The 209,767-nt window shown below is 69.5% G+C and carries 198 protein-coding genes, 1 tRNA gene, 1 rRNA gene and 2 pseudogenes; 128 read left to right on the top strand and 74 right to left on the bottom strand.

The window, feature by feature from the left end; genetic code table 11:
- From IU450_RS32720 to IU450_RS32685, 8 genes are all read right to left on the bottom strand, one after another.
- The coding region (locus IU450_RS32720; protein WP_324197909.1) for an acetyl-coenzyme A synthetase N-terminal domain-containing protein at positions 1-298 on the bottom strand (298 nt) is incomplete at its 3' end.
- A 51-nt stretch (positions 299-349) separates the two neighbouring features.
- A complete protein-coding gene (locus tag IU450_RS32715; protein WP_195153559.1) occupies positions 350-1,987 on the bottom strand; it encodes a cation acetate symporter in 1,638 nt (545 codons plus the stop codon).
- Positions 1,984-2,340, bottom strand: a complete 357-nt coding sequence (locus IU450_RS32710; protein ID WP_195033981.1) for a DUF485 domain-containing protein — start codon at positions 2,338-2,340, stop codon at positions 1,984-1,986. Before IU450_RS32710 ends, IU450_RS32715 begins: the two co-directional genes overlap by 4 nt.
- Positions 2,341-2,522: 182 nt before the next feature.
- Positions 2,523-4,277: a cation acetate symporter gene (locus tag IU450_RS32705; protein ID WP_195153558.1), complete on the bottom strand. Its 1,755-nt coding sequence runs from the start codon at positions 4,275-4,277 to the stop codon at positions 2,523-2,525.
- A gap of 121 nt (positions 4,278-4,398) precedes the next feature.
- Entirely contained in the window at positions 4,399-4,764 is a 366-nt protein-coding gene (locus IU450_RS32700) for a hypothetical protein (RefSeq protein ID WP_195153557.1), read from the bottom strand.
- Positions 4,761-5,558, bottom strand: a complete 798-nt coding sequence (locus IU450_RS32695) for a LytR/AlgR family response regulator transcription factor (RefSeq protein WP_195153556.1) — start codon at positions 5,556-5,558, stop codon at positions 4,761-4,763. Before IU450_RS32695 ends, IU450_RS32700 begins: the two co-directional genes overlap by 4 nt.
- 265 nt (positions 5,559-5,823) lie before the next feature.
- Positions 5,824-7,020 carry a sensor histidine kinase gene (locus tag IU450_RS32690; RefSeq protein WP_228835423.1) on the bottom strand — a complete coding sequence of 399 codons (1,197 nt, stop codon included), beginning with the start codon at positions 7,018-7,020 and terminating at the stop codon, positions 5,824-5,826.
- Positions 7,021-7,222: 202 nt separating this feature from the next.
- Positions 7,223-7,660: a hypothetical protein gene (locus IU450_RS32685; RefSeq protein ID WP_195153554.1), complete on the bottom strand. Its 438-nt coding sequence runs from the start codon at positions 7,658-7,660 to the stop codon at positions 7,223-7,225.
- Between the two features lie 320 nt (positions 7,661-7,980).
- Here IU450_RS32685 and dnaE point away from each other — a divergent pair, with 320 nt between their 5' ends.
- A complete protein-coding gene (gene dnaE, locus IU450_RS32680) occupies positions 7,981-11,529 on the top strand; it encodes a DNA polymerase III subunit alpha (RefSeq protein ID WP_195153553.1) in 3,549 nt (1,182 codons plus the stop codon).
- A 44-nt stretch (positions 11,530-11,573) separates the two neighbouring features.
- Here dnaE and IU450_RS32675 read toward each other — a convergent pair whose 3' ends face one another.
- Both IU450_RS32675 and IU450_RS32670 read right to left on the bottom strand, forming a co-directional pair.
- Complete coding sequence (locus IU450_RS32675; RefSeq protein WP_195153552.1) at positions 11,574-12,770, bottom strand: Cmx/CmrA family chloramphenicol efflux MFS transporter; 1,197 nt, start codon at positions 12,768-12,770, stop codon at positions 11,574-11,576.
- 74 nt (positions 12,771-12,844) lie between these two features.
- Positions 12,845-13,417 (bottom strand): TetR/AcrR family transcriptional regulator, encoded by a 573-nt coding sequence (locus IU450_RS32670; RefSeq protein WP_195153551.1) that lies wholly within the window; start codon positions 13,415-13,417, stop codon positions 12,845-12,847.
- A gap of 152 nt (positions 13,418-13,569) precedes the next feature.
- Here IU450_RS32670 and IU450_RS32665 point away from each other — a divergent pair, with 152 nt between their 5' ends.
- Positions 13,570-13,971, top strand: coding sequence for a hypothetical protein (locus IU450_RS32665; RefSeq protein ID WP_195153550.1), 402 nt, complete (start codon positions 13,570-13,572; stop codon positions 13,969-13,971).
- Between the two features lie 4 nt (positions 13,972-13,975).
- Here the strand turns inward: IU450_RS32665 and IU450_RS32660 are convergent, their stop codons facing one another.
- Positions 13,976-14,593, bottom strand: a complete 618-nt coding sequence (locus tag IU450_RS32660; RefSeq protein ID WP_195153549.1) for a class I SAM-dependent methyltransferase — start codon at positions 14,591-14,593, stop codon at positions 13,976-13,978.
- Positions 14,594-14,711: 118 nt separating this feature from the next.
- Between IU450_RS32660 and treZ the strand changes: the two genes are divergently transcribed.
- Complete coding sequence (treZ, locus tag IU450_RS32655) at positions 14,712-16,451, top strand: malto-oligosyltrehalose trehalohydrolase (protein WP_195153548.1); 1,740 nt, start codon at positions 14,712-14,714, stop codon at positions 16,449-16,451.
- A gap of 124 nt (positions 16,452-16,575) precedes the next feature.
- Positions 16,576-17,823, top strand: coding sequence for a serine hydrolase domain-containing protein (locus IU450_RS32650; RefSeq protein WP_195153547.1), 1,248 nt, complete (start codon positions 16,576-16,578; stop codon positions 17,821-17,823).
- An 18-nt stretch (positions 17,824-17,841) separates the two neighbouring features.
- Here IU450_RS32650 and ilvA (IU450_RS32645) read toward each other — a convergent pair whose 3' ends face one another.
- Together ilvA (IU450_RS32645) and IU450_RS32640 are read right to left on the bottom strand one after the other, a co-directional pair.
- Entirely contained in the window at positions 17,842-19,206 is a 1,365-nt protein-coding gene (gene ilvA, locus IU450_RS32645) for a threonine ammonia-lyase IlvA (protein ID WP_228835422.1), read from the bottom strand.
- 66 nt (positions 19,207-19,272) lie between these two features.
- A complete protein-coding gene (locus tag IU450_RS32640; RefSeq protein WP_195153545.1) occupies positions 19,273-19,707 on the bottom strand; it encodes a nitroreductase family deazaflavin-dependent oxidoreductase in 435 nt (144 codons plus the stop codon).
- An 87-nt stretch (positions 19,708-19,794) separates the two neighbouring features.
- On the opposite strand from IU450_RS32640, the gene IU450_RS32635 reads away from it, so the two are divergent.
- Positions 19,795-20,028 (top strand): hypothetical protein, encoded by a 234-nt coding sequence (locus tag IU450_RS32635; RefSeq protein ID WP_195153544.1) that lies wholly within the window; start codon positions 19,795-19,797, stop codon positions 20,026-20,028.
- A gap of 214 nt (positions 20,029-20,242) precedes the next feature.
- Positions 20,243-21,454: a DUF2235 domain-containing protein gene (locus IU450_RS32630; RefSeq protein ID WP_195153543.1), complete on the top strand. Its 1,212-nt coding sequence runs from the start codon at positions 20,243-20,245 to the stop codon at positions 21,452-21,454.
- On the opposite strand, the gene treY is transcribed toward IU450_RS32630, so the two are convergent.
- Genes treY through IU450_RS32615 form a run of 3 tightly spaced genes read right to left on the bottom strand, consistent with a single transcriptional unit; the run spans position 21,440 to position 26,612 of the window.
- A complete protein-coding gene (gene treY, locus IU450_RS32625) occupies positions 21,440-23,872 on the bottom strand; it encodes a malto-oligosyltrehalose synthase (RefSeq protein ID WP_195153542.1) in 2,433 nt (810 codons plus the stop codon). The two genes, IU450_RS32630 and treY, sit on opposite strands and share 15 nt — an antisense overlap.
- An 11-nt stretch (positions 23,873-23,883) precedes the next feature.
- Complete coding sequence (gene glgX / locus IU450_RS32620) at positions 23,884-26,004, bottom strand: glycogen debranching protein GlgX (RefSeq protein WP_195153541.1); 2,121 nt, start codon at positions 26,002-26,004, stop codon at positions 23,884-23,886.
- A gap of 59 nt (positions 26,005-26,063) precedes the next feature.
- Positions 26,064-26,612 (bottom strand): cupin domain-containing protein, encoded by a 549-nt coding sequence (locus tag IU450_RS32615; protein ID WP_195153540.1) that lies wholly within the window; start codon positions 26,610-26,612, stop codon positions 26,064-26,066.
- Positions 26,613-26,641: 29 nt separating this feature from the next.
- On the opposite strand from IU450_RS32615, the gene IU450_RS32610 reads away from it, so the two are divergent.
- Complete coding sequence (locus tag IU450_RS32610) at positions 26,642-27,079, top strand: MarR family winged helix-turn-helix transcriptional regulator (protein WP_195153539.1); 438 nt, start codon at positions 26,642-26,644, stop codon at positions 27,077-27,079.
- Between the two features lie 10 nt (positions 27,080-27,089).
- Here the strand turns inward: IU450_RS32610 and IU450_RS32605 are convergent, their stop codons facing one another.
- Positions 27,090-28,022 (bottom strand): bifunctional helix-turn-helix transcriptional regulator/GNAT family N-acetyltransferase, encoded by a 933-nt coding sequence (locus IU450_RS32605; RefSeq protein WP_195153538.1) that lies wholly within the window; start codon positions 28,020-28,022, stop codon positions 27,090-27,092.
- A gap of 156 nt (positions 28,023-28,178) precedes the next feature.
- Between IU450_RS32605 and IU450_RS32600 the strand changes: the two genes are divergently transcribed.
- On the top strand, positions 28,179-29,459 hold the full coding sequence (locus IU450_RS32600) for an adenosylmethionine--8-amino-7-oxononanoate transaminase (RefSeq protein WP_195153537.1): 1,281 nt from the start codon (positions 28,179-28,181) through the stop codon (positions 29,457-29,459).
- A 4-nt stretch (positions 29,460-29,463) separates the two neighbouring features.
- Here IU450_RS32600 and IU450_RS32595 read toward each other — a convergent pair whose 3' ends face one another.
- Positions 29,464-29,835, bottom strand: a complete 372-nt coding sequence (locus IU450_RS32595) for a cupin domain-containing protein (RefSeq protein WP_195153536.1) — start codon at positions 29,833-29,835, stop codon at positions 29,464-29,466.
- 61 nt (positions 29,836-29,896) lie between these two features.
- On the opposite strand from IU450_RS32595, the gene IU450_RS32590 reads away from it, so the two are divergent.
- Positions 29,897-30,379, top strand: coding sequence for a MarR family winged helix-turn-helix transcriptional regulator (locus tag IU450_RS32590; protein WP_195153535.1), 483 nt, complete (start codon positions 29,897-29,899; stop codon positions 30,377-30,379).
- On the opposite strand, the gene IU450_RS32585 is transcribed toward IU450_RS32590, so the two are convergent.
- On the bottom strand, positions 30,366-30,611 hold the full coding sequence (locus IU450_RS32585; protein ID WP_195153534.1) for a hypothetical protein: 246 nt from the start codon (positions 30,609-30,611) through the stop codon (positions 30,366-30,368). The two genes, IU450_RS32590 and IU450_RS32585, sit on opposite strands and share 14 nt — an antisense overlap.
- A 208-nt stretch (positions 30,612-30,819) precedes the next feature.
- Between IU450_RS32585 and IU450_RS32580 the strand changes: the two genes are divergently transcribed.
- The 9 genes from IU450_RS32580 to IU450_RS32540 all read left to right on the top strand — a co-directional run bounded on the left by IU450_RS32580 (position 30,820) and on the right by IU450_RS32540 (position 39,915).
- A complete protein-coding gene (locus IU450_RS32580; RefSeq protein ID WP_324197908.1) occupies positions 30,820-31,998 on the top strand; it encodes an 8-amino-7-oxononanoate synthase in 1,179 nt (392 codons plus the stop codon).
- Positions 31,995-32,669, top strand: coding sequence for a dethiobiotin synthase (bioD, locus tag IU450_RS32575; RefSeq protein WP_195153532.1), 675 nt, complete (start codon positions 31,995-31,997; stop codon positions 32,667-32,669). Before IU450_RS32580 ends, bioD begins: the two co-directional genes overlap by 4 nt.
- Positions 32,670-32,671: 2 nt before the next feature.
- On the top strand, positions 32,672-32,926 hold the full coding sequence (locus IU450_RS32570) for an SRPBCC domain-containing protein (protein ID WP_195153531.1): 255 nt from the start codon (positions 32,672-32,674) through the stop codon (positions 32,924-32,926).
- Between the two features lie 51 nt (positions 32,927-32,977).
- Positions 32,978-34,141, top strand: a complete 1,164-nt coding sequence (locus IU450_RS32565) for an alpha/beta fold hydrolase (RefSeq protein WP_195153530.1) — start codon at positions 32,978-32,980, stop codon at positions 34,139-34,141.
- Positions 34,142-34,205: 64 nt separating this feature from the next.
- Complete coding sequence (locus IU450_RS32560) at positions 34,206-35,297, top strand: ABC transporter substrate-binding protein (protein WP_195153529.1); 1,092 nt, start codon at positions 34,206-34,208, stop codon at positions 35,295-35,297.
- Positions 35,297-36,160: an ABC transporter permease gene (locus IU450_RS32555; protein WP_195153528.1), complete on the top strand. Its 864-nt coding sequence runs from the start codon at positions 35,297-35,299 to the stop codon at positions 36,158-36,160. The genes IU450_RS32560 and IU450_RS32555 overlap by 1 nt, the downstream gene beginning before the upstream one ends.
- A complete protein-coding gene (locus tag IU450_RS32550; RefSeq protein WP_195153527.1) occupies positions 36,136-36,888 on the top strand; it encodes an ABC transporter ATP-binding protein in 753 nt (250 codons plus the stop codon). Before IU450_RS32555 ends, IU450_RS32550 begins: the two co-directional genes overlap by 25 nt.
- Positions 36,885-38,234 carry an LLM class flavin-dependent oxidoreductase gene (locus tag IU450_RS32545; protein ID WP_195153526.1) on the top strand — a complete coding sequence of 450 codons (1,350 nt, stop codon included), beginning with the start codon at positions 36,885-36,887 and terminating at the stop codon, positions 38,232-38,234. The genes IU450_RS32550 and IU450_RS32545 overlap by 4 nt, the downstream gene beginning before the upstream one ends.
- 475 nt (positions 38,235-38,709) lie before the next feature.
- Positions 38,710-39,915 carry an MFS transporter gene (locus IU450_RS32540; RefSeq protein ID WP_324197907.1) on the top strand — a complete coding sequence of 402 codons (1,206 nt, stop codon included), beginning with the start codon at positions 38,710-38,712 and terminating at the stop codon, positions 39,913-39,915.
- A gap of 333 nt (positions 39,916-40,248) precedes the next feature.
- Here IU450_RS32540 and IU450_RS32535 read toward each other — a convergent pair whose 3' ends face one another.
- On the bottom strand, positions 40,249-40,833 hold the full coding sequence (locus tag IU450_RS32535; protein ID WP_195153525.1) for a TetR/AcrR family transcriptional regulator C-terminal domain-containing protein: 585 nt from the start codon (positions 40,831-40,833) through the stop codon (positions 40,249-40,251).
- A 103-nt stretch (positions 40,834-40,936) separates the two neighbouring features.
- Here IU450_RS32535 and bioB point away from each other — a divergent pair, with 103 nt between their 5' ends.
- The 6 genes from bioB (at position 40,937) to IU450_RS32505 (ending at position 45,810) form a co-directional block, all read left to right on the top strand.
- The gene (bioB, locus tag IU450_RS32530; RefSeq protein ID WP_043689484.1) at positions 40,937-41,950 is read left to right on the top strand and encodes a biotin synthase BioB; all 1,014 of its coding nucleotides are present in this window, start codon (positions 40,937-40,939) and stop codon (positions 41,948-41,950) included.
- 33 nt (positions 41,951-41,983) lie between these two features.
- Entirely contained in the window at positions 41,984-42,211 is a 228-nt protein-coding gene (locus IU450_RS32525) for a hypothetical protein (RefSeq protein WP_195034144.1), read from the top strand.
- Positions 42,211-42,864: a DUF2567 domain-containing protein gene (locus IU450_RS32520; RefSeq protein ID WP_195153524.1), complete on the top strand. Its 654-nt coding sequence runs from the start codon at positions 42,211-42,213 to the stop codon at positions 42,862-42,864. The genes IU450_RS32525 and IU450_RS32520 overlap by 1 nt, the downstream gene beginning before the upstream one ends.
- A gap of 74 nt (positions 42,865-42,938) precedes the next feature.
- On the top strand, positions 42,939-43,472 hold the full coding sequence (locus IU450_RS32515) for a DUF1353 domain-containing protein (protein ID WP_195153523.1): 534 nt from the start codon (positions 42,939-42,941) through the stop codon (positions 43,470-43,472).
- A gap of 92 nt (positions 43,473-43,564) precedes the next feature.
- The gene (locus IU450_RS32510; RefSeq protein WP_195153522.1) at positions 43,565-44,116 is read left to right on the top strand and encodes an AAA family ATPase; all 552 of its coding nucleotides are present in this window, start codon (positions 43,565-43,567) and stop codon (positions 44,114-44,116) included.
- Between the two features lie 95 nt (positions 44,117-44,211).
- Entirely contained in the window at positions 44,212-45,810 is a 1,599-nt protein-coding gene (locus tag IU450_RS32505) for an alkaline phosphatase D family protein (RefSeq protein WP_195153521.1), read from the top strand.
- Positions 45,811-45,932: 122 nt separating this feature from the next.
- Here IU450_RS32505 and IU450_RS32500 read toward each other — a convergent pair whose 3' ends face one another.
- Positions 45,933-46,136 carry a cold-shock protein gene (locus IU450_RS32500; RefSeq protein ID WP_040741190.1) on the bottom strand — a complete coding sequence of 68 codons (204 nt, stop codon included), beginning with the start codon at positions 46,134-46,136 and terminating at the stop codon, positions 45,933-45,935.
- A 418-nt stretch (positions 46,137-46,554) separates the two neighbouring features.
- On the opposite strand from IU450_RS32500, the gene IU450_RS32495 reads away from it, so the two are divergent.
- On the top strand, positions 46,555-46,728 hold the full coding sequence (locus tag IU450_RS32495; RefSeq protein WP_195153520.1) for a hypothetical protein: 174 nt from the start codon (positions 46,555-46,557) through the stop codon (positions 46,726-46,728).
- Positions 46,729-46,830: 102 nt separating this feature from the next.
- Here IU450_RS32495 and IU450_RS32490 read toward each other — a convergent pair whose 3' ends face one another.
- The gene (locus tag IU450_RS32490) at positions 46,831-47,595 is read right to left on the bottom strand and encodes an NUDIX hydrolase (protein ID WP_324197906.1); all 765 of its coding nucleotides are present in this window, start codon (positions 47,593-47,595) and stop codon (positions 46,831-46,833) included.
- Positions 47,596-47,672: 77 nt separating this feature from the next.
- On the opposite strand from IU450_RS32490, the gene nadA reads away from it, so the two are divergent.
- From nadA to nadC, 3 genes are all read left to right on the top strand, one after another.
- The gene (nadA, locus tag IU450_RS32485; protein WP_195153519.1) at positions 47,673-48,716 is read left to right on the top strand and encodes a quinolinate synthase NadA; all 1,044 of its coding nucleotides are present in this window, start codon (positions 47,673-47,675) and stop codon (positions 48,714-48,716) included.
- A 124-nt stretch (positions 48,717-48,840) separates the two neighbouring features.
- Positions 48,841-50,409 (top strand): L-aspartate oxidase, encoded by a 1,569-nt coding sequence (locus tag IU450_RS32480; protein ID WP_195153518.1) that lies wholly within the window; start codon positions 48,841-48,843, stop codon positions 50,407-50,409.
- Positions 50,410-50,473: 64 nt separating this feature from the next.
- Entirely contained in the window at positions 50,474-51,334 is an 861-nt protein-coding gene (gene nadC / locus IU450_RS32475; RefSeq protein WP_195153517.1) for a carboxylating nicotinate-nucleotide diphosphorylase, read from the top strand.
- A 6-nt stretch (positions 51,335-51,340) separates the two neighbouring features.
- Here the strand turns inward: nadC and IU450_RS32470 are convergent, their stop codons facing one another.
- The 3 genes from IU450_RS32470 to IU450_RS32460 are packed head-to-tail and all read right to left on the bottom strand — an operon-like array spanning position 51,341 to position 53,724.
- Positions 51,341-51,979, bottom strand: a complete 639-nt coding sequence (locus IU450_RS32470) for a GNAT family N-acetyltransferase (protein WP_195153516.1) — start codon at positions 51,977-51,979, stop codon at positions 51,341-51,343.
- A 51-nt stretch (positions 51,980-52,030) separates the two neighbouring features.
- The gene (locus IU450_RS32465) at positions 52,031-53,209 is read right to left on the bottom strand and encodes a winged helix DNA-binding domain-containing protein (protein WP_195153515.1); all 1,179 of its coding nucleotides are present in this window, start codon (positions 53,207-53,209) and stop codon (positions 52,031-52,033) included.
- Between the two features lie 29 nt (positions 53,210-53,238).
- Positions 53,239-53,724 (bottom strand): TerB family tellurite resistance protein, encoded by a 486-nt coding sequence (locus IU450_RS32460; protein WP_195153514.1) that lies wholly within the window; start codon positions 53,722-53,724, stop codon positions 53,239-53,241.
- 319 nt (positions 53,725-54,043) lie between these two features.
- Here IU450_RS32460 and IU450_RS32455 point away from each other — a divergent pair, with 319 nt between their 5' ends.
- From IU450_RS32455 to hisH, 8 genes are all read left to right on the top strand, one after another.
- Complete coding sequence (locus tag IU450_RS32455) at positions 54,044-55,045, top strand: alpha/beta hydrolase family protein (protein WP_195153513.1); 1,002 nt, start codon at positions 54,044-54,046, stop codon at positions 55,043-55,045.
- Between the two features lie 71 nt (positions 55,046-55,116).
- Positions 55,117-55,983, top strand: a complete 867-nt coding sequence (locus IU450_RS32450; protein WP_195153512.1) for an arylamine N-acetyltransferase family protein — start codon at positions 55,117-55,119, stop codon at positions 55,981-55,983.
- A 47-nt stretch (positions 55,984-56,030) separates the two neighbouring features.
- Positions 56,031-57,782 (top strand): penicillin-binding transpeptidase domain-containing protein, encoded by a 1,752-nt coding sequence (locus IU450_RS32445; RefSeq protein ID WP_195153511.1) that lies wholly within the window; start codon positions 56,031-56,033, stop codon positions 57,780-57,782.
- 156 nt (positions 57,783-57,938) lie between these two features.
- Positions 57,939-59,513, top strand: a complete 1,575-nt coding sequence (locus IU450_RS32440; RefSeq protein ID WP_324197905.1) for a serine/threonine-protein kinase — start codon at positions 57,939-57,941, stop codon at positions 59,511-59,513.
- A 263-nt stretch (positions 59,514-59,776) separates the two neighbouring features.
- Positions 59,777-61,114, top strand: a complete 1,338-nt coding sequence (gene hisD / locus IU450_RS32435; protein WP_195153509.1) for a histidinol dehydrogenase — start codon at positions 59,777-59,779, stop codon at positions 61,112-61,114.
- Positions 61,111-62,244: a histidinol-phosphate transaminase gene (locus IU450_RS32430; RefSeq protein WP_195153508.1), complete on the top strand. Its 1,134-nt coding sequence runs from the start codon at positions 61,111-61,113 to the stop codon at positions 62,242-62,244. Before hisD ends, IU450_RS32430 begins: the two co-directional genes overlap by 4 nt.
- Positions 62,245-62,290: 46 nt before the next feature.
- Entirely contained in the window at positions 62,291-62,905 is a 615-nt protein-coding gene (gene hisB, locus IU450_RS32425) for an imidazoleglycerol-phosphate dehydratase HisB (RefSeq protein WP_043689549.1), read from the top strand.
- A complete protein-coding gene (gene hisH, locus IU450_RS32420; protein WP_195153507.1) occupies positions 62,902-63,537 on the top strand; it encodes an imidazole glycerol phosphate synthase subunit HisH in 636 nt (211 codons plus the stop codon). The genes hisB and hisH overlap by 4 nt, the downstream gene beginning before the upstream one ends.
- A 41-nt stretch (positions 63,538-63,578) precedes the next feature.
- On the opposite strand, the gene IU450_RS32415 is transcribed toward hisH, so the two are convergent.
- Positions 63,579-64,040, bottom strand: a complete 462-nt coding sequence (locus tag IU450_RS32415; protein ID WP_195153506.1) for a hypothetical protein — start codon at positions 64,038-64,040, stop codon at positions 63,579-63,581.
- Between the two features lie 227 nt (positions 64,041-64,267).
- On the opposite strand from IU450_RS32415, the gene IU450_RS32410 reads away from it, so the two are divergent.
- On the top strand, positions 64,268-64,771 hold the full coding sequence (locus tag IU450_RS32410; RefSeq protein WP_195153505.1) for a hypothetical protein: 504 nt from the start codon (positions 64,268-64,270) through the stop codon (positions 64,769-64,771).
- Here IU450_RS32410 and IU450_RS32405 read toward each other — a convergent pair whose 3' ends face one another.
- Entirely contained in the window at positions 64,772-65,290 is a 519-nt protein-coding gene (locus IU450_RS32405; protein WP_195153504.1) for a nuclear transport factor 2 family protein, read from the bottom strand.
- A 99-nt stretch (positions 65,291-65,389) separates the two neighbouring features.
- Between IU450_RS32405 and IU450_RS32400 the strand changes: the two genes are divergently transcribed.
- The 6 genes from IU450_RS32400 to hisI all read left to right on the top strand — a co-directional run bounded on the left by IU450_RS32400 (position 65,390) and on the right by hisI (position 69,640).
- On the top strand, positions 65,390-65,839 hold the full coding sequence (locus tag IU450_RS32400; RefSeq protein WP_195153503.1) for a MarR family winged helix-turn-helix transcriptional regulator: 450 nt from the start codon (positions 65,390-65,392) through the stop codon (positions 65,837-65,839).
- Positions 65,840-65,915: 76 nt separating this feature from the next.
- Positions 65,916-66,647: a bifunctional 1-(5-phosphoribosyl)-5-((5-phosphoribosylamino)methylideneamino)imidazole-4-carboxamide isomerase/phosphoribosylanthranilate isomerase PriA gene (gene priA, locus IU450_RS32395; RefSeq protein WP_043689526.1), complete on the top strand. Its 732-nt coding sequence runs from the start codon at positions 65,916-65,918 to the stop codon at positions 66,645-66,647.
- Positions 66,644-67,459, top strand: a complete 816-nt coding sequence (locus IU450_RS32390; protein ID WP_195153502.1) for an inositol monophosphatase family protein — start codon at positions 66,644-66,646, stop codon at positions 67,457-67,459. The genes priA and IU450_RS32390 overlap by 4 nt, the downstream gene beginning before the upstream one ends.
- Before the next feature lie 4 nt (positions 67,460-67,463).
- Entirely contained in the window at positions 67,464-68,237 is a 774-nt protein-coding gene (hisF, locus tag IU450_RS32385; RefSeq protein ID WP_195153501.1) for an imidazole glycerol phosphate synthase subunit HisF, read from the top strand.
- 59 nt (positions 68,238-68,296) lie between these two features.
- A complete protein-coding gene (locus tag IU450_RS32380; protein WP_195153500.1) occupies positions 68,297-69,241 on the top strand; it encodes a TIGR03564 family F420-dependent LLM class oxidoreductase in 945 nt (314 codons plus the stop codon).
- 51 nt (positions 69,242-69,292) lie between these two features.
- Complete coding sequence (hisI, locus tag IU450_RS32375) at positions 69,293-69,640, top strand: phosphoribosyl-AMP cyclohydrolase (protein WP_195153499.1); 348 nt, start codon at positions 69,293-69,295, stop codon at positions 69,638-69,640.
- 11 nt (positions 69,641-69,651) lie between these two features.
- Here hisI and IU450_RS32370 read toward each other — a convergent pair whose 3' ends face one another.
- The 4 genes from IU450_RS32370 to IU450_RS32355 form a co-directional block, all read right to left on the bottom strand.
- Entirely contained in the window at positions 69,652-70,104 is a 453-nt protein-coding gene (locus IU450_RS32370; RefSeq protein ID WP_195153579.1) for a MarR family winged helix-turn-helix transcriptional regulator, read from the bottom strand.
- 201 nt (positions 70,105-70,305) lie between these two features.
- Positions 70,306-70,869, bottom strand: coding sequence for a permease (locus IU450_RS32365; protein WP_195153498.1), 564 nt, complete (start codon positions 70,867-70,869; stop codon positions 70,306-70,308).
- A gap of 63 nt (positions 70,870-70,932) precedes the next feature.
- On the bottom strand, positions 70,933-71,388 hold the full coding sequence (locus tag IU450_RS32360; RefSeq protein ID WP_195153497.1) for a peroxiredoxin: 456 nt from the start codon (positions 71,386-71,388) through the stop codon (positions 70,933-70,935).
- A gap of 145 nt (positions 71,389-71,533) precedes the next feature.
- Positions 71,534-71,845, bottom strand: a complete 312-nt coding sequence (locus IU450_RS32355; protein WP_195153496.1) for a hypothetical protein — start codon at positions 71,843-71,845, stop codon at positions 71,534-71,536.
- A 189-nt stretch (positions 71,846-72,034) separates the two neighbouring features.
- Here IU450_RS32355 and IU450_RS32350 point away from each other — a divergent pair, with 189 nt between their 5' ends.
- From IU450_RS32350 to IU450_RS32305, 11 genes are all read left to right on the top strand, one after another.
- Complete coding sequence (locus IU450_RS32350) at positions 72,035-73,594, top strand: anthranilate synthase component I (protein ID WP_195153495.1); 1,560 nt, start codon at positions 72,035-72,037, stop codon at positions 73,592-73,594.
- Positions 73,595-73,641: 47 nt separating this feature from the next.
- Positions 73,642-74,424 (top strand): TIGR02234 family membrane protein, encoded by a 783-nt coding sequence (locus IU450_RS32345; RefSeq protein WP_324197904.1) that lies wholly within the window; start codon positions 73,642-73,644, stop codon positions 74,422-74,424.
- Positions 74,425-74,607: 183 nt separating this feature from the next.
- A complete protein-coding gene (gene trpC, locus IU450_RS32340; RefSeq protein WP_040777193.1) occupies positions 74,608-75,426 on the top strand; it encodes an indole-3-glycerol phosphate synthase TrpC in 819 nt (272 codons plus the stop codon).
- Entirely contained in the window at positions 75,423-76,691 is a 1,269-nt protein-coding gene (trpB, locus tag IU450_RS32335; RefSeq protein ID WP_195153493.1) for a tryptophan synthase subunit beta, read from the top strand. The genes trpC and trpB overlap by 4 nt, the downstream gene beginning before the upstream one ends.
- A complete protein-coding gene (gene trpA, locus IU450_RS32330) occupies positions 76,688-77,488 on the top strand; it encodes a tryptophan synthase subunit alpha (protein WP_195153492.1) in 801 nt (266 codons plus the stop codon). Before trpB ends, trpA begins: the two co-directional genes overlap by 4 nt.
- 375 nt (positions 77,489-77,863) lie before the next feature.
- On the top strand, positions 77,864-79,027 hold the full coding sequence (lgt, locus tag IU450_RS32325) for a prolipoprotein diacylglyceryl transferase (protein WP_324197903.1): 1,164 nt from the start codon (positions 77,864-77,866) through the stop codon (positions 79,025-79,027).
- 218 nt (positions 79,028-79,245) lie between these two features.
- Entirely contained in the window at positions 79,246-79,740 is a 495-nt protein-coding gene (locus tag IU450_RS32320; RefSeq protein WP_195153491.1) for a TM2 domain-containing protein, read from the top strand.
- Between the two features lie 217 nt (positions 79,741-79,957).
- A complete protein-coding gene (locus tag IU450_RS40240) occupies positions 79,958-80,683 on the top strand; it encodes an amino acid ABC transporter substrate-binding protein (protein WP_228835443.1) in 726 nt (241 codons plus the stop codon).
- Between the two features lie 12 nt (positions 80,684-80,695).
- Positions 80,696-81,364, top strand: coding sequence for an amino acid ABC transporter permease (locus tag IU450_RS40235; protein ID WP_195101296.1), 669 nt, complete (start codon positions 80,696-80,698; stop codon positions 81,362-81,364).
- Positions 81,365-81,466: 102 nt separating this feature from the next.
- A complete protein-coding gene (gene pyk, locus IU450_RS32310; RefSeq protein ID WP_195068570.1) occupies positions 81,467-82,885 on the top strand; it encodes a pyruvate kinase in 1,419 nt (472 codons plus the stop codon).
- A 92-nt stretch (positions 82,886-82,977) separates the two neighbouring features.
- Positions 82,978-83,790 (top strand): acyl-CoA thioesterase, encoded by an 813-nt coding sequence (locus IU450_RS32305; protein WP_228782459.1) that lies wholly within the window; start codon positions 82,978-82,980, stop codon positions 83,788-83,790.
- Between the two features lie 2 nt (positions 83,791-83,792).
- Here the strand turns inward: IU450_RS32305 and IU450_RS32300 are convergent, their stop codons facing one another.
- From IU450_RS32300 to IU450_RS32290, 3 genes are all read right to left on the bottom strand, one after another.
- Positions 83,793-84,218: a hypothetical protein gene (locus IU450_RS32300; protein ID WP_195153490.1), complete on the bottom strand. Its 426-nt coding sequence runs from the start codon at positions 84,216-84,218 to the stop codon at positions 83,793-83,795.
- Between the two features lie 163 nt (positions 84,219-84,381).
- Complete coding sequence (locus tag IU450_RS32295; RefSeq protein ID WP_195153489.1) at positions 84,382-85,002, bottom strand: low molecular weight phosphatase family protein; 621 nt, start codon at positions 85,000-85,002, stop codon at positions 84,382-84,384.
- Between the two features lie 882 nt (positions 85,003-85,884).
- A tRNA-Leu gene (locus tag IU450_RS32290) sits at positions 85,885-85,968 on the bottom strand.
- Between the two features lie 225 nt (positions 85,969-86,193).
- On the opposite strand from IU450_RS32290, the gene IU450_RS32285 reads away from it, so the two are divergent.
- The 9 genes and pseudogenes from IU450_RS32285 to IU450_RS32250 all read left to right on the top strand — a co-directional run bounded on the left by IU450_RS32285 (position 86,194) and on the right by IU450_RS32250 (position 97,877).
- Positions 86,194-86,811 (top strand): ANTAR domain-containing response regulator, encoded by a 618-nt coding sequence (locus IU450_RS32285; RefSeq protein ID WP_040777220.1) that lies wholly within the window; start codon positions 86,194-86,196, stop codon positions 86,809-86,811.
- A gap of 182 nt (positions 86,812-86,993) precedes the next feature.
- Positions 86,994-88,235, top strand: a complete 1,242-nt coding sequence (locus tag IU450_RS32280; RefSeq protein ID WP_416382927.1) for a branched-chain amino acid ABC transporter substrate-binding protein — start codon at positions 86,994-86,996, stop codon at positions 88,233-88,235.
- A 93-nt stretch (positions 88,236-88,328) separates the two neighbouring features.
- Positions 88,329-89,366, top strand: a complete 1,038-nt coding sequence (locus IU450_RS32275; protein WP_195153488.1) for a branched-chain amino acid ABC transporter permease — start codon at positions 88,329-88,331, stop codon at positions 89,364-89,366.
- Positions 89,363-90,781, top strand: a complete 1,419-nt coding sequence (locus tag IU450_RS32270; RefSeq protein WP_195153487.1) for a branched-chain amino acid ABC transporter permease — start codon at positions 89,363-89,365, stop codon at positions 90,779-90,781. The genes IU450_RS32275 and IU450_RS32270 overlap by 4 nt, the downstream gene beginning before the upstream one ends.
- Positions 90,778-91,686 (top strand): annotated as a pseudogene (locus tag IU450_RS40230) (ABC transporter ATP-binding protein); the annotation flags it as partial. The gene IU450_RS32270 and the pseudogene IU450_RS40230, both read left to right, overlap by 4 nt.
- Before the next feature lie 207 nt (positions 91,687-91,893).
- A complete protein-coding gene (locus IU450_RS40225) occupies positions 91,894-92,589 on the top strand; it encodes an ABC transporter ATP-binding protein (RefSeq protein ID WP_228835442.1) in 696 nt (231 codons plus the stop codon).
- Between the two features lie 40 nt (positions 92,590-92,629).
- On the top strand, positions 92,630-94,306 hold the full coding sequence (locus IU450_RS32260; RefSeq protein ID WP_228835420.1) for a DUF885 domain-containing protein: 1,677 nt from the start codon (positions 92,630-92,632) through the stop codon (positions 94,304-94,306).
- Between the two features lie 118 nt (positions 94,307-94,424).
- Positions 94,425-97,169, top strand: a complete 2,745-nt coding sequence (gene polA, locus IU450_RS32255) for a DNA polymerase I (protein WP_195153484.1) — start codon at positions 94,425-94,427, stop codon at positions 97,167-97,169.
- A 213-nt stretch (positions 97,170-97,382) separates the two neighbouring features.
- Positions 97,383-97,877, top strand: coding sequence for a beta-class carbonic anhydrase (locus IU450_RS32250; RefSeq protein ID WP_195153483.1), 495 nt, complete (start codon positions 97,383-97,385; stop codon positions 97,875-97,877).
- 75 nt (positions 97,878-97,952) lie between these two features.
- Here IU450_RS32250 and IU450_RS32245 read toward each other — a convergent pair whose 3' ends face one another.
- Positions 97,953-98,267: a DUF6191 domain-containing protein gene (locus IU450_RS32245; RefSeq protein ID WP_195153482.1), complete on the bottom strand. Its 315-nt coding sequence runs from the start codon at positions 98,265-98,267 to the stop codon at positions 97,953-97,955.
- A 123-nt stretch (positions 98,268-98,390) separates the two neighbouring features.
- On the opposite strand from IU450_RS32245, the gene IU450_RS32240 reads away from it, so the two are divergent.
- Positions 98,391-98,597 carry a hypothetical protein gene (locus IU450_RS32240; RefSeq protein ID WP_195153481.1) on the top strand — a complete coding sequence of 69 codons (207 nt, stop codon included), beginning with the start codon at positions 98,391-98,393 and terminating at the stop codon, positions 98,595-98,597.
- A 97-nt stretch (positions 98,598-98,694) separates the two neighbouring features.
- On the top strand, positions 98,695-99,132 hold the full coding sequence (locus IU450_RS32235) for an alpha-isopropylmalate synthase regulatory domain-containing protein (RefSeq protein WP_195153480.1): 438 nt from the start codon (positions 98,695-98,697) through the stop codon (positions 99,130-99,132).
- Positions 99,133-99,291: 159 nt separating this feature from the next.
- Here the strand turns inward: IU450_RS32235 and trxA are convergent, their stop codons facing one another.
- Together trxA and IU450_RS32225 are read right to left on the bottom strand one after the other, a co-directional pair.
- Positions 99,292-99,672, bottom strand: a complete 381-nt coding sequence (trxA, locus tag IU450_RS32230) for a thioredoxin (protein ID WP_195153479.1) — start codon at positions 99,670-99,672, stop codon at positions 99,292-99,294.
- Between the two features lie 47 nt (positions 99,673-99,719).
- Positions 99,720-100,250, bottom strand: a complete 531-nt coding sequence (locus IU450_RS32225) for a 2'-5' RNA ligase family protein (protein WP_195153478.1) — start codon at positions 100,248-100,250, stop codon at positions 99,720-99,722.
- Positions 100,251-100,328: 78 nt separating this feature from the next.
- Between IU450_RS32225 and IU450_RS32220 the strand changes: the two genes are divergently transcribed.
- From IU450_RS32220 to IU450_RS32205, 4 genes are all read left to right on the top strand, one after another.
- Positions 100,329-101,423 (top strand): isocitrate/isopropylmalate dehydrogenase family protein, encoded by a 1,095-nt coding sequence (locus tag IU450_RS32220; protein WP_195153477.1) that lies wholly within the window; start codon positions 100,329-100,331, stop codon positions 101,421-101,423.
- Between the two features lie 100 nt (positions 101,424-101,523).
- Positions 101,524-102,447: an ABC transporter substrate-binding protein gene (locus tag IU450_RS32215; protein WP_228835418.1), complete on the top strand. Its 924-nt coding sequence runs from the start codon at positions 101,524-101,526 to the stop codon at positions 102,445-102,447.
- 3 nt (positions 102,448-102,450) lie between these two features.
- A complete protein-coding gene (locus IU450_RS32210; protein ID WP_228835417.1) occupies positions 102,451-103,407 on the top strand; it encodes an amino acid ABC transporter permease in 957 nt (318 codons plus the stop codon).
- Between the two features lie 32 nt (positions 103,408-103,439).
- Complete coding sequence (locus tag IU450_RS32205; protein WP_195153574.1) at positions 103,440-104,192, top strand: amino acid ABC transporter ATP-binding protein; 753 nt, start codon at positions 103,440-103,442, stop codon at positions 104,190-104,192.
- Between the two features lie 193 nt (positions 104,193-104,385).
- Here IU450_RS32205 and IU450_RS32200 read toward each other — a convergent pair whose 3' ends face one another.
- A complete protein-coding gene (locus IU450_RS32200; protein ID WP_195153475.1) occupies positions 104,386-105,285 on the bottom strand; it encodes a LysR family transcriptional regulator in 900 nt (299 codons plus the stop codon).
- A 71-nt stretch (positions 105,286-105,356) separates the two neighbouring features.
- Here IU450_RS32200 and IU450_RS32195 point away from each other — a divergent pair, with 71 nt between their 5' ends.
- From IU450_RS32195 to IU450_RS32180, 4 genes are all read left to right on the top strand, one after another.
- Positions 105,357-106,718, top strand: coding sequence for an FAD-binding oxidoreductase (locus tag IU450_RS32195; protein WP_195153474.1), 1,362 nt, complete (start codon positions 105,357-105,359; stop codon positions 106,716-106,718).
- An 80-nt stretch (positions 106,719-106,798) separates the two neighbouring features.
- Complete coding sequence (locus IU450_RS32190) at positions 106,799-107,683, top strand: SPFH domain-containing protein (protein ID WP_195153473.1); 885 nt, start codon at positions 106,799-106,801, stop codon at positions 107,681-107,683.
- Positions 107,684-107,694: 11 nt separating this feature from the next.
- Positions 107,695-107,853, top strand: a complete 159-nt coding sequence (locus IU450_RS32185) for a toxin-antitoxin system HicB family antitoxin (RefSeq protein ID WP_168434213.1) — start codon at positions 107,695-107,697, stop codon at positions 107,851-107,853.
- A 102-nt stretch (positions 107,854-107,955) separates the two neighbouring features.
- Complete coding sequence (locus tag IU450_RS32180) at positions 107,956-108,264, top strand: hypothetical protein (RefSeq protein ID WP_195068585.1); 309 nt, start codon at positions 107,956-107,958, stop codon at positions 108,262-108,264.
- Here IU450_RS32180 and IU450_RS32175 read toward each other — a convergent pair.
- Positions 108,248-109,093, bottom strand: a complete 846-nt coding sequence (locus tag IU450_RS32175) for a class I SAM-dependent methyltransferase (RefSeq protein ID WP_195153472.1) — start codon at positions 109,091-109,093, stop codon at positions 108,248-108,250. The genes IU450_RS32180 and IU450_RS32175 overlap by 17 nt on opposite strands.
- A 241-nt stretch (positions 109,094-109,334) precedes the next feature.
- Here IU450_RS32175 and rpsA point away from each other — a divergent pair, with 241 nt between their 5' ends.
- Positions 109,335-110,801, top strand: coding sequence for a 30S ribosomal protein S1 (gene rpsA / locus IU450_RS32170; protein WP_195153471.1), 1,467 nt, complete (start codon positions 109,335-109,337; stop codon positions 110,799-110,801).
- A 71-nt stretch (positions 110,802-110,872) separates the two neighbouring features.
- Here the strand turns inward: rpsA and IU450_RS32165 are convergent, their stop codons facing one another.
- Both IU450_RS32165 and IU450_RS32160 read right to left on the bottom strand, forming a co-directional pair.
- Positions 110,873-111,412 (bottom strand): hypothetical protein, encoded by a 540-nt coding sequence (locus IU450_RS32165; RefSeq protein ID WP_195153470.1) that lies wholly within the window; start codon positions 111,410-111,412, stop codon positions 110,873-110,875.
- 154 nt (positions 111,413-111,566) lie between these two features.
- Positions 111,567-112,244 (bottom strand): NAD(P)-dependent oxidoreductase, encoded by a 678-nt coding sequence (locus IU450_RS32160; RefSeq protein WP_195153469.1) that lies wholly within the window; start codon positions 112,242-112,244, stop codon positions 111,567-111,569.
- An 85-nt stretch (positions 112,245-112,329) separates the two neighbouring features.
- On the opposite strand from IU450_RS32160, the gene IU450_RS32155 reads away from it, so the two are divergent.
- Positions 112,330-113,094, top strand: coding sequence for a TetR/AcrR family transcriptional regulator (locus IU450_RS32155; protein WP_324197902.1), 765 nt, complete (start codon positions 112,330-112,332; stop codon positions 113,092-113,094).
- A gap of 1,415 nt (positions 113,095-114,509) precedes the next feature.
- The gene (coaE, locus tag IU450_RS32150; protein ID WP_195153467.1) at positions 114,510-115,721 is read left to right on the top strand and encodes a dephospho-CoA kinase; all 1,212 of its coding nucleotides are present in this window, start codon (positions 114,510-114,512) and stop codon (positions 115,719-115,721) included.
- A 359-nt stretch (positions 115,722-116,080) separates the two neighbouring features.
- On the opposite strand, the gene IU450_RS32145 is transcribed toward coaE, so the two are convergent.
- Positions 116,081-116,605, bottom strand: a complete 525-nt coding sequence (locus tag IU450_RS32145; protein ID WP_043689619.1) for a DUF402 domain-containing protein — start codon at positions 116,603-116,605, stop codon at positions 116,081-116,083.
- Positions 116,606-116,662: 57 nt separating this feature from the next.
- Complete coding sequence (locus IU450_RS32140) at positions 116,663-117,304, bottom strand: DUF402 domain-containing protein (protein ID WP_195153466.1); 642 nt, start codon at positions 117,302-117,304, stop codon at positions 116,663-116,665.
- A 590-nt stretch (positions 117,305-117,894) separates the two neighbouring features.
- Here IU450_RS32140 and uvrB point away from each other — a divergent pair.
- Positions 117,895-120,084, top strand: a complete 2,190-nt coding sequence (gene uvrB / locus IU450_RS32135) for an excinuclease ABC subunit UvrB (RefSeq protein WP_195153465.1) — start codon at positions 117,895-117,897, stop codon at positions 120,082-120,084.
- 62 nt (positions 120,085-120,146) lie between these two features.
- Here the strand turns inward: uvrB and IU450_RS32130 are convergent, their stop codons facing one another.
- The gene (locus tag IU450_RS32130) at positions 120,147-120,617 is read right to left on the bottom strand and encodes a VOC family protein (RefSeq protein ID WP_181720071.1); all 471 of its coding nucleotides are present in this window, start codon (positions 120,615-120,617) and stop codon (positions 120,147-120,149) included.
- Between the two features lie 52 nt (positions 120,618-120,669).
- Here IU450_RS32130 and IU450_RS32125 point away from each other — a divergent pair, with 52 nt between their 5' ends.
- From IU450_RS32125 to IU450_RS32115, 3 genes are all read left to right on the top strand, one after another.
- On the top strand, positions 120,670-121,572 hold the full coding sequence (locus tag IU450_RS32125; protein WP_195153464.1) for a DUF6597 domain-containing transcriptional factor: 903 nt from the start codon (positions 120,670-120,672) through the stop codon (positions 121,570-121,572).
- 28 nt (positions 121,573-121,600) lie between these two features.
- A complete protein-coding gene (locus IU450_RS32120) occupies positions 121,601-122,014 on the top strand; it encodes a DoxX family protein (protein ID WP_195153463.1) in 414 nt (137 codons plus the stop codon).
- Between the two features lie 497 nt (positions 122,015-122,511).
- On the top strand, positions 122,512-122,964 hold the full coding sequence (locus tag IU450_RS32115) for a universal stress protein (protein ID WP_195068594.1): 453 nt from the start codon (positions 122,512-122,514) through the stop codon (positions 122,962-122,964).
- Between the two features lie 84 nt (positions 122,965-123,048).
- Here the strand turns inward: IU450_RS32115 and IU450_RS32110 are convergent, their stop codons facing one another.
- From IU450_RS32110 to IU450_RS32100, 3 genes are all read right to left on the bottom strand, one after another.
- Positions 123,049-125,346 (bottom strand): HelD family protein, encoded by a 2,298-nt coding sequence (locus tag IU450_RS32110; RefSeq protein WP_416382926.1) that lies wholly within the window; start codon positions 125,344-125,346, stop codon positions 123,049-123,051.
- Between the two features lie 84 nt (positions 125,347-125,430).
- Positions 125,431-125,790, bottom strand: a complete 360-nt coding sequence (locus IU450_RS32105) for an antibiotic biosynthesis monooxygenase family protein (protein ID WP_195153462.1) — start codon at positions 125,788-125,790, stop codon at positions 125,431-125,433.
- A 13-nt stretch (positions 125,791-125,803) separates the two neighbouring features.
- Positions 125,804-127,153: a diguanylate cyclase domain-containing protein gene (locus IU450_RS32100; protein ID WP_195153461.1), complete on the bottom strand. Its 1,350-nt coding sequence runs from the start codon at positions 127,151-127,153 to the stop codon at positions 125,804-125,806.
- Positions 127,154-127,431: 278 nt separating this feature from the next.
- Between IU450_RS32100 and IU450_RS32095 the strand changes: the two genes are divergently transcribed.
- Positions 127,432-128,574 carry a beta-ketoacyl synthase N-terminal-like domain-containing protein gene (locus tag IU450_RS32095; protein ID WP_195153572.1) on the top strand — a complete coding sequence of 381 codons (1,143 nt, stop codon included), beginning with the start codon at positions 127,432-127,434 and terminating at the stop codon, positions 128,572-128,574.
- A gap of 121 nt (positions 128,575-128,695) precedes the next feature.
- A complete protein-coding gene (locus tag IU450_RS32090) occupies positions 128,696-129,523 on the top strand; it encodes a sigma 54 modulation/S30EA ribosomal C-terminal domain-containing protein (protein ID WP_324197901.1) in 828 nt (275 codons plus the stop codon).
- A gap of 3 nt (positions 129,524-129,526) precedes the next feature.
- Here IU450_RS32090 and IU450_RS32085 read toward each other — a convergent pair whose 3' ends face one another.
- Positions 129,527-131,083 carry a GAF domain-containing protein gene (locus IU450_RS32085; protein WP_195153460.1) on the bottom strand — a complete coding sequence of 519 codons (1,557 nt, stop codon included), beginning with the start codon at positions 131,081-131,083 and terminating at the stop codon, positions 129,527-129,529.
- Positions 131,084-131,614: 531 nt separating this feature from the next.
- Here IU450_RS32085 and uvrA point away from each other — a divergent pair.
- The gene (uvrA, locus tag IU450_RS32080; RefSeq protein WP_195153459.1) at positions 131,615-134,581 is read left to right on the top strand and encodes an excinuclease ABC subunit UvrA; all 2,967 of its coding nucleotides are present in this window, start codon (positions 131,615-131,617) and stop codon (positions 134,579-134,581) included.
- Between the two features lie 45 nt (positions 134,582-134,626).
- On the opposite strand, the gene IU450_RS32075 is transcribed toward uvrA, so the two are convergent.
- The 3 genes from IU450_RS32075 to IU450_RS32065 all read right to left on the bottom strand — a co-directional run bounded on the left by IU450_RS32075 (position 134,627) and on the right by IU450_RS32065 (position 136,378).
- On the bottom strand, positions 134,627-135,337 hold the full coding sequence (locus tag IU450_RS32075) for an alpha/beta fold hydrolase (protein ID WP_195153458.1): 711 nt from the start codon (positions 135,335-135,337) through the stop codon (positions 134,627-134,629).
- 167 nt (positions 135,338-135,504) lie between these two features.
- Complete coding sequence (locus tag IU450_RS32070) at positions 135,505-135,846, bottom strand: DUF1844 domain-containing protein (protein WP_195153457.1); 342 nt, start codon at positions 135,844-135,846, stop codon at positions 135,505-135,507.
- Between the two features lie 4 nt (positions 135,847-135,850).
- Positions 135,851-136,378: a DinB family protein gene (locus tag IU450_RS32065; RefSeq protein WP_195153456.1), complete on the bottom strand. Its 528-nt coding sequence runs from the start codon at positions 136,376-136,378 to the stop codon at positions 135,851-135,853.
- A gap of 334 nt (positions 136,379-136,712) precedes the next feature.
- Here IU450_RS32065 and infC point away from each other — a divergent pair, with 334 nt between their 5' ends.
- The 4 genes from infC (at position 136,713) to IU450_RS32045 (ending at position 138,960) form a co-directional block, all read left to right on the top strand.
- A complete protein-coding gene (gene infC / locus IU450_RS32060) occupies positions 136,713-137,378 on the top strand; it encodes a translation initiation factor IF-3 (RefSeq protein WP_416382929.1) in 666 nt (221 codons plus the stop codon).
- A 58-nt stretch (positions 137,379-137,436) separates the two neighbouring features.
- A complete protein-coding gene (rpmI, locus tag IU450_RS32055) occupies positions 137,437-137,631 on the top strand; it encodes a 50S ribosomal protein L35 (protein WP_043689645.1) in 195 nt (64 codons plus the stop codon).
- A gap of 110 nt (positions 137,632-137,741) precedes the next feature.
- The gene (gene rplT / locus IU450_RS32050) at positions 137,742-138,122 is read left to right on the top strand and encodes a 50S ribosomal protein L20 (RefSeq protein WP_039797323.1); all 381 of its coding nucleotides are present in this window, start codon (positions 137,742-137,744) and stop codon (positions 138,120-138,122) included.
- Between the two features lie 40 nt (positions 138,123-138,162).
- On the top strand, positions 138,163-138,960 hold the full coding sequence (locus IU450_RS32045; protein ID WP_195153455.1) for a TrmH family RNA methyltransferase: 798 nt from the start codon (positions 138,163-138,165) through the stop codon (positions 138,958-138,960).
- Positions 138,961-139,228: 268 nt separating this feature from the next.
- On the opposite strand, the gene IU450_RS32040 is transcribed toward IU450_RS32045, so the two are convergent.
- Positions 139,229-139,783 (bottom strand): TetR/AcrR family transcriptional regulator, encoded by a 555-nt coding sequence (locus tag IU450_RS32040; RefSeq protein ID WP_195153454.1) that lies wholly within the window; start codon positions 139,781-139,783, stop codon positions 139,229-139,231.
- A 120-nt stretch (positions 139,784-139,903) separates the two neighbouring features.
- Between IU450_RS32040 and IU450_RS32035 the strand changes: the two genes are divergently transcribed.
- From IU450_RS32035 to IU450_RS32010, 6 genes are all read left to right on the top strand, one after another.
- Positions 139,904-141,331, top strand: a complete 1,428-nt coding sequence (locus IU450_RS32035) for a DHA2 family efflux MFS transporter permease subunit (RefSeq protein ID WP_195153453.1) — start codon at positions 139,904-139,906, stop codon at positions 141,329-141,331.
- A 313-nt stretch (positions 141,332-141,644) separates the two neighbouring features.
- Entirely contained in the window at positions 141,645-142,706 is a 1,062-nt protein-coding gene (gene pheS, locus IU450_RS32030; protein WP_051168722.1) for a phenylalanine--tRNA ligase subunit alpha, read from the top strand.
- A gap of 33 nt (positions 142,707-142,739) precedes the next feature.
- The gene (gene pheT, locus IU450_RS32025) at positions 142,740-145,265 is read left to right on the top strand and encodes a phenylalanine--tRNA ligase subunit beta (protein ID WP_195153452.1); all 2,526 of its coding nucleotides are present in this window, start codon (positions 142,740-142,742) and stop codon (positions 145,263-145,265) included.
- A gap of 113 nt (positions 145,266-145,378) precedes the next feature.
- Positions 145,379-146,146, top strand: a complete 768-nt coding sequence (locus IU450_RS32020; protein ID WP_195153569.1) for an alpha/beta hydrolase — start codon at positions 145,379-145,381, stop codon at positions 146,144-146,146.
- 39 nt (positions 146,147-146,185) lie between these two features.
- A complete protein-coding gene (locus IU450_RS32015; RefSeq protein ID WP_195153451.1) occupies positions 146,186-146,704 on the top strand; it encodes a PspA/IM30 family protein in 519 nt (172 codons plus the stop codon).
- Positions 146,705-146,747: 43 nt separating this feature from the next.
- Complete coding sequence (locus tag IU450_RS32010) at positions 146,748-147,773, top strand: hypothetical protein (RefSeq protein ID WP_195153450.1); 1,026 nt, start codon at positions 146,748-146,750, stop codon at positions 147,771-147,773.
- A 160-nt stretch (positions 147,774-147,933) separates the two neighbouring features.
- Here IU450_RS32010 and IU450_RS32005 read toward each other — a convergent pair whose 3' ends face one another.
- Positions 147,934-148,437: a DUF3558 domain-containing protein gene (locus tag IU450_RS32005; protein WP_195153449.1), complete on the bottom strand. Its 504-nt coding sequence runs from the start codon at positions 148,435-148,437 to the stop codon at positions 147,934-147,936.
- A 321-nt stretch (positions 148,438-148,758) separates the two neighbouring features.
- Between IU450_RS32005 and IU450_RS32000 the strand changes: the two genes are divergently transcribed.
- The 7 genes from IU450_RS32000 (at position 148,759) to IU450_RS31970 (ending at position 157,362) form a co-directional block, all read left to right on the top strand.
- The gene (locus tag IU450_RS32000; protein ID WP_324197900.1) at positions 148,759-151,236 is read left to right on the top strand and encodes a nitrate- and nitrite sensing domain-containing protein; all 2,478 of its coding nucleotides are present in this window, start codon (positions 148,759-148,761) and stop codon (positions 151,234-151,236) included.
- 41 nt (positions 151,237-151,277) lie between these two features.
- Positions 151,278-151,661 carry a roadblock/LC7 domain-containing protein gene (locus IU450_RS31995; protein WP_195153567.1) on the top strand — a complete coding sequence of 128 codons (384 nt, stop codon included), beginning with the start codon at positions 151,278-151,280 and terminating at the stop codon, positions 151,659-151,661.
- Complete coding sequence (locus IU450_RS31990) at positions 151,658-151,999, top strand: DUF742 domain-containing protein (RefSeq protein WP_043689710.1); 342 nt, start codon at positions 151,658-151,660, stop codon at positions 151,997-151,999. Before IU450_RS31995 ends, IU450_RS31990 begins: the two co-directional genes overlap by 4 nt.
- A 37-nt stretch (positions 152,000-152,036) precedes the next feature.
- A complete protein-coding gene (locus IU450_RS31985) occupies positions 152,037-152,573 on the top strand; it encodes a GTP-binding protein (RefSeq protein WP_416382928.1) in 537 nt (178 codons plus the stop codon).
- 192 nt (positions 152,574-152,765) lie between these two features.
- Positions 152,766-153,185, top strand: a complete 420-nt coding sequence (locus tag IU450_RS31980) for a VOC family protein (protein ID WP_195153448.1) — start codon at positions 152,766-152,768, stop codon at positions 153,183-153,185.
- Between the two features lie 79 nt (positions 153,186-153,264).
- Entirely contained in the window at positions 153,265-156,024 is a 2,760-nt protein-coding gene (gene ppc, locus IU450_RS31975; protein WP_195153565.1) for a phosphoenolpyruvate carboxylase, read from the top strand.
- Positions 156,025-156,057: 33 nt separating this feature from the next.
- The gene (locus IU450_RS31970) at positions 156,058-157,362 is read left to right on the top strand and encodes an amino acid deaminase (RefSeq protein WP_416382925.1); all 1,305 of its coding nucleotides are present in this window, start codon (positions 156,058-156,060) and stop codon (positions 157,360-157,362) included.
- 82 nt (positions 157,363-157,444) lie between these two features.
- Here the strand turns inward: IU450_RS31970 and IU450_RS31965 are convergent, their stop codons facing one another.
- Positions 157,445-158,002 carry a TetR/AcrR family transcriptional regulator gene (locus tag IU450_RS31965; protein WP_195153447.1) on the bottom strand — a complete coding sequence of 186 codons (558 nt, stop codon included), beginning with the start codon at positions 158,000-158,002 and terminating at the stop codon, positions 157,445-157,447.
- A 111-nt stretch (positions 158,003-158,113) separates the two neighbouring features.
- Between IU450_RS31965 and IU450_RS31960 the strand changes: the two genes are divergently transcribed.
- Positions 158,114-159,214, top strand: coding sequence for an FAD-dependent monooxygenase (locus IU450_RS31960; RefSeq protein ID WP_195153446.1), 1,101 nt, complete (start codon positions 158,114-158,116; stop codon positions 159,212-159,214).
- A 13-nt stretch (positions 159,215-159,227) separates the two neighbouring features.
- Here the strand turns inward: IU450_RS31960 and IU450_RS31955 are convergent, their stop codons facing one another.
- Positions 159,228-160,196 (bottom strand): helix-turn-helix transcriptional regulator, encoded by a 969-nt coding sequence (locus IU450_RS31955; protein WP_195153445.1) that lies wholly within the window; start codon positions 160,194-160,196, stop codon positions 159,228-159,230.
- A gap of 62 nt (positions 160,197-160,258) precedes the next feature.
- Between IU450_RS31955 and IU450_RS31950 the strand changes: the two genes are divergently transcribed.
- A complete protein-coding gene (locus tag IU450_RS31950) occupies positions 160,259-161,476 on the top strand; it encodes an epoxide hydrolase family protein (protein ID WP_195153444.1) in 1,218 nt (405 codons plus the stop codon).
- Between the two features lie 24 nt (positions 161,477-161,500).
- Here the strand turns inward: IU450_RS31950 and IU450_RS31945 are convergent, their stop codons facing one another.
- The gene (locus IU450_RS31945) at positions 161,501-162,472 is read right to left on the bottom strand and encodes a helix-turn-helix transcriptional regulator (RefSeq protein ID WP_195153443.1); all 972 of its coding nucleotides are present in this window, start codon (positions 162,470-162,472) and stop codon (positions 161,501-161,503) included.
- A gap of 63 nt (positions 162,473-162,535) precedes the next feature.
- Between IU450_RS31945 and IU450_RS31940 the strand changes: the two genes are divergently transcribed.
- Positions 162,536-163,027: a pyridoxamine 5'-phosphate oxidase family protein gene (locus tag IU450_RS31940; RefSeq protein ID WP_195153442.1), complete on the top strand. Its 492-nt coding sequence runs from the start codon at positions 162,536-162,538 to the stop codon at positions 163,025-163,027.
- Between the two features lie 121 nt (positions 163,028-163,148).
- On the opposite strand, the gene IU450_RS31935 is transcribed toward IU450_RS31940, so the two are convergent.
- From IU450_RS31935 to IU450_RS31920, 4 genes are all read right to left on the bottom strand, one after another.
- Positions 163,149-164,378, bottom strand: a complete 1,230-nt coding sequence (locus IU450_RS31935) for an RNA polymerase sigma factor (protein ID WP_416382924.1) — start codon at positions 164,376-164,378, stop codon at positions 163,149-163,151.
- Entirely contained in the window at positions 164,379-164,720 is a 342-nt protein-coding gene (locus IU450_RS31930; protein ID WP_174187549.1) for a YciI family protein, read from the bottom strand.
- Between the two features lie 13 nt (positions 164,721-164,733).
- Positions 164,734-164,934, bottom strand: coding sequence for a hypothetical protein (locus IU450_RS31925; protein ID WP_195153441.1), 201 nt, complete (start codon positions 164,932-164,934; stop codon positions 164,734-164,736).
- Positions 164,935-165,045: 111 nt separating this feature from the next.
- Complete coding sequence (locus IU450_RS31920; RefSeq protein ID WP_195153440.1) at positions 165,046-165,873, bottom strand: isocitrate lyase/PEP mutase family protein; 828 nt, start codon at positions 165,871-165,873, stop codon at positions 165,046-165,048.
- A 64-nt stretch (positions 165,874-165,937) separates the two neighbouring features.
- Between IU450_RS31920 and IU450_RS31915 the strand changes: the two genes are divergently transcribed.
- The 9 genes from IU450_RS31915 (at position 165,938) to argH (ending at position 176,124) form a co-directional block, all read left to right on the top strand.
- Entirely contained in the window at positions 165,938-166,645 is a 708-nt protein-coding gene (locus tag IU450_RS31915; protein ID WP_195153439.1) for an ArsR/SmtB family transcription factor, read from the top strand.
- Between the two features lie 225 nt (positions 166,646-166,870).
- A complete protein-coding gene (gene argC / locus IU450_RS31910) occupies positions 166,871-167,935 on the top strand; it encodes an N-acetyl-gamma-glutamyl-phosphate reductase (RefSeq protein WP_195153438.1) in 1,065 nt (354 codons plus the stop codon).
- Positions 167,932-169,149 (top strand): bifunctional glutamate N-acetyltransferase/amino-acid acetyltransferase ArgJ, encoded by a 1,218-nt coding sequence (gene argJ / locus IU450_RS31905; RefSeq protein WP_195153437.1) that lies wholly within the window; start codon positions 167,932-167,934, stop codon positions 169,147-169,149. Before argC ends, argJ begins: the two co-directional genes overlap by 4 nt.
- The gene (gene argB, locus IU450_RS31900) at positions 169,146-170,081 is read left to right on the top strand and encodes an acetylglutamate kinase (protein WP_195153436.1); all 936 of its coding nucleotides are present in this window, start codon (positions 169,146-169,148) and stop codon (positions 170,079-170,081) included. Before argJ ends, argB begins: the two co-directional genes overlap by 4 nt.
- On the top strand, positions 170,078-171,280 hold the full coding sequence (locus IU450_RS31895) for an acetylornithine transaminase (RefSeq protein ID WP_195153435.1): 1,203 nt from the start codon (positions 170,078-170,080) through the stop codon (positions 171,278-171,280). The genes argB and IU450_RS31895 overlap by 4 nt, the downstream gene beginning before the upstream one ends.
- Complete coding sequence (gene argF / locus IU450_RS31890; RefSeq protein WP_195153434.1) at positions 171,277-172,227, top strand: ornithine carbamoyltransferase; 951 nt, start codon at positions 171,277-171,279, stop codon at positions 172,225-172,227. The genes IU450_RS31895 and argF overlap by 4 nt, the downstream gene beginning before the upstream one ends.
- Positions 172,228-172,345: 118 nt before the next feature.
- Positions 172,346-172,861: an arginine repressor gene (locus tag IU450_RS31885; protein ID WP_195072334.1), complete on the top strand. Its 516-nt coding sequence runs from the start codon at positions 172,346-172,348 to the stop codon at positions 172,859-172,861.
- 227 nt (positions 172,862-173,088) lie between these two features.
- Positions 173,089-174,291 (top strand): argininosuccinate synthase, encoded by a 1,203-nt coding sequence (locus tag IU450_RS31880; protein WP_043689752.1) that lies wholly within the window; start codon positions 173,089-173,091, stop codon positions 174,289-174,291.
- Positions 174,292-174,708: 417 nt separating this feature from the next.
- On the top strand, positions 174,709-176,124 hold the full coding sequence (gene argH, locus IU450_RS31875; RefSeq protein WP_195153433.1) for an argininosuccinate lyase: 1,416 nt from the start codon (positions 174,709-174,711) through the stop codon (positions 176,122-176,124).
- 54 nt (positions 176,125-176,178) lie between these two features.
- On the opposite strand, the gene IU450_RS31870 is transcribed toward argH, so the two are convergent.
- Positions 176,179-177,444, bottom strand: coding sequence for a cytochrome P450 (locus tag IU450_RS31870; protein ID WP_195153432.1), 1,266 nt, complete (start codon positions 177,442-177,444; stop codon positions 176,179-176,181).
- Between the two features lie 123 nt (positions 177,445-177,567).
- On the opposite strand from IU450_RS31870, the gene IU450_RS31865 reads away from it, so the two are divergent.
- Positions 177,568-177,891: a DMT family transporter gene (locus tag IU450_RS31865; protein WP_195068625.1), complete on the top strand. Its 324-nt coding sequence runs from the start codon at positions 177,568-177,570 to the stop codon at positions 177,889-177,891.
- 45 nt (positions 177,892-177,936) lie between these two features.
- Here IU450_RS31865 and ilvA (IU450_RS31860) read toward each other — a convergent pair whose 3' ends face one another.
- Together ilvA (IU450_RS31860) and IU450_RS31855 are read right to left on the bottom strand one after the other, a co-directional pair.
- Positions 177,937-179,157: a threonine ammonia-lyase gene (ilvA, locus tag IU450_RS31860; RefSeq protein WP_195153431.1), complete on the bottom strand. Its 1,221-nt coding sequence runs from the start codon at positions 179,155-179,157 to the stop codon at positions 177,937-177,939.
- Positions 179,158-179,187: 30 nt separating this feature from the next.
- Entirely contained in the window at positions 179,188-180,357 is a 1,170-nt protein-coding gene (locus IU450_RS31855) for a serine hydrolase domain-containing protein (RefSeq protein WP_195153430.1), read from the bottom strand.
- A 503-nt stretch (positions 180,358-180,860) separates the two neighbouring features.
- On the opposite strand from IU450_RS31855, the gene IU450_RS31850 reads away from it, so the two are divergent.
- The 3 genes from IU450_RS31850 (at position 180,861) to IU450_RS31840 (ending at position 183,894) form a co-directional block, all read left to right on the top strand.
- Positions 180,861-181,583 (top strand): GntR family transcriptional regulator, encoded by a 723-nt coding sequence (locus IU450_RS31850; protein WP_195153429.1) that lies wholly within the window; start codon positions 180,861-180,863, stop codon positions 181,581-181,583.
- Between the two features lie 86 nt (positions 181,584-181,669).
- Positions 181,670-183,166, top strand: a complete 1,497-nt coding sequence (locus IU450_RS31845) for an NCS1 family nucleobase:cation symporter-1 (protein ID WP_195153428.1) — start codon at positions 181,670-181,672, stop codon at positions 183,164-183,166.
- The gene (locus IU450_RS31840; RefSeq protein ID WP_195153427.1) at positions 183,166-183,894 is read left to right on the top strand and encodes an aspartate/glutamate racemase family protein; all 729 of its coding nucleotides are present in this window, start codon (positions 183,166-183,168) and stop codon (positions 183,892-183,894) included. Before IU450_RS31845 ends, IU450_RS31840 begins: the two co-directional genes overlap by 1 nt.
- Before the next feature lie 4 nt (positions 183,895-183,898).
- Here IU450_RS31840 and IU450_RS31835 read toward each other — a convergent pair whose 3' ends face one another.
- The 5 genes from IU450_RS31835 to IU450_RS31815 all read right to left on the bottom strand — a co-directional run bounded on the left by IU450_RS31835 (position 183,899) and on the right by IU450_RS31815 (position 188,991).
- Positions 183,899-184,249: a hypothetical protein gene (locus IU450_RS31835; RefSeq protein WP_195153426.1), complete on the bottom strand. Its 351-nt coding sequence runs from the start codon at positions 184,247-184,249 to the stop codon at positions 183,899-183,901.
- A 302-nt stretch (positions 184,250-184,551) separates the two neighbouring features.
- Positions 184,552-185,127 carry an isopentenyl-diphosphate Delta-isomerase gene (gene idi, locus IU450_RS31830; protein WP_195153425.1) on the bottom strand — a complete coding sequence of 192 codons (576 nt, stop codon included), beginning with the start codon at positions 185,125-185,127 and terminating at the stop codon, positions 184,552-184,554.
- Positions 185,124-185,996, bottom strand: a complete 873-nt coding sequence (locus IU450_RS31825; protein ID WP_195153424.1) for a geranyl diphosphate 2-C-methyltransferase — start codon at positions 185,994-185,996, stop codon at positions 185,124-185,126. The genes idi and IU450_RS31825 overlap by 4 nt, the downstream gene beginning before the upstream one ends.
- A gap of 41 nt (positions 185,997-186,037) precedes the next feature.
- Positions 186,038-187,570, bottom strand: a complete 1,533-nt coding sequence (locus IU450_RS31820) for a family 2 encapsulin nanocompartment cargo protein terpene cyclase (protein ID WP_195153423.1) — start codon at positions 187,568-187,570, stop codon at positions 186,038-186,040.
- 14 nt (positions 187,571-187,584) lie between these two features.
- Positions 187,585-188,991, bottom strand: a complete 1,407-nt coding sequence (locus IU450_RS31815) for a family 2B encapsulin nanocompartment shell protein (RefSeq protein WP_195153422.1) — start codon at positions 188,989-188,991, stop codon at positions 187,585-187,587.
- An 806-nt stretch (positions 188,992-189,797) separates the two neighbouring features.
- Here IU450_RS31815 and IU450_RS31810 point away from each other — a divergent pair.
- Together IU450_RS31810 and IU450_RS31805 are read left to right on the top strand one after the other, a co-directional pair.
- On the top strand, positions 189,798-192,749 hold the full coding sequence (locus tag IU450_RS31810) for an acyl-CoA synthetase (RefSeq protein ID WP_195153421.1): 2,952 nt from the start codon (positions 189,798-189,800) through the stop codon (positions 192,747-192,749).
- 56 nt (positions 192,750-192,805) lie between these two features.
- Positions 192,806-193,405 (top strand): class I SAM-dependent methyltransferase, encoded by a 600-nt coding sequence (locus tag IU450_RS31805; RefSeq protein ID WP_195153420.1) that lies wholly within the window; start codon positions 192,806-192,808, stop codon positions 193,403-193,405.
- A gap of 36 nt (positions 193,406-193,441) precedes the next feature.
- Here IU450_RS31805 and rffA read toward each other — a convergent pair whose 3' ends face one another.
- Both rffA and IU450_RS31795 read right to left on the bottom strand, forming a co-directional pair.
- A complete protein-coding gene (gene rffA, locus IU450_RS31800; RefSeq protein WP_195153419.1) occupies positions 193,442-194,581 on the bottom strand; it encodes a dTDP-4-amino-4,6-dideoxygalactose transaminase in 1,140 nt (379 codons plus the stop codon).
- The gene (locus IU450_RS31795; RefSeq protein ID WP_195153418.1) at positions 194,571-195,671 is read right to left on the bottom strand and encodes a glycosyltransferase; all 1,101 of its coding nucleotides are present in this window, start codon (positions 195,669-195,671) and stop codon (positions 194,571-194,573) included. The genes rffA and IU450_RS31795 overlap by 11 nt, the downstream gene beginning before the upstream one ends.
- A gap of 269 nt (positions 195,672-195,940) precedes the next feature.
- Here IU450_RS31795 and IU450_RS31790 point away from each other — a divergent pair, with 269 nt between their 5' ends.
- The 6 genes from IU450_RS31790 to IU450_RS31765 all read left to right on the top strand — a co-directional run bounded on the left by IU450_RS31790 (position 195,941) and on the right by IU450_RS31765 (position 202,473).
- Entirely contained in the window at positions 195,941-198,112 is a 2,172-nt protein-coding gene (locus tag IU450_RS31790) for a hypothetical protein (protein ID WP_324197910.1), read from the top strand.
- Positions 198,109-198,600, top strand: a complete 492-nt coding sequence (locus IU450_RS31785) for a GtrA family protein (RefSeq protein ID WP_324197899.1) — start codon at positions 198,109-198,111, stop codon at positions 198,598-198,600. Before IU450_RS31790 ends, IU450_RS31785 begins: the two co-directional genes overlap by 4 nt.
- A gap of 71 nt (positions 198,601-198,671) precedes the next feature.
- Positions 198,672-200,915, top strand: a complete 2,244-nt coding sequence (locus tag IU450_RS31780; RefSeq protein WP_195153417.1) for a hypothetical protein — start codon at positions 198,672-198,674, stop codon at positions 200,913-200,915.
- Positions 200,912-201,502 carry a GtrA family protein gene (locus tag IU450_RS31775; RefSeq protein ID WP_195153416.1) on the top strand — a complete coding sequence of 197 codons (591 nt, stop codon included), beginning with the start codon at positions 200,912-200,914 and terminating at the stop codon, positions 201,500-201,502. The genes IU450_RS31780 and IU450_RS31775 overlap by 4 nt, the downstream gene beginning before the upstream one ends.
- Positions 201,503-201,512: 10 nt before the next feature.
- A complete protein-coding gene (locus tag IU450_RS31770; protein WP_195153415.1) occupies positions 201,513-201,743 on the top strand; it encodes a Trm112 family protein in 231 nt (76 codons plus the stop codon).
- Positions 201,744-202,038: 295 nt separating this feature from the next.
- Positions 202,039-202,473, top strand: coding sequence for a L,D-transpeptidase (locus IU450_RS31765; RefSeq protein ID WP_228835415.1), 435 nt, complete (start codon positions 202,039-202,041; stop codon positions 202,471-202,473).
- Between the two features lie 34 nt (positions 202,474-202,507).
- Here the strand turns inward: IU450_RS31765 and IU450_RS31760 are convergent, their stop codons facing one another.
- The 4 genes from IU450_RS31760 to IU450_RS31745 form a co-directional block, all read right to left on the bottom strand.
- Complete coding sequence (locus tag IU450_RS31760) at positions 202,508-203,152, bottom strand: TetR family transcriptional regulator (protein WP_195153413.1); 645 nt, start codon at positions 203,150-203,152, stop codon at positions 202,508-202,510.
- The gene (locus IU450_RS31755; protein ID WP_195153412.1) at positions 203,149-203,943 is read right to left on the bottom strand and encodes an ABC transporter permease; all 795 of its coding nucleotides are present in this window, start codon (positions 203,941-203,943) and stop codon (positions 203,149-203,151) included. Before IU450_RS31755 ends, IU450_RS31760 begins: the two co-directional genes overlap by 4 nt.
- On the bottom strand, positions 203,940-204,671 hold the full coding sequence (locus IU450_RS31750) for an ABC transporter ATP-binding protein (protein WP_195153411.1): 732 nt from the start codon (positions 204,669-204,671) through the stop codon (positions 203,940-203,942). The genes IU450_RS31755 and IU450_RS31750 overlap by 4 nt, the downstream gene beginning before the upstream one ends.
- A 90-nt stretch (positions 204,672-204,761) precedes the next feature.
- Entirely contained in the window at positions 204,762-206,285 is a 1,524-nt protein-coding gene (locus IU450_RS31745) for a multicopper oxidase family protein (protein WP_195153410.1), read from the bottom strand.
- 150 nt (positions 206,286-206,435) lie between these two features.
- Here IU450_RS31745 and IU450_RS40690 point away from each other — a divergent pair.
- The 4 genes and pseudogenes from IU450_RS40690 to IU450_RS31725 all read left to right on the top strand — a co-directional run.
- Positions 206,436-206,696 (top strand): annotated as a pseudogene (locus IU450_RS40690) (low temperature requirement protein A); the annotation flags it as partial.
- Between the two features lie 185 nt (positions 206,697-206,881).
- Positions 206,882-207,523 (top strand): DNA-3-methyladenine glycosylase, encoded by a 642-nt coding sequence (locus IU450_RS31735; RefSeq protein WP_195153560.1) that lies wholly within the window; start codon positions 206,882-206,884, stop codon positions 207,521-207,523.
- A gap of 317 nt (positions 207,524-207,840) precedes the next feature.
- A complete protein-coding gene (tyrS, locus tag IU450_RS31730) occupies positions 207,841-209,130 on the top strand; it encodes a tyrosine--tRNA ligase (RefSeq protein ID WP_195153409.1) in 1,290 nt (429 codons plus the stop codon).
- 529 nt (positions 209,131-209,659) lie between these two features.
- Positions 209,660-209,767: ribosomal RNA gene (locus IU450_RS31725) — 16S ribosomal RNA — on the top strand; the annotation flags it as partial.

The raw sequence follows: 209,767 nt of genomic DNA, 5'->3' as shown, positions 1-209,767 counted from the left end.
CCCAGTGGATGGCGATCTGGTCGCCGTGTCCGTCCAGGACGTGGCGGTCCACGCAGTTGTAGGCGACGTTGAGTTTGCCGCCGACGAACCACTTCGCTACCGGCGCGTCACTCCAGTCCAGCACCTGTGTCCACGGCTGTTCCCAGTGCAGCCTGCGGGCCTGCTCGGCCCAGAACTCCAGCCGATCGGACCGCGCCCGGTCGTACAACGCCGCGTCCGCGTTCGCCTGGGCGGCGAACTCCGCGTCGGGCGGGTAGGCGGTGGTGGTGTCGCGGTCATCGGTGGTTGCGCTGGTCACGCGATATCTCCTAACGAAAGAGCAACGGGGACGAGGAATGCCGGGCAGCGATCAGTGCGCCACCGCTTTTTCGGCGCCGACGCCGGTGAGCGAACGGACCTCCATCTCCGCCGCCTTGGCCGGGTCCTCGGACCTGCCGCCGACGAAGGTTCCGACGATGCCGAGCACGAACGCCAGCGGGATGGAGACGATGCCCGGGTTGGACAGCGGGAACCAGTCGAAGTCCGAGCCGGGGAGCATGGCGGACTTGGAGCCGGAGACCGCGGGGGAGAACACGATCAGCACGATCGTCGAGATCAGGCCGCCGTACATGCTCCACAGCGCGCCGGTCGTGTTGAAGCGCCGCCAGAACAGCGAGAACAGGATGGTCGGCAGGTTCGCCGACGCCGCGACCGCGAACGCCAGCGCCACCAGGAAGGCGACGTTCTGTCCGTTGGCCAGGATGCCCAGCGCGATGGCCAGTACGCCGATCACCACCGCGGTGATGCGGGAGACCCGGACCTGTTCGCGCTCACCGGCTTTGCCCCGCTTGATGACGTTGGCGTAGATGTCGTGCGCGAACGACGCCGACGCCGTGATGGTCAGGCCGGCGACCACCGCGAGGATGGTGGCGAAGGCGACCGCGGAGATCACACCGAGCAGCACCACACCGCCGAGTTCGAAGGCCAGCAGCGGCGCGGCCGAATTCTGCCCGCCCGCGGCCGCCAGGATGCGGTCCGGTCCGACGATCGCCGCCGCGCCGTAGCCGAGCACCAGGGTGAAGAGGTAGAACGCGCCGATCAGGCCGATCGCCCAGACCACCGATCGCCGCGCCTCTTTGGCGGTGGGCACGGTGTAGAAGCGCATCAGCACGTGCGGCAGGCCCGCCGTGCCGAGCACCAGGGCCAGGCCGAGGGAAAGGAAGTTGAGCTTCGAGGTCTCGCTGCCGCCGTATTGCGCGCCGGGAGCGAGCACGTCGCGCGCGGCGACGGCCTTGTTCGCCGATCCGGACACCGCTTCCTGCGCGGAGCCGAGAATGTCGGAGAAGTTGAAACCGAACTTGGCGAACACCATCACGGTCATCAGCGCCGCGCCGGCGATCAGCAGCACCGCCTTGATGATCTGCACCCACGTGGTGCCTTTCATACCGCCGACCAGCACGTACACGATCATCAGCAGGCCAACCACGGCGATCACCACGGACTGCCCGGTCTTGTCGGAGATGTCCAGCAGCAGCGCGACGAGCCCGCCCGCGCCCGCCATCTGCGCGAGCAGGTAGAACAGCGACACCGTCAGCGTGGACAGCGCGGCGGCGGTGCGTACCGGGCCTTCTTTCAGCCGGAAGCTCAGCACGTCGGCCATGGTGAATTTGCCCGTGTTGCGCAGCATTTCGGCGACCAGCAGCAGCGCGACCAGCCAGGCGACCAGGAATCCGATGGAGTACAGGAACCCGTCGTAGCCGTAGACCGCGATGGCGCCCGCGATGCCGAGGAAGCTCGCGGCCGAGAGGTAGTCGCCCGCGATGGCGACGCCGTTCTGCGGGCCGGAGAAGCCGCGCCCTCCGGTGAAATAGTCGGCGGCGGTGGCGTTGTTCCGGCTGGCCCGGATCACCACAATCATCGTGATCGCGACGAAGACGCCGAAGATGGCGATATTGGCGACCGGGTTGCCGACCGTGGCCGCCGCGGCGTAGGTGTGCACGGTGTTCACGCTCGGTCTCCCTCGAGGTACTCGCGGATGGTCGCCGCCCGCGGATCCAGTTCACGGTTGGCGAACCGGACGTACAGCGCGGTGATGGCGAAGGTGGATACGAACTGTCCGAGGCCGAGCAGCAATCCGACGTTGATTTCGCCGAACACCTGGCGGCTCATGAAGTCGTGCGCGTAGGCGCCGAGCAGCACGTAACCGAGGTACCAGAGCAGGAACAGTGCGGTCATCGGAAACACGAAGCGGCGCAGGCGCGTTCGCAGTTCCTGGAATTGGGGACTCGCCTGGACTTCGGCGAATTCTGCTGCGCTCGGCGCGCGCCGCGGTGCGGTGCCGTCGAGGTCGATACTGGTCATGATGGTCCTACCGAGTGACGTGGCTTACTTCTCGAGGACGGTAAGCCAGACACGCGGACCACCAGTAGGCTGTGGTGTGGGTCACTCCGTGAAGGTGGCCGAATCTGCGGTGAGCGGTCGATGCGGCGCGATGAACGGTCGAGCCCGGTGGCAGGCGTGCGAGATTCGCGCGGCGTCGCCGGTCAGTCCGAGCGCAGACTCCGCTCGCGGTCCGCGCCCATGCCCAGTCGTTCCGGCGCGTGCATCCGGACGAAGATCCGGCTCACCGTCCTGGCGTCGAGCCGCCGGGTGAACGCGCTGACCAGCACCATGGTGGCGAACGCCAACGGCACGCTGATCGCTGCCGGATAGCCGAGGAGCGCCGCGGGCCAGCCGCCCGCCACGTCGTCGGAGAACCCGCCGGTGACCGAGACCGCGGTCGCGGTGCCCGCCGCGAGCCCGCCCGTGACCAGACCGGCCGCCGCGCCCGCCGCGGTCAGCCCGCGCCACCAGATGCCGAGGACCAGCAGCGGGCACAGCGTGGAGGCGGCCACGGCGAAGGCCAGACCGACGGTGCGGGACAGATCCAGCGATACCACGGTCAGCGACAGCGCCAGCGGAACAGCGCCCGCGGCCAGCGCCGCCGTGCGGAAGTCGCGGATCCGCCCGCGCAGCATGTCGGTGCTGAGCACGCCCGCGATGCTCACCAGCAGTCCGGACGAGGTGGACAGGAACGCGGCGATCGCGCCCGCCGCGGCCAGCGCCGCGAGCAGCTGACCCGGCAGACCGGCGACCACCGACCCGGGCAGCAGCACCACCGCGGCGTCGGAGGTTCCGGTGATCAGCAGTTGCGGCACGTAGAGCCGCGCGAAAACGCCCAGCAGGACCGGGAACAGGTAGAACAACCCGACCAGGCCGATCACCGCGAGCGCCGTCGCGCGCGCGGCCCGCCCATCGGGATTGGTGTAGAAGCGCACCAGCACGTGCGGCAGGCCCATGGTGCCGAGGAAGGTCGCGAGGATCAGCGAATAGACCTGATAGGTCGGATGCGGTCCGCCCAGCCCGCCGCCCGCCGCCAGCCAGCCCGCCCCGTCCGCGGGTGCGCCCGCGACCACCGGCACCGCGGCCCCGGTCTCGAGCACCAACCGCGTGCCCGCGGCCAGCTCGTGCGTGCCCGGTGTCAGCGGCACCGGGCCGTCGACCGCGCGATCGTCGAGGGTCCCCGTGATCGACACCTGCTGCGGCGCACCGACCCGCACCACCACGTCGGTGGTCACCTCGACCGTGGTGCGCTCGGACACCACCGGCGGCGCGGGCGCGCCCAGTTCCCGCTCGTCGGCGAGGAAGTGCCCGAGCAGCACCAGCGCAGGAAGGGCCACCGCGGTCAGTTTCAACCAGTACTGGAACGCCTGGACCAGGGTGATCGAGCGCATCCCCCCGCCGACCACGTTGGCTAGCACGATCGCGCCTACCGCCACCGCGCCCACCCAGTCCGGGACCCCGAGCAGGATGTGCAGCGTCAGGCCCGCCCCTTGGAATTGCGGGATGAGATACACCGCGCAGATGAGCACCACCACGGTCGCCGCGAGCCTGCGCAAACGCAATGAGCCCAAACGGAATTCGGCGAAGTCGGGCACCGTGTACGCGCCGGAGCGCCGCAGCGGCGCGGCGACGAAAAGCAGCAACGCCAGGTATCCGGCGGTGAAGCCCACCGGGTACCACAGCGCGTCCGCGCCGTATTTCGCGATCAATCCGGCCACACCGAGGAACGATGCGGCGGAGAGGTATTCGCCGGAGATCGCCGCCGCGTTCCAGCGCGGCCCGACGCTGCGCGAAGCGACCAGGAAGTCGGAGGTCGTGCGCGCCAGTCGCACGCCATACGCGCCGATCGCGACGGTCGCCAGCGCCGCGAGGACGAGCGCCGCCACCGTCAGCGCGGGCGCTGGACCCGACGTCATGACGCACCTACGGGCAGGTCGGCCGGATCCACGCGATCCCTCGTCCCTGCGACCGAGGAAGCTCGCATCGAACGCCAGCCGGTCGTCCGCACCGCGGAAGGTACTCCGGCCGGGCGCATCGTCAGTCCTCGGCCAGTTCGAGGAAGTCCTGCTCGTTGCGTTCGGCCAGGCGCACATACATCCGGCCGGTCAGGAAGAGCAACGGGTACACGGCGCCGCCGAGCAGCAGCCACGGCAATCGGATGCCCAGCGCCGTCATCGAGCCGATCGAGCCGGTTCGGAACAGCACGGGCAGCGCGCACAGCAGCGCGATGCTCACCAGGCCCACGCGCAGCGCGAGCCCGAGTTGCGCGCGGATCAGACCACCGATGAGCGCTTCGCCGAACTCCGTCTGCTCGGCGACCTCGACCCTCGTGCGCACCCGCCGCGCGCCCCGTCGCTCGGAGAGCACGACGCGTCTGCGCACCGGGCGCTGTGGCCCGGTCACTGATTGCCCCAGTGTTGCCGGGGCCGGTGCACCAGCCGCTGCTTCAGCTCGCGCACCTGCCTGCGGCTGACCGGCAGTTCGACCGCTTGCGCATGGCCCTCGGCGCGCAGGCACACCACCGTTCCGGAACCCACCGTGCGCAGCCCGGTGACCAGCCGCAGCGCCACCAGATATGACCGGTGCACCCGTAGGAATCCCGCGTCGTGCCAGCGGGCCTCCAGCGCCGACAACGGAATCCGCACCAGGTGCGATCCGCCGCTGGTGTGCAGTCGCGCGTAGTCTCCGTCGGCTTCCACCCAGCTCACGCTCGATCGCGGCACCAGCGTCGTCACTCCGCCCAGCTCCACGGGAATGACCTCGCTCGGATCGGTGCGCGCGTCGGCGACGGGCTGGTGCGGGGCGCTACGCGCGGCGGCGATCCGCCGCACCGCCTCCGTGAGCCGCGCCTCGCGCAGCGGCTTGAGCAGATAGTCCACCGCGCCCAGGTCGAACGCAGCGATCGCCCGGTCGTCGTGGGCGGTCACGAAGACCACCGCGGGCGCGGCGGCGAACTCCGAGAGGATGCCCGCCAGCTCCATGCCGTCCAGTCCCGGCATGTTGATGTCCAGGAACACCGCGTCGATCGGATGGGCGCGCAGCACCCGCAGCGCGCTGGTGGCGTCGCCGGCCGCGTGGATCTCGCCGATCTCGGTCCGCGCGCGCAGCAGATACACCAGCTCGTCCAGAGCGGGTTTCTCGTCGTCCACGGCGAGCACGCGCAGCGCGCCCGCCGGTCTGCCGGTAACGCGGGTCACAATCGCTCCATCGTAGAGCTCCCGTGCCGGGCCGCGGCGTGGACGTCGTAGGTGCGACGAGCCCTGCCCCAGGACGCCGTGCGCGGCACCGGTTTCCTGGTTGGAGGGTATGTGGCGAGCCCTGCCTCTGCCGCTGTGTGCGGGCCCGGTTTCCTGGTTGGAGGGCATATGGCCAGCCCTGCCTCCGCCGCTGTGTGCGGCACAGGTTCCCTGCTTGGACACCAGGCGGCAGGTCCCGCCTCCGCCGCCCGGCGCGGGGCCGGTATCACGCCCGGATGCCCGCGCGGAACTTGGGGACTCGCAGACTGACCTTCGTGCCCGCCCCGGGCGCGGTTTCCACGACCAAGCCGTAGTCGTCGCCGAAGGCGGCGCGCAAGCGGTCGTCGACGTTGGCCAGCCCTACGTGCGCGGCCTCCCCGGCACCCGCCGGGCCCGTTCCGGTGTCGACGGCGTCCAGCGCGCCGGAGCGCAGGAGATCCGGGTCCATGCCGACGCCGTCGTCCTCGACGCTGATCACGCAGTCGGTGCCCGCGTCGGTGGCGACGATGCTGACGGTGCCGCCGTGGGCGGTGCCCGCCAGCCCGTGCCGCACCGCGTTCTCCACCAGCGGCTGGAGCGCGAGGAAGGGCAGGACCACGCCGAGCACTTCGGGAGCGATCCGCAGCCGGACCTGCAGCGCGTCGCCGAAACGGGCGCGTTCCAGTGCGAGGTACCGCTCGATGTTGCGCAGCTCGTCGGACAGCACCGTGAATTCGCCCGCGGCGCGGAAGGAGTACCGGGTGAAGTCGGCGAACTCGAGGATCAGTTCGCGGGCCCGCGCCGGATCGGTGCGGACGAACGAGGCGATGGTGTTCAGCGCGTTGTAGATGAAGTGCGGGCTGATCTGGGCCCGCAGCGCGCGCACCTCGGCACGGTCCAGCCGGGCCCGCGACGCGTCCAACTCGGCCAATTCGAGCTGGCCGCAGGCATATCGCGCCACCTCGGCGACCGCGCCGAGCCGGCCAGGCCCCGGCTGTCCGGCGCTCACGACGCCCAGCACACCGGCCACGCCGTCGGATTCGATCAGCAGCGGTTGCGCGATCAGCGTGCGTCCGGCGTGTTCGCCGCGGCCCGGTCCGGCGACGAGCACCGGACGCTGACCCGCGACGGCGCGCTCGGCGGCTTCGCCGAAGTATTCGGCCAGTTCGGCGTGGGGGCCGTCCCAGGCGAGCACCGTGCCGTCAGGATCGGCCAGCGCGAGCGCTTCGGCGCCGGTGAGTGCGCGCAGGTGGGGCGCCGCCTCCCGCGCGGACTGCTCGGTCAGTCCACGCCGCAGCGGGACCGCCGCCAGCGACGCGGTGTGCAGCGCCGAATGCACCGCCCGCTCCGCGGGGGTCGTCACCACCCTGCGGGTGCGCGACCAGATCAGCAGCGCACCGGCGATCAGCGCCGCCGCCGCCGCGACAGCGAGTGCGGTGGTCATGGCGGGCATCGGCGCACGGATTGCATGGGCCGATTATCGCGTCGGCTGGAGCGCGCCCGGAACGGTGGTGGTCCTGTGGTCGCGAGGGGGCCGGGGAATGTCGGCCGGGTTGCGGTGCGGTGGTGTCATATGGCGGCGGTCGGCTCCCGGATACCGGACCGCGCCGTCACCTGGGCGACGGCGCGGTCCGGTCGGCAGTGGGTCAGCCCTGGTACTGCGGCACCGTGAACTCGACGGTCCCGGGTGCGGGGAAGTGCGCCGCGCCGATGCTGACCGTCGCGGTGAACTGGCCGATGCCGGGCACGAACAGCGCGGAGTGGCCGCTGTTGCCCCAGTAGCCGGGGCCGTGCGCGACCACCTGGAACGCGCCCTCTTGGCCGGTGCCGACGTTGCGCCAGTTCAGCGTGATCGGAAGCGTGCACGGCCCGCCCCCCACCAGCGTCGTGCCCACGGTGAACGCCGCCTGGTTGGGGTAGGCGTTGCCGTTGACCGACATCTCCACCTGACCAACGCACGGTCCCTGGGCCAGGGTGTACACGGTGGCGAATGCGGCGGGGGCGGCCGCCGCGGGCGCGGCCGTCGCGACCAGTGCGGCCATCGCCGTGGCGGGAACGATCAACAGCGCTGTCGTCGAATTCATCGACACCTCCACGATTTCGGGAAAATCAGGTCTGTCGTGCTCGCCCTTCCCCGAGGAGCGCCCGACATCGTCGTGGGGAAGGGAAGCAGAGCCTACCGCCGTGCTCTGGCCGCCGTTCGGTTCTTCCCGTATTCGGCAAGACCCCGACACTCGCGGAAATCGGCCACCCGGACGGCGAGTCGCCAGGACGCGCCGGTGATCTTCCCCACCGACACGCCGGGCGCGCGAGTGGCGCCAGCGCGCCGGTCCGAAGCAGTCGGTGCGCCCGCCTAGAATCGGTCCAGCCAACCCCCGTCGAGACCTTGGGAGGAAGGACCGTCTTGGCCGCCTCGTCCGGATCGTTCGTCCATCTGCACAACCACACCGAGTACTCCATGCTCGATGGTGCGGCCAAGATCTCGCCACTGTTCGCCGAGGCGAAACGGCTGGGGATGAACGCGGTCGGGATGACCGACCACGGCAACATGTACGGGGCCTCGGAGTTCTACAACTCCGCCAAGAAGGCCGACATCAAGCCGATCATCGGCATCGAGGCCTACATCGCGCCCGCCTCCCGGTTCGAAACCAAGCGCGTGCAGTGGGGCGATCCGAGCCAGAAGGGCGACGACGTCTCCGGCTCCGGCGCCTACACCCACATGACCATGGTCGCGGAGAACGCGACCGGCCTGCGCAACCTGTTCAAGCTCTCCTCGCTGGCCTCCATCGAAGGCCAGCTCGGCAAGTGGGCGCGCATGGACGCGGAGATCATCGCCCAGTACGCCGAAGGCATCATCGCTACGACCGGCTGCCCCTCCGGCGAGGTGCAGACCCGCCTGCGCCTTGGCCACGACCGTGAGGCGCTGGAGGCCGCCGCCAAGTGGCAGGAGATCTTCGGCAAGGACAATTTCTTCCTCGAGATCATGGATCACGGCCTGTCCATCGAGCGCCGGGTCCGCGAGGGATTGCTGAACGTCGGCAAGCAGTTGGGCATTCCGGCGCTGGCCACCAACGACTGCCACTACGTCACCAAGGATCAGTCCAGCAACCACGAGGCACTGCTGTGTGTGCAGACCGGCAAGACGCTGTCGGACCCCACGCGGTTCAAGTTCGACGGTGACGGCTACTACCTGAAGTCCGCCGAGGAGATGCGCGCGCTGTGGGACGCCGAGGTGCCCGGCGCGTGCGACAACACGGTGCTGATCGGCGAGCGGGTGCAGTCCTACGACGACGTGTGGGCCTTCAAGGACCGCATGCCGATCTTCCCGGTCCCCGAGGGCGAGGACCAGGATTCCTGGCTGCGCAAAGAGGTCGACCGGGGCTTGGCGCGCCGGTTCCCCAGCGGGGTGCCCGAGGAGTACTACACCCGCGCCTACTTCGAACTCGACGTCATCAAGCAGAAGGGTTTCCCCGCCTACTTCCTCGTCGTCGGCGACCTCGTCAAGCACGCACGGGAAGTCGGCATCCGGGTCGGCCCCGGCCGTGGTTCGGCGGCCGGTTCGCTGGTGGCCTACGCGCTCGGCATCACCAACATCGACCCGCTGCCGCACGGCCTGCTGTTCGAGCGGTTCCTCAACCCGGAGCGCCCGTCCGCGCCCGATATCGATATCGACTTCGACGATCGCCGCCGCGGTGAGATGGTCCGCTACGCCACCGAGAAGTGGGGCACCGACCGGGTCGCCCAGGTGATCACCTTCGGCACGATCAAAACCAAGGCCGCGATCAAGGACTCCGCGCGCGTCCAGTTCGGTCAGCCCGGCTTCGCCATCGCCGACCAGATCTCCAAGGCGCTGCCACCGCCGATCATGGCCAAGGACATCCCGCTGTCGGGCATCATGGACCCCGATCACGAGCGGTACAAGGAAGCCGCCGAGGTGCGCGAGCTCATCGGCAGCAACCCGGACGTGGCCAAGATCTACGAGACCGCCCGCGGCCTTGAAGGCCTGATCCGCAACGCCGGTGTGCACGCCTGCGCGGTGATCATGTCCTCCGAGCCGCTGATGGACGCCATCCCGGTGTGGAAGCGCCCCCAGGACGGGGCGATCATCACCGGCTGGGACTACCCGTCCTGCGAGGCCATCGGCCTGCTGAAGATGGACTTCCTCGGTCTGCGCAACCTCACCGTGATCGGTGACGCGCTGGACAACATCAAGGCCAACCGCGGCATCGACCTGGACATGGACAACCTGCCGCTGGACGACCCCGCGACCTACGAACTGCTCTCGCGCGGTGACACGCTCGGCGTCTTCCAGCTCGACGGCGGCCCCATGCGCGACCTGCTGCGCCGCATGCAGCCCACCGGCTTCAACGACATCGTCGCCGTGCTCGCGCTGTACCGGCCCGGCCCGATGGGCATGAACGCGCACAACGACTACGCCGACCGCAAGAACGGGCGCCAGCCGATCAAGCCGATCCACCCGGAGCTGGAGGAACCGCTCAAGGACATCCTCGCCGAGACCTACGGCCTGATCGTCTACCAAGAGCAGATCATGTTCATCGCGCAGAAGGTCGCCTCCTACTCGATGGGCAAGGCCGACGCGCTGCGCAAGGCCATGGGTAAGAAGAAGCTCGAGGTGCTCGAGGCCGAGTACAAGGGCTTCCACGAGGGCATGACCGCGAACGGCTTCTCCGAGGCCGCGGTGAAGGCGCTGTGGGACACCATCCTTCCGTTCGCCGGCTACGCGTTCAACAAGTCGCACGCCGCCGGCTACGGCCTCGTCTCGTTCTGGACCGCCTACTTGAAGGCCAACTACCCGGCCGAGTACATGGCGGGTCTGCTCACCTCCGTCGGCGACGACAAGGACAAGGCCGCCGTCTACCTCTCCGACTGCCGCCGCCTCGGCATCACAGTGCTGCCGCCGGACGTCAACGAGTCCGAGCAGAACTTCGCCTCCGTCGGCAAGGACATCCGTTTCGGTCTCGGCGCGGTGCGCAACGTCGGCGCGAACGTGGTCGCTTCGATCATCCAGGCGCGCAAGGAGAAGTCGAAGTTCACCGATTTCTCCGACTACCTGAACAAGATCGACGCTATCGCCGCGAGCAAGAAGGTCACCGAATCGCTCATCAAGGCAGGCGGTTTCGACTCCCTCGGGCATCCGCGCAAGGGCCTGTTGCTGATCCACTCCGACGCCATCGACGCCGTGATGGCCACCAAGAAGGCCGAGGCGATCGGTCAATTCGACCTGTTCGGCGGTTTGGACGCGGACGAGTCGGTGACCTCGGTGTTCAACGTGAAGGTGCCCGACGAGGAGTGGGAGTCCAAGCACCGGCTCGCGCTGGAGCGAGAAATGCTCGGCCTGTACGTGTCCGGGCATCCGCTCAACGGCGTCGAGCACGTGCTCGCGGCGCAGGCGGACACGCAGATCCCCGCCATCCTGGAAGGCGACATCAAGGACGGCACCCAGGTGACCGTCGGCGGCATCCTGGCCTCGGTGAACCGGCGCATCAACAAGAACGGCCTGGCCTGGGCCTCCGCGCAGCTGGAAGACCTCACCGGTGGCATCGAGGTGCTGTTCTTCCCGCAGTCGTACTCGGTGTACGGGATGGATGTCGTCGAGGACGCCGTCGTGCTGGTCAAGGCCCGCGTCTCGGTGCGCGACGACCGGATCTCGTTGATCGCCAACGATCTCGCCGTGCCCGATCTGTCCGCAGTCGGTGTGGCCAAGCCGCTCGCGGTCACCGTCACCACCCGCATGTGCACACCGGACAAGATCGGCGAACTCAAGCGGGTCCTGTCCAGGCACCCCGGCACGTCGGATGTCCATATCCGCCATGTCGGCGCCCGAGACAAGACCACGCTGCTGAAACTCGATGAACGCCTGCGAGTCTCACCGTCCTCGGCACTGATGGGCGACCTCAAGGCCCTCCTCGGCCCCGGCTGCCTGGCCGTGTGATTCGGACTGGCCGATGGCTTCGTGAGGTCCCTTTGTCGGGGGTCCTAGGCGACATCGGCCAGTACCGGGGCAGACTGATCGGCCGAAGGATGCCTGGCCTGCTTGCGGTGCAGGGCGTCGCTGCATGCCACGGCGGCGAGTGCGGCGATGCCCAGGGCGACGCCGATCCAGGCCACCGAGGCGTAGCCGAGGCCCGCGCCGATGGCGAGGCCACCGACCCAGGGGCCTGCGGTGATGCCGACGTTGAAGGAGGAGATGTTCGTGGCTCCCGCCAGGGTGGGCGCGTCGCCCGCGAGGGTGAAGACCCGGCTGTTCAAGGTCGGGTTGATGCCGAAACCGAAGGCGCCCAACAGGAATGACAGCGCGACGACGGGGACGGCGTGTTCGGCGGTGAGGGCGAGCAGTGCCGAAGTGAGCACGACGCCGGTGATGCCGACGTACAGGCTGGTCAGCGGACGGCTGTCGGCGGTGCGACCGCCGAGCACGATGCCGAGGAAGGCGCCGAGCCCGTAGATCGCGAGTACCACCGGAATCCAGCCGTCCGCCAGGCCGGTCGTGTCCGATAGCAAGGCGCCGAGGTAGGCGAAGGTGACCATCAGGGCGGCGATGGCGAGCGCGGTGGTGGCGTAGGACAGCCAGAGCTCGGGGCGCAGCATCGTGCGCAATTCGGTACGCAGTCGCGGCGGGTCGGCCGGGCGTCCACCGGGGATCTTCGCCAGTACGCCGAGCGTCGCGGCCGCCGAGAGCAGCGCGACCGCCCAGAAGGCCGCACGCCAGCCCAGTTGCTGGCCGATCACGGTGCCCGCGGGCAGCCCGAAGAGGATGGCCAGGGTCAGCCCGCCCGCGACGATGCTCATCGCTTTGCCGCGTGCGGTGGGCGGCACCAGGCTGATCGCCGTCGTCGCGGCGACGGCCCAGAACCCGGCGTAGACGAACGCGCCGACCACCCTGGTCGCGAACAGGACCCAGTAGTCCGAGGTGAGCGCGCCGACCACGTGGGTGCCGACGAAGACCGCCAGGAAGGCCAGCAGCGCGGTGCGCCGCGACCAGCGCAGCGTCACCACCGCCAGCACCGGCGCGCCGACCAGCATCCCCAGGGCGAACGCCGAGATGAGCAGGCCCGCGCGTGGCACGGAGACGCTCAGGTCCGCGGCCATTTCGGTGAGCAGGCCCGCGAGCATCAGCTCCGAGGTGCCCTGGGCGAAGATCGACAGACCCAGGACATAGATCGCCACGGGCATTCGGTACCTCCTTGTTTTGTACTGAACTATCCAAAATGAGGGCGCGGCAGAACCGTCGCCGAAAGGGCATTACCTCAGAGGGCGTCGAGCGCGGTGGTCGCTATGGCGGCCAGCGTCTGGCGGTCCGCGCCGCCGCGTGCGGCGACCCGCATGCCGCCGATCGTGGCGATCACGAAGTGGGCCAGCGCGGCCGGGTTCTTGTCCGCCGCGATCTCGCCCGCGCGCCTGGCCGCCTCGAACACGTCTGTCAGCACGGCCAGCCGTCGCTGGTGGTCGGCGGCGAGCACGGCGGCCAGCTCGGGGTCGCGCGGGGCCAGTTCGATCGTCGAGTTGACCACGAGACAGCCGAGCGGGTCCTCCTCCGGCGCCTCGACGATCTGCCACAGCAGTGCGCGGATCTTGGCCCGCACCTCGGCCCGGCTGTCGAGCAGGTCGAACGTCGCGGCGTTCTTGGTCGCCATGTAGTGGCGCAGGGCGCGCCCGAACAGGTCGCGTTTGCTGGTGAAGGTGTTGTAGATGCTGCTGCGCCCCAGTCCGGTCGCGGCGCAGAGGTCCTCGGTGGAGGTCGCCTCGTATCCCGCGCGCCAGAACGCGTGCATCGCCGCGTCCACCGCGCGGTCCTCGTCGAACAACCTGGGTCGTGCCACGGAGTCAGGCTAGCACAGTTTTGAACAGATCGTTCCAATACTCACGGGTGCGGCCGCTGTCTCGGTTTCCAAGCGGCTGTTAAGCATTCGATTGGCGTGATCGCGGACAGTTCTGGCACAAGGTTGTCCACCAAGGAAAACGAGGGATCATCATGCAAGCCATATTCCGCAGCCTGCGTCTGCTCGTACTCGGCGTGACGGTGCTCGCTGCCGCGTTCGCCGTCGCGACGGTCGGCGCGGGCGCGGCGAACGCGGGCTCGGTCTACGAAATCAAGTTCGCGCCGGGCAGCGATCACGCCTCGGTCGACGGAGCGGTGGTCCGCGGCGATGCCGACACCTACGCGTTCGAGGCGCGGGCCGGGCAGGCCCTGATCACCGAACTCACCTCGGTCGAGGGCAATGCGCGGTTCACCACCACGGGTCCGGACGGACGCGTCCTGTGCGCCGAGGAGACCTGGAGCCGGATCACCCTGCCGCGCAGTGGCTACTACACCATCTCGGTGGAGCCGAGCCGCGGCAACGCGACCTACACCCTGTCGGTGCGCATCGTCTGATCGCTCAGGGCGAGACCGCGACACCGAGCGTCTGGGCGACCAGGAAGCGGGGTGCATGCTCCCCGTAGAACGACTCGGCGTCGCGGATCTCGAAGCCGGCGCCTGTCACCAGGCCGCGAATGTCGCGGTTCAGGTGGCAGCCGCCGAACAGTCGTTTCTGGACCGGATTCAGCCGGTTCTGCCACACCCGCACCTGCTCGTCCGGCGCCAGCCCGTGTTCCACGAAATGCAGGGTTCCGCCGGGAACCAGCACCCGGCGCACCTCGGCGAGCGCGGCGGAGATGTCGGGGATGGTGCACATCGTCCAGGTGGACAGCGCGCAGTCGAAGGTGTTGTCCGCGAAGGGCAGCGCCTGCCCGTCCAGTCCGGCCCGCTCGATCGCCACGGTGGCGGCGGCGACACGGCCGCCCGCGAGTCGCCAGCCGAGATCGGCGGGCTCGACCGCGCGCACCGACGCCACCGTCGCCGGATAGAACGGCACGTTCAGTCCCGAACCGAAACCGAGTTCCACGACCCGTCCGTGCAGTCCGGCGCACGCCCGCTCACGCAGCGGTTCCAGATCCTGCATTCCGCAAGCCAGGTTGACGATCCGCGGAAGCACGTGCTCGGCATAGACGCCCACGATCTCCACTCTCTCAGGAATCGTCCCCGGGAACCAGAGGAATCCGGACGATGGTGGCTGCTCCCGGGGCCGGTGTCCGTATCGGGCGGATGGGGCGTGCCCGTGGGATGCTGGCCCGGTGACTGTGTTCGAGGTGTGGGCGCCGCGACCGGAGTCGGTGCGGCTGGATCTGGAGGGTGTCGTCCACTCGATGAGGCGGTCGCCGGACGGGTGGTGGCGCGCCGACGTGCCTGCCGCGAGCGGAGCGAGATACGGCTTCCTGCTCGACGACGATCCGACCGTGTTGCCCGACCCCCGCTCGCCCCGCCAGCCCGACGGGGTGCACGCCCGCTCGGCGCTGCACACCCTCGATCCGGCGGCCTGGACCGACGCGGGCTGGACCGGGCGGCCGCAGGCCGGGGCGGTCTACTACGAGCTGCACATCGGGACCTTCACCGCCGAAGGCACCTTCGACGCCGCGATCGAGCGGCTCGATCATCTCGTCGCGCTGGGCGTCACCGTGGTGGAAGTGATGCCGGTGAACGCCTTCGACGGCACGCACAACTGGGGCTACGACGGCGTGCTCTGGTACGCGGTGCAGGAGAGCTACGGCGGGCCCGACGGCCTGCAGCGGTTCGTGAACGCCTGTCACGCCCGTGGGCTGGCGGTCTGCCTGGACGTCGTCTACAACCATCTCGGGCCCTCGGGCAACTACCTGCCGCGCTTCGCGCCGTACCTGACCGACGGGCGCAACACCTGGGGGCAGAGTCTCAATCTCGACGGGCCGCAGTCCGATCACGTGCGCGCCTACATCCTCGACAACGCACTGCGCTGGCTGCGCGAGTTCCACATCGACGCGCTGCGCCTGGACGCGGTGCACGCCCTGGTCGACCGAACGGCCACCCATCTGCTGGCCGACCTGTCGGTCGCCGTCGAGCGCCTCGCCACCCACGTGCGCAGGCCGCTGACGCTGATCGCGGAGAGCGATCTCAACGATCCGACGCTGATCACCCCCCGCGCGGCCGGTGGCTACGGCTTGACCGCCCAGTGGAACGACGACCTGCACCATGCCGTGCACACCGCCGTCTCGGGTGAGCGGCAGGGCTATTACGCCGATTTCGGCTCGCTGCGCTGCCTGGCGCGGACGCTGAAGCACGGGTTCTTCCACGCCGCAACGTATTCCAGCTTCCGCGGCCGGACGCACGGTCGTCCGATCGACCGCGGCCTGATCCCGGGAAGCGCGCTGCTGGCCTATACCTGCGACCACGACCAGATCGGCAACCGTGCGCTCGGCGACCGGCCGAGCGCCTACCTGACCGACGGCCAGCTGGCCGTCAAAGCCGCCCTCGTACTGTGCGGGCCGTTCACGCCGATGCTGTTCATGGGGGAGGAGTGGGGCGCGCGCACGCCGTTCCAGTTCTTCACCTCGCACACCGATCCGGAGATCGCCGACGCCACCGCATCCGGGCGCAAGAAGGAGTTCGCCGCGCACGGCTGGCCCGCCGGTGAAGTGCCCGACCCACAGGATCTGAAGACCTTCCTGCGCTCCAAGCTCGACTGGACCGAACTGGACGAGCCCGCGCACGCACGCCTGCTGTCCTGCTATCGCGCCCTGCTCGCCCTGCGCCGCGACCGGGCGGAACTCAGCGATCCCTGGTTGACGCACGTGTCGGTGGACTACGACGAGGCCGCGCGGTGGATCGTCGTGCACCGCGGCACGCTGGCGCTGGTGTGCAACCTCGGCGAGGACCAGGTCGCGGTGCCCATCGCGGGCATCCCGCTGCTGTCCTGGGAATCCCCGACGATCGGGCCTTCGGCGACAACCGTTCCCGGCCACTCGTTCGCGCTGCTGGAGACGGCGCCGCCGAGCCCGCGGTGAGGGCGTGGAATACCCACTCCACGCGGCCTTTTCCGGCGATTTTCCGGCGGCTCCGGATAACGGCCGTACAACTGTCCGAGACAGGCGCTTTGCCGGAATCGGTCCGCGCCATTACCGTGGAGAGATGAGCAACGTCGCTTCCGGGGACCTCGCGGTTCTTCCCCCGGGGATGGGTGGCAGCGCCGCCGCCGAATTCGCACCGTTCGTGCGGGCTTTCGCACGGGCGTTCGGCAATCGCCGGGGTGCGGGCGCGGCGTTCACGCTGCACCGGCAGGGAGAGCCGCTGGTGGACATCTGGGTCGGCTCCGGTGGTGACGCTCCGTGGACCAGGGATACCGGCACGATCATCTTCTCCGCCACCAAAGGCATCGCCGCCACCGTCGTGCACCGCCTCGCCGACCGCGGCTTGCTCGACTATTCCGCCCCGGTCGCCGAGTACTGGCCGGAGTTCGGCGTCAAGGGCAAGCACAAGATCACCGTCCGGCAGCTGCTGACCCACCGTGCGGGGCTGTCCGCGCTGTCCCCGATCGCTACCGGACTGGCCGACGTGCTCGACCACGAGCTCATGGAGCAGCGATTGGCCGGCGCGAAGCCCGACCGCCTGCTCGGCGTTCCCACCTACCACGCGCTCACCTTCGGCTGGCTGGTCGGCGGCCTGACGCGCGCGATCACCGGCACCGGCCTGAGCGAACTGTTCCGTACCGAGGTGGCCGAGCCGCTCGGCATCGACGGCCTGCACCTGGGCAGGCCGCCCGCCGACGCGCCGATCACCTACGCGCCGCTGGCGGGCACCCAGCTGAGCCTGCTCGGCAAGCCGCTCGGCGCCGCGGTTCTCGGCCGCAGCCACCGGATCCCCGGCGCGCTCGGCGCCGCGACGCGCTGCCTGTTCCTGCCCGGTCTGGAAGGCATCCTCGAGGGCGTCAGCCCGCCGATCCTGGACACCGAGCTCGGCGCGGGCAACGGGGTGTGCACCGCGCCCGCGCTGGCCAAGATGTACGGCGCGCTCGCCAACGACGGCATGCTGGCCGACCGGAGGTACCTCGGCGGCCACACCATGAAGGCACTGCGCCGCATCGAGACCTATCAGCCCGATCGCGCGCTGTTCTACCTGCCGATGATGTGGCGTCTGGGCTACCACTCCCTGCCGATGCCGGGCGCGCACGCCGGGTTCGGGCACATCGGCCTCGGCGGCTCCTTCGGCTGGGCCGAGCCCCGGCTCGGTCTGTCGGTCGGCTTCGTGCACAACCGGCTGTCCGTCGCTCAGCTCAGCTACGACCAGTCGGCGGCATTCTGGCTGCTGCCGCTGCTGCTGAACTGCCTGCGCGCGAACCGGCGCCGGATTCCGGCCACGGCAGCGCCCAAGGCCGCCTGACGCGCCGGAGATCCGGGCTCAGGTCAGGTAGCGGTACGCCGGAGAATCCGGCTCGAGGCGCTCGCACTGGATCGGGGAATGCCGCATCCGTTCCAGCAGCGGCCCGAGCCCGTCCGGCGCGCCGAGTTCGATGCCGACCAGCGCCGCGCCCGTCTCGCGGTTGTTGCGCTTGACGTACTCGAACAGGGTGATGTCGTCGTCGGGGCCGAGCACCTCGTTGAGGAAGCGGCGCAGAGCGCCGGGTTCCTGCGGGAAATCCACCAGGAAATAGTGCTTGAGGCCGCGATGGACCAGGGACCGCTCGATGATCTCGCCGTAGCGGGACACGTCGTTGTTGCCGCCGGATACCAGGCACACCACCGTCGAGCCCGGCTCCACGGTGATCTCGGCGAGCGCGGTGGTGGTGAGCGCGCCCGCGGGCTCGGCGATGATGCCCTCGTTCTGATACAGGTCGAGCATGGTCGTGCAGATCGCGCCCTCGTCGACCTGCATCATCTGGAAAGCGCCCGCGCCCCTGGGCGATTCGGTGATGGTCAGCAACGGCAGCGAGGCGTGCGAGACCACCCGCCCGCCGAATCCGGACACCGCGGCGTACGGCACGGTGCCGACCCGGCGCACCGCGGCCCCGTCCACGAACGGGTCGATCTCCGGCAGGGTGACCGGACCGCCTGCCACCAGGGCCGCAGTCATCGAGGCCGCGCCCGCGGGCTCCACGCCGAGGATGGCGGTGCGAGGCGAGCGCGCCCGCAAGTAGGTGCCGATACCGGCGAGGCAGCCGCCGCCGCCCACGGGCACGATCACCAGGTCGGGCGTGGCGGCGAGCTGCTCCAGGATCTCCGCGGCGATGGTGCCCTGACCGGCCGCGGTGCGCGCGTCATCGAACGGGGGGACCATGGTCGCGCCGGTGCGCTCCACATCGGCCGCGGCGGCCGTGGCGGCGGCGTCGTAGGTCTCGCCGACCGCGATCAGCTCGACGAACTCGCCGCCGTGCACCCGGATGCGGTCGCGCTTCTGCTTCGGAGTCGTGGTCGGCACGTAGATGCGGCCTTTGATCCCCATCGCCTGGCACGCGAACGCGACGCCTTGCGCGTGGTTGCCCGCGCTGGCCGCGACCACGCCCGCGGCGCGTTCGTCCTCGGTCAGCTGCACCACCAGGTTGTAGGCGCCGCGCAGCTTGTAGGAGCGGACCGCGCTGAGATCCTCGCGCTTGAGGTAGACGTTCGCCCCGGTCAGTCTGGACAGTCGCTCGCTGCGCTGTAGCGGGGTCGGATCGATGACGTCGGCAATTCGCTTGGCGGCAGCATCGATCTCGTCCGCGGTGAGCGCGGGACGAGAAGCGGACAGTGCTTCGAGGAGATCAAGCGGATCGGACACCCCGAACATGCTGCCACCCGCCGCGGCGGCCGGGTGCGGCGGGTGGCAGTGAAACCCGTGCTACCTGCGCCGGAGCTACCTGGGAGTGAGGACGAAGACGGGGATCTGACGGTCGGTCTTGGTCTGGTAGTTCGCGTAGTCCGGCCACACCTGGACCGCCCGGTCCCACCACTGGGCCTTCTCCTCGCCGAAGACCTCGCGCGCGGTGTAGTCCTTGTTGACCGTGCCGTCGCGCAGCTCGACATGCGGTTCGGCCTTGATGTTGTAGTACCAGACCGGGTGCTTCGGCGCGCCGCCCAGCGAGGCGACCACGGCGTACTCCCCGTCGTGCTCCACCCGCATCAGCGGCGTCTTGCGCAGCTTGCCGGTCTTCGCGCCCTTGGTGGTGAGCAGGATGATGGGTTTGCCCTGCAAGGTCGCGCCCTTGGTGCCGCCGGAGTTCTCGTACCTCTCGGCTTGTTCCCGGGCCCAGCCGGAGGTACTCGGTTCGTATTCACCTGTCAGTGGCATGTCTGCGGCAACACCGCGCCGATCCGCTGTGTTCCCGGCGACAAAAGTTCGCTGGCCCGAACTTCGAATTCCGACTACCCTGAGTAGATGGCAGTCGTCCATTCCCCGGCCCGCAGCGCCACGATCGATATCGCAGGCAGCGCGTGGCCGGTCTACAAGCTCGACGCACTGCTCGTCGGGATGGCGACCTTCCTCGTCCTCGCGCTGATCACCGGTTCCCTGCAAATCGCGGTGCTCGTCGCGGCCGCGCTCGGTGCGGCGCGCTGGCTGGTGGGGCTGGCCTCCGTGCGGCGCGATGAGCCGGGTCCGCGATACCCGTAGCGAGCGCGATCAGGGTCCCCGCCGGCTACCCGGACTCGGGTTCGCCGGTGTGCGAGTACCCGTAACTCGTTCGGCGTCACCGGGTCGGAGCGTTCCGCGTTCCGCCGACTCGCGTATTCCGGCCATGCCATTAACACTGTCCGGTCCGTTTCGCGATGAATTCGAGTAGTCGAGTACGCGGGTTTCGGTGGGACACCGGCGAGAGGATCAGCGCATGAAACGCCTGGTTGTATGTTGCGACGGCACCTGGAAGGCCGAGTCGAGCAGCACGGTTTCGAACATTGTCAAAATCGCGCAGACGATCCGGTTCGACGCGCCGGGACCGGCGGGGGACACGATCCAGCAGTGGGTCACCTACGTCTCCGGTCCCGGCGCCCGCGGCTTTCTCACCGATCGGCTGATAGGCGGCGCGTTCGGCCTCGGACTCGAGGCGAACCTGTCGTCCGCGTACTGGCACCTGGCCCTGAACTGGGAAAAGGGCGACGAGATCTACATCTTCGGCTTCAGCCGCGGCGCGTTCACCGCGCGCAGCCTGGCCGGTCTGATCAGCCGTATCGGCATCATGACCCCGGAAGCGATGATCGAGGGCAAGTACCCGGAGGCCCTGCGGATCTACCGGCAGCGCCCGCCCGCGCCGACGCCGGAGAACCCGGACCCGCCCGAACCCGAGGAGTGGCGGGAGTTCCGCAGGAAGAATTGCAGGCGAGCGAAAATCGATTTCCTCGGCGTTTTCGACACCGTCGGCGCGCTCGGCGTGCCGGGCGTCACCTCGCTGCGGCACCGGTTCCACGACGTCAAGCTCTCCCGCCACGTGCACTGCGCCCGCCAAGCGCTGGCCATCGACGAGCGGCGGCGCAACTTCGAACCGTCCCTGTGGGAGGTCCCGGTCGAACCGACCGTGAAGTACCGGCGCGGGTTCGAGCGGGTGAAGCAGGTGTGGTTCCCCGGCGTGCACAGCGATATCGGCGGCGGCTACGCCGAGTGCGGTCTGTCCGACGCCACGTTGCAGTGGATGGTCCGTGAGGCGGAGTCGGTCGGGCTGGCCTTCGATCGCGATCGGTTGGCCAAGTTGTCCGAACGCTGCGACGCCACCAACGGGGATCACATGCGACTGCACGATTCCCTCGGCATCGGCTACCGCATCCTGAATGTGTTCCGGACGCTGCGCAATCCGCGCAGCCGCCGCTTCCACTGGGATTCCTGGCGCCGGATATCCACGCCCACCGACCAAGGGGTCCGGCTGGCCACCAGCACGCAGGACGCGCTGGACTACCATCCCGCGAACCTGCGGCGCTGGCGCGACGAACTGGGCGGGGCGATCCCGGAGAAGACCTTCGAGCAGATTCGCGGTGTGTTCGCCAAGGAACTCGTGCACGCTTCCGCGGTGGCCGACGCACCCCCCCTCGAACTGTCAGCGCACCAGTAGCGCGACGGGCAGCCGGCCGAACATCTTCTCCAGCCTCGCCCGGCCCTGGAAGGTGTGGCCGGTCAGCCGGTCGGTCCAGCTGCCCGCGGGCAGGTCGAGGAACGTGTCGCCCCACCCGCTCTCGGCCAGCCCCACGCTGTGGCGGGTCGCGGCGACGATGACCTCGGGCGCCTCGCCCGTGCGGCCCCGGGCATAGGAGACCACCTTGGCCGCGTGGTCGCCGGTGGCGAACAGCGGCCGGTAGGCGCCGCCCACGAAGCAGTCGGGACGTTCGCGGCGCAACCACAGGGCATAGGCGACGATCCACATCTTCGCCGCGCCGGTGGTGTCCAGCGCCGGTGTGCCGGTGAGCGATTGCAGCATGCCCGCGCGGGCGGCGAAGTCCACCGGCCTGCGGTTGTCCGGGTCGACGAGGGAGTCCTCCCACAGCTCACAGCCCTGGTAGACGTCCGGGATGCCCGGGCCGCACAGCTGCAGCAGTTTCTGTGACAACGCGTCGGACCAGGCGTGCGGCGCCAGCTCGTGCACCAGGTCGCCGAGTTCGGAGCCCACCGGCCCGTCGATCACCGCGTCCATCCACGCGTGCACGGCGGACTCGAACTCGGCGTCGGGCTCCTCCCAGGAGGTCTTGGTGTTCGCCTCTCGCATCGCTTTCTCGGCGAACGCGTGCAGCCGCTCGCGCAGGCCCGGCACCGACGCGGCCGGTCGCCCGTCCGCGGGCCACACGCCGAACATGTTCTGCAACAGGAAAAGCGCCGTCGCCCCGTCCGGCGCCGGAGTGGTCTCCAGCCAGGAGTCGACATTGCGAGCCCAGGTCTCCGCGGCCTGCGACAGCACGCCGATGCGGGCGCGCACGTCCTCGCCGCGCTTGGTGTCGTGCGTGGACAGCGTCGTCATGGTCGCGGGCCAGCGCTGAGCGCGCTGGCTGTTGGACAGGTGGAATTCGTTGAGCGAGTGGCCGAAGCGCGCCGGGTTGCCGCCCACCTCCTGCAACGAGACCAGCCGCGCGGCCTGATAGAACATGGTGTCCTCGACGGCCTTCGCGGTCACCGCGCCGCAGACCTGGCTGAAGCGCACCGCCGCGGCCCCGTCGGCGGCCAGCGCCGCGACCAGGACCGCCAGCGGCGCGGTGAGCTCGCTGTTGCGCTTTTCCACCTCGGCGATCACCGCACCGGCCATCCCGGCCAGCGGCGCGTAGTCGGCCCGGTACACCGGCATGAACGCCAGCACCTCGATGGTGGCGTTGGTCAGCGCCATGGTGTCGAAACTCTCGGCGTTCGCGTCCTGTTTGATCACGGCCACCAGCCGCCGGACCTCCGGCGCCAGAACGGTTTCCGCGACAGCGCGCTTGATCCGGTGCTCGGTCTCGCCGATCCAGGCTCGGTCGCTGCCGTGCCCGGCGACCCGCCGCGACAGTTCGGTGAGCGCGTGTTCGCCGCGCGGATCGATCAGCACGCCGCCGAAATCGGCCAGCGCCTCGTAGCCGGTGGTGCCGTCGATCGGCAGCGTCGCGTCCAGCGGCTCGCGGTTGGCCAGGATCTTCTCAACCAGCAGCAACCGGTGCGGGCCGATCAGCCTGCGCAGCCGGGTGAGGTATCCGGCGGGGTCGGACAGACCGTCCGGATGGTCGACCCGCACGCCGTCGATCAGGTCGTGCTCGCACCACGCGGCGAGTTCGCGGTGGGTGACCTCGAAGACCTCGGGGCTCTCCTGACGGATCCCGGCCAGGCTGCTGACCGCGAAGAAACGCCGGTAGGTGCACAGCCCGGCCTTCCAGCTCACCAGGCGGTAGTGCTGCTTGTCGTGGATGCGCAGCGCATTGTCGCCGTCGGTGCCCGGCGCGATCGGGAAACGCAGGTCGTGCAGCGCGAGCATGGGTTCGGCGCCGGAGCGGTCGACGGTCAAGGCGGCCGGGTCGTTCTCGCTCTGCAGCACCGGCAGCGCCAGCCGGCCGCCTGCGCCGTTGCCCGGGCTCCAGTCGATGTCGAAATACGGCGCGAACCTCGACTCCTGGCCGTTCCGCAGGACGTCCCACCACCAGGCGTTCTGCCGCGGATCGGCGACCCCGACATGGTTGGGCACCAGGTCGACGATCAGTCCCATACCGCGGCTGCGCACCTCGTCGGCAAGGGCCTTGAGCCCGGTCGGTCCACCGAGGGCGGCGGAGACCGTGGTCGGGTCGGTGACGTCGTACCCGTGCGTCGAGCCGTGCGCCGCGGTCAGGATCGGCGAGAGGTACAGGTGGGAAATGCCCAGCTGCTGAAGGTATTCCGCGATGGCGCGCGCTTCGGCGAAGGTCAGTGCGTCCGGTCGCAGCTGTAGCCGGTAGGTGCTGCGGATGGTCGTCTGGCGGGCGGGCTTGCGTCGGAGGGACAGCGGGTCGGTCACGTGTATCTCGGAGGAGTCGGGTGCGTTCATCGGCATTCGGGTCAGGTGGCCTGGCGGAGGACGAGGAGACAGCGAGCGGGGACGGTGACGGTCGCGCCCCCGGCATAACCGGCGTCGGCCAGGCCGGTCGGCGTCGAGCAATCCAGTGCCACCGACCATTCCGCGTCCGCGCCGGTGCGGGGTAGCACGAAGTCGATAGCCGCGTCGTGGGCGTTGAAACACAGCAGGAACGAATCGTCGGTGATCCGCTCGCCGCGCGGCCCTGGCTCGGGGATCGCCTCACCGTTGAGATAGACCGCCATCGACTTGCCGAATCCGCTGTCCCAGTCCGCTTCGGTCATCTCCTCGCCGGACGGGGTGCGCCACGCGATGTCGCGGGCGTCGTCCGCCGAGCGGATCGGGCCGCCCGCCAGGAAGCGGCGGCGCCGGAAGACCGGATGCTCGGTGCGCAACGCGATCACCGCACGAGTGAATTCGAGCAGATCGGCGTTCGCTTCCCGCAGCGACCAGTCCATCCAGGCCAGCGGCGAGTCCTGGCAGTAGACGTTGTTGTTGCCGTGCTGAGTGCGGCCCATCTCGTCGCCGTGCGCGAGCATCGGCACACCCTGGCTGAGCATCAGCGTCGCCAGCAGGTTGCGGCTCTGCCGCGCGCGCAGCGCGAGGATCTCCGGGTCGTCGGTCGGCCCTTCGACACCGCAGTTCCACGAGCGGTTCCAGCTTTCGCCGTCCCGGTTGTCCTCGCCGTTGGCCTCGTTGTGTTTCTCGTTGTAGGACACCAGGTCCCGCAGGGTGAATCCGTCGTGCGCGGTGACGAAGTTGATGCTCGCGCTCGGCCTGCGCCCGGTGGCCTCGTACAGGTCAGAGGAGCCGGTGAGCCGAGAAGCGAACTCGCCGAGGGCCGCCGGTTCACCGCGCCAGTAGTCGCGCACGGTGTCGCGGTATTTGCCGTTCCACTCCGTCCACAGGCCGGGGAAATTGCCCACCTGGTAGCCGCCCTCGCCGACGTCCCACGGTTCGGCGATCAGCTTGACCTGGCTCACCACCGGGTCCTGCTGCACCAGGTCGAAGAAGGTCGACAGCCGGTCCACGTCGTGCAGCTCGCGCGCCAGCGTCGCGGCCAGGTCGAAGCGGAATCCGTCGACGTGCATCTCCAGGATCCAGTACCGCAGCGAGTCCATGATCAGCTGCAAGGTGTGCGGGTGGCGTACGTTGAGGCTGTTGCCGGTACCCGTGTAATCCATGTAGTGCGAGGGGTCGTCGTCGACCAAGCGGTAGTAAGCGGCGTTGTCGATGCCGCGGAAGCCGATCGTCGGGCCGCGGTGGTTGCCCTCGGCGGTGTGGTTGTAGACCACGTCGAGGATCACCTCGATGCCTTCGGCGTGTAGCGCCCGCACCATCGCCTTGAACTCGGTGACCGCCGATCCGGCGCGGTCCATCGCCGCGTACCCGTTGTGCGGCGCGAGGTAGCCGAAGCTGTTGTACCCCCAATAGTTCCGCAGCCCCTGGTCGAGCAGCACACGGTCGTGCAGGAATTGGTGCACCGGCATCAGCTCGATCGCGGTGACGCCCAACCCTTTCAAATGCTCGACGATCGCCGGGTGCGCGATGCCGGAGTAGGTGCCGCGCAATTCCTCCGGCACCTCGGGGTGGGTCATCGTCATGCCCTTGACGTGCGCCTCGTAGATGACGGTCTCGTGGTAGGGCCGGTTCGGCGCGCGGTCGGAACCCCAGTCGAAGTAGGGGTTGATCACCACGCCGGTCATGGTGTGGCCGAGCGAGTCCAGCCCGAAGGTGTGCAGCGAGGGGTGATCGTCGAAGTCGCCGTCGAAGGCCTTGCCGTACGGATCGAGCAGTAACTTGCTCGGGTCGCAGCGCAATCCGCGGTCGGGGTCGTAGGGGCCGTGCACCCGGAATCCGTAGCGCTGACCGGGATCGACCCCGGGAAGATACGCATGCCAGACGTAGCCGTCCACCTCGTCGAGCGCGATCCTGGTCTCGGCGCCGTCCCCGTCGACCAGGCAGAGCTCGACCGCGTCGGCAACCTCCGAGAACACCGAGAAATTCGTGCCAGCGCCGTCGTAGGTGGCCCCGAGGGGATAGGCGGTGCCGGGCCAGACACCCAGTGGTGTCGCGTCGCCGGGCGCTGCGTCGGGCTGAGCCATGGCAACGACAGTAGCGGCAGCCGCGCCTCCGGATGCGCGGGTGGTTCTGGCTGGGTGGGTCAGGGGAGGTCGGAGGCGTTTTCCAGCCAGCGGCGCCGATAGCCGAGGCGTACCGCGACGCGTGCCAGACCGCCGAGCACGGCCCGTTGCAGCAACACGGGCATGCCCGCCAGATAGCCGTCCTGGAACTCCCACAGCAGGGCGAGGGCGAACGGGTCGCGCGGCACCCGCGCCGAGGTGGTTCGCCCAGCGCGATCCAAGTTGTGCCAGAGCCGGAACATGTCCCAGTGCCGCAGCGGCGGCCGGATCTCGTGATCGATCACCGTGCCGGGGATCTCGCTGCGGAATTCGTGCACCGAGCCCGGCGGCGCCGTGACCGTGTCGCCGGGATGCGCGACGACCTCCGTGCCATCGATACGGAATCGGAGCCGTCCGTGCCGGACCGTCCACCGCTCGGTGAGCACCGGATGCCAATGCGGGCCCGCTTGGCGTTCGGCTCGCGGCAGCACGTGCTCGAGCCGCAGGTAGGAGCCCTGTTCATCAGTGCTCTGCGCGACAAGCGTGACGCGGTGCCCGTTGCGGAAGGTGAGGGTGCGTGCGGCTGGCATCTCTCAGATATAAAGGTAACCTTCATAATATGTCAACGGGTGAACCGACATTGCTGAAATTGCTCAGCCAGGCCACCGCCGCTTACGAGCGCGCGTTGAACGAGGAGTTGCGCGCGCGGCTCGACGCGCAACTGCGTCCCGCGCACTACGCGGTGTTTCGCTACCTCGATCCGAACGGGTCGCGGATCACCGCGCTGGCCGAGGCGGCCGGGATGGCGCAGCAGTCGATGGGGGAGCTGGTGACGCATCTGGAGCGCCGCGGCCTGGTGGCGCGTCAGGTCGATCCGGCCGACCGGCGGGCGCGGGTGGTGACGGTCACCCCGGCGGGCCGCGCGGCGCTGGCCGTGGCGGAGGGGCGGATTCGCGAGATCGAACGGACGGTGGCGCGGGAATTGGGGGAGCGTCGCCTCGCGGAACTGCGCGCGGCGCTGGCGGGAGTGGGTGCGGCGCTCGCGGCAGACGGATGACTCGTCGCGGTCACTGCGCGGGCGCGAGTGACCGCCGCCAGGTCTGGCCGACCAGGTCGTGTCCCCAGCTGTGATGCGGGCTCTGCTCGACCAGTTCGAATCCCGCGCGCTGGTAGACGCGCCGCGCCGCGGCGAGCACGTCATTGGTCCACAGCACTATCTCCCGGTACCCCGCCGCGGTGGCGAAGCGCAGGCATTCGTCGACGAGCGCCGCGCCGACGCCGAGGCCACGCGCGGTGGGTTCGACCAGTAGCAGCCGCAGCCGCGCGGTGGCGTCGTCCTCGCGGACGCAGAAGACACTGCCCACGGGGCGGCCTTCGGCCTCCGCGATCCAGGCGCGCTCGCGCTGCTCGTCGCGGGAAGTCAGATAGTCGGCCACGATCCGCACGATCAGCTCCTCGTACGTGCTGTCCCAGCCGTACTCGTCGGCGTAGAGCTCCGCATGCCGTTGGATCACCCAGCCGTAGTCGCCGGGTTGGGGAGCGCGCAGGGTGAACGAGGGTGCGTCGGCGGGCTGCTCCAGAATCTGCTGGATGGTCCGCATCGCGGTGAGCAGCCGCGCCCGGGTCGCGGGCGGCCGTGCGTCGAGCAGCGCGCCGACCTCGTCGCTGGAGCGCTGGTCGAGCGTCGCGAAGACATCCCGGCCCCGCTCGGTCAGCCGGACCTCTTGCCGACGGCCGTCGCTGTCGGAGCGATTGCGTCGCACCAGGCCGGACTGTTCGAACCGGGCCAGGATGCGGCTGAGGTAGCCCGCGTCCAGGTCGAGGGTGTGCCGCAGCGTGACCACCTCGGTCGCGTCGGACGCCGCCAGCTCGAACAGGACACGCGCTTCGGTGAGCGAGTACCGGCTGTCGTGCAGTCCCTCCCGTAGCACGCCGATCGCCCGGGTGTAGTGGCGGTTGAATTCGCGCACGGCGGCGATCTCGGCGGCGGCAGCGGTCACGGCGGCTCCAATCTTTGACTTTGTCAAAGAATATCGGCCGTCGGCGGCGGCGGGTGCGAAACGGCCGAACTCGTGCCGAGCGCCCGCAGCTCGGGTGCTAACTTGAACGGTGTTCAAGCCGCCCCGGCGGGCCGGGGCCGTGACGCGAGGATTCCTGTGGCACTGACCCCCGACGAGATCACCGCCCTCGACGCCGAGCACGTCTGGCATCCGTACGGCGGCTTTCCCGCGACGACCGAGCCGCTGGTGGTGGCTGCCGCCGCCGGGACAAGGCTCACCTTGGCCGACGGACGCGAGCTGGTCGACGGCATGAGTTCCTGGTGGGCGGCCATCCACGGCTACCGGCATCCGGTGCTCGACGCCGCGCTCGTCGCCCAGTCGCGGCGCATGAGTCACGTGATGTTCGGCGGGCTCACCCACGAGCCCGCGGCCCGGCTGGCCGAACTGCTCGTCGAATCGACACCCGCCGGACTGGACAAGGTGTTCCTGTGCGACTCCGGCTCGGTGTCGGTCGAGGTCGCCGTGAAGATGTGCTTGCAGTACTGGCGTTCGCTGGGCAAGCCGCACAAGCGGCGGCTGCTTACCTGGCGCGGCGGCTATCACGGCGACACGTTCACGCCGATGAGCGTGTGCGACCCGGAGGGCGGCATGCACTCGCTGTGGACCGACATCCTGGCGCATCAGGTGTTCGCGCCGGTGCCGCCGCGTGAGTACCTGCCGGAGTACGTCACGGAACTGGAGGGCCTGTTCGCCGCGCACGCGGGCGAACTCGCTGCGGTCGTCGTGGAGCCGGTCGTGCAGGGCGCGGGCGGGATGCGCTGGCACCACCCCGGTTATCTGACCGACCTGCGCAGGCTGTGCGACGAACACGGCGTGCTGCTGGTCTTCGACGAGATCGCGACCGGATTCGGCCGCACCGGAACGCTTTTCGCGGCCGAGCACGCCGGGGTGAGCCCGGATGTGATGTGCGTCGGCAAAGCGCTGACCGGCGGTTATCTCACGCTCGCCGCCGCGCTGTGCACCGCGCGGATCGCCGAGACGATCAGCGCGGCGCACGGCGGGCTCATGCACGGGCCCACGTTCATGGGCAATCCGCTGGCCTGCGCGGTCGCCGTCGCGTCCATCGAGCTGCTGCGCTCGCGGGACTGGCACGGCGAAGTGGCCCGCATCGAGGCGGAATTGACGGGGGGTCTCGATGCGGTGCGCGGCCTGCCGGGCGTGGTCGAGGCGCGGGTGCTCGGCGCGATCGGTGTGATCGAGCTGGACCGTCCGGTCGACATGCGCGCCGCGACCGAGGCGGCGGTCGCGGCCGGGGTGTGGCTGCGTCCGTTCCGCAACCTGGTGTACACCATGCCGCCGTTCATCAGCACGTCCGGCGATATCGCGACGATCACCGCGGGTATGCGCGCCGCGGTGGCCGCGCAGACCGGTGGCTGACCGCTCAGGCGATCCACGGCGGGACGATGGTGCCGTCGCTGTCCGGCCTTCCCGCCCGGGCGCCCGCCGGTGCGGTCACGATGGCGGTGAAGCCGCCCGCGGTGCGCACCTGCCGCAGGACGTTCGGCGGGAGGATCACCGTATCCCCTTCGGTGGCAGTGAGTTCCGCGCCGTCGATGGCGACGTCGATGCGCCCGGCCAGGACGGTCCAGATCTGTTCGGTGTCGATGAAGTGCAGCGGACCGGTGGTGTCCGCGGGCACGTCGACCCGCCACAGTGCCAGCTGCGAGCCGCCCTGGGTGGGCGAGGCGAGCGTGGTCATGACACCGCCGGGGGTTTCGGTGCGGCGGGTGTCGGAGTGTCGGATGACGGTCATCGGGTTACCACCTTTAAGATAGACAACATAGTTGTCCATATAGTCAATGAGGTTGTCCATAATGTCAAGTGACGCGGGTGGCTACGAGTTGCCGCTGCGCATGCTGCTCGGCTTCCGTGCCGTGGTCGACGAGGTGCACGCCGAACTGGCCGAGCACGGTCACGCCGAGTTGCGCCCCCTGCACGGCTTCGTCTTCCAGGCGGTCGGCCGCCGCGGTGGTCCCTACGGCTGCACGGCCGCCGACCTCGGGCGCGCGCTCGGCGTCTCGAAACAGGCCGCGGGCAAGCACATCGAGGCACTGGAGCGGCTGGGCTACCTCCGCCGTGGGCACGATCCGACCGACGCGCGACGCAAGGTCTACACGCTCACCGGCCGCGCCGAGGACGTGCTGACCCGATCGGCGCGCGCCTTCGACCGGATCCACGCGCGCTGGGCGGATCTGCTCGGCGCGGACCGTCTCGCCGAACTGGAGCGCGATCTGCGCGTGCTCACGCCGGGTGAGGTGTTCCGGCTCGATACGCCGAATTGGTTCAACGGTCCGTGAGCCGGCCGGGTGCGCCGCGGGTGTCGGAGATCTCCGGGCGGTCGCTGTCGGACACCATCTCCCACACTCGGAAGATGCAGTGGTAATCGTCCGCCCAGCCGCGCACCATCAGCAGGTAGGTATCGCCGTCGCGCAGGACGATGCGGCGGCCGCGCAGTTTGGGATGCTCGGGGGCGTAGGTGGGCGGCACGCCGGCCAGCTTCGCCAGTGCCTGGGCGCGTGTGCCGACCACTTCCGCGAGAATTCGGGGTGACCAACGCTTGTGATCGCCCGAGCCCGTAGTTTCCTCGACGACTATCGCCCACCGCGGCATCCGGCCGTGTTCCTCCCCGGTGAAGCTTCGTCACCGCAGGCCGGTGACAACACCAACGATGGGCTCAACGGTACCAGCGGGCCGGTGGACGGGTGCCTTGAACGGTGTTCAAGTATGCTACGGAGCTGTGACTACCGATCCGTTGAGCTGGTTGGACGAGCGCGCCACCGCGCGCGTGGCCGCGGGCCTGCGCCGTGAGCTGCGCCCGCGCGCTGCGCAGTCCTCGTCGATGCAGTCCTCGTCGATGCGGGCCCCGTCGATCGACCTCGCCTCCAACGACTACCTCGGTCTGGTCCGCCACCCCGAGGTGATCGAGGGCGCGATCGCCTCGGTGCGCCGCTGGGGTGCGGGGTCGACCGGGTCGCGCCTGGTCACCGGCACCACCATCGAGCACGAACTGCTGGAAGCCGAGCTGGCCGAATTCGTCGGCGCCGAAGCCGGACTCGTGTTCGCCTCCGGGTACGCGGCCAATCTCGGCGCGGTCACCGCCCTCGCCGGGCGCGGCTCGCTCGTGGTCTCCGACGCGGGCAGTCACGCGTCGCTGGTGGACGCGTGCCGGCTGTCCCGCGCCCGGGTAGAGGTAGCGCCGCATCGCGACGTCGAGGCGGTGGACCGGCTGCTGTCGGAGCGCACCGAGGAACGTGCGCTGGTGCTCACCGATTCGGTGTTCAGCGCCGACGGCGATCTCGCGCCGCTGACCGAACTGCACCGGGTGACCAGGGCCAACGCGGCGGTGCTCGTGGTGGACGAAGCGCACGGGCTCGGCGTGCGCGGCGCGGGCGGCCGCGGGCTGGTGCACGAGTCGGGCCTGGCCGGGGCGCCGGACCTGGTGGTCACCGCGACCTTGTCGAAATCCCTTGCCGCGCAGGGCGGTGTGGTGCTGGCCAGTGCGCGGGTGCGCGCCCACCTGATCGACGCCGCGCGCACGTTCATCTTCGACACCGGTCTCGCGCCCGCCGCGGTCGGCGCCGCACGTGCCGCGTTGCGCCTGCTGCGCTCCGAACCCGAGCTGGCCGGGCGGGTGCTCGAACGCGCCGCCGACATCGCCCGGATCGCCGGTGTGCCCGCGCCGGCTTCGGCGGTGGTTTCGGTCGTGCTCGGTCCGGCGCAGGTGGCCTTCGACGCGGCCCAGGCGTGCCGGGCGCGCGGGCTGGACGTCGGCTGCTTCCGTCCGCCGACGGTTCCGGAGGGCACCTCGCGCCTGCGGCTGACCGCGCGGGCGAACCTCACCGCGGCCGAACTCGACTCCATCGCAACGGTGCTGGGTGAGGTTCTGGCCCAGGCGCGAGGCGCGGTGCCCGCATGACCGTCCTGCTGATCACCGGAACCTCCACCGACGTCGGCAAGACCGTCGTCACCGCCGCCGTGGCCGCCGCGGCGCTGGCCGAGGGGCGCTCGGTGGCGGTGTGCAAGCCGGGCCAAACCGGTGTCGCGGTCGGCGAACCCGGTGACCTCGCCGAGACGCAGCGTCTGTCCGGCGTCACCCGCACGGTCGAACTCGCGCGCTACCCGGACCCGTTGGCGCCCGACACCGCCGCCCGCCGCGCCGGCCTGCCGGAGCTGACGCTCGCCCAAACCGCCGCCGCCGTCGACGCCCTGGCGGACGCCGACCTCGTTCTGGTGGAGGGCGCGGGCGGATTGCTGGTGCGCCTGGGCGATTTCACCCTGCTCGACCTCGCCCAGAAACTCGGCGCGCCCGTCCTGGTGGTCACCGCCGCCGGGCTGGGAACTCTCAACCACACGGAATTGACCACCCGCACACTGCAATCGGCGGGGGTGCGGTGCACGGGCCTGGTGATCGGATCCTGGCCCGCCGAACCGGACCTCGCCGCCGAGTGCAACCGCACCGATCTGCCCCGTGTCACCGGCGTCGACCTGGTGGGCTCGGTGCCCGAAGGCGCGGGCGGCTGGGACCGGGCGCGATTCACCGCCGCCGCCCCGGGCTGGTTCGACCCGGCTTGGTCACCCTTGCGCTGACAGTGAGACCTACCACGGTCGAGTTCACTCGGCTGGTCCCGCACGAGCGGGTGGTGCGGATCCTCGAGTTCGAGACCGGCGAGCCCGCGTCGGCCGACGAGCAAACCATCACCTACACCCTTCCCGACGCCGAGACCGGCGCCGATGTCGACGCGGTGCACGACGGGCTGCCGGCCGCAATCGCGCCCGAAGACAACGAACCAGGTCTGCGGATCTCGCTGGGCGAACTCGCGGCCATGGCCGAGGCGGCACGCTGATCGGTAGCGGGGTGATGGCGACCATCCGCACCCGTGCCTACAGTGGGATGGATGTCGCCGATGGACGAGAGGCACCCGTCCACCGTCTCCGACTGGGACGACGCGCGACGCCGAGCTCGGCTGCGGGACACGAGCCTGGGGCACGGGTGGGAGACGTTGCGCCGCACCAGGGTGACGCTGCTTCGGGTGGCCGCACTGCTGCTGGCCGGACTCGTGGTGTTCGCGCAGTACTTGAAGTACGACGTCGCGCCGGAACAGGCGCGGCTGGCGCGTACCGAGCCGGCCATCCTGCCCGTAGCCCCGCCGGTGGACCCGCAGAACTGGGACACCGTCGTGGTGGACCTGGTCGGACTCGGTGGGCTCGACGCCAGTGACACCGCCGCCGCGCTGCCCGCGCTGCGCAGGATGGGCATGGTGTGGGCGATCCGCTACGACAACCAAGGTCTCGACACGAAGGTGATCGCCGACCTCGTCGTCCGCGCCGCCGAGCTGTCCGGGCTGCGCAACGTCGTGCTCGTCGGGCACAGCATGGGCGGTGTGATCGCGCTGGAGGTGGCCGAGCACATCCATCGCGAGAGCGACCGGCGGTTGGTCGGGGTGATCCTGGACTGCACGCCGGTCGACCTGAACGCCGTGCGGCCCGAGAGCCGCGGCCGCGGTGAGGACATGCTGCGCTGGATGGGCTGGCTGCCCGGCGCCAGGGAGAGCCGCACGCTGCGGCTGGCCGTGGAGATCTACGCTCGCCGGGACCAGTTCCTCGATCGCGGCGACGGACTGCCCGGCATCCGGCTCGGCAAGCTGGGCGCGGTGCTCGGGCAGGTGATGCGCGAGAAGATCGTCTCGCGCGATGCCGCGAGCAACGGTCTGATCGAGTCGCAGTTCACCGCCATCGTGGCCGGTGGCGCGACGGACGATCTGCGCACCCTGGCCGAACCGGTGGCCGGGAAACCACGGCCCGCCATCGTGTTCATCCGGCCGCGCAACGCGAGCGCCGACCGCGTGGTCGACGTCGAGTACTCCCACCGGGCGCTGATCGAGCGGTCCGGCGGAGTGGACGGCACGCTGCTGGTGGTGCTCGCGCGAAACACCGGGCATGCCAATCCGATGCAGCGGCCCAGGGAATACAACACGGTGATCGAGCAGCAGATTCTGCCGTTCGTGCAGCGCTATCAGGAGCAGGTCCGGTCGACCACGGTGGCCGCGCCGCCTCGCTGACGGCATTCGAACCAGGCTGAGACAAACCGTTTTCCGGCCCGTCCGAACTTGCTCTAATTCGCCTATGTTCCGACCAAGCACGTTCCGGTCCGGCCGCCGCGGCCGCACGACCGCCGCATTGCTCGCCGTGGCAACCGTTGCGACTCTCGGACTCGCCGGCTGCGCGAAGGACGACGAGCCGGTCGGTCCCACTGCCGACGGACCACTGCCGACCGAGATTCCCGCGGGCACCACCCTGGTGGCTGCCGACCAGTCCGAGCGCCTGCAGTCCGTTCTGCGCATCTCCGGTGAGCTCGACAAGCTCCCGTTCAAGGTGGAGTTCGCCAACTTCGTCGGCGGGCCCGCCATCCTCGAGGCGTTCCGGGCGGGCGCCGCCGACGTCGCCCAGGTCGGCGACGTCCCGCCGATCCACGCGCTGGTGGCCGGGCAGGACGTTCCCATCGTCGCGGCCTACCAGACCAGCACCACCGCCCTGAAGCTCGCGGTGGCGCCGGGCAAATCGGTGCCGAAGCTGGCGGACCTGAAGGGCAAGAAGATCGCCTACGCCGAGGGAACGGCCCAGCAGGCGGCCGTGCTGCGCGCCATCGACAAGGCCGGGCTGACCACCTCCGACGTGCAACTGATCCGGCTGCAACTGGCCGAGTTCCTCGACGCCGTGCGCACCGGCCAGGTCGACGTCGCGCCGCTGATCGAACCGAACGTCACCCGGTTCCTGCGCACGCCGGGCACCTCGCTGGTCCCGGACACCGAGACCGAGGGCATCTACGGCGGCCTCGCCTACCTGTACGCCCGCCGCGCCGTCGTGCAGGACCCGGCCAAGGCGGCCGCCACCCGCGCGCTGGTCGGCGCGTTCGTCCGGGCCTACCAGTGGGCCAACACCCACCCGGAGGAGTGGGCGCGCCGGTACTACGTGGAGAACCAGAAGGTCAGCGCCGACGACGCCAAGCGCATCGTGGAATCGCTGGGCACCTACGTCTTCCCGCATCTGGACCAGCAGCTCGTCGACCGTCAGCAGGCCACCATCGACGCCATCGCCGAGGCGGGTGAGCTGCCCAAGAAGGTGCGGGCGTCCAACGGCTTCGACCTGCGTTTCGACGCCGCGGTCACCGAGGCCGTCACCGCGAGCGGCGCGTCGTTCGAGCCGAAGGCACGCTGATGGCGACCCTGGACGCCACGGTGCTGCGCCGCATCGGCCTCGGCCGTTCCGGAGCGGAACCGGTACTGGCCAAGCGCAAACCGGCCCGGCCGCGCCTCGGGCCGGGCCGCCCGATCCCGTTCGGCATCGCGCTGGGGCCGACGCTGCTGATCGCCGCGTGGGTGGCCGGTTCCGCCTCGGGCACGTTGGATCCGGAAACCCTCCCGGCGCCCTGGACGGTCGCGCGAACCGCCGGTGACCTGCTCGCCGACGGCCGCTTGCAGAGCAACCTGCTGACCTCGGTGCAGCGCGCCGCGATCGGGCTCGGGCTCGGTGTCGTGATCGGCCTGGTGCTGGCGCTGCTGGCCGGGCTGAGCCGACTCGGGGAAGCCCTGGTGGACGGGCCGATCCAGATCAAGCGCGCCATTCCGACGCTCGCGCTGATCCCGTTGTTCATCGTGTGGTTCGGCATCGGCGAGGAGATGAAGCTGCTGGTGATCACCACCAGCGTGGCCGTCCCGATCTACCTGAACACGCACGCGCACCTGCGCAGCGTGGACGCCAGATACGTGGAACTCGCCCAGACGGTGGGGCTGTCGCGGTGGGGATTCGTCCGCCGGATCGCGCTGCCCGGATCGCTGCCCGGCTTCTTCACCGGCCTACGGCTCGCGGTCACCATCTCGTGGCTGGCGCTGGTCGTGGTGGAGCAGGTCAACGCCACCAGCGGCATCGGATACCTCATGACCCAGGCCCGCACCTACGGCCAGATCGACATCATCGTGGTCGGCCTGGTGATCTACGGGCTGCTCGGCCTGTTCGGCGACATCCTGGTGCGCGCCGCGGAAAGGAAGGCGCTGTCATGGCGGCAGACACTCGGGGACTGAACGTCGTCCGGGCCCGGCGGCTGCGCCGCGGCTTCGGCGACCGGGTCGTGCTGCGCGACCTCGACCTCGACATCGCCCGCGGCGAATTCGTCGCGCTGCTCGGCCGCAGCGGTTCGGGCAAGAGCACGCTGCTGCGGGCACTGGCCGAATTGGACTACGACGTACCGGGATCCGGCGAATTGAGCGTGCCCACCGAGCGGTCCGTGGTGTTCCAGGACTCCCGGTTGCTGCCCTGGGTGCGGGTGCTGGAGAACGTGACCCTCGGCCTCGGCGGTTCGGACTCGGCCGGTCGCGGTCGCGCGGCGCTGGCCGAAGTCGGGCTCGCCGGACGGGAGAAAGCCTGGCCCAAGGAGCTGTCCGGCGGCGAGCAACAGCGCGTCGCCCTGGCGCGTTCGCTGGTCCGCGAGCCCGAGCTGCTGCTGGCGGACGAACCGTTCGGCGCGCTGGACGCGCTGACCAGGATCAAGATGCACGCGCTGCTGGAGGACCTGTGCGCGAAGCACCGGCCCGCCGTCCTGCTGGTGACCCACGATGTGGACGAGGCGGTGCTGCTCGCCGACCGCGTCCTGGTGCTCGACGACGGGCGCATCGCGGTGGACCAGCGCATCGATCTGGAACGTCCCCGCCGCCATGGCGATCCCGCGTTCCTGCGGCACCGATCCCTGCTGCTGGCCAGCCTGGGTGTCGATGTCGCGGACGCGCCCACCGACGAGAAGAAAGCCTCATGACCGCACCGCGCCAACTCAGCCTCAACGCCTTCATCTATCCCTCCGGCCACCACGAGGCCGCCTGGCGCCATCCGTGGAGCAGCCCGGAGCGAATCTACGACGTCGCCTACTACCAGGAGATCGGCCGCACCGCCGAAGCCGCGAAGCTGGACGCGGTGTTCTTCGCCGACGGCCCCGCCCTGCGCACCGAGGTCAAGCACAACGCGGCCTCCGGCCTGGAGCCGATCACCCTGCTCACCGCGATCGCCACGGCGACGACGCATCTCGGCCTGATCGCCACCGCGTCGACCACCTACTACGAGCCCTACAACCTGGCCAGGCTGTTCTCCACGCTGGACCACATCTCCGGCGGCCGCGCGGGCTGGAACATCGTCACCACCGGCACCGATCTCGCCGCGGCGAACTTCGGCCTGGACAAACATCCCGACCACGCCGAACGGTACGCGCGGGCACGGGAATTCGTCGACGCCGTGATCGCGCTGTGGAACAGCTGGGAGGACGACGCGATCGTCCTGGACCGGGCTGCCGGCGTGTACGCCGACGCGGAGAAGATCCACCGGATCGACTTCGAGGGCGAGTATTTGCGGGTGCGCGGGCCGTTCAACGCGCCGCGCACCCCGCAGGGCCACCCGGTGCTGGTGCAGGCGGGCTCGTCGAACGACGGCCGCGCGTTCGCGGGCAAGTACGCCGAGGCGATCTTCACCGCGCATCAGCGGCTCAGCGACGCTCAGGCGTTCTACGCCGACATCAAGGAGCGGGCCCGCGGCTTCGGGCGCGACCCCGAGCACGTCAAGATCCTGCCCGGGATCAGCCCGTTCATCGCCGACACCGAGGCGGCGGCCAAGAAACTCGAACGGGAGTTCAACGAACTCACCGTGCCGGAGTACGGGTTGACGCAACTCGAGAGCATCGTCGGCGTCAGTTTGCGGCACCTGCCGCTGGACGAGCGGATTCCGGTCGAATTGTTCGACGCGGCAGGCGATGTCACCGACAACGGGCAGAGCCGGTTGCAGGTGGTGGCGGGCATCGTGCAGCGGGAGCGGCCGACCGTGCGTGGCCTGCTGCACCGTCTCGCCGGTGCGCGCGGGCACCGCGTGTTCGCCGGAACCCCCGAGCAGGTCGCCGACACCATCGAGGAGTGGTTCCGCAGCGGCGCCGCCGACGGCTTCAACGTGATGCCGCCGTACTACCCGGGCGGACTGGAGGTCTTCGCCGAGACGGTCGTGCCGATCCTGCAGGAGCGCGGACTGTTCCGCACCGAGTACACCGGCACCACCCTGCGCGACCACTTCGGTCTGCCGCGCCCCGACAGCCGCTTCACCCGGCAGCCCGCGCTCACCCGGTGAGCGGCACCGCCGAAACCGACTGTCCCACCGGCATACCGGACCGTCTGCCGCAGGATGGCGCCGGTGCGCACCATGGGCCGTACACGCGCCCGAGGCGGCGTCGGCCTGCGCCGCGTCCCGGACCACGCGGATGACCGGCTCCGGCGTGCCCGAATATCGCGGGTTGCTATGGGCTGTCGCCGTACCGTGCGAGGGACGGCTCGGAATGAAGTTGTGTGGAGGGCGGCGGGTCACCGTGCGACGCCGTGCCGAGTGGCGGCGGGCTGCTGCCGTTGCGGTCGGCAGGCGCGGGGCAGCTGACTCCGTTCGTTCCGGAGGCGCGGTCTTCGCCGGGACGGCGGACGGCGTTCGGCCTGCGGCCCCGAAAGCGGCGTCGGCGGCAGGCGACCGGTCGGGGCACCGCTCGGCGGCAGCGTCGGGACCTTCCGGGCGGTTGCCGCCGATCGGCGGCGCGGCGGTGAACGAGTGATCCGCCGTGGTCGGTGAGATCGCGGGCCGGGTGCGGCTGCGGTCGCTGACCTGGACCGTTTTCGTGCCGATGGTGGTGTACGGCATCGGGTCCGGCGCGGCGGCGCCGATGTACGCGCTGCGCGCGCTGGATCTGGGCGCGTCGGCCGGACTGGCGGGGGTCGTCGTCGCGCTGTCCGGGTTGGGCATGGTGCTCACCGATCTGCCCGCGGGGCGGATCGTCGCGAGCATCGGCGAACGCGGCGCGCTGGCGGTGGGTTCGGTGCTCGGGGCCGTCGGAGTGCTCGCGGCGATTGTCGCGCCGAACGTCGGGGTGCTCGCGCTGGGCATGCTGCTCAACGGCGCGGCGGGTGCGGTGTGGGGTCTGGCTCGCCAGACCTACCTGGTGGCCGTGGTGCCCGTGGGTGATCTCGGGCGTGCGATGTCGACGCTGGCCGGTTCGATGCGGCTGGGCTTCTTCTGCGGACCGTTCCTCGGTGCGGCCGTGGTGCACTCGCTCGGCCCGAACGGCGCGCTGTGGTTGCAGCTGGTGACCACGGTGATCTCCGGCGCGGCCATGGCGGCGATCCGGTCGCCCGACGGAGCGGGCGGGGCGGGCGCGCGGCATTCGCTGAGCGCGGTCGTGATCGAGCACCGCAGAACCCTCGGCACGCTCGGCCTGGCCGCGTTGCTGGTCGGCGCGGCACGGTCGGCGCGGCTGGCGCTGCTGCCGCTGTGGGCGGCGCACATCGGGTTGAGCGCGGCGGCCACCAGTTCGGTGTTCGGCGTAGCGGGAGCGATGGACGTGCTGATGTCCTATCCGGCCGGGGTGTGGCTGGATCGCTACGGCAGGCGCGCTACCGGCGTGCCGTCGATGATCCTGTTCGCGCTCGGTTTCGGCGCGCTGCCGTTCACGTCCTCGGTGCTCGGTCTCGGCTGCGCCGCCGTGCTGCTCGGGCTCGCCAACGGAATGAGCAACGGGCTGATCATGACGGTCGGCGCCGATGTCGCACCCGACGGGCAGCGCGCGGAGTTCCTCGGCGCCTGGCGGCTCACCCACGACATCGGGATGTTCGCCGGACCGGTGGCGGTCGGCGTGATCAGCGCCCTCACCGTGCTCGGCGGGGCGGCCGTCGCGCTCGCGCTCACCGCTGCTGCGGGCGCGTACACGATGCACCGCTGGTTTCCCGGCGTTGTCCAGCCGATGCGGCGGTCCCAGGAAAGAACCGGGTAAGCGCCCGTTCACCCGAGTCGCGGCCGAAACCGAGGACGCCGTACGCGACGCCCGGCGTCGGGTAGCGCCCGCGGACCGCTCGCTTGTCGGTGTGCCATCGAGCGGCGGGACCGATGCCGATGGATCGGTGCTGCGCTACGCCGGGTTCTGTTCGGCGCTCGGTGGCGGAGGGAGCGGACCCATTTCGGTAGGCCACGGTTGGGCGGCCGCCCGGTCTCACTCGAGCGCGGTGGATCGCGCCGCCGAGCGGCTGACGGTGCCGCGCGCTGCGTCCTGCCCGGTTCGGCCGTATGCCGATCGAAGCCGCTCGCGCACCGGCGTCCGGCGATCGGGTCAGCGGACGCGGGTGCCGAGCAGGTGGCGCACGCCCGCGACGAACAGTTGCAGACCGAAGTCGAATCGGGCTGTGGCGTCCGGGGTTTCCGCCAGCGGTGACGCGTCCTCGGGCAGGGCGCCCGCGGAGTCCATCTGCATCCTCGACTGCTCGTCCACGGTCTCGCCGAGCACGTAGTAGAGCAGGGTGAACGCCGTCAGTTCGGCCTCCTGGCGCGGCATGCCCGCGCGAATCACCGCGCTCACCAGACGTTCTCGGCCCTTGCTGGTGGTGAGCCGGGAAGCGTATGTCGCCGAGACCAATTCGGCGCCGTCGCGATAGGCCAGCAGGCAGTCGCGCAGCCGGTGGGCCAGTTCGGTGATCTGCCCGGACCATTCCTCGGCCTCGATCGGATCCTCCATGGGCGCGAGAATCTTGTCCGCGACCGCGCCGAGCAGTGCCTGCTTGTTGGGGAAGTGCCAGTACAAAGCTCCCGGTTGGACCTGAAGCGAGCCGGCCAGTCGGCGCATGGTGAGGTCGGCCAGGCCGTATCGGTCCAGGATCGCGATGGCGCCGTCGACCACGTCCGCCCGGTGCAGCTGCACTCGATGTCCTTCCCGTCGTGCTTTGACTCACTCCTACCGCTACCCTAGCCTGAACACCGTTCAAGTTGCACGGCCACCTCGGCCGGACGAAGGGATTCGTGCAGTGACCCAGGCACCGGTAGACACCGGCATTCTGTCGATCGCCCGCGAGCAGGTGCTCGAGCGCGGAGAGGGGCTGAACCAGGAGCAGACCCTCGAGGTGCTACGCCTCGGTGACGACCGGCTGGAGGAGTTGCTCGCCCTGGCCCACGAGGTGCGCATGAAGTGGTGCGGCCCCGAAGTCGAGGTCGAGGGCATCATCAGCCTCAAAACCGGTGGCTGTCCCGAGGACTGCCACTTCTGCTCGCAGTCGGGCCTGTTCCAGTCCCCGGTGCGCGCCGCGTGGCTGGACATCCCGAGCCTGGTCGAGGCCGCCAAGCAGACCGCGAAGACCGGCGCCACCGAGTTCTGCATCGTGGCCGCCGTGCGCGGCCCGGACGAGCGCCTGATGGCGCAGGTGGCCGCGGGCGTCGAGGCGATCCGCAACGAGGTCGACATCCAGGTCGCCTGCTCGCTGGGCATGCTTACCCAGGAGCAGGTCGACCAACTGGCCGCCATGGGCGTGCACCGCTACAACCACAACCTGGAGACCTCCCGGTCCTACTTCCCGAACGTGGTCACCACGCACTCCTGGGAAGAGCGCTGGGACACCCTGCGCATGGTCCGCGAAGCGGGCATGGAGGTCTGCTGCGGCGGCATCCTCGGCATGGGCGAGACGTTGGAGCAGCGCGCCGAATTCGCGGCGAACCTGGCCGAACTCGAACCCGACGAGGTTCCGCTGAACTTCCTCAACCCGCGCCCGGGCACCCCGTTCGGCGACCTCGAGGTGCTGCCCGCGTCCGACGCGTTGCGCGCCGTCGCCGCGTTCCGGCTCGCGCTGCCGCGCACCATGCTGCGCTTCGCGGGCGGCCGCGAGATCACCCTGGGCGATCTTGGCGCCAAGCAGGGCATCCTGGGTGGCATCAACGCCGTCATCGTGGGCAACTACCTGACCACCCTGGGCAGGCCGGCCGAACAGGACCTGGATCTGCTCGGTGAGCTGAAGATGCCGATCAAGGCGCTCAACGAAACACTCTGACCCGACTCTGTTGCGAGGATGAGGCAGGCGAGCATGAGTACTGTCATGAACATGGACGAGCGCTACAACCCGTTCACCGGCAAGCGAATCGTGCCGGGCCTCGACGACGCGATCCCGGCCGCCGCCGCGCTGGGCCTGGAGCCGCCGCGCTTCTGCGAACAGTGCGGCCGCCGCATGATCGTGCAGGTGAGCCCGGACGGCTGGTGGGCCAAGTGCTCACGGCACGGTGTGGTCGACTCGGCCGAACTGGAGCGCCGCTAGTGGCGTCGCCGTCCCGGGACGAGGTGCGGGCGGTGGCGCTGGCCACCGCCGGGGTGGTGGTGGTCAGCGCGATCGCGGGTGCCGGATGGGGCCTGCTGGCGCCGACCGAGCGGCTGCTGGTGGTCGAGCCGGGGCGCGGAGTCGCGTTGACCGGGGAGAGCGCCCATCAGTTCGATGCGCTGGCATTGTTCGTGCTCGCGGGAGCGGTGCTCGGTCTGCTTTCGGCGCTGGCCGTGTGGCGGTGGCGGTCGGCGCGCGGGCCGCTGTTGCAACTCGGCTTGCTGGTGGGTTCCGGCGCGGGCGCGGTGGTGATGGCGCGCGTGGGGGAGCAGGTCGCCGAATGGCTGCATCCGCGCCCGCACGACCCGCCGGTCGGACAGATCGTCGCCTTGCCGATCGAGCTGGGCAGTTCGCTCGCGCTGATCGTGCAGCCGCTGATCGCCTCGTTCGTCATGCTTTTCCTCGCCGCGCTCAGTACTTCGGAGGATCTCGGCAGTGGCCGCCGCACCGCCCGGCGCGGGGAGGATGCCTTCGGCACCCAGGGCGCTTACACGCCCTACGGTGCGGCTGCGAGCGGGGCAGAGCTGCCCTATGGTGGCTACGAACCTGTCGCGGAAGGGTATTCGATGCCCGAATACCGCCCACGGCGCTGACGCGTCGCCGCGATCGGAAGGCTTTCCGAACCACCTCGGGGGTTGGGAAACGCGTGTGCGGGAAGGAATGGGACGTGGCCTTTGTGGGTGGCGGTCCGGTCGTCGAAGAGCTCGATGCCAAGTTCTGGCGGGTGACCGAGCCGCTCGTCTATCGCGGCGCGACCGAGGAGTTCGTGGTTCCCGCCGGTTTCCGTACCGATTTCGCCTCGGTGCCGCGCGCACTGGTCTGGTTGATTCCGCGGTACGGCAGCTACACCCGCGCCGCGATCCTGCACGACTACCTGCTCAGCTCGAACGCGGTGAGCGTGGCCGACGCCGACGGCATCTTCCGCCGGAGCCTGCACGAACTCGGGGTGTCGCTGCCGCGTCGCTGGATGATGTGGGCGGCCGTGCGTGCGGCGCACCGGTTGCGCGGCGCGAGCGCGGGAGAGGTCGCCCGGTTCGTCGTCGTCGCCGTTCCCTCGGTGTTCTTCCTGGCTGTCCCCGCCACCGTGGTGACGGTCTTCCTCCTGCTGTTCTGGCTGGTGGAACTGGTCTTCTGGGCCGGATCACGAGTGGCGCAGCGGACCGAAGCCCCGCCGCCCGGCCCGCAGATGAAGACTGCCTGACCGGTCCGGCCGAAAACCCCTGTGCCACGGCGCGTCACGCCCGGCGCGGACGCGTCTCGCCGTCCGGGCGGCACACGAGTTACGGTGCGGGCATGGCCGACGGTTCGCACAGGCTCCCCACCCTCGTCGTCGTGAGCGGCCCACCCGGGTCCGGTAAGACGACGCTCGCCCACGCCCTCGCCGACGCGATCGGCTGTCCGGCCATCTGCCGGGACGAGATCAAAGAGGGAATGGTCCACGCGATACCGGATTTCGCTCCGGGCCCGCAGGACGAGCTGAACCTCCGCACCCTGCCGGTGTTCTTCGAGACGCTCGAACTGCTGCTGCGCGCGGGCGTCACGGTCGTTGCCGAAGCCGCCTTCCAAGACCGCCTGTGGCGTCCCGGCTTGACGCTCTTGCAGTCGCACGCCCGGCTGCGCATCGTCCACTGCGCGGTCGACCCGGTCCTCGCCGCCGACCGCGCTGCCCAGCGCCGCCGGGCCGATCCACGCCGCCGCGCCCACTCCGACCCCGACCACCCCAACCCGGCACCCGCCGCCTTCGAGCGAATCGCCCTCGACGCCCCCTCCCTCGAGGTCGACACCACCTCCACCTACCACCCCGCCCTCCCCGAAATCCTCGCCTTCATCAACGCTCCCTCCTGAAAACGGCGCATGTCGAGAGCCCTTCTCAACCGATGCCGCAGCGATATGCCATCGTTTCCGATTTCCCACGGGCGATCGGCGACGTAGCGTGGGGTATGGCGGAGTTGGTTTTGGGGCCGGTGTTACGGCATGTCGACGCGACCTCGGCGACCGTCTGGGTGGAAACCGATGACGCGTGCGAGGTGGATGTTCTGGGGCGGGTCGCTCGCACTTTTCAGGTGGGGGAGCAGCACTTCGCGCTGGTCTCGATCGACGGACTGGAATCCGGCGCGTCGATCCCCTACCAGGTGCGGCTCGACGGGGTGCCGGTGTGGCCCGAGCCGGGATCAGAGCAGCCGCCCTGCCGGATTCGCACGCGGACCGTCGAGAAGATCCTGTTCGGATCGTGCCGGGCGGCCAAGGCCGCGCCGGGCGTGCTGGAGGCCGACAAGTTGGGGGTGGACGCGCTGGACGCGTACGCCCTGCGCATGATGGGCTCGCCCGAGCGGGAATGGCCGGACGCACTGCTGCTACTCGGCGACCAGGTCTACGCCGATGAGCCGACACCGCGGATGACGGAATGGCTCGCGCGGCGGCGCGGCGAGCAGGAGCCCCGCGGCGAGGTCGTGTCGTTCCGCGAGTACGGCGAGCTCTACCACGAGTCGTGGTCGGACCCGGAGATCCGCTGGCTGATGTCGACCGTGCCGACGTCGATGATCTTCGACGACCACGACGTGCGCGACGACTGGAACACCTCGCGCGCGTGGCGCGAGCAGATGGCGGCGAAGCCGTGGTGGCGCAAGCGCATTCGCGCCGGGCTCGCGTCCTACTGGGTGTACCAGCACATCGGCAACCTCGGCCCGGACGAGCTCGCGCGTGACCCGCTCTACCGCCAGGTCACCACGGCGGGCGAGGACGTGCAGGACCTGCTGGAGGACTTCGCCGAGCAGGCCGACAAAGAGGTCGACGGCCGCAAACCCGCTCGCTGGAGCTACCGCCGCGACTTCGGCCGGATCCGGCTGCTGGTGATCGACACCCGCGGCGGCCGAATCCTCGACGGGGAGCGGCTGATGGTCGGGCCGGAGGAGTTCGACTGGATCGAGCGCAACGCCGCCGGCGACTTCGACCACCTGTTGATCGGATCGTCTCTGCCGTGGCTGATGCCGCCCGCGCTGAGCCACTTCCAATCGCTCAACGAGCGTGCGGCGAATCTGCCAGGATGGCGCGGCCGGCTCGGCGAGAAGGTCAGGCAGGCGGCGGATCTGGAGCACTGGCCCGCGTTCCGCGCGTCCTTCGAACGGTTGTCGCGCCTGATCCATCGGCTGGGCAGCGCGCCGGGCGCACCTGGCACGATCTGCGTGCTGTCCGGCGACGTGCACCACAGCTACGTCGCGGGCGCCACCTTCGCACAGCCGACGAAATCCCGAGTGCTGCAACTGGTGTGCTCACCGGTGCACAACGATCCGCCCAAGATGTTCCATCCGGCGTTCGCGCTGTCGTGGACGGCGCCGATCGCGTCTGCGCTGCGGTGGCTCGCGGATCGGCGCGGTATTTCACCCGATCCGGTCCGATGGCGCAAGCTCAGCGGCCCGCATTTCGGCAACTCGATCGCCTCCCTCGTCATCGAGGGCCGCTCCGCCCGGTTCACGCTGGAGACCGCCCGATCGCAGGAGGGGCTGGTAAAGGTGGCCGACCTGGAGCTTGCCGGAGAGTGATGAGTTCCGCGGCCCCGCGTTGGTGACCACCGGCAAGGTACGAGGGGGCGGCGGCCTGGACGCTCACCACACGCAAAAGCCCCGCACCGTGAAGGTGCGGGGCTCTTACCTAGCTACGTCGATCAGATCGCGCGGACGTCCTGAGCCTGCGGGCCCTTCTGTCCTTGGCCGATCTCGAACTCCACGCGCTGCCCCTCTTCAAGGGACTTGAATCCCGAGCCGGACACGGCGGAGTAATGAACGAAGACGTCGGCGCCGCCACCGTCTTGTGCGATGAAGCCGAAGCCCTTTTCGCTGTTAAACCACTTCACACTGCCTTGAGCCATTGCTTTACTTCAATCTTTTCTGTAGATGAGCCAGGCGAATCACATCGATAACCTGATCTCAGTGGTCCACCCTGCCATGAACCGGCACTTTCCGATACCGCCCACGCCCGTTTGTGAGCCAACCGACACGAGCGGTCACTGCCGATCCCGCAGCGTGACCCGCCGGATCAGGCCTCGACGGCGGCCGATTCGCTTACTGCGGCGACTTCGGGCCTGCGGCGACCCAAGTCGTGATGTCGGCCTGCCGCGCACGGACGGCACCGGAAAGTTCCTTCGTGTGGTGTGGGCACCCCGCCGTCGGCCAGGCCGCCGTGGCGACGGCCTGGGGTCCGCGGGAGAAAACAAGTGGAGGTGGGGCGGGGGCGGGGATATGGTGGGCGGCCGAAGCAGCCGAGAACGTGTCGAAAGGGGGTCGGCGATGCAACGAGATCGAGTCGTGGCCGAGACGCCTCCTGCTGAGCGGGACCGCGCGGACCTAGCGGCTTGGCGGCGGCGGGATGCGTTGCGGCGCAGCAACGCCGCGCGCCCGATACCGAGCAAGCGGCAGTATCGCCGCCGCCCCAAGCACGGCAAAGCGGACACCGCCTACTGACTCGAACCGCCCCCGCAGCCTCCCGGCTTGTCCCACGCGTTACTCGCCTTCGCCGACGGTGCGGAGGCAAACGGGTGTGGGACCAGCCCCCTCGTTGAAGGTTCAGGAGGGGCCGGGCGGTCGCAGCGCCGCGAATTCGTCGGTCACTCGCAGGCCGGAGTCGGTGAAGCGGTAGACCGCGGCGGGGCGCCCGCCCGCGCGGCCCGGGGCGGCCGTGGCTCCGGTGGGCGTGATCACTTTGCGGCGCGAGAGTACGCGCTGGAGGTTCGTCGTGTCGACGTCGTATCCGAGTGCCGCGCAGTAGATTTCGCGCAGGGTGGACATGGTGAACCGGTCCGGCGCGAGAGCGAAGGCGATATTGGTGTACGACAGCTTCGCGGCCAAGCGGGTGCGGGCGTGATCGACCACCGTGCGGTGATCGAAGGACATGTCCGGTAGCGCCGAGACGGGGTGCCAGGCGGTGTCCGAGGGCAATTGGGGGTCGGCGGTCAGCGGCACCAGTCCGAGGTAGGCCGAGGCGATGCGCCGCGGGCTCGGCACCCGGTCGGGGGCGCTGAACACCGAGAGCTGCTCGAGGTGGCTCAGCTCGCGCACGTCCACCTTCTCGGCGAGCTGGCGGCGGGCGGAGGCGTCGAGGTCCTCGTCGTCGCGCAATCGGCCGCCCGGCAGCGACCAGGTGCCCTTCTGCGGGTCGAGCGCGCGTTCCCACAGCAACACCGCCAGTTCGGTCCGCTGGTCGGGCGGGCAACGCCGCAGCATGCCCGCTGAGTCCTCCGCTGGGGCGTGACCTGCGCCGATGCCGCTCGGGAAGCGACGAACCTGGAACACCGCGGTGAGCGATTCGTGGATGGTGCTACTATGGCCCACGTTTTCGATTGTAAGTCGAAAACCTGGTTTGGTGCGAATCGGCCGTGGAGCCGACCGCACGAGGAAGGGAGCCATCCATGGCGACGACGGGTGCGAAACTGGCGCCTCCGCTGATGGGGCAGGTGTTCGACGGGCCCTCCGGGTTCGCTGGTGTCGAGGCAACGCCGGAGTGGGCGCAGGAAGTCAAGCGACTGGCCAGGGAGCGCAACGCGACCATTCTGGCGCACAACTACCAGTTGCCCGCGATCCAGGACGTGGCCGATCACGTCGGCGATTCGCTGGCGCTGTCGCGGATCGCGGCCGAGGCGCCCGAGGACACGATCGTGTTCTGCGGCGTGCATTTCATGGCCGAGACCGCCAAGATTCTGAGCCCGGCAAAGACCGTGCTCATCCCGGATCAGCGCGCCGGTTGTTCGCTGGCCGATTCGATCACCGCCGATGAATTGCGCGCATGGAAGGCCGAGCACCCGAACGCGGTGGTCGTGTCCTACGTGAACACCACGGCCGAGGTGAAAGCGCTCACAGACATCTGCTGCACATCGTCCAACGCGGTCGACGTGGTCGCCTCGATCGACCCGGATCGCGAGGTGCTGTTCCTGCCGGACCAGTTCCTCGGCGCGCACGTCAAACGGGTCACCGGCCGGGCGAACATGCACATCTGGGCGGGCGAATGCCACGTGCACGCGGGCATCAACGGCGACGAGTTGGCCGAGCAGGCGCGCACCCATCCCGACGCCGAGCTGTTCGTGCACCCGGAATGCGGCTGCGCCACCTCGGCGCTGTATCTGGCGGGCGAGGGATCGTTCCCGGCCGACCGGGTGCACATCCTGTCGACCGGCGGCATGATCGACGCGGCCAAGGCGGCGAAGTCGAATCAGGTGCTGGTGGCCACCGAGGTAGGCATGCTGCACCAGCTGCGCAAGGCCGCCCCCGGCATCGACTTCCAGGCCGTGAACGACCGGGCGTCGTGCAAGTACATGAAGATGATCACCCCGGCGGCGCTGCTGCGCTGCCTGGTCGAAGGCCGCGACGAAGTGCACGTCGATCCGGAAACCGCTGCGCTGGGCCGTAATTCGGTGCAGCGGATGATCGCGATCGGCAATCCCGGCGGCGGTGAATGAGCTCGACCCCGGTGGGTCGGCCTCCGGCGGAGCGCGGTGTTCCCAGCGGGAGCGCTGACCATCGCGCCCTCGCCGGGAGCACCGGCGCCGATCGCGAGACGGAGAGGCAGAGAGGCGCGGGCCGATGACATCCCGGGTTTCGATCGACTGGGAGGCCGAGGCCGACCTGGTCGTGATCGGCGGCGGCGTCGCGGGGCTGACCGCGGCGCGCACCGCCTCACTGCGTGGCCTGCGCGTGCTCACGCTCAGCAAAGGCGGTCCGACCGACACGTCCACCCAGTACGCCCAAGGCGGCATCGCGGTGGTGGCGCCGCACGGTGACTCCGTCGAATCGCACGTGCACGACACGGTGGAGGCGGGCGCCGGACTGTGCGACGTGGACGCCGTGCGCTCCATCGTCGAGGGCGGGCAGGCCGCGGTGGCCGCGCTGACCGACCTCGGCGCGGTGTTCGACCTCGGGCGCGACGGCCAGATCTCGCGGACCCGCGAGGGCGGGCACAGCACCCGCCGGATCATCCACGCCGGTGGCGACGCCACCGGCGCGGAGGTGCAGCGAGCGCTGAACGAGGCCGGTCTGCCGGTGCTGTTCGGCGCCGCGGCCGGTGAGATCGTCACCGGGCCGAACGGGGTGCGGGGCGTAGTCGCGGTGTCGGAGAAGGGATTCGGCGTCGTTCACGCGCCCGCCGTGCTCCTGGCCACCGGCGGCCTCGGACAGCTGTACGCGCTGAGCACCAATCCGCCGGGCGCCACCGCCGACGGCGTCGCGCTCGGGCTGTGGGCCGGAGCGGCCGTCTCCGATCTGGAGTTCGTGCAGTTCCACCCGACCGTGCTCTACACCCCCGGCGGAGTGGGGCGCAGGCCGCTGATCAGCGAAGCGGTGCGCGGCGAAGGCGCGACGCTGGTGGACACCGAAGGCAACCCGGTGACCGCGGGGGTGCATCCGCGCGGCGACCTCGCACCCCGCGACGTCGTCTCCCGTGCCATCGCGGCGCGGATGCGTGCGCTCGGCGCCGAGCACGTCTACCTCGACGCGCGATCGATCGACGGCTTCCCGCAACGATTTCCGACGATCACCGCCTCGTGCCTGGCGGCGGGCATCGACCCGCGCACGGATCTGATCCCGGTCGCGCCTGCCGCGCACTACCAGTGCGGGGGAGTCGTCACCGACACGCACGGCCGTACCGGAGTGCCCGGCCTGTACGCGGCCGGCGAGGTCGCGCGCACCGGTCTGCACGGGGCCAACCGGTTGGCTTCCAACAGCTTGCTCGAGGGACTGGTGGTCGGTGAGCGGGCGGGGGCCGCCGCTGCCGAGCGGCTCGGTGAGCGGGCCGGGGTGAGCGAGATTCCCGCTCGCGCCGCCGAGTACGTCACCCGTGACGTGGTGCAGGGCCTGATGACCACGCACGCCTCGGTGGTCCGCGACCGCGCCGGTCTCGCCGAAGCGCTCAAGCGGCTCGACGACGTGGTCACCCGCCGCGACACGCGCGTCGCCGACGCACACCCGATCGCCGCGATCGAGGACGCCGCGCTCACCCTCGCGGCACGCGCCCTGCTGCTGGCCGCGCTCGCCCGCACCGAGAGCCGCGGCTGTCACACCCGGTCGGATCACCCGGAGGCCGTGCCCGAACTGCGCCACAGCCTCCCGATCCGGCTGAACGACGACGGCGTCCCCGAGTACGCCCCGATCTCCTGACCACAGCCGCCGAGCAGGATTCCGGCAGGACCGCCGACCCGCTGGGCGAGAGAGGAACACTTCGATGGCTTTGGATGCCGCCCTGGATCGCGACGAAGTGCTGCGGCTCATTCGCGCGGCCCTGGACGAGGACCTGCGTTACGGCCCGGACGTCACCACGACGGCCACGGTGCCTGCCGACGCGGTGATCAAGGCTTCGGTGGTGTCGCGGGAGCCGGGCACCGTCGCGGGAATCGACGCCGGATTGCTGGTGCTCGACGAGGTGATCGGCGCGAGCGACTACGAGATCACCGATCGCGTCGCCGACGGCACCCGAGTGTCACCGGGGCAGTCCGTGCTGACTCTGATCGCGCCGACGCGGGGGCTGCTCACCGCCGAGCGCACGATGCTCAACCTGGTGTGCCACCTGTCCGGCATCGCCACGGCGACCGCCGCCTGGGTGGACGCCGTCGCGGGCACCCACTGCCGCATCCGGGACAGCCGCAAGACGCTGCCCGGATTGCGCGCGCTGCAGAAATACGCCGTGCGCGTGGGCGGCGGTGTCAACCATCGCATGGGTCTCGGTGACGCCGCGCTGATCAAGGACAACCACGTGGTCGCCGCGGGATCGGTGGTCGAGGCGCTGCGCGCGGTGCGCGCCGCCGCTCCCCACATCGCCTGTGAGGTCGAGGTCGACAGCCTCGAACAGCTCGACGCCGTGCTCGCCGAGAACGTGGAACTGGTCCTGCTGGACAACTTCCCGCTCTGGCAGACGCAGGCGGCGGTGCAGCGCCGCAACGCCGCGTCCCCGCAGACGAAACTGGAGTCCTCCGGGGGCCTGAGCCTCGACGTCGCCGCCGACTACGCCCGCACCGGCGTCGACTACCTCGCGGTCGGCGCGCTCACCCACTCGGTCCGGGTGCTCGACCTCGGGTTGGACATGTAGGCGGCGTCAGCTGTCGCGCACCATCGTGCGCTGATGCACCCGCCGGCCGAGGTAGCGCAGGCCGGCGACCAAGGGCTCGGCGCCGTGCGCGGTGAAACCCACGCGCTCGAAAAACCGGACCGCGCGGACATTTTCGACCAGTGTCTGCAAGTGGCAGCCGGGCGAGCCGGCTTCGGCGAGCCGCTCGAACCAGCGGACCATCAGCCGATCGGCGGCCCCGGTGCCTCTGGCCTGCGGCGCGACGTTGATGTGGAGGTGGCTCGGCCAGCGCTCGTCGCGGAAATCTCCCGCTGTCGGGGCCCGGCGGATCGCGGCGCCGGCGGCGTCGGCGATGCTGCGGGCGAAGAACCCGGCCGAGGTGCGGCGGAACACCAAGCGATAGCGGCGGATGGCCTGCTCGATCCGCTCGCTCTCGCTGGGGAAGGCCGCACTGTCCACACAGCCTGTCAGGTACCCGACCAGCTCACCCTCGGACTCCGCGACGAACAGCGACTCGGGTTCCAGATCCATATACGGATCCAGATAGATCGCCGCCTCCGACTCGGGATGCCCCCACAGCGACTCGGTCGGCGAACCCGCCCCGGCCCGACCGAACAAGACGCGCAGTGCGGCTCGATCGCTCTCGGTGAACCCGCGAATCTCCATGCCGCCCAAGCTACCCGGCGCCGGGCGGCAGATCCGGTCGTGCCAGGTGGTTCAGGCGGTGAGTTCGCGCTCCAGTGGGGTGCGGAACCGGGGGATGGTGCGTATATCGCCGAACCATTCGGTGATCCGTTGCGCTTGCTCGGAGATCAGCGCTTCGGCGTCCGCGCCCACGTCTTCGAGCAGGCGGTAGACGATCTCGCCGTCCTTGCGTTGTGCCCAGCCGCCGACGATTCGTCCGTCCCACCAGACCGTTGGGCCGACATTTCCGTTGCGATCGAACAGATTCGGGGCGTGCGGGCCGAGGTACCACTCGCGCGCCTGCCAGCCCATCGGCGTCGGATCGAGGGCGGGGAGCAGCGCCGCCCACGGCTCCGGAGTGGCGACCGGTTCCACATCGTCGGCCAGCAGCACACCGGTCACGCCGTCCAGGTCGACCTCGACCAGCTCGAGCGCGCCGAGCGCGGCGCGCACTTCGCCGAGCGTCCACCCGGTCCACCACTTGATATCGGACACCGGCGCGGGGCCGAACGCGCGCAACCAGTGGCGGACCAGTTCGGCGCGGGCCTCGGCGGCGGACAGGGTGGGGACGCCGTCGGGCAACCACGATTCGATGGGCGCCCAGGTGTACTGACTGCTGGCCCAGCTGCCGTTCGGCCGCCCGCGCACGATGCGGCCTTCACAACCGAGTGTCACCAGTACCCAGGTGGTGATGTTCGTCGGCTTCGAGTACGCCTTGTCCGGCGCGGTGTTCACCTGGGTGCGCAACCGCGGGACGTCCTTGCTCAGCTGCGCGCCGGTCGCCGCGCCGCGGGCCAGCAACGCTTTGTGCGTCTCCGCTTCCACCTCGGCCCACCAGCCCGGCGTATCGCCGTCCCCGATGCCTGCCTGCGCCAAGTACTTGCCATAGGTGCGCCGCTGCTTGTGCGCCAGCGCGTCCGCGCACGAGGCCTGCAGAACCGGGACCAGATCCACCGGCACGACGAACATGGTGCGGCGCATGGCGAGCATCCGCAGCAGCGATCGGTCCTCGTAGAGCGCCTGTTCGACATCGGAGGGGCTCAGGCCCTCGGCACGGGCCGCGACGGAGAGGAATACGGTCGCCGGATCGGTCGCGTGCAGGGCCACCATCGAGCGGGCGATGTCGGCGACCCGCCCGGACCGCTCCGGCGCCGCCAGCCGGTGCCGCACCGCCAGCCGAGCGCGCCGCTCGGCGGCATCAATCGAACGCATAGGCGAATCGTAGCGCCCGCGACCGGGGCTCAGAGGCCGAAGCGCTCCGGCGCCAAGCGCAGCGTCCGGCAGGCGTCACGGACGGCCTCGATCGCCGACGAGCCGCACACTCCGGACGCGCTGCCGGTCAGGATGCCGATCCGGATCACGGCATCCGCTTCGACCGGCTTGCCCCCGGCCTTGGCGATCTGCCGCAGCACGTGCGCGCAACCGCGAACCGGGTCGTTCGCCAGCCGATTGCAGTTGTCTTCGAACAGGGCGCGCAAGTCGTCGACCGGGAAGTTCCGCAAGATCGGGTCGGCCGTGACGAGTTCGGCGACAGCGGCGCGGTCGGCCGCCTCGGTCGCGCCATCGCCCATCGCGACCAGCGCGCACAGAGCGACGGCGGCATCGCGAAAAGTTCCGCCGCGCAAGGCGTTCCGCTCGGCCAGCAATTGTTCGCGCCACCTCGCGGCGTTCTGCGCCAGCGTGCTGATCAGGGTCGCGTCGGGGGTGAGGCGGGGTACGTAGGCCATGGCGGACTCCATGAGAAGACGTCCGAACGCGCGGACCCGTGCCGTCCGGACTCGAAATGAATACCCGGACCGTAACAGGACCCGCACGCCCGGTCCTGCCCCCAAAAATCGGGATCGATCCTCCAGCTCCCAGGTCGAGCAGGCCGGGAAAGCGTGCTTCGAGATCGCTGACGGGGACCTGGCTGCGACGTTCCGGTCCGTAGCGCCGCCGGCGGGTCATGCCCGCTTCGCGCAGCACCCCGGAGATGGTGCGTGGATTGGTGATCGATGCCGAACAAGGAGGTCGCTGACGCCGTGGACGCCGTGACATCATCCGAGTATGCGATGGGCACATTCGGTACTCGTACTGTGCTGCGCGCTGTCCGGCGTGCTCGTAATGGGAAGTTCTGTGGCGCCGCGGGTTTCGGCGGATGCGGCATGCGTCCCCGGGGTGGCGGTGCGCCCGGTCTCGCTGACCGTGGACGGTGAGACGGCGACCGGGCGGGTCTACGAGCCCTATCGGTGCGCGCAGGGCGACGTGACCGCGCAGGCGCTCGTGGTCGCGGTGCACGGGCACGACGGGTCGTCGGCGGATTTCGCCGGGTACCTCGACTCGATCGCGCGGCGCACCGCCACCCCGATCCTGTCGATGGACCTGCGCTCCGACGGCAGCGTGTGGCGCACCGGAGAGTGGAATCTGTGGGCGGGCTGGCGCGACATCGTCGCCGCGACCGCGTGGTACCGGGACGCCCATCCCTCGATCGCCCGCACGGTGCTGTGGGGGTGGAGCCAGGGCGGCATCACCAGCGGTCTCGCGGTGGCGCACGGACCGCGCGGGATGTTCGACTACTGGGTCGACAACTACGGTCCCGCCGACGATTTCACGATGTGGCTGGGCGCGGTGGCGGTGGATCCGGCACTGCCCGGACAGATCGAGCGCGACGCGGGTGGTTGCCCGCCCACGGTGTGCCCGCTCGCCTACGTCGAACGCTCGCCCGCCCTGCTGGCCGAACGGATGGACATACGGCGCGCGTTTCTCGTCCACGGCACCGCCGACGACGTGGTGCCCTACGCCACCAGCATCGAGATGCGCGCGGGCTTGCGCGTCGCGGGACGGCCCACCTCGATGTACACCGTCGTCACCGGGCGCGACCTGAACGGGCGGGTGGTTCCGGGCGACCACAGCGTCGGACCGGCCTTCTTCGAGGGCGGCTGCGTCGTCGAGCGACTGCTGCTCGGCGCGGAACCGGTCGACGGCCCGGATCGCGACTACCTCGTGGACGTCGCGCACGGCGTCGTCACCGCACCGCCCGCCCCGCCGGGCGCGAAGTGCGCGGCCTGAGCCGTCGGGCGGGAACATGATCGTGTCCCCGCGCGGTTGACCGAGAAGACCGACGACGAAGCGAGGACGCGATGAGCAAGCCGACCGACCCGGCCTACCACTGGAACGGAGCGGAACTCGATCTGGACGCCTATTTGGCCCGCATCGGTTTCGACGGCGAGCGCGCCCCCACTGTCCGGACGCTGCACGAGCTGGTGCGCGCGCACACCACCGAGATCCCGTTCGAGAACCTGGAGATCATCCTGGGCCGGTCGATTCCACTGGATCTGGCGAGCTTGCAGGACAAACTCGTGCGGCGGCGCCGCGGCGGCTACTGCTACGAGAACGTGGGATTGTTCGCGGCCGCGCTGGAACGGCTCGGGTTCGGCGTCACGGGCCTCAGCGGGCGCGTGAGCATGGGCGCGGGCACGGCATTGCGGCCCGCCACCCACGCGTTGCTGCGCGTGACCACCGCCGACGACGATCGGGTCTGGCTGTGCGACGTCGGCTTCGGCGCCGGACCGCTCGTGCCGTTCGAACTGTCCGCCGAGACCGGCGAATTCGCCGCGGGCGAATGGAAGTTCCGGCTGGAGAGTACGCGCGGTGAGCTGGATTCGGAGTTGTGGGTGCTGCACCAATACGGCCGCGACGGGTGGGTCGACCGGCACAGTTTCACCCTGAATCCGCAGTACCGCATCGACTACGCGGTCGGCAACCACTTCGTGTCGACCTCGCCGCGTTCCCCGTTCACCACCCGGCCGTACGCGCAGCGCTTCCGCCCCGACGTGCACCACGTGCTGGACGGCACCACGTTCGTCACCGAGTACCCCGACGGCACGAGCGACACGAAGGAGCTGGAACCCGCCGAGCTGCCCAAGATCCTCACCGAGGTGTTCGACATCGACCTCGCCGACGCCGACGCCGCCGCGCTCGCGGAGGCTCCGTGGTCGCGCGACTGACCTCGTGATCCGCTCGGCGCGGCGCCCGGCCCGATAGGGTCGTCGGCGTGCGTACCAACCGGAAGTCCCTCGTCCTGTTCGCCGCACCGATTCTCGTGCTCACCGCCTGCTCGTCCGGACCGGAACAGCCCGACACCGTCGCCGGGCAGTTCGCCGAGGCGCTCAACCGCGACGACGTCGCCGCGGCGGCCGCGCTCACCGACAACCCGGCCCTGGCCGCGGACACCCTCGGCGCGCTCTACGAAGGGCTCGGCAAGGACGTGCGCTTCGAGGTGCGCTCGGCCGACGAGAACGGTTTCGCGCTGGCCGCCACCTGGAAGCTGGGCGGCGACGGCAAGTCCGAGTGGACCTACACCACCAACGGCACCGCGCGCGACGACGGAGTGGGGTGGCGGGTGAAGTGGGATCCCGCCACGGTCGCCCCCGGGCTGGCCGCGGGGCCGCTGAGCTACAGCAGGGTCTATCCGAAACCGGCCCGCATCCTCGATTCCACCGGCGGCGAACTGATGACCGAGCAGATCGTCACGCTGGTGAATGTCGGCCCCGGCGCCGACCTCGCCGCCGTCGCGGACCTGCTCGGCCCACTCGCGCCCGGCCTCACCGCGCAATCGCTGCAAGCGGAATCGGCAGCGGCCCAAGGCAAATCGATCACCGCGATCACCCTGCGCGAGAGCGATCTCGCCCCGGTCCGAGATCGTCTGACCGCGCTGCCCGGTGTCGTCCTCGCCCCGCAGACCCGCCTGCTGACGACCGACAAGGCGCTGGCCGCACCGACCCTGTCCGGACTGGCCGAGCTGTGGCAGGAGTCCGCCGACGCGAACGCGGGGTGGGCGGTGCGCGCCCAGACCCCGGAGGGCACCCAGCGCGTCGCTGGGACGGACCCGACGCCCACCGCGGACATCGCGACCACGCTCGACCTCGGCTTGCAGCGCGCCGCGGAGGCCGCCCTGGTCCCGGTTGCCCAGCCCGCCGCGATCGTCGCCCTGCGGCCGTCGACCGGCGAGGTCGTCGCGATCGCGCAGAACGCCCCCGCCGACGCGCAGGGCCCGATCGCGCTGACCGGGCTCTACCCGCCGGGTTCGACGTTCAAGACGGTCACCGTCTCCGCCGCGTTGCAGGCCGGAACGGTGACACCCGACACCGTGCTGCCCTGCCCCGGCACCGCGAACATCGAGGGCCGCCGCATCCCCAACGACAACAACTTCGATCTGGGCTCGGTCCCGCTGCACACCGCGTTCGCCCGCTCCTGCAACACCACCATGGGCGCCCTCGCCGTGCAATTGCCCGCCGACGCACTGACGAAAGCGGCCGCACAACTCGGCCTCGGGATCGACTACGTCACACCGGGCCTGACGACTGTCACCGGAAAGGTGCCACCGGCAGGCACCTCCGCGCTGCGGGTGGAGTCGGCGATCGGTCAAGGGCAGGTGACAGCGTCGCCGTTCGGCATGGCCATGGTCGCCGCGTCCATCGCTCGTGGTGCCGCGCCCGCGCCCACCCTCGTCGCGGGCAAGCCGGGCACCCCGGACCGCACTCCGGAAGCACTGCCGCCGCAGGTCGACGACCAGCTGAAAGCCATGCTGCGCGAGACGATCACCGACGGCACCGCCACGCAATTGCGCGACATTCCGGGGCTGCTCGGCAAGACCGGCACCGCGGAGTACATCGATGACACCCACGCGCACGGTTGGTTCGTCGGCATCGACGGCGACCTGGCGTTTTCCGTGTTCATCAGCGATGCGAGCAGTTCGGCGCCCGCCGTGGACGCCGCGGGCCGGATGCTGCGCGCACGCGAATAGTCCGTTTCGGGCGATTCCGGCCCGCGTCAAGGCCCGGCTGGCGCGTGCGAGCCGCCGGGAGCCCGCTACACTCATCCCGGGACCGCGTGAGTAATCAATATGCGGGATGTCACGATTTCGAGAAGGTTCGGAGTAGGCGCCATCGATACCGGTCAGTTGATCGCGGAGCATTACCGCCTGGTCGAGCGGATTGGTAGCGGCGGCACGGGCGTGGTCTGGCGTGCCGTCGACGAACGCCTCCAGCGCTCCGTGGCCGTCAAGCAGATCCACATCCAACCGAGCTTGCCCGAGGCCGAACGCGTCGTGGTTCGCCAACGCGCGATCCGGGAGGCCCGCAACGCCGCCCGCTTCCAGCATCCGAACGCGATCGTCGTGTTCGACATCACCGAGCACGAGGGCGATCCCTGCCTGGTGATGGAGTACCTGAAGTCCAAGAGCCTGGCCGCGGTGATCGGCGCTCAGGGCACCTTGCCGCTGACCCAGGTCGCGCGGATCGGCGAGCAGGTCGCCTCGGCGCTGATCGCCGCGCACCAGGCGGGCATCGTGCACCGTGACGTGAAGCCGGGCAATATCCTGCTCGATGATCACGGGACGGTGAAGATCACCGACTTCGGCATCTCCCGCGCGACCGGCGACGTCACGCTCACCGAGACCGGACTGATCTGCGGCACCGCCGCCTATCTCGCGCCCGAGGTCGCCCGCGGCTCCGATCCCAGTCCGGCGTCCGACGTGTTCGCGCTGGGCGCGACGCTGTTCCACGCGCTGGAGGGCGAACCGCCCTACGGTGCGGGCTCCAACCCGCTCGCGGTGCTCTACGCCGCCGCCAATGGTCAGCTGAGCGAACCGCGCAACGCGGGCCCCGCGACGGACTTCCTGCTCGACCTGCTCAGCCCGGAGCCGTCCGAGCGCCCGAGCATGCGCGCGGCGCGCGACCACCTCGCCGCGTTCGCCGACGCCGGTCCAGCGCCGGTTTCCGTCGGGTTCGTGCCGGCCAGCGAAGCGTTCGCGCGGCCGAGAGCGGGCGACTCCGAATCGGCGACCCGCACACTGCGGCCGTCGGCGATGGCGTCGGCGCCCTACACGCCCACCGAGCGCCAGCCGCGCCCCCGCCCAGCGCCCGCGCGGCCGGCCCATCCGGACACCGCGGCGCATCCCCGCACCATGGCGCAGCCGCGCCCGACGCCCGAACGGCGATCTGGCGGCGTGCGTCGCGCCGTGCTGATCGGTGCGCTGGTCGGCGCCGTCGCCGTGGTCGGGGCCATCATGGTGAACACGCTGACCTCATCGGGCTCGAGCTCCCAGGCATCCCAGGGCAGCTCCACTTCAGTGACCGCGTCGACGCGGCCGGGTGGCAATACGTCGTCGGCTGCCGCCCCCGTGGGCGAGACGAAGAGCGTCGGCAAGGCCGACTCCCGGGTGTCGATCGACCAAGTGGTGGACTTCTACAACAACCTCACGTATCTGAGTCTCGCCGCTGCTTGGAAACAGTTGACCCCCGCTGCCCAGCAGGTCTACGGCAGCCAGCAAGCCTTCGAGACCTACTGGACGCAGAATCGGGTCACGGGCTTCAACACTGTCGACACGGCCGGTGGCGGTACCGGCACCAACGCGGACGGCTCGGTCGACGTCAATGTGGCCAGCGTGACCTACGGGGGCCAGAACAAGTCGGTGACGCTTCGGTTGATCAACCCTGGCAGTGGGTCCGCCCTCATCGACAGCGACACCCGCTGACGCGCGTCCAGGTTCGGAGGCGACGCCGCGTTTGCCGTCGCGCCACGGACGCGAAGGTGGCTGACCCCCCGAGCCCTCGAACGAGATCGGCGCCACACCGCCCCGTGCGCCGAACAGCTCACCAGCGGGCTGACCTGGCGAATATGGCACGGGAGCGGCTCGGCAGTCGCGGACCACACCGATAACGGCTGGCGTCGGCCCATTAGGCTGGTAGCTGCAACTTTCCTGTTGCGGAATCAGCTGGAGACAAGGACCGACACCACATGACATCCCGCATCGAGCTCGCCCGCGTCGATCTGCGCGGTCGTACTCCCTCCGTCGCCGAGCTGCGCGCCGCGCTGCCGCGTGGGGGAGTCGACGTGGACTCGGTGCTGCATCAGGTGCGTCCGGTGGTCGAGGCGATCCGTGATCAGGGTGTGTCGGCGGCCCTGGAGTTCAGCGAGCGCTTCGACGGAGTGATCCCGCCGACGGTGCGGGTGCCCGCGGCCGAGCTGGAAGCCGCGCTGGAACGGCTGGACCCGGCGGTCCGCGCGGCGCTGGAGGAGTCCATCGCCCGGGCGCGCAAGGTGCACGCCGATCAGCGGCGCACCGACAAGACCACCGAGGTGGTGCCGGGCGGCACCGTCACCGAGCGCTGGGTGCCCGTCGAACGGGTCGGCCTGTACGTGCCGGGCGGAAACGCCGTCTACCCGTCCAGCGTCGTGATGAACGTGGTGCCCGCGCAGACCGCGGGCGTCGGCTCGCTGGTGGTGGCCTCGCCGCCGCAGGCGCAGTTCGGCGGGCTTCCGCACCCCACCATCCTCGCCGCCGCGCAACTGCTCGGCGTCGACGAGGTGTGGGCGGTCGGCGGCGCCCAGGGCATCGCCCTGCTGTCCTACGGCGGCCTCGACACCGACGGCGCGCAGCTGGAGCCGGTCGACCTGATCACCGGGCCGGGCAACATCTACGTCACCGCCGCGAAGCGGCTGTGCCGCGGCCTGGTCGGCATCGACGCCGAGGCGGGCCCCACCGAGATCGCCATCCTCGCCGACGCGACCGCCGATCCGGTGCACGTCGCCGCCGACCTGATCAGTCAGGCCGAGCACGACGTGCTGGCCGCCAGTGTGCTGGTCACCGACAGCGAGCAGCTGGCCGACGCGGTGGACGCGGCGCTGACCATGCAACTGACCGTGGTCAAGCACGCCCACCGGGTGAGCGAGGCGCTGCGCGGCAAGCAGTCCGGCACCGTCTTGGTCGATGACATCGAGCAGGGCCTGCGCGTGGTGAACGCCTACGCCGCCGAACACCTGGAGATCCAGACCACGGACGCGCCCGCGGTCGCGGCCCGGGTGCGCAGCGCCGGAGCGGTGTTCGTCGGCGCGTACGCGCCGGTCAGCCTGGGGGACTACTGCGCGGGCTCCAACCACGTGCTGCCGACCGCGGGGTGCGCACGGCACTCCTCCGGGCTGAGCGTGCAAACCTTCCTGCGCGGAATCCACGTCGTGGAGTACACCGAAGCGGCGCTGAAGGACGTGGCGGGTCACGTGGTGGCGCTGGCGAACGCGGAAGACCTGCCCGCGCACGGCCAGGCCGTGCAGGCGCGTTTCGAGGCGCTGTCGTGACGCGCGCGGTGAGCGCGCCCGGCGCGGAGCTGACCCTGGACGAGCTGCCGCTGCGGGAGAACCTGCGCGGCAAGAAGCCGTACGGCGCACCGCAATTGACGGTTCCCGTGCAGCTGAACACGAACGAGAACCCGCACCCGCCGAGCCGGGCGCTGATCGACGACGTGGCCGATTCGATCCGCGCGGCCGCCGCCGACCTGCATCGCTACCCGGACCGCGACGCCGTCGCGCTGCGCACCGACCTGGCGCGGTATCTGACCACGCAGACCGGCATCGCGCTGGACACCGGCAACGTCTGGGCGGCCAACGGCTCCAACGAGATCCTGCAGCAGCTGTTGCAGGCCTTCGGCGGACCGGGCCGCAGCGCACTGGGTTTCGTGCCCTCCTACTCGATGCACCCGATCATCTCCGAGGGCATCGACACCGAGTGGATCGAGGCCAAGCGCAGCGCCGACTTCTCCCTCGACATCGACCACGCACTGGCCGCCATCGCCGAGCGCAGGCCCGACGTGGTGTTCGTGACCAGTCCGAACAACCCCACCGGGCACAGCATCCCGCGGCAGGACTTGGCGCGCATCCTCGCCGCCGCGCCCGGCATCGTGGTGGTGGATGAGGCCTACGGCGAGTTCTCGGCACAGCCCAGCGCCATCGGGCTGATCGCGCAGTTCCCGGCGAAACTCGTGGTGACCAGGACGATGAGCAAGGCGTTCGCGTTCGCGGGGGGGCGGCTCGGCTACCTGGTCGCCGCGCCCGCGGTGATCGACGCGATGCTGCTGGTGCGGCTGCCCTACCACCTCTCGGTGGTCACCCAGGTCGCCGCCCGCGCGGCCCTGCGGCACGCCGAGGAGACCCTTGGCAGCGTCGCCGAACTGGCCGCGCAGCGCGACCGGGTGGCGGCGGCGCTGCGGGAGCAGGGGTACGACGTGATCCCCAGCGACGCCAACTTCCTGCTGTTCGGCCGCTTCGCCGACGCCGCGCGCACCTGGCAGCGCTATCTCGACCACGGCGTGCTGATCCGCGACGTCGGCATCCCCGGCTACCTGCGCACCACCATCGGCCTCGCCGCCGAGAACGACGAACTGCTGCGGGTCAGCGGCCTGCTGGCGGGCACCGACCTCGCACCGCGATGAACCAGCGCCGGGAAAGTCTCGGCGACAACCCCGATTGGACGTCAACATGAGCAGGACCGCCCGGGTGGAGCGGGTCACCAAGGAATCCAGCATCCTCGTGGAGCTGGATCTGGACGGCACCGGCAAGACCGAGATCGCCACCGGCGTGCCGTTCTACGACCACATGCTGACCGCGCTCGGCGCACACGCGAGCTTCGACCTGACCGTGCGCGCGGAGGGTGACATCGAGATCGAGGCGCATCACACCGTCGAGGACACCGCGATCGTGTTCGGTCAGGCACTCGGCAAGGCGCTGGGCGACAAGACGGGCATCCGCCGGTTCGGCGACGCCTACATCCCGATGGACGAGACGCTGGCGCACGCCGCAGTCGACGTGTCCGGCCGCCCCTACTGCGTGCACACCGGCGAGCCGGATCACCTGGTCCACACGGTGATCCCCGGCTCCGGTCCCGGTGCGCCGTATTCCACCGTGCTCAACCGCCACGTATTCGAGTCGATCGCGCTGAACGCGCGCATCGCCCTGCACGTCCGGGTGCTCTACGGACGCGATCAGCACCACGTCACCGAGGCCGAATTCAAGGCGGTGGCGCGCGCACTGCGCGCCGCGGTGGAACCCGACCCGCGGGTGAGCGGGGTCCCGTCGACGAAGGGAACGCTGTGACCGCGAAATCCGTGGCGCTGCTGGATTACGGCTCGGGCAACCTGCACTCGGCCGAACGGGCGCTGGCCAGGGCGGGCGCGCGCGTCGAGGTGACCGCCGACCCGGCGGTCGTGCTGGCCGCCGACGGGCTGGTCGTGCCGGGCGTCGGGGCGTTCGCCGCTTGCATGGCGGGACTGCGCGGGGTGCGGGGTGAGCGTCTGATCGGTCAGCGGCTGGCCGGCGGACGTCCGGTGCTCGGCATCTGCGTCGGCATGCAGATCCTCTTCGAACGGGGTGTCGAGTTCGGTGCGGAGACCGACGGATGCGCCGAATGGCCCGGCACGGTCGAGCGGCTGTCCGCTCCAGTGCTGCCGCACATGGGCTGGAACACCGTCTCCGCTCCGTCCGACAGCGTTCTGTTCGCGGGCCTCGACACCGGCACCCGCTTCTACTTCGTGCACTCCTACGCTGCCCAGGCTTGGGATCTTCCGCCCGGTGAGCATTTCGCCGCGCCCAAGTTGACCTGGGCCGAGCACGGGGTGCCGTTCCTGGCGGCGGTGGAGAACGGCCCGCTGTCGGCGACCCAGTTCCACCCGGAGAAGTCCGGTGACGCGGGCGCCCACCTGCTGCGCAACTGGGTGAACGCGCTGTAGGGCGAATCCCGCGCACCGGGGGTGCGCGGGATCCTGCCGGGTCAGCGCGAGCGAACCTTGCTGACCAGCCAGCGTCCGTCGACGTTGTCCACCGTCACGGTCATGGCCATGCGGCTGGTCTGCGGGAGCCCGTCGGTCTCGTCGCTGGTCACCGTCCGGACCACGTCGACGTCCACCTCGGCCCGGCTGTCGTCGCCGGAGACGACGCGGCAGTCGGCCGAGTTGGCCTCGGCGCGGATGTGCGCGGCCTCCGCGCTCGACTGGATATTGCCGCGGAAGTTCTCGAACTCGGCGCGGAACTCTCCGGTGCTGAGGTCGAGCATCCTGCGGGCGTGCTCGCCGAACCGCGCGTAGTCGTATGTCGCCGCGGCGGAGCCGAATTCGCATCCCGCCAGGCGCGCCTCCTCGGGCGGTGCGGCGGTGGCTGCGGGTGCGGCGACGAAGGCCGCGGAGCAGGCTGCTGCCGAAAGCGACAGGGCGGCAGCGATTTTGGATCGTGACATGCACTTCCTCGGTGCGAGGTGGAAGCGGCGACCGGGGGTGATCGCCGAGCGGAGACGATACCGCCCGCGCCGCCCGTGCCGCGGCGATCCAGCGGCGGGCTTCACCTAGGTGCTCCAGCCGGTTCGCGCGGGACGGTGGTTCCGGGTAGACCCTGACCCGTCTATGGGGGCTCGCTCCGGATCCGCGAGTGGCGGCCCGGACCTACGGTCGACGGGAGGAGGTCGATATGAGAAGCGTCACTGTTCCGCTGACGGTGATCACCGGCTATGCCGTCGTCGCGTGCTTCGTTTTCGGGACGACCGCGGCCGAGACGCTGCTGCTGTACCCCAACATTTTTCACGACATTCCCGAATCGCTGGAGCTGACCGAGCGATTCATGAGCACCGTCGCCGTCGGTGACGTCATGCGCCCGCTCGGCGCGGCGCTGACGCTGTGCGCCTCGATCGCGGGCGTGGTGTCGCTGGCCTACCGGGTCGGACGCCGATGGCTCGGTTTCTCGCTCGCCGCTCTGCTCAGCGGGCAGTTCCTGCTGTCGGTCCTCTACTTGTGGCCGCGGGCGTCGATCCTGTTCGACGACCGGCACGCGCACACGCTCGCCGAGATCGAACGCGCGGCGACGGAGTTCCAGATCGGACAGGGCCTGCGGATCGCGGCCGCCGCGGTGACGGCACTGTGCGCGGTGCTCGCCGCCCTGGCCTGCTACCGCGCACGCGTGCTCGCCACCCGCTGATCACGGCCGGGTGCCGGTGGACCAGATCGGGGTGGTCTGCACCCGGGACAGGCGCCAGCCTTCTCCGGTGCGCACCGCGTCGAAGCGGTAGATCTCGCCGAGGGTGTATTGCGGCTGCGGAATCGTCCCGTCGGCGGCGGCGGGCGCGAAGGTGGCGATCAGGTTGGCCCGGACATCGGCCGCGTCGCCGCGCAGGTCGATCAGCACATTGCCGATGACGTGCTGGATGCGTTTGTCGTCGCCGTGGTTTCGGCTCGCCTGGGCGATCAGCGCGTCGCGGCCCTGGGCCGTGCCGCCGGGCGTCTTCGCGGTCGCGTCCGCGGTGTAGATCGCCCGGAGGTCGTCGAAGCGGCCCTCGTCCAAGGCGCGGCCTAGCCGGTCGACCAGAGCGGTGATCTGCTGGCGGTCCATCAGTTCGCGCACCTCTGGCGCAGGGGTCGCGGAGGCGGCGGTGCAGGCGGCGGTCAGGGCGGCGAAGGGGAGAACCAGCACGGGGAGGACCGAGCGAATCTTGCGCATCGTAATAGCCTTTCGCGAAGAATGTTGGCGTTTCCAACGTTGGCGCTACCAACGTATCAAACCGTGGGGGACGCCAACAAGTCTTGTTAGGGTGGCCGCATGGACATCGCGCACGAAGACGCCGCGGGACGGCTCCGGGTCCTGCCCACCAGGCTGGTCAATCAGGTCGCGCTGGTGGCGAATCGGGCGACCGAGCGGGCGCTGGAGCCCACCGGCTCCCGGCGTCACCACTTCGCGCTGCTTGCCACACTCGGGGAGTTCGGCCCGGCCAGCCAGGCGGAGCTGGGCAGGCGCACCCGCATCGACCGCAGCGACGTGGTCGCGGCGGTGAACGATCTCGCCGCCCGCGGGCTGGTCGAGCGCAGCTCCGATCCCGCCGACCGGCGCCGCAACATCGTGACCCTGACCGCCGCGGGCGCCCGGCACCTGGACGAGCTGGACGAGCGCCTCGCGGTCGCTCAGGACGAGTTGCTCGCCGGCTTCTCCGCGGGGGACCGGCGCACCCTGGTCACACTGCTGACCCGCATCCTGGACGCCCACCGCGGCTGACCCGCGCCGGTGATCGAGGTCGCATCCGCCCAGGCCCAGCACCCGGACGCCGCCGGGTAACCACTAGGCTGCTCTCGTGAGTCTTGTGCTGCTACCCGCCGTCGATGTCGCCAACGGAGAGGCCGTGCGCCTCGTGCAAGGAGAGGCCGGAAGCGAAACCAGCTACGGCTCGCCTCGCGAGGCGGCGCTGGCCTGGCAGGAAGCCGGCGCGGAATGGGTGCATCTGGTCGACCTGGACGCGGCCTTCGGGCGCGGCTCGAATCGGGAGCTGCTCGCGGGCGTCGTCGGTGAACTCGACGTCAAGGTGGAACTGTCCGGCGGCATTCGCGACGACGAGAGCCTGGAGGCGGCACTGGCCACCGGCTGTGCCCGGGTCAACCTCGGCACCGCCGCGCTGGAGGACCCGGTGTGGTGCGCGAAGGCCATCGCCCGGCACGGCGAGCGCATCGCCGTCGGCCTGGATGTGCGCATCATCGACGGCGAGTACCGGCTGCGCGGCCGCGGCTGGGTCAGCGACGGCGGCGACCTGTGGGAGGTGCTCGAGCGCCTGGAACGCGACGGCTGCTCGCGGTACGTGGTGACCGACGTGACCAAGGACGGCACGCTCACCGGCCCGAACCTCGACCTGCTGCGTGAGGTCTGCGCGGCCACCGACGCCCCGGTCATCGCCTCCGGCGGCGTGTCCACCATCGCGGACCTGGTCGCGATCGCCGAACTCGTGCCGGACGGCGTCGAGGGATCGATCGTCGGCAAGGCGCTCTACGCGGGCCGGTTCACCCTGCCCGAGGCGCTGGCCGCGGTGAGATGACCCAGGAGCTGTCGAGACTGCTCGCGGAGGCGAGCGAGGTCCTGGACTCGGTGCGCTCTCGGTTCGTCGAGGGCATCGGCGCGCCGAGCGCGGTGGCCAAGGGCCGCAACGACTTCGCCACCGAGCTGGATCTGGAACTGGAACGCACGGTGTCCGCCGAGCTGCGGCGGCGCACCGGCATCGAGGTGCACGGTGAGGAGTTCGGCGGCCCGCAGCTCACCTCCGGCACCGCATGGGTGCTCGACCCGATCGACGGCACCTTCAACTACTCGTCCGGGCACCCGCTCTCGGGCATGCTGCTCGCGCTGGTGCGGGACGGGGAACCGGTGCTCGGCCTGACCTGGCTGCCGCTGCTGGGCCGCCGCTACTCCGCCATGGCCGGCGGCCCCGTGCTGCTGGACGGCAAGCCGCTGCCGCCGCTGCCGCACGGCAAGCTCGCCGAGGCCATGATCGGCTTCGGCACGTTCAACGTCGACTCGCACGGCCGCATCCCCGGACAGTTCCGCTTCGACCTGCTCGGCCCGCTGAGCCGGCTGTCGTCCCGGGTGCGCATGCACGGCTCGACCGGCATCGATCTGGCGTTCACCGCGTCCGGCGTGCTCGGCGGCACGATCGTGTTCGGACACCATCCCTGGGACAACGCGGCGGGGGTCGCCCTGGTGCGCGCGGCGGGCGGGGTGGTCACCGACCTGGTGGGCAGGCCGTGGACCATCACCTCAGGCTCCGTCCTCGCGGCCGCGCCCGGCGTGCACGAAGAACTGCTCGACATGATCTGCGCGGTCGCCGACCCGGCGGCCGTGGAGGAAGGGTGAGGCAATGACGTTGGCCGTACGAGTGATCCCGTGTCTGGACGTCGACGCGGGACGGGTGGTCAAGGGCGTCAACTTCGAAAACCTGCGCGACGCGGGTGATCCCGTCGAACTGGCCGCCCTCTACGACGCGCAGGGCGCCGACGAGCTGACCTTCCTCGACGTGACCGCCTCCACCGGCGACCGCGGCACCATGATCGACGTGGTGACCCGCACCGCCGAGCAGATCTTCATCCCGCTCACCGTGGGCGGTGGGGTGCGCACCGTCGAGGACGTGGACCGCCTGCTGCGCGCGGGCGCGGACAAGGTCTCGGTGAACACCGCCGCGATCGCGCGGCCGGAGGTGCTGCGCGAGATGTCCGAGCGATTCGGCTCCCAGTGCATCGTGCTGTCGGTGGACGCGCGCACCGTCCCGGACGGGCAGCCGGCCACCCCCTCCGGCTGGGAGGTGACCACGCACGGCGGCAAACGCGGCACCGGCATCGACGCCGTCGAATGGGCGGTGCGCGGCGCCGAACTCGGGGTCGGCGAGATCCTGCTGAATTCGATGGACGCCGACGGCACCAAAGCCGGTTTCGACCTGCCGATGATCCGTGCCGTGCGGGCGGCCGTCACGGTTCCGGTGATCGCCAGCGGGGGAGCGGGCGCGGTGGAGCACTTCGCCCCGGCCGTGCACGCGGGCGCCGACGCGGTGCTCGCGGCCAGCGTGTTCCACTTCGGTGACCTCACCATCGGCCAGGTCAAGGATTCGATGCGGGCGGAGAAGATCGTCATCCGGTAGCGATCGGCGGGAATCCGCCGAGCCGGAAGGCGGACCGGGCCGGTGCGGTTGCATCGGGCATGAGCATCGGAATCGCACTGTCCCCGTTCGCCCTCGACGCCACGGACAACGCCGTGGACGCGGCGGTGTCGCTGGGCGAGTCGGCGGCCGCCGCCGGAGTCTCGTCGCTGTGGTTCGGCCAGACGTTCAGCCACGACGCCATCGCGCTGGCCGGGATCGTCGGCCGCGCGGTGCCCGAACTCGCGGTCGGCACCTCCGCGGTGCCGATCACGGCGCGTCATCCACTGTTGATCTCCGGTCAGGCGCAGACCGCGCAGGCGGCCACCGGGGGCCGGTTCACCCTCGGGCTAGGCCTCGGCGCGAGGTCCTTCGCCGAACCGGCGTTCGGCGGCTCCTTCGACCGGCCGATCACCCGGCTGCGCGAGTTCCTCACCGCCCTGCGCACCGTGCTGCACACCGGCACGGTGGACTTCCACGGCGAGACGCTCACCGCCGCCGCCCCGCTGCCCGCCGCGGTGGCCGGGGCGCGCCCGGCCGTGCCGATCCTGGTGGCCGCCATGGGACCGCAGGCGCTGCGCGTCACCGGTGAGCTCGCCGACGGCACCCTGCCCTTCCTGATCGGTCCGAAGGCGCTGGCCGAGCACGTCGTCGCGCCGCTCACCACCGCGGCAGAACGGGCAGGCAGGCCCGCGCCGCGGATCACCGTCCTGGTCCCCGGCGTGGTCACCGCCGACCTCGACGCCGCGCGCGCGGCCGCCGCGGCCCAGACGGCGTTCTACGACGACATCCCGTCCTATGCCCGGGTGATCGAGCTGTCCGGCGCGTCGCGGGCGGCGGATCTCGTGGTGATCGGCGACGAGGAGCTGATCGCCTCCCGCGTCGCGGAATACTTCGCGGCGGGCGCGACGGAGGTGGTCTTCTCGCAGACCGATCTGACCACCCCGCAGGACCAGCGGCGCACCTGGGAGGTGCTCGGCGACCTGCGGCGCTCCCGCATGCGCTGACCTTTTACTCCGGGTGCGCCTGCCTCCGCACGCCCCTGTTATAACGGTGCTATGAGTCTCGATCCCGCTATCGCCGCCCGTCTCAAGCGCAACGACGCCGGGCTGGTGTCGGCCGTCGCGCAGGAACGCGCCACCGGTGACGTGCTGATGGTCGCGTGGATGGATGACGAAGCGCTGGCACGCACGCTGGAAACCCGGAAGGCGACGTACTACTCGCGCTCCCGTCGGCAGTACTGGGTCAAAGGCGAGACCTCCGGTCACACCCAATACGTGCACGAAGTGCGGCTCGACTGTGACGGCGACACGATCCTGCTGGTCGTCGATCAGGAGGGCGCGGCCTGTCACACCGGCACACACACCTGTTTCGACTCGGACCTGCTCTTGCCCGCGCGGTCCTGACCCGCGCCGGGCTAGACGCCGTTCGGGCGGTGCTCGTCCCGATTCGCCGGGGCGAGTGCGCCGAGCTGGTCGAGCGCGCCGGCGAGCCGCTCGGCCAGCAGCTCGCCGAGCTCGGCGACCTGGGCTTTCTGCGCGTCGTCCAAACCGTCGAAGACCAAGTGCCGCACGGCCGCCAGATAGCCCGGCGCGGCCTCGACGACCTTCCGGAATCCCTCGTCGGTGAGCACGGCGTGCACGCCGCGCCGCCCGGCGGTCGCCGAGCGCTGGGCCCAGCCCATGCGCTCCAGCTTGGACACCACATGCGACAACCGCGATAGCGATGCATTTGCCTTGTGGGCAAGCTCACTCATCTGCAGGCGGTGCCCCGGTTCCTCCGACAGCAGGGTCAATACCCAGTACTCGAAATGCGTCACGCCGGACTCGCGCTGGAGTTGCGTATCCAAGGCTCCTGGCAGCCGCGTCATCAGCGCTACTATCGAGCGCCAAGCGCGTTGCTCCACGGGGTCGAGCCACTTCGTCACTGTGTGCCTTCTTTCGAGCCAAGTGACGTGGTTTTGTTCGTAGTCCTAGTGATTGTCGAAAAAGTTGTGCACAGTCACCCGCGACATCGAGTTTGCCACGACTTCGCTCGACCGTCATAAAGATGCTGCGTGTGGTGAGTTCACTCACACAGCCGGTGGCGGCGTGTCCGTTCGGCCTTCGGCCTTCGGCGTGGACGGGTGCGTGCGGCGCCATCTGCGCAGCAGCAACAGCGCGACCACGAGGAGGAACAGCAGCGTCGCGATGACGGCGCCGACCAGCGCGGCGCCGCGGAAGGCGGGCGCGTCGACGTCCAGAATCCGCTCGCCGGCGTGGGCGGCGCTGCTGTTGCCCAGCACGATGGTCAGCGTCATCAGGTTGGGAATCGAGAACAGGATCGCGACGACCGCGGCCGCCCCCGCGAGGAACCTGCCCGCCTTGCGCCGCCACACCAGCACGGCGAACAGCAGCAGGAATAGTGTGACGGCGGTACATATTCCGCCGTAGAACAGGCCCCACTTGATGCCGCTGGCGAAGCTGCCGTGCACCGCCGAGCCCACCCGCTGCGCCCACCAGCGCGGGATGAACGCGGACAGGATGAAGTAGAGGACGACGAGGACGGCCAAGAGTGCGGCGCCGCCGATGATCCGCGTACGCCAGACGGCTGCCGTGGGTTTGCGCCCGCCCGGCTGAACCTCGGTCGAAGTCATGAATCCAGCCTAGGCCGCGCCGTCGCCGGGCAGCGGCTGCGCGAACGCGGCGCGTCGCGTCCGCTACTTGGTGCGCAGGTAGTTCAGTGCTTCGTCGGCGTGCACCGCGGCGCGCAACTCGCCGGTGATGACCTTGCGGATGGTGCGGTCGGTGTCGATGACGAACGTTTGCCGCTTCACCGGCGCGAGTTTGCCGAGTAGGCCGCGCTTCACGCCGAACTTCGCGGCGACCGCGCCGTCGGCGTCGGAGAGCAGCGGGTAGCCGAGGCGCTGCTTCTCGGCGAATCCCGCCTGCGTGTCCACGTTGTCGGTGCTGATGCCGACACAGGTGGCGCCGATCGCGGCGAATTCGGCGGCGAGGTCACGGAAATGACAGGCCTCGGCCGTGCACACGGGCGTGTTGGCCGCCGGATAGAAGAAGAGGACCAGTGGGCCGTCCGCCAGAAGCTTGTCGAGCGAACGGAGGGTGCCGGACTGATCGGGAAGCTCGAAATCGGGGGCGAGCTGTCCTTGCTGCATACCCGGGCACACTACCGGGCGCTTGGTCGAATCGGGTATCTCGCTCGGGGCGAGGGACGAACCCGGTGCTCGTGCCCGTCGATGCGCCGCTGCGATCGGATCGCCACGTCGGTGGCCGGGCACGAACCGGTGGTGCGCGGCGCGGCTACGCGCCGATGAGCGCGGCCACCTCAGGGTTCTTGATGGCCATCACGTCGAGGATGCCGTGGGCCCGCAAGAACGGCTTCAGCTCCTTGATGCGGTGACTGTGGACGGCGTACTCGTCGGGAAAACGGTTCTTGTCCAGGGACTCCAGTGCTTTGACGTAGGTGACGAAGGACGCGAGCGCGTTGCTCGGGGCGGCGTGGGGGTGGGCCGGATGGTTCGTGCCCGCTGCCCGTGGAGCGCGCAGGTGCGGGACGCTGGGGCCCGCGACGTGCCGAGGGCCCTCGGGCGCTACCGATTGCGAGGGGTACATCAGTTGTTTCCTCTCGAGATGGATACCGCATGCGACGTGGAACGGGCGCGAGTGTAGTGAGCGCCACCACACCTCCCGCGGGCGCGTGGGAACCGGACGGTCGACCTGATTTGTCGGGTTTGTCGCGTCCCTCGCCGTGTCACCGGCACCGCTCACCGGTCGATCGGCCCGGCCTGGGATGATGAGTGCATGCCAGGCGCGTCCACTCCCACCACCACGACCCGCGAGCAGTTCCATCAGCTGGCCGCGGAGCACCGGGTGGTCCCGGTGATCCGAAAGGTGCTGGCGGACTCCGAGACTCCGCTGTCGGCCTACCGCAAACTCGCCGGTGACCGGGCAGGCACCTTCCTGTTCGAGTCCGCGGAGAACGGGCGGTCGTGGTCGCGCTGGTCGTTCATCGGCGCGGGCAGTCCCTCGGCGCTGACCGTCGTCGACGGCGCGGCGGCCTGGCTGGGCAGCATCCCGGTCGACGCGCCCTCCGGCGGCGATCCGCTGGTCGCGCTGCGCGAGACGCTGGAACTGTTGCGCACCGAGCGCCTGCCCGGGCTGCCGCCGCTGACCGGCGGCATGGTCGGCTACCTCGGCTACGACGCGGTGCGCCGGATCGAGCGGCTGCCCAGCCTGGCGCTGGACGACCTGCGGCTGCCGGAGATGGTCTTGCTGCTGGCCACCGACCTGGCCGCGTTCGACCACCACGAGGGCGCCATCACGCTGATCGCCAACGCGGTCAACTGGAACGGCACCGCCGAGCGCGTCGACGAGGCCTACGACGACGCGGTGGCCCGGCTGGACCGGATGACCGCCGCGCTCGGCGCGCCCGCCGATTCCACCGTCTCGGTGTTCGACCAGCCCGAGCCCCGCTACCGGCGCAAGCGCACCACCGAGGAGTTCGGCGCGGGCGTGCGCCGTCTGGTCAAGGAGATCGAGGCGGGCGAGGCTTTCCAGGTGGTGCTGTCGCAGCGTTTCGAGATGGACTACGACGGGGCGCCCATCGACCTGTACCGGATGCTGCGCGCGTCCAATCCCAGTCCGTACATGTACCTGCTGCACATCCCGGACGGCGAGGGCGGCACGGCGTTCTCGATCGTCGGCTCCAGCCCGGAATCGCTGGTGACTGTGAAGGACGGTGTGGCGACGACCCACCCGATCGCGGGCACTCGCTGGCGGGGCGGCACCGAGGAGGAGGACCTGCTGCTGGAGAAGGGCCTGCTCGCCGACGAGAAGGAGAACGCCGAGCACCTCATGCTCGTCGACCTCGGCCGCAACGACCTGGGCCGGGTGTGCGAGCCGGGCACCGTGCGGGTCACCGAGTACCGGCACATCGAGCGCTACAGCCACGTCATGCACCTGGTGTCGACGGTGTCGGGCCGGTTGGCGCCCGGCCGGATCGCGCTGGACGCGGTGCGGGCGTGCTTCCCGGCGGGCACCCTGTCCGGTGCGCCCAAGGTGCGCGCGATGGAGCTGATCGAGGAACTCGAACCGACCCGCCGCGGCGTCTACGGCGGCGTCGTCGGATACCTGGACTTCGCCGGTGACGCCGATACCGCCATCGCCATCCGTACCGCGCTGCTGAAGGACGGCACGGCCTACGTGCAGGCGGGCGCGGGCGTCGTCGCGGACTCGGATCCGGAGTACGAGGACGTGGAATCGCGCAACAAGGCGATGGCGGTGCTCAAGGCGATCGCGGCGGCCGGAACGGTGCGGGCCTACGGCACGGAGCCCGACGCGGCGAACGGCGGACCACTATGACGGCTGCCCACCCTGAAGGCGAACCAGCCCGGGCCCGGGAGCCCGCCGTGGACATCGGCGCCACGACAGAGCCGGAATCCGTCCCCCCGGTGGAGGGTTCGGCCGCGCCTCCTGGATCTTCCACCGAGGAAAGCGTTTCCGGCCGGAAGTATCCGGTGGGCGCGGTCGTGCTGCTCGCCATGGCCGCCGCGGCGCTGTGGGCTTCGTCCCGGATGACCTGGGTGACTTTGTCGTCGTCGGACGGTCTCACCCAGCCGCGCACCGATCACCTCAACGGCGGGGTGTGGTTCGGCGCGCTGACGCCGCTGGCGCTGGTGCTGCTCGCCTCGATCGCGGCCGTGCTGGCCACCAGGGGCTGGTTGCGCCGGGTGGTGGGCGTGCTGATCGCGTTGGTCGCCGCCGTGGCCGCGGTGCCCGCTTTCGCCCTGCTGACCGGCTCCGGCAAGACCGCGGAGCGGGCCGCGAAACTCGCCGAGCTCCCGGCGCGCGCCCAGGTCGAGACGGCGACCACATCGGCGTTCCCGGCCGTGCTCGCGCTGCTCGGCGCGATCGCCGCATTCGGCGCGGGCGCGCTGCTGGCGCGCATGCCCGCCGAGGCGGCGCGACTGTCGGGCAAGTACGACAATCCGGTCTTCCGGCGCGCCGCCGCCACGGCGGAGGTCACCCAGCGGCGCGCGCGGTCCTCGGACGAGCCGTCCTCGCCGCAACTGTCCGAGCGCGTGCTGTGGGACGCGCTGGACGCGGGCACCGACCCGACCGAGGAAGCCGAGGGCGGGCAGCCGCCTCGGGACGATCCGGACCACGGCGAGGCGGGCCGACATGGCCGCTGAGCAGTTCCCGCGCGGCGGATGTGGCGGGTGCCACCTTGCGCTGAGCCCTTCCGCGTGGTTCAACCCCAGCCCCGGCGCGAACGCGCCCGGTAGGTCCATTTATTCTTTGTCAGCATCGGTGAGACAGCGCCTGGGGGGATTCTCAGGTAGCAAGTCCGTCTCCCCAGAAAGGATTCGAGCCAGATGACGGTACTCGACTCGATTCTCGACGGGGTCCGCGCGGATGTGGCCGCTCGGGAAGCCCTTCTCGACTTCCAGGCGGTCAAGGCGGCCGCCGCGGCCGCGCCCGCGCCGCTGGACGCCCGCGCGGCGCTGCTCGAGGACGGCATCGGCGTGATCGCCGAGGTCAAGCGAGCAAGTCCGTCCAAGGGCGAGCTGGCGGACATCCCGGACCCGGCGAGCCTGGCCAAGGCCTACGAAGACGGCGGCGCGCGGATCATCAGCGTGCTCACCGAGGGCCGCCGCTTCAACGGGTCGCTCGACGACCTGGACGCGGTCCGCGCCACGGTGAACATCCCGATCCTGCGCAAGGACTTCGTCGTCGGTCCCTACCAGATCCACGAGGCGCGCGCGCACGGCGCGGACGTCATCCTGCTGATCGTCGCGGCGCTGGAGCAGGACGTGCTGTCCTCCCTGATCGACCGCACCGAGTCGCTGGGGATGACCGCGCTGGTCGAGGTGCACACCGAGGAGGAGGCCGACCGCGCGCTGGAGGCGGGCGCGTCGGTGATCGGCGTGAACGCCCGCAACCTCAAGACGCTCGAGGTCGATCGTGACGTCTTCGCGCGGATCGCGCCGGGACTGCCCACCGAGGTCATCCGGATCGCCGAGTCCGGCATCCGCGGCACCGCCGACCTGCTGGCCTACGCGGGCGCGGGCGCGGACGCCGTCCTCGTCGGCGAGGGACTGGTGACCAGCGGCGACCCCCGTGCGGCGGTCTCCGAGCTGGTGACCGCGGGCACCCACCCGTCCTGCCCGAAGCCCGCGCGGCGGGGCCGGTGACGGGCGTGGCGGCACTACCACGGGCCAGTGACGGCGTCGCCCAGCGCAGCGGCCACGAGCCGGACGCGGGCGGCCACTTCGGCGTCTACGGCGGCAGGCACGTCCCCGAGGCGCTGATGGCCGTCATCGAAGAGGTGACGGCCGAGTACGAGAAGTCCCGGCTCGACGACTCCTTCCTCAACGAGCTCGACCGGCTGCAGCGCGACTACACCGGCCGTCCGTCGCCGGTGTTCGAGTGCACGCGCCTGGCCGAGCACGCGGGCGGCGCCCGCATCCTGCTCAAGCGCGAGGATCTGAACCACACGGGCTCGCACAAGATCAACAACGTGCTCGGTCAGGCGCTGCTCGCCAAGCGGATGGGCAAGGCCAGGGTGATCGCCGAGACCGGCGCGGGCCAGCACGGCGTCGCCACCGCGACCGCCTGCGCGCTGCTCGGCCTGGAGTGCGTCGTCTACATGGGCGCGGTCGACACGGCGCGCCAAGCGCTGAACGTGGCGCGCATGCGCCTGCTCGGCGCCGAGGTGGTCTCGGTGACCTCCGGGTCGCAGACGCTCAAGGACGCCATCAACGAGGCGCTGCGCGACTGGGTGACCAACGCCGAGGACACCTACTACTGCTTCGGCACCGCCGCGGGCCCGCACCCGTTCCCGATGCTGGTGCGCGATTTCCAGCGCATCGTCGGTATGGAGGCCCGCGCCCAGGTCCAGGCCTCGACCGGCCGGTTGCCCGACGCGGTCGTCGCCTGCGTCGGCGGCGGGTCCAACGCCATCGGCATCTTCCACGCGTTCCTCGACGACGCCGACGTCCGGCTGATCGGATACGAGGCGGCAGGCGACGGCGTCGACACCGGGCGGCACGCGGCCACGTTCACCGGCGGGACGCCGGGCGCGTTCCAGGGCGCCTACTCCTACCTGCTGCAGGACGAGGACGGCCAGACCATCGAGTCGCATTCGATCTCGGCGGGCCTGGACTACCCGGGTGTCGGCCCGGAGCACGCCTACCTCAAGGACGTCGGCCGTGCCGAGTACCGGCCGATCACCGACACCGAGGCGATGGACGCGCTGCTGCTGCTCAGCCGCAGCGAGGGCATCATTCCCGCGATCGAGTCGGCGCACGCGGTGGCGGGCGCGCTGCAACTGGGCAAGGAACTCGGCCCGGACGCGATCATCCTGGTGAACCTCTCCGGCCGAGGCGACAAGGACATGGACACGGCAGCACGGTGGTTCGGGCTGTTCGACACCGAGCCGCAGGAGGCCGACCAGTGAGCCAGCAGTCCCGCCTGGCGAACACCTTCGCCGCCTGCCGCGCCGAGGGCCGCGCGGCGCTGATCGGCTACCTGCCCGCGGGCTACCCCGACCTGGCCGGTTCGATCGAGGTCGTGCGCGCGATGGTCGAAGCCGGCTGCGACATCGTCGAAGTCGGCGTCGCCTACTCCGACCCGGTGATGGACGGCCCGACCATCCAGGCCGCCGCCGAACAGGCGCTGCGCGGCGGCGTGCGCGTGCGTGACGTGTTCTCCGTGGTCGAGGCGATCACCGCCGCGGGCGGCAAGGCCGTCGTGATGAGCTACTGGAACCCGGTGCTCAGGTACGGCGTCGACAACTTCGCACGGGATCTGGCCGCCGCCGGTGGCGCGGGCATCATCACCCCGAACCTGATTCCGGAGGAGGCCGATGACTGGTTCATCGCCTCGTCCACGCACAACCTGGACCGCATCTTCCTGGTCGCGCCGTCGTCCACCGAGGAGCGCCTGGTGAAGACGCTCGAGGCCAGTCGCGGCTTCGTCTACGCGGCCTCCACGATGGGCGTCACCGGTGCGCGGGACGTGGTCTCCTCGGCCGCGCCCGCCCTGTGCGCCCGCATCCGGGCCCACTCCGACATCCCGATCGGTGTCGGTCTCGGCGTCCGGTCGGGCGAGCAGGCCGCCGAGATCGCCTCCTACGCCGACGGCGTCATCGTCGGCTCTGCGCTGGTGAGCGCGGCGGGCCAGGGACTGGACGCGGTGCGGGCACTCACGGCGGAACTCGCCGACGGCGTGCGGTCGGCAACCGTCGCCTCGTAGAACCCGATTCGCGGCGCCGAGGACCCCATCGCCGCGCCGTCTCAGCGGATACGGAACCTCGACGTCCGATCCGCATGCTCCATGCGATCGCACCCCGGTGGCCCCGGAGACGCTGCGATCCTCGGCGCTGGTGAGCGTGGGCTGCGCTTCGTCGAGGGCACGCGAGCGGATCCAGCTGTTGTCGGTGATGAACGCCGTCATCAGCCGGGTCGTGCCCGGCAATCGCCCTGGGTTCCGCGCGGTCGCGCTCCGGCCGCCCCCCTGATCTGAGATCAACCTCCGCGGGCGCGCTCGGCGCGGCGGTGGTGAGCCCGGTCACGACGAGGGCGGTGCGGTGGTGGCGGGGCGGTCGGGCATCTCCGCTACGGTGGCCCCGTGACCTTACGAGTCCTCGCAGACAGTGTCCTGGCCGACGGCGGCGTCAGCGGCGCCGTGCTGGCCTACATCCCCAGCCCCGCGCGGGGCGTGTGGCAACTCGGGCCGTTCCCGCTGCGGGCGTACGCCCTGTGCATCATCCTCGGCATCGTCGTCGCGATCTGGTGGGGCGAACGGCGCTGGCGCGCTCGCGGCGGGAAGCCCGGCGCGATCCTGGACGTCGCGATGTTCGCGGTGCCGTTCGGTTTGGTCGGCGGCAGGCTCTACCACGTGGCCACCGACTGGCAGAAGTACTTCGGCGCGGACGGCGATCCGGTCGACGCGCTGAAGATCTATCAAGGCGGGCTCGGCATCTGGGGCGCGGTGCTGCTGGGCGGCATCGGTGCGTGGATCGGCTGCCGGATATACCGGATCCCGTTGCCCGCCTTGGGTGACGCGGTGGCCCCGCCGATCCTGCTCGCCCAGGCCATCGGCAGGCTCGGCAACTACTTCAACCAAGAACTCTACGGGCGGGAGACCGACCTGCCGTGGGGTCTGGAGATCTACCGGCGGGTGGGCGACGACGGCCGGCTCGACATGATGAACGGCGCCTCCACCGGCGTGGTGGAGAAGGTCGTGCACCCCACCTTCCTCTACGAGCTGCTGTGGAACGTGCTCGTCGTCGTGCTGCTGGTCTACGTGGACAAGCGATTCCGGATCGGCCACGGGCGACTGTTCGCGCTGTACGTCGCCGGTTACTGCTTCGGCCGGTTCTTCATCGAGCTGATGCGCGCGGACGAGGCGACGAAGATCGCGGGCATCCGGATCAACTCGTTCACCTCCGCGGTCGTGTTCCTGGGCGCGATCGCCTACTTCGTGTTCGCGACGAAGGGCCGCGAGACGCCCGAGCAGTTGCAGCCCGGTGCGAGCCCGCGCCCATGGCCGTGGCAGATCGGCGCGCTGCGTGCCGCAGGTGCGGTATCGGCCGAGAAGCCCTCGGACACCGCCCCATCCGAGACCGGGACCGATACCGCCGCGTCCGAGGGCGTGGTGCCCGATGCCGAGTCCCGTGCTCCTGAGCCGGGCGGGCGGTCCACGGACGAGGCCGCCGGGTCCGGGGCCGGGACCGCCGAGACCGCCTCGGACAAGACGGATTCGGGAAAGCCCGCTTCGGACAAGAGCTGATCGTTCGGGGAGATTCGTAGCCGCCGACAGCGAATTCATCTCCACGGCAACGATCCGGCGATCCGCTGCGATAACTACTCGCGGGGCCGAACGCTCCGGGGGCGACAACCCGGTCGATCCCGGTGACAATGACTCGTGATCGTCGCGAGCGGCAGTTCGGCGATCCAGCTTGGCCGGGGGCCGACAAGAGGGTGCCCGCACTAATGAGGAGGACATGAGTGACCGACCCTTACCAGCAGAATCCGGGCGCCGGGGGACCGCAGTACGGCCCGCCCGGCACCGGACCGGATCTGACCAAGCCGCTGGACGCGCAGAGTCAGCCGCAGTACAGCCCGCCGTCGGACCCCTACGGCCAGCCGCAGTACGGCCAGCCCGTTGACGCTTACGGTCAGCAGCCGGGCGGCTACCCGCCCGCGCCGTACCCGGGCGGCCCCCAGGGCTACAACCCGAACGACCCGGAGGCGCCGTGGGGCCGCGATCCCTTCGGCGTACCGCTGTCGGACAAGCAGAAGCTCATCGCGGGCCTCCTGCAGATCTTCCTCGGTGGTTTCGGCGTGGGCCGCTTCTACCTCGGTTACACCGGCCTGGGCATCGCTCAGCTGGCGGTCACGATCGTGACCTGCGGCCTCGGCAGTATCTGGGGGCTCATCGACGGCATCATGATCCTGGTCGGCAAGGTTCCCGACGCGCAGGGCCGCCCGCTGCGCGACTGAATGCGGCGGTAGGGACGGAAACCCGGAGGCGGGCACGAAAGTGCCCGCCTCCGGCGTCTGCGGCGAAATCGACGAGCACAACTCTTTCGCGCACGATGATCGCGATACTGTCGGTCGGGTGAACCCGGGCGTAGCATGACCGGATTCGCGTGCCGTGTGTGGAGCCCCACGCACCGAAGAGAGGGATTACGTGCGTCGTAAGCTGTTCGCCGCCGCCATGCTCGCCATCGTCGCCGCCACCGGGCTGAGCGCCTGCGGCGCCAGCGACCCGAACGTGCTGAAGGTCGGCACGGAGGGCACCTACGCCCCGTTCAGCTTCCAGGGCTCCGACGGCAAGCTCACCGGCTACGACGTGGAGGTGATCCAGGCGGTCGGCGACAAACTCGGCAAGAAGGTCGAATTCGTGCAGACGCCGTGGGACGCCATCTTCGCGGGCCTGGAGTCCAAGCGCTTCGACCTGGTGGCGAACCAGGTTACGGTGAGCGAGGAGCGCACGGTCAAGTACGCGCTGTCGTCGCCTTACACCACCTCGGCGGGCGTGATCGTCACCCGCGCCGACAACAACGCCATCGCAGGCCTCGCCGACCTGCGCGGGAAGACCTGCGCACAGTCGGCCACCAGCAACTGGAGCAAGGTCGCCACCGAGGCGGGCGCGAAGGTCGAGGCCGTCGAGGGCTTCGTGCAGGCCGTCCAGCTGCTGAAGAACGGCCGTGTCGACGCCACCGTCAACGACAATCTCGCCGTCGCCGAGTACACCAAGAAGACCGGCGACACCAGCGTGAAGATCGCGGCGCGCACCGGATCGGAGAGCAAGCAGGCATTCGCCGCGCGCAAGGGCGACGCGCTGATCACCGACGTGGACAACGCGCTGAACCAGCTGCGTGCCGACGGCACCCTGGCGAAGATCTCCGAGAAGTATTTCGGCACCGACGTCAGCCGGTAGCCGGCATCGTTCATGGACGCCGCCACCCGGGATCTCATCTGGCACAACCTGTGGCCGATGCTGCAGGCCACCGTCACCAAGACGCTGCCGCTCACCGCGATCAGCTTCGCCATCGGCCTGGTCCTCGCGCTGTTCGTCGCGCTGGCCAGGATGTCGGCGGTGTGGCCGCTGTCGGCGGCGGCCCGCTGCTACATCTCGATCATCCGCGGTACACCGCTGCTGGTGCAGTTGTTCATCGTGTTCTACGCGCTGCCGCAGTTCGATATCGTCATCGACCCGTTTCCCGCCGCGGTGATCGCGTTCAGCCTCAACGTCGGCGGGTACGCGGCCGAAGTGGTGCGCGCCGCCATCCTCAGCGTCGCGACCGGCCAGTGGGAGGCGGCGCAGGCGCTCGGCATGTCCTACCCGATGATGCTGCGGTTGATCATCCTGCCGCAGGCCGCGCGGATCGCCGTGCCGCCGCTGTCGAATACGTTGATCTCCCTGGTGAAGGACACCTCGCTGGCCTCGACCATCCTGGTGACCGAACTGCTGCGCGTCGCCCAGCTCGCGGCGGCGCCGACCTTCGATTTCTTCGCTCTCTACGGCGTCGCGGCACTGTACTACTGGGTGATCTGCCTGATCCTCGGGTTCGGGCAGACCCGGCTGGAAACGAGATTGGCCCGTCATGTCGCCCGCTGAGTATCCGTTTGTACCTGCTACGCGCCGCCGTTCATTTTTTTCACCAAGGATTCACCATGGCCACGGCGGGCCCTGGGTACCGAGCGGGACTAGGCTCTACCCGTGATGCGACGGACGAAGATTGTGTGCACGCTCGGACCGGCCACTGCCACCGAGGACCGTATCCGCGAACTCGTCGAGAGCGGTATGGACGTAGCTCGGCTGAACTTCAGTCACGGCGAGCACGCGGACCATGCCGAGAACTACAAGAAGGTGCGTCAGGCTTCCGACCACCTCGGCCGGGCTGTCGGCATTCTCGCCGACCTGCAGGGTCCCAAGATCCGCCTCGGTCGCTTCCTGGAAGGCAAAACCGTCTGGGCGACGGGTGAAGAGGTCCGCATCACCGTCGACGACATCGACGGAACCCACGACCGCGTGTCCACCACGTACAAGGAACTGGCGCAGGACGCCAAGGCCGGCGACCGGCTGCTGGTCGACGACGGCAAGGTCGGGCTCACCGTGACCGGCGTCGACGGCAACGACGTGGTCTGCCGGGTCACCGAGGGCGGTCCGGTCTCCAACAACAAGGGCGTCTCGCTGCCGGGTATGGACGTGTCGGTTCCCGCGCTGTCGGAGAAGGACATCGAGGACCTCGAATTCGCGCTGAAGCTCGGCGTGGACTTCATCGCGCTGTCGTTCGTGCGTTCCCCGTCCGATGTCGAGCTGGTGCACGACGTGATGGACCGGGTGGGCCGCCGGGTGCCGGTGATCGGCAAGCTGGAGAAGCCGGAGGCGATCGACAACCTGGAGGCCGTGGTCCTGGCCTTCGACGCGGTGATGGTCGCGCGCGGCGATCTCGGCGTCGAACTCCCGCTCGAGCAGGTGCCGATCGTGCAGAAGCGCGCCATCCAGATGGCTCGCGAGAACGCCAAGCCGGTCATCGTCGCCACGCAGATGCTGGAGTCGATGATCGAGAACTCCCGCCCCACCCGCGCGGAGGCCTCGGACGTGGCGAACGCGGTGCTCGACGGCGCCGACGCGGTGATGCTGTCGGGCGAGACCTCGGTGGGCAGGTACCCGATCGAGACGGTGCGCACCATGGCGCGCATCGTGCACGCGGTGGAGACCGAGTCGACCCGGGTCCCGCCGCTGACCCACGTGCCGCGCACCAAGCGCGGCGTGATCTCCTACGCCGCCCGCGACATCGGCGAGCGGCTCAACGCCAAGGCGCTGGTCGCGTTCACCCAGTCGGGCGACACGGTGCGCCGCCTGGCCCGGCTGCACACTCCGCTGCCGTTGCTGGCGTTCACGCCGCTGCCGGAGGTGCGCAGCCAGCTCGCGCTGACCTGGGGTACCGAGACCTTCATCGTGCCGACCGTCGACAGCACCGACGCGATGATCCACCAGGTGGATGTAGCACTTCTGTCGATGGACCGATACCAGAAGGGTGACCTGGTGGTCATCGTGGCCGGGTCGCCGCCCGGTACCGTCGGGTCCACCAACCTGATCCACGTTCACCGAATCGGTGAGGAGGACCACTAGTGAGTTCCCTGAGCAGCTCCGTCGACGTCGCGGAGCCGCCCGCGCACCACTCCGACCTGAATGTGCTGCTGGGTCTGCTCGATCTCGAGCAGATGGACGAGGACGTGTTCGTCGGCCAGCACCCGGAGAAGGTGTGGAGCCGGACCTTCGGCGGGCAGCTCGTCTCGCAGGCCATCATCGCGGCGGGCCGGACGGTCGGTGACCGTCCGGTGCACGCGGTCAACGCGCATTTCGTGCGCGGCGGCGACGTGAAGAAGCCGATCGAGTACCGGGTCGACCGTCATCGCGACGGGCGGGCGTTCGCCAACCGCACGGTCACCGCCAGCCAGGACGGCCAGGAGCTGTTCGTGATGCTCGCCGCGTTCCAGGATTGGGGCACGGGACTCGAGCACGCGCACGCCCAGCCGGAGGTGCCGGACCCGGAGACGCTGCCGCGGGTGGAGGAGAGCTTCGAAGGCTTGGAGGACAAGCTGGAGATGTTCGTGAAGGCGCCGCATCCGATCGACATGCGATACACCAACGACCCGGCGTGGATCCTGAAGGGAACGGGGGAGCGGCTCAACCACAACCGCGTGTGGATGCGCGCGGACGGCAAGCTGCCCGACGATCCGCTGATCCACGTGGCGACGCTGGGCTATTCTTCCGACACCACGGTGCTGGACTCGATCATCACCACCCATGGGCTGTCGTGGGGTCTGGACCGCATCATCGCGGCCACGGTGAACCACTCGATCTGGTTTCACCGCCCGTTCCGTTTCGACGAGTGGGCGCTGTACTGCACCGAGTCACCGGTAGCCGCGGGTTCCCGTGGCCTGGCGACCGGGCGCTTCTACTCCCGCAGCGGCGATCTGCTGGCCACCACGGTGCAAGAGGGACTCATCCGCCACTTCCCCGCGCGGCGCTAGGACTACAGCAGTTCGTGGTGGCGATCGATGTCGAGATCGACGTCGGTGCGCTGTGAAGCGCGGATCGAGACCGGGATCCCGCGTCCCGGCTCGGTTCGCGCCAGCTCGGAGATTCCGTGCAGCAGTTGCCGTTCCAGCGCCGCCATGTGGTCGTCGGTCAGTTGATCCGGCGCCCCGACCAGGCTGAGCGCGATCTCGTAGGTGCTGCGGTCGTCCGAACCCTCGTAGGACGGATCGCTGTCGGAGCTGTTCTCGAGAGCCGCGTGGGCCGGGTCGTCGGCGTCGACCGGCAAGGTGAAGCGCCAGGCGAACACGTCGCGGTCGGCGAGGTGTTCGTCGACCACCGCGCGCACGGTGTCGACGACGCGTTCGAGGATTTCCGGTGTCACATAAACATGGAGCGAAACATCCGAAATGCGTTTCGGCATGTCTGATTCCTGTCCTGTGTCGAACCAGCAACGGCGGAGAGTGTTGTCCGGCGGGAGTTTAGTGCGTCCGGGACGGAAATGGACATAGCCGGGTGGTAACAGGTTGACGCGCGACGTGTCGACCTGCGTCACGCCGTGTGGTTGTCCGCGGCGGCGCCGGCGATCACCTGGTGCGTTGGGCGGCGAGGAAGGTCGCCAGCGGTGCGGGCGCGCCGCCGGGACGGATCACCAGCCCGCGGCGCTCGTCGTGTGGCCAGCGCGGCTGCTCGTGCGGGGCGAGCGCCAGCAGCAGCGGCACCAGTGTCTCGGCGATCCGGTCTCCGACCTCGCAGAACGCCTGGGCGGACAAACCGACCGGGTCGGCGATGTTCTCCCGCCCGACCAGCGACAGATCATTGCGCGCCTGGTGCAATTCGGCGACCGTGCGCGCCCCGGTGACGTGGGCGATGCGGTGTGCCTCCAGCAGCGTGAAGGTGCGCGGGCCCGCACCGAAGGCCAAATCGATAACCTGGTCGCGAATCTGCTCGGTCATCGTGAGGACCAGGTCGGCCTTGTCGATCATCTCCGGCTTCAGGCGACGGGCGCGGAAATTACCCGGGTCGGCGCCGAGTCCGGCGATGGTCTGCGCGGCGAGCGGCTCGACCGGAAATCCGACCAGCGCACGGGTTCCCGCGCTCTCGGCGGTGAGGTAGGGGAGATCGTATTCGACCGCGAGGGCGCGCGTGAGCCGCTCGGCGATCACCGAACGGCAAACGTTGCCGTTGCAGACGAACAGGACGTGCATACAGAACACGATAAGGGGCACGGAAGCTACCAGACGGTCCCAAGTCGTTAGTCCCACATGTGGGAACAACATATTCATCTGCTCGTAGCGCGCCGTACACGAAGCTCGCCGCTTTCGGCCTCTGGCCTGCGACGTACGTCACTCCGCGGAGTGATGCGGTTGGGATTCTCCTGCTTGCAGTACCCGGGGCGCACGCATTCAAACGCTGCTCTGTGATTACTCCGTGATATGACGCGTGCGCAGACTACCCGGATTCGCCGCCCTGGTAAAAGGATTCGCTCACGACGTGCTCGATGGGGCTGGTCTGTCCTGGACCCGACCGCAGGTGGAGACCAGCGACCGCCCGAGGCGGCGACAGGTGCGAACCGCGCGAGCCCGTTTGACGTCTCCCTGTCGCCGTACACGTGATCGACGCCGCGACAGGCGAAGTGGACCTCCTGCCGGATTCCGCCGCCACCGGAGCCCTGCGGGAACTTCCGCCCCCAGTTCCGGTGCGGCGCGGCCCGGTCCCGTCGTGGGTGCCCGGCTGTCCGGTACGGCTGACCCGGCTATCCGCAACACGCACCCCACGGTGATTGATGCATCCCTCAGGGAGCGACGAGCCCCAGCAGTCGCCAGGGCACGACGCCCCGTTGTGTCCAACGCAACGCAACCGCGCACCATCAGTGAAGTTGGGGAGACAACGCCCCGCCGAATGACAGCCCAGGGATGCACCCCACAAGCCCTGATCACCAACGTACCGTCCCCACCCAACGCAACCACCCCGTCGGGGGGTTCGGGGGGGCGAAGCCCCGCCGAGCGGGGCCTGGGGGTTGCACCCCCAGAAGAAATGACGAGCACCCAAGCGAGCGCTCACCGCGAGCAGGGTTCCCCCAAAGCGAGTGCCGAGTGTGGGACTCGAACCCACACGTCCTTTCGGACAACGGTTTTTGAGACCGTCGCGTCTGCCAGTTCCGCCAACTCGGCGCACCGGGTGGCAACTATAGCGGGTCGGGTGGCGTCAAAGCGAATGGGTCGGTCGTTGCGGCGCGAGCGCACGGTTTGCGCAGGGTATATGCGTTCTATGCCGAAGTGAAAGGTACTCTTTACATCACTCGACAGCCCGATGGTCGGCCCGAGTTCGCCCGGTGCGATCGCGGCTTTCCTTCGATTGGGCCGGGTACAGGGCATCGGAACCAGAGGGGTCTACCTATGAGCACAGCAGCTGGGGGCGCCGGCACCAAACGGGACGCCGGGGCGAAGCGGGTCGTCGTCGCCGAAGACGAGGCGCTCATTCGCATGGATCTGGTCGAGATGCTGACCGAAGAGGGCTATCAGGTGGTCGGCGAGGCGGGTGACGGTCAGCAGGCGGTGGATCTCGCGGTCGAGCACCGGCCGGACCTGGTCATCATGGACGTGAAGATGCCGCGTCGCGACGGTATCGATGCCGCGGCTGAGATCGCGTCGAAACGTGTTGCGCCCGTGGTGATCCTGACCGCGTTCAGTCAGCGTGACCTGGTGGAGCGGGCGCGGGACGCCGGTGCGATGGCCTATCTGGTGAAGCCGTTCACGAAATCGGATCTGGTGCCCGCCATCGAATTGGCGGCCAGCCGGTTCCACGAGATCACCGCGCTGGAGAGCGAGGTCGCGAATCTCGCCGACCGGCTCGAGACGCGCAAGCTGGTCGAGCGCGCCAAGGGTGTTCTGATGCAGACCCAGGGTCTTTCCGAGCCGCAGGCGTTCAAGTGGATTCAGCGCACCGCAATGGACCGCCGCACCACCATGAAGGCGGTCGCGGAGGTCGTGTTGGAGAACCTGACGCCGAAGTGACCGCGGCAGCGGGAAAATTTACGCGGACGAAACGTCATCGTGAACAAGAATTCGAAACGATGTCGCGCGCATGATCCGAATGTGATGCGGAACTAACGTACCGACGCTATGTTCTGACCGGGCTGACATGGTCGGCCTCCTCGGCGACCCCGGGGGAGCACAGAACTTAGATGAGGTGAAACGTGCTTAGTTCGACATGGCGCAGTCGCTCGACGCGAGGTGTCCTGGCCGTCGGCGCCGCCGCCGCGCTGGTGCTGACCGGTTGTAGTGACAAATCCACCAGCAGCGGTTCGGATTCCTCGGGCACCAACGGCGCGGGCGGCCTGTCCATCCAGCCGGTTCTGCAGGTCGACCAGCAGGGCAAGGAGGTGCCGAAGGCCGACGCGGCCACGGCTGCCGATCCCGCGGGCGACGGCAAGGCGACCTGTGCGCCGGGTACGTCGGTCGCGATGGCCGGTGCGCTGACGGGTCCGGACGCCGCGCTCGGCATCAACATCGTCAACGGCGTCAAGCTCGCCCTCGACAAGCACAACAAGGCCAACCCCGGCTGCAAGATCGACCTCAAGCAGTTCGACACCGAGGGCGACCCGCAGAAGGCCACCCAGGTGATCCCGCAGATCGTCAACGACCGGTCGATCATTGGCCTGGTCGGTCCCGCGTTCTCCGGGGAGACGAAGGCGACCGGCAAGATCCTCAGCGACGCCGGGCTGGTCTCGGTCACTTCGTCGGCGACCAACGCGACGCTGACCCAGAACGGCTGGACGACCTTCTTCCGCGGTCTGGCCAACGATGACGTGCAGGGCCCCTCCGTGGCGAAGTACCTGGTCAACACCGCGGGCTACAAGAAGGTCTGCGTCATCCAGGACAACACCGACTACGGCACCGGCCTGGCGAAGTCGATCACCGAGGGGCTCGGCGCGGCCGCCGACCCGGCGTGCGCCGCCAGCATCAAGAAGGGCGACAAGGACTTCTCCGCGACGGTCACCAAGGTGGCGGCCGCGAACCCGGACGCCATCTTCTACTCCGGCTACTACTCCGAGGGCGCGCCGCTGGCCCAGCAGTTGAAGTCCGGTGGCGTGAAGGCGGTCTTCGTCTCCGCCGACGGCACCAACGACCCGCAGTTCGTCGCCCAGGCGGGCAGCGCGGCCAAGGGCGCGAAGCTGTCGTGCCCGTGTGGTCCCGCCCCGGAGAACTTCGCCAAGGACTACGAGGCGCTCAACGGTCAGGCGCCGGGCGTCTACTCGGTCGAGGCCTACGACCTCACCACGATCCTGGCCAAGGGCATCGACGGCGGTAAGGTCACCCGCCCGGATCTGCTCGACTATGTGCGGACGTACGACGGTGCCGGCCTCGCGCGTCAGTACAAGTGGAACCCGAACGGTGAACTGTCGAACGCACTGATCTGGGTGTACGAGGTCAAGTAGCCCCGGATCCCGGGCGCACGGCACGTACGGGGGTTCATCCGAATCCCCGTACGTGCCGTTCTTCGGTGGGCGAAAGGATGAGGGCAGAAATAAATGAAACAAACGCTATTGGCCGGTGGGATACAACTCACTGCCGGTTCGATCGACTTCAACTACGAGGGACTGGTCGATAGTTTCTGGCGACTGACCGTCGACGGCGTGACCTACGGCGCCATCTATGCGTTGGTCGCTGTGGGCTACACCTTGGTCTACGGCGTATTGCGGCTGATCAATTTCGCCCATTCGGAAATTTTCATGCTCGGGTTGTTCGGGCAATTGATCGGGTTGATGATCTTCGGATTCGTCGCGAGTCCGGACGTTTACACCCAGGGTGTGGTGCTCACCGTCGTCTATCTGGGTCTGGCGATGATCGTGGGCATGCTGGTATCCGGCGGCGCGGCCGTCGGATTGGAGCGGGTGGCCTACCGGCCCCTGCGTAAACGGGGCGCGAAGCCGCTGGCCTTCCTGATCACGGCGATCGGCATGTCGTTCGTGCTGCAGGAACTGGTGCACTTCGTGCTGCCGAAGATCCGCCCCGATCTCGGTGGCACCAACGCACAGCAGCCGATCCGGCTGGTCGAGCCCACCGTGCAATTCAGTTTCGGCGGCGCGGACGTCACCAACATCATGCTGCTCATCGTGCTGGCGGCCGTGGTGCTGGCGATCGCCACCGAGGTGCTGATCAATCGGACCAAGTTCGGCCGTGGCATCCGCGCCGTGGCCCAGGACCCGGACACCGCGACGCTGATGGGCGTGTCGCGCGAGCGGGTCATCATGCTGACCTTCCTCATCGGCGGCGTGCTCGCGGGCGCGGCGGCGATGCTGTTCACGCTGAAGATCCCGAACGGGATCATCTACTCCGGCGGGTTCGTCCTCGGTATCAAGGCGTTCAGCGCCGCGGTGCTCGGCGGTATCGGCAACCTGCGCGGTGCGCTGCTCGGCGGACTGCTGCTCGGTGTGGTGGAGCAGTACGGCCAGATCCTCTTCGGCACCGAGTGGCGTGACGTGGTCGCGTTCGTGGTGCTGGTTCTTGTGCTGATGGTTCGCCCGACCGGCATCCTCGGCGAGAGTCTCGGAAGGGCACGCGCATGACCGAAACGACGAAGACGGCGTCCGCGCCGGACGCCGCGCGCCGCGGCATCGGCGATGCGATCCGCACGTGGTGGGACGGCCTGAGCAGGCCCGCGCAGTGGGGCGTCGGCGTCCCGATCCTCATCCTGCTGGCACTGCTGCCCCTGTTCCCGCCGCCGCTGCTGAACACTCCCTCCTACAACTTCGGCCTGGTGATGGCGCAGGTGGCGATGTACGCCCTGCTGGCCATCGGCTTGAACGTGGTGGTCGGCCAAGCGGGCCTGCTCGACCTCGGTTACGTCGGTTTCTACGCGGTGGGCGCCTACACCGTCGGCCTGCTCACCAGCCCCAACAGCCCGTGGAACCAGACCGACGGCGGCTGGCTCGATCCGGAGTGGGCGTGGCTGGCCTGCCTGCCGATCGCGGTCGCGGTGACCGCGGTCTCCGGCCTGATCCTCGGTTCGCCCACGCTGCGCCTGCGCGGGGACTACCTGGCGATCGTGACGCTCGGCTTCGGTGAGATCGTCCGGCTGCTCGCCGAGAACCTCACCGAGATCACCAACGGCAGCCTCGGCCTGTCGGGTGTGGCGTACCCGCACGTCGGCGAGTCGGCGAGCAAACCGGAGGGTGTGTTCTCCGGTGGCAACAGCGGCGACCCCGACAGCGCGAACCTCCTCGACCGCGCCAGCTACGGCACCTACTGGTACTGGTTCGGCATGGCGCTGGTGGTCGTCGTGCTGCTGGTGGTCGGCAATCTGGAGCGCAGCCGGGTCGGCCGCGCCTGGGTGGCGATCCGCGAAGACGAGGACGCGGCCGAGATCATGGGTGTGCCGACGTTCAAGTTCAAGCTGTGGGCGTTCATGATCGGCGCCGCGGTGGGCGGTATGTCCGGGGCGATCTACGCCGGGCAGGTGCAGTTCATCAACCCCACCGGCTTCAACATCATCAACTCGATGCTGTTCCTGTGCGCGGTGGTCATCGGCGGACAGGGCAACAAGCTCGGGGTGATCTTCGGCGCGTTCGTCATCGCCTATCTGCCCGCACGGCTGCAATCGGTGAACCTGGTGAGCAACGAGTCGACCGGGTACGTCCTGCTGGCGATCGATGTCGCGGCGTTCGTCGCCCTGATCGTCGCCTGGCGCCTGTGGGCCGCCCGGCTGGGCGTGTGGCCGCGCCGCGGGGTGATCACCGGCATGGTGGTGACCGGCGTGCTGGCGTTGCTGCTGCTCGGCAGCGTGCTGCTGTTCCGCAAGGGCGGAGCGCAGTCGCTGGGCGACCTCAAGTATCTGTATTTCGGTATCGCGTTGGTGGTGATGATGATTCTGCGTCCACAGGGTCTGTTCCCGGTGCGGCAGAAGCTGCTCACCTACGGCAGGCAGGTGTACCAGGCCGTGCGCAGACCGGCCGCCGGCGAACCGATCGGAGCGGGACGATGACCGGGCCGGGCGCGGGTGACGCGCTGTTCGACAACGAGGACATGGCCGCGGGCTACGCAGCCGAGCCGCAGGTCGAGTCCGCGGGCACGGTCGACGTCACCCAGGTGATCCCCGACCTCGCCGACGCCGAGACCGTCGCGGAAGTCGTGGCCCCGCACCGCGAGATCGAGACCGCGGTCGGGGAGCCGCTGTTGCGCACCGAGGGCCTCACGGTGAAGTTCGGCGGACTCACCGCCCTGGACCAGGTGAGCTTCGAGATCCGCCGCGGCGAGATCCTCGGTCTCATCGGGCCCAACGGCGCGGGCAAGACCACCTGCTTCAACGCGATCACCGGTGTGTATCAGCCCGCCTCCGGACTGGTTTCCTTCGACGGCAAGCCGCTGACCAAGACCAAGCGCAACGCGATCACCCGGCTCGGCATCGCCCGCACGTTCCAGAACGTGCGGCTGTTCGGCGAGATGACCGCGCTGGAGAACGTCGTGGTCGGCACCGACGCCCGGCACCGGACCTCGGTGCCGGGGGCGGTGTTCCGGACGCCGCGGCACCGGCGCGAGGAACGGGACGCGATCGAGCGCGGCATGGCGCTGCTGGAGTTCGTCGGCATCGCCCCGCGGGCGGTGGAGAAGGCGCGCAACCTCTCCTACGGCGACCAGCGCCGCCTGGAGATCGCCCGCGCGCTGGCCACCGAGCCGAAGCTGCTGTGCCTGGACGAGCCCGCGGCCGGGTTCAATCCGAGCGAGAAGTCCGCGCTCATGGACCTGATCCGCAAGATCCGTGACGACGGGTTCACGGTGCTGCTGATCGAGCACGACATGCGGCTGGTCATGGGCGTGACCGACCGGATCGTGGTGCTCGAGTTCGGCCGCAAGATCGCCGACGGGCTGCCCGCGGACATCAGGGACAACCCCGCCGTGATCGCCGCCTACCTCGGTGTGCCGGATTCCGGTGCGAACGAATCCGGCAGTGCCGCAGGCGAAGACGCCGAGGCGGACAACGGCGCGCCGACCGGCCCGCAACCCGGTGCGGTGCCGCTGCGCAAGGCCGAGGTAACCGAGCAGGAGGTGACGCCCGAGCCCGCAGCCGCGGGCGCGCCGCTGCTCGAGGTCGAGGGCATGGTCGTCAACTACGGCAGGATCCAGGCGCTGCACGGGATCTCGCTGACCGTCGCCGAGGGCGAGCTGGTCACCCTGCTCGGCGCCAACGGCGCGGGCAAGACGACCACCATGCGCGCGATGTCCGGGCTGCTGCCGCTGACCCGGGGCCGCATCCTGTTCGAGGGCCGCGACATCACTCGGATGAAGGCGCACGAGCGGGTGACCCACGGGTTGATCCAGGCGCCGGAGGGCAGGGGCGTCTTCCCCGGCATGACGGTGCAGGAAAACCTCGACATGGGGTGCTACGGACGCGGTTTCAAGCAGAAGGCCGAGTACGAGCGGACGCTGGAGTGGGTGTTCGAGCTGTTCCCCCGGTTGCTCGAACGGCGCAAACAGGTCGGCGGCACCCTGTCGGGCGGCGAGCAGCAGATGCTGGCCATCGCCCGCGCGCTGATGGCGCGGCCGCGGCTGCTGCTGCTCGATGAGCCGTCGATGGGCTTGGCGCCCATGGTGATCCAGCAGATCTTCCGGATCATCAGTGAGATCAACCAGCAGGGCACCACGGTGCTGCTGGTGGAGCAGAACGCCCAGCAGGCCCTGGCCCGCAGCGACCGCGCCTACATCATGGAGACCGGTGAGGTCACCAAAACCGGCCGTGGCGCCGAGTTGCTCACCGATCCCGCGGTGAAATCGGCGTATCTCGGCGTAGGTTAGTCGCCTGCCGCGCGGCCCGGCTCGAGGCATGATCGTCACCATGGATGGTCACGACGAGCTGATGAGCCTGGCCGAGCGGTATTGGGACAGCGTGCTCGAGGCGGCGCCGAGCGAGGCGACCCTGCTCGGCGACCGCCGCTTCGACGATCGGATCGAGGATCTGTCCGTCGACGCGGAACAGCGGTCGCTGTCGACCTGGCGCGAATTGCTGCGCTCGGTCGACGCGCTCGACGCCGAGCGGTTGAACCCGACCGACCGCGTCACCCGCAGCCTGCTGCGCACCGAGCTGAGCGGCGCGATCGAGCACCTGGAATGGCGGCCGGTGGAGCTGGCCTCCGACCAGATGAGCGGCGTGCACGCGGGCGTGCTCATGGTGGCGCCGCAGACGAACGCGCCGCGGCCGGAGCACGCGCTGGCGCTGGTGCGCCGGTACCGGCAGTTCGGTGACATGCTCGGTCAGGCCGTGGAGCGGTTCCGGTCGGGCCTGGCCGCCGGGCGCGCGCCCGCGCGGATCACCATCGAGCGCTCGCTCAACCAGCTCGACGGCTACCTGGATTCCGACATCGCCGCCGACCCGTTCGTCACCTTCTCCGGGCCGGAAGGCTGGGACGGCGAGTCCGCGTGGCGCTCCGAATTGGCCGAAGTGGCCAGGGATGTCATCCGGCCCGCCTTCCAGGTCTACCGCGACGCGCTCTACGACGAACTGCTGCCCGCCGCCCGCCCCGACGACAAGCCGGGCCTGTGCTGGCTCGGCGCCGACGGCGAGGACATCTACCGGCGGCAGCTGCACCACCACACGACGCTGCCCGAGCTCGGCGCCGAGGAGATCCACGAGCTGGGTCTGGCCGAGCTGGCGAAGCTGCGCGAGGAGTACGCGACGGTGGGCGCCCGCCTGTTCGGCACCGGCGATCTCGGCGAGATATTCGGACGGCTGCGCGACGATCCCGAGCTGTGCTACGACGACGCCGAGCAGATCATGTTCGACGCCCGCAGGGCGCTGGCCGTGGCCACCGCCGAGATGGGGAACTGGTTCGGGCGCCTGCCGAAGGAATCCTGCGACATCGTCCCGGTTCCGGAGTTCCTGGCCGCGGATGCGCCTGCGGCGTACTACTTCCCGCCCGCCGCCGACGGGTCACGGCCGGGCACGTATTTCGTCAACCAGCACCATCCCACGGGCCGCGGCCGCTACGAGACCGCGTCGGTGGCCTTCCACGAGGCGATTCCGGGCCATCATCTGCAGCTCACCATCGCGAACGAACTCGACCACCTGCCCCGCTTCCAGCGTCAGTCCTTCGCCAACACCGCCTTCGTCGAGGGCTGGGCGCTCTACACCGAGCGTCTGGCCGACGAAATGGGTTTGTACGAAGACGATCTCGGGCGACTGGGCATGCTGGCCGGTGACTCCTGGCGCTCCTGCCGCCTGGTGGTCGACACCGGCCTGCACGCGAAGGGGTGGAGCAGGCAGCAGGCCATCGACTTCATGGTGGCCAACGCGCCGGTCGGGCTGGCCGAGATCACCGTGGAGGTGGACCGATACATCGCCATGCCGGGGCAGGCGGTCGGCTACAAGATCGGCCAGCTGGAGATCCTGCGCCAGCGGGTGGGGGCCACCGAACGGCTCGGCGCGGACTTCGACATCAAGGCCTTCCACGACGTGGTGCTCGGTTCCGGGTCGGTGAGCCTGCCTGTGCTGCGAGAACTGGTCGCCACGCTGTGAACGCCGTGGGGCGCGGTCGCCCGCCGCGCCCCACGGGCCGAAAGTCGGGCCCGGGCGGCGTCCGGCTGCCGGGTGTCGGCGTATCGCCTTGTCGGTGCCGGTCCCTAGACTCTGGGGCGTGAGTTCACCCACGACCGCTCCGCGTCCCGCCCCCGCGTCCGGCTCCAGCGATCCCGGCTCGGGAGACCGGCCGACGCTGCTGTTGCTGGACGGGCATTCGATCGCCTATCGCGCGTTCTTCGCGCTACCGGCGGAGAATTTCAAGACGGTCACCGGGCAGACCACCAACGCGGTCTACGGCTTCACCGCGATGCTGATCAACCTGCTGCGCGACGAGAAGCCGACACACGTGGCGGCGGCGTTCGACGTGTCGCGCCAGACCTTCCGTGCCGAGGCGTACCCGGAGTACAAGGCGAACCGCACCACCACGCCGGACGAGTTCCGCGGACAGGTGGAACTCACCAAGGACGTGCTCGGCGCGCTGGGCATCCCGGTGATGGCGATCGACGGCTTCGAAGCCGACGACATCATCGCCACGCTCACCACCCAGGCCGCGGCCGCGGGTTTCCGGGTCCTCATCGTCACCGGCGACCGCGACGCCATTCAGTTGGTCGACGAGAACGTCACGGTGCTGTACCCGCGCAAGGGCGTCTCCGATCTCACCCGGTTCACCCCCGAGGAAGTGATGGCCAAGTACGGCCTCACACCGAGTCAGTACCCGGACTACGCGGCGCTGCGCGGCGATCCGAGCGACAACCTTCCCGGTATCCCCGGAGTCGGCGAGAAGACCGCCGCCAAATGGATTCGGGAATACGGTGACCTGAACACGCTGGTGGAGAAGGTCGATCAGGTGAAAGGCAAGGTCGGCGACGCGCTGCGGGCGAATTTGAGCAGCGTGGTGCTCAACCGGCAGCTCACCGAACTGATGCGGGAGGTGCCGCTGCCGTACACCCCTGATCAGCTGGCGCAGGGCCCGTGGGACCGCGGCAAGATCCACCAGCTGTTCGACGATCTCGAGTTCCGCGTGCTGCGCGACCGGCTGTTCGAGACGCTGGCCCCGCCGGAGCCGGAGGCGGAGGCCGGTTTCGAGATCAGCGGCGGTGCGCTGGAGATCGGCGCGGTCGCGTCCTGGCTCGCCGAGCACGCCGAATCCGGTGTGCGCCACGGTGTCTCGATCCTCGGCACGGGTTCACCGGCCGGTGGCGACGTCCGCGCGCTGGCCATCGCGGCCGGCGACGGGGAGAGCGGCTACATCGACGTCACGGTGCTCACCCCGGAGGACGAGGCCGCGCTGGGCGCCTGGCTCGCCGACCCGGCCGTGCCGAAGGCGCTGCACGAGGCCAAGGCCGCCGTGCACGCACTGCGCGGCCGCGGCTGGACGCTCGGCGGGCTGACCAGCGACACCGCGCTCGCCGCGTATCTGGTGCGTCCGGGCCAGCGCACCTTCAACCTCGATGACCTGTCGCTGCGCTACCTGCACCGGGAGCTGCGCGCCGAGACCGACGAGACCGCGCAGCTGTCGCTGCTCGACGACGAGGACACCGTCGACGCCGAGCTGGCGCGGGCGCAGATGCTGCGCGCGCGTGCCGTCGCCGACCTTGCCGACGCGCTCGACGGGGAACTGGCGAAGATCGAGTCCACCCCGCTGCTGGCGGACATGGAGCTGCCGCTGCTCGGTGTGCTGTCCACCTTGGAGGAGGCGGGCATCGCGGTGGACACCGACCAGTTGGCGACGCTGCAGCGCCAGTTCGCCGACCGGGTAGCCGAGGCGGCCGAGGCGGCCTACGACGTGATCGGCAAGCAGATCAACCTGGGATCGCCCAAGCAGTTGCAGGTGGTGCTGTTCGACGAGCTGGACATGCCGAAGACCAAGCGCACCAAGACCGGTTACACCACCGACGCCGACGCGCTGGAGTCGCTCTACGAGAAGACCCAGCACCCGTTCCTGGAACATCTGCTCGCGCACCGCGACGCCACCCGCCTGAAGGTCACCGTCGACGGCCTGCTCAAGTGCGTCGCCGAGGACGGCCGCATCCACACCACGTTCAATCAGACCATCGCGGCCACCGGGCGGCTGTCCTCGACCGAACCGAACCTGCAGAACATACCGATCCGGACCGACACCGGCAGGCAGATCCGCGACACCTTCGTGGTCGGCCCCGGTTACCAGTCGCTGATGACCGCGGATTACAGCCAGATCGAGATGCGGATCATGGCGCACCTGTCCGGGGACGAGAACCTGATCGAGGCGTTCAACTCCGGTGAGGACCTGCACAGCTTCGTGGCGTCGAAAGCGTTCGACATCCCGATCTCGGAGGTGAGCCCGGAACTGCGCCGCCGGATCAAGGCGATGTCCTACGGCCTGGCCTACGGGTTGAGCTCGTACGGCCTTTCCGCGCAGCTGAAGATCAGCACCACCGAGGCGAAGGAGCAGATGGAGGTCTACTTCGCCCGCTTCGGCCGCATCCGCGACTACCTTTACGAGGTGGTGGAGCAGGCGCGCAAGGTCGGCTACACCGAGACCCTGTTCGGGCGCCGCCGCTACCTGCCCGATCTGGACTCCAGCAACCGGCAGCGCCGGGAATCGGCCGAGCGGATGGCGCTCAACGCCCCGATCCAGGGCACCGCGGCCGACATCATCAAGGTGGCGATGATCAACGTGCACCGCGCGATGCGCGACGCGGGCCTGCGCTCCAGGATGCTGCTGCAGATCCACGACGAACTGTTGTTCGAGGTCGCCGACGGGGAACGGGAGGCGCTCGAGGCGCTGGCGCGCGAACAGATGTCCGCGGCGATCGCCCTGTCGGTACCGCTGGAGGTCTCGGTCGGCGTCGGCCACAGCTGGGACTCCGCCGCGCACTGACCGGCGTAGTGCAGGAGGCGGTGTATCGCAGGAGGACATGCCGGGCCCGACCGCACGGGCCCGGCATCCGGCATCCGCGGAGCTACTATCGGGCCGCCGCGTGCAAGTGAACGAATCACGGTGAACGGGACCGGTGTCTCGTGCTGCGCGGCCACCTACCGTGGGGCTGGTCACACATAGGGATTCACGCATACCGAGCGCAGGGGATGGCCCATGACTGTCACCGACGAGTACCTGGAGAACAACGCGGCCTACGCGAGCACCTTCCGAGGCCCGCTGCCGCTGCCGCCCGCGAAGGGCGTCGCCGTGATCGCGTGCATGGACGCGCGGCTCAACGTCTACGGCGCGCTCGGCCTGGCCGAGGGCGAGGCGCACGTCATCCGCAACGCGGGCGGCGTGGTCACCGCCGATGAGATCCGTTCGCTGGCCATCAGTCAGCGGCTGCTCGGGACCAGGGAGATCATCCTGATCCACCACACCGATTGCGGCATGCTCACCTTCACCGACGACGACTTCAAGGCGAGCATCCAGGAGGAGACCGGGATCAAGCCGGACTGGTCGGCTGAGGCCTTCTCGGACCTGGAAACCGATGTGCGCCAGTCGATCGCGCGCATCGTCGCCAGCCCGTTCGTGCCGCACAAGGACTCGATTCGCGGCTTCGTCTTCGACGTCGCCACCGGCAAGCTGAACGAGGTGCTTGCCCGCTAGCGCGGATCGAATTCCGCTCCGGCGCAGTGCGATCCGGATGGCTGTCGTTCGGATCTCACTGCGCTGTGGCGTGTTTCACGGAAGGCGGTGCGGCACCAAGCGTGCCGAACCGGCGGTGAGATCCACCTCGTCGCGCGGCGGCGCGCCGTCGGACGCGTCCTCCCGGTGCATCAGCGTCGTCCTGCGCTGCTCGAACTCGTGCTGCTTGCCGCCCTGGAAAACCGCGGTGACCTCTTCGAAACCCGCGGCCGCGACGGGGCGGCCGGACCGCTTGCGGGTCCAGGGCAGCACACGGCTGCCGGTGAGCCTGTTCCAGACCACTTCGGCGAAGGCGAACAGAATGAGCAGGACGGCCAAGCCCGGGATGGTCATGGCGACGAGGAGACCCATGTCACCGACGCTACCTTCGTCCCGCGCGCAACGCCCTGAACTGCACGAATGATACCCGTCAGTAGACAAATCGGGCACCGGATGTGGTTGCTATTGCGGCGCGATGTCCCTATTCTCGATGCCGTGCCGAATCCCGCCGACTGCCGCAGCGCAGCGCTCCATGTCGCAGACCGCGACAGCGCTCTGCTTTCGGCGTCGCTCATCGGGTCCTCCGTGGTCACGCAGGCTACCGCCTTCGAGCCCGAGGTGCGCGCCGAGCTACTTCCGCTCACCGCGATGGTGGCGCCGCGTCCCCGAGTCCTCGTAGTAGCCCGCCGCAGCGGGGTCTGATTCGGACCGGCCCCCTCGCTGCGGGCTGATTTGACTTGTTAGTGCTGGTCCCCTCTGTCAACTGAGCCACGACATTCTTCGGGAAGACCTACTTTCAATGACCATCCTGACTCTCGATACAGACATGTTCCACGCCGCCGCTCCCAAGGGCCTCCGCGCCGAAGCCGCCGGGCTGACCTCGGCGCAGTTCCACAGCCGCTACTGCGCGCACGGCGGTCCGATCCGCCTCGGTGAGTGGTCGCCCGCGGGCAGCCGCACCGCGGAGTTCACCGCCACGCTGGAATTCGCCGGCCATCTGCGGACCGTCGTCGCCACCGGCAGTCCGGTCGCGGCGATGACCTCGGCTCTCTACGAGGAGGGCTATCCGGTGGAAATCCTGCAGTTCCACCAGCGGCGCACCGCGGACGGCACCGCCACGTTCGTGCGGTGCGAATGCAACGGCAGGCGCGGCTGGGGTGCGGCGATCGCGGATGACGGCGCCGAGTCGACGGTGCGCGCCATGATCGCGGGCGTCAACCTGCTCGGCGCGTCCTGATCTCGAGCTCCGATCGCGGGGAGGCAGTGTGCCGCCCCGCGATCGGACGCGCTGCGCCGGACGCGGAGCGGGCCCGGACGCGGACCGCCGTTCTCACGGTGTCCGAGGCCGGGCCCCGCGCGAATTCTCTTGCGGTGGAGCGACTTACACTCCGCGCGATTACTGCTCGGGCTGCCCGCCCGCCTGCTGCTCGGCGAGCTGCTTGCGTACCTCGTCCATATCGAGCGCCTTGACCTGGGTCACCAGATCCTCGAGCGCGGCGGGCGGCAGCGCCCCGGGCTGCGCGAACACCAGCACGCCCTCCCGGAAAGCCATGATGGTCGGGATCGACCGGATGTTGGCGGCCGCCGCGAGGCCCTGCTCGGATTCGGTGTCGACCTTTCCGTGCACCACGTCGGGGTGCTTGGCGGAGGAGGCCTCGAAAGTCGGTGCGAAGCTCTTGCACGGACCGCACCAATCGGCCCAGAAGTCGACGAGTACCACGTCGTTTCCGGTGACTACCTCATCGAAATTGTGCTGGGTCAGCGTCTGGGTGGCCATGACGTCCTCTCGTTTCGGTGTGCCTGCTACAACGCGGGCTGCTCCGGTTATCTTCCACGGCGGATCCGGCCGACCGGCCACTCGCGCCGCTGATCCCCGTCCCATCGACGGATACCCAGCACGGTCGCCGGAAAATCCCGGTCCCGCGCGACGGCGTGGATCGCCTCGCCGAGTTGGTGCGGCGGCACCCGCCTGGCCAGGGTGATGTGCGGGGTCCAGGCATCTGGATGCACATTGGCCGGGACACCCGGGCACGGGGAAATGGTGTGGAAGACCCGGTGGTGCAGGGCGAGCAGGGCTTCGGTCGGTACCACCAGCCGCACCAGGATGGGGCGGCGCGCGCCGAAGACCACCAGCCCGCCCAGCCGCACGGGAATCGGCGAGAAGGTCAGCTCGTCCAGCGCCTGCTCGATGCGCGGCCAGATCTGCCTGGCCACCGCGGCGGTGATGTGCGGGCGATTGGACTCGTCGGTGCGCGCGGCAAGACTCGCCACGCCGGCCTCCGCGAGCAGTTGCCACTGGCGCCGGATCTCGGCGTCGGCGGCCTCGTCGAGGAGTAGTTCGACCGACTGCACCATGGTCCCCGAAGGTAACCGCAACCGGCGTGTCCGCGGGCCGGTTCCGGCAGCCGGGCATGTCGGCGGGAGGATGTTCCGGTGAACGACGCGAACCAGCTCCGGGGGGAACGGGCACTGCGGCTCGGCTTGATCGACGGCGACGGCATCGGCCCCGAGGTGGTGCGGGCCGCCCGGCAGGTGGTCGATGAGGCGCTGTCCGCGGCGGGCGCCGCGCCGGTCGAATGGGTGCCGCTGGCGATGGGGCACCAGGCCATCGCCGAGTTCGGCACCCCGCTGCCCGAACAGACGCTCGAGGAACTCGCCGGGGTCGACGCCTGGATTCTCGGCCCGCACGACAACGCGTCCTACCCGGCCGAGCATCGTGTCGCGCCGGGCGGGGTGATCCGCAAGCGATTCGACCTCTACGCCAACATCCGCCCCGCGCGAGCCTTCGCCGGTGTGCGCGCGGCGGCGCCGGATATCGACCTGGTGATCGTCCGGGAGAACAGCGAAGGGTTCTACGCCGACCGGAATATGTTCGCCGGCTCGGGGGAGTTCCGGCCGACGCCGGATATCGCGATGTCGGTCGGCCTGGTGACCCGCGCAGCCTGCGAGCGGATCGCGCACCAGGCGTTCCGGCTGGCCGCGACGCGACGCAAGCGGGTGACCATCGTGCACAAGGCGAACGTGCTGCCGCTGACCATGGGACTGTTCCGCGATGTCTGCCACGAGGTCGGTCACGAGTATCCGGGAGTCGAGGTGGACGACGAACACGTCGACGCGGCGGCCGCGCACCTGGTCCGAGCCGCCGCCGACTACGACGTACTGGTCACCGAGAATCTGTTCGGTGACATCCTGTCCGATCTGGCCGGCGAATTGAGCGGATCGCTCGGGCTGGCGGCGTCGCTCAACTGCTCGGCCACCACGGCGATGGCCCAGGCCGTGCACGGTGCGGCGCCGTCGCTGGCCGGGCACAACCGCGCGAACCCGGTGGCGTTGCAGCTGTCCTCGGCGATGCTGTTGCGCTGGCTGGCGGCCCGGGACGGCGAGGTGCGCCTGGCGCGGGCGGGTGAGCGCATCGAGCGGGCCGTCGCCGCCACCTTCGAGGCGGGCATCGCCACCGCCGATCTCGGCGGACTGGCCTCCACCGGCGAATTCACCGAGCAGGTGTGCGCCAGGGTTCATCACCGGTAGCTGGATCGGTGTGTTGCTGTTGCATTACTGTCCAGCGTGGAGCGTCCCGGTCGCTTAGATTGCCAAACGGGTGATGACGCCCGGGTTGCGTGGATCCAAAATGTGGAGGGCTGCTGTGTCTGATCGTTCGTTTCTCGGCAGGCGCGCCCTGCGAGCCGCCATCGGTGCGCTCGCCGCGGGCGCACTGGTGCTGACGGGCTGTACCACGAACACCGAAAACACCGGACCCTCGGTGGCCAAGGTGCAGGTGGAGAAGGTCGATGAGATCGCCGCGCAACTCCCCGACAAGATCAAGCAGTCCGGCAAGCTCGTGGTCGGCGTGAACATCCCCTATCAGCCCAACGAGTACAAGGACGCCAGTGGCCGGATCGTCGGCTTCGACGTGGACCTGATGGACGCGGTGGCCTCGGTGCTCGGCGTCGAGGCCGAGTACGTCGAGTCCGCCTTCGAGAAGATCATTCCCTCGATCCAGGCCGGTACCTACGACGTGGGCATGTCATCGATCACCGACTCGAAGGAACGCGAGCAGCAGGTCGACTTCACCACCTACTTCAACGCCGGCATCCAGTGGGCGCAGCAGAAGGGCAAGCCGATCGACCCGGAGAACGCCTGCGGCAAGAAGGTCGCCGTGCAGGCCACCACCGTGGAGCACACCGACGAGGTGCCCGCCAAGAGCGCCAAGTGCGTCGCCGAGGGCAAACCCGCCATCGACATCAAGCCGTTCGACGAGCAGAGCGCCGCGACCAACGCGCTGGTGCTCGGTCAGGTCGACGCGATGTCGGCCGACTCCCCGGTGACGGCGTACGCGATCAAGCAGAGCGACGGCAAGATCGAGAACGCGGGCCCGGTGTTCGACTCCGCGCCCTACGGCTGGGCGGTGCCCAAGGGCGCGCCGCTGGCCGCCGTGCTGCAGAAGGCGGTCCAGCACCTGATCGACAACGGCAAGTACCTCGAGATCACGAAGAACTGGGGCGTCCAGGAAGGCGCCATCACCAAGTCCGTCGTCAACGGCGCCGTGAGCTGATCCATGGCGGACAACGACACTCGGCCGGCCCCCGGCGATCCCGGGCCCGGCGGAGCGGATCCGGCGCGCGAGCCCGAGCCGATCAAAGCGGTTCCGCTGCGCAGACCGGGTCGCTGGATAGCGGCGGCGGTCATCCTCGCGCTGGTGGCGCTGTTCGTCTACGGCGCCGCGACCAATCCGGCCTACCGCTGGGACACCTACGGGAAATACCTCTTCGACACCCGGATCGCCGCGGGAGCGGTCGTGACGCTGGAGCTGACCGTGCTCGCGATGGCGATCGCGATCGCGTTCGGGACGGTGCTGGCCGTGATGCGCCTCTCGCCGAATCCGGTCTTGCGGGCCTCGGCGTGGGTGTACCTCTGGATCTTCCGCGGGACGCCGGTCTTCGTGCAGTTGGTGTTCTGGGGGCTGTTTCCGTCCCTGTATCGCCAGATCCATCTCGGCATCCCGTTCGGACCGCAGTTCCTCCAGCTCGATGTGCAGGGGTTGCAGGCCGCCTTCGCATTCGCCATGCTCGGTCTCGCCCTCAACGAAGCCGCCTACATGGCCGAAATCGTCCGGGCCGGCATCAACTCCGTCGGCGAGGGGCAGCGCGAGGCGTCGTTCGCGCTCGGCATGTCCTGGAGCCAGACCATGCGCCGGACGGTGCTGCCGCAGGCCATGCGCGTGATCATCCCGCCGACCGGCAACGAGCTCATCGGCATGCTGAAGACCACTTCGCTGGTCACCGCGATCCCGCTGTCCACCGACCTCTACGGCCGCGCGCGGGACATCTACGGCGTGAACTTCCAGCCCATCCCGCTGCTGCTGGTCACCGCCACCTGGTATTTGGCGATCACCAGCGTGCTCATGGTCGGGCAGTACTATCTCGAGCGCCATTATTCGCGCGGCGCCTCCCGGCAGTTGACCGCCAAGCAACTGCGGGAACTCGCCGATGCTCAGCAGGGGATGAGGGAATGACCGTCGACGTCGAGAAGACCACCTCCCCTCCGATGATCGTCGCGGACCGGGTCTGCAAGAACTTCGGCGCGCTGCAGGTGCTCAAGGGGGTTTCGCTGGAGGTGGGCCGCGGCGAGGTGCTGTGCCTGATCGGGCCGTCCGGCTCGGGCAAGTCCACCTTCCTGCGCTGCATCAACCACCTGGAGCAGGTGAACGCCGGCCGGCTCTACGTCGACGGCGAGATCGTGGGCTACCGGGAGAAGAACGGCAAGCTCTACGAGATGCACCCGCGTGCGGCGGCCAAGCAGCGCCGCGAGATCGGCATGGTCTTCCAGCACTTCAATCTGTTCCCGCACCGCACCGCGCTGGAGAACATCATCGAGGCGCCCACACAGGTCAAGAAAGTGCGCAAGGCGGACGCCCTGACCAGGGCACGCGAACTGCTGGACCGGGTCGGCCTGGCGGACAAGGCGAACGCCTACCCGGCGCAACTGTCCGGCGGCCAGCAGCAGCGTGTGGCGATCGCCCGCGCGCTGGCCATGGATCCCAAGCTCATGCTGTTCGACGAGCCGACCTCCGCGCTGGATCCGGAGTTGGTCGGCGAGGTCCTCACGGTCATGCGGGAACTCGCGCGCTCGGGCATGACGATGGTCGTGGTGACCCACGAGATGGGATTCGCCCGCGAGGTCGCCGATCAGCTGGTGTTCATGGACGGCGGTGTCGTCGTGGAGGCGGGACCGCCCCGGGATCTGCTGGCCGACCCGCGGCACGACCGCACCAAGGCGTTCCTCTCGCGACTGCTCTGATACGGGTGCCGTAGGTCCTACCCAGGGCCGTCGCGCCGACAGAGCGACGAACCGTTCGGTTTTATCCGACCGGCCGGGCGGGCCCGCTCGACCGGATCCGGCGTTGGCCCGGTGTCGCGCGGCCCGGCCGGCGGGCTGGATGGGCGCGGCCTGGTCGATGCGAGCGGTACCGGTGGCCCGAGCGCTCGTTTCCTCACCTGTCGGCGCGCAAGGCGATCCGCAGCTGCCCGAGCAGCACTTTGGCAGCGGGGCTCGAGGGCCGGTCGGTGCGCCAGGCCAGCGCGAGGCGCCCGCGCGGCTGCGGCTCGACGATGCGTACCGTCCGCACCCCGAAGGCCGCGGCCTCCTCGGTGGTGAGTTCGGGCACGACGGCGACGCCGAGACCGCGTGCGGCCAGGCGCAGCAGCAGCGCGGGCGCCGCCGCCTCGTAGGCGATGCCGGGTTCGAATCCGGCCGCCGCGCACGCTCGTTCGAAGACGCCGCGGATGCCGGTGCCGTGGGTAAGGCAGATCAGCGGACGATCCCGCAGCGCGGTGAGCGCAATCTCGGTGCCGTAGCCGGGGTCGCCCGCCGCGACCGCGGCCACCACCGCGGTCTCGAGTACCACTTCGACGCCGATGCCGGGATCGAGTTCCGCGCCGGTCATCCCGATCAGGGCGATATCCAGCTCACCCCGGCCGAGGGCGGCCAGCATCCGCTCGGAGGTGTCCTCGGTGAGGCTGATGCCGACCTGGGGGTGGTCGTGGTGGAAATCGGCGAGCACGGCGGCGACGTCGAATTCCTCGACCGCCGCCCCGGAGATCAGGCCGACCCGGACCTGACCCCGCAGCAACCCGGTGAACTCGTCCACCAAGTGGGTCACCCGTTCGGCGGCGGCGAGCGCCGCCCGGGCATGCGGCAGTACGGCGGCGCCGACCTCGGTCAGGGTCACCGTGCGCCCACCACGGTCGAGCAGTGGGTGGCCGAGCTCGCGCTCCAGCTGCCGGACCTGTGCGCTGAGCCCGGGCTGGGCCAAGTGCAGCCGAGCCGCCGCGCGGGTGAAGCTCGCTTCCTCCGCGACGGTGACGAAGTACCGTAACTGCCGCAATTCCATAACTGATCATTATAGGAACCAGAAGAACTATCTGTTTTACTTCTTCGCAGTGGCGGAGCAAGGTCGAAGGCATGGGAAACAATGCCGCACAGACCGAGGAAAACGTCGACATCTTCACCGGCCCGGTCTTCCGCCCGGGCGAGGACGGTTACGACACGGAGATCGCCGGCTTCCAGACCGCCTACACGCATCGGCCCGCGCTGATCGTCGGCGCCGCGCACGCCGAGGACGTGCGCGCCGCCGTGGAGTACGCCGCGCGCCACGATCTGCCGGTCGCCGTGCAGGCCACCGGCCACGGGCTGTCCGTCGCCACGGACGGCGGCGTGCTGATCAGCACGCGGCGGATGACCGCCATCCGAATCGATCCGGACCGCCGGACCGCGCACGTCGGCGCGGGTGTGCGCGCGGGTGCGCTGGTCGAAGCGGCGGCCGAGCACGGGCTGGCGCCGCTGAACGGTTCGTCGCCGTCGGTGGGCGTGGTGGGCTATCTGCTCGGCGGCGGCGTCGGGCTGCTCGCGCGTCAATTCGGGTACGCGGCCGAGCACGTGCGGGCGATCGAGCTGGTCACCGCCGACGGGCGGGTGCGCACGCTGACGGCGGACGACGAGCTGTTCGGCGCGGTACTCGGCAGCGGAGGCAATTTCGGCGTCGTGACCGGGCTGGAAGTCGGCCTGGTCCCGATCGCCACGGTCTACGGCGGGCAGCTGGTGTTCGACACGCCACTGGTGGAGCGGGCGCTGGAGGTGTGGCGACAGTGGACCGCCACCGTGCCGGAGGAAGTGACCTCGACGGTCACCATGCTCGCCTACCCGGACATCCCGCAGCTGCCCGAGCCGCTGCGCGGCCGGTACGTCGCGTCGATCCGGATCGCCTACAGCGGTCCGGCCGAGGAAGGGGAACGGCTGGTCGCGCCGCTGCGGGAGGTCGGCGAACGACTGAAGGACGACCTGCGCGTGATGCCGTACACCGAGTCGCACACCATCCACGGCGACCCGGACCATCCGCACGCGTATGCCGCGACGAACGCGCTGCTCGGCGAGTTCACCGCGGAAGCGGCGGCGGCGCTGCTTGCCGCTGCGGGCCCGGATTCCGGCGCCGAAGCGGTCGTCGACGTCCGGCATCTCGGTGGCGCGCTGGCCCGCGCGGGCGAGGCCGGAATCGTAGTGGACCATCGCGAGGCCGCCTACGTCGTACGGATCATCACCGACCCCGAGAATGCCGCGGCACGCGCCGATATCCGTGCCGCGCTGGGGCCGTGGAGTCTCGGGCACAGTTTGAACTTCCTCTACGGCGCGGGCGGCGAAGCGGACGAGGCGCAGACTCGCGCGGGTTATCGGCCGGACACCTACGCCCGGCTGGCCGCGCTCAAGGCTCGGCGCGACCCGCGCAACCTCTTCCGCTTCAACCGCAATATCCGACCGGCCGCCGGGTGAGCGCACCGCCGCCGCGCCCTGGTGCGGCGCGGCGGCGCCATGCTATCTTCGTGATATCACTCTGATATTGGGAGGATGTCATGCAGTTTCGACCCGCGTTCCACGTCAACGGCTTCCTGGTGCTGCTGGGGTGGTTCGCGCTCACTATCCTGTTCGGCGGCGGCGCGGCGCTCGGCTTCGCCGCGGGCGCCCGCCACGACAACGCGCTGTTCGTGGTCGGCGCCGTCGCGGCGATCGTCGTGGTCGTCGTCTTGCTGTTGCTGGCGACCGGTCTGACCGTGGTGAACCCGAACGAGGCCAAGGTGGTGCAGTTCTTCGGCCGCTACATCGGCTCGGTCAGTGAGCCGGGCTTCTTCTCGGTGCTCCCGCTGACCGACCGCAAGAGCATCTCGCTGCGCGTGCGGAATTTCGAGACGCAGAAGCTCAAGGTCAACGACGCCGACGGCAATCCGGTGGAGATCGCCGCGGTGGTCGTCTACCGGGTGGTGGACAGTTTCAAGGCCGCTTTCGCCGTCGACGACTACGAGGAGTACGTCGAGACCCAGTCCGAGGCGGCTGTGCGTCACCTGGCCACGACGCACCCCTACGACGCGCACGAGGACGACCGAACCAGCCTGCGCGACGGCACCGAGGTCGCCGAGGAGCTGACCGTCGAACTGCGTGAGCGGACCGAGCTGGCGGGCATCGAGGTGCTGGAGGCGCGGATCACCCACCTCGCCTACGCACCCGAGATCGCCCAGGCCATGCTGGTTCGCCAGCAGGCCAACCAGGTGGTCGCCGCGCGCACCCGGATCGTCGAGGGCGCGGTCGGCATGGTCGGCCTGGCGCTGGAGCGGCTCGCCCAGGAGGGCATGGTGGAGCTGGACGAGGAGCGCAAGGCGGCCATGGTGTCGAACCTGCTCGTCGTGCTCTGCGGTGACCGTCCGACCCAGCCCGTCGTCAACGCCGGTTCGCTCTACTCCTGAGGCGGCGCCCCGTGGCTGAGCGCAAGAAACTGCTGCTACGCCTGGACCCGGCCGTCCACGACGCCATCGCGAAGTGGGCGGCCGACGACCTGCGCAGTATCAACGCCCAGATCGAGTACGCGCTGCGCCTGGCGCTGGAGCAGGCCGGGCGTAAACCGAAGTCGCAGTGACGCGACCTCGATACCGATCAGAGATGGTGCCCCGGCCCCGGGGCGCGAAGACTTGCAAGGAAATCGGCGAATATCCGGCAGTCCGCAGCGAAAGGGGAAGTGATGACCACGATTGTGCACATCGACGACACCGTGCGCGACTACGAGACGTGGAAGCCTGCGTTCGACGGTCTCGAGCGATACTTCGCGGAGGCGGGAGCCCGCAACTGCCGGGTGGCACGATTCACGCACAACCCGAACCGAGTGCTCGTCGAACTGGACTTCGACACCATGGCGGAGGCCGAAGCCTTCCGGGACGGATTGCGCAAGCTCATCGACCTGCCGGGGACGCAGATACTGCTGGTCAGCCATGAGGTCTCCATCCTCGAGCTGGTCGAGGACCATCGCCTCACGCTCAGGGCTTCCTCGTGACGAAGATCGCCGTACCGGGGAACAGCTCGCCGCGCAGCGGGCTCCACTGCCCCCATTCGCGGTCGAGCCATTCCGGCCATTCCGGTTCGACGATGTCCTGCACCACCAGTCCCGCCGCGACGATCTCCCGCACCCGGTCGCCGATGGTCCGATGGTGCTCCACGTAGGTGGGCACGTTGTCGCCGTCGACCTCGACGTAAGGGGTCCGGTCGAAGTACGGGATGGTGGCGGTGAGACCGGCCGGACCCGGATCGTCCGGGAAGATCCAGCGCATCGGGTGGTTCACCGAGAAGACCCAGCGCCCTCCGGGGCGCAGCACCCGCGCCACCTCGCGCATCACCAGCGCCGAGTCGGCGACGAACGGCACGGCGCCGAACGCCGAGCAGGCCAGATCGAACGACGCGTCCGGGAACGGAAGGGCCTCGGCGTCCGCTTGTACCAGCGGCACATGCGGGCCGCCGCGCGCCATCGCCGCCAGCCCCCGCTCCAGCATCCCGCGCGACAGGTCGAGCCCGACCGGCCGCGCGCCCTGCCCGGCCAGCCAGCGTGCGCACGGAGCCGAGCCGCAGCCGATCTCCAGTACCAGCTTGCCGGTGACATCGCCGAGCAATCGCATGTCGCCCTCGTGCAGGCCCTCCGGGCACCACACGAACTCGCCGCCGGGGGAGTCGACGCCGAGGAACTCCGCGTGCGTCTCGTGGTATTGGGCGGCATCGGCGTCCCACCACCGCCGGCTGGCCACCCTGCTGGCCGCCGATCCGATCCGGGTCCGCGCGATGCCCGAGGTTCCGAGCAGTGCGTTTGCTTGCGCATGGCGATCTTCCGACACGCCGATCAGACTATCGGCGTGGCGGCCTGACCGGTTTGCCCGCCCGGACCGAGGTCGCGTACGCTGAACGCGCGAGTGCCTTCCGTACAACCGTACCGAAGTTCACACCGTGCTGAGTTTCACGCGCGTCGCGTGCGGTACGTTCCTAAGTGTCCGTCTTCACACTTCGCGGTGAGATCGCAGCGTACCGAAAGTTCCAATGTCCGCAACCGACCACAATCCGTCCGGAGCAAACCGACATATGCCCACCACCGTCACCTCGCCGCAGGTAGCCGTCAACGACATCGGCTCCGCCGAGGATTTCCTCGCCGCCATCGACGCCACGATCAAGTACTTCAACGACGGCGACATCGTCGAAGGAACCATCGTCAAGGTCGATCGCGACGAGGTCCTGCTCGACATCGGTTACAAGACCGAAGGCGTCATCCCCTCTCGTGAGCTCTCCATCAAGCACGACGTCGACCCCAACGAGGTCGTTTCCGTGGGCGATGAGGTCGAGGCTCTTGTTCTCACCAAGGAGGACAAGGAAGGCCGCCTGATCCTGTCGAAGAAGCGGGCGCAGTACGAGCGTGCGTGGGGCACCATCGAGGAGCTCAAGGAGAAGGACGAGGCCGTCAAGGGCACCGTCATCGAGGTCGTCAAGGGCGGCCTGATCCTCGACATCGGGCTGCGCGGCTTCCTGCCCGCCTCGCTCGTCGAGATGCGGCGGGTCCGCGATCTCCAGCCGTACGTCGGCAAGGAGATCGAGGCCAAGATCATCGAGCTGGACAAGAACCGCAACAACGTGGTGCTGTCCCGCCGCGCCTGGCTGGAGCAGACCCAGTCCGAGGTCCGCAGCGAGTTCCTGCACCAGCTGCAGAAGGGCCAGGTCCGCAAGGGTGTGGTCTCCTCGATCGTCAACTTCGGCGCCTTCGTCGACCTGGGCGGCGTGGACGGCCTGGTGCACGTCTCCGAGCTGTCCTGGAAGCACATCGACCACCCGTCCGAGGTCGTCGAGGTCGGCAACGAGGTCACCGTCGAGGTGCTCGACGTCGATCTGGACCGCGAGCGCGTCTCGCTGTCGCTCAAGGCGACCCAGGAAGACCCGTGGCGTCAGTTCGCCCGCACCCACGCGATCGGCCAGATCGTGCCGGGCAAGGTCACCAAGCTCGTTCCGTTCGGCGCGTTCGTCCGCGTCGAGGAGGGCATCGAGGGCCTGGTGCACATCTCCGAGCTGGCCGAGCGCCACGTCGAGGTGCCGGACCAGGTCGTGGCCGTCGGCGACGACGCGATGGTCAAGGTCATCGACATCGACCTGGAGCGTCGCCGGATCTCGCTGAGCCTCAAGCAGGCCAACGAGGACTACCACGCCGAGTTCGATCCGTCGAAGTACGGCATGGCCGACAGCTACGACGAGCAGGGCAACTACATCTTCCCCGAGGGCTTCGACCCCGACACCAACGAGTGGCTCGAGGGCTTCGACAAGCAGCGCGAGGAGTGGGAAGGCCGCTACGCCGAGGCGGAGCGTCGCCACAAGATGCACACCGCGCAGATGGAGAAGATGGCGGCCGACGCCGCGGCCGAGGCCGCGAACGGCGGCGGCGCGTCGAACTACTCCTCCGAGAGCGGTTCGCAGTCCTCCGCCAGCCAGGCCGAGTCGGGCGGCGGTTCGCTGGCCAGCGACGCGCAGCTGGCGGCTCTGCGGGAGAAGCTGTCCGGCAACGCCTGATAGGCGATAGTTAGACCAGACTGTGCCCCAACCGGAATCCGGTTGGGGCACAGTTGTTTCGATGAGCGCCTTCAGACGGCTTCGCGCCGCGAGGGTTTCGTGGCGCCGCGCTTGACCTGTGGCGCTTGTGCGGGCCGCCGTGCTGCCTCGTGCGGCGCCACCATCTGGGCCGTGGTGAGCGCGACGACCTGGATCTGCTCGAGCCGCAACCCGAGCGAAGCCAGCCGGGCGATGACGCCCAGCCGGTGCTCCGGCAAGCCGGGGCGGATCAGCAGCGGGTCCCGCTCCGGACGAGGCAGGACGTAGCTTCGGCGTTCGACGTCGTACCGCACGGGGACGCCGTCCCGGATGGCCCGGTAGGCGTCCAGATCCAGCGTGCTGTGCCGGATCGGGTCGATCATCAGCGACTCGACGAACTGCTCCGCCTGCCGCAGCCACGGCTCCTGGTCCGGCGGTTCCAAGTGCTCGACCCGCTGGGCCACGCGCCACCGATAGTCCTCCGCGGCACTACGCAGCAGAGCGCGGTGCCGCTCGATCTCCGCCGCGAAGGCCACGAGCTCTTCGTGGTCGACGGTGGGCCGGTCGGACGGCGAAGCTTGAACGTCGGGCATGGTGGCCCCTTATCTCTCGGTTGCGGATTACTTTGCATGGCAACCAGTTCGACGTCCGACAAGCTCTATTGTGCCGGAGGGGTCCGACAGAAACGCCGTCGTGTGCGGCCTCCGTCCGGCAACCCCGGTGATCCGTTTCTGTCCGGGCGTCCTCTCAATACCCGACGGTGAAGCGGCGCTGGACGAAGCGGGGCTGCTCGGCTTCGTCGAGGAGGGCGACCGCCACGTCCTCGGCGGAGATGTCCGCGCCGCCGAGCAGTAGCTGATCGCCGCCGATCCGGAAGCGCCCGGTGCGCTCGCCCGGATCGATCCGCCCCGACGAGGGGCTCAGGTAGGTCCAATGACGGTTGGACAGCCGATAGATGTCCAAGGCGTCGCGTAGCGCGCGCACCACCCGGGCGTATTCCGCCGGGACCTCGAGCACGTCGGTGAGGGTGCGGGTGAACTCGTCCCCGGTGTCCAGCAGTTGCACGCCGGGTGCGACCTCCAGGCTGCCCGCTCCGCCCACCGCGATAAGCCGGACCCGCGGCTGCCGGTCGAGCGCTGCGACCATCGCCCGCGCGCCGACGACGAAATCGTCCGCCTTGGCGATGGTGTCGGCGACGCCGTGTCCGGCGTTCACCGCGCTCACGACGACGTCGAGCCCGGCGATGGACGCGGCGATGCTGTCGGCGTCCAGCCAGTCGGCCACCGCCCAGGTCTCGTCGCCGCGTTCGGCGGGAAATCGCCCCGCGTCGCGAGTGAAGGCGGTGACCCGATGTCCCCGCCGCAGTGCTTCGCCGACGACCCGCGAACCGATGACGCCGGTCGCTCCGAAAACCCCGATGTCCACGACTGCTCCTTCATCCCGTTCACTTACTACACGCCGTTCAGTAACGGCACGGGTGATAGTAGCCCAACGCTGTAGAGTGTCAACCGTGGCCGAGATCGTCAGGAGTCGCCGAGAGCGCTTGCGCGCGCAGGCGCTGGAGGACATCAAGACAATCGCCATGCGGTTGCTCGCCGAGGGCGGCCCGGACGCGATCTCGCTGCGCGCCATCGCCCGCGAGATGGGGATGACGGCCGGCGCGATCTACGGCTACTACGCCACCCGCGACGAGTTGATCTCCACGCTCATCTCCGACGTCTACACCGCCTTGGTGGACCGGCTCGAGGTGGCGCGAGATGCCGTTGCGGTGCACGATCCGGCGGGCCGCATCGTGGCCTGGGCCGAGGCCGTGCGTGGTTGGGCGGTCGAGCGGCCCGCCGAATTCCGCCTCATCTACGGCGATCCGGTGCCCGGCTATCGACCGCCGCCGGGCGGACCTGCCGCGGCGGCCGAATTACGCGCCTGTACCGGTCTGGTCGGTCTCGCGGCCGCCGCGTGGCCACGGGCCGCGGCTACGCAGACCACGGGTGACTGCGTGTGGTCCGATTTCGACGAGAGACTGGCCGAGCATGTCCGGGCAGACTTTCCCGATCTGCCTCCCGACGCGCTCGCCCTCGCCCTGCGGATGTGGGGCCGGATGCACGGGCTGATCGCGCTCGAGGTGTACGGCCACTTGCGCCCGCAAACACAGGATCCGGGAAAGCTTTTCCGCGCCGAGATGCGGGATCTCGTTCGCTCGCTCGGCTTTCAGCAAACTGCCTCTGCGGCGCGAATGCTGGTGCCTGGCAGCGATACCGGAGAGCTGGTGACCTAGCGCGCCTGCGGTGTCGCCGCGAGGGGCTCCGATTCGGCGGGGCCGTGGGCGATGTCGTGAAAGGCCTTCCGTAACAACGACGATGCGCTGTGGCGGCGCGTCGCGCAGGCCGTCGAGCTGCCCGGCCGCTTCGCGCTGCCGCGCGGTCAGGCCGCGCGCACCTCGGCGGCGGCATCGGGGGTATCGAGCGGAGCGCCGCCAGCGTGTTGACGGCTGGTCCGCGAGCTTGACGGCGAGCGCGTCGAGCAGGAGTTCGACCACATGGACCACTGCCACGCGGACCGGCCGGACGGTGGAGCGGGAGATTGCCGGTAGTACGCCACGTCGAGAATCGGCAATGTCCGGCAGTGTGCACGCACGCGATATCAGGATTCCGCGCGTACCGTCGCCATCACCGTCACCGATTTCCGGGTCGATTGGTGAATCGGCGGTTCGATGCTGCGTGGTCTTCCAGCCGGTCCATACGATTCTTTCCGGGATCAATGCGCGTGTCGTTTCGGATCGACCGCAGCACCGCTCGGGTCCGGATGTGCCGGAATTCATCGGTGAGTGCGGGCTGCATTTTCGCCGTGCTCGAGTGCCGGGGGTCGTTGGTGGTTCTGTGACCGGGGCGCGGGCGAGGATTTTCGAATCGCCGACTATCGGACTCGCGGTAGGTGCTGCAACGATCGACGCATCCTGCGGTAGCCCGGCTGACCGTTCTTGCATCTGTACTTACATTTCCGTGATGCCCGAGATCGGCCGACCGCGGCATTGCCCCATGGGTCAGGCGGATCACCTTGCGGCGCATCGAATCCGGGTCCGGGCGCGCAAAAGAGTGGCCCAGCCTTGGCGAGAGGCTGGGCCACTTCGAACTCGGGTTCAGCTTGCGGTAGCAGGTACCCACCGGACCGCGGGTGCGGCCGGACGGTTCCGCATGGCAGCGAAACTGTGCCGCGCGGGACTGATGAACGCGGTGAACCAAGAGCGGCGGTGCTCCGCGAGCGCCGCCGCGACAGCAGGGATACGAATGCAGTGCACTCGCCCCGCCATGCCCAGGCGGTGGCGACCCGTCTGGTTGATTCTGGTGCCCAATGGTGTTCCTTTGCATCGCTGGTGTCGGCCTGGATCGCCACGGCGAAGATTAGCGGAACGAAAGTGCTCGGCAGAGTATTTTGCGCGAGTAATTGCTTCGGCGTGTCGGAAAGGCACGGCTGCACAACCGCAAACGTCCGGAATTGTTGCGAATCGGTCTCGGCGCAGTCACGGATCGGGCAAAAGGGCGCGCAAGAGGTGGAATGCCCGGTCGCACCGGGTAATCGACCGGATTGCCCGTTGTCCGGCCGATTCGCCGCCGCTTCCGCCGCGAGCGAGGCGGCCGGGTGGCGCTCGGGGCGGCGGACGCGCGCGCCGCTCCCGGATGCGAGACTGGTCGAATGTTACGAATCGGCCTCACCGGAGGCATGGGAGCGGGCAAGTCGACGGTGGCTCGGGCACTCGCCGACCTCGGTGCGGTGGTCATCGACTCGGACCTGATCGCACGGGAGGTCGTCGAGCCGGGCACCGAGGGCCTGGCCGCGCTGGTGGCGGCGTTCGGAGCCGACATCCTGGCCGCGGACGGCAGCCTCGATCGGCCCACGTTGGCGGCCAAGGCATTCGGTGACGACGCGGCACGCGCGAAACTGAACTCGATCACGCATCCGCTTGTCGGAAAGCGCACCGCGGAATTGATCGCCGCCGCCCCCGCGGATGCGATCGTCGTGCAGGATATTCCGCTTCTGGTGGAAAATGGTCTCGCGCCGTTGATGAATCTCGTACTCATCGTCGACGTGGACGCCGAAACGCGAATTCGCCGTCTGGTGGAATTCCGCGGCGTTCTCGAATCCGATGCGCGGGCGCGTATTTCCGCGCAGGCCACCGATGAACAGCGACGAGCTGTTGCGGATGTGTTGCTGGACAACAGTGGCGGGCCCGGCACGGTCGAAGCCGAGGTGCGCCGACTGTGGGGGGAGCGTTTGGTGCCGTTCGAGCGCAACCTGCGCGCCGGGACGCCCGCGCGCCGCACGGAGATCCGGCTCGTGCCCGCCGATCCCGACTGGCCCGCGCAGGCGCAACGGCTGATCGCCCGGCTGTGGGTGGCCTGTGGCACTGCCGCGTCTCGCATCGACCACGTCGGCTCCACCTCGGTGCCGGGGTTGCCCGCCAAGGACGTGATCGATCTCCAGATCACGGTCGCCGACCTGGCCGCCGCCGACGGCCTGCGCGACGCCCTCGGCGCCGCGGGGTTCCCGGTGCGGCCGGAGGTCACCCAGGACAATCCCAAGCCGACGCCGCAGGACCCGGCGGGCGTCGATACCGCACTGTGGGTCAAGCGTTTCCACCAGAACGCCGACCCGGGCCGATTGGCCAACGTGCACGTACGGGTCGAGGGCTCACCCGGCCAGCAATACGCGCTACTGCTGCGGGACTGGCTGCGTGCCGACGACGCCGCACGCGCGGAGTACCTCGCCGTGAAGCGCGAGGGCGAGGCCAAGGCGGCGGGTCTGACCGGCGCGGAGGCGACCTCGGCCTACCTCGATGTGAAGGAGCCGTGGTTCGACGCCGCCTACCCGAGGGCCTTGGCCTGGCGGGACTCGCCGACGCCCTGACGGTCCCGCCGAGCGCGGGAGAGGCTCTGTCTCCAGCCCTCCGCGCCGTCTTGGGCGCTGAGCGGCCCGGCGGAAGCGCATGCTGGTCTTCCCGTCGGGGTGTCGGTGAAAGTCGCCGTGACCACGAATCCGATGTCACACCGCCGTCGCCCGCCGGATCGCCCCAGCTGAATTCAGGCGCTGGGCTCCACGGTCTCGCGGAGCACGCCCGCGCTCGGGTAGGCGGTGCCGTCGGCGTCGGACACCAGCACCGAGTCGTACCGGCCGTCGACGCGCGACTCGGCCATGATTCGGTCGCGCGGTGCCGAGAAGCCGTCCGCCGAAGCGTGTAGCCGAGGGTTCGGCGAAGAGCGAGGGGGCTACAGCCAGGTCAGCGTGATGTCCATGGTGTCCAACCAGCCCTCGAGGGTGTGGCCGTTGGCGGCGATGCCGTCGATGGCGGCGGTGGCGTGCTGGACGGCGGCCTCGGCGTCGGCGAGAGTGATCAATCCGGCGGCGTGCGCGGCGATCAGTTCGTCGACATCGAGCAGTTGGGTGTCGCGCGCGGAGCGCACGACGATGTCGAGGTAGTGATCGACGGCCTTCCACTTCTTCGGGCCGACCACGGTGAAGTCACCGACGTCGAGGTAGTAGTCCTGGTCGCGCCGATGCGCGGGCAGGTAGTGGAAGATGGTCGCGCGCAGGTGCAGCTTCGGCAGCAACCACGACTCGATGTAGTGGAATTGCGGATGATCCGAGGTGCGCGCCATGTAAAGGCCCCACGGCTCGACGCGGTACTTCTCGACCGGGCGCACGAAGCCTTTCGGATCCGTGTTCGTCAGATCCGCGATGCTGAAGTACTCGACTTTGGGCCGGTGCACGTCGACGGTAGGTGCCTGCGTCATGCATCAAGAATCTACCGTCGCGCCCGGCGCGTCGAGTCGGGCGCGGTAACCGGTGAGCTACATCCAGGTGAGGGTGATGCCGCGCGTGGCGAGCCAGTCCTCCACGCGGTGGTCGTGCGCGGCCAGGCCGTCGAGCACCGCTGTGGCCTGCTCGAAGGCCCGGTGCGCCTGCGCGGTGTCGACCAGTCCGGCGGCGTGCGCGGCGAGCAGCTCGTCCACGCCGAGGAGTTCGGCGCTGCGGCCGGGACGCACGGCGATGTCCAGGTACTGGTCCACCGCCTTCCAGCGCTTCGGGCCGATCCGGGTGAACTCGGCGATGTCGAGTCGATAGACCGGGTCCCGGTGGTGCGCCGGATTGGTCCTGGCCAGGGTCGCCCGCAACGAGAGTTCCGGCAGCAACCACGATTCGAGATAGTGCGAGTCCGGCCCGCCGACCGCGCGCGCCATGTACAGGCCCCACGGCTCGACGTGGAAACGCTCGACCGGGCGGACGAAGCCTTTGGCATCGGTATTGGTGAGCTCGGCCAGATTGAAGAACTCCACTCTCGGCCGGTGCGGTGCCGGGGTGGCCGGGGCGATCGACCCCGGTGGGGCGGCGCCGGTGACGGAGGGCACTACCGCGCGGAGATCTCTGGCGACGTACCCGGCGAGGCCGGTGACGGCCGGCACGGCGACGAGCAATGGAAGCAGACCGCTCATGGCTTTGTCCTTCACCACGTCCGAACAATCAGATCAGGTTACACCTGGCGCAGGGTCGCCGAGCGGTTCACGGCAAGCTGTTCTCGAACACGAAACATATTGCGGCAACGGACATTTCGGACACGTAACCATCTCATCCCCGCGGGCTTTCCCGGGTTGTGCGGACGGCGTGACACACGCGCTCGCGCATCCTGCGCGGTAGTCGCCGGGCAGCCGGAGTCGTTGGCGATGCGGACGCGGAGTCGTTGGCGATGCGGACGCGGAGTCGTTGGCGATGCGGACGCATCTGTCCGACAAGTGCTCGTGAGTCATCGATTTCGGTGTACCCCCCCTACGTGCCGCCCATCCATGATTCCGTCCGGCGGCCACCGCCGCTCGAGTCGTTCGCCACCGCCCCAGCGCCCCGGGTGTAGTCGCGGAGCGCTCGGCAAGCGCCGTCGCTGTGGCCTCGGCGGCGAGTGGTCGCCGGGCGGCGGGAACGTGATCCGTTGCACATGCCCCGCGACGCGCGGCTCCCGTGCCCGGTGGCCGGGTCGGGACCATCGCCGTCCCCCGGGAATCTGTCGGTGGCTCGGCCTAGGCTGGTGAGCATGGCATTCGCAACCGAGATTCCGGCGGAGGGCTTCGAGGGCAGGGCGGCCGAGCCGCCGCTCGCACACTCGGAGTTCCGTCCGGTCGGCGAGATCCAGCGCGTCGGCGGCCGGTTCGAGGTGGTCAGCGAACACCAGCCGGCGGGAGACCAGCCGGCCGCGATCGCCGAGCTGGAGCGCAGGATCAAGGCGGGGGAGCGCGACGTGGTGCTGCTCGGCGCCACCGGCACGGGAAAGTCGGCCACCACGGCCTGGCTGATCGAGCGGCTACAGCGGCCGACGCTGCTGATGGCGCCGAACAAGACCCTCGCCGCCCAGCTGGCCAACGAGCTGCGCGAGATGCTGCCGAACAACGCCGTCGAGTACTTCGTCTCCTACTACGACTACTACCAACCCGAGGCGTACATCGCCCAGACCGACACCTATATCGAGAAGGACAGCTCGATCAACGACGACGTCGAGCGCCTGCGCCATTCGGCGACCTCCAGCCTGCTGTCCCGGCGCGACGTGGTGGTGGTCGCCTCGGTGTCGTGCATCTACGGCCTCGGCACGCCGCAGTCGTATCTCGACCGGTCGGTGCAGCTGCAGGTGGGCACCGAACTCGATCGGGACGCGCTGCTGCGGCTGCTGGTCGACGTGCAGTACACCCGCAACGACATGGCGTTCACTCGCGGCTCCTTCCGGGTGCGCGGCGACACGGTGGAGATCATCCCGTCCTACGAGGAGCTCGCCGTCCGCATCGAGTTCTTCGGCGACGAGATCGAGGCGCTGTACTACCTGCACCCGCTCACCGGTGACGTGGTCCGCCAAGTCGACATGCTGCGGATCTTCCCCGCCACCCACTACGTGGCGGGGCCGGAGCGGATGGAGCGCGCGGTGCGCGACATCGAAGCCGAGCTGGAGGAGCGGCTGGCGGAGCTGGAACGCCAGGGCAAGCTGCTGGAGGCGCAGCGGCTGCGCATGCGCACCCAGTACGACCTGGAGATGATCCGCCAGGTCGGGTTCTGCTCCGGTATCGAGAACTACTCGCGCCACATCGACGGCCGCCCGGCCGGCTCGGCGCCCGCGACGCTGCTGGACTATTTCCCGGAGGACTTCCTGCTCGTCATCGACGAGTCGCACAACACCGTCCCGCAGATCGGAGGCATGTACGAAGGCGACATGTCCCGCAAGCGCAACCTGGTGGAATACGGCTTCCGGTTGCCGTCCGCCGTGGACAACCGCCCGCTGACCTGGGAGGAATTCGCCGATCGCATCGGGCAGACGGTCTACCTGTCGGCCACGCCCGGTCCCTACGAACTCGGGCAGACCGGCGGCGAGGTGGTCGAGCAGGTGATCCGGCCGACCGGCCTGGTCGATCCCAAGGTCGTGGTGAAGCCGACGAAGGGCCAGATCGATGATCTGATCCACGAGATCAGGGGGCGTACCGAGCGCGATGAGCGCGTCCTGGTCACCACGCTGACGAAGAAGATGGCCGAGGACCTCACCGACTACCTGCTCGGGTTGGGGGTTCGGGTGCGCTATCTGCACTCCGAGATCGACACCCTGCGGCGCGTCGAGTTGCTGCGGCAGCTGCGGCTCGGTGAATACGACGTGCTGGTGGGCATCAACCTGCTGCGCGAGGGGCTCGATCTGCCCGAGGTGTCGCTGGTGGCGATCCTGGACGCGGACAAGGAAGGATTCCTGCGCAGCACCACCGCGCTGATCCAGACGATCGGCCGCGCGGCGCGCAACGTCTCCGGCGAAGTGCACATGTACGCGGACAAGATCACCGACTCCATGCAGTTCGCCATCGACGAGACCGAGCGCCGCCGCGCGAAACAGGTCGCCTACAACGAAGAGATGGGCATCGATCCGCAGCCGCTGCGCAAGAGGATCGCCGACATCCTCGACCAGGTGTACCGGGAGGCCGACGAGACGGAAGTGGAGGTCGGCGGTTCCGGACGCAACGCCAGCCGCGGCAGGCGCGCGCAAGGCGAGCCCGGCCGCGCGGTGAGCGCGGGCGTGTACGAGGGCCGCGACGTCAAGTCGATGCCCCGGGCCGAACTCGCCGATCTCGTGAAGGAACTCACCGCGCAGATGATGAACGCGGCCCGTGAGTTGCAGTTCGAGCTCGCGGGGCGGTTGCGCGACGAGATCGCGGACCTGAAGAAAGAACTGCGCGGCATGGACGCCGCCGGATTGAGTTGAGCGCCGCACCGGCGCTGCCTCCGCGGGCCGGGAGCCGGGTCACCGCGGAGGCAGCCGGAGGGTCAGGACTGGGTCGCCATCCACTCGTTCACCCGGCGCTCGGCCTCCTCGCGCGGCACGTCCTCGACCTTGGTGAGCACCGCCCAGCGGTGGCCGAACGGATCGATCACGACGCCGAAGCGGTCGCCGGTCACGAAGGTCTGCGGCTCCTCGACGTTGCGAGCGCCGTGTTCGACGGCGCGGCGCACGACCGCGTCGACATCGGGGCAGTAATGCACGATCGAGGTGTGCACCCACTCGCCGTTCGGTGCCAGCAAGCCGTTGTCCGGGATGGGCATTCCCATCTGCAGGGTCGAGTCGCCGATCTTCAACTCGGCGTGCGCGGGCTGGCCGTCGGGCAGATCGTTGCGGCTGATCACCTCGGCGCCGAAGACGGCGGTGTAGAACTCGATGGCCTTGTTGCCGTCGCCGACCGCGAGAAAACAAGTGATCGAGTGGTAACCGTCGGCAATGGGATTCACTGTGTTCGTCATGACCACAACTCTCGCCCGCGGCGACCGATGGGTCTTGTAAGAAAGCGACACCGTGCCCGGTAGCGTCGAATCGTCGTCCGGTGAGCCGCCGCGGGCTCGCAATCCGCCGGCGTCCACCGACACCAAAGGGATCCTGCATCCGGACCAACAGGCCGAGCATCGTTCGCTGGTCCGATTGCCGCCGGGCCGGGCGGTGGACCGCTACGTGGAGTGGTACTGGGCGGTGCGCTGGGACCTCCGCGGCAGGCCGCCGTACCGGGCGGAGGTGCTGTCGTATCCGAGTGTGAACGTCACCTTCGAAAGATCCGGCGCGCGCACCGGCGGATTCGTCAACGGCGTGACCACCACGAAGTTCATCCGCGAACTCAGCGGGCTCGGCGAGACATTCGGCATTCGTTTCCGTGCGGGCGGCTTCGGCGCGTTCACCGGCCTCGATGTCGGCTCGTTGCGCGACCGCACCGTGCCCATCACCGACGTGCTGCCCGACGCCGCGGGCCTGACCGAGCGGGTGCTCGACGCGCCGACGGTCGAGCAGCGCCGCGACGCCGTCGAGGAGTACCTCGCCCAGCGCCCTGCGGCCGCGGACCCCACCTACCGGTTGGTGCTGCGCATCGTCGAGGCGATGGCCACCGACCAGGAGCTCACCAGGGTCGATCAGATCGCCGAGCGGTTCGATGTGCCCGCCCGCACGCTGCAGCGCATGTTCCGCCGATACGTCGGCGCCGGGCCGAAATGGGTGCTGCGGCGCTACCGGTTGCAGGACGGTGCCGATCTGCTCGCGAAAGGCCGTATCGAGGATCTCGCCGCGTTGGCCGCGGAACTGGGCTATTTCGACCAAGCGCACTTCTCACGTGAGTTCACCGCGGAAGTGGGTATGGCACCCCTGGAATACGCCAAGAATTCGCTACGTTTCCGCAACGAGGTCACTGCCAAGGTCATGCCGACGCAGGGTTAGTTGCCGGACAGTCGACGAGGAGCCGGACATGGATGTCGTGGTGTTGATCGGACGGGTGTTGTTCGCGGTGCTGTTCCTGACTTCCGCCGTCGGGCATTTCACCCAGACCGAAGCGATGGCGGGGTACGCGCAGAGCAAAGGCGTCCCGATGGCGAAGGCGTCGGTGTTGGGCTCGGGCGTGCTGTTCGGTCTCGGCGGACTGAGCGTGCTGCTGGGTGTGTGGGCCGACCTCGGTTCGCTGCTGCTGGCGGTCACACTGCTGTCGACCGCCGTCGTGATGCACCGGTTCTGGCAGGAGAGCGACCCGCAGGGCAAGCAGGGCGAGATGATCCAGTTCAACAAAGACCTCGCCTTGACCGGCGCCGCCCTGATGCTGTTCGCGTTCTTCGCCCACGTGGACGAACTCGGATTGACCATCACCGGGCCGCTTTTCGACCTCTAGTCCATCCGCGGAGTCCCGTCCGCGCGCTAATATTGCGCGTCCTTTTTACTGCAGGAAGAGGAAGCCATGGACATCATCGGAGCGATTCTCGGCATATTCTGGGCAAACTATCGGCAGTGGCCGTAGCGGCACGCTGATCCGGGCCCGATCGGCCCGTCCCGGCTCGTGATTCACCCGGCCCGGCGGGCCGATCTTCCTGTGACGGACCTGGCTCTGTGACGAATATCCCAGGGCTGCAATACTGTTCGAGGCGGTTGTGGCACATCACAGGTTTGGTTCCGGTGAATTGGGTCTGCGCTGGTTGGTAAGGCCTTTCCGGCATTCCCTGGCGAATCCGCGGCGGGAATGGCGGAACACCCCGAGTGTGATGTCTTGCGATTTCTGAAATTTCCGTACCGTTTGCCGCTATGGTCGAGCCCAGTCGCCGCGCCGACGCCCCCGTCCAGCGGGGACGACACCGCGCGCAGCACCGGACCACCGCATAGTTGGAGGAGAGAATGACCGCCTACCGGACCATTGTCGTCGGTACCGATGGCTCGGACTCGTCGTACGTCGCCGTCGAGAAGGCCGGGTCTCTGGCCGGCGTCTCCGGCGCGACCCTGGTCGTGGCCTGCGCTTACTACCCGACCGACGACCGCGACGTCGCCGCCGCGGCCGACGTGCTCAAGGAGGAGGCCTACCAGGTACGCGGTTCCGCGCCGACCAACGAGATCCTGCGCATCGCCAGGGACAAGGCGATCGCCGCGGGTGCGGCCGACATCGTCGAGCGCGCCATCGTCGGCGAGCCGGTGGAGTCGCTGCTGTCGCTGATGAAGGAGGTCGACGCCGACCTGCTGGTCGTCGGCAACCGGGGCCTCAACACCCTGGCCGGACGGCTGCTCGGGTCGGTGCCCTCCGACGTGGCGCGCAAGTCCCGCTCGGACGTGCTGATCGTGCACACCGTGCGCTGATTCCCGTCCAGCCGAAAGGCTCCGTGCCCGTCGCGAACCGCGATGCGGGACGGAGCCTTTCGTCGTTCCGGTGGCGAAACCGCGTCAGTGCAGCCGGGCGAGTACGCCGGGCAGATCCGCACTGTGCACGACGCCGAGCCGCTGGGTGGCCCGGGTCAGCGCGACGTAGAGGTCGTTGAGCCCGCGCGGCGATTCGGCGAGGATGTCCTGCGGTTCCACCAGGTAGACCGCGTCGAACTCCAAGCCCTTGACCTCGTGCACGGTCAGGACCCGCACCGACTCGCCCGCCAGGTCGGCCAGCCGCTCCACCAGCGCGTGCGGCGCGAGCACCGCCGTGGTGCCCGGCCCCGTCTCGGTGGCGACGAGCCGGGCGATCTCCGCGTGCACGTCGCCCGGCTCGACCCGGTAGGCGCGCGGCGGGACGCCGGTTTCGCGGACCGAGCGCGGCGCGGTGGCCGTCGGGTCGATCGCCGCGAGGACGTCGGCCGCGAGGTCCATGATCTCGGCGGGGGTGCGGTAGTTGACGGTGAGTTCGGCCAGCTTCCACCGGGACGCGACGTAGGGTTCCAGCATCCGCTGCCACGACGAGGTGCCCGCCGGGTCGCCGGTCTGCGCGACGTCGCCGACCACGGTGATCCACCGGTTCGGGATGCGCCGCATCACCATGCGCCATGCCATCTCCGACAGCTCCTGCGCCTCGTCCACGATGACGTGGCCGTAGGTCCAGGTCCGATCGCCCGCCGCGCGCTCGGCGGTCGTCTGGCGAGTGCGAAAGTCCTGGCGTTCGGCCAGCTGGCTCGCGTCGATCAGGTCGTAGGCCATCAGGATCTCCGGGTCGAGCTCGTCCTCGAGATCCTGCGGTGCGGAGCCGGTGAGGATGTCCAGAGCGTCCTGCGCCTCGGCGATCTGGGCGCGCCAGCGGCGGCGGGCGCGCTCGCGTTCTTCGGCGTCGTCCACCCCGAGCAGTTCGGCCAGCTCGTCCAGCAGCGGCGCGTCGGCGGCGCTGAACTGCCCGTCGTCCGAGCGCAGCAGCTCGGCGCGGTCGGCCGGGTCCAGTGAGTTCGCGGCCCGGTCCAACCGCTTCGGGTCGGCGAGCAGATCGGCCAGGACGTCCTGCGGGGACAGGATCGGCCACAGGTCGGCGATCGCGGCCTGGATCTGCCGGTCGGCCCGCATCTCGTCGCGGATCTCGGTGAGGTCGGCCGAGCTGAGCAGGCTGGGGCCGCCGGAGAGGTCGGCGCCCATGGTCTGGGCGAGTTGGTCGGTCAGCGCGTCGATCACCGAACTCGCGAAGATCGGCCGGGCCAGGTTGTGCGGCCTGCGTGAGGAGCGGGCGCGGCCGCGGGCTTTCGTGGCGATCTTGCGGTCCAGAGTGACCGGATAGCCGTCGAAGCTCAGCCGGATCGGCTCCGCGGGCACCTCTTGGCGGTCGCGCACCGCCTGCTTGAGCACGTCGAGTATCGCCAGCGATCCCTTGATCTCGCCCGCGCGCAGCGAGTCCTCCCGGACCGCCCGCACGCCCGGGTACAGGTCGCCGATGGTGGACAGCAGGACGCCGGTCTCGCCGAGCGACGGCAGCACCTGGCCGATGTAGTCCAGGAAGGTGGCGTTCGGCCCGATGATCAGCACGCCGCTCTTGGCCAGCTGCTGGCGGTAGGTGTAGAGCAGGTATGCCGCGCGGTGCAGCGCGACGGCGGTCTTGCCGGTGCCCGGCCCGCCCTGGACGACGAGCACGCTCTTGTGCTCGGAGCGGATGATCGCGTCCTGCTCGTGCTGGATGGTCTCGACGATGTCGTTCATGTGGCCGGTGCGGGCGGCGTTGAGCGCCGACAGCAGCGCGCTCTCGCTGCCGACACCGCCGTCGGTGTCGGTGACGCCGGCCCGGCGCGCGGCCGCCAGGTCCAGGTACTCGTCGTTGATCGCGGTGACCTTGCGGTTGCGCGAGCGGATGTGCCTGCGCCGGGTCACACCGTCCGGCGCCGCGGTGGTGGCCAGGTAGAACGGCCGCGCCAGCGGGGCGCGCCAGTCCAGCAGGAGGCTCTCGTAGTCGTCCTTCTCGTCGAGGATGCCGATCCTGCCGATGTAGCGGTATTCCTCCTGCGCACCGTCGAGGTCGATGCGGCCGAAGCACAGGCCGTGCTCCGCGGCATCGTATTTCGCCAGATCCTCGGAGTAGAGCTGGGTGAAGGACTCCCGTTCGCTGCGGGCCTGCGGGGTGCCGCCGGTCTCCAGCAGCACGGTGCGCAACCGGTTGCGCGCGTAGTCGCGCATCTCGTCGAGCCGCTCGTACAGCACCGACAGGTACGCCTGTTCCTGATCGGTCTCGCGGATCCGCTCGGGGGCGCCGTCGCTGGCGGCACGATCCTGAGTGAGGTCGGGCAAACTGAACTCCTTGTCACCGCGAACAGGCGCGAGCACACTACCCGGGCCGGGCAGGCGAACGCTCGGAAAGCAGAGTTGTCGAGTCTACTGGGGTTGCGGAGGGCTCGCCGTATCCCCAGGTGAGGGCCCGGGCGGCGCGACGCCGTCCAGGGGGAGCGGAACCGGCGTGAAGTGCTCCACCACCGGGAACGGGTCGTAGAAGTGGTGCAACAGGTCCTTCCAGCGCTGATAGTCCGGCGAGCCGCGGAATCCGACGACGTGATCGTCGAGACGGTCCCACTCCACGCGGAGCAGATAGCTGCCGGGCGACTCGACGCCGCGCGACAGCGACAGCGACCGGAAGCCGGGCATGCTCGCGATGATCGGGCGCGCCGCGGCGAAGGCGGCTTCGAACTCGGCGGCGCGCTCGGGGCGAACCGGCAGCAGGGCGTGTTCGACGATCATGCGCGGTTCCGGGTCAGGACGCGTGGGTGCTGTTGGGCCTGCGGCCCTTGGTGACGGTGCCTTCGCGGCGCCCCGGCGGCTTCGCGCGGTACATCGCCAGGTCCGCGTCGTGCAGCACGGCTTCCGGGCTGCGCCGGTCGCCGACGCCGAGTTCGGTGACGCCGATCGAGGCGTTCACCTCGATCCGGTGGCCGCGCGCGATGATCGGCTCGGCCATGGTGGAGCGCAGCCTGCTCACCAGCGCTTCGATGTCGACGCGGCGGGTGCGCCCGGACAGCAGCACCAGGAATTCGTCGCCGCCGAGCCTGCCGACGATGTCGTCGCCGCGCAGTGCGCGCTGTAGCCGCTGGGCGACGATCTGCAGCACGGTGTCGCCGATGGCGTGCCCCAGGGTGTCGTTGATCGCCTTGAACCCGTCGAGATCGATGAACAGCACGGTGGACACCGGCAGCAGTTCCTCGGTGCTGGCCAGTGCGGCGGCCAGCTGGGACAGGATCAGCGAGCGGTTGGCCAGCCCGGTGAGCGAGTCGTGCGTGGCCTGGTACTCCAGTTGTCGCCTGCTGGCGCGGAATTCGGTGATGTCGGCGAAGGAGGACACCGCGGACGAGCGCGGGTCGCCGGGATTGAGCAGGCGGCTGCTGCCCGACAACCAGCGGCGCTGGCCGTCCACCCGGTCTACGCCGAAGATGTAGCCGGTGATGGTCTCGCCCGTGGCCAGCGTGCGCGCCACGGGATGGCGGCTCGGCGGCAGCGGTTGGGCGTTGGCGTCCAGCAGCACCAGCGGCAGCGACTGGATGGTGCGGCCGATGACCTGCCCGTCGGGGCCCTCGGTCCCGAAGATGCGCTTGGCCGCCGGATTCATCGACTCGATCCGGCCCTCCGGATCGATCACCACGACGCCCTCCTCCAACTGGGAGACGACGGTGGTGAAGTAGTGCTCGGCTCTGCGCTGCGCGGCCTCGGCGTGGCGCTGGGCGGTGAGGTCGTGGATCACCACCTGGTAGGCGAGGCGGTCGTGCCAGGCGGTCAGCACCGACACCGTCTCCACGGGGACGGTGCCGCCGTCCACCCGCATCAGCGTCATCTCGGCGGGGATCGAGGCCGCGCCCGCGGTGGTGAGGGTGGCGATGCGGTCGAGCATCGCGGGGACGGACGCGGGGTGGACGAAGTCGGTCAGCGGGCGGCCGACGATCTCGTCGGCGTTCTCGGCGGCGAGCAGGCGGACGGTCGCCGGGTTGACGTAGACGACCAGGCCGCGCTCGTGCACGCAGATCCCGTCCGGGGTGTGTTCGACCAGTGAGCGGTAGCGCGCAGCCAGCTGTTCGGCGGCGTCGACCGCGGCGGCTAGCTTGTCGTCACCCACTCGAACCCCCGATCATCGACCCAATTATGGCCATTGGAACACGGGATTATTCTGGTATCGACGTGTACAAGATCACATCGTCCACGGTATTGCTTCGATCACAGTACCGGCACGTTCTCGGGCCGGATCCGGGGATCATTGGGGCACCGGTTTCTGCGTCGAGATAGGGCAGACCGCTCGGTCGGCCCGGGGAGCCGGCGAAGGAGCGATACATGCCGGGTGCCGACCCGAACACCGCCGCGCGATCGCGATTGGATCCGCAGCGGCAGCGAGATCATATGACCATCGCCGGGATCGGCGCGATCACCGGTTACGGATGGGGACGTGAGCGGCTGTGGGACGGCTTGCTCAGCGGCAAGTCGGCGGCGGCGCTGCAATCCGGTTACGGGCCGGGCCGCGACGAGGACGCGTGGGTGTCGCTGGTGCCGGAGGGCGGGGACCCCGAACTGCACACGAGCCGTTACGGGCGCGCCGTGCACGAGGCCGCACGGGAAGCCGTCGCCGACGCCGAGGATCGCGGCTGGCGGCCCGGCCGCACCGTCGGCTTGCTACACGCCATCGTGCTCGGCGACGTGGTGGACTGGCGCGAGTTCTACCTCGCCGACGGGGGCTACCGCCGGTCCAGGGATTACCTGCGGCTGCTGCCGTCCACGCCGGTGTCGATGCTGATGCAGGAGTTCGGCTTCCACGGTCCGGCCATGAACGTCTCCGCCGCGTGCAGTTCGGCCAACGTCGCGCTGCTCACCGCGAAGCTCTGGCTGGACGCGGGTATGGCCGACGACGTGATCTTCGTCGCGACCGACCTGTCCGCCACCCCGGAGATGCTCGAACACTTCGTCCGGCTCGGCGCCGCGGTGGCAGACGCCGAACCGCTGGACGCGTGCAGGCCCTTCCAGGAGGGCAGCCGCGGGTTCAGCATGGGCGAGGCGTCGGTGGCGTTCGTCCTCACCCGTGCGGCCGAGCGGCCCTACGCCGCGGTACTCGGCGGCGCCATGTCCAACGACGCCTACCACGTGGTCTCGGTGGACCCGACCCACGAGCAGATCCTCGACTGCGTCCGGCGCGCGCTGGACGACGCCGGGGTCGCCGCCGCGGACGTGGGTTACTTCAACGCGCACGGCACCGGAACGCGGCAGTGCGATGCGGCCGAACACCATCTGCTGGAGCACCTGTTCGCCGACCGCCCGCACATCTACGCGCTGAAGCCGCTGGCGGGTCACTGCCAAGGTGCGGCGGCCGCCGTCGAGGTGGCGGCCGCCGCCCTGGGCTACGACCGCGGCATCGTGCCCGCCGCGCCGATCGTCGCCCCCGCGCATCCGCGGCTGCTGGACGGTCCCGCGACGTTCGAGGGCGGTATCACCGCGAAGCTCTCCCTCGGCATGGGCGGCAACAACTCCGTCGTGGTGCTCGGGGCCGCCTGAGGGTCGCGAGACCGAATGACCGCCGCCGCCCGGAGGTTCGGATTTCGATGATCCCGAATCGCACCTACCACAGTCCTTTTCGCCGCAGGGGACTTTCGGCCCTGTTCGCCGCACCGGCGCGGTGCTGGCATGGGAGTGGGAACGGATCGATCTGGAAGGCGGGGCATTACAGATGGTCACCTCGGAGCTGCGATTCGCGGCGGAACAATGGACGACGGCCGCGGACCCGGAAGTAGCGGTCACCACGTGCGGAGACGTGGGCGCCATCGACGTGACGCGGGCGGTGCGAGCCGTCGGTCGCGTCCTGCGCAGGCATCATCTCGACGCGCCCGCCCGGGTGCGTCTCACCGCACCGCCCGATGTGGAGCGGCCCACGGTGGTGCAGGTCGAGGTGCGCAACCGGGACGTCGTCACCCGGGTTCAGGTCACCGGGCCACGCGGCTTCGCCGTGACCTTCGCCGCCGAGCGCTTGGACCGCAGGCTGGCCCGCCTGACCGCGGGACAACCGCGGACCTGGCCGGATCCGGCCCGCCCCCCGCTGGCCTGGGCCGGCGAGCCGCGTCCGATCGTCCGCCGCAAGCAGGTCACCCTGTCCACCTGCACGCCCGCCGATGCGGTCGCGGTCCTGGACGCGATGGACTACGAGGCCCATCTGTTCACCGACGCCGACACCGGCGAGGACGCGGTGGTGCACTGGGCGGCGCCGGGCGTGCGACTCATCCGCCGGCGCGCGACCTATCCGCCGATCTGGTCACCGGAAATGGTCCACCGCACCCCGTCGATCGTCGTAGACGCCGAACCGGCGGCGTGCCTGGACTCGGCCGAAGCGGCGAACATGTTGTGCCGCAAGGGGTTGCCGTTCCTGTTCTGCACCGACCCGGACAGCGGGCGTGGCGGGCTGCTGTACCGGCGGCACGACGGCGATCTGGCCCTGGTGGCGTCCGTCTGATCGTCAGGCCAGCGGCGCGGACCAGTGCACCCTGGTGCCGCCGTGCTCGGCCGGTCGCACCGTGCAGTGGCCGTCGGACATGGTCGCGCGCTGCGCGAGGTTGGCCAGTCCGCTCGGCACCACCTCCGCGGGCATGCCCTTGCCGTTGTCCTCGACGAGAACGGTCAGCTCGTCGTCGACGGTGATCTCGACGGCGAGCCGGTTCCCGCCGGAATGGCGCACCGCGTTGCTCACCGATTCGCGCACCACGGCTTCCGCGTGGTCGGCGAGCGCGTCGCCCACGACCGACAGCGGTCCGGAGAATCGCACGCTGGCCCGGAACGCGCCATCGGCGGTCTGCTGGCGGATCGCGTCCTCGAGCCGCCGCCGCAGCGGGTCGCCGCCGTGCAGGTCGAAGATCGATGTGCGGATCTCCTGCACGACCTCCTGCAGGCCATCCATCTCCGCCGAAAGTCGTTGCCGCACTTCCGGATCGTCGGTGCGGGCCGCGGTGGCCCGCAGCCCGAGCCCGACCGCGAACAGCCGTTGCACGACATGGTCGTGCAGATCGCGCGCGATGCGGTCGCGGTCGGCGAGGACGTCGAGCTCACGCATCCTGCGCTGGGTCTCGGCCAGTTGCATGGCCAGCGCCGCCTGATCGGTGAACGCGGCGGTCAGCTCGATCAGTTCGCCGGAATACGGGGCACAACCGGGCGGGCGGACGATGATCAGCACACCCAGCACGAGATCCGCGGTCTGCAACGGCAGCACCAGCGCGGGCCCCGCCGAGCCGACCGGAGCGCCGAGATCGACCGCTCCGGCGTCGGTCACCTGCACCGGCGCACGCTCGGTGAACGCCGTGCCGGTGGCGGTGCCGGGGATACGCACCCGCTCCGGACCCGGGCCGGGACCGAACCATTGCGCCACAACGAGTTCGGTGGCCTCGTCGGGCGGCGTCGCGGGCGCGACCACGGCCAGCAACGCCTGCTGCGAGCCGGTCAGCGCGCGGGCGCGCGCGACCACCTGCGCGAGCACCAGGTCCGGCGCCGTGCCCGCGAGGAACTCGGTCGCGATGTCCCGGGTGGCTTCGATCCACGCCTGCCTGGTCCGCGCGGATTCGTACAGTCTGGCGTTCTCGATGGCGATGCCCGCCGCGGCGGCCAGCGCCAGCACGACGGCCTCGTCGTCGTCGGTGAACGGTTGCCCGCCCGCCTTCTCGGTGAGGTAGAGATTGCCGAAGATCTCCTCGCCGATCCGCACCGGGACGCCGAGGAAACTGCCCATCGGCGGGTGGTTGGGCGGAAACCCGACGGATGCGGGATGTTTCGACAGATCGTCCAGCCGGATCGGTTCCGGGTGCAGGAACAGCAGTCCGAGGACGCCTTGTCCCTCGGGAGACCGGCCGATATGGGCGGTCGTCGTGTCCTCGATCCCCTGGAAGATGAATTCGACCAGTTGATGATCGTGTCCGCGGACGCCGAGCGCGCCGTAGCGGGCGTCGACCAGGCGGGTGGCCGCGCGCACGAGGGCGCGCAGGGTGTCGAGCACCGTCGACGTGAGGGCGGGAGTGACGTCCGTCATGAAGAAGCCGGGGAGGCCGGTGAGATGCGCACAGCGGGCTCAGTCTAGTCGGCAGCCGGTGCGCACGCGGCGAAGTCGACCGACCGAGGTCGGCCGCTGGACGAATTCCCGGCAGCGCTGTGCCGATGCCCGGACCGCGACGGCGGTACTCGGCAGGTTCTTCCGCACACGAGCGGGAGCGTGACCTCGAGCACTCGCCGCCGAGGCGGGCCTCGGACAACTGCCCTCCACCCGCAACCCGGGATCGACCGTTGCCGCGGTCATCGGCCTCAGCCGCGCGGTCGCGGCGGCGGAACGGCGGGCGGCGAGGGGAATGACGAGGACCGTCCCGCTGTTGACCAGGGGCGCCGGGAGGGCGATGCTACGGGGGCGTCCTTGCCAGTTTCCCCGGCTCGATCCGTAACGTCCGGCCGCCGGGTTCCCGCCATTCGTCGAGGTGACGGGCGGTCCGCGAAACTTGTCGGTGCCCATGCCTAGCATGGCGGCCGGGGGTATGTCTGGACGCCGAACACGAAGGAGAAGGGACGACCTGTGGCGGAACGCCTCACTGTGCGCGGAGCTCGGGAGCACAACCTCAAGGGTGTCGATCTCGACTTGCCCCGCGACAGCCTCATCGTGTTCACCGGTCTGTCCGGCTCCGGAAAGTCGAGCCTGGCCTTCGACACGATCTTCGCGGAGGGGCAGCGGCGCTATGTCGAATCGCTGTCCGCGTACGCGCGGCAGTTCCTCGGCCAGATGGACAAGCCCGACGTCGACTTCATCGAGGGTCTCTCGCCCGCGGTGTCCATCGACCAGAAGTCGACCAACCGCAATCCGCGCTCGACCGTGGGCACCATCACCGAGGTCTACGACTACCTGCGGCTGCTCTACGCGCGGGCCGGCACGCCGCACTGCCCGGTGTGCGGCGAGCTGATCGCCAAGCAGACGCCGCAGCAGATCGTCGACCAGGTGCTGGCGATGGAGGAGGGCATCCGCTTCCAGGTGCTCGCTCCGGTGGTGCGCACTCGCAAGGGCGAGTTCGTCGACCTGTTCGACCAGTTGAACACCCAGGGCTACTCCCGCGTGCGGGTCGACGGCGTGGTGTATCCGCTCACCGATCCGCCGAAGCTGAAGAAGCAGGAGAAGCACGACGTCGAGGTGGTGGTCGACCGGCTGGCGGTGAAGCCGAATTCCAAGCAGCGCCTGACCGATTCGATCGAGACCGCGCTGCGGCTCGCCGACGGCATCGTGGTGCTCGACTTCGTCGATCGCGACGAGCACGCGCACGACCGGGAGCGCCGCTTCTCCGAGCGCCTCGCCTGCCCCAACGGTCACCCGCTGGACATCGAGGACCTGGAGCCGCGCTCGTTCTCGTTCAACTCGCCCTACGGCGCGTGCCCGGACTGCACCGGCCTGGGCATCCGCAAGGAGGTCGACCCGGAACTGGTGGTGCCCGACCCGGCGCTGAGCCTGAACGACGGCGCCATCGCGCCGTGGTCGCGTGGCCAGACCGCCGAGTACTTCACCAGGCTGCTGTCCGGTCTCGCCGATGCCATCGGCTTCTCCATGGACACCCCGTGGCAGGATCTGCCGCCGAAGGCGCGCAAGGCGGTGCTGGAGGGCAGCGCCGACCAGGTGCACGTGTCCTACACCAACCGCTACGGGCGCAAGCGCTCGTACTACGCGGACTTCGAGGGCGTGATGCCGTTCCTGCAGCGGCGCATGGAGAGCACCGAGTCCGAGCAGATGAAAGAGCACTACGACGGGTACATGCGCGACATCCCGTGCCCGGTGTGCAACGGCGCCCGGCTGCGCCCGGAGATCCTCGCCGTCACCATCGCCGCCGCGGGCGACAAGAAGTCCATCGCCGACGTCAGTGACCTGTCCATCGGCGAGTGCTCGGCGTTCCTGAACTCGCTCACCCTGGGGGAGCGCGAGGCGGCGATCGCCGGGCAGGTGCTCAAGGAGGTGCAGGCACGGCTCGGCTTCCTGCTCGACGTCGGTCTGGAGTACCTGACGCTGTCGCGCGCGGCGGCCACGCTCTCCGGCGGTGAGGCGCAACGGATCCGGCTCGCCACCCAGATCGGCTCCGGGCTGGTCGGCGTGCTGTACGTGCTCGACGAACCGTCGATCGGCCTGCACCAGCGGGACAATCGCAGGCTCATCGAGACCCTCACGCGGCTGCGCAATCTCGGCAACACGCTGATCGTGGTCGAGCACGACGAGGACACCATCCGCGCCTCGGACTGGGTGGTCGACATCGGCCCGTACGCCGGCGAGCACGGCGGCACCGTTGTGCACAGCGGGCCCTACGAAGAGCTGCTCATCGACCCGAACTCGCTGACCGGAGCGTATCTGTCCGGCCGGGAGCGGATCGAGGTGCCGCTGGTGCGCCGCCCGGTCGGCAAGAAGCGGCAGCTCACCGTGGTGGGGGCGAGCGAGCACAACCTCAGGGGGATCGACGTCGCGTTCCCGCTCGGCGTGCTCACCTCGGTGACGGGCGTCTCCGGCTCGGGCAAATCGACGCTGGTGAACGACATCCTGGCGACGGTGCTGGCGAACCGGCTCAACGGCGCGCGGCAGGTGCCCGGCAGGCACACCCGGGTCAACGGGCTCGATCACCTGGACAAACTGGTGCAGGTGGATCAGTCGCCGATCGGTCGGACGCCACGGTCCAACCCGGCCACCTACACCGGCGTCTTCGACAAGATCCGCACGTTGTTCGCGGCCACCACCGAGGCGAAGGTGCGCGGATACCAGCCGGGCCGGTTCTCGTTCAACGTCAAGGGCGGGCGGTGCGAAGCCTGCTCCGGTGACGGCACGCTCAAGATCGAGATGAACTTCCTGCCGGACGTCTACGTCCCGTGCGAGGTCTGCCACGGCGCCCGCTACAACCGGGAAACCCTCGAGGTGCACTACAAGGGCAAGACCATCGCCGAGGTGCTGGACATGTCCATCGAGGAGGCCGCCGAGTTCTTCCAACCGGTCACCTCGATCCACCGCTACCTCAAGACCCTGGTGGACGTCGGGCTCGGTTACGTGCGCCTCGGTCAGAGCGCTCCCACCCTCTCCGGTGGCGAGGCGCAGCGGGTGAAGCTGGCCGCTGAGCTGCAGAAGCGGTCCACCGGCCGCACCGTGTACATCCTCGACGAGCCGACCACCGGTCTGCACTTCGAGGACATCCGCAAACTGCTCAACGTCATCAACGGCTTGGTGGACAAGGGCAACACGGTGATCGTCATCGAGCACAACCTGGACGTCATCAAGACCTCCGACTGGGTGATCGACATGGGCCCGGAAGGCGGCTCCGGCGGCGGCACGGTCGTCGCCGAGGGCACGCCGGAGGAGATCGCGGCCGTCGAGGACAGCTACACCGGCCAGTTCCTGAAAGAGGTGCTGGACGCGCGGCCCGCGCCGCAGAGCGCCGCGAAGAAGGCCGCGGCGAAGAAGGCTCCGGCGAAGAAAGCGGCAGCGAAGGCGACCAAGCGGGTGGCGAAGAAGACGGCACCGGTCGGCTGACCATCGCGCGGCGCGGCCCGGATCGCACGGGCCGCGCCGCTTCGGTCAGCGGTTGGCGATGGTGTGGATCAGTTCGGCCAGTTCCTTCGGCTTGGACCACATCGGCCAGTGCCCCGTGGGCAGGTCGACGTATTCGGCGTCGATGCGGGCCAGTTCGGCGAAGATCGCCGCTTCACCGTTGTCGCGCAGCTTCTTGACCAGCTCGGCGGTCATGCTGCTGCAGATCACGGTGGTGGGGACGGCCAGCCGCGCGGCCGAATCGCTCAATCGCAGCGGCGCGCCCGCGACGGACGCCGGCTCCGAGACGGCCCGGTCGCGGAAGCGCGCCAAGGCGGTCTCGTCCAAGCCCGCCAGGCTGCTGCCCTCGGCCTCCAGTTCGGACCAGTCCGGCAGGTTCCATTCGCGCACGGCGGCGTCCAGCGCGGAGTTGATGACGAACCCGTTCGGCAGCGGCGCGCTGTCGACGTAGATCGCCCGGCGGAACAGGTCGGGCGCACGGTCGATGGCGAGATAGGCGGGCGCCGCACCACCGGAGTGCGCGACGAGCACGACGGTCTCGCCCGCGGGCACCGCGCCGATGATGGCCTCGGCCTGGGACTCCAGAGTGGCCGACAACCGATCGGGGTCGGTCGCCTCCAGACCGGGCAGCGTGAGCGCCAGCACCTCGTTGCCCCGCCGGCGCAGATCGGGCGCGACTTCGTCCCACGCCCATGCACCGAGCCAGAATCCGGGAGCGAGAAGAATCCGAGAAGCCATGGACTCAACTGTGCCCTACCCGTTGGGATATTTCCTAAACATCGTTGTCCCCATAGGTATTTCGCCCATAAATTTCCGGCCGCGCTTCGAAATCCTGGATGGATCGGGTAGAGGGCGCTGGAATGGGCCGAGGGCTTCAGCGCACGGCCCGTGGTCCGCTTCCTGGGTCAGTAGACCGGGCCGGTGTACTTCTCGCCCGGGCCCTTGCCCGGCTCGTCGGGATGGGCGGAGGACTCGCGGAAGGCGCGCTGCAGCGACTGCAATCCCTCGCGGATCGGTCCGGCGTGCGGGCCCAGGTATTCCACGGACGCCGTGACGAGACCGGCCAGCGCGGTGATCACGCGGCGCGCCTCGTCCAGATCGCGGCGCGGGCTGGCGTCCGGGTCCTCGTCGGCCAGGCCGAGCTTTTCCGCCGCCGAGCTCATCAGCATGACGGCGGCGCGGCTGATCACCTCCACCGCGGGGATGTCGGCCAGTTCGCGTACGGAGGCGTCGAGCTCGTCGGTCATGCCTTCAGGCTAGCGACGCCGCGCGCAGCATCCGGAGGTGGCCGATCTCCGTGACGTTTTTCATCAGCTCCGCGTTCACCCACCCCGCCATGTGCGCGATGGTCAGCCCGGCGTCGGCGGGCCACGGGTAGGCACTGGGGCGGTCCAGGTCGGACTCGGCGAGCCCGTCCAGTACGCGCACCCACTCGGTGTGCAGGTCGTGCAGGCAGGCGATGGTCGCCGCGCCGTCACCGGGCCAGTGCACGTCCTCCCGCGCGGGCGGGGTGAGTCCCTCGGCGTGGTCGATGGCCGAGCCCCACCACCAGCCGATGTGCCAGGTGAGCCAGGCGATCGTGGGCACGGGCACCGGGTCGGGCTCGGTGTCGGCCCAGTCCGGTCGCCACACGCCCTCGGAATCGGGATGTACCGTCCAGGTGAGTTCGGCGGGTTCCCAGAGGAAGTCCTCCGGCGTGAGCGCCTCGAGATGGATTCCGGCCAGCGACCAGGTCAGGTCGAGCTGCCAGCGCAGCAGGTCACGGCATGGTGTGCGCACCGGGGGAGCGTGGCACGCGGTGTGCGGCCCGGCAAGGGATTTTCGGGCCGATTCGGCGATAGCCGAACGGAATGTTAGACTTTCCGCTGACGACCGCCCCGGGCTTGCCTCGGGGCTGATAAGTGGAGCCCGACTCCCACCGCTGCCGCCGAGTCATCGTACGGCCAGCGGTCCGGTCACCCGCCCCGCGAGGGTGGGTTTCTCGTGCCGAGTTCTCGTGAAGAACCGGATACGAGAGTCGACCCGAGTGCGCTCGTGTCGGCGATCGGTCGACATCGGGCCCTGTGTGCGGAATATCGCACCGGGGCCTTCGTGTTGAACAGGGGTTGCAGTTATTGCGCGCGGTCGTCTGACGACACCGCTTGACCTAGGAGGCCCCATCAGCACTGAGACCCGCATCAACGATCGCATCCGTGTTCCCGAGGTTCGGCTCATCGGACCTGGCGGCGAGCAGGTTGGGATCGTGCGTGTTGAAGATGCACTACGCGTCGCCCTCGAAGCCGACCTCGATCTGGTCGAGGTGGCACCCGATGCCCGTCCGCCGGTCTGCAAGATCATGGACTACGGCAAGTTCAAGTACGAGACGGCGCAGAAGGCGCGCGAGTCTCGGAAGAACCAGCAGCAGACGGTGATCAAGGAGCAGAAGCTCCGCCCGAAGATCGACGACCACGACTACGAGACCAAGAAGCGCAACGTCGTTCGCTTCCTCGAGGCCGGGTCCAAGGTCAAGGTGACGATCATGTTCCGCGGACGCGAGCAGTCCCGGCCCGAACTCGGCTTCCGGCTGCTGCAGCGGCTGGCGTCCGACGTCGCCGAGCTCGGCTTCGTGGAAACCTCGGCCAAGCAGGACGGTCGCAACATGACCATGGTCCTCGCCCCGCACAAGGGCGCGAAGACCCGCGTGAAGGCGCAGCAGGAGTCGGCCCCGCGTCCGGCGCCCAGCGCCGCACCGGCCGGTCAGCCCGCCGCGGAGCAGGCCGAGACGGCCGGCCCGCAGTAACACCGATCAGAACACCGGCGGTCCCGGAGGACCGCCGGGACGACAGATAGAGGAATCCATGCCGAAGATGAAGACCCACAGCGGCGCCTCGAAGCGATTCAAGGTGTCCGGCAAAGGCAAGCTGCTTCGCCAGCAGGCGAACCGTCGCCACCTGTTCGAGCACAAGCCCACCCGCCGGACTCGCCGTCTGGACGGTGTGGAAGTAGTCGCGCCCGCCGACGTCCGTCGCGTGAAGAAGCTGCTCGGTATCTGATCGCGCCCGCGCGCAGACCGAACGGCACCCCGCGACCGGAGCACCTCCGTCGCCTCCCGACCCATTTCCCGGGCGCTGCCCCGCGCCCCCAGATCGAACAGGACTGACCAGTGGCACGCGTCAAAAGGGCCGTCAACGCTCAGAAGAAGCGCCGTTCCATCCTTGAGGCCTCCAAGGGTTACCGCGGCCAGCGCTCGCGGCTGTACCGCAAGGCCAAGGAACAGCAGCTGCACTCGCTCACCTACGCCTACCGGGACCGCCGGGCGCGCAAGGGTGACTTCCGCAAGCTGTGGATCGCGCGCATCAACGCCGCCGCGCGCATCAACGACATCACCTACAACCGCTTCATCCAGGGCCTGAAGGCCGCCGGTGTGGAGGTGGACCGCAAGATCCTCGCCGAGCTCGCGGTGTCGGACGCCGAGGCGTTCGCCGGTCTCGTCGCGGTCGCCAAGGCCGCCCTGCCGCAGGATGTCAACGCGCCGGCTGCCTGAGTCGCATCCGTTGGCACACGGACAACTTTCGGAACGGCCCGTGGAAGCGCTCAGCGAGCGCAATCCACGGGTCGTTTCCGCTGTGAAGCTGCAGCGCAGCGCACAGCGCCGCAAAGCGGGACGATTTCTCGCCGAGGGCGCCAACGCGGTCGCGGCGGCGCTGGAGACCGGGCGCGTCCACGAGCTGTTCTACTCGAAGGCCGCCGCCGAACGCGACCACGCGCTGATCGCGGGGGCCGCGGCCACGGGGATCCGCACCACGCTGGTCAGTGATCGCGCGGCACAGCACCTCGGGGAAACCGTCACGGCCCCGGGATTGGTCGCGGTCTGCGATCTGCTCGACGTGCCCTTGGCTCACATCCTCGACGTTCAGCCGCGGATGCTGGCCGTTCCGGTCGAGATGGCCGAGCCGGGCAACGCGGGAATGCTCGTACGGGTGGCCGATTCCGTGGGCGCGGACGGTGTGGTGCTGGCGGGCGACACCGTCGATCCGCACAACGGCAAGTGCGTGCGGGCCAGCGCGGGCAGCATCTTCCACGTGCCGATCGCCCGGCACCGCGACGTCGCCGAGACGCTCGATTCGATCGCCGCGGCGGGCATCACCATCCTGGCGACGGCGGCGAACGGCGAAGTCGACCTCGACGACGCCGACGGATTGTTCACCGCCCCCGTCGCCTGGCTGTTCGGCAACGAGGCGCACGGCTTGGATCCCGCTGTCGCGCGCCGCGCCGACCATCGCATCCGCATCCCCATCCGCGGCCGCGCCGAGAGCCTGAATCTGGCCACTGCCGCCGCGATCTGCCTCTACGCCAACTCGCGCGTTCGCTATGGTGTTTGATTTCCAGCGCCTGCGGCGCTGGATGTCCGCGGCCCCCTATGGCTCGCCGCGAACGGCGCATGCTCGGTCTCGCTGCGCTCGAAACCCTGGGGCTGAGGTGTGCTGGGCGCGGGTGGACGGGTAGTTGTGGTTCGCCAAGGGGAGTGACGGCCCGCTTGGACGCGGCGGACCGGGGAAGCTCGGTCATGCTTCGCTCGGGAGGCGGGTTCGGCTGGTATGGGTGCAACCGCGGTGGGAAATGGCGCTTTCGCGGAGCGATCCCGGATCGTCAATCGCCCTGCGTGCTCAGGTTCTGGAGAATCTCGTCCGCCCATGCCGCGGGCACCGCGTCCGGTCCCGCCACCTGCATCGCGCTCATGACGGTGAGCAGCATCCCGGTGGAAAGGAAGCGCCGCGCCTCGGTTTCCGGCGTTCCGGTGAGTTCCCGGATCAGGTGGTAGATCCCGCCGAATCGGGCCCTGACCTGGTCGCCGATCGCAGGGTCCGCGCTGGCGGCGAAGCCGTGCAGCAGCAGCTGGAGCAGTTCTCGTTCGGCGAGGAAGACCGAATAGCCGTTGCCGAGCGCGGCCAGGGCTTCCTCGGGGCCCGCATCGGGCGCGGCCTCGGTACGGGCGGTACGGAAAATCTCCTCGATCCGGTCGCACACGCGGTGCAAGGCCGCACGGAACAGGTTCTGCTTGGTACCGAACAGCCGAATCACGTACGGCTGTGACACACCCGCGCGCCGGGCGATCTCGTCGGTCCGGGTGGCGGCGTATCCGGATTCGGCGAACGCGGACACCGCCGCGCGAAGTACCTGCTCGCCTCGCTCGCCGGCAGTCATTCTGGTCCTGGTCGCCATCGTGCTCCGTTTTCGCTGGTTCCTGGTCTGTCTTGACATGTTATCAGTCGATGCATACTGTTCTGGACATTAGTTATCAGTCGATTACAACAAGGACTGGATATGACCGAGACCCTTCCACTCGCCACGGCGCCTGTCGTGCCGCCCGCGACCACGATCGGCGGTCGCAGGCTCGCCGCCGTACTGGCCGCGGTCGGTACCCCGATGTTCATGGTCACGCTGGACAACCTCGTGGTGACGAACGCGCTGCCGGTGATCCGCACCGAGCTGGGCGCTTCGCTGGCCGACCTGCAGTGGTTCGTCAACGCCTACACGCTGTCGTTCGCCTCGCTGCTGCTCACCGCGTCCGCGATCGGTGACCGGCTCGGCAGGCGCCGGATCTTCCTGCTCGGCATTGCCCTGTTCACACTGGCGTCCGCGGCATGCGCACTCGCGGCCGGACCTGGCATGCTGATCGCGGCGCGGGCGGTGCAGGGCTTCGGCGCGGCCGCCGTGATGCCGCTGTCGCTGACCCTGTTGTCCGCGGCCGTCTCGGAACGGATGCGCAACGCGGCCATCGGGATCTGGGGCGGCATCGCCGGGCTCGGCGTCGCGCTCGGCCCGCTGGTCGGTGGCGCGGTGGTCGAGGGGCTGAGCTGGCAGTGGATCTTCTGGCTCAACGTGCCGCTCGGGTTGGTCGTGCTGCCGTTCGCCGCGCGGGTGCTCGCCGAATCGCACGGCCGCAGCCGCCGCCTCGACCCGGCCGGGCTGCTGCTGTCGGCGGGCGGCGTGCTCGCGATCGTGTGGGGCGTCATCCACGGCGCCGACGACGGCTGGACTTCGGCGAGCGTGCTGTCCGCGCTGGTCGGCGGCGCCGTGCTGCTGGTCGCGCTGGTCGTCTGGGAACTGCGGGTGCCCGAGCCGATGCTGCCGCTGCGGTTGTTCCGTTCCCGGGCGTTCAGCGTGAGCAACGTGGTCGGCTTCGCCTTCTCGGTCGGCGTGTTCGGTTCGATCTTCCTGCTCGCGCAGTATTTCCAGGTGGTGCAGGGTTACAGCCCGCTGGAATCGGGCGTGCGCACCATGCCGTGGACCATGGCGCCGATGGTGGTCGCGCCGATCGCGGGTCTGCTGGTCGATCGGGTGGGTGCGCGCACGTTGATCACCACCGGTCAGGTGCTGCTGGCCGCCGCGCTGGCCTGGATGGCCGCGATCACCACGGTAGAGGTCGACTACGGCGCGTACGTCGCACCGTTCCTGCTCGCGGGCGTCGGCATGGGACTGACCTTCGCGCCCGCCTCGACCATCGTGATGGCCAGCGCGACGGCGGAGGACCAGGCCATGGCCTCGGGTACCAACAACACGGTCCGCGAGGTGGGCGTCGCGATGGGCGTGGCGGTGCTGGCCTCGGTGTTCGCCGGCTCGGGTTCCTACCTGGGGCCGCAGAGCTTCGTGGACGGCCTGGTGCCCGCGGTGTGGGTCGGCGCGGCGATCGTCGCGGCGGGCGCGCTGACCTCGCTGCTGTTGCCGAGGCGGGTCACGGCCGCGAACTGACCCGATCCGTGCGCCTCTCGCTGTGCTCCGGCACGGGGAGGGGCGCATTTGTGCATGTGCGGCGACCGGTCGTTCCGCCCGGGTCCCGATGCGCTCCGCGGAACGCCGACGACCTGGGCGATCGGATCCGGTCTCCGTATCGTCGTGCCGTGCAGGAGGCGGATCGGCCGCACTCGACAGACCGTCTGGTCTGTACAGGCGGGTAATCCGCGTGAATCGCGCCCGAGGCATCGAATACGATGCGACCAGCAGCAATGCGGGTCGGCGATCAGCTGTGCCCGCGAATCGATCCCCAGGGGAGAGACGGAGCATCGTGGCCGACGACATCGACGCAGGCGAGCAGAACGCAGCGCTGACCGAGGAGGCACTGGCCGCGGCCGCGGCGGCCGCCGAGAAGGCGTTCGCCGCTGCCGCCGACCTGGATGCGCTCGCGGTCGCGAAAACCGAGCACCTCGGCGGCAAGGCGCCGCTGGCTCTGGCGCAACGCGCGCTGGGCAGTCTGCCCAAGTCGGAGAAGGCCGACGCGGGCAAGCGGGTGAACGTTGCCAGGTCCAGGGTGTCGGAGGCGTTCGAGGCCCGCCGCGCCACGTTGCTCGCCGAGCGCGATGCCGCCGTGCTGGTCGCCGAAGCGATCGATGTGACGCTGCCCGCTCGCCGCGTGGCGGTCGGTGCCCGGCACCCGATCACGGTCATCTCCGAGCGAGTCGCCGACGTGTTCGTCGCGATGGGCTGGGAGGTCGCCGAGGGTCCCGAGGTGGAGACCGAGCACTTCAACTTCGACGCGCTGAACTTCCTGCCCGACCATCCGGCGCGCACCATGCAGGACACCTTCCACATCGCGCCGGAGGGCTCGCGTCAGGTGCTGCGCACGCACACCTCGCCGGTGCAGGTGCGCTCGATGCTGGAACGCGACCTGCCGATCTATGTGGTCTGCCCGGGTCGCACCTTCCGCACCGACGAGCTGGACGCCACGCACACCCCGGTGTTCTCACAGGTCGAGGGCTTGGCGGTGGACAAGGGCCTGACCATGGCGCATCTGCGCGGCACTCTCGACGCGTTCGCCAGGGCGCTGTTCGGACCGGACACCCGCACCCGCATGCGTCCCAACTACTTCCCGTTCACCGAACCCTCCGCCGAGGTGGACGTGTGGTTCCCGGACAAGAAGGGCGGTGCGGGCTGGGTCGAATGGGGCGGCTGCGGCATGGTGAACCCGAAGGTGCTGATCGCCAGCGGGATCGATCCCGAGGTGTACAGCGGATTCGCGTTCGGCATGGGCCTGGAGCGGACGCTGCAGTTCCGCAACGGCATCCCGGACATGCGTGACATCGTCGAGGGCGACGTGCGCTTCACGCTGCCCTTCGGTATCCGGTCCTGACCCCACCCTTCGATCGAGAGAGCGAAACGACAAGTGCGAGTAGCGCAGTCCTGGCTGACCGACATCATCCAGCGCACCAACCCGGAGTGGTCGGTGACGCCGGAGGAGCTCGACGCCGGATTCGTCCGGGTCGGGCTGGAAGTCGAAGAGGTCGACAAGCTCCAGCGCGTCGCGGGCCCGCAGGGGAGCGCCGCGGAAGCGGGCGGTGAGCCGCCGCTGGTGGTCGGCCGGGTGGCCGAGATCACCGAGTTGACCGAGTTCAAGAAGCCGATCCGGTTCTGCAAGGTGGACATCGGCAAGCCCGACTTGCAAGAGATCGTCTGCGGTGCACGGAATTTCGAGGTCGGTGACCTGGTGGTCGTGGTGCTGCCCGGCGGCGTACTGCCCGGCGGCTTCCAGATCGCCTCGCGCAAAACCTACGGTCACGTCTCCAACGGGATGATCTGCTCGGTCGCCGAACTGGGTATCGGCAAGGACCATTCCGGCATCCTGGTGCTGGAGCCGGGCACCGCCGAGCCGGGCACCGACGCCAACGCGCTGCTCGGTCTCGACGACACCGTCATCGAGCTGAACATCACGCCCGATCGCGGCTACTGCTTCTCGGCGCGCGGCCTGGCCCGCGAACTGGCCTGCGGTTTCGATCTCGAGTACGCCGACCCCGCGGTGCGGACCCTGCCCGATCACGAGCAGGAGGCCTGGTCGATCCGGGTCGAGCCGGATTCGCAGTGCACCCGTTTCGCGGCACGCCGGGTCACCGGCATCGATCCGAAGGCGGTCAGCCCCTGGTGGTTGCAGCGCAGGCTGCTGCTGTCGGGCGTGCGTCCGATCTCGCCCGCGGTGGACGTCACCAACTACGTGATGCTCGAGCTGGGGCAACCGCTGCACGCCTTCGACGCGGCGAAGGTGTCGGGCGGCTTGGTGGTCCGCGCCGCGAACAAGGGTGAGACGCTGCGCACCCTGGACGATGTGGAGCGCGCCCTCGACGCCGAGGACGTGGTGATCGCCGACGATTCCGGCGTCGTCTCGCTGGCCGGCGTGATGGGCGGGGCGAGCACCGAGGTCGGCGCGGAGAGCACCGACATCCTGCTCGAGGCGGCCACCTGGAATCCGCTGCTGGTCTACCGGACCGCGCGCAGGCACAAGCTGGTCTCCGAGGCGGGAAAGCGGTACGAGCGGGTCGTCGATCCGGAGATCAACGTCGCCGCCCTCGATCGGGCGGCCGCCCTGCTCGCCGACATCGCAGGGGGCACCGTGGAACCGGTGCTCACCGACATCCGCATTCCGGTTCCCGCCGCCGAGCCCATTCGCATGGACATCGACTTGGCCGACCGCGTCGCGGGCGTCACCTACCCGACCGGGACATCGGCGCGCCGCCTGGCCCAGATCGGCTGCACGGTCGAGGTCGGCGTCAGCGAGACCGGACACGGTCAGCTGGTGGTGACTCCGCCGAGCTGGCGGCCCGACCTGGCCCAGCCCGCCGACCTGGTGGAAGAGGTGCTGCGGCTGGAGGGCTTGGAGCAGATCCCCTCCGTGCTGCCCGCCGCACCGGCCGGGCGGGGGCTCACGCCGGCCCAGCGCCGGCGCCGCGCCGTCAGCCGCGCGCTGGCGTTCGCGGGGGCCGTGGAGGTTCCGCCGCCGGTGTTCCTGCCCGCCGGGGTGTTCGACACCTGGGGTCTGGACGCCGACGATCCGCGCCGCGTCACCACCAAGGTGGTGAACCCGCTGGACGTGGAGCGTTCCGAGCTGGCCACCACACTGCTGCCCGGTCTGCTCGAGGTGGCCGCCCGCAACATCTCGCGGGGGGCGCGCGATCTCGCCATCTACGGCATCGCGCAGGTCGTGCTGCCCGGGGCGAACACCAGGGCGGTCGAGCCGCTTCCGGTGGACCGGCGTCCCACCGACGACGAGATCGCCGAACTGCTCGATTCGCTGCCCCACCAGCCGGTGCATGTGGCCGCCGTCCTCACCGGACGCCGCGAGCCGCGCGGGCCCTGGGGACCGGGCCGTCCGGTCGAGGCCGCCGACGCGTTCGCGCTCGCCGACGCCGTCGCCGACGCGGCGGGTGTGACCATCGAGCGCCGTCCGGTGGCGCATCTGCCCTGGCACCCCGGCCGTTGTGCCGAGCTGGTGGTCGACGGAACGGTCGTCGGCTACGCGGGTGAACTGCACCCCGCCGTGCTGGAACGTTCCGGTCTGCCCGCGCGCACCTGCGCCGTCGAGCTCGACCTGGACGCGTTGCCGCTGCGGGAAGCCCGGCCGGTGCCGACGGTGTCGCCGTTCCCCGCGGTGCTGCAGGACGTCTCGGTGAGTGTCGAGAAGACGATTCCGGCGGCGTCCGTCCAGGCCGCGCTGTGTACCGGCGGCGGCGAGCTGCTGGAGGACATCGCGCTGTTCGACGTGTACGAGGGCGCCCAGGCGGGCGAGGGCCGAAAGTCGCTCACCTATGCCCTGCGTTTCCGCGCCACCGACCGGACCCTCACCGAAGACGAGGCCAGTGCGGCGCGCGACGCGGCCGTCGCGGCGGCGGCCGAGGCGGTGGGTGCGGTACTGCGCAGCTGATCCGGGGGAGCCCGACCGATGCGCCCGCGCGGGACGCGTGGGCCGGGACGGCTCGACCGGTATTGCGGCACCCCTCGCCCTGGTCTCGCTCGCCCAGGAGTAAGAACGTGAGCATGCGACACCCGGCCAGTCCGATCCTCAACGCGCTGACCTACCTACCGGAGCGGACCGTGCTGCAGACCCCGGCGCTGCTCGGCATGGAGTACGCCGATCTCTCCCTGCCCACCTCGGACGGGGAGATCGTGCACGCCTGGTGGATGCCCGCGCGGGATTCGGTCGGGCACATCCTGTTCGCGCACGGCAACGCGGGCAACATCGGCGACCGGGTGCCGATCTTCGCGTTGCTCACCGAGGCCGGTTTCGATGTACTGGCCTTCGACTACCGCGGGTACGGGCGCAGCACCGGGAAGCCCACCGAGCGGGGCACATACCTCGACGCCCGTGCCGCGCGCGAGGCATTGCTGGCCCAACCCGGGGTCGACCCAGCCCGGGTGCTGTACCTGGGCAAGTCGCTCGGCGGCGGCGTCGTCCTCGAGCTGGCGCAGCACCATCCGCCCGCCGGAGTGATGCTCATGTCCACCTTCACCGGCCTTCGCGACGCCGCTCGGTCGGTGTATCCGTTCCTGCCCGCACCACTGGTCCCGAACGCCTATCCGAACGAACGCCGCATCCGCGCGCTGCGCGCTCCGGTCCTGATCATGCACGGCGACCAGGACGAACTGCTGCCGCTGCGGCACGCGCAACGGCTTTACGCCGCGGCGCGGGAGCCGAAACGGCTCGTCGTCTTTCCCGGCGCCGGGCACAACGACCTGATCGTCGTCGGCGGCTCGACCTGGTACGACCTCGTGCGCGAGTGGGCGGGCGCGCAGGTGCGGTCGTGAACCGCGTGCGGTCCGGTCGCGGCTGCGTAGCCTGGCGGTATGAGTGACGACAGCGAGATCGTGAGCCGGTTGGCCGGCCTGTCCGACGCGGAGCTGGCAGGTGTCCTGCTGGTCGCGACGGCGGCGCGCCCCGGGTTCGCGGCGGTCCACGCGGCGCTGATGGGGCTGGTGGAGACGGGTGATGCGATCGCCGCTCCGGATGTGACTCCTGCCACTGCGCCCCGCGTGCCCCCGCCTCCCGGGCAGGCGACGGAGATATCCGGCCAGGTCGGCGGCACTTCCGCGGTACCGGCGGTACCGGTACCGCCGCCGGGTATGCCGAGTGCCGCCGCGAGCGGCGGATATTCGACCTCCGGCGTTCCTACTTTCGAGTCAGTTCGCGATAAGGTCGAGCAGCGCTACGGCACCGCGCAGGGGATGGACGAACTCGACCGGCAGACTCCCGCGGGGCGCAGCGTGGACGAACAATGGCAGGCGCGCGAGAAGGCCGCGCGTGAGCGGCTGGACCGGATACGGAAATCGTTGCGCGACAACGACGTCGACCCGAACCAACCGTGATCCCGGCCGGCCGCGCCGGACGAGCAGTGATGGGTGGAATTCGATGAGCGAGCCGCGTGAGATCGCCGAACGGCTATTGGACGCCCAGGTGGAATTCCTGCTCGCCGAGGTCAGTGGTGAGCGTTTCGCCGAGGTGATCGCACGCGACACCGAAGCGGTGCTCGCCGTCGCCGACACGCTGGTCTTCCGCGACGTCGTCGAGATCGAGCAGGCCAAGCAGACCGTCCGCACCATCGTCGAGCTGATCGGTGGCAGCCCGGTGATCGCCGACATGGTCGGGGTGTTCGCCGACTCCATCTACGACCACATCGCCGCCAACCACGACTACCGGCTCGGCGAGGTGGTCGAACGCGAGCCGGTCGAGGCGCTGCTGGAGAAGATCTTCGGCATGCACCAGGCGCAGGAGCGCATCCTGGACCGGCTCACCGAGAGCCCGCTGGTGGCCACCGTCGCCTCGAAGTTCGTGGACAAGCTGATCAACGACTTCATGCAGGCCAACCGGGAGCGCGCCGAGAAGATCCCGGGCGTCTCGTCGCTGATGTCGCTGGGCCAGTCCGCGGCCAACCGTGCCAAGAAGGTCGCCGCCGACAGCACCTTCGTCGGCGATCTGGCGGGCAAGGGCGCGCTGTTCGCGCTCAAGCGCACCAACAACGCCATCCGGGAAATGCTGCGCGACGCGCCGGTGCACGACGCCGCGATGGAGTTCTGGGATCTGCACGCCGACGAACCGGTCAGCGGGCTGCGCGACTACCTCACCCAGAAGGACCTCAACGAGCTGGCGCTGCTGTGCTACGAAATCGCGGTCACCACCCGCGAGAAGGAGTACTTCGGGCTGCTCGTGGACGAGTGCGTCGAGGTGTTCTTCACCAAGTACGGCGATTACACCCTGGCCGCCATGCTGCCCGAACTCGGGCTCACCGGTGACGACATCGCCAAGGAGATCCTGCGCTACGGCCCGGCGGTCATCGAGGGCGCGAAGCGAGACGGTGTGCTCGCCGGGCTGATCCGCGAACGCCTCGCGCCGTTCTACACCTCGGACAAGGTTCTCGACATCCTGGGTGCTGTGTGATTTGCAGCGCCTTCGGCGCTGGTTGTTCGCGGCCCCTTTGTGGCTCGCGTTTGCGCGACCGCCGCTTGCTTCTTCGCCGCGAAGTCACCGTCGCGCGGGCGTTCGGATGTCTACCTGGCCGGTGACCGGGGAGTCTGTGCCTTGCCGAGCGGGCGCACCGCTACTTCGGGAGGGCACGGACGATCGCTTCGCCGACGCTCGCCAGGCGGTCGCAAGGGTTCTGGCCCGCGGTCTTGTTGACCAGCGTCAGTTGCAGCAGTCCCTGGCGGGCCGGGAACAGCACGTCGCACATCTGGTCTTTGGCGGCGTCGTCGACGCGGAACTGGCGGCCGGGGCGGCCTGCGATCGTGACGTCCTGGAAATCGACATTGCCCGGCTTGCGCTCGAACTCGGCTACGGACGAGGTGTTGGAGAAGACCCCGAGGGTGAAGTCGGCGCCCTTCCATCCGCAGATCTCCCAGCCGGGCTGCTTGACGCCGCCGACGCCGACCTGCTTGCTCGCCGGATCGAGTCCGGCGCTGGTCAGCGCGTTGTCGGGAATGCCGGTGCAGGGATCGAACAGCGCGGCGGACGTGCTCGCGGCGGCCTGCGTGGTGGTCGTCGCCGATGACCCGCCGGAATCGTCGCCACAGGCGGCGAGTCCGAGTACCAGTGCTATTGCCAAGGGAACCAACGTGATTCGGTGCGCCATCCCGCCCTCTTGCCTCCGGTGTGTCGCGCCGGACTGTATCAGAGTCGCGCCGAGGGGTTTTGCGGCGGGCGAACGCGGGTATGAGGCAGCGTGACTCGGCTTCTCTCCGCATCCGCGCGGAGGCCGGAATCGTCGCGCCCGGTAACCCTTCGTTGCCAGTGTGTTTAGAAGTCCGCACAGTGTCCGGTTTGTCCGATTTTCGCGTTGACACTGGTATGTCCCTGTGAAAGTTTGCCCCTGATTTCCGTGTCCTCGCCGTGCAGCGGTCACGGCGGCCGAGCGGAGGAGCAGAGGGTGGTGCGGTCAAGTCGACGACCGGAAATATCCGGCGGCACACGGTTGTCCACGCCCGAAGCTTCCCTCGGCGAACGGCAGGGGTCGGGCAGCGGAATCGTCCGCCCCCGCACCATTCGCGGACAGTTGGCTCGAATCCTCGTCGTCTCCTTGGTTCTGGTGCTCGCGCTGCTGGGCGCGATGGTCGCGCGGGAGGTCGACGCGTACCGCGGGAGCCGGGACACGGCGGCTGCGGTATCGCTGGCGCTGGCGGTGCAGGACTTGGTGCACGAGGCGCAGCGTGAGCGCGGCCTGACCAACGGCCTGCTCGGCGGCGACGGGCGATTGCTCCAGCCCGTCGCAGACCAGCGCGGCGCGGTCGACCGGGCGCTGCGCGAGCTGCGTAGTGCGATAGCGGACAACCCGCCCGGCGCGGACCGGGTGCGCGCGGCCGCCCGGCCGCTGACCGACCTGGACGCGACCCGTGCCCGGATAGATGAGCGGCGAACGGCCCGGCAGGCGGCCTTCCAGTACTACACCGACGCCATCGACGCGCTGAACCACCTGTCGCTCGGTCTCGACCAGGCCGCCGATCCGGTGGTCCGGCACGGTCTGCAAGCGTTGTACGCGCTGGGCGAAGCCAAGGAACAGACGGCGCGCGAACGCGGCTTCCTGAACGGCGTCTTCGCCGCCGACGCTTTCGGGCCCGGCGAGTACGTGCAGTTCCTCGACATCCGAGCGGCCAAGCTGGCCGGTCTGGCCGCATTCGCCCGCGACGCCACCGCGGCCCAGCAGGCGCGGTTGGACGCCGTGCTGGACAGCGACAGCGCGGTCCGGGCCGCGGAATCGGAGAACATCGCGATCGCCTCGAGCGCCGGACCGCTGGTGCGGCCGGTCGACCCGATCACCTGGTGGGCCAGGATGACGGCGGTCATCGACGAGCAGCGCACCGTGCAGCAGGTGGTCGGCGCCGACATCGGCTCGCGCGCGGAGGTATCGCGCCGCAACGCCGCCTTGATCCTGGGCGCGTTCGTGCTCGCCGCGCTGGCGGCGATCGCGGTGGAAGTGGCGCTGGTGGTCTCCGCGGTGCGCGCGATCGTCCGGCCGCTGGCCACGCTGGCCGCGGACGCCGACGACGTATCGAGCAGGCGGCTACCCGACGTGATCGCGGCCTGGCGCACCGGCGATGACACCCGCCCGCCGGACCCGCCCGCCCCGGTGCGGACACCGGCGGGCGCGAGCGTCGAGATCGCCGCGGTGGCACGAGCTCTGGACCGGGTGCAGTCCACCGCGTTCGACCTCGCGTCGGAGCAGGCGCTGGTGCGCCGCAACACCACCGAGTCGATGGTCAGCCTGGCCCGCCGCAGCCAGAACCTCGTGCGCCGCCAGCTGGGCCTGATCAGCGAATTCGAGCGGGAGGAGCTCGACCCCAAGGCGCTGTCGAACCTGTTCGAACTCGATCATCTCGCCACGCGCATGCGCCGCAACGCCGAGAGCCTGCTCGTGCTGGTCGGCGAGGCCAGTCCGCGCCGCTGGGCCGAACCGATCCCACTGAGCGACGTGATCCGCGCGGGCCTGTCCGAGGTCGACGACTACCGCAGGGTGGTGCTGCGCCGGATGGACGACCTGCTCGTCACAGGCGCCGCGGCCAGCGAGCTGGCACACATGCTCGCGGAGCTGATCGAGAACGGACTCGCCTTCTCCCCACCGGATCTCGAGGTCGAGATCTACGGGCGCGCCGGTCCGAACGGGTACCTGCTCGCGGTCGTCGACCACGGCGTCGGCATGCCCGCCGAGCACTTGGCCCAGGCCAACGCGCGACTGCGCGGCGAACAGGATTTCGTCGTCGCGCCGACCCGCCATCTCGGCCACTACGTCGTCGGCAGGCTCGCCGAGCGACTGGGAATCGGCGTCGAGCTGAGCGTCTCGCCGGTGAGTGGCATCGTCGCGCGTCTGACGCTGCCGTCGAGCATGCTCGAAACCGGACAGGAGCAGCGCGCCGACCCGAGCGAGTCCGCGCCACGCGCCGCCGCGCTCCCGAACGGCTCGAGTTCGCCGAGGCCACGTCCGTCTGCTGCCGCTACCGAAGCACCCTCCGCTGGATCTGGGAACGCCGGGTCGTCGGCCTACACCCAACTCGTCTCCCCGCGCACCGAGCCGACCGCCGCACCGAGCGTCACCGCCCTCGACGCTCGCAGCGCGGCAGCGGATTCGGAACCCGCGATGCGGCACACCAAGAACGGCTTGGTCAAGCGCAACAAAAGGGCCCGCCCGGCCGCTACCGGTCCACGTCCGGCCCCGGTGCCGCGATCGGAGCCCGCACCCGCGGTCGAGCGCTCACCCGAGGAGATCCGCGGCATGCTGTCCGCCTTCCGATCGGGTTATCAGCGTGGCGCGCCCGGACGGCACGCCGCCGCCCCGCAGGACGACCTCGTCCGCGCCGCCGACACGGCGCACGAATTCCAGCCCGCCGCGACCATGGCAGAGGAGATCCGGTGACCACCCACATATCGAGCGCCGACCCGCACACCTTCAATTGGATGCTGGCCAACTTCGTCCGCGAGACCGACGGTGTACGCGAGGCGGTCGCGGTCTCCTCGGACGGCCTGCTCATCGCCATGTCCGACGGCCTGGACCGCACCTCCGCGGACCGGCTGGCCGCCATGGTGTCCGGGCTGGTCGGGCTCGCCCGAAGCGCCTCGCGCAGTTACTCTTTCGACGGTCTGAAGCTGATCATGATCGAGATGAAGCGCGGTTTCCTGCTCGTCTCGGCCATGGGCGACGGCAGCTGCCTCGGCGTGATCGCCGACAGCGGTTGTGACGTCGGTCTGGTCGGGTACGAGATGGCGATCCTCGCCGAGCGCGCAGGCGCGCTGCTGGATCCCGCGCTCATCGCCGAACTGCGCGAGACGCTGCGGCGATGAGACGCGAATCCGCCGCCGACGATCGATTCGTGCGGCCCTTCGTGGTCACCGCCGGACGCACCACGCCACTGCTGGACGGGCTGCGCATCGAGACGCTGGTGCGGGCCGAGCCGGCCGCACTGTCCGCACCGCTGCGCTTCGAGCAGCGCACCCTGGTCCGGCTGTGCCAGCAGCCGCACTCCATCGCCGAAATCGGCACCGCGCTGCGGGTTCCGATCGGAGTGGCCAAGGTCGTGGTCAGCGACCTGGCCGCCACCGGACACGTGACCGTGCGCGCCGCCGACCAGCTCACCGCCGCTGCCATCGAAAGGATCAGGGACCTTGTCCGGGCACTCTGACATGCGAACGCCGACCATGCCGTCTTCGGTGAAAATCGTGATCAGCGGCGGGTTCGGCGTCGGGAAGACGACGTTCATCGGAGCCATCTCCGAAATCGAGCCGCTGGTGACCGAGGCGGCGATGACCGAAATGGCCGTCGGCGTGGACGATCCCGGACACCGTGCGGACAAGACGCGGACCACGGTCGCCCTCGACTTCGGCCGCATCACCCTGGACCGTTCGCTGATCCTGTACCTGTTCGGCACGCCGGGCCAGGACCGCTTCGTCTTCTTGTGGGACGACCTGGTCGACGGTGCGCTCGGTGCGGTGATCGTGGTGGACACCAGCCGCGTCGACGACTGCTACCCGGTGCTGGACTACTTCGAGGAACACGGCACGCCCTTCGTCGTGGCGGTCAACCGCTTCGACGGCAGCACGCACTTCGACCTCGGCGAGGTCCGCGAGGCGCTGGAGCTGGAGGATTGGATCCCGGTTCTGGAATGCGATGCCCGGTCTCGCGATTCGGTCAAAGAGGTGCTGGTTTCGCTGCTGGAACAAGTACTGCTGCACCGCGCGGATCAGCTCACCGCGTAAGACATGGGCTGAGCGCCGTACCCTCGGGGGCCGTGGGTCCGAAATCTCCGGCCGGTGCCACGTAGTCGGACAAGGGGGCACGCTCACCCCGCGCGGCACCCGTCGAGAATCCGAACGTCTTCGCCGATGAATTCGCCGCGCGTCCGGCGTCTGTACTGTTGCCCCGCCCGAACGACGACAAGGAGCAACATCATGAGCAACGGCGCGGATCTCGCCCTCACCCACATCGGCGTGCTGGTCGGTGACCAGGACAAGGCCCTGGAGTTCTATCGCGATGTCATCGGACTCGAGGTGCGCGCGGACCTGCCGTTCGCCGGTGGGCGCTGGGTGACCGTCGGTCCCGCGAAGCAGCCGGGTATCGAGTTCATTCTGGAGACCCCGGAGATGGTGCCGGACGAGGCCGCCGGTGCGGCGGCGCGGGCTCGGCTGGCCAACGGCGCGCAGGGCACGCTGATCTTCACCACCGACGCGGTGGACGCGACCTTCGCCCGGCTGCGCGACGCCGGGGTCGAGGTGACGCAGGAGCCGATCTCGCAGCCGTACGGGGTACGCGACTGCGGATTCCGCGACCCGTGGGGCAACCACCTGCGCTTCTCCGAACTCCCGGGCTGATCCGGGGCCCGGCCGGTGTGGGCCGCGTCGCATACCCACGCAGGCCGGAGGGCAATACTGTCTGATCATGGGCGAAACGATGAGCGAGACCCAACAGGACGCCATCCGGCCGCTGCGCGACGACATCCGGTTCCTCGGTGGCGTGCTCGGTGACACCATTCGCGACCACGAGGGGCCGGAGGTCTTCGACCTCATCGAGCGGGTGCGCATCGAGGCCTTCCGGGTGCGCCGCGAGGAGGTCGAGCGCAGCGCCGTCGCGGAGATGCTGGACGGTGTGGACATCGCGGTGGCCCTTCCGCTCATCCGCGCGTTCAGCTATTTCGTGCTGCTGGCCAATCTGGCCGAGGACATCCAGCGTGACCGCCGCCGCGCCGCGCACGAGTCGGCGGGCGAACCGCCGCAGGAGTCCTCGCTCGCGGCGACCTACCGCAGGCTGGACGCGGCGGCGCTCGACGGAGACCGGGTCGCCGATCTGTTGGCCGACGCGCTGGTGTCGCCGGTGATCACCGCGCACCCGACCGAGACGCGCCGCCGCACCGTCTTCGACGCGCAGGCCCGGATCACCGAGTTGATGCGCCTGCGCCAGCGCTACGCCGAGAGCGAGCGGGAGCGGGCCGATCTGGAGCTGCGAATCCGACGCCAGGTGCTGAGCCTGTGGCGTACCGCGCTGATCCGCTTGGCTCGTCTGCGCATCCAGGACGAGATCTCGGTGGGCCTGCGCTATTACGACCTCACCCTGTTCGACGTGATCCCGGCGATCAACGCCGAAGTGCGCGCCGCGCTGCGCTCGCGCTGGCCCGGAGTGGAGCTGCTGGCGCGCCCGATCCTGCGTCCCGGCTCGTGGATCGGCGGTGACCGCGACGGGAACCCGTACGTCACCGCCGAGGTCGTGCGTCAGGCCGCGTACCGCGCGGCCGGCGTGGCTTTCGAGCGTTACCTGCGCGAGCTGGTGGAACTGGAGAAGACGCTGTCGCTGTCGGCCCGCCTGGTCACGGTGACGCCGGAGGTCGCCGCCCTCGCCGAGACCGGGTACCCCGATCCGGCCACGCACGCCGACGAGCCGTATCGCCGTGCGCTGCATCATGTTCGCGCCCGGCTGACCGCTACCGCCCGCTCCGTGCTGGGCGAGGTTCCGCCGAACGGCCTGGACTCCGGGGCGCGGCCCTACCCGTCCCCGCAGGCGATGCTGGACGATCTGGACGCCATGGACGCCTCGCTACGGCGCAGCGGCGACGGACTGATCGCCGACGATCGCCTCGCCGCGTTGCGCTACGCCGTGGAAACGTTCGGCTTCCATCTGCAAGCCCTGGACATGCGGCAGAACTCCGAGGTGCACGAGCAGGTCGTCGCCGAGCTGCTGGCCTGGGCCGGGGTGCATTCCGACTACGCGAGCCTGCCGGAGTCGGGCCGGGTGGAACTGCTCGCCGCCGAGCTGCGCACTCGGCGCCCGCTGCTCGGCCCGCACGCACGGCTGAGCGAACTCGCGGTCAAGGAGCTCGACATCGTCCGCGCCGCGCGGGAGGTGGTGGACACGCTGGGCGCGGAGGCGGTGCCGAACTACGTCATCAGCATGTGCACGTCGGTCAGCGATCTGCTCGAAGCCGCCCTGCTGCTGAAGGAGGGCGGGCTGCTCGACCCGGGGGAGCCGGACGGGCCGCCGAGCTGCCCGGTGGGCATCGTCCCGCTGTTCGAGACCATCGAGGACCTGGGCGCCGGGGCGGCGACGCTGTCCGCGGCGCTGGAGGTCCAGGTCTATCGCGAGCTGGTGGCCGCGCAGGGGATGCGCCAAGAGGTGATGCTCGGCTACTCCGACTCCAACAAGGACGGCGGATATCTGGCCGCGAACTGGGCGCTGTACCGGGCGGAGCTGGACCTGGTCGAGGTCGCCCGCAAGACCGGCATCCGGCTGCGGCTGTTCCACGGCCGGGGCGGCACGGTCGGTCGCGGCGGCGGCCGGAGCTACGACGCCATCCTCGCGCAGCCCGCGGGCGCGGTGCGGGGCTCGCTGCGGCTCACCGAGCAGGGCGAGGTGATCGCGGCCAAGTACGCGGAGCCCGGTGCGGCGCACCGTAATCTGGAGTCGCTGATCGCGGGCACGCTCGAGTCGACCCTGCTGGACGTGGAGGGCCTCGGCGCCGACGCCGAGCCGTCCTACGGAATCATGGACGACCTCGCCGCCCGCGCCCGCGCCGCGTACGCGCGGCTGGTGCACGAAACCCCGGGATTCGTCGAGTACTTCCGCCAGTCCACGCCGGTCGCCGAGGTCGGCGACCTGAACATCGGCAGCAGGCCCGCGTCCCGCAAGCCGACGAATTCGGTCGCGGACCTGCGCGCCATCCCGTGGGTGATGTCGTGGAGCCAGGCGCGGGTGATGCTGCCCGGCTGGTACGGCACCGGCACCGCGCTGGAGGAGTGGATCGGCGGCGACCCGCAGCGCCTGGCGACCTTGGCCGACCTGTACCGCCGGTGGCCGTTCTTCCGCACGGTGCTGTCCAACTTGGCTCAGGTGATGGCGAAGAGCGATCTGGACATCGCCGCGCGCTACGCCGAACTCGTGGACGACGTGGCGCTGCGGGAGCAGATATTCGGCATGATCCGCGACGAACACGCCCGGACCGCCCGCATGCACGCCGCGATCACCGGCAACGATCACCTGCTGGCCGACAACCCGTCGCTGGCCGAGTCCATCCACAATCGTTTCCCCTACCTGGAGCCGCTCAACCAGATGCAGGTGGAGCTGCTGCGCCGCCTGCGCGCCGGTGACGACTCCGAACTGGTCAAGCGCGGCATCCTGCTGACCATGAACGGCCTGGCCACCGCCTTGCGCAACTCGGGCTGAGCCGCCGAGCCGGTTCCGGTAGGAAGGAACGTCGTGTCGATCGATGAAGCAGCCGTGGCGGCGCTCGCGGACCGCCGGATCGGTCCCGAGCACAAGGGCATGCCACCCGCCTCCTGGGGCCGCAGCGTGCGGGAATTCCTCACCACCGCACCGACGCTCGACCAGCTGGAGACGCCGGTGCTCACCGTCGATCGAGCCGCCCTGTCGGCGAACATCGCGGTCATGGCCGAGTGGGTGCGTACGGCGGGTGTGCGATTGGCGCCGCACGGCAAGACCACGATGGCCCCGCGGCTGTGGGCCGACCAGCTCGCCGCGGGCTCGTGGGGGATCACCCTGGCCACCATCTGGCAGACGCAGGTGGCGCGATCCTTCGGCGTCGCGCGGATCCTGCTGGCCAACGCGTTGGTCGACCCGGTCGGATTGCGCTGGGTGGCGGCGGAACTGGAGCGTGACCCGTCTTTCGAGTTCGTCTGCTGGGCCGACAGCGTCGAAACGGTCGCGCTCATGGACGCGCACCTGCGCGAGACCCCCGGACGGGAGCGAATCCGGGCGCTGGTGGAACTGGGCGGCCCGCACGGCCGGACCGGCGCACGCACGGTGGACCAAGCGCACGCCGTGGCGCAAGCGATCGACGCGGCGTCCCGGCTGACGCTCGCCGGAGTGGGCGGTTACGAAGGCGCGCTCGCGCACGACCGCACCGCGCCCGGCATCCGCGCGGTGCGCGACTACCTCGGCGAACTCGCTCGTCTGCACCGCGAACTCGCCGCGGCCGGGCGATACCGGTGTCCGGCGATCGTCACCGCCGGTGGCAGCGCCTATCCGGAACTGGCGGTGGAGTACTTGGCCCCGCTCTCCGACGAGCAGGGCAGACATGGTGTCGCGACGACGGTCGTCCTGCGCTCGGGGGCGTACGTCATCCACGACGACGGCTTCTACGCGAGCATGTCGCCGCTGGCGTCGCCCGGGTGCGCGCGGCCACTGCGCTCGGCGATGCACGGCTGGGCGCGCACCCTTTCCCGCCCGGAGCCGGGGCTGGCCCTGCTCGACGCGGGCAAACGCGATCTGCCTTTCGATGAGGGGATGCCGGTTCCGCAACGCGTCGCGGGACCCGGGGGCGGCGCGCTGGACGGGGACGCGACCGTGTCGGCGCTCAACGACCAGCACGCGTTCCTCCGGTTGCCGCGTGGCGCCGCCACGGAATTGCCGATCGGCGCGGTGGTGCGCCTCGGGCTTTCGCATCCGTGCACCGCCTTCGACAAATGGCGGCTCATTCCCGTGATCGATGACGCCGACGCTCCGGTGCCTCGGGTGGTCGATTTCCTGCACACGTTCTTCTGAAGATCCGGAACGAAACCGGACGATCTCCTTGCACGGCAGGGTAGTGCGAACCGTTCGTGACCGAGGTGAGGTGCCGCGTTCGTCAGCCGTTCGAAGCGAGCAGAGCGCGGACCAACCGGTCCAGCGCCGGGCGCGGATCGAAGTCCGGCGCGGGGTTCACCAAATGGTGCAGGATGATTCCGTCGAACTGGCCGACCAAGATCTGGGTCATCGCCTGATCGCCGCCGACCTCCGCCAGCAGGCCCGCGGCCCACTCGGTCAGCCTGCGATGCCCGCGCCGGACGCTCTCGCGCAGCGCGGGCATGGTCTGCGCCTCCAGGAACAGTGCGTAGCGCGCCAGTGTCCGCACGCGGTCGGTGCGTGCCGCGTGGACGACGAAGGCCGCCATGCCGTCGACGAGTTCGGTGATCGTGCCAGGGGCGGGTTGCCGGTTGAGCGCTTCCCAATCCGCGTAGTCGCGGGCCTCGAGACGCTCGGCGATCCCGATCAGCAGCGCTTCCCGGGTGCGGAAGTAGTTGGAGGCAGAACCGGCGGGCATGCCGGCGACCTCGTCGACCGCGCGGTGGGTGAGCGCGCGGGTGCCGCGGGAGCCCAGCAGTTCGATCGCGGCGTCCAAGACGAGTTCGCGCTTGGTGGACATCTCTCGATACTACAGCGGTAGTGATGCAACTTACACTCTCGGCACAGGCACTACATTCGTAGTAGCGTCCGGGGCAGCTGCTCGCCGAGCGGTCCGGAGAAAGGGGAATCCATGCCCGAGGCACTCATCGTGGGCGGTGGCATCGGCGGGCTGGCGACCGCCGTGGCCTTCCTGCGGCAGGGATGGCGAGTGGAGGTGCTCGAGCGCGCCGCCGAGATCACCGAGGTCGGTGCCGGCCTGTCCCTGTGGCCCAACGCCCTTCGTGCCCTCGACGCGCTCGGCGTGGGCGGCCAGGTGCGGGCTCGGGCGGTCGAGCAAGGGGCGGCGGGCATCCGTGACCGCGCGGGACGGTGGCTGACCAGGATGGACGCCGAGGCGATCCGGGCGAGGTACGGCAGCCCGATCATGATGCACCGTGCCGACCTGGTGGACGTGCTGCGTTCGGCGATCCCGGCGGAGGTTGTGCGCACCGGCGTCACCGTGGCCGAGGCGAGAGCCGACGGCACGGTCGTGCACTCGGCTGGCACGTCCGGCGGCGACGTCGTGGTCGGCGCCGACGGCATCCGCAGCGTCGTGCGCCGTGCGGTCTGCGGCGAGGTGCGGCCACGCTACGGCGGCTACACCGCGTGGCGGGTGGTCGTCACGCCGCACCGGCCGGTCACCGAGATGGGTGAGAGTTGGGGGCGGGGTGAGCGTTTCGGGTACGTCCCGCTGGTGGACGGCCGGGTCTACTGCTTCGCCACCGCGAACATGCCCGAGGCAACGCCGAGCGGCGGGGCGGCCGAGCTGCGCGCCCGGTTCGGCGAATGGCACGAGCCGATTCCCACTCTGCTCGCCGCGGTCGGGGACGCTGAGGTGCTGAAGCACGACCTCTACGACCTGCCCGCGCTGAAGACCTTCGTGGCAGGGCGGATCGCGCTCGTCGGCGACGCGGCGCACGCGATGATGCCCACTCTCGGGCAGGGCGCTTGTCAGGCGCTGGAGGACGCGGTGGTGCTGGGCCGGGTGGCCGCCGCGGGCGGCGGCCTGGCCGGTTACGACCGGGAACGCGGGCCGCGCACCCGGATGATCGCGTCGCGTTCCCGCCGGATCGGCGCGGCGGCGCAACTGTCGTTTCCGCCCGCCGTCGCGCTCCGTGACGCCGTGGTGCGGTCCATCCCCGACTCGGTGCAGCTCAGATCGCTCGCCTCCGTCCTGGATTGGAGCTGCTAGCCCGCTGTGGCCACTACGGCGCGGGGAAGTCGCGCAGCGCTCGCCGGCATCGGGCGGCCTGCGCCCGGAGGGCTTCGACGAGTTCCGGCGGACCGGCCAGCAGTGTGAAGTCGAGATCGACCGAGGTGATCATCCACACCAGCTGCTCAGGTGTTTCCGCGCCCACGAGCAAGCGGCAACTGTGGTCGTCGACGGCCTCCAGCACGCCCATCCCGGGCCACACGCGATCGGCGGCATACTCCGCGGACCGGTGCAGCAGTACGGTCGCCTGCTGCGGCCAGGCCCGGGTGGACAGGCGCATCGAAAGATATGCCGCGACATCGCCTTCCGGCGGCTCACGCGGTGCGAATCGGGGACCGGTCGGGATCCGCGGGGTGATCCGGTCGGCGCGGAAGGTGCGCCAGTCCGCGCGGTCCACGTCCCAGGCGACCAGATACCAGTGCCTGCTGAAGTGCACCAGGGTGTGCGGCTCGACCGTGCGGACACTGGGCGCGCCGTCGAGCGCGCGATAGTCGAACCGCAACCGTTCGTGGCGCTGGCACACTTCGGCGATGGCCAGGAGGGTGTCCGGACGGACCTCGCTGCCGGGCGCGCCGACGCGCAAGGTGGCGCCGCGCAGCGTGCGGACCCGGTGGCGCAAGCGGGGCGGCAGCACCTGTTCCAGCTTGGTCAGCGCGCGCAGCGACGCCTCCTCGAGCCCGGTCACGGCGCCGGCGGAGGCGCCGCGCAGGCCGACCGCCACCGCGACGGCTTCCTCGTCGTCGAGCAGCAGCGGCGGCAGCGCGGCCCCCGCGCCGAGGCGGTACCCGGCGGCGCCCTGCGTGGCGTGGACCGGGTAGCCGAGCTCCCGAAGCCGATCGACGTCGCGGCGCACCGTGCGCCCGGTGACGCCGAGCCGTTCGGCCAGTTCGGCGCCGGTCCAGTCGCGGTGGGTCTGCAGCAGGGCCAGCAGTTTGAGCAGTCGAGCCGACGTTTCCAACACTTCGCCAGAATGCCGGAAAGTTAGGAACGATCGCGTCCTAAGCGGTTTCTACCGTGGTGGACATGACTACCGACCAGGACATTCGCCCCTTCCGCATCGATATCCCGCAGGAGAAGATCGACGACCTACACCGCCGCCTCGCCGACACGTCGTGGCCGAACGACCTGCCCGGCGCCAAGTGGGACAAGGGCATGCGGGTGTCCTATCTGCGTCCGCTGGCCGAGTACTGGCGCACCGAATTCGACTGGCGCGCCGTCGAAGCGAAGCTGAACGAGCTGCCCCACTTCGTGACCGGCATCGACGGGCAGCAGGTGCACTTCCTGCACGTCCGCTCCCCGGAGCCGGACGCGCTGCCGCTGGTGCTCAACCACGGCTGGCCCGCGTCGTTCGTGGAGTTCCTGGAGGTGCTCGGACCGCTGAGCGATCCCCGCGCGCACGGCGGCGACCCGGCCGACGCGTTCCACCTGGTCGTGCCCTCGCTGCCGGGCTTCGCGTTCTCCGAGGTGTCCCCGGACCCGGGTGCGGGTTCGACCGATCGGTTCGCGGAGGTGGTCGCGACGCTCATGGCGCGCCTCGGCTACGACCGCTACGGCGTGCAGGGCGGCGACGCGGGGTACTTCATCGCCGCTCGATTGGGTCATATCGCCGCCGAGCACCTTGCGGGCCTGCACGTGAACGGTCCGATCACGATCCCCGCCTGGGACAGCGGCGAGGCCGAATCGTGGGGTGGGGCGGAGGAATCGGGGGCTGAGGGCGAGTGGTCCTCGGCGGATGCGCAGGCCGAGTACAGCCCGGAGGATCAGGCGAAGCTGGCCACGCTGACCGGCCCGGAGAGCTATGCCCGCTACGACTACGCGACACTGCAAGCCAACCGTCCGCAGACGCTGGCGATCGGCATCCAGGACTCGCCCGCCGGGCTGCTGGCCTGGATCACCGACCTGTTCCGGCAGTACACGAATCCGGCGATCGAACTGCCCGAGGACGCGGTGGGCCGGGACGCGCTGCTGACCAATGTCAGCCTGTACTGGTTCACCGGAACCTTCGCCTCCTCGCTGCGCCTCTACAGCGAATCCGCGGCCTGGGGAGCGCCGGTGCAGAAGTCCGACGTGCCGACCGCGGCGGCGCTGTTCCCCGGTGACCTGTCGATCCGCAAACTCGCCGAAGACGCGCACAACATCGTCCGGTGGACCGAATTCGACCGCGGCGGGCATTTCGCGGCGATGGAGGCGCCGGACCTGCTGACCGCGGATATACGCGAGTTCTTCCGCACCCTGCGCTAGCCGAACGCGGACGGCGCGACGGACCTAACCTCCGCAGTAGCGCGCGTGCATGGCGGCGGCCGTCGCCGCGAGCTGTGCGCGCAGCTGCGGCGGTTCCAGCACTTCGACGAACTCGCCGAGCGGCAGAAGTCCGTGCGCGAGCACCTCGAAGGACTCCGACGGCACGGTCACTTCGACCCACCCTTCGGCATCGGGCGGTCCCGCGGAGGCCTGTGCCTCCGCGACCGCTGCCGGATCGTTCATCAGCCGCAGCAACCGCAGGTGGGTGGCGGCGATCCGGCAGCGCGCCCGGACCCGCAGCATCGAACGCGCGAAATCGTCGGCAGCGCCGGTCCAGTGCGCGCGCAGGTCGAATCCGGCCGGGCGGGTAAACGATGCGCCGGTCGGTTCGGCGGAGCGGATCCGGCCCACCCGATACGAGCGGGGCGTGTGCCCGCTCCGGGCGACCAGGTACCAGGTGCCTGCCTTGAGCACCAGCCCGAGCGGGTCCAGCAAGCGCTCGACAACCTTGTCCTCGCGGCCGTAGCGCACGCGCAGCGTGCGGTCGTGCCAGAGCGCGTCGGCGATCGTCGCGAGCGTCGGCGTCTCGTCCGGCCGATGGAACCAGCCCGGCGCGTCGACGTACACCCGCTCGGCGATGCGCGTCGCGCGTCCGCGCAGTTCCGGCGGCAGCGCGGCGAGCACCTTCAATTGCGCGGTGGCCAGCACGGTGCCGAGCCCGAGATCGGCGGCGGCGCCGGGCAAGCCGGCCAGCAGCACCGCGTCGGCCTCGTCGGTGGTGAGGCCGGTGAGCCGGGTGCGGTAGCCGTCCAGCAGCCGCACGCCACCCGCGCGGCCCGGCTCGCTGTAGACCGGGACGCCCGCCGCCGAGAGGGCTTCGACGTCGCGATAGACGGTGCGCACCGAGACCTCCAGTTCCCGGGCGAGCTCGGGCGCGGTCAGCCTGCCTCGGGTCTGCAACAGCAGAAGCAGTTGCACCAGTCGACTCGCCCGCATGCCCGCGACACTAGCCGGAAACCCTGACACGAGACGGCAAGTTTTCCCCGTACCGTCCTCGGCATGACCACTTGGAGCCGATTCACCGAAGAAGCGCCGCACATCGCCGAGGTCTTCCTGCGCAGGCACCGCGCCGCGGGGAATCTCTGCATGCTCGGCACCCTCCGTTCCGACGGTTACCCGCGGATCAGCCCGATCGAGCCGCGGGTCTTCGAGGGATTGCTCGTGATCGCGGGGATGCCGGGCACGACCAAGTTCCGCGACCTCGCCCGGGATCCGCGCTTCTGCCTGCACACCGCCACCGTCGACACGAACGTGTCCGACGGCGACGCGAAGCTGTTCGGCACCGTCGTGGACGTGCCCGACCGGGACGTGCACGCCCGCTTCGCCCAGCAATTGTTCGACGAGACCGGTTTCGACATCCGAGGTCAGGAGTTCGACCGCTTCTACGTCGCCGATCTCACCGGGGCGTCGACGGTGGAGGTAGCGGGCGACCACCTCGACATCACCATCTGGAAGCCCGGCGAAGGAGAGCGCGTGGTGCAGAAGCACTGACCCGGCGGCGGAAACGGCGCTGCTCCGGCCGGACGCGTCGGGGGCACCGCCGACTCGTGCGTCGCACACACACCGCAGCCGGAGTGGACTCGCCGTCGACGACTGAGGCGAAGCCCCGCGCTTACGGGCGACTTCGGCTGTCTCGGCGGCGTGTGAGAAAGGTTCGCTCGGCGGCGTTCTCGGTGCCGGCGATGGCGGCGTCGTAGGCGGCGGTGGCTTCGGCGGCGCGGCCGAGCCGGGTCAGCAAATCGGCGCGGATGGCGTGGAACAAGTGGTAGCTGTCCAGGGCCAGGGCGTCCACCAGTGCCAGTGCGGCTGCCGGGCCGTCCACTTCGGCGACCGCGACCGCGCGGTTGAGCGCGACGATCGGGCTGGGCGTCAGCACGGTGAGCTGGTCGTAGAGCCGCAGGATCTGGAGCCAGTCGGTGGCCGCCGCGACGGGTGCGTCGGCGTGGACCGCGTTGATCGCCGCCTGCAGCTGATACGGTCCGGGCCGGTTGCGGCGCAGGCACTGCCGGACGAGCGCGTGCCCCTCGGCGATGAGATCGCGGTCCCACCGGCTGCGATCCTGTTCCGTGAGGGGCACCGGAGACCCGTCGGTGCCGGTGCGCGCGGACCGGCGGGAATCGCTCAGCAGCATCAGCGCGAGCAGCCCGGCGCCTTCGGGTTCGTCCGGCATGAGCTCGACCAGCAGGCGCCCGAGCCGAATCGCCTCGGCACACAGGTCGCCCCTGGCCAGCCGGGCACCGGAGGTGGCCGTGTGTCCCTCGGTGAAGATCAGGTACACCACGGCGAGTACCGCGCGCAGCCGGGCGGGCAGATCCGCGTCGGCGGGCACCCGGTAGGGAATGCGGGCGTCGCGGATCTTGCCTTTGGCGCGAACCAGTCGCTGCGCCATGGTCGTTTCGGCGACCAGGAACGCGTGGGCGATCTCGGCGGTGCTCAGTCCGCCGAGTAGCCGCAGCGTCAGCGCCACCTGCGCGGACAGCGCGAGGGCGGGGTGACAGCAGGTGAAGATCAACCGGAGGCGGTCGTCACGCACGGCGCTCACCGGCTGCTCGGGCTCGTCCTCGGCGTGCAGGAGGGCGGCTTGGGCGTGCCGGTCGGCGCGGGCGGCTTCCCGGCGCAGGCGGTCGATCGCCCGGTTGCGCGCGGTGGTGATGATCCAGCCCGGCGGGCTCGGTGGGAGACCGTCGGCGGGCCAGCGCTGGACGGCGGCGGCGAACGCGTCCTGCACCGCGTCCTCGGCGACGCCGATGTCGCCGAAGACGCGGATCAGGCTCGCGACGGCACGGCCGTAGTGCTCGGCGAAGACCGCTTCGATCACCGAGCCGGTCACGGGCCTGCTCACTTATTCGTCCTGGATAGGCCGGACTTCGATGGGCAGCGTGAGCACGCTGGTGAGTTTGCGGCCCCACTCCAGCGCCTCGTCGAGATCCGCGGCGCGGATGACGGTGAACCCGCCGATGTGCTCCTTGCCCTCGACGTACGGGCCGTCGGTGATCAGCACGTCGTCGCCTCGGGCGTGCAGCACGGTGGCGGTGCCCGGCGCGTGCAGGCCCGCCGCGAACACCCACGCTCCCGCCGCCCGCATCTCGTCGTTCAGCGCGCCCAGATCGCGCATGATCTCGTCCAGGTTGTCCGGGACGCCTTCGCCGTCGGGCTGATAGATGCTGAGCAGGTAGTGCTTCATCGCCTCGTCCTCCTCATCCGCGCCGGTACGTGGTGATGATGACACCGGCGCCGGTCCACCCGTGGGCCGTCATGTGCCTTCCCATGATGTCGGCCTGCGCCGGGCTGTCGTACCGGTGCGCCCAGCCGCCGTGGGTGAATGCGTCCCTGTCGGCCCGCCCCGGGGCCTGCACCCCGTCCAGGGCGAGGTGTTCCACCGCGATGCTCTCGCTCATCTCCGCTCCTTCCGCGACCGGCCCGGCGCCGGTCTCACCACCTACACGAACGAAGCCGGGGCGGATCGACAGCGGTGCGGAAATTTCTCCGAGATCCGGACAAATCGCTGCTCACGACCTGGTGTGCGCGGGCAGGAGGCGTTGAATATCGGTGTAGCTCACGATGCCGGACGCAACGGGGGCGTCGTCCCGCACGGCGCGTGCGACCTCCATTGCGGCCGACAGCGCCGAGCGGTAGAGCAGTGATCCGGTGCTGATTCGGCGCACGCCGAGTCCGGTCAGCGTCGCGATGCTTGGGCCGGTGGCGGCAGCGAGAACGTTGACCGGCAATTCGGTCGCCGCCACGATCCGCTCGATGCGCTCCGGGTCGGTCAAGCCCGGCACGAAGACGCCGTCGGCTCCGGCCGCCGCGTACCGTCGCACGCGGTCGTGGGTCGAGCCGTGATCGAGACCGAGCCAGTAGGTGTCGACGCGGGCATTGACGAACAACTCCGGCGTGCGCTCCTTGATCGCTGCGATCAGTGCGGCCTGGTGCTCCGGCGCCGCCAGCGCCGATCCCGCACGGCCGTCTTGCAGGTTGACGCCCGCGATCCCACAGGCGGCGAGTTGTTCGACGAAATCCGCGACAGCGCCGGGCTGCTCGTCGAAACCGCCCTCGATGTCGACGGTCACGGGGATCGGCAGCCGCGCCAGGCGACGGGCGCAGGCGAGCGTTTCCGCCTTCGTGAGGCCCGCCCCATCGGCCAGCCCCGCCGCGGCTGCCACACCGAGGCTGGTGGTGCCGATCGCCGGGAATCCCTCGGTCGCCAAGAGCGCGGCCGACGCGAAGTCCCAGGCGTTCGGCAGGACGAGGGGCCGGTCACGGTGATGCAGGTCGCGGAAGATCTCGAACTTGGTCGGCGAGGTGGCCGCGCCGGACGCCGGAGAAGACGAAGTCATGCCGCGACGGTAGCCACGGGACGTTTCGGCGCCCGCCGAAACGACGGGTCGCCATCATGGAGTGGTGCCGACCAGAGGAGCCGAACTGGCGGGCTTCGCCGCCCTGCTCGCCGATCGCACGCGCGCCGACATCTGCCTCGCACTGCTGGACGGACGGGCATGGACCGCGGGGGAGCTCGCGCGCCACACCGGTGTCGCCGCGTCCACCGCGACCGAGCATCTGGACCGCCTGCGCGACGGCGGCCTGCTGGTCGAACACCGTCAAGGCAGGCACCGCTACGTCCAGCTGGCCGGTCCCCAGGTCGCGGAACTGCTCGAAGGCATGGTCGCTCATCTCGACCCGTCCGGCCGCCCGGTGACCGGCTTGCGTACCGCCACGGTCGCCGCCGCGCTGGCTCGTGGCCGCACCTGCTACGACCATCTCGCGGGCCGGCTCGGTGTGGCGATCACCGACGCCATGACCGCGCGTGGCCTGCTCCGCGGCGACGGCGGGTTCGCCCTCACCGATTCCGGCTCGGCGTGGCTCACCGGCTCGATGGGCGTCGACCCTGCCGCGCTGCGTGCCACGCGCCGCCCGGTGGCCAGGCCCTGTCTCGACTGGACCGAGCGCCGCGTGCATCTCGGTGGCGCGGCGGGCGCGCAGCTGTGCCACCGACTGAAAGAGCTGGCGTGGATCAAGAGCGTCGGTAGCGGCCGTGCCGTGCGGGTCACCGCGCGGGGCGAAGCCGGGCTGGCGGAAGCGCTGGGCATAGACCCGGCGGTGCTGCGCTGAGCCGTGACATAGGCCGCTCGCGCCGGGCGTCTCGGTCGCTCGTGCGGGGTGTCTCGGGCACGCGCGATGGCCAGCCGCAGGGCGCCTGCCTGGCCGGGCGGACTGCCGCCGACCGGTGTCTCGGTGGCGCGGTTTGGTCGGCGAGGCGGCGGGTATCAGGTGGTCGTGACCGGGCACGGCAACCCAGGCTGTGAATGAGCTTGCATGGTCATGCATAATCATCACATGGTTGATTCCTCGGATGCGTCCCGGCCCGTCGTGCGGGTCGCGGTAGCCGGCGCCAGCGGGTACGCGGGCGGCGAAGTGTTGCGTCTGCTGCTGGGGCATCCGGCCTACCGAACCGGGCGCCTCGTCATCGGGGCGCTGACCGCGGGCTCTAACGCAGGCACCGCACTGGGGGAGTTGCAGCCGCATCTGCTGCCGCTGGCCGATCGAGTGCTCGCGCCGACCACCGCCGCCGAACTGGCCGGCCACGACGTGGTCTTCCTCGGCCTGCCGCACGGCCAGTCGGGGGCCATCGCCGCCGAATTGCCCGAGTCCACGGTGGTCATCGACTGCGGCGCCGACTTCCGGCTCACCGACCCCAAGGTCTGGGAGAAATACTACGGCAGCCCGCACGCGGGCAGCTGGCCCTACGGCCTGCCCGAACTGCCCGGCGGCCGGGAGAAGCTGCGCGGCGCGACCCGGATCGCGGTCCCCGGCTGCTATCCGACCGTCGCCAGCCTCGCGCTGGCTCCCGCTGTCGCCGCGGGCATCGTGGAGCCCGCCGTGCACGTGGTCGCGGTGAGCGGCACCTCCGGCGCGGGCCGCAAGCTGGACATCGGGCTGCTGGGGTCGGAGGTGATGGGCTCGGCGCGTGCCTACGGCATCGCGGGCGCGCACCGGCACACGCCGGAGATCGCGCAGAACCTCGCGGCCGCGGGCGGCGCCGAGGTCGCTGTGTCGTTCACTCCGGTGCTCGCGCCGATGCCGCGCGGCATCCTCGCCACCTGCACCGCGCCGACCCGCGTGGACGCCGCGCAGGCCCGTGCCGTCTACGAAAAAGCCTATGCCGACGAGCCTTTCGTGCACCTGCTGCCGGAGGGCGCGCTGCCGCAGACCGGCTCGGTGCTCGGCTCCAACGCCGTCACCCTGCAGGTGGCGGTGGACGCCGACGCCGGCCTGCTCGTGGTGATCGGCGCGATCGACAACTTGACCAAGGGCACCGCGGGCGCCGCGGTGCAATCGATGAACCTGGCCCTCGGATTCGACGAGACCGCAGGACTTTCCACCGTAGGAGTGGCACCGTGACGACAGCCGACATCGCCAGCGGCAAGCTGGTCCGGACCCAGGGCGTGACCGCACCGCTCGGCTTCCGCGCGGCGGGCATCGCCGCGGGCATCAAGGCCAGCGGCAAGCCGGATCTGGCGCTGGTGTTCAACGAGGGGCCGGAATACCCGGCCGCGGGCGTGTTCACCCGCAACAAGGTGAAGGCCGCCCCGGTGCTGTGGTCGCAGCAGGTGCTGACCGGCAAGCGGTTGCGCGCGGTGATCCTGAACTCCGGCGGCGCCAACGCCTGCACCGGACCGGGCGGCTTCCAGGACACGCACAAGACGGCCGAGGAACTGGCCGCCGCTTTGAGCAACTGGGGCACCGAGACCGGCGCGGGCGAGATCGCGGTCTGCTCGACCGGGCTGATCGGCGACCGGCTCCCGATGGACAAGCTGATCCCGGCCGTCACCGAGATCGTGCACGAGATGGGTGGCGGCCTGTCCGGCGGTTCGGATGCCGCCTGGGCCATCATGACCACCGACACCGTGCCGAAAGAGTCGGCGTTCCACCACCGCGACAAGTGGAACGTCGGCGGCATGGCCAAAGGCGCGGGCATGCTGGCCCCGTCGCTGGCGACCATGCTGGTGGTGCTCACCACCGACGCGGCGGTCACCGCCGACCAGCTCGACCAGGCCCTGCGCAACGCCACCGCCCGCACCTTCGACCGGCTCGACGTGGACGGCTCCTGCTCCACCAACGACACGGTGCTGCTGCTGGCCAGCGGCGCCAGCGAGGTCACCCCCAGCCAGGAGGAACTCGACGCCGCCGTGCTCGCGGTCTGCGACGACCTGGCCGCCCAGTTGATGGCCGACGCCGAGGGCGTCACCAAGCGGGTGCTGGTCACCGTCGCGGGCGCGGCCACCGAGGACGAGGCCGTGGTCGCGGCGCGCACCGTCGCCCGCGACAGCTTGGTCAAGACGGCGCTGTTCGGGTCCGACCCGAACTGGGGTCGCGTGCTGGCCGCGGTCGGCATGGCTCCGGTCACGCTCGATCCGAACCGGATCTCGGTGTCGTTCAACGGGAAGCCGGTGTGCATCGATGGTGTCGGCGCGCCCGGCGCACGCGCGGTCGACCTGTCCGGCACCGACATCGAGGTGCTGATCGAGCTGCACGTCGGCTCCGCGAGCGCGACCATCCGCACCACGGACCTCTCGCACGGTTACGTCGAAGAGAACTCGGCCTACAGCTCATGACCAGTGAGGTGTTGCACAGGCTCTCCGCGCTGGACAAGGCGCACGTCCTGGCCGATGCCCTGCCGTGGCTGCAGAAGTTCCGGGACAAGATCGTCGTCGTGAAGTACGGCGGCAACGCCATGGTCGACGAGCATTTGAAGCAGGCCTTCGCCGCCGATATGGCGTTCCTGCGCACGGTCGGCGTGCACCCGGTGGTGGTGCACGGCGGCGGGCCGCAGATCAGCGCGATGCTGAAGAAGCTCGGCCTGCAAGGCGAATTCCGCGGCGGCTTCCGGGTGACCACCCCCGAGGTGATGGACGTCGTGCGGATGGTGCTGTTCGGTCAGGTCGGCCGCGAGCTGGTCGGCCTGATCAACTCGCATGGCCCGTACGCGGTCGGCATCTCCGGTGAGGACGCCGGGCTGTTCACCGCGACCCGCCGCACCGTCGAGGTGGACGGTGAGCCCACCGATATCGGCCTGGTCGGCGACGTCACCGAGGTGAACCCGGACGCGGTGCTGGACCTGATCGGCGCGGGCCGCATCCCCGTGGTGTCGACCATCGCGCCGGACGTCGACGGCGTGGTGCACAACATCAACGCCGACACCGCCGCCGCGGCGCTCGCCGAGGGCATCGGCGCCGAGAAACTGGTGATGCTCACCGACGTCGAGGGCCTCTACACGAATTGGCCGGACCGGTCCTCGCTCACCTCCCGCATCGATACGGCGGCGCTGGCCGAGTTGCTCCCGCGCCTGGATGCGGGCATGGTGCCCAAGATGGAAGCCTGCCTGCGCGCCGTGTCGGCAGGGGTGCCGACCGCGCACGTCATCGACGGTCGGGTCCCGCACGCCGTGCTGCTGGAACTGTTCACCGGAGAAGGAATCGGAACGATGGTGACTCCCGCCCCGCTCATCCCGAGCGGGTCCGGCGCACCGGACGGAACGACACAATGAGCACAGCTGAATTGCAGAAGCGGTGGTCCGCCGCGCTGATGAACAACTACGGCACGCCGAAGGTCGCGCTGGTGCGCGGGGCGGGGGCCGTGGTCTACGACGCGGACGGCAAGCGCTACGTCGATTTCCTCGGCGGCATCGCGGTCAACAGCCTGGGCCACGCCCATCCCGCGATCCTGGAGGCGGTCACCCAGCAGCTCGGCACGCTCGGGCACGTGTCGAATCTGTACGCCAGCGAGCCGGTCGTCGAGCTCGCCGAGCGGTTGCTCGCGCACTTCGGCGACGGCGAGGGCCGGGCGTTCTTCTGCAACTCCGGCACCGAGGCCGTCGAGGCGGCGTTCAAGATCGCCCGGCTGACCGGGCGGCACAAGATCGTCGCGTGCGAGGAGGCCTTCCACGGTCGCACCATGGGCGCGCTGGCCCTCACCGGCCAGCCGTCCAAGCGGACCCCCTTCGAACCGATGCCGCCCGGTGTCGTACACGTGCCCTACGGCGACGCCGCGGCGCTGGAAGCCGTGGTCGACGAGGACACCGCCGCGGTGTTCCTCGAGCCGATCATGGGGGAGAGCGGTGTGGTGGTACCGCCGTTCGACTACCTCGCCAAGGCACGCGAGATCACCGCGCGCAAGGGAGCGCTGCTGGTGCTGGACGAGGTGCAGACCGGCATCGGCCGGACCGGAAAGTTCTACGCCCACCAGGCCGTCGGCATCGTGCCGGACGTGATCACCCTGGCCAAGGGACTCGGCGGTGGCCTGCCCATCGGCGCCGTGCTGGCCAACGGGCGGGCCGCCGATCTGCTCACTCCCGGCCTGCACGGCACCACCTTCGGAGGCAACCCGGTGTGTGCCGCCGCGGCGCTCGCGGTGCTGCGCACGATCGACGAGACCGATCTGCTCTCGCATGTCGAATCGGTCGGCAAGCGGCTCAGCGACGGCATCGAGCTGCTGGAGCACCCGCTCATCGATCAGGTGCGCGGTGCCGGCCTGCTGCTGGGCATCGTGCTCACCGACGAGGTCTCCGCGCAGGTGGAGGCGCGGGCTCGAGAGGCGGGCTACCTCGTCAACCCGGCCAAGCCGGACGTGATCCGGCTGGCGCCGCCGCTGGTGCTCACCGAGACCCAGGCCGACAACTTCGTCGCCGACCTGCCGGAGATCCTCGACAGCGTGCTCGCGGACGCGAAAGGGGCTGCGGCGCAATGACCTCCCAGCCCGTGCGGCACTTCCTGCGCGACGACGACGTCAGCCCGGCCGAGCAGGCCGAGATCCTCGCGCTCGCCGCCGAACTCAAGAAAGCGCCGTTCGCGCGGCGCCCGCTGGACGGCCCGCGCGGCGTCGGCGTGATCTTCGAGAAGAACTCCACCCGCACCCGGTTCTCCTTCGAGATGGGCATCGCCCAGCTCGGCGGGCACGCGGTGGTCGTGGACGGCCGCGACACCCAGCTGGGCCGGGAGGAGACGCTCGGCGACACCGGCCGGGTGCTGTCCCGGTACGTCGACGCCATCGTGTGGCGCACCTTCGAGCAGTCCCGGCTGGACGAGATGGCCGCCACCGCCACGGTGCCGGTGGTCAACGCGCTGTCCAACGAATTCCATCCCTGCCAGGTGCTCGCCGATCTGCAGACGCTCGCCGAGCACAAGGGCGACCTGACCGGCCGTGAACTCGCCTACTTCGGCGACGGCGCCAACAACATGGCGCACTCGCTGCTGCTCGGCGGCGTCACCGCGGGGCTGAACGTGACGATCGCGTCACCCGCCGGGTTCGAGCCGCAGCCGTGGGTCGTGGAGGCCGCGCGCAAGCGGGCCGCCGAGACCGGCGCCGCCATCACGCTGACCAGTGATCCGATCGCCGCCGCGTGGGGTGCCGACGCACTGGTCACCGATACCTGGACCTCCATGGGGCAGGAGAACGACGGTCTGGACCGGGTCGGCCCGTTCCGGCCATTCCAGCTCAACGCCGAGTTGCTCGCGCACGCCAAGCCGGATGTCGTCGTGCTGCACTGTCTTCCCGCGCACCGCGGCGACGAGGTCACCGACGAGGTGCTCGACGGGCCGCACAGTGTGGTGTGGGACGAGGCGGAGAACCGCCTGCATGCCCAGAAGGCGCTACTGGTCTGGCTGCTCGAGCGACGATCCGGGGGCGGGGCGTGAACGAGGGTGGGCGAACCGGCGCGGCGCTTGCGCGTCGCGGCGAGCCGGGCCGGACAGCGCACGGAAGCAACGGCGTGCGATCGCGGATGATGCTGCCGGGACTTGGCGAGGCGCGGTCGTGAGCGTCTCGCAGTCGGAATCGGGACGAAGCGGTCCGGCCATCGCGCGCACCCGCGCCGGAAGGCAGTCGCGCATCATCGAACTGCTGACGGCGCACGCGGTGCGAAGCCAGACCGAGTTGGCGGCGCTGCTCGCGGCCGAAGGCATCGAGACCACCCAGGCGACGCTGTCGCGGGATCTGGACGAGCTGGGCGCGGTGAAGCTGCGCGCCGCCGACGGCGGTGCGGGCGTCTACGTGGTGCCCGAGGACGGCAGCCCCGTCCGCGGCGTCACCGGCGGCACCGACCGATTGTCCAAACTGCTCGGCGACCTTTTGGTCTCCACCGACGCCAGCGGCAACATCGCGGTCCTGCGCACTCCGCCCGGCGCCGCGCACTACCTGGCCAGTGCCCTCGACCGCGCCGCACTCCCGTACATCGTCGGCACCATCGCGGGCGACGACACCATCGCCGTCATCGCCCGCGAGCCGCTGACCGGGGCCGAAGTGGCCGCGAAGATCGAACAACTAGCCTGAGACGCGGTAGTCGGGACAGTGCGTGTTGCCTGCGCTGGGCAGCCGCCGTGCGGGTGCTTCTGAGAGGGTAGAGGCACAACTGTTGTCCCAGCGTAAGGGTGTAACCACCCGATTATGAATGGGCTTGCATCGTCGTGCATAATCATTTGTAGGACGTGCGGGCCGCTGTGGCGGGAAGCCGGTCCGATCACGCAGACGAGCACCGAAACATCGAGGAGCACACGAACATGTCCGAGCGCGTCGTACTCGCCTACTCCGGTGGGCTGGACACCTCCGTCGCGATCAGCTGGATCGGCAAGGAGACCGGCGCCGAAGTGGTGGCGGTGGCCATCGACCTCGGCCAAGGCGGCGAGGACATGAACGTGGTGCGTCAGCGTGCCCTGGACTGCGGCGCCGTCGAGGCGATCGTGATCGACGCCCGCGACGAGTTCGCCGACCAGTACTGCCTGCCCACCATCCAGGCCAACGCGCTGTACATGGGCCAGTACCCGCTGGTGTCGGCGATCAGCCGCCCGCTCATCGTCAAGCACCTGGTCGAGGCGGCCAAGTTCCACGGCGCGACCACGGTCGCGCACGGCTGCACCGGCAAGGGCAACGACCAGGTCCGCTTCGAGGTCGGCATCGGCGCGCTCGCACCGGACCTCAACGTGATCGCCCCGGTCCGGGACTACGCGTGGACCCGGGAGAAGGCCATCGCCTTCGCCGAGGAGAACTCGCTGCCGATCAACGTGACCAAGAAGTCGCCGTTCTCCATCGACCAGAACGTCTGGGGCCGTGCGGTGGAGACCGGGTTCCTCGAGGACCTGTGGAACGCTCCGACCAAGGACGTCTACGACTACACCTCCGACCCGACCGTCAACTTCGAAGCCCCGGACGAACTGATCGTCACCTTCGACAAGGGTGTGCCCGTGGCCATCGACGGGCGCCCGGTCAGTGTGCTGGAGGCGATCGTCGAGCTGAACCACCGCGCGGGCCGCCAGGGCATCGGCCGGCTGGACATGGTCGAGGACCGCCTGGTCGGCATCAAGAGCCGGGAGATCTACGAGGCTCCGGGCGCCATCGCGCTGATCACCGCGCACCAGGCGCTGGAGCACGTCACCATCGAGCGTGAGCTGGGCCGCTACAAGCGGCAGGTCGAGCAGCGCTGGGGCGAGCTGGCCTACGACGGCCTGTGGTTCTCCCCGCTCAAGCGGGCACTGGACGCCTTCATCGGCGACACCCAGCAGCACGTCTCCGGTGACATCCGGATGGTCCTGCACGGCGGCTCGGCCGTGGTCAACGGCCGCCGCTCGGAGCAGTCGCTCTACGACTTCAACCTGGCCACCTACGACGAGGGCGACACCTTCGACCAGTCGCTGGCCAAGGGCTTCGTGCAGATCCACGGCCTGTCCTCCAAGGTCGCCGCCCGCCGCGACCTGAACCAGAAGTAACCGCCGCAGTGTGCCGGTGCCCGACCCGGCACCGGCACGCCAGCGGCTCTTACGCGGTCCTGGTCTCGAGTCGGCCACCGGTGTGTGCACCGAACGGCAGCAGTGCGTCGCCCCGGAAGCAACCCGTACGCCGGGGTGCAAGCGCATTTGCTCGGGCGCGCGAGACCGCTGTTCTCGATAGACGACGTCGAGCAACACCCCTCGGACCAGTCACGTCGAGCACGAACGCAACAATCGATCTCACAAAAACAACGCAACAACTGATCTCGCAACAACATGGGTAACTCCCCGGGTACGCCCAAAACCCGGGCAGCACCCAACGCAGGACCTGAACGTAAATTGCTTATCTCCTGACTCGTACGGCCTAAGGCCCGGAGAGGCGGGGGAGCCTGAAGACCCGGAGAGGCGGAACAGCACATGAGCGGCAGCACGAACCGAGGCGCGCTCTGGGGCGGGCGATTCGCCTCCGGACCGGCCGAGGCCATGGCCGCGCTGAGCAAGTCGACGCACTTCGACTGGGCGCTGGCCCCCTACGACATCCGTGCCTCGAAGGCACACGCGCGCGTGCTGCACAAGGCGGGCCTGCTCTCCGAAGCCGATCTCACGGGCATGCTGGACGGGCTGGATCGCCTCGCGGCGGACGTGGCCTCGGGCGTGTTCGGTCCCGCCGAATCGGACGAGGACGTGCACGGCGCGCTGGAACGCGGCCTGATCGAGCGGGTCGGCGCGGAGCTCGGTGGCCGGTTGCGGGCGGGGCGTTCGCGCAACGACCAGGTGGCCACGCTGTTCCGGATGTGGCTGCGCGATGGCGTGCGCCGGGTGGCCGCAGGCGTGTTGGCGGTGGTCGACGCGCTGGTCGAGCAGGCCGCCGCGCACCCGGAGGCGGTGATGCCGGGCAAGACGCATCTCCAGGCGGCGCAGCCCGTGCTGCTGGCCCACCACCTGCTCGCGCACGCCCATCCGCTGCTGCGCGACATCGACCGGCTGCGCGACTTCGACCGCCGCGCGGCCGTGTCGCCCTATGGTTCCGGCGCGCTGGCGGGCTCCTCACTCGGACTCGACCCCGAGGCGATCGCCGCCGAACTGGATTTCGACGCGGCCGCCGCGAACTCGATCGACGCCACCTCGGCGCGGGACTTCGCCGCCGAAGCCGCGTTCGTGCTGGCCATGATCGGCGTCGACCTCAGCCGCATGGCCGAAGAGGTGATCCTGTGGAGCACCCCGGAATTCGGCTACGTCACCCTGGCCGACGCCTGGTCGACCGGCTCGTCGATCATGCCGCAGAAGAAGAATCCGGACGTCTCCGAGCTCACCCGCGGCAAGGCGGGCAGGCTGATCGGCAACCTCACCGGCCTGCTGGCCACGCTCAAGGCGCAACCGCTGGCCTACAACCGTGACCTGCAGGAAGACAAAGAACCACTGTTCGACTCGGTCGCGCAACTCGAACTCCTGCTGCCCGCCATCGCGGGGCTGGTGTCCACGCTGACCTTCCACACCGACCGCATGGCCGAACTCGCGCCCGCCGGTTTCACGCTGGCCACCGATATCGCCGAATGGCTCGTCCGGCAGGGTGTTCCGTTCCGGGTCGCGCACGAGGCGGCGGGCGCGTGCGTGCGCGCCGCGGAGGCTCGCGGCGTCGGCCTCGACGAACTCACCGACGAGGAGTTCGCCGCCGTCGACCCGGCGCTGACCGGAAAAGTGCGCGAGGTGCTCACCGTGCAGGGGTCCATCGCGTCTCGCGACGCCCGGGGCGGCACGGCCGGTGTCCAGGTCGCGGCGCAGCTGGCGGAGGTGCGCGAAGCGGCGGCAGCGGCGCGGGCCTGGCTCGGCTGAATCCGCTCCGGCCCGCCGGATGCCGTCGTCCGCGAACAGGTGCGGCGAATCGGTCTATCCGGCGATGGTGACATCGGCGCCGCTGAACAGCAGATCGCGGCGACGCCGGGCGGTGCGACCGGGATCCGGCACGATCTCGGCTTCCGGCGCGAGTTCGTGCAGCTGCCGGAGAAACACTTCGACGGCCAGTGTCGCCATGCTCTTGCCGGGACAGACATGCCTGCCGAACCCGAAGGTCAACGGCAGCTTCCCGGTCCCGTGCAGTGCCAGGTAGTCCGGGAAGACCTCCGGGTCACGATTGGCCGCGGCGAACAGCACCAGCACCGGTCCGGCGGGCAGCCGCGTGCCACTGGACAGCACCACCGGCTTCCTGGCCCGACGCTTCCACGCCACCAGCCCGGGATCGAGCTGCAGGATCTTCGCCGCGACCCGTGCGCCGCCCTCCGATTCGGTGAGCAGGTCCCACCAGGCCCGGTCCGGATCGCCGAGCAACCGCTGGACGCCCTGCTGGATGCTGCCGCTCACCGTGTGCACTCCGGCGGCGAGCGAATTCGCCATGGCCGACACCGCGATCCGATGGGAGAGCCCCGCTTCGCGGAGCCTGCGCGCGAATCCGGGCGCCTCGCTGCCCCGGCCCTCCCGCACCGCTTTGCCGCTCACCGTGAACAGCCAGCCGAGCGCGCTCACCGCGTCGGCCAGTTCCCGTCCACGCAGCACCCTGCCGAGCAGTCCCGATTGCGCTCCGCTCCAGGCGGCCACATGCGGCCAGTCCGCCGCGGGCAGGCCGACCGCCGCACCGACGGTCCGGGCGGCGTAACCGATCGATAGCGCGGTCACGTCCAACGGCGAGCCGGGCCGGAATCCCGCGTCTCGCACTGCCTCATGGAAGTGCTCGACCATCGCCGCGACCCGAGCGGGCCGATCGGCCGGGGAGATGGTGAAATGCCCGGACGGTCCGGCCATGGTGTTCCACACGCGCTTGTGCAACCGGTCGTCGGCCAGGTTGGCGGTCGCCTTCGCGGGCGGCGGAACCAGGTGCCGGACGAAATGCGGGACGGCTCGGGGTGTCGCCGCGATACGTACGTAGCCGACCAGCGGGTCCAGCGAATTCGCGGTGGAGATGCCCGGCGTCGTGGCCTCCAGCACCTCGCGCACGTCGGTGTATTTCCAGATCATGCGCAGTCCGGACCGGTGCGCGTAACTCGGCTCCGGCCAGTCGTGCAAACGCCGATACCGTTCGTCGCGCTCGGCATACGGCAACTCGTTGCAGGTCACTTCATCGAAGGGAAAACCGGTTACCGCAACGGCCGAGCTACGCATCGGCCGATCGTATCGACGCGGTGACCGTGGCCACCGGAACGCGATTCCCCCTGCTGGGAGCGGCTGCGCCCGTGGACAGCTGTCCGGCTGTGCGCGCGCCGCGGCTGTGGCTACGCTGCGGAAATGACCTTGCTCCTGCTTGCTTTGGCCATCGCCTCCGAGGTGACCGCGACCGTTTCGCTCAAGCTCTCCGAGGGTTTCACCAAGCTCGTCCCCTCGATCGTGGTGGTCGTCGGTTACTGCGCGGCGTTCTTCTTCCTGGCCCAGGCGTTGAAGCGGGGCATGCCGATCGGGGTCGCCTACGGCATCTGGTCGGCGGTCGGCGTCGCGGCGATCGCGCTGATCGGCGTGCTGTTCCTGGACGAGCGGTTGACGCTTGTGCAGGTCGGTGGCATAGCGCTGGTGATCCTCGGCGTGCTGGCCTTGGAGGTCGGTGGCGCGCACTGATTTTGCCGCGCCGCACTCGGCGCGCGCCGACCGACGGCGGCCGGGTCAATCGGATACGCGGACCGCGTATCCGGCGTTCGCGAGTGCGGTGAGTACGTCGTCACGGTGGCCGGAACCGCGCGTTTCCAAAGTGAGCGCCACCTCGACCTCGTCCACCGCCAGCCAGGTCCCGGTGCGCGAGTGCGCCACGTCCACGACACTGGCGCCCGTCTTGCCGATCACCGCGAGCAGCGCCCCCAGCGCTCCCGGACGATCGGAGATCGTCACGCGCACGGCGAGATAGCGGCCCGCCGCGCTCAGACCGTGCCCGACCACGCGGGTCAACAGCAACGGGTCGATGTTGCCGCCGGACAGGATCGCGCAGACCGGCCCGCGCAGGTCGAGTTCCTCCGGCGCGTGACTCATCAGGGCGGCGACCGCCGCGGCGCCCGCGGGCTCGACGATCAGCTTCGCGCGTTCCAGGCACAGCAGCAACGCCTGCGACAGCGCCTCTTCGTCCACTGTCACGATGCGTGCAACATGCTGCGCCACTTCACTGAACGGCACCATGCCCGGTTGCCCGACCGCGATGCCGTCGGCCATCGTCGACATCCGCTCGACGCGGACCGGACGGCCCGCCGCCAGCGAATCCGGCCATGCGGCCGCTTCCGCCGCCTGGACTCCGATGACGCGCACGTTCGGCATCAGATGTCGCAGCGCGACCGCGACTCCGGCCAAGAGACCACCGCCGCCCGTCGAGACGAGCACCGTGCCGACCTCGGGCAGTTGCTCCACGATCTCCACGCCGACGGTGGCCTGACCGGCCACGATGTCGGGATGGTCGAACGGATGGATCAGCCTCGCACCGGTCCGGTCGGCGAAATCCAGTGCGGCGTCCAGTGACTCGTCGATGGTCTCACCGACCTGGCGCACCTGCGCGCCGTACGCCTTGGTCGCCATCAGTTTCGGCAGCGACGCCCCGACCGGCATGAACACCGTGGACGCGATGCCGAGCGACGACGCCGACCACGCGACGCCCTGCGCATGGTTCCCGGCGCTCGCGGCCACGACGCCGCGCTCCCGTGCCTCCTGCGGTAGATTCGCGATCCGGTTGTAGGCGCCGCGCGGCTTGAACGATCCGGTGCGCTGCAAGTTCTCGCACTTCAGCCACACATCGGCGCCCACCCGCTCGGACAGCACCCGCGACGCCACCAGCGGCGTACGCCGGATCACCGGGGCGAGCAATCGCGCGGCCGCTTCGATCCGGGACATGTCGACCGACTCCATACCGCCATGCTGCCACTCGTTCACAGTTGGTCAGGCGGCTCGGGCGAGGTTGTGGGCCAGTGCGCCCAACCGGGCCAGGCGGGCGTCACCCAGCGGGGTGATCCTGCTGCCGAGGCGATTGGTGACGAAGCCGAGCGACATACCGGTCGCCGGGTCGGCGAAACCGCCGGAGCCGCCGAGCCCGAAATGGCCGAACGCCGAGATCGGTTCGGCCTTGGACGGCTTCATCGGCACGCCGTGGTAACCGAGGGCCCAGGGGATGCGGAAGGCCAGCACGTAGTCGGGAGTGAACACTTGCCGCCGGGTCATCTGCTCGATGGTGTCCGGGCGCAGCAATTGGTATCCGTCCAGCCGACCGCCGTTGGCGAGCGCGCCGTACACGCGGGCCACCGCGCGGGCGGAGAAGACGCCGTTGAGGCCCGGCATCACCGAATCGTGCAGGCGCGGGTCGGCCACCAGTTCGGCGAAACCCACCGGGGTGGTGTCGGCGGCGGCCGCGAATCGGGTGCGTGCGAGCAGCCGGGAACCACGCTCCCAGCTCATGCCCGCGACCGTCAGGCGCGGGAAATTCGTGGCGACGCGCCCGCGCTCGGCGGCGGGCACCCGGAACCAGAGCTCGTCGGCCGCCAGCGGTCGGGCGATCTCGGTGCGCAGCACATCGGTGAATTCCGATCCGGTCACCCGGCGCACCAACTCCGCGGCCAGGTGCCCGTAGGTGATGCCGTGGTAGCCGCTGGTCACCTTGTGCCGTGGATCGGGAGCGGCGGCCGCGAGCGCCGCGGTGACCGCGTCGTCGTCGAAGAATCGCTCGACCGGCCCCGGCAGCAGACCGCGCAACCGGTGCAGCCCGGCCCGGTGGGTCAGCATGTCCCGCACGCTGATGCGCTCCTTGCCCGCGACCGCGAACTCGGGCCAGTACGTCGCCAGCGGCTCGTCGTAATCGATCAGCCCGCGCTCGGCCAACCGGTGCACCACCGTGCTGGCGATACCCTTGCCGGTCGAATACGCCATCGCGACGGTGTCGTGCGCCCACGGGACGTCGGGATGCGCATACCCGGCCCAGACGTCGACCACCGGCTCGCCGTGCAGATAGATCGCCAGCGCACCGCCGCCGTCGGACGGCCGCCGGAACAGCCGGTCGAACTCTGCGACCAATCGTGCGAACCGGCGATCGACGAACTGTCCTGCCGAAACTGTCATCGAAAACCTCTGTGTCCAATTGCCGCGACTTCGTCGCGAACAATCAATGCTAGGTCTCGCTTCGCTCGAAACCTGGGGTCGGGCCGGTGTGGGGGCGTCGGGCCGTGGCCTCGCGACTGATGTTCGCGCTGCCGTGTCCGTGCCACCTCGGCGCGCGGAGTCGTGGGGGCGCGCCCTCGTGGTCTGGGGACGCGATGGCGTGGGTCCCGCTCGAATGCCGAGTGAGACGTTGCCGGGGTCAGCGGCCAGAGGCCGTTGCTCGGACGCGAGCCGGACCGCGACCAGACAATGCCACTGCTTGCTTCACTCGAACCTGGGTCGAACCGGTATGCGCCCCTACAGAACACTCACCGCCAGAAACACTTTCGAGGGCGGGACGGAGTCGAGGGGGACGGTCACGCTGTTCGACCGCACTCACCACGCGACCGGTCGGTACTGTGAGACGTTTCCTGACCGTCACACGGAGGACCGGGAACGCAACACCGTTCGCCTACCGTGTTGCCATGCCCCCGAGACGACGTTCGGCGCTGCTCGCGAGGTTGGTTGTCGACTCGCCCGGCCGCCCGCAGATCATTCTCGGCGAACTGCGCCGGGTGATCCTCGACGGTGCGGTGCCACCCCGCACCGTCATTCCGCTGCGCGAGGTGGCGGAACTGTTCGGCGTCAGCCATATTCCGGTGCGCGAGGCGCTCAAGACCCTGATCGGGGAGGGGCTGGTCACGCATGAGCCGCATGCCGGATACGTGGTGGCTCAGCTGACCGCCGCCGAGCTGCGCGAGATGTATATCGTCCGGGAGACGTTGGAGACGGCGTCGCTCGCGGCGGCGGCCATGAACCATTCCGCCGCGGACCGCGCCGAACTGCTGGAGGTGAACGCGAGTCTCGAGCAGGCGATTCGCGACGACGATCCGGCCGCCTACCACCGCAGGTCGCGCAGCTTCCATGTCGCGCTGACCCGGCCGTCGCGACTGTTCCGGCTGCTGCACATGCTCGAATCGGCGTGGAACGTCACCGAGCCGGTGCAGTCGATGGTGCACATCGGGCGGGCGGACCGGGTGCGATTGCACACCGATCACGCGCTGATGCTGGATGCGTTCCTGGCCCGGGACGTCGATCGCCTGCTGCTCGTCGCCGAACAGCACCATCGCAGGCTGGAGGCCGTGATCGCGACGCTGCCCACCGACACCGGGCTGCTCGCGCCGGAAGATATATCTGCGGCGCAATAGCCGGGCAATAACGGTGCAACGGACGGGCAATAGCCGATTCCTACCGTCGTTTCGATCACAGTTTCACCCCTCGGACGGGAAACACCATGACCGAAACCATCGCTCCGGTGCCGCCGGGCCTCGCGCCGGCGACCACCACCCCCGCCGACTACGATCCGCGGCTCACCAACGAGGACCTCGCGCCGCTGCGCAAGCAGCACTGGGGCTCCTACAACATCTTCGCGTTCTGGATGTCGGACGTGCACAGCGTCGGCGGCTATGTCACCGCGGGCAGCCTGTTCGCGCTCGGTCTGGCCAGTTGGCAGGTGCTCGTGGCCCTGCTGATCGGCATCACCGTGGTGTATCTCTTCTGCAACCTGGTCGCCAAGCCGAGCCAGGTGACCGGTGTGCCGTACCCGGTCATCTGCCGCAGTGCGTTCGGCGTGCTGGGGGCCGATATCCCGGCGATCATCCGCGGGCTGATCGCGGTGGCCTGGTACGGCATTCAGACGTTCCTCGCGTCGGCGGCGCTGGATGTCGTTCTGGTGAAGCTCTTTCCGTCGCTGGCGCCCTACGCGGTGGCCGGGGACTACGGGTTCCTCGGTCTGTCGCTGCTCGGCTGGGGTAGCTACTTGACGCTCTGGGTGGTGCAGGCCTGCGTCTTCTGGCGGGGTATGGAGTCCATCCGCCGATTCATCGACTTCTGCGGACCAGCGGTGTACGTGGTGATGTTTCTGCTGTGCGGCTACCTGATCGCGCAGGCGGGTTGGGGCGCCATCGATCTGAGCCTCGGCGCGGTGCGGTACACCGGTTGGGATTCGGTGCCGGTGATGCTCGGCGCCATCGCGCTCGTGGTCTCCTACTTCTCCGGGCCGATGCTGAACTTCGGCGATTTCTCCCGCTACGGCAAGTCCTTCGCGGCGGTACGGCGCGGCAACCTGCTCGGTCTTCCGCTGAACTTCCTTTTGTTCTCGCTGCTCGTGGTGATCACCGCCTCGCTGACGGTGCCGGTCTACGGCGAGTTGATCACCGATCCGGTCGCCACGGTGGCGCGCATCGACAGCACCTTCGCGATCGTGCTCGGCGCGCTGACCTTCACCGTCGCCACCATCGGCATCAACATCGTCGCGAACTTCATCTCGCCCGCCTTCGACTTCTCGCACGTGAGCCCGCAGCGGATCAGCTGGCGGGCGGGCGGCATGATCGCCGCGGTCGGTTCGGTGCTGATCACGCCGTGGAATCTCTACAACAACCCGGAGGTCATCCACTACACGCTCGAGGTGCTGGGCGCCTTCATCGGCCCGCTGTTCGGTGTGCTCATCGCCGACTACTACCTGGTGCGCAAGCAGCGGGTCGTGGTGGACGACCTGTTCACCATGTCCAGCAGTGGACGCTACTGGTATCGCGGGGGCTACAACCCCGCCGCCGTCATCGCGACCGCGGTCGGCGCGCTGGTCGCCGTGATCCCGGTGCTGGCCAAGGACGTCACCGGGATGTACACCGCTGCGCAGTACAGCTGGTTCATCGGCTGCGGTCTCGGCTTCGTGGTGTATTACGTGCTGGCCACCCGCACACGGCTGGCGGTGCGGGAAAGCGCGGCCTGATGCATATCCGCGTGGTCAACCCCAACACCAGCCGGGCGATGACCGACACGATCGAGCAGTGCGCCAGGGCCGTCACCGGTCCTGGCACCCTGCTCGACGCGGTGACCTCGGAGATGGGGCCGGCTTCGATCGAAAGTCACTACGACGAAGCGCTGAGCGTCCCCGGCCTGCTCGCCGCCATCCGGCGTGGTGAGGCCGACGGCGTCGACGGGTACGTGCTCGCCTGTTTCGGCGATCCCGGCCTCGATGCGGCCCGCGAGCTGGCCGGGGGACCGGTGATCGGGATCGCCGAGGCCGCCATGCGCACCGCCGCCCATCTCGGTCGCGGGTTCAGCGTGGTCACCACGCTGAGCCGCACCGTCGGCCGGGCCGCCGATCTGGCCGAACGCTACGGGATGCGGCGTTTCTGCCGCGGTGTCCACGCCTGCGAGATTCCCGTGCTCGCCCTCGACGCCGATCCGGACGCACGCAAGATCGTCGTCGAGGCGTGCCGGCAGGCGGTCGAGGCGGACGCGTCCGACGCGATCGTCCTGGGTTGCGCGGGCATGGCCGAGCTGTGTGCGCAGGTGCGCGCCGAGATCGGCGTGCCGGTGGTGGACGGCGTGACGGCGGCGACGCTGATCGTCCAATCGCTGCTCACGCTCGGTCTCCGCAAGTCCGGCCGGGGAGAGTTCGCCGCACCGCCGCCCAAGCCGTACACCGGCTCGCTGCGATCGTTCGGCGCCTGAGCGATCAGGCGGCCACGGCGGTGGCGAGCTTGCGCAACTCGGCATCCGGATCGGCCACGTCGACCACGAGCCGTGTGACATCGGCGCCCGCCAGGTCGATACGGATGGCATGTCCGTCGAAACGGGTGTCCCAGAATTCCTTGCGGCCTTTGCCGCGGAATGTCCCCGCCGCGATCACGCCCGGGAAGAACGTGCCGGGCGCGCGCACCCACGGCGGGCGACGGTCGACTCCGGCCAAGCCGAGCGCGGTGATGTCGGACAAATCGAAGGTGAGCTGATCGCGCAGCGCGAGCAATTGATGCGTACCGCGCACGTGCACCGTCACCGTCGTTCCGGTGACCTCGAACTCGACCATCACGCACCTCACTTCACCGAGAACTACTACAGCTTCAACGATGCAGAACGGTCCTGGCCAAAGCCTGTGCCGTTCCTATGAGTTCTCTCAGTTTCGGGCCATGGTGTTACAGGGATATGCGCATCTATCGATGTGATCTGCTCGACGCCGTAGCGGAAGGCTCGAATGCCGACTTGCCACAAGCACCGACAAGGAGGCCGAAACGACGCCGCGAGGCCGGATCGAGGCAGCCGGGTCGGCATCGCGCTCGACTGTGCGCAATCGAAGGCGCGCGGCTGCCTCGGGCCGGGAATCGCGGACGATCAGGGTGTCGAGGGTTTCGTGACGTGCGCATGCTCGGCGACGTCGAGGACTCCGGCCAGCCACGGCGTGTAGGCCGCCGGATTGTCGGCCAGCGCGTCGCGTAAGGCGTCCGGCTGGATCCAGGCATAGTCGGCGACCTCGGCCGGATCCGGACGAGGGGTCCCGATGTCCAGCCGTCCGATCAGCACGTGATCCCACTCGGACTCGACGCGGCCGGTGCGGAGGTCCGCCGCGTGGTAGCGGTAGATCCCGGCCTCGGTGAGCGCGGTGGCCAAGCCCATCTCCTCGGCCAGGCGAAGCGCCGCCGCGGTGGCGACCGGTTGACCGGGTGCGGGGTGGCCGCAGCAGGTGTTGGCCCACAGCGACGGGAACCTGGTCTTCACCGCCGCACGCTGCTGCAACAGCACCCGGCCCGCCGAGTCGAACAGCAGCACCGAGAATGCGCGATGCAGTCGTCCCGGGGCCAGGTGGGCCTCCGCGACCGAGCACGCGCCGACCGCGCGCCCCGCGTCGTCGACGAGCTCGACGGGCAGGGCCTCGCGGTCGGTGCACGGCTGGGCGAGGGCGTCGGTCACCTGCTCACCTTATCGGCGGCGATGAGCAGGTAGTGGAAGCTGCCCTCCCGGTACGCGGTCAGGAACGGCTTCTCGACACCGGTGGCGAGCTCTGATTTCGTGCGCAGCTCCCAGTAGGGGATGGTCGCCGCGGTGAGTTCGGTCACGGCGATCGGCACCAAGTTGTTCTCGGCCATGGCGCGGAAGTACTCGCTGCGCGGATGGATCATGCAGCCGTAGTGCGCATCGATCCAGCTGACCGAGGACGAGCGGCCGCCGGTGACGTCGTTGGAGCAGCCGGTGACGCACACGTAGCGTCCGCCCGGTTCCAGCAGGCGGGAGAACTCGGCGAACAGGTCGAACAGGTCCACGTACATGGTGGTCTCGTTGGTCCAGATGCCGCGCATGGAACCGGTCTCGAATCCGGTGTCCAGCATGTTGCGGAAGTGGAACTTCACCTTGTCCGCGACGCCGCGATGGGCGGCCTGGTCGTTGGCGAAACCAACCTGGTATTCGGAGATGGTCACGCCGTCGACCTGGCAGCCGAAGCGCTGATTGGCCATGAAGCTGGTGCCGCCGCGGCCGGAGCCGCCGTCCATCAGCCGGTCGCCGGGGCGGACGTCGCCGAGGTGGTCGAGCAGGAAATCCGCCTGCGCGGTTTCCAGGCGGTGCAGCTCGGCGACGATGCGTTCCTCCCGGGTGTCCTCCGGGCCGGTCAGCACGGACAGGTCCGGATCGCCGATGCCGTAGTGATGGTGGTAGAGCCCGTCGACCTCACCGAGTTTGGTGTTGACCCGGTCGTCGTTCGGGTTGTTGTTCCAGTACGCGGCGACGGATTTCTGGTAGCTGGTACGCAGAACGGTCCCGGTCTCCGGGTTGAGCATGGTCATGCGCGATCATCCTCTCTCGGTGCGGTACTGCATTTCTTGCTTCAGTGCGGGTCTCTATAGCGTTTGCTGTCGGCGTGCCAGGCGCGGTTGCCGCCCATCCAGGCCCACAAGCCGGCGAGGAAGCGGCGTAATTCCGGCGAACCTGCCGCGGCCAAGGGCGCCGCCTCACGTTCGAACCGGTGCACCAGCTCGTCGTGCACCTCGGCCGTGCGCAACACGGCCTCGCGGCGCGAGCAGCGCTCCTCGGCGGCGAGGACGGTCGGCAGGTTGAACTCCCTGCCGTTCGAAAGGTCCTCGCGCGCCATCGAATACAGGTCGTTCACCATCTGGCTGGCCAGGGCCGCCGTGGTGACCACGCGGCGTACCGCGGGATCGGTGTACTCCGCGGCCTGCAGCTCGTAGCCGCCGAGTACGTCGGTCGGCGCCATGCACGGCAGGAAGCTGTGCGGTTGCCGGTTGGTCAGGTACTCCCAGACCGGTGGCATCCGTCCCGCCGCCCGCCAGCCCGCTTCCGCACCGAGCGCGATGAACCAGCCCGCGATCTCGGTGCGCAGCCGGGCCAGTTGCGCCGGGCGGGCGTAGCGAGCCAGATGGTCGAAGGAGGTGCGGAACGCGCGCAGGATCGGGTCGGCCTCCAGGGCCGCCTCGAGCTGGGCGGCGTAGCGCGCGGGCAGATGTGCCGGATCCATGGCGGCGGCGGCCAGTTCCAGCCGCGGACCCAATTCGGCCTCGGCGCTGGAGGGGGTGCCGTCCGGGGCCCGGTCGTCGGCATCCTCCTCGCAGTAGTAGTCGTCCACGGACCATTCCGAGACCGCGCACTTCGCCGCTGCCAGCAGCTTGTCCGCGTCGTCGCAGTCCGGATGGGCGAGCATGATCAACCGGCCGAAGTCGGCGTCGCGCAGCTCGTCCAGCCGCCCCTCGTACAGGCCGATGTCCCTGGCCCACTCCACGATTCCGGTGTTGACGGCCTCGGCGAGCACGGGATCGTCACGCAGTGGTGGCGGGCAGTACAGCGGCGGGATCGGATCGGGTCGATCGCGGTGCACCGTGGCGGTGCCCAGACCGGTCGGCCCTCGTGGAATACGCGCGGGTTCACCGGCGGATTCCGGTTCGGTGTGGCCGGTTCGTGGCACGGGCGCCGCGGCGCCGGGTGCTCCGAGGAACGCCGACGCCGTGCCGAGCCCGGTCGGCCCGGCAGGGATGCGCGGCGCAGTCGGTAACCGCAGCCGTCCCGCCTGGACGATCGATCCCGCTACGTCGCCGGACGCCGCCGCTGTCCCTGTGCCGCCGGTGGCGGTAGGCGCAGTAGCGGTGCGAACAGCGGCCGGATGGGGGGCGGGTGCCCCGGCGCGCACCGGAAGCAGCAGCGCGGCAGCGCCGAGGCCGGACGGACCGAGCAGGCGGCTGGGTTGCGCGCGGGGGTGCTCGTCCGGAGCCGAGTCCGGCGGGCCGGCCGGGTTCGCCGGAAACAACTCGGTGGGAGCGGTCGTCCGGGTGTTGGTGAGCAGCGCGACGACGGTCGCGGCGACCTCATTGGTGGCCTGCGCCGCCGCGGCGCGGGAGAGCACCGACATGCTCATCACCCCGGTCAGTCCGCTTGCCGGGCGACCAGGACGTTGTCGAGCACGCCGAGGGCGTCCGGCACCAGGACGGCCGCCGAGTAGTAGCAGCTGATCAGGTAGGAGATGATCGACTGGTCATCGATGCCCTTGAACCGCACGTTGAGGCTGGGTTCGTACTCGTCCGGAATCCCGGTCTGGTGCAGGCCGATCACGCCCTGGTCCTTCTCGCCGGTGCGCATGGCCAGGATCGAGGTGGTCTGGGTGTCGCTGATTGGGATCTTGCCGCACGGGAAGATCGGTACGCCGCGCCATGCGGGAACCCGGTGGCCGTCCACCTCCACCGGATCGGGGTAGAGCCCGCGCTTGCTGCATTCGCGCCCGAACGCGGCGATCGCTTTCGGGTGTGCGAGAAAGAGTTTCGTGCTGCGGCGCATGCTGAGCAATTCGTCCAGGTCGTCCGGGGTGGGCGCGCCGGATTCGGTGTAGATGCGCTGTTTGAGATCGCAGTTGTGCAGCAGACCGAAGTCGGGGTTGTTGACCAGGTCGTATTCCCGCCGTTCGTAGAGCGCCTCGATGGTCAGGCGCAGCTGCTGCTCGACCTGGTTCATCGGGTCGTTGAACAGGTCGGCGACCCGGGTGTGCACGCGCAGCACACTCTGCGCCAGGCTGAGCTCGTACTGCCGGGGGGAGGCGTCGTAGTCGACGAACGTGCCTTCCAGCAGCGGCTCGCCGGAGTGGCCCGAGGAGACCTCGATGTCGGCCTCGCCCTTGTTGTTCTGGCGGTGACTGGGCGCGGAAGCGACGCGGGAAAGTTGCTCACTCAGCGCCGGCGTGCTGTCGACGAACTCGCTCAGCGATTGCCGCGGGAGGACCAGCAGGGTGGTTCGCGTGACCGTCTTGATGGTCACCGGCCAGATCGCCGACGGCTCGGTGAGGATCGTGTCACCGAAGAAGCCGCCGCCGCCGAGCAGGCCGAGCTTGGTCTGTTCGCCGTACTCGCCCGAACCGATCTTGCTCAATTTGCCGTGCACGATCAGCAGGATCTGATCCATGGGATTGCCGAATTCCGCCACGACAGTTCCCGGTTCGAGATCGCGCTGCTCGAAGCGCTCTGCGAGGCCACGCAACACTTCCTCGTCGTCGAAGCCGCGCAGTGCAGGAAGCTCCTGCAATTCCAGCGGAATGACCCGGGCGGTGCCGCCGTCGATGACGAATTCCACCTCGCCGTTGCCCACCGTGTGGGTCAGGCGGCGGTTCACTCGATACACACCGCCGTTGACCTGGGTCCACGGCAGCGCGCGGGTGAGCCAGCGCGAGCTGATGCCCTGCATCTGCGGTTCGGATTTGGTGGTGTGCGCGAGCAGCCCGGCCGTACTGGTACTCAGGCTCTTGCGCGCGTTGTTTTCCGTTTGGACTGGCATTTCAATGGTCATGCGTGGTCCTCACCTCGAGACGGCCACCGAGACACGGTGACGGGTTTGGGGCAGGGGGAATTCAGAGGCGTCGATAGTTCAGAGTCGCTGGGTGTTCACATCAAACAGCAGCGGGCATGCCCGCGGAGAGCTCATCGAACGAAATTGCCGACGCGCGAAATTGCCTACGCGCCATGGCGTTCCAGACGAGATCGATCGTAGACGCCGAAAGCGGATGAGCACAGGAGAATTTCGAAGATCGCCGCGAGACGCCACGGATGGTTACGACACGCGATCGATTGCGGTAACGCTGGGTGGCATCCGGAGCAGGCGACCCGAATTGCCCTGGTATCGCTGAAAATTAGCTGTGGCTGAACCCGCCGTCGCCGACGTGGTTCGGGTGGGTGCAGGGCGGGTGGAATCCCGATCGGTTCGACGGCCGCGGCGGGCGGAACCGCACCGCCGCGACGTCTCGTCGCCGCGAACGCCGCCGCGCCCGGAAGGCGGTAGTACGAGCCGGCGGATGGGCCGGGCCGGAGGCGGCCACAGCGCCGGGATCGAGTGCTCCTCGATCCGACGCCGGTCCACGTGCCGTGCGCGCGAGGTGAGCCGCAGGGCGGCATGGCGTGCCGATGAGGCCCGTACTATCCGTGTGGATGCCGGGAAGTTCCCGGGTGCGTGGGTCGATGTCACGAACGGGCCGACCGCGACAACCCGGCATGTGACGTGTCACAGCGGACACATAATGGACAGGTGTTATGGAAAGCTCGTCTGAACACCTCGCAGCGTGTGATGCGGGTCACGTTCTAGGGTAGGGGCCAGGAGCGATGGTGAAGTTGAGTGCGAAGGATGTGGTCGGCTCGGTGCAGCGGTTGATGGCGACCGCGCAGAACGGCCTGGAGGTCATCCGCTTCGGCGGGCTGACCCACGACGTCGCGTCGTCCCCGTTCGAGGTCGTGGAGCGCAGGCGTATGTATCGGTTGCGCCATTACTTCCCCGACGACACCACGCCGGGTCGTCCGGTGGCCCTGCTGGTCCCGCCGCTGATGGTGAACGCCGACATCTGGGACGTGAACGCCGAGGACGGCGCCGTCGGCATCCTGCACCGCGGCGGCGTCGACTGCTGGGTCGTGGACTTCGGCTCGCCCGCCAGTGAGGAGGGCGGCTGGCAGCGCGATCTCGCCGACCACGTGCTGGCCGTCAACAGCGCCATCGACACCGTCAACGAGGCCACCGGCAGCGGCGTGCACCTGATGGGCTACTCGCAGGGCGGCATGTTCGCCTACCAGACCGCCGCCTACCGGTACGGCAAGGGCGTGGACAGCATCGTCACCTTCGGCAGCCCGGTCGACATCGTCGCGGGCATGCCGTTCGGGCTGCCCTACGGCATGGTCTCCGACGTCGCCGACTTCCTGGCCGACCACGTGGTCACCCGGCTGCCGATCACCGACTCCATGGTGCGGATCGGCTTCCAGCTGCTCGACCCGGTGAAGACGGCCAAGTCCAGGATCGACTTCCTCCGTCAGCTGCACGACCGCGAGGCGCTGCTGCCGAAGGAGCGCCAGCGGCGCTTCCTCAACAGCGACGGCTGGGTCGGCTACGCGGGCCCGGCCGCGGCGGATCTGCTCAAGCAGTTCGTCGCGCACAACCGGCTGATGCTCGGCGGTTTCGTGATCCGGGATCATCCGATCTCGCTGGCCGAGCTGAAGTGCCCGATCCTGGCGTTCGTCGGCGAGGTGGACGACATCGGACAGCCCGCCGCGGTGCGCGGCATCGTGCGGGCCGCGCCGAACGCGGAGGTCTACGAGGCGACGCTGGTCGCGGGCCACTTCGGCCTGGTGGCCGGGAGCACGGCCACCAACCACACCTGGCCGCTGGTGCGTCAGTGGATCGAGTGGATGCACGGCGACAAGCCGCTGCCCCAGGAGATCGTGCCGATGACCGAGCACGTGGCGAGCAATCGCCCGCGCTCGGCGGCGACCCGGGTGGTGCACACCGCCGCGACGCTGGCGGAAGCGGGCACCGGGGTGGGCAAGGCGCTCGAGGGCATCGCGAACAACACCGTGCGCGGATCGATCGAACTGGCCGGCGAAGCGGCGCGGGCACTGCCCAGGCTGACCCGCCTCGGCATGATCCAGCCGCACACCCGGATATCGCTCGGCCGGTTGCTCGCCGAGCAGACGCGCCGCGCGCCGCAGCGCGACCTGTTCCTGTTCGACGACCGGGTGCACACCAACGCGGCGGTCAACACGCGCATCGACAACGTGGTGCGCGGCCTCATCTCGGTGGGCGTGCGCCCCGCCATGAGGGTCGGTGTGGTGATGGAGACCCGGCCCAGCGCGCTGGCCTCCGTCGCGGCGCTGTCGCGACTGGGCGCGGTGGCGGTGCTGCTGGCCCCGAACAGCGAACTGGGCCGCGCGATCGAGCTGACCGGCGTGGAGGTGCTGATCGCCGATCCGGAGAACCTGCGCCAGGCCGCCGCGACCGGCGCCAAGGTGCTGGTGCTCGGCGGTGGCGATACCCGCGAGCTCGCGCTGCCGGTGAGCGACCGTTTGATCGACCTCGAGAAGATCGACCCGGCGCAGGTGCGGGTGCCCGCGTGGTACCGGCCCGACCCGGGCTTGGCGCGAGAGCTGGCGTTCGTGCTCGTCACCGGCACCGGTGAGCGGCTGGAGACGAAGTACATCACCAACCATCGCTGGGCGCTGTCGGCCTTCGGCACCGCGACCACGGCTGATCTGGATCGCCGCGACACGGTGTACTGCCTCGCGCCGCTGCATCATTCGTCCGGGTTGCTGGTCAGTCTGGGCGGGGCGGTCGCGGGCGGAAGCCGGATCGCGCTGGCCCGGTCGCTGGACCCGGAGCGCTTCGCCGAGGAGGTGCACCGCTACGGCGTCACGGTGGTCACCTACACCTGGACCATGCTGCGCGACATCCTCGACGCCGAGGTGTTCCCGTCCGGCCATCGCCACCCGATCCGGCTGTTCATCGGCTCCGGTATGCCCGCCGGGCTGTGGCGGCGCACCGTCGAGCAGTTCGAGCCCGCCCGGGTGCTGGAGTTCTACGCCTCGATCGAAGGCGACGTGGTGCTGGCCAACGTGGCCGGTGTGAAGCGTGGGTGCAAGGGCAGGCCGGTTCCCGGCACGGCGAAGGTGGAACTGGTCGCCTTCGACCCGCTCACCGAACGCATCCTGGTCGACGGATCCGGCTTCGCCCGGCGTTGCGCGGACAACGAGGTGGGTCTGCTGATCGGCAAAGCCTCCGACGGCGTCGACCTCTCCGCGGGCGGCCTGCGCGGGGTCTTCGCGGCGGGCGACTCGTGGATGCCGACGGAGAATCTGTTCCGCCGCGACGGCGACGGCGACTACTGGCTGGTCGACCGCACCGACACGGTGATCCACACCCGGCGGGGACCGGTGTTCGGTCAGCCGATCGTCGACGTGCTCAACGACATCACCGCGGTCGATATGGAAGTCACCTTCGGACTCAACGTCGGCGACCACTGCCTCGCGGTCGCGGCGGTGAGCGTGCGCGAGAACTTCCGGCTGGAACCGAAGGACGTGACCGAGGCGTTGCGCGCCCTGGAACCGGATCAGCGGCCCGACCTGGTGTATGTGGTGGACGACATCCCGCGCAGCCCGTCCTTCCGCCCCTCCGCCCGTGCGGTGCAGGCGGCGGGCCGTCCGGAGCCCGGTCCGGACACCTGGTGGTACAACCGCGCGTCGGACGCCTACGAGATCCTCACCGCCGACCAGGCGAGCACGCTGCTCGGCGACTGACTCGATTCATGTTGCCGAAGCGCCGGATTCACCGACCGATGGCATAGTGAGTGTCTGTGCGAACGAGCCTCATTTACCGCAACGGGACCGTCTACGAGGTCCTGATGCGTGGGTTGTACGGCAAGCACTACACGGCTCGGTATCGCGCTATCGCGGAACTCGTCCCGCAGGGGGCGAGCGTTGTCGACCTGTGCTGCGGACCGGCCACGCTGTACACCCGCTATCTGCGTCACAAGGCGGTCGACTACACCGGGCTCGATCTCAACGAGCGCTTCGTCGCGCGGGTGAACGAAGCGGGCGGGCGCGGCGAAGTCTGGAACTTGCGTGCCGAGGACGCGCTGCCGACCGCCGACTACGTCATCATGCAGGCCAGCCTCTACCACTTCCTCCCCGAGCCGCAGCCCCTCATCGATCGGATGCTCGCCGCCGCCACCCGGCAGGTGATCGTCGCCGAGCCGATCCGCAACCTGGCGACCAGCGACAACCCGCTGCTAGCCACGATCGGCAAGCGGTTCACCGACGCGGGCGACGGCGAGCAGGCGCACCGCTTCACGGAGCGGACCCTGGACGCGCTCTTCACCGCGTACGAACCACGGGTGGCCCGCCAGTCCCTCATCGCGGGCGGCCGGGAGAAGCTCTACGTGCTCACCGCGTGACGCCGGTGGCCGTCGTCGCGGGATGCGAGGGCACGGTCACACGGTGAACGCGGTGACCGCGTCGACCACGCGCGCAACCTGCGCGTCGCTGAGATCCGGCCAGAGCGGCAGGCGGACGACGGTTCCGGAGAACTCAGCGCTGCGCGCGCACGGCCGCGGTGTGCGGCCCAGCTTGAAGCCGGCCGGGCTGGAATCCAGCGGAATGTAGTGGAACGGCGCGGAGATGCCCTGGGCGGCCAGGTGCGCGATGAGGTCGTCGCGGCGGCGCTCGGTCGGGGTGCGCAGGTAGTACAGGTGCGCGGTGTGCCCGCGATCGGCCGGTACGGACATCAGGCGCACGTCGTTGCGCTCGGCCCAGTCCGGCAGGGCGGCGGCGTAGGCGTCCCAGACCCGGTGCCGACCGGCCTGGATGGTGTCGAACTCGTCCAGTTGCGCGTCGAGCACGGCCGCGTTCAGCTCGCTGGGCAGATAGCTGGAGCCGATGTCCTGCCAGGAATACTTGTCCACGGCCCCGCGTAGGAACCGGGCACGGTCGGTGCCCTTCTCCCGGATGATCTCCGCGCGCGCCATCAGGATCTCGTCGGTGAGCAGCAGCGCGCCGCCCTCGCCGCAGTGCACGTTCTTGGTGTCGTGGAAGCTGAGCGTGCCCATCGAGCCGATGGTGCCCAGCTGCCTGCCGCGCCAGGTGCCGCCGAGTCCGTGCGCGTTGTCCTCGACGACGGCGAAACCGTGCGCGTTCGCCAAGGCCAGCAGTCCGGCCATGTCCGCGGCGACGCCGCCGTAGTGGATGACGACCACGGCCTTCGTCCGCTCGGTGAGCACGGCGGCCACCGACTCCGGGTCCAGGTTTCCGGTGGCCGGATCGATGTCGGCGAAGACACAGGTGGCGCCACGCAGGGCCATCGAGGTGGCGGTGGAGGTGAAGGCGAAGCTGGGCACGATCACTTCGTCGTCGGGGCCCAGCTCGAGCAGCAGGCCGGCCATCTCCAGCGCAGAGGTGCACGAGGTGGTGAGCAGGGCGTGCGGCGCGCCCGTGATCGCCTTCAGCTTCGCGGTGGCCGCCGCGGTGAACTGGCCGTCGCCGTGGCTGTGATCGGAGGCCAGCACGGCCTCCAGGTTCGCAAGTTCCCGGCGCGCCCGGAACGGGCGGCTGAAGATGACGCGGTCAGTGCTCAACCCGGTCGGTCCCCCTGCTGGCGGTTGCGGCGGTCAGTGGCGAAGTATCGGCCGGACGCGGGGTCGGCGTCTCGACGGTGAGGTAGAGCGGTTTGCCCACCAGGATGTGCAAGGCGACGCCCAAGTACTCGGCGATGAGCCCGAGGGAGAACAGCACCGCACCGGAGCACAGCAGCAGCACCACGATGGTGGAGGCCCAGCCTTCGGGCGCCCAGCCGTCGGTGGTCAGCGCTTCGAACACGACGATCGCGGCCATCACCACGCCGGCGAGCGCCAGCGTGACGCCGAGCATGCTCACCAGCCGCAGTCCGCGCGTGCCGCTGCACAGCACCATTTTCCAGAACAGCGAGAACAGGCGGCGGTAGTTGTAACCGGACTCCTCCCTGCCCTCGGCGCGCAACACCACCGGGGCCTGGGCGACGGCGCCGACCACCCAGGTCAGCGCGACATCCAGGTAGACGCCGTTGGAGGCGACCTCGGCGAGCTGCCTGCCGATGTCGCCGCGGATCAGCCGGTAGCTTTCGAACCGGGTGGAGTCCGGGAACGCGAACAGCGTCGCGAGCACCAGCTTGGCTCCGCGCGAGGTCAGATTGCGCAGGAATCCGTGCGGCCGGGTGTTGCTCGGCTTGGAGTACACCAGGTCGGCGCGCTGCGCCAGCGCGGTGTCCAGGAACGTGCTGATGAAACGGGGATCGTGCTGGCCGTCCTCGTCCATGGTGACGATCCAGTCACCGGCCGCGACCGACATCCCGGCGATCGTCGCGGCGTCCTGGCCGAAATTGCGGCTGAGCCAGACGGTGCGCACCGCGGGATAGGTCCGCTGCAGTTCCTGCAGTACCACGTCGGAACGGTCGGGGCCGTGGTCGTGCACCAGGATGATCTCGGCGACGGTGAACGCGGTGCCGCCGGGAGTCTCGACGGGACGCGTGAGATCGTGCAGCTCGGCGACCAGACCCGCGATCGTGTCCTCGCCCCGGTACACCGGCACCACCACCGACACCGTGTGCGGCCGGTCGACGCCGGGCCGTGCCGGATCACCGTTCGTCGCGGAGGCGCCGGAACGGAATGTGCGGGCGGAGGGAATCGGCATCAGCTGGATCGACTTTCGATGACGGTGCGTGCCGGTACTCGTTGCAGGACTGCAGAGCCCGAACCGCTGTGGACTCTAGCACGGGGCGATACGCGGCCACCGGAGCAGCTGATCATGCCCTCATCTTGGTGGCGTCCGCGACCGATGCCAAGCGGAGGGCCGCCCTGTAGGGTTTGGAACTCGTGACGGACAGTGCAGTGCCCGGCTCGCGGCCGGATGTCTATTCGCGGCGAGATGTCTACCGGTGGGGGGTCATCACCGCGCTCGGAGTGGTCGCGGGTTACCTCGCTGTCCTGCTCGCCAACGCCCGGCATTTCTTCACCGACGACACCGAGTCCCAGTACACCTCGCTGTGGGTCGGCCTCGGCCGTGCGCTGCGCGCGGGCGAGTTCCCGGTCATGGTGCCCGAGCAGTGGATGGCGGGCAACAACACGATGGACGACGCGGGCCTGTTCAACCCGCCGCAGTTGCTGATCGATCTGATCGCTCCCTCGGTGGACAACGTCGCGCTGTACGCCACCGTCGTGAAACTGATCTTCTCGATCATCGCCGCGCTCGGCGTCTACCGGATCTGCCTGGTCTACGGTGGGCGGCCGGCCTGGTCGGCGGTCGCGGGTATCGCGCTGCCGCTGACGGGTTTCTTCCTTTTCTTCGACGAAGCCAGCTGGATGACCGCGCTCACCGGCACCGCCTGGATGGTGCACGCCTGGGCGGCCTCGGTGCGCTACACGCGAGGGCTCGGCGGGCCGATCCCGGTCTTCGTCTACCTGTACCTGACCATCTCGACGCAGTACATCTTCCCCGCGGTCGAAGCGGTGCTGATGCTGCTGGCGGTGGCCGTGGGCGAGCTCGTGTATCAGCGCAAGTGGCAGCCGGTGCTCCGGCTGACCCTCGCGGCGGGCTGCGCGGGCCTGGCGGGCCTGCTGACCTTCTTGCCGTCGATGCTGTCGGCGAAGGTGACCTGGCGCGGCACCGCGCAGATCAACAACGACCAGTTCCTCACGGTGCCGTGGTCGGAGTCGCTGAACGCGAGCCTGCCCAGTTCGCTGCCCGCGTTCAGTTCGTGGTGGGGTTACGTGCAGCCGCTGCCGGTCACCTACATCGCGTGGTTCCTGATTCCCGCCCTGGCGTTCATCGACTGGCGCCGTGCCAGGGAGGCATGGCGGGAACTGAGCGCGGTCGCGATCTTCGCGATCATGATGCTGATGTGGACCGCGGGCCCGGGTTCGGTCGGCCCGCTGCGCTGGCCCGCGCGTGTGCTGCCGATGCTGGCCATCGGCCTGCTCGTGCTGGTATGCGTGCTGCTGGGCCGCTACGGGACGGTGCGCGACCCGAAGAACCGCGGCATCGCGGCGGGCGTGCTGATCCTGCTGCTGTGGGTGCGCTCGTTCTCCGCCGACCCGCACGACGCGATCTGGCACGTGATCGCGGCGCTGGCACTGGGCGCGCTGGCGGCGGGAGCGGTGTGGCTCGGGCGCACCAAGGGGACCGCGGCGGCGTGCGCGCTGACCATCGTCGCGATGTTCCCGATCGCCTATTTCCAGGTCGAGGCAGCGCAACCCACTCCGATGTCGTGGAACCTGCCCGCGAAGCGTTCCGTGGCGAAGACGGCGTTCCCGGATTTCGCGGGCAACACCATCCAGCTGGGCGATCGCGGACTGTTGCAGCCGCAGGACAAGAGCATCGAGGGCGCCTACGGCTCGCTCGTCTTCGGAAACTATGCCCGGGGACTCGAACTGGATTACGTCAACGGTTACACCCCGAGCGGCCATTTCTACTTCGGCGAGATGCTGTGCATGCGCTGGGACGGCAGCGTCTGCCCGGACGCCTACCGGCGGATGTTCGCGCCGGAGCCGACCACAGGGCGGCCGCTGGTCGATCTGATGAATCTGGACCGTGTGGTGGTGCAGCGGGCGCTGTTCCCCGACGCGCCCGGTCAGCCTGCGCCCGAGGGTTGGAAGTGGGTCGACTACCCCGGGCACGAGCGCTACATCGCGGTGCTGGAACGCGTGAACGGACCCATCTCGACGGTGAACGGCCGCGTGACCGATGCCGAGAAGGTGAGCGCGACCTCGATCTCCGAAACCGACACCACCAGCCGGGTGCGGGTGTCCTCGGCCGAAGGCGGCCGGGTCGTGTTCGCCCGGCTGGGCTGGCCCGGATATCGAGTCACGTTGAACGGCAAGTCGATTCCGATCACGACGGTCGCCAAGTCGTTCGTCGCCGTCGATGTTCCCGCGGGCACCCAGAACGCCGAACTCGTGCTGACCTGGCGGCCGCCCGGCTGGAAGATCGGTCTCGCGACCGCCGTGGCGGGTGTGCTCGGCATCGGCGTCCTGCAATGGCTCCATGTGCGGTCCCGGCGTCGCGACGAGCCGGAGGAGTCCGGCGACGACGAGCGCGCCGAGCCGGATCGCGAGCTGGCGGACGTCGTCTCGTGAAGACGAACGCGCGTGCGGTCGCCGCGGATGCCGACGCGATGAGCGACGGGCCCGCTGCGGGGCTTCTGGTGCGGGTGGTGCGCCGACAAGAGATCGCGTTCGCTGTGGTCGGGGCGTGCAACACCCTGCTCGGCATCGGGCTGACCGTGGTGTGGCTGGCGGTGCTCGGCGACGCGTGGCCGCCCGCCGTCGCGGTCGTGCTGGCCTACGCCGTGGGCATCGTCATCGCTTTCGTCCTGCACCGGACCCTCGTGTTCCGGGTCCGCGGCCGGGTACTGCGCGACTTCGCGGGCTTCGTCGTCGTGAATTCCGGCGGGCTGCTGATGAACACCGTGCTGCTGTCGCTGGCGGTCTCGGTGCTGCACCTGCCACGGATTCCGTCGGCCGTCGTGGTGATGGGCCTGGTCGCGGTCGCCAGTTTCTTCGGCCACCGCTACATCTCCTTCCGCCGCGGGCCGGAGGCGCGCCCCGCGAGCACGGCCGGGTAGCGGTTTCCCGGACGGCGGCTCGGCACTGGCTTGCCGGAACGGCGCCGAGTTGGAGGTAGGGTCTGTGACTCGTGGCCGAACGTAGAACCTTTCCTTCGCGCGAAGTCTTCACCTGGGGCGTCATCGCGGCGCTCGGAGTGGTCGCGGGATACGGTGCGGTTCTATTCGCCAACGTCCGGCATTTCTATACCGACGACACCGAATCGCAGTACGCGCCGCTGTGGGTGATGCTCGGTCGGTCCCTGCGCGAGGGACGATTTCCCACACTCGTTCCCGAGCACTGGATGGCGGGCAACTACACCATCGAAGAAGCAGGGTTGCTCAATCCACCGCAGCTGCTGATCGATCTGATCGCGCCGTCGGTCGGCAACCTCGCGCTGTACGCCACGGTGGTCAAGCTGATCTTCGCGATCATCCTCGCGCTCGGCGTCTACCGGATCTGCCTGGCCTACGGGGCGAAGGCGCCCTGGGCGGCGGTGGCAGGCGTCGCCATGCCGTTCACCGGATGGCTGCTGTTCTTCGACGAGGCCAGCTGGATGACCGCGTTCACCGGCACCGCCTGGATGGCCCACGCGTGGGCCTCCGCAGTGCGCTACTCCCGCGGGCGCAGCGGGCCGATCCCCACCTTCGTCTTCTTGTATCTGGCCATCTCGGTGCAGTACATCTTTCCCGCGGTCGAGGCCGGACTGATGGTGGCCGCCGTCGCGGTCGGCGAACTCGTCCATCAGAAGGCGTGGCGGCCGTCACTGCGCCTGCTCACGGTCGCCGCGTGTGCGGCGCTGGCCGGCTTGGCCACCTACCTGCCGAGCATGCTGTCGGCGAAGGTGACCTGGCGCGGCACCGCGCAGATCAACAACGACCAGTTCCTCACGGTGCCGTGGTCGGAGTCGCTGAACGCCAGCCTGCCCAGCACGCTGCCCGCGTTCAGTTCCTGGTGGGGCTATGTGCAGCCGATGCCGGTGGTCTACATCGCCTGGTTCCTGGTTCCGGCGCTGGCCTTCGTCGATTGGCGCAAGGCGCTCGGCTCGGCGCGTGAGTTCGTCGCGCCCGCGCTGTTCGCGGTGATGGCGCTGATGTGGACCGCTGGTCCCGGCGCGATCGGCCCGTTGCGCTGGCCTGCCCGGGTGCTGCCGATGGTCGCGCTGGGTCTGCTGGTGCTGGTGTGCGTGCTGCTCGGCCGCTTCGCGACCGTCCAGGACCGGCGGCGGCGCGGCATCGCGGCCGCGGTGCTGATCGGTCTGTTGTGGGCGCGGTCGTTCTCGGCCGCGCCGCAGGAGGTGACCGGGCACGTCGTCGCGGCGCTGGGGGTGGCCGCGCTCGGCGCCGTCGCGGTATGGCTCGGGCGCAGCCGCGGCGCGTTCGCCGCCTGCGCGCTGATCGTCGTTTCGGTCTCCCCGATCGCCTACCTCCAGGTCTGGGGCGCGCAGCCGACGCCGATGGGCTGGCATCTGCCGGAGAACCGCGCGGAGATGAAGGCCGCGTTCCCCGATTTCTCCGGCACCACGCTCCAGCTCGGCGACCGTATGCTCATCCCGCCGCAGGAACGGAATCTGTCCGGCGCGTACGGATCGCTGGTATTCGGCAACTACGCGAAGAATCTCGAGCTGACCTACGTCAGCGGATACACCCCCAACGGGCACTACTGGTTCGGCGAGACGCTGTGCATGCGCTGGGACACCAGCGTGTGCCCCGATGCCTACCGGCGCGCCTTCACGACCGAGCCCACCACCGGCCGGACCATCGTCGACCTGATGAAGGTCGACCGGGTCGTGCTGCATCGCGCGCTGTACCCGGACGCCCGCGACCAGCCCGCCCCCTCCGGCTGGCGCTGGGTCGACTATCCGGGGCACGAAAAGTACATCTCGGTGCTGGAACGCACCGACGGGCTGATCTCGAGCCGGGACGGCCGGGTCGCGGCTACCCAGGGCGTGACGGCCACATCGGTCGCCGAATCGGACACGGCCAGCCGGGTGCGGGTGAGTTCTCCGGACGGTGGGCGGATCGTGTTCGCCCGGCTCGGCTGGCCGGGCTATCGGGCGACGCTGGACGGCCGCGAAATCCCGTCCACCCTGGTGTCGAAAACTTTTGTGGCCGTTGATCTTCCGCCCGGTTCCTCCGGCGAGCTGGTGCTTTCCTGGCAGCCGCCGGGATGGCGGATCGGCGTCGCCGCGGCACTGCTGGGACTGCTGGGCATCGGTCTGCTGGAATGGGCGTACCTGCGCGGCAGGCGCCGGGAGGATCGACCGGTCGAGGTGACCGACCAGCCGTCAGCACCCGAGACGGCGGAGACCGACCTGGCCGACGCCGTCCGATGAGCGGCGGCGCGGCGGATCGAGGAGACGCGCCGACGTCGGACGGGGCGCAAGTGTGGTGCTCCGGCTCCGCGAGCGAGGGGAGCGCGGCTCCCATTCCCTGGCCGGATGCCGGAGAGCAGTCGAACCTTCCGCCCGCCGACCCCGGTCCGCTGCTGCGATTGGTGCGCCGCCAGGAGATCGCGTTCGCCATCGTGGGCATGGTCAACACCGGCCTCGGGATGGCCTTGACGGTGACCTGGCTGGCGGTGCTCGGCGATCGGGCGCCGGCCGCCGCTGCGCCCGCCCTGGCTTACAGCATCAGCGTGGTAGTGGCGTTCGTCCTGCACCGCACCCTCGTGTTCCGCGTGCGCGGGCGTCTGGTCCGGGATTTCGTCGCGTTCGTCGGGGTGAACTCCGGCGGGCTGGCGCTGAACATGGTGCTGCTCCAGCTGGGTGTGTCGGTCCTGCACCTGCCGAGCATTCCGTCGGCGGTCGCGGTGATGGCGCTGGTGGCGGGCGCGAGCTTCTTCGGGCATCGCCACATCTCGTTCCGCCGCACGCAGGGGCTCGACGCGGACGGTTCTCGCTCCGCCCCGGCCGGAAGGTAAGTTTCCTGGTATGCCTGAGCACACCACCCTGGACGCCACACTGCTGCGCCTGCTGGCCTGCCCGCAGGACAAGGGCCCGCTGGAGCTGGTGCGTGCCGCCGACGGCAGCGCGCTGCTCTACAACTCGCGCCTGCGCCGGGCATACCCGATCGAGAACGGCATCCCGGTCCTGCTCATCGATGAAGCCAGGGACGTCACCGACACCGAGCACGACGCGTTCACCGCGCAGGCCGCCGACTGACCCCACCGTCCTGCCTTCCCCCTCTCGACTGACAACTCGCCTGCCGCACGGTCGGCGGACAACGGATGAGTCACGGTCGTTTTGCGTCCATTGACCGTTTGAAGCCGGGTCCGCCATGATCATTTGCACCTCGAGACGGTCCACTCGCTCCAGCAAAGGGGTGACGCGACCAGCCTGCTGAGCTGCACGCGTGGCATTTGAGGAGAGAGAGGTCGGGAACGTAATGAGCGATTCGCGTTTACGTAACTGGACAACTCGATGTGCGATTGCCTGTGCAGTCGCGGCGGGATTCGCGATGGCGGCCCCCGCACAGGCCGAACCGCTGTGGCCGGGTGGCCCGGACATCCCAGGTCTGCCCGCGCTGATCCCGCCACCCCCGCCCGTCGCGCCGTGTTCCACGGCGGCCCGGGCATGCATGCGCCTTTCCACCGACGAAGCCTGGTTGATGGACGAGGGCCGCGTGGTCTACGGCCCGACGCCGATCTCCCACGGGATGCCGGGATACGAGACACCGCCCGGAGTCTTCCGTGTGTCGTTCAAGAAGGAGTTCCACTGGAGCACCATGCACAACGCTCCGATGCCGTACGCCACCTTCTTCAACGGCGACATCGCCTTCCACGTCGGCCCGATCGAGAAGAAGTCGCACGGCTGCGTCCGGATGACCCACGAAGGGGCCAAGGCGTTCTACGAGTACCTGTGGCCCGGTGACGTCGTCGAAGTCGTGGAGTAACGGTTCCGGCGCCGTTGCGCGATGATCGGCCGGATCATCGGGACGGAGGTTGCCGCCCGATGTCGCCGGTCAGATAGCGCTGCAGCGTCGGGCCCACGGCCGCGACCAGCTCGGCCGCCGGCATCGATGCCAGCGGTTCCACCCCGACGATTTTGCGGCCGACCAGCACGCCCATCATCTGCGACGCGACCAGTCCGACCCGGACCCGGCCGTCGTCCTCCGGGGTGGCGATCCGCAAGCGAACGCGTTCCAGCACGACCTCCAACACGAACGTCCTGGCCAGAACCGGGTCATCGGTGCCGGCCAGGATGCTGCGCACCAAGGCGACCACACCGGGCCCCGCCGGCGAATCCCACACCCCGAGCACCGCGCGAATGATGGTCTCGCCCAACTCCTCCAGCGGCGCGGCCTCGATGATCCGCAAGGTCGCCTCGGGGTCCACCGGCAGTTGCACCACCGCGGCGAAGAGCTGCTGCTTCGTGCCGAAGTAGTGGTGCACCAGGGCCGGATCGACCCCGGCGTCGGTGGCGACCGCGCGCACCGAGGTCTTGTCGAAGCCTGCGTCGGCGAATCGGGCGCGGGCGGCCGCGAGGATGGCTTCGCGGGCGCCCGATTGCCCAGGTCGGCGGCCTGTGCGGGTGGGCCGCTCGGCGCCGCCGGAACCATTGCCCGCGGTCACGTGGTCCGCCGTCGTAGCGTCGCCGCGCCCAGGCACAGTGCGACGATCGCGAATCCGGCGACGATGGCGAGGTCGCGCCACATCTGGCCGGTGACCTCGGGATGCGCCGAGACCTGCTGCAACGCGTCGACCGCGTAGCTCAGCGGCATCACGTTGCTGATCACCTCCAGCCAACCGGGCAGCTGGCCGCGGGGAACGAGCAAGCCGCACAGGAAGATCTGCGGCGCGACCACGACCGGCATGAACTGTACGGCTTGGAATTCGGTGCGCGCGAACGCGCTCGCGAGCAGTCCGAGTGCCACTCCGCACACGGCGTCGACCACCGCGATCAGCACCACCCAACCGGGACTGCCCGCCGCGTCGAGCCCGAGCAGCCCGAAGGAGACCGAGCAGGCGACGACCGCCTGCGCGGCCGCGGCCAGCGAGAACGCGGTGCCGTACCCGGCGAGCAGGTCGAGTTTCGTCAGCGGTGTGGACAGCAGCCGCTCCAGCGTGCCCGAGGTGCGTTCGCGCTGCATGGCGATCGCGGTGATCAGGAACATCACGATGAACGGCAGGATGCCGAGCATGCTGATGCCCACCCGGTCGAACAGCGAGACCGGGTTCATCGGGTCGGTCGGGGTGTCCTTGTAGATGAAGTACAGCAGCGCCATCAGCAGAGCGGGGACCACCAGGATCATGGCGACGGTGCGGTGGTCGTTGCGCAGCTGGCGCAGGATGCGACCGGTGGTCGCGGCGTAGGGACGCAGCGTGGGCGTGCGCCGCGGCGCGGATTCCAGGGTGGCGGTCATGCGTTCTGTCCCATCGTGATCAAGGTGAGGAAGGCGGTCTCCAGGTTCTGCTCGCCGGTCTGCGCGCGCAGTTCGTCGGGGCTGAGCTGGGCGAGCAGTTGCCCCTCGCGCATCAGCACCAGCTGGTCGCAGTGCTCGGCCTCGTCCATCACATGGCTGGACACCAGCAGCGTCGTCCCGTTGGCGGCCAGCTCGTGGAACTGCTTCCAGAGCTCGACCCGCAGCACCGGATCCAGGCCGACGGTCGGTTCGTCCAGGACCAGCAGTTGGGGTTGGGCGACCAGCGCGCATGCGAGCGAAGCGCGGGTCTTCTGGCCGCCGGAGAGCTCGTCGCCGCGCTGGTGGGCGTGGTCGGAGAGGCCGACCGCCGTGATCGCGTCATCGACGTCGGCGCGGTCACGGCCGTAGAGCGCGGCGAAGTACGCGACGTTCTCGCGGACGCTGATGTCGTTGTAGATGCTCGGCGCCTGGGTGACGTATCCGATCAGGTGGCGCAATGCCGCCGAGCCCGCCTGGAGGCCGAGTGCGCTCACCTCGCCCGCTTCGGTGATCTGAGTGCCGACGATGCAGCGCATGAGCGTGGTCTTGCCGCACCCCGAGGGACCGAGCAGTCCGGTGATCGAGCCGCGCGGGATGGTCAGCGAGACGTCGTGCAGTACTTCGCGGCCGCCACGGCGGACCCGCAGGTTCCGTACCTCGACGGCGGGAGATGGAGTGGCTTGCGACACGGTCGCCTCAATTCATCGAGTGTTGAATTCACTGTGTGATGAATTTATCGCGACCAGGCTGACCAGGCAAGGGTGTGGTGACGGGGAATATCAGTGGCCATGGTGCGTCGGCGGGCTCCCGGCCTCCTGGCCCGGGTTCACGACCACGAATTGGCCCATCATTCCGCGGTCTTCGTGCCAGAGCAGGTGACAGTGGTACATGTACGGCGTGTCCGGATCGGCGGGGCCGTCGAATCGCACGGCCACTCGCACCGAGCTGTTCGGCGGAAGGAAGACGGTGTCCTTCGGTCCGGCCAGCGCCGCGGGCGGTGGGCCGTCGTCCACCGCGAGCACCCGGAACTGCACGTCGTGGATGTGGAAGTTGTGCGGCATGCCGTCGATGTTGCGCACCACCCAGCTCTCCGCGGTGCCGCGCGTCACCGCGAAGTCGATGCGGTCCATGGCCATCGGAACGCCGTTGATTCCGGCGATGTTCAGGTCGAAATGGCGCTCCCGCACCGAGTCGCCACCGTCCGGCGTGCTGGGCGCAGCCAGCGTCGCGGGAAGTTCCGGTGACGGACGCAGCGTGGCGGCCGCGCGCAATTCGAGGATGTCGAAAGTATCGTCGCCACCGGCGAAACGCTGTGTCCAGAAATCGAGTCCGGCGTCGAGTTCGCCGCTGCGCAGCACCGTGCGCTCGCCGGGCCGGAACCGCACGACGATTTCGGCGCGCTCGCCCGGCGACAGCCGCAACCGATTCAGGGTGCTCGGCCGCTCGAGGAGGCCGCCGTCGGTGGCGACCAGAGCGAACGGTCGCTGGTCGGCGAATTCGAAAGTGTAGGTCCGCGCGGTCGAGGCGTTGAGCAGTCGCAGGCGGACGAGTTCGGCGCCGACCTCCCGGTACGGCGCCAGTGTCCCGTTGACCATGGTCCGGTCGCCGAGGAACCCGACATCGCGGAAGATCCCATGGGCGGAGTCGAACGCCGCGCCGTCGAACCTCACATCCTGGACGATCACCGGGAGGTCGTCCACGCCGTAGGTGGAGGGGAGGGCGAGGGACGTGGATACCTCGTCGTCGAGCAGGAACATGCCCGCGAGCCCGCGGCGTACGTGAGTCTCGGTCGCACCGTGCGGATGCGGGTGGTACCAGAGGGTCGCCGCCGGTTGATCAATGGTCCAGCTCGGCGTCCAGGCGGCGCCGGGCGCCATCATCTGGTGCGGTCCGCCGTCCATCGCGGCGGGCAGGTGCATGCCGTGCCAATGCACGGTCGAGGACTCCGGCAGGTTGTTGCGGACGGTGACCGCCACCTTTTCCCCGCGCCGCGCCCGCAGCGTCGGCCCGAGATAGTCGCCGTTGAAGCCCCAGGTCTCGGTGACCTGTCCGGGCTGGAATTCCCTGTGCCCCGAACGCATCTCGAGTTCGAACGTGCGCGTGCCGTCCGCGCCGATCCGCGATGGGGCAAGCGGCGGGATCGTGAGCTCGTTCCGGAATTCCGTCCTACCGACCGTGGAGACGGTCGCCCCGATGTACACCCGGACGACGAGACCGGAGATCGCCAGAGCCAGCAATGTCACGACCGATGTGAGAACCATGAGCGACCGCCGCCCTCTGCGCGGCCGGGAATCCGAAGACATGGACCGACGGTAGAAATCGGCAGTGCCCCAACACATCCGGGAGCGTCCCTATTTACTCCCCGGTCCGCCCCTGATGCCGGTGCCCGGACCGTCAGGGTGCAGGAAGGACTCTCTTCGGGTGTCGACAGCCTCGAGTGATCTCCCTCGGCGGTGGTGCCGGAGGCGTTCTGGGCTCCAGCCGTGACCAACCAGAGTGCGGCGCTGTCGGCCGACGGCGGACAGCCGCGGGCCTCGACGCTCGAGCTGTTCTCCGACCTCGTCTTCGTCTTCACCATCACCCAGCTCACGCACGTCTACACGCATCATCCGGGCTGGCAGGCGCTCGCCCAGGTGGCGTTGCTGTTCGGGCTGATCTGGTGGATGTATTCCGGCTACGTCTGGCTCACCAACGAGGTGGCGCCGAACAGTTCGACGCGACGCACCTGGCTGCCGGGCGTCGGCGAGGGTGTCCCCCGAACCGCGTCATACCGTGCTCTGCCGATGCAACGGACCGTGTCAGGGCGGCAGCTACGGCATCACTGCGGATCGGAGCCCGACCTGCGCCCACGCCGGTCGGCGAGTGGCTGCGCGACCGCTTGTCGTCGCCGTCGAGGACAATGGCGGCTGTGTGTGCCCAGTCTGTCGAGGAACTCGCCGTCGAACCGCCCGCTGCCGCCCGGCGTCTGCTCGGGGCGACGTTGCGGTCGGGTCCGGTCGGTGTACGGATCGTCGAGGTCGAGGCCTACGGGGGAGACCCGGCCGGCCCATGGCCGGACCCGGCTTCGCATTCCGGGCGCGGCCGGACCAAGCGCAATGACGTGATGTTCGGTCCCGCCGGTGTGCTGTACGTCTACCTCAGCTACGGCATGCACACCTGCGTCAACGTGACGAGCGGTCCGGACGGAGTCGCCAGCGCCGTACTGATCCGCTCCGGTGAGGTGATCGACGGATTGGAGACGGTGCGCGCGCGACGTCCGGGCGCCCGGTCCGAGCTCGACCTGGCCAGAGGGCCGGGCAATCTCGGTAGCGCACTGGGAATCACGTTGAGCGACTATGGAACCCCGCTGTTCGATCCGTCATCGCAGATCCGGCTGGAGTTGCACGACCCGGTCGAAGCCACCGAGATCGCCTGCGGTCCGCGGGTGGGCGTCAGCAGCGCGGCTGATGTGCCGTGGCGCTTCTGGCTCCCGAGTTCGCGAGCGGTGTCGGTCTACCGGCGCAGTCCTCGCGCACCACTGTCCGCGGCGAAGTCGGCCTGACGGCGCGTCGAGAATTCCCGGCGCGGCGCGATGAGTTTGCCCGGAGCGCCCCGTTCTGCCAGTGACCGCGCCACCGACCCGTCGCGGCCGACCAGAGGGCCAGGGACATGACCGCCGTCTCCGCCACCAGCCCCCGCCCGCCCGGGAATGTGCTCGATCGCACCTTGTTGACGCTGCAGATCCTGCTCGGCGATAGGTCTCCTGATCCGGTTCGGCGCGGGTCGGGCTCGCCCGAAATCGCTCGACGGATGCCGCGCCTCGCGAGGACACTGAGGCGCGCACGAAGCCGCGGACCTCGTGCGGAAAGATAGGACAGCGTGAGCGGCGACATCATCGACGAACTGACCTGGCGCGGCCTGATCGCGCAGTCCACCGATCTGGATGCCTTGCGTGCGGCGGCGGCCGCCGGGCCGCTGACCCTGTATGCCGGCTTCGACCCCACCGCCGCCAGTTTGCACGCGGGCCACTTGGTGCCGCTGCTGGCGCTGAAGCGTTTCCAGCGTGCCGGGCACCGCCCCATCGTGCTGGCCGGCGGCGCCACGGGCCTGATCGGTGACCCGCGTGACGTCGGCGAGCGGACGATGAACTCGACCGAGACCGTCGCGGGCTGGGCCGAGCGGATCCGCTCGCAGCTGGAACGCTTCGTCGACTTGGACGACTCGCCGACCGGCGCGGTCGTCGTCGACAACATGGACTGGACCGGACCGCTGACCACGGTCGACTTTCTGCGCGACATCGGCAAGCACTTCTCGGTGAACGTCATGCTGGCGCGCGACACGATCAAGCGGCGCCTGGACGGGGAGGGCATCTCCTACACCGAGTTCAGCTACATGCTCCTGCAGGCCAACGACTACCTGCAGTTGCGCCGCAACTACGGCTGCACGTTGCAGGTGGGCGGCTCCGACCAGTGGGGCAACATCATCGCGGGCGTCGAACTCAATCGCCGGGTGGATGGCGCGGCCGTGCACGCGCTGACCGTTCCGCTGGTGACCTCCGCCGACGGCAAGAAGTTCGGCAAGTCCACCGGTGGCGGCAGCCTGTGGCTCGATCCCGAGATGACCAGCCCGTACGCCTGGTACCAGTACTTCGTGAACACGGCCGACGCCGATGTGGTGCGCTACCTGCGCTGGTTCACGTTCTTGTCCCGCGAGGAACTCGACGAACTGGAGCAGGCGACCGCCGAGCGCCCGCACGCGAGGGAAGCGCAGCGCAAGCTCGCCGCGGAGATGACGACTCTGGTGCACGGGGAGGCGAACACCCACGCCGTGCAGTTGGCCAGCCAGGCGTTGTTCGGCCGAGGGGAACTGCGCGACCTCGACGAGGCGACCCTCGGCGCCGCGCTGCGCGAAGCCGCGATCGACGGCGAGGTCGCCCAGGTCAAGGCGGGCGAGCCGCACACCATCGTGGACCTGCTCGTCGCGACCGGCCTGTCCGAGAGCCGCGGCGCCGCCCGGCGCGCGGTGAACGAAGGCGGCGCGTCGGTGAACAACGCGAAGATCTCCGACATCGAATGGACCCCCGCCGACGCCGACTACCTGCACGGGCGCTGGCTGGTCCTGCGGCGCGGCAAGAAGAACCTCGCCGGGGTTCTGCGGGCAGGTGCATGAAGATCGCGGTGGCCTGAATCACATGCGTGTGATTCAGGCGCTCGATCACCCGGATCGCACGCCTCTGACCTGCGGAAACGCCCTGCTGTTCAGGCGATTTGACGTAGCGTTTTCCGCCGCGTAACTTAGTTCAAGTCAGAGCGACACGGACACCAACCCGGAGCCGAAGCGAGGCGGAGACGCCGAGCGGGACCGGGAAACGAGGTAGGACGAGGAGCGCCTGTCAGCCCAGTGTGACGCGGATCGGCCGATAGTCTTGACTTCGGTTGATAGCTTGGTTAGGCTGGGAAAGTTGCCTCACAGAAGGTCTGGTTGAGACTGGCCCGGATGTGTGTGCGTGTGTTCTTTGAGAACTCAATAGTGTGTCGATGAATGTCAGTGCCAAATGTTTATTTGGTTCCGGCTCTTCCGCTCCCCGTGTGGGAGGGTCGGACTTTTTTGTCAGCTTTTTGCTGGCGATTGTTTTGCTGGGTTTTCGGACTCTGGTTTTTGATCTGATTGCACCCTTTTGGGGTGTGGTTGTGAGTCTTCAACGGAGAGTTTGATCCTGGCTCAGGACGAACGCTGGCGGCGTGCTTAACACATGCAAGTCGAGCGGTAAGGCCCTTCGGGGTACACGAGCGGCGAACGGGTGAGT

Origin of the sequence: Nocardia abscessus (assembly GCF_015477775.1) — a bacterium.
Taxonomy (GTDB): Bacteria; Actinomycetota; Actinomycetes; order Mycobacteriales; family Mycobacteriaceae; genus Nocardia; species Nocardia abscessus_A.
The sequence above is the reverse complement of the archived record's forward strand: the minus strand, read 5'-3'. Positions and strand labels throughout refer to the sequence as shown.

What these genes read in the sequence shown, in the direction of transcription:
- IU450_RS32245 (WP_195153482.1), bottom strand. Translation starts at nt 98,267, where the DNA reads ATGGGTCTCCTCGTCGCCATGACCATCCCGGGCTTGGCCGTCCTGCTC.
- IU450_RS32370 (WP_195153579.1), bottom strand. Translation starts at nt 70,104, where the DNA reads ATGACGCGGCTGCCAGGAGCCTTGGATACGCAACTCCAGCGCGAGTCC.
- IU450_RS31865 (WP_195068625.1), top strand. Translation starts at nt 177,568, where the DNA reads ATGACCTTGCTCCTGCTTGCTTTGGCCATCGCCTCCGAGGTGACCGCG.
- IU450_RS31940 (WP_195153442.1), top strand. Translation starts at nt 162,536, where the DNA reads ATGACCACTTGGAGCCGATTCACCGAAGAAGCGCCGCACATCGCCGAG.
- nadC (WP_195153517.1), top strand. Translation starts at nt 50,474, where the DNA reads ATGGCTTTGGATGCCGCCCTGGATCGCGACGAAGTGCTGCGGCTCATT.
- IU450_RS32235 (WP_195153480.1), top strand. Translation starts at nt 98,695, where the DNA reads ATGACCATCCTGACTCTCGATACAGACATGTTCCACGCCGCCGCTCCC.
- IU450_RS32300 (WP_195153490.1), bottom strand. Translation starts at nt 84,218, where the DNA reads ATGCCGAAACGCATTTCGGATGTTTCGCTCCATGTTTATGTGACACCG.
- IU450_RS32545 (WP_195153526.1), top strand. Translation starts at nt 36,885, where the DNA reads ATGACCGCACCGCGCCAACTCAGCCTCAACGCCTTCATCTATCCCTCC.
- IU450_RS32410 (WP_195153505.1), top strand. Translation starts at nt 64,268, where the DNA reads ATGAGAAGCGTCACTGTTCCGCTGACGGTGATCACCGGCTATGCCGTC.
- IU450_RS32465 (WP_195153515.1), bottom strand. Translation starts at nt 53,209, where the DNA reads ATGCGTTCGATTGATGCCGCCGAGCGGCGCGCTCGGCTGGCGGTGCGG.
- IU450_RS32180 (WP_195068585.1), top strand. Translation starts at nt 107,956, where the DNA reads ATGACCACGATTGTGCACATCGACGACACCGTGCGCGACTACGAGACG.
- IU450_RS31995 (WP_195153567.1), top strand. Translation starts at nt 151,278, where the DNA reads ATGCTGGCCAACTTCGTCCGCGAGACCGACGGTGTACGCGAGGCGGTC.
- IU450_RS32685 (WP_195153554.1), bottom strand. Translation starts at nt 7,660, where the DNA reads ATGAATTCGACGACAGCGCTGTTGATCGTTCCCGCCACGGCGATGGCC.
- IU450_RS32285 (WP_040777220.1), top strand. Translation starts at nt 86,194, where the DNA reads ATGAGCACAGCAGCTGGGGGCGCCGGCACCAAACGGGACGCCGGGGCG.
- IU450_RS32225 (WP_195153478.1), bottom strand. Translation starts at nt 100,250, where the DNA reads ATGGTGCAGTCGGTCGAACTACTCCTCGACGAGGCCGCCGACGCCGAG.
- IU450_RS31870 (WP_195153432.1), bottom strand. Translation starts at nt 177,444, where the DNA reads ATGCGTAGCTCGGCCGTTGCGGTAACCGGTTTTCCCTTCGATGAAGTG.
- IU450_RS31745 (WP_195153410.1), bottom strand. Translation starts at nt 206,285, where the DNA reads ATGTCTTCGGATTCCCGGCCGCGCAGAGGGCGGCGGTCGCTCATGGTT.
- IU450_RS31815 (WP_195153422.1), bottom strand. Translation starts at nt 188,991, where the DNA reads ATGACCATTGAAATGCCAGTCCAAACGGAAAACAACGCGCGCAAGAGC.
- IU450_RS31845 (WP_195153428.1), top strand. Translation starts at nt 181,670, where the DNA reads ATGACCGAAACCATCGCTCCGGTGCCGCCGGGCCTCGCGCCGGCGACC.
- IU450_RS32360 (WP_195153497.1), bottom strand. Translation starts at nt 71,388, where the DNA reads ATGCAGCAAGGACAGCTCGCCCCCGATTTCGAGCTTCCCGATCAGTCC.
- IU450_RS32015 (WP_195153451.1), top strand. Translation starts at nt 146,186, where the DNA reads ATGAGTGACGACAGCGAGATCGTGAGCCGGTTGGCCGGCCTGTCCGAC.
- IU450_RS32010 (WP_195153450.1), top strand. Translation starts at nt 146,748, where the DNA reads ATGAGCGAGCCGCGTGAGATCGCCGAACGGCTATTGGACGCCCAGGTG.
- IU450_RS32120 (WP_195153463.1), top strand. Translation starts at nt 121,601, where the DNA reads ATGGATGTCGTGGTGTTGATCGGACGGGTGTTGTTCGCGGTGCTGTTC.
- argB (WP_195153436.1), top strand. Translation starts at nt 169,146, where the DNA reads ATGACCAGTGAGGTGTTGCACAGGCTCTCCGCGCTGGACAAGGCGCAC.
- IU450_RS31765 (WP_228835415.1), top strand. Translation starts at nt 202,039, where the DNA reads ATGGCGGCCCCCGCACAGGCCGAACCGCTGTGGCCGGGTGGCCCGGAC.
- IU450_RS32105 (WP_195153462.1), bottom strand. Translation starts at nt 125,790, where the DNA reads ATGATCGTCGAACACGCCCTGCTGCCGGTTCGCCCCGAGCGCGCCGCC.
- IU450_RS32140 (WP_195153466.1), bottom strand. Translation starts at nt 117,304, where the DNA reads ATGAGCGGTCTGCTTCCATTGCTCGTCGCCGTGCCGGCCGTCACCGGC.
- IU450_RS32665 (WP_195153550.1), top strand. Translation starts at nt 13,570, where the DNA reads ATGCAAGCCATATTCCGCAGCCTGCGTCTGCTCGTACTCGGCGTGACG.
- IU450_RS32365 (WP_195153498.1), bottom strand. Translation starts at nt 70,869, where the DNA reads ATGACTTCGACCGAGGTTCAGCCGGGCGGGCGCAAACCCACGGCAGCC.
- IU450_RS32215 (WP_228835418.1), top strand. Translation starts at nt 101,524, where the DNA reads ATGTGGAGGGCTGCTGTGTCTGATCGTTCGTTTCTCGGCAGGCGCGCC.
- IU450_RS32190 (WP_195153473.1), top strand. Translation starts at nt 106,799, where the DNA reads ATGCAGTTTCGACCCGCGTTCCACGTCAACGGCTTCCTGGTGCTGCTG.
- IU450_RS31810 (WP_195153421.1), top strand. Translation starts at nt 189,798, where the DNA reads ATGGTGAAGTTGAGTGCGAAGGATGTGGTCGGCTCGGTGCAGCGGTTG.
- IU450_RS31895 (WP_195153435.1), top strand. Translation starts at nt 170,078, where the DNA reads ATGAGCACAGCTGAATTGCAGAAGCGGTGGTCCGCCGCGCTGATGAAC.
- IU450_RS32415 (WP_195153506.1), bottom strand. Translation starts at nt 64,040, where the DNA reads ATGTCACGATCCAAAATCGCTGCCGCCCTGTCGCTTTCGGCAGCAGCC.
- hisF (WP_195153501.1), top strand. Translation starts at nt 67,464, where the DNA reads ATGACGTTGGCCGTACGAGTGATCCCGTGTCTGGACGTCGACGCGGGA.
- IU450_RS32675 (WP_195153552.1), bottom strand. Translation starts at nt 12,770, where the DNA reads ATGCCCGTGGCGATCTATGTCCTGGGTCTGTCGATCTTCGCCCAGGGC.
- IU450_RS32450 (WP_195153512.1), top strand. Translation starts at nt 55,117, where the DNA reads ATGAGCAAGCCGACCGACCCGGCCTACCACTGGAACGGAGCGGAACTC.
- IU450_RS32555 (WP_195153528.1), top strand. Translation starts at nt 35,297, where the DNA reads ATGGCGACCCTGGACGCCACGGTGCTGCGCCGCATCGGCCTCGGCCGT.
- IU450_RS31960 (WP_195153446.1), top strand. Translation starts at nt 158,114, where the DNA reads ATGCCCGAGGCACTCATCGTGGGCGGTGGCATCGGCGGGCTGGCGACC.
- IU450_RS32550 (WP_195153527.1), top strand. Translation starts at nt 36,136, where the DNA reads ATGGCGGCAGACACTCGGGGACTGAACGTCGTCCGGGCCCGGCGGCTG.
- IU450_RS32505 (WP_195153521.1), top strand. Translation starts at nt 44,212, where the DNA reads ATGGCGGAGTTGGTTTTGGGGCCGGTGTTACGGCATGTCGACGCGACC.
- IU450_RS31820 (WP_195153423.1), bottom strand. Translation starts at nt 187,570, where the DNA reads ATGTCGGTGCTCTCCCGCGCCGCGGCGGCGCAGGCCACCAATGAGGTC.
- trxA (WP_195153479.1), bottom strand. Translation starts at nt 99,672, where the DNA reads ATGGCCACCCAGACGCTGACCCAGCACAATTTCGATGAGGTAGTCACC.
- IU450_RS32035 (WP_195153453.1), top strand. Translation starts at nt 139,904, where the DNA reads ATGACCGAGACCCTTCCACTCGCCACGGCGCCTGTCGTGCCGCCCGCG.
- trpC (WP_040777193.1), top strand. Translation starts at nt 74,608, where the DNA reads ATGACGGTACTCGACTCGATTCTCGACGGGGTCCGCGCGGATGTGGCC.
- hisB (WP_043689549.1), top strand. Translation starts at nt 62,291, where the DNA reads ATGAGCAGGACCGCCCGGGTGGAGCGGGTCACCAAGGAATCCAGCATC.
- hisI (WP_195153499.1), top strand. Translation starts at nt 69,293, where the DNA reads ATGAGTCTCGATCCCGCTATCGCCGCCCGTCTCAAGCGCAACGACGCC.
- IU450_RS32405 (WP_195153504.1), bottom strand. Translation starts at nt 65,290, where the DNA reads ATGCGCAAGATTCGCTCGGTCCTCCCCGTGCTGGTTCTCCCCTTCGCC.
- IU450_RS40240 (WP_228835443.1), top strand. Translation starts at nt 79,958, where the DNA reads ATGCTCGCCATCGTCGCCGCCACCGGGCTGAGCGCCTGCGGCGCCAGC.
- IU450_RS32145 (WP_043689619.1), bottom strand. Translation starts at nt 116,605, where the DNA reads ATGACGCAGGCACCTACCGTCGACGTGCACCGGCCCAAAGTCGAGTAC.
- IU450_RS31825 (WP_195153424.1), bottom strand. Translation starts at nt 185,996, where the DNA reads ATGACCATGCTCAACCCGGAGACCGGGACCGTTCTGCGTACCAGCTAC.
- treY (WP_195153542.1), bottom strand. Translation starts at nt 23,872, where the DNA reads ATGAACGCACCCGACTCCTCCGAGATACACGTGACCGACCCGCTGTCC.
- IU450_RS32095 (WP_195153572.1), top strand. Translation starts at nt 127,432, where the DNA reads ATGACCATCGCCGGGATCGGCGCGATCACCGGTTACGGATGGGGACGT.
- IU450_RS32040 (WP_195153454.1), bottom strand. Translation starts at nt 139,783, where the DNA reads ATGACTGCCGGCGAGCGAGGCGAGCAGGTACTTCGCGCGGCGGTGTCC.
- IU450_RS32640 (WP_195153545.1), bottom strand. Translation starts at nt 19,707, where the DNA reads ATGCCACTGACAGGTGAATACGAACCGAGTACCTCCGGCTGGGCCCGG.
- IU450_RS32710 (WP_195033981.1), bottom strand. Translation starts at nt 2,340, where the DNA reads ATGACCAGTATCGACCTCGACGGCACCGCACCGCGGCGCGCGCCGAGC.
- IU450_RS32270 (WP_195153487.1), top strand. Translation starts at nt 89,363, where the DNA reads ATGACCGAAACGACGAAGACGGCGTCCGCGCCGGACGCCGCGCGCCGC.
- IU450_RS32070 (WP_195153457.1), bottom strand. Translation starts at nt 135,846, where the DNA reads ATGACCGACGAGCTCGACGCCTCCGTACGCGAACTGGCCGACATCCCC.
- nadA (WP_195153519.1), top strand. Translation starts at nt 47,673, where the DNA reads ATGGCGACGACGGGTGCGAAACTGGCGCCTCCGCTGATGGGGCAGGTG.
- IU450_RS32510 (WP_195153522.1), top strand. Translation starts at nt 43,565, where the DNA reads ATGGCCGACGGTTCGCACAGGCTCCCCACCCTCGTCGTCGTGAGCGGC.
- rpsA (WP_195153471.1), top strand. Translation starts at nt 109,335, where the DNA reads ATGCCCACCACCGTCACCTCGCCGCAGGTAGCCGTCAACGACATCGGC.
- IU450_RS32610 (WP_195153539.1), top strand. Translation starts at nt 26,642, where the DNA reads ATGTCAACGGGTGAACCGACATTGCTGAAATTGCTCAGCCAGGCCACC.
- IU450_RS32595 (WP_195153536.1), bottom strand. Translation starts at nt 29,835, where the DNA reads ATGACCGTCATCCGACACTCCGACACCCGCCGCACCGAAACCCCCGGC.
- IU450_RS32355 (WP_195153496.1), bottom strand. Translation starts at nt 71,845, where the DNA reads ATGTACCCCTCGCAATCGGTAGCGCCCGAGGGCCCTCGGCACGTCGCG.
- IU450_RS31850 (WP_195153429.1), top strand. Translation starts at nt 180,861, where the DNA reads ATGCCCCCGAGACGACGTTCGGCGCTGCTCGCGAGGTTGGTTGTCGAC.
- IU450_RS32205 (WP_195153574.1), top strand. Translation starts at nt 103,440, where the DNA reads ATGATCGTCGCGGACCGGGTCTGCAAGAACTTCGGCGCGCTGCAGGTG.
- IU450_RS31755 (WP_195153412.1), bottom strand. Translation starts at nt 203,943, where the DNA reads ATGACCGCCACCCTGGAATCCGCGCCGCGGCGCACGCCCACGCTGCGT.
- IU450_RS32200 (WP_195153475.1), bottom strand. Translation starts at nt 105,285, where the DNA reads ATGGAATTGCGGCAGTTACGGTACTTCGTCACCGTCGCGGAGGAAGCG.
- IU450_RS31925 (WP_195153441.1), bottom strand. Translation starts at nt 164,934, where the DNA reads ATGAGCGAGAGCATCGCGGTGGAACACCTCGCCCTGGACGGGGTGCAG.
- hisD (WP_195153509.1), top strand. Translation starts at nt 59,777, where the DNA reads ATGACATCCCGCATCGAGCTCGCCCGCGTCGATCTGCGCGGTCGTACT.
- IU450_RS31880 (WP_043689752.1), top strand. Translation starts at nt 173,089, where the DNA reads ATGTCCGAGCGCGTCGTACTCGCCTACTCCGGTGGGCTGGACACCTCC.
- ilvA (WP_228835422.1), bottom strand. Translation starts at nt 19,206, where the DNA reads ATGTTCGGGGTGTCCGATCCGCTTGATCTCCTCGAAGCACTGTCCGCT.
- IU450_RS32250 (WP_195153483.1), top strand. Translation starts at nt 97,383, where the DNA reads ATGACTGTCACCGACGAGTACCTGGAGAACAACGCGGCCTACGCGAGC.
- IU450_RS32115 (WP_195068594.1), top strand. Translation starts at nt 122,512, where the DNA reads ATGACCGCCTACCGGACCATTGTCGTCGGTACCGATGGCTCGGACTCG.
- IU450_RS32295 (WP_195153489.1), bottom strand. Translation starts at nt 85,002, where the DNA reads ATGCACGTCCTGTTCGTCTGCAACGGCAACGTTTGCCGTTCGGTGATC.
- IU450_RS32275 (WP_195153488.1), top strand. Translation starts at nt 88,329, where the DNA reads ATGAAACAAACGCTATTGGCCGGTGGGATACAACTCACTGCCGGTTCG.
- IU450_RS32525 (WP_195034144.1), top strand. Translation starts at nt 41,984, where the DNA reads ATGAGTACTGTCATGAACATGGACGAGCGCTACAACCCGTTCACCGGC.
- IU450_RS32305 (WP_228782459.1), top strand. Translation starts at nt 82,978, where the DNA reads ATGGACGAGGACGTGTTCGTCGGCCAGCACCCGGAGAAGGTGTGGAGC.
- IU450_RS32560 (WP_195153529.1), top strand. Translation starts at nt 34,206, where the DNA reads ATGTTCCGACCAAGCACGTTCCGGTCCGGCCGCCGCGGCCGCACGACC.
- IU450_RS32075 (WP_195153458.1), bottom strand. Translation starts at nt 135,337, where the DNA reads ATGGCTTCTCGGATTCTTCTCGCTCCCGGATTCTGGCTCGGTGCATGG.
- IU450_RS31965 (WP_195153447.1), bottom strand. Translation starts at nt 158,002, where the DNA reads ATGTCCACCAAGCGCGAACTCGTCTTGGACGCCGCGATCGAACTGCTG.
- IU450_RS31835 (WP_195153426.1), bottom strand. Translation starts at nt 184,249, where the DNA reads ATGGTCGAGTTCGAGGTCACCGGAACGACGGTGACGGTGCACGTGCGC.
- IU450_RS31840 (WP_195153427.1), top strand. Translation starts at nt 183,166, where the DNA reads ATGCATATCCGCGTGGTCAACCCCAACACCAGCCGGGCGATGACCGAC.
- IU450_RS31735 (WP_195153560.1), top strand. Translation starts at nt 206,882, where the DNA reads ATGGCGGCTGTGTGTGCCCAGTCTGTCGAGGAACTCGCCGTCGAACCG.
- IU450_RS32195 (WP_195153474.1), top strand. Translation starts at nt 105,357, where the DNA reads ATGGGAAACAATGCCGCACAGACCGAGGAAAACGTCGACATCTTCACC.
- IU450_RS31855 (WP_195153430.1), bottom strand. Translation starts at nt 180,357, where the DNA reads ATGACAGTTTCGGCAGGACAGTTCGTCGATCGCCGGTTCGCACGATTG.
- IU450_RS32615 (WP_195153540.1), bottom strand. Translation starts at nt 26,612, where the DNA reads ATGCCAGCCGCACGCACCCTCACCTTCCGCAACGGGCACCGCGTCACG.
- IU450_RS32460 (WP_195153514.1), bottom strand. Translation starts at nt 53,724, where the DNA reads ATGGCCTACGTACCCCGCCTCACCCCCGACGCGACCCTGATCAGCACG.
- IU450_RS31770 (WP_195153415.1), top strand. Translation starts at nt 201,513, where the DNA reads ATGCCTGAGCACACCACCCTGGACGCCACACTGCTGCGCCTGCTGGCC.
- IU450_RS32630 (WP_195153543.1), top strand. Translation starts at nt 20,243, where the DNA reads ATGAAACGCCTGGTTGTATGTTGCGACGGCACCTGGAAGGCCGAGTCG.
- IU450_RS32390 (WP_195153502.1), top strand. Translation starts at nt 66,644, where the DNA reads ATGACCCAGGAGCTGTCGAGACTGCTCGCGGAGGCGAGCGAGGTCCTG.
- IU450_RS32380 (WP_195153500.1), top strand. Translation starts at nt 68,297, where the DNA reads ATGAGCATCGGAATCGCACTGTCCCCGTTCGCCCTCGACGCCACGGAC.
- IU450_RS31950 (WP_195153444.1), top strand. Translation starts at nt 160,259, where the DNA reads ATGACTACCGACCAGGACATTCGCCCCTTCCGCATCGATATCCCGCAG.
- IU450_RS32085 (WP_195153460.1), bottom strand. Translation starts at nt 131,083, where the DNA reads ATGACGGACGTCACTCCCGCCCTCACGTCGACGGTGCTCGACACCCTG.
- IU450_RS32690 (WP_228835423.1), bottom strand. Translation starts at nt 7,020, where the DNA reads ATGACCACCGCACTCGCTGTCGCGGCGGCGGCGGCGCTGATCGCCGGT.
- IU450_RS32165 (WP_195153470.1), bottom strand. Translation starts at nt 111,412, where the DNA reads ATGCCCGACGTTCAAGCTTCGCCGTCCGACCGGCCCACCGTCGACCAC.
- IU450_RS32020 (WP_195153569.1), top strand. Translation starts at nt 145,379, where the DNA reads ATGCGACACCCGGCCAGTCCGATCCTCAACGCGCTGACCTACCTACCG.
- IU450_RS31990 (WP_043689710.1), top strand. Translation starts at nt 151,658, where the DNA reads ATGAGACGCGAATCCGCCGCCGACGATCGATTCGTGCGGCCCTTCGTG.
- IU450_RS32500 (WP_040741190.1), bottom strand. Translation starts at nt 46,136, where the DNA reads ATGGCTCAAGGCAGTGTGAAGTGGTTTAACAGCGAAAAGGGCTTCGGC.
- IU450_RS32400 (WP_195153503.1), top strand. Translation starts at nt 65,390, where the DNA reads ATGGACATCGCGCACGAAGACGCCGCGGGACGGCTCCGGGTCCTGCCC.
- IU450_RS31920 (WP_195153440.1), bottom strand. Translation starts at nt 165,873, where the DNA reads ATGACTTCGTCTTCTCCGGCGTCCGGCGCGGCCACCTCGCCGACCAAG.
- IU450_RS32210 (WP_228835417.1), top strand. Translation starts at nt 102,451, where the DNA reads ATGGCGGACAACGACACTCGGCCGGCCCCCGGCGATCCCGGGCCCGGC.
- IU450_RS31775 (WP_195153416.1), top strand. Translation starts at nt 200,912, where the DNA reads ATGAGCGGCGGCGCGGCGGATCGAGGAGACGCGCCGACGTCGGACGGG.
- IU450_RS31945 (WP_195153443.1), bottom strand. Translation starts at nt 162,472, where the DNA reads ATGCGGGCGAGTCGACTGGTGCAACTGCTTCTGCTGTTGCAGACCCGA.
- IU450_RS40225 (WP_228835442.1), top strand. Translation starts at nt 91,894, where the DNA reads ATGGTCGTCAACTACGGCAGGATCCAGGCGCTGCACGGGATCTCGCTG.
- IU450_RS32350 (WP_195153495.1), top strand. Translation starts at nt 72,035, where the DNA reads ATGCCAGGCGCGTCCACTCCCACCACCACGACCCGCGAGCAGTTCCAT.
- IU450_RS32705 (WP_195153558.1), bottom strand. Translation starts at nt 4,277, where the DNA reads ATGACGTCGGGTCCAGCGCCCGCGCTGACGGTGGCGGCGCTCGTCCTC.
- IU450_RS40235 (WP_195101296.1), top strand. Translation starts at nt 80,696, where the DNA reads ATGGACGCCGCCACCCGGGATCTCATCTGGCACAACCTGTGGCCGATG.
- IU450_RS32260 (WP_228835420.1), top strand. Translation starts at nt 92,630, where the DNA reads ATGGATGGTCACGACGAGCTGATGAGCCTGGCCGAGCGGTATTGGGAC.
- argC (WP_195153438.1), top strand. Translation starts at nt 166,871, where the DNA reads ATGGTTGATTCCTCGGATGCGTCCCGGCCCGTCGTGCGGGTCGCGGTA.
- coaE (WP_195153467.1), top strand. Translation starts at nt 114,510, where the DNA reads ATGTTACGAATCGGCCTCACCGGAGGCATGGGAGCGGGCAAGTCGACG.
- uvrB (WP_195153465.1), top strand. Translation starts at nt 117,895, where the DNA reads ATGGCATTCGCAACCGAGATTCCGGCGGAGGGCTTCGAGGGCAGGGCG.
- IU450_RS32480 (WP_195153518.1), top strand. Translation starts at nt 48,841, where the DNA reads ATGACATCCCGGGTTTCGATCGACTGGGAGGCCGAGGCCGACCTGGTC.
- argF (WP_195153434.1), top strand. Translation starts at nt 171,277, where the DNA reads ATGACCTCCCAGCCCGTGCGGCACTTCCTGCGCGACGACGACGTCAGC.
- IU450_RS32565 (WP_195153530.1), top strand. Translation starts at nt 32,978, where the DNA reads ATGTCGCCGATGGACGAGAGGCACCCGTCCACCGTCTCCGACTGGGAC.
- bioD (WP_195153532.1), top strand. Translation starts at nt 31,995, where the DNA reads ATGACCGTCCTGCTGATCACCGGAACCTCCACCGACGTCGGCAAGACC.
- ppc (WP_195153565.1), top strand. Translation starts at nt 153,265, where the DNA reads ATGAGCGAGACCCAACAGGACGCCATCCGGCCGCTGCGCGACGACATC.
- argH (WP_195153433.1), top strand. Translation starts at nt 174,709, where the DNA reads ATGAGCGGCAGCACGAACCGAGGCGCGCTCTGGGGCGGGCGATTCGCC.
- IU450_RS31930 (WP_174187549.1), bottom strand. Translation starts at nt 164,720, where the DNA reads ATGAAGCACTACCTGCTCAGCATCTATCAGCCCGACGGCGAAGGCGTC.
- ilvA (WP_195153431.1), bottom strand. Translation starts at nt 179,157, where the DNA reads ATGGAGTCGGTCGACATGTCCCGGATCGAAGCGGCCGCGCGATTGCTC.
- IU450_RS32635 (WP_195153544.1), top strand. Translation starts at nt 19,795, where the DNA reads ATGGCAGTCGTCCATTCCCCGGCCCGCAGCGCCACGATCGATATCGCA.
- IU450_RS32470 (WP_195153516.1), bottom strand. Translation starts at nt 51,979, where the DNA reads ATGGAGATTCGCGGGTTCACCGAGAGCGATCGAGCCGCACTGCGCGTC.
- IU450_RS32455 (WP_195153513.1), top strand. Translation starts at nt 54,044, where the DNA reads ATGCGATGGGCACATTCGGTACTCGTACTGTGCTGCGCGCTGTCCGGC.
- IU450_RS32650 (WP_195153547.1), top strand. Translation starts at nt 16,576, where the DNA reads ATGAGCAACGTCGCTTCCGGGGACCTCGCGGTTCTTCCCCCGGGGATG.
- IU450_RS32495 (WP_195153520.1), top strand. Translation starts at nt 46,555, where the DNA reads ATGCAACGAGATCGAGTCGTGGCCGAGACGCCTCCTGCTGAGCGGGAC.
- IU450_RS31795 (WP_195153418.1), bottom strand. Translation starts at nt 195,671, where the DNA reads ATGCCGATTCCCTCCGCCCGCACATTCCGTTCCGGCGCCTCCGCGACG.
- IU450_RS32130 (WP_181720071.1), bottom strand. Translation starts at nt 120,617, where the DNA reads ATGACGAACACAGTGAATCCCATTGCCGACGGTTACCACTCGATCACT.
- rpmI (WP_043689645.1), top strand. Translation starts at nt 137,437, where the DNA reads ATGCCGAAGATGAAGACCCACAGCGGCGCCTCGAAGCGATTCAAGGTG.
- IU450_RS31980 (WP_195153448.1), top strand. Translation starts at nt 152,766, where the DNA reads ATGAGCAACGGCGCGGATCTCGCCCTCACCCACATCGGCGTGCTGGTC.
- glgX (WP_195153541.1), bottom strand. Translation starts at nt 26,004, where the DNA reads ATGGCTCAGCCCGACGCAGCGCCCGGCGACGCGACACCACTGGGTGTC.
- IU450_RS32590 (WP_195153535.1), top strand. Translation starts at nt 29,897, where the DNA reads ATGTCAAGTGACGCGGGTGGCTACGAGTTGCCGCTGCGCATGCTGCTC.